The sequence below is a fragment of the Neorhizobium galegae genome, assembly GCF_017877055.1.
In the GTDB taxonomy this organism is placed as follows: domain Bacteria; phylum Pseudomonadota; class Alphaproteobacteria; order Rhizobiales; family Rhizobiaceae; genus Neorhizobium; species Neorhizobium galegae_D.
Genome location: NZ_JAGIPG010000004.1, coordinates 1 through 224,686 on the forward strand (window position 1 = coordinate 1; position 224,686 = coordinate 224,686).

At 60.6% G+C, this 224,686-nt stretch carries 223 protein-coding genes, 2 tRNA genes and 11 pseudogenes; 134 read left to right on the forward strand and 102 right to left on the reverse strand.

Going from position 1 to position 224,686, the window contains the following annotated elements:
• The 6 genes and pseudogenes from J2857_RS31010 to J2857_RS23200 form a co-directional block, all read right to left on the reverse strand.
• Positions 1-75: pseudogene (locus tag J2857_RS31010) on the reverse strand (IS6 family transposase); the annotation flags it as partial.
• Between the two features lie 26 nt (positions 76-101).
• Entirely contained in the window at positions 102-308 is a 207-nt protein-coding gene (locus tag J2857_RS31015) for a hypothetical protein (protein WP_245363765.1), read from the reverse strand.
• Positions 308-622 (reverse strand): PAS domain-containing protein, encoded by a 315-nt coding sequence (locus J2857_RS31020; RefSeq protein ID WP_245363767.1) that lies wholly within the window; start codon positions 620-622, stop codon positions 308-310. The genes J2857_RS31015 and J2857_RS31020 overlap by 1 nt, the downstream gene beginning before the upstream one ends.
• 167 nt (positions 623-789) lie before the next feature.
• Positions 790-2,481: an ATP-binding protein gene (locus tag J2857_RS23190; protein WP_210012480.1), complete on the reverse strand. Its 1,692-nt coding sequence runs from the start codon at positions 2,479-2,481 to the stop codon at positions 790-792.
• The gene (locus J2857_RS23195) at positions 2,465-3,985 is read right to left on the reverse strand and encodes an ATPase domain-containing protein (protein ID WP_210012481.1); all 1,521 of its coding nucleotides are present in this window, start codon (positions 3,983-3,985) and stop codon (positions 2,465-2,467) included. The genes J2857_RS23190 and J2857_RS23195 overlap by 17 nt, the downstream gene beginning before the upstream one ends.
• Before the next feature lie 266 nt (positions 3,986-4,251).
• The gene (locus tag J2857_RS23200) at positions 4,252-5,145 is read right to left on the reverse strand and encodes an SDR family oxidoreductase (protein ID WP_210012482.1); all 894 of its coding nucleotides are present in this window, start codon (positions 5,143-5,145) and stop codon (positions 4,252-4,254) included.
• A 44-nt stretch (positions 5,146-5,189) separates the two neighbouring features.
• On the opposite strand from J2857_RS23200, the pseudogene J2857_RS31510 reads away from it, so the two are divergent.
• Positions 5,190-5,411, forward strand: a pseudogene (locus tag J2857_RS31510) (hypothetical protein); the annotation flags it as partial.
• A gap of 782 nt (positions 5,412-6,193) precedes the next feature.
• On the opposite strand, the gene J2857_RS23205 reads toward J2857_RS31510, so the two are convergent.
• Both J2857_RS23205 and J2857_RS23210 read right to left on the reverse strand, forming a co-directional pair.
• The gene (locus tag J2857_RS23205; RefSeq protein WP_210012483.1) at positions 6,194-6,484 is read right to left on the reverse strand and encodes a hypothetical protein; all 291 of its coding nucleotides are present in this window, start codon (positions 6,482-6,484) and stop codon (positions 6,194-6,196) included.
• Positions 6,485-6,582: 98 nt separating this feature from the next.
• A complete protein-coding gene (locus tag J2857_RS23210) occupies positions 6,583-6,855 on the reverse strand; it encodes an usg protein (RefSeq protein ID WP_210012484.1) in 273 nt (90 codons plus the stop codon).
• Between the two features lie 277 nt (positions 6,856-7,132).
• On the opposite strand from J2857_RS23210, the gene groES reads away from it, so the two are divergent.
• The 5 genes from groES to J2857_RS23235 all read left to right on the forward strand — a co-directional run bounded on the left by groES (position 7,133) and on the right by J2857_RS23235 (position 13,040).
• Complete coding sequence (gene groES, locus J2857_RS23215) at positions 7,133-7,447, forward strand: co-chaperone GroES (protein WP_097595821.1); 315 nt, start codon at positions 7,133-7,135, stop codon at positions 7,445-7,447.
• A gap of 50 nt (positions 7,448-7,497) precedes the next feature.
• A complete protein-coding gene (groL, locus tag J2857_RS23220) occupies positions 7,498-9,126 on the forward strand; it encodes a chaperonin GroEL (protein ID WP_210012485.1) in 1,629 nt (542 codons plus the stop codon).
• Positions 9,127-9,226: 100 nt separating this feature from the next.
• A complete protein-coding gene (locus tag J2857_RS23225) occupies positions 9,227-9,637 on the forward strand; it encodes a hypothetical protein (protein ID WP_210012486.1) in 411 nt (136 codons plus the stop codon).
• A gap of 88 nt (positions 9,638-9,725) precedes the next feature.
• A complete protein-coding gene (locus tag J2857_RS23230) occupies positions 9,726-10,820 on the forward strand; it encodes a glycosyltransferase family 4 protein (protein WP_210012487.1) in 1,095 nt (364 codons plus the stop codon).
• 15 nt (positions 10,821-10,835) lie between these two features.
• A complete protein-coding gene (locus tag J2857_RS23235; protein ID WP_210012488.1) occupies positions 10,836-13,040 on the forward strand; it encodes an amylo-alpha-1,6-glucosidase in 2,205 nt (734 codons plus the stop codon).
• A 45-nt stretch (positions 13,041-13,085) separates the two neighbouring features.
• Here J2857_RS23235 and J2857_RS23240 read toward each other — a convergent pair whose 3' ends face one another.
• A complete protein-coding gene (locus tag J2857_RS23240; protein ID WP_210012489.1) occupies positions 13,086-13,307 on the reverse strand; it encodes a hypothetical protein in 222 nt (73 codons plus the stop codon).
• Positions 13,308-13,535: 228 nt separating this feature from the next.
• Between J2857_RS23240 and J2857_RS23245 the strand changes: the two genes are divergently transcribed.
• The 5 genes and pseudogenes from J2857_RS23245 to J2857_RS23265 all read left to right on the forward strand — a co-directional run.
• Positions 13,536-14,012 (forward strand): Hsp20 family protein, encoded by a 477-nt coding sequence (locus J2857_RS23245; protein ID WP_210012490.1) that lies wholly within the window; start codon positions 13,536-13,538, stop codon positions 14,010-14,012.
• A gap of 98 nt (positions 14,013-14,110) precedes the next feature.
• Positions 14,111-14,620 carry an Hsp20/alpha crystallin family protein gene (locus tag J2857_RS23250; protein ID WP_210012491.1) on the forward strand — a complete coding sequence of 170 codons (510 nt, stop codon included), beginning with the start codon at positions 14,111-14,113 and terminating at the stop codon, positions 14,618-14,620.
• A gap of 1,018 nt (positions 14,621-15,638) precedes the next feature.
• Positions 15,639-16,505 carry a helix-turn-helix transcriptional regulator gene (locus tag J2857_RS23255; RefSeq protein ID WP_210012492.1) on the forward strand — a complete coding sequence of 289 codons (867 nt, stop codon included), beginning with the start codon at positions 15,639-15,641 and terminating at the stop codon, positions 16,503-16,505.
• A 354-nt stretch (positions 16,506-16,859) separates the two neighbouring features.
• Positions 16,860-17,738 carry an NAD(P)H-binding protein gene (locus tag J2857_RS23260; protein WP_210012493.1) on the forward strand — a complete coding sequence of 293 codons (879 nt, stop codon included), beginning with the start codon at positions 16,860-16,862 and terminating at the stop codon, positions 17,736-17,738.
• Between the two features lie 259 nt (positions 17,739-17,997).
• Positions 17,998-18,324: pseudogene (locus tag J2857_RS23265) on the forward strand (alpha/beta fold hydrolase); the annotation flags it as partial.
• 103 nt (positions 18,325-18,427) lie between these two features.
• On the opposite strand, the gene J2857_RS23270 reads toward J2857_RS23265, so the two are convergent.
• Positions 18,428-19,342, reverse strand: coding sequence for a LysR family transcriptional regulator (locus J2857_RS23270; RefSeq protein ID WP_210013018.1), 915 nt, complete (start codon positions 19,340-19,342; stop codon positions 18,428-18,430).
• A gap of 99 nt (positions 19,343-19,441) precedes the next feature.
• On the opposite strand from J2857_RS23270, the gene J2857_RS23275 reads away from it, so the two are divergent.
• Positions 19,442-20,857, forward strand: a complete 1,416-nt coding sequence (locus tag J2857_RS23275; protein WP_210012494.1) for an aldehyde dehydrogenase family protein — start codon at positions 19,442-19,444, stop codon at positions 20,855-20,857.
• Positions 20,858-20,893: 36 nt separating this feature from the next.
• On the opposite strand, the gene J2857_RS23280 is transcribed toward J2857_RS23275, so the two are convergent.
• A complete protein-coding gene (locus J2857_RS23280) occupies positions 20,894-21,889 on the reverse strand; it encodes an NADPH:quinone reductase (protein ID WP_210012495.1) in 996 nt (331 codons plus the stop codon).
• Positions 21,890-21,996: 107 nt separating this feature from the next.
• On the opposite strand from J2857_RS23280, the gene J2857_RS23285 reads away from it, so the two are divergent.
• Positions 21,997-22,341, forward strand: coding sequence for a winged helix-turn-helix transcriptional regulator (locus J2857_RS23285; RefSeq protein ID WP_210012496.1), 345 nt, complete (start codon positions 21,997-21,999; stop codon positions 22,339-22,341).
• Here the strand turns inward: J2857_RS23285 and J2857_RS23290 are convergent.
• A complete protein-coding gene (locus tag J2857_RS23290) occupies positions 22,338-23,222 on the reverse strand; it encodes a LysR family transcriptional regulator (RefSeq protein WP_210012497.1) in 885 nt (294 codons plus the stop codon). The genes J2857_RS23285 and J2857_RS23290 overlap by 4 nt on opposite strands.
• A gap of 138 nt (positions 23,223-23,360) precedes the next feature.
• Between J2857_RS23290 and J2857_RS23295 the strand changes: the two genes are divergently transcribed.
• The 5 genes from J2857_RS23295 (at position 23,361) to J2857_RS23315 (ending at position 27,972) form a co-directional block, all read left to right on the forward strand.
• On the forward strand, positions 23,361-23,936 hold the full coding sequence (locus J2857_RS23295; RefSeq protein WP_145642388.1) for an isochorismatase family protein: 576 nt from the start codon (positions 23,361-23,363) through the stop codon (positions 23,934-23,936).
• Between the two features lie 67 nt (positions 23,937-24,003).
• Positions 24,004-24,768 carry a pirin family protein gene (locus tag J2857_RS23300; RefSeq protein ID WP_210012498.1) on the forward strand — a complete coding sequence of 255 codons (765 nt, stop codon included), beginning with the start codon at positions 24,004-24,006 and terminating at the stop codon, positions 24,766-24,768.
• A gap of 386 nt (positions 24,769-25,154) precedes the next feature.
• Complete coding sequence (locus J2857_RS23305; protein ID WP_210012499.1) at positions 25,155-25,793, forward strand: GntR family transcriptional regulator; 639 nt, start codon at positions 25,155-25,157, stop codon at positions 25,791-25,793.
• Positions 25,794-25,795: 2 nt separating this feature from the next.
• The gene (locus J2857_RS23310; RefSeq protein WP_210012500.1) at positions 25,796-26,965 is read left to right on the forward strand and encodes an amidohydrolase; all 1,170 of its coding nucleotides are present in this window, start codon (positions 25,796-25,798) and stop codon (positions 26,963-26,965) included.
• A gap of 113 nt (positions 26,966-27,078) precedes the next feature.
• The gene (locus tag J2857_RS23315; RefSeq protein ID WP_210012501.1) at positions 27,079-27,972 is read left to right on the forward strand and encodes an alpha/beta fold hydrolase; all 894 of its coding nucleotides are present in this window, start codon (positions 27,079-27,081) and stop codon (positions 27,970-27,972) included.
• Between the two features lie 76 nt (positions 27,973-28,048).
• Here the strand turns inward: J2857_RS23315 and J2857_RS23320 are convergent, their stop codons facing one another.
• From J2857_RS23320 to J2857_RS23370, 11 genes are all read right to left on the reverse strand, one after another.
• The gene (locus tag J2857_RS23320; protein ID WP_210012502.1) at positions 28,049-28,303 is read right to left on the reverse strand and encodes an SDR family oxidoreductase; all 255 of its coding nucleotides are present in this window, start codon (positions 28,301-28,303) and stop codon (positions 28,049-28,051) included.
• 32 nt (positions 28,304-28,335) lie between these two features.
• A complete protein-coding gene (locus J2857_RS23325; RefSeq protein ID WP_210012503.1) occupies positions 28,336-28,713 on the reverse strand; it encodes a PH domain-containing protein in 378 nt (125 codons plus the stop codon).
• Between the two features lie 210 nt (positions 28,714-28,923).
• A tRNA-Phe gene (locus J2857_RS23330) sits at positions 28,924-28,999 on the reverse strand.
• A gap of 182 nt (positions 29,000-29,181) precedes the next feature.
• Positions 29,182-29,391, reverse strand: a complete 210-nt coding sequence (yacG, locus tag J2857_RS23335) for a DNA gyrase inhibitor YacG (RefSeq protein WP_210012504.1) — start codon at positions 29,389-29,391, stop codon at positions 29,182-29,184.
• A 122-nt stretch (positions 29,392-29,513) separates the two neighbouring features.
• Positions 29,514-30,134, reverse strand: coding sequence for a Maf-like protein (locus J2857_RS23340; RefSeq protein WP_210012505.1), 621 nt, complete (start codon positions 30,132-30,134; stop codon positions 29,514-29,516).
• A 24-nt stretch (positions 30,135-30,158) separates the two neighbouring features.
• Positions 30,159-30,377: a translation initiation factor IF-1 gene (infA, locus tag J2857_RS23345; RefSeq protein ID WP_004435948.1), complete on the reverse strand. Its 219-nt coding sequence runs from the start codon at positions 30,375-30,377 to the stop codon at positions 30,159-30,161.
• A 166-nt stretch (positions 30,378-30,543) separates the two neighbouring features.
• The gene (locus J2857_RS23350; protein WP_210012506.1) at positions 30,544-31,023 is read right to left on the reverse strand and encodes a low molecular weight phosphatase family protein; all 480 of its coding nucleotides are present in this window, start codon (positions 31,021-31,023) and stop codon (positions 30,544-30,546) included.
• Positions 31,024-31,025: 2 nt separating this feature from the next.
• The gene (locus J2857_RS23355; protein ID WP_210012507.1) at positions 31,026-31,499 is read right to left on the reverse strand and encodes a UPF0262 family protein; all 474 of its coding nucleotides are present in this window, start codon (positions 31,497-31,499) and stop codon (positions 31,026-31,028) included.
• A gap of 3 nt (positions 31,500-31,502) precedes the next feature.
• The gene (gene hisD / locus J2857_RS23360; RefSeq protein WP_210012508.1) at positions 31,503-32,816 is read right to left on the reverse strand and encodes a histidinol dehydrogenase; all 1,314 of its coding nucleotides are present in this window, start codon (positions 32,814-32,816) and stop codon (positions 31,503-31,505) included.
• Positions 32,817-32,883: 67 nt separating this feature from the next.
• Entirely contained in the window at positions 32,884-33,318 is a 435-nt protein-coding gene (locus tag J2857_RS23365; RefSeq protein ID WP_210012509.1) for a DUF2948 family protein, read from the reverse strand.
• 457 nt (positions 33,319-33,775) lie between these two features.
• Positions 33,776-34,990, reverse strand: coding sequence for an MFS transporter (locus tag J2857_RS23370; protein WP_210012510.1), 1,215 nt, complete (start codon positions 34,988-34,990; stop codon positions 33,776-33,778).
• A gap of 259 nt (positions 34,991-35,249) precedes the next feature.
• Between J2857_RS23370 and J2857_RS23375 the strand changes: the two genes are divergently transcribed.
• On the forward strand, positions 35,250-36,128 hold the full coding sequence (locus J2857_RS23375) for a LysR substrate-binding domain-containing protein (protein WP_210012511.1): 879 nt from the start codon (positions 35,250-35,252) through the stop codon (positions 36,126-36,128).
• Between the two features lie 136 nt (positions 36,129-36,264).
• On the opposite strand, the gene J2857_RS23380 is transcribed toward J2857_RS23375, so the two are convergent.
• Positions 36,265-36,849: a glutathione binding-like protein gene (locus J2857_RS23380; RefSeq protein WP_210012512.1), complete on the reverse strand. Its 585-nt coding sequence runs from the start codon at positions 36,847-36,849 to the stop codon at positions 36,265-36,267.
• Between the two features lie 125 nt (positions 36,850-36,974).
• Between J2857_RS23380 and J2857_RS23385 the strand changes: the two genes are divergently transcribed.
• Complete coding sequence (locus J2857_RS23385) at positions 36,975-37,343, forward strand: winged helix-turn-helix transcriptional regulator (protein ID WP_210012513.1); 369 nt, start codon at positions 36,975-36,977, stop codon at positions 37,341-37,343.
• Positions 37,344-37,438: 95 nt separating this feature from the next.
• Here the strand turns inward: J2857_RS23385 and J2857_RS23390 are convergent, their stop codons facing one another.
• The 3 genes from J2857_RS23390 to J2857_RS23400 form a co-directional block, all read right to left on the reverse strand.
• On the reverse strand, positions 37,439-38,281 hold the full coding sequence (locus J2857_RS23390; RefSeq protein ID WP_210012514.1) for an oxidoreductase: 843 nt from the start codon (positions 38,279-38,281) through the stop codon (positions 37,439-37,441).
• 140 nt (positions 38,282-38,421) lie between these two features.
• On the reverse strand, positions 38,422-39,714 hold the full coding sequence (gene murA / locus J2857_RS23395) for a UDP-N-acetylglucosamine 1-carboxyvinyltransferase (RefSeq protein ID WP_210012515.1): 1,293 nt from the start codon (positions 39,712-39,714) through the stop codon (positions 38,422-38,424).
• Between the two features lie 124 nt (positions 39,715-39,838).
• Complete coding sequence (locus J2857_RS23400; protein WP_210012516.1) at positions 39,839-40,069, reverse strand: hypothetical protein; 231 nt, start codon at positions 40,067-40,069, stop codon at positions 39,839-39,841.
• 152 nt (positions 40,070-40,221) lie between these two features.
• Between J2857_RS23400 and J2857_RS23405 the strand changes: the two genes are divergently transcribed.
• The 3 genes from J2857_RS23405 (at position 40,222) to J2857_RS23415 (ending at position 43,112) form a co-directional block, all read left to right on the forward strand.
• Positions 40,222-40,296 (forward strand) — tRNA-Thr (locus J2857_RS23405).
• A 267-nt stretch (positions 40,297-40,563) separates the two neighbouring features.
• Complete coding sequence (locus tag J2857_RS23410; RefSeq protein ID WP_210012517.1) at positions 40,564-40,923, forward strand: hypothetical protein; 360 nt, start codon at positions 40,564-40,566, stop codon at positions 40,921-40,923.
• A gap of 404 nt (positions 40,924-41,327) precedes the next feature.
• A complete protein-coding gene (locus J2857_RS23415; RefSeq protein WP_210012518.1) occupies positions 41,328-43,112 on the forward strand; it encodes an ABC transporter ATP-binding protein in 1,785 nt (594 codons plus the stop codon).
• Between the two features lie 41 nt (positions 43,113-43,153).
• Here the strand turns inward: J2857_RS23415 and J2857_RS31435 are convergent, their stop codons facing one another.
• From J2857_RS31435 to J2857_RS23435, 4 genes are all read right to left on the reverse strand, one after another.
• Complete coding sequence (locus J2857_RS31435; protein ID WP_210012519.1) at positions 43,154-44,134, reverse strand: class I SAM-dependent methyltransferase; 981 nt, start codon at positions 44,132-44,134, stop codon at positions 43,154-43,156.
• Positions 44,107-45,162, reverse strand: coding sequence for a glycosyltransferase family 61 protein (locus tag J2857_RS23425; RefSeq protein ID WP_210012520.1), 1,056 nt, complete (start codon positions 45,160-45,162; stop codon positions 44,107-44,109). The genes J2857_RS31435 and J2857_RS23425 overlap by 28 nt, the downstream gene beginning before the upstream one ends.
• Before the next feature lie 104 nt (positions 45,163-45,266).
• Entirely contained in the window at positions 45,267-46,214 is a 948-nt protein-coding gene (locus J2857_RS23430) for a UDP-glucuronic acid decarboxylase family protein (protein ID WP_210012521.1), read from the reverse strand.
• A 59-nt stretch (positions 46,215-46,273) separates the two neighbouring features.
• On the reverse strand, positions 46,274-46,489 hold the full coding sequence (locus J2857_RS23435; RefSeq protein WP_210012522.1) for a hypothetical protein: 216 nt from the start codon (positions 46,487-46,489) through the stop codon (positions 46,274-46,276).
• A 145-nt stretch (positions 46,490-46,634) separates the two neighbouring features.
• Between J2857_RS23435 and J2857_RS23440 the strand changes: the two genes are divergently transcribed.
• The 10 genes from J2857_RS23440 (at position 46,635) to J2857_RS23485 (ending at position 57,930) form a co-directional block, all read left to right on the forward strand.
• A complete protein-coding gene (locus J2857_RS23440; protein ID WP_210012523.1) occupies positions 46,635-48,425 on the forward strand; it encodes an ABC transporter ATP-binding protein in 1,791 nt (596 codons plus the stop codon).
• Between the two features lie 186 nt (positions 48,426-48,611).
• Entirely contained in the window at positions 48,612-49,871 is a 1,260-nt protein-coding gene (locus J2857_RS23445; protein ID WP_210012524.1) for a hypothetical protein, read from the forward strand.
• A 153-nt stretch (positions 49,872-50,024) separates the two neighbouring features.
• On the forward strand, positions 50,025-50,501 hold the full coding sequence (locus tag J2857_RS23450; protein WP_210012525.1) for a hypothetical protein: 477 nt from the start codon (positions 50,025-50,027) through the stop codon (positions 50,499-50,501).
• Positions 50,498-51,607 (forward strand): DegT/DnrJ/EryC1/StrS family aminotransferase, encoded by a 1,110-nt coding sequence (locus J2857_RS23455; protein WP_210012526.1) that lies wholly within the window; start codon positions 50,498-50,500, stop codon positions 51,605-51,607. The genes J2857_RS23450 and J2857_RS23455 overlap by 4 nt, the downstream gene beginning before the upstream one ends.
• Positions 51,604-52,377 (forward strand): class I SAM-dependent DNA methyltransferase, encoded by a 774-nt coding sequence (locus J2857_RS23460; protein ID WP_210012527.1) that lies wholly within the window; start codon positions 51,604-51,606, stop codon positions 52,375-52,377. The genes J2857_RS23455 and J2857_RS23460 overlap by 4 nt, the downstream gene beginning before the upstream one ends.
• A 2-nt stretch (positions 52,378-52,379) precedes the next feature.
• On the forward strand, positions 52,380-53,600 hold the full coding sequence (locus J2857_RS23465; RefSeq protein WP_245363860.1) for a glycosyltransferase family 4 protein: 1,221 nt from the start codon (positions 52,380-52,382) through the stop codon (positions 53,598-53,600).
• 215 nt (positions 53,601-53,815) lie between these two features.
• On the forward strand, positions 53,816-54,736 hold the full coding sequence (locus J2857_RS23470; RefSeq protein ID WP_210012529.1) for a hypothetical protein: 921 nt from the start codon (positions 53,816-53,818) through the stop codon (positions 54,734-54,736).
• An 81-nt stretch (positions 54,737-54,817) separates the two neighbouring features.
• Positions 54,818-55,510, forward strand: coding sequence for an FkbM family methyltransferase (locus J2857_RS23475; protein WP_210012530.1), 693 nt, complete (start codon positions 54,818-54,820; stop codon positions 55,508-55,510).
• A gap of 348 nt (positions 55,511-55,858) precedes the next feature.
• On the forward strand, positions 55,859-57,259 hold the full coding sequence (locus J2857_RS23480; protein ID WP_210013019.1) for a sensor histidine kinase: 1,401 nt from the start codon (positions 55,859-55,861) through the stop codon (positions 57,257-57,259).
• A complete protein-coding gene (locus J2857_RS23485) occupies positions 57,256-57,930 on the forward strand; it encodes a response regulator (RefSeq protein ID WP_210012531.1) in 675 nt (224 codons plus the stop codon). Before J2857_RS23480 ends, J2857_RS23485 begins: the two co-directional genes overlap by 4 nt.
• Here J2857_RS23485 and J2857_RS23490 read toward each other — a convergent pair.
• Entirely contained in the window at positions 57,904-58,491 is a 588-nt protein-coding gene (locus J2857_RS23490) for a hypothetical protein (protein WP_245363769.1), read from the reverse strand. The genes J2857_RS23485 and J2857_RS23490 overlap by 27 nt on opposite strands.
• Before the next feature lie 545 nt (positions 58,492-59,036).
• Between J2857_RS23490 and J2857_RS23495 the strand changes: the two genes are divergently transcribed.
• The 3 genes from J2857_RS23495 to J2857_RS23505 all read left to right on the forward strand — a co-directional run bounded on the left by J2857_RS23495 (position 59,037) and on the right by J2857_RS23505 (position 60,539).
• A complete protein-coding gene (locus tag J2857_RS23495; protein ID WP_210012532.1) occupies positions 59,037-59,843 on the forward strand; it encodes a DUF1236 domain-containing protein in 807 nt (268 codons plus the stop codon).
• Positions 59,844-59,865: 22 nt separating this feature from the next.
• Positions 59,866-60,051 carry a hypothetical protein gene (locus J2857_RS23500; protein WP_210012533.1) on the forward strand — a complete coding sequence of 62 codons (186 nt, stop codon included), beginning with the start codon at positions 59,866-59,868 and terminating at the stop codon, positions 60,049-60,051.
• Positions 60,052-60,140: 89 nt separating this feature from the next.
• Positions 60,141-60,539 (forward strand): DUF1236 domain-containing protein, encoded by a 399-nt coding sequence (locus J2857_RS23505; RefSeq protein ID WP_210013021.1) that lies wholly within the window; start codon positions 60,141-60,143, stop codon positions 60,537-60,539.
• Between the two features lie 92 nt (positions 60,540-60,631).
• Here J2857_RS23505 and J2857_RS23510 read toward each other — a convergent pair whose 3' ends face one another.
• The 5 genes from J2857_RS23510 to mscL all read right to left on the reverse strand — a co-directional run bounded on the left by J2857_RS23510 (position 60,632) and on the right by mscL (position 64,896).
• Complete coding sequence (locus tag J2857_RS23510) at positions 60,632-61,423, reverse strand: polysaccharide deacetylase family protein (RefSeq protein WP_210012534.1); 792 nt, start codon at positions 61,421-61,423, stop codon at positions 60,632-60,634.
• Positions 61,424-61,546: 123 nt separating this feature from the next.
• Complete coding sequence (locus J2857_RS23515; protein WP_210012535.1) at positions 61,547-61,879, reverse strand: hypothetical protein; 333 nt, start codon at positions 61,877-61,879, stop codon at positions 61,547-61,549.
• A gap of 111 nt (positions 61,880-61,990) precedes the next feature.
• A complete protein-coding gene (gene galE / locus J2857_RS23520; RefSeq protein WP_210012536.1) occupies positions 61,991-63,025 on the reverse strand; it encodes a UDP-glucose 4-epimerase GalE in 1,035 nt (344 codons plus the stop codon).
• A 159-nt stretch (positions 63,026-63,184) separates the two neighbouring features.
• Entirely contained in the window at positions 63,185-64,354 is a 1,170-nt protein-coding gene (locus J2857_RS23525; protein WP_210012537.1) for a pyridoxal phosphate-dependent aminotransferase, read from the reverse strand.
• Between the two features lie 116 nt (positions 64,355-64,470).
• Entirely contained in the window at positions 64,471-64,896 is a 426-nt protein-coding gene (gene mscL, locus J2857_RS23530) for a large conductance mechanosensitive channel protein MscL (protein WP_210013022.1), read from the reverse strand.
• Between the two features lie 195 nt (positions 64,897-65,091).
• On the opposite strand from mscL, the gene J2857_RS23535 reads away from it, so the two are divergent.
• Together J2857_RS23535 and J2857_RS23540 are read left to right on the forward strand one after the other, a co-directional pair.
• On the forward strand, positions 65,092-68,607 hold the full coding sequence (locus J2857_RS23535) for a hybrid sensor histidine kinase/response regulator (protein ID WP_210012538.1): 3,516 nt from the start codon (positions 65,092-65,094) through the stop codon (positions 68,605-68,607).
• Between the two features lie 196 nt (positions 68,608-68,803).
• On the forward strand, positions 68,804-70,039 hold the full coding sequence (locus J2857_RS23540; RefSeq protein ID WP_210012539.1) for an OpgC family protein: 1,236 nt from the start codon (positions 68,804-68,806) through the stop codon (positions 70,037-70,039).
• Positions 70,040-70,213: 174 nt separating this feature from the next.
• Here J2857_RS23540 and J2857_RS23545 read toward each other — a convergent pair whose 3' ends face one another.
• Positions 70,214-71,746 (reverse strand): UxaA family hydrolase, encoded by a 1,533-nt coding sequence (locus J2857_RS23545; RefSeq protein ID WP_210012540.1) that lies wholly within the window; start codon positions 71,744-71,746, stop codon positions 70,214-70,216.
• A 34-nt stretch (positions 71,747-71,780) separates the two neighbouring features.
• Positions 71,781-72,482 (reverse strand): FadR/GntR family transcriptional regulator, encoded by a 702-nt coding sequence (locus J2857_RS23550; RefSeq protein ID WP_210012541.1) that lies wholly within the window; start codon positions 72,480-72,482, stop codon positions 71,781-71,783.
• Positions 72,483-72,762: 280 nt separating this feature from the next.
• Between J2857_RS23550 and J2857_RS23555 the strand changes: the two genes are divergently transcribed.
• From J2857_RS23555 to J2857_RS23595, 9 genes are all read left to right on the forward strand, one after another.
• On the forward strand, positions 72,763-74,328 hold the full coding sequence (locus tag J2857_RS23555; RefSeq protein ID WP_210013023.1) for a sugar ABC transporter ATP-binding protein: 1,566 nt from the start codon (positions 72,763-72,765) through the stop codon (positions 74,326-74,328).
• 9 nt (positions 74,329-74,337) lie between these two features.
• Positions 74,338-75,366 (forward strand): ABC transporter permease, encoded by a 1,029-nt coding sequence (locus J2857_RS23560; protein WP_210012542.1) that lies wholly within the window; start codon positions 74,338-74,340, stop codon positions 75,364-75,366.
• 95 nt (positions 75,367-75,461) lie between these two features.
• Complete coding sequence (locus J2857_RS23565; protein WP_046600539.1) at positions 75,462-76,403, forward strand: ABC transporter substrate-binding protein; 942 nt, start codon at positions 75,462-75,464, stop codon at positions 76,401-76,403.
• Positions 76,404-76,477: 74 nt separating this feature from the next.
• Positions 76,478-77,491, forward strand: coding sequence for an aldo/keto reductase (locus tag J2857_RS23570; protein WP_210012543.1), 1,014 nt, complete (start codon positions 76,478-76,480; stop codon positions 77,489-77,491).
• 3 nt (positions 77,492-77,494) lie between these two features.
• On the forward strand, positions 77,495-78,313 hold the full coding sequence (locus tag J2857_RS23575) for an amidohydrolase family protein (RefSeq protein ID WP_210012544.1): 819 nt from the start codon (positions 77,495-77,497) through the stop codon (positions 78,311-78,313).
• 4 nt (positions 78,314-78,317) lie between these two features.
• Positions 78,318-79,325 (forward strand): zinc-binding alcohol dehydrogenase family protein, encoded by a 1,008-nt coding sequence (locus J2857_RS23580; protein ID WP_210012545.1) that lies wholly within the window; start codon positions 78,318-78,320, stop codon positions 79,323-79,325.
• An 11-nt stretch (positions 79,326-79,336) separates the two neighbouring features.
• On the forward strand, positions 79,337-79,666 hold the full coding sequence (locus tag J2857_RS23585) for an L-rhamnose mutarotase (protein ID WP_210013024.1): 330 nt from the start codon (positions 79,337-79,339) through the stop codon (positions 79,664-79,666).
• A 29-nt stretch (positions 79,667-79,695) separates the two neighbouring features.
• Entirely contained in the window at positions 79,696-80,430 is a 735-nt protein-coding gene (locus J2857_RS23590) for an SDR family oxidoreductase (RefSeq protein ID WP_210012546.1), read from the forward strand.
• Between the two features lie 17 nt (positions 80,431-80,447).
• Positions 80,448-81,725 (forward strand): L-fuconate dehydratase, encoded by a 1,278-nt coding sequence (locus tag J2857_RS23595; protein ID WP_210012547.1) that lies wholly within the window; start codon positions 80,448-80,450, stop codon positions 81,723-81,725.
• A gap of 18 nt (positions 81,726-81,743) precedes the next feature.
• Here the strand turns inward: J2857_RS23595 and J2857_RS23600 are convergent, their stop codons facing one another.
• Positions 81,744-83,162, reverse strand: coding sequence for a mannitol dehydrogenase family protein (locus J2857_RS23600; protein WP_245363771.1), 1,419 nt, complete (start codon positions 83,160-83,162; stop codon positions 81,744-81,746).
• A gap of 276 nt (positions 83,163-83,438) precedes the next feature.
• Between J2857_RS23600 and J2857_RS23605 the strand changes: the two genes are divergently transcribed.
• Complete coding sequence (locus J2857_RS23605; protein ID WP_245363773.1) at positions 83,439-84,089, forward strand: hypothetical protein; 651 nt, start codon at positions 83,439-83,441, stop codon at positions 84,087-84,089.
• Positions 84,090-84,185: 96 nt separating this feature from the next.
• Positions 84,186-85,469: a cystathionine gamma-synthase family protein gene (locus tag J2857_RS23610; protein WP_210012548.1), complete on the forward strand. Its 1,284-nt coding sequence runs from the start codon at positions 84,186-84,188 to the stop codon at positions 85,467-85,469.
• A gap of 40 nt (positions 85,470-85,509) precedes the next feature.
• Here J2857_RS23610 and J2857_RS23615 read toward each other — a convergent pair whose 3' ends face one another.
• Positions 85,510-85,899: a hypothetical protein gene (locus J2857_RS23615; RefSeq protein WP_210012549.1), complete on the reverse strand. Its 390-nt coding sequence runs from the start codon at positions 85,897-85,899 to the stop codon at positions 85,510-85,512.
• Between the two features lie 525 nt (positions 85,900-86,424).
• On the reverse strand, positions 86,425-86,754 hold the full coding sequence (locus tag J2857_RS23620) for a hypothetical protein (RefSeq protein WP_210012550.1): 330 nt from the start codon (positions 86,752-86,754) through the stop codon (positions 86,425-86,427).
• A 383-nt stretch (positions 86,755-87,137) separates the two neighbouring features.
• Here J2857_RS23620 and J2857_RS23625 point away from each other — a divergent pair, with 383 nt between their 5' ends.
• Both J2857_RS23625 and J2857_RS23630 read left to right on the forward strand, forming a co-directional pair.
• Positions 87,138-87,428 carry a GIY-YIG nuclease family protein gene (locus tag J2857_RS23625; RefSeq protein WP_210012551.1) on the forward strand — a complete coding sequence of 97 codons (291 nt, stop codon included), beginning with the start codon at positions 87,138-87,140 and terminating at the stop codon, positions 87,426-87,428.
• A 306-nt stretch (positions 87,429-87,734) separates the two neighbouring features.
• Entirely contained in the window at positions 87,735-88,433 is a 699-nt protein-coding gene (locus J2857_RS23630; RefSeq protein ID WP_210012552.1) for a hypothetical protein, read from the forward strand.
• A gap of 61 nt (positions 88,434-88,494) precedes the next feature.
• Here J2857_RS23630 and J2857_RS23635 read toward each other — a convergent pair whose 3' ends face one another.
• The 3 genes from J2857_RS23635 to J2857_RS23645 form a co-directional block, all read right to left on the reverse strand.
• A complete protein-coding gene (locus J2857_RS23635) occupies positions 88,495-90,711 on the reverse strand; it encodes an FAD-dependent oxidoreductase (RefSeq protein ID WP_210012553.1) in 2,217 nt (738 codons plus the stop codon).
• A gap of 170 nt (positions 90,712-90,881) precedes the next feature.
• A complete protein-coding gene (locus tag J2857_RS23640; protein ID WP_210012554.1) occupies positions 90,882-92,090 on the reverse strand; it encodes an acetyl-CoA C-acetyltransferase in 1,209 nt (402 codons plus the stop codon).
• A 108-nt stretch (positions 92,091-92,198) separates the two neighbouring features.
• A complete protein-coding gene (locus J2857_RS23645; RefSeq protein ID WP_210012555.1) occupies positions 92,199-93,992 on the reverse strand; it encodes an acyl-CoA dehydrogenase C-terminal domain-containing protein in 1,794 nt (597 codons plus the stop codon).
• Positions 93,993-94,488: 496 nt separating this feature from the next.
• Between J2857_RS23645 and J2857_RS23650 the strand changes: the two genes are divergently transcribed.
• The 3 genes from J2857_RS23650 (at position 94,489) to J2857_RS23660 (ending at position 100,379) form a co-directional block, all read left to right on the forward strand.
• Positions 94,489-98,400, forward strand: coding sequence for a peptidoglycan-binding protein (locus tag J2857_RS23650; RefSeq protein ID WP_210012556.1), 3,912 nt, complete (start codon positions 94,489-94,491; stop codon positions 98,398-98,400).
• A 249-nt stretch (positions 98,401-98,649) separates the two neighbouring features.
• Positions 98,650-99,576 carry a sulfite exporter TauE/SafE family protein gene (locus tag J2857_RS23655; protein ID WP_210012557.1) on the forward strand — a complete coding sequence of 309 codons (927 nt, stop codon included), beginning with the start codon at positions 98,650-98,652 and terminating at the stop codon, positions 99,574-99,576.
• Positions 99,576-100,379 (forward strand): TIGR02186 family protein, encoded by an 804-nt coding sequence (locus J2857_RS23660; protein ID WP_210012558.1) that lies wholly within the window; start codon positions 99,576-99,578, stop codon positions 100,377-100,379. Before J2857_RS23655 ends, J2857_RS23660 begins: the two co-directional genes overlap by 1 nt.
• Here the strand turns inward: J2857_RS23660 and J2857_RS23665 are convergent, their stop codons facing one another.
• Complete coding sequence (locus J2857_RS23665; protein ID WP_210012559.1) at positions 100,380-100,898, reverse strand: winged helix-turn-helix transcriptional regulator; 519 nt, start codon at positions 100,896-100,898, stop codon at positions 100,380-100,382.
• 94 nt (positions 100,899-100,992) lie between these two features.
• Between J2857_RS23665 and J2857_RS23670 the strand changes: the two genes are divergently transcribed.
• From J2857_RS23670 to J2857_RS23685, 4 genes are all read left to right on the forward strand, one after another.
• Entirely contained in the window at positions 100,993-101,553 is a 561-nt protein-coding gene (locus J2857_RS23670; protein ID WP_210012560.1) for a dihydrofolate reductase family protein, read from the forward strand.
• Positions 101,554-101,677: 124 nt separating this feature from the next.
• The gene (locus J2857_RS23675; protein ID WP_210012561.1) at positions 101,678-102,637 is read left to right on the forward strand and encodes an alpha/beta hydrolase family protein; all 960 of its coding nucleotides are present in this window, start codon (positions 101,678-101,680) and stop codon (positions 102,635-102,637) included.
• A gap of 84 nt (positions 102,638-102,721) precedes the next feature.
• Positions 102,722-103,159, forward strand: coding sequence for a universal stress protein (locus J2857_RS23680; RefSeq protein WP_210012562.1), 438 nt, complete (start codon positions 102,722-102,724; stop codon positions 103,157-103,159).
• 115 nt (positions 103,160-103,274) lie between these two features.
• Positions 103,275-103,526, forward strand: a complete 252-nt coding sequence (locus J2857_RS23685; protein WP_210012563.1) for a hypothetical protein — start codon at positions 103,275-103,277, stop codon at positions 103,524-103,526.
• A 140-nt stretch (positions 103,527-103,666) separates the two neighbouring features.
• Here the strand turns inward: J2857_RS23685 and pdeM are convergent, their stop codons facing one another.
• Together pdeM and J2857_RS23695 are read right to left on the reverse strand one after the other, a co-directional pair.
• Positions 103,667-104,410 (reverse strand): ligase-associated DNA damage response endonuclease PdeM, encoded by a 744-nt coding sequence (gene pdeM, locus J2857_RS23690; RefSeq protein ID WP_432420185.1) that lies wholly within the window; start codon positions 104,408-104,410, stop codon positions 103,667-103,669.
• Positions 104,411-104,439: 29 nt separating this feature from the next.
• On the reverse strand, positions 104,440-106,974 hold the full coding sequence (locus J2857_RS23695) for a ligase-associated DNA damage response DEXH box helicase (protein WP_210012564.1): 2,535 nt from the start codon (positions 106,972-106,974) through the stop codon (positions 104,440-104,442).
• A gap of 94 nt (positions 106,975-107,068) precedes the next feature.
• Here J2857_RS23695 and J2857_RS23700 point away from each other — a divergent pair, with 94 nt between their 5' ends.
• Both J2857_RS23700 and J2857_RS23705 read left to right on the forward strand, forming a co-directional pair.
• Positions 107,069-107,569, forward strand: a complete 501-nt coding sequence (locus tag J2857_RS23700) for an RrF2 family transcriptional regulator (RefSeq protein ID WP_210012565.1) — start codon at positions 107,069-107,071, stop codon at positions 107,567-107,569.
• Positions 107,570-107,597: 28 nt separating this feature from the next.
• Complete coding sequence (locus J2857_RS23705) at positions 107,598-108,062, forward strand: carboxymuconolactone decarboxylase family protein (protein WP_210012566.1); 465 nt, start codon at positions 107,598-107,600, stop codon at positions 108,060-108,062.
• Positions 108,063-108,080: 18 nt separating this feature from the next.
• On the opposite strand, the gene J2857_RS23710 is transcribed toward J2857_RS23705, so the two are convergent.
• A complete protein-coding gene (locus J2857_RS23710) occupies positions 108,081-108,725 on the reverse strand; it encodes a YitT family protein (RefSeq protein ID WP_210012567.1) in 645 nt (214 codons plus the stop codon).
• Between the two features lie 105 nt (positions 108,726-108,830).
• Positions 108,831-109,769, reverse strand: a complete 939-nt coding sequence (locus tag J2857_RS23715; RefSeq protein ID WP_210012568.1) for a class I SAM-dependent DNA methyltransferase — start codon at positions 109,767-109,769, stop codon at positions 108,831-108,833.
• A 128-nt stretch (positions 109,770-109,897) separates the two neighbouring features.
• On the opposite strand from J2857_RS23715, the gene J2857_RS23720 reads away from it, so the two are divergent.
• The 3 genes from J2857_RS23720 to J2857_RS23730 are packed head-to-tail and all read left to right on the forward strand — an operon-like array spanning position 109,898 to position 112,016.
• On the forward strand, positions 109,898-110,164 hold the full coding sequence (locus tag J2857_RS23720) for a DUF6460 domain-containing protein (protein WP_210012569.1): 267 nt from the start codon (positions 109,898-109,900) through the stop codon (positions 110,162-110,164).
• 1 nt (position 110,165) lies between these two features.
• A complete protein-coding gene (locus J2857_RS23725; protein WP_210012570.1) occupies positions 110,166-110,654 on the forward strand; it encodes a CAP domain-containing protein in 489 nt (162 codons plus the stop codon).
• Between the two features lie 3 nt (positions 110,655-110,657).
• Positions 110,658-112,016 (forward strand): MATE family efflux transporter, encoded by a 1,359-nt coding sequence (locus tag J2857_RS23730; RefSeq protein ID WP_210012571.1) that lies wholly within the window; start codon positions 110,658-110,660, stop codon positions 112,014-112,016.
• Here J2857_RS23730 and J2857_RS23735 read toward each other — a convergent pair.
• Both J2857_RS23735 and J2857_RS23740 read right to left on the reverse strand, forming a co-directional pair.
• A complete protein-coding gene (locus tag J2857_RS23735) occupies positions 111,992-113,083 on the reverse strand; it encodes a quinone-dependent dihydroorotate dehydrogenase (RefSeq protein WP_210012572.1) in 1,092 nt (363 codons plus the stop codon). The genes J2857_RS23730 and J2857_RS23735 overlap by 25 nt on opposite strands.
• Positions 113,080-113,430, reverse strand: a complete 351-nt coding sequence (locus tag J2857_RS23740) for a DUF952 domain-containing protein (RefSeq protein WP_210012573.1) — start codon at positions 113,428-113,430, stop codon at positions 113,080-113,082. Before J2857_RS23740 ends, J2857_RS23735 begins: the two co-directional genes overlap by 4 nt.
• 82 nt (positions 113,431-113,512) lie before the next feature.
• Between J2857_RS23740 and J2857_RS23745 the strand changes: the two genes are divergently transcribed.
• From J2857_RS23745 to J2857_RS23755, 3 genes are all read left to right on the forward strand, one after another.
• Positions 113,513-113,932, forward strand: coding sequence for a hypothetical protein (locus J2857_RS23745; RefSeq protein WP_210012574.1), 420 nt, complete (start codon positions 113,513-113,515; stop codon positions 113,930-113,932).
• 87 nt (positions 113,933-114,019) lie between these two features.
• On the forward strand, positions 114,020-114,667 hold the full coding sequence (locus tag J2857_RS23750; RefSeq protein ID WP_210012575.1) for a response regulator: 648 nt from the start codon (positions 114,020-114,022) through the stop codon (positions 114,665-114,667).
• Between the two features lie 223 nt (positions 114,668-114,890).
• On the forward strand, positions 114,891-115,556 hold the full coding sequence (locus J2857_RS23755; RefSeq protein ID WP_210012576.1) for a S24 family peptidase: 666 nt from the start codon (positions 114,891-114,893) through the stop codon (positions 115,554-115,556).
• A 32-nt stretch (positions 115,557-115,588) separates the two neighbouring features.
• Here the strand turns inward: J2857_RS23755 and J2857_RS23760 are convergent, their stop codons facing one another.
• Positions 115,589-116,473, reverse strand: a complete 885-nt coding sequence (locus tag J2857_RS23760; RefSeq protein WP_432420177.1) for a transporter substrate-binding domain-containing protein — start codon at positions 116,471-116,473, stop codon at positions 115,589-115,591.
• A 59-nt stretch (positions 116,474-116,532) separates the two neighbouring features.
• Between J2857_RS23760 and J2857_RS23765 the strand changes: the two genes are divergently transcribed.
• Complete coding sequence (locus tag J2857_RS23765) at positions 116,533-118,455, forward strand: glycosyltransferase family 2 protein (protein ID WP_210012578.1); 1,923 nt, start codon at positions 116,533-116,535, stop codon at positions 118,453-118,455.
• Between the two features lie 254 nt (positions 118,456-118,709).
• On the opposite strand, the gene J2857_RS23770 is transcribed toward J2857_RS23765, so the two are convergent.
• Positions 118,710-119,432 (reverse strand): hypothetical protein, encoded by a 723-nt coding sequence (locus J2857_RS23770; RefSeq protein WP_210012579.1) that lies wholly within the window; start codon positions 119,430-119,432, stop codon positions 118,710-118,712.
• A 426-nt stretch (positions 119,433-119,858) separates the two neighbouring features.
• Between J2857_RS23770 and J2857_RS23775 the strand changes: the two genes are divergently transcribed.
• From J2857_RS23775 to J2857_RS23785, 3 genes are all read left to right on the forward strand, one after another.
• The gene (locus tag J2857_RS23775; protein WP_210012580.1) at positions 119,859-120,437 is read left to right on the forward strand and encodes a helix-turn-helix domain-containing protein; all 579 of its coding nucleotides are present in this window, start codon (positions 119,859-119,861) and stop codon (positions 120,435-120,437) included.
• A 217-nt stretch (positions 120,438-120,654) separates the two neighbouring features.
• A complete protein-coding gene (locus tag J2857_RS23780) occupies positions 120,655-120,924 on the forward strand; it encodes a hypothetical protein (RefSeq protein ID WP_210012581.1) in 270 nt (89 codons plus the stop codon).
• A gap of 300 nt (positions 120,925-121,224) precedes the next feature.
• On the forward strand, positions 121,225-122,067 hold the full coding sequence (locus J2857_RS23785; RefSeq protein ID WP_210012582.1) for a DMT family transporter: 843 nt from the start codon (positions 121,225-121,227) through the stop codon (positions 122,065-122,067).
• Positions 122,068-122,259: 192 nt separating this feature from the next.
• On the opposite strand, the gene repC is transcribed toward J2857_RS23785, so the two are convergent.
• The 5 genes from repC to J2857_RS23810 all read right to left on the reverse strand — a co-directional run bounded on the left by repC (position 122,260) and on the right by J2857_RS23810 (position 129,819).
• Positions 122,260-123,534, reverse strand: coding sequence for a plasmid replication protein RepC (gene repC, locus J2857_RS23790; protein ID WP_210012583.1), 1,275 nt, complete (start codon positions 123,532-123,534; stop codon positions 122,260-122,262).
• Between the two features lie 153 nt (positions 123,535-123,687).
• Complete coding sequence (gene repB / locus J2857_RS23795; protein WP_210012584.1) at positions 123,688-124,689, reverse strand: plasmid partitioning protein RepB; 1,002 nt, start codon at positions 124,687-124,689, stop codon at positions 123,688-123,690.
• A 4-nt stretch (positions 124,690-124,693) separates the two neighbouring features.
• Positions 124,694-125,887, reverse strand: a complete 1,194-nt coding sequence (repA, locus tag J2857_RS23800; RefSeq protein ID WP_210012585.1) for a plasmid partitioning protein RepA — start codon at positions 125,885-125,887, stop codon at positions 124,694-124,696.
• Positions 125,888-127,448: 1,561 nt separating this feature from the next.
• A complete protein-coding gene (locus J2857_RS23805; protein WP_210012586.1) occupies positions 127,449-128,327 on the reverse strand; it encodes an MBL fold metallo-hydrolase in 879 nt (292 codons plus the stop codon).
• Positions 128,320-129,819 (reverse strand): aminotransferase class V-fold PLP-dependent enzyme, encoded by a 1,500-nt coding sequence (locus J2857_RS23810; RefSeq protein ID WP_210013027.1) that lies wholly within the window; start codon positions 129,817-129,819, stop codon positions 128,320-128,322. Before J2857_RS23810 ends, J2857_RS23805 begins: the two co-directional genes overlap by 8 nt.
• A 97-nt stretch (positions 129,820-129,916) precedes the next feature.
• Between J2857_RS23810 and J2857_RS23815 the strand changes: the two genes are divergently transcribed.
• The 6 genes from J2857_RS23815 (at position 129,917) to J2857_RS23840 (ending at position 135,643) form a co-directional block, all read left to right on the forward strand.
• Positions 129,917-130,399 (forward strand): Lrp/AsnC family transcriptional regulator, encoded by a 483-nt coding sequence (locus J2857_RS23815; RefSeq protein WP_105432261.1) that lies wholly within the window; start codon positions 129,917-129,919, stop codon positions 130,397-130,399.
• Positions 130,400-130,536: 137 nt separating this feature from the next.
• Complete coding sequence (locus tag J2857_RS23820) at positions 130,537-130,677, forward strand: hypothetical protein (RefSeq protein ID WP_210012587.1); 141 nt, start codon at positions 130,537-130,539, stop codon at positions 130,675-130,677.
• Positions 130,678-130,930: 253 nt separating this feature from the next.
• Positions 130,931-132,451 (forward strand): ABC transporter substrate-binding protein, encoded by a 1,521-nt coding sequence (locus J2857_RS23825; protein ID WP_210012588.1) that lies wholly within the window; start codon positions 130,931-130,933, stop codon positions 132,449-132,451.
• A gap of 11 nt (positions 132,452-132,462) precedes the next feature.
• The gene (locus J2857_RS23830) at positions 132,463-133,401 is read left to right on the forward strand and encodes an ABC transporter permease (protein ID WP_210012589.1); all 939 of its coding nucleotides are present in this window, start codon (positions 132,463-132,465) and stop codon (positions 133,399-133,401) included.
• The gene (locus tag J2857_RS23835) at positions 133,398-134,222 is read left to right on the forward strand and encodes an ABC transporter permease (protein WP_210012590.1); all 825 of its coding nucleotides are present in this window, start codon (positions 133,398-133,400) and stop codon (positions 134,220-134,222) included. The genes J2857_RS23830 and J2857_RS23835 overlap by 4 nt, the downstream gene beginning before the upstream one ends.
• Positions 134,219-135,643: an ABC transporter ATP-binding protein gene (locus J2857_RS23840; protein ID WP_210012591.1), complete on the forward strand. Its 1,425-nt coding sequence runs from the start codon at positions 134,219-134,221 to the stop codon at positions 135,641-135,643. The genes J2857_RS23835 and J2857_RS23840 overlap by 4 nt, the downstream gene beginning before the upstream one ends.
• Positions 135,644-136,147: 504 nt before the next feature.
• Here J2857_RS23840 and J2857_RS23845 read toward each other — a convergent pair.
• Positions 136,148-137,302, reverse strand: coding sequence for an ROK family transcriptional regulator (locus tag J2857_RS23845; RefSeq protein ID WP_210012592.1), 1,155 nt, complete (start codon positions 137,300-137,302; stop codon positions 136,148-136,150).
• A gap of 191 nt (positions 137,303-137,493) precedes the next feature.
• Here J2857_RS23845 and J2857_RS23850 point away from each other — a divergent pair, with 191 nt between their 5' ends.
• Genes J2857_RS23850 through J2857_RS23875 form a run of 6 tightly spaced genes read left to right on the forward strand, consistent with a single transcriptional unit; the run spans position 137,494 to position 143,496 of the window.
• Positions 137,494-138,801 carry an extracellular solute-binding protein gene (locus J2857_RS23850; RefSeq protein ID WP_210012593.1) on the forward strand — a complete coding sequence of 436 codons (1,308 nt, stop codon included), beginning with the start codon at positions 137,494-137,496 and terminating at the stop codon, positions 138,799-138,801.
• A gap of 60 nt (positions 138,802-138,861) precedes the next feature.
• Positions 138,862-139,752, forward strand: coding sequence for a carbohydrate ABC transporter permease (locus J2857_RS23855; RefSeq protein ID WP_210012594.1), 891 nt, complete (start codon positions 138,862-138,864; stop codon positions 139,750-139,752).
• A gap of 2 nt (positions 139,753-139,754) precedes the next feature.
• A complete protein-coding gene (locus tag J2857_RS23860) occupies positions 139,755-140,669 on the forward strand; it encodes an ABC transporter permease subunit (RefSeq protein ID WP_210012595.1) in 915 nt (304 codons plus the stop codon).
• Between the two features lie 2 nt (positions 140,670-140,671).
• Positions 140,672-141,790: an ABC transporter ATP-binding protein gene (locus J2857_RS23865; protein WP_210012596.1), complete on the forward strand. Its 1,119-nt coding sequence runs from the start codon at positions 140,672-140,674 to the stop codon at positions 141,788-141,790.
• Positions 141,787-142,638, forward strand: a complete 852-nt coding sequence (locus J2857_RS23870; protein WP_210012597.1) for a glycerophosphodiester phosphodiesterase family protein — start codon at positions 141,787-141,789, stop codon at positions 142,636-142,638. The genes J2857_RS23865 and J2857_RS23870 overlap by 4 nt, the downstream gene beginning before the upstream one ends.
• Positions 142,639-142,671: 33 nt before the next feature.
• On the forward strand, positions 142,672-143,496 hold the full coding sequence (locus J2857_RS23875; RefSeq protein WP_210012598.1) for an inositol monophosphatase family protein: 825 nt from the start codon (positions 142,672-142,674) through the stop codon (positions 143,494-143,496).
• A 43-nt stretch (positions 143,497-143,539) separates the two neighbouring features.
• Here the strand turns inward: J2857_RS23875 and J2857_RS23880 are convergent, their stop codons facing one another.
• Positions 143,540-144,217, reverse strand: a complete 678-nt coding sequence (locus tag J2857_RS23880; RefSeq protein ID WP_210012599.1) for a glutathione S-transferase family protein — start codon at positions 144,215-144,217, stop codon at positions 143,540-143,542.
• 176 nt (positions 144,218-144,393) lie between these two features.
• Between J2857_RS23880 and J2857_RS23885 the strand changes: the two genes are divergently transcribed.
• Positions 144,394-145,284 (forward strand): MBL fold metallo-hydrolase, encoded by an 891-nt coding sequence (locus J2857_RS23885; RefSeq protein ID WP_210012600.1) that lies wholly within the window; start codon positions 144,394-144,396, stop codon positions 145,282-145,284.
• A 7-nt stretch (positions 145,285-145,291) separates the two neighbouring features.
• Positions 145,292-146,281: an alpha/beta hydrolase gene (locus J2857_RS23890; RefSeq protein WP_210012601.1), complete on the forward strand. Its 990-nt coding sequence runs from the start codon at positions 145,292-145,294 to the stop codon at positions 146,279-146,281.
• Between the two features lie 208 nt (positions 146,282-146,489).
• On the opposite strand, the gene J2857_RS23895 is transcribed toward J2857_RS23890, so the two are convergent.
• The 6 genes from J2857_RS23895 to J2857_RS23920 form a co-directional block, all read right to left on the reverse strand.
• Positions 146,490-147,434, reverse strand: coding sequence for a LysR family transcriptional regulator (locus J2857_RS23895; protein ID WP_245363778.1), 945 nt, complete (start codon positions 147,432-147,434; stop codon positions 146,490-146,492).
• 588 nt (positions 147,435-148,022) lie between these two features.
• The gene (locus tag J2857_RS23900) at positions 148,023-148,553 is read right to left on the reverse strand and encodes an Hsp20/alpha crystallin family protein (protein ID WP_210012602.1); all 531 of its coding nucleotides are present in this window, start codon (positions 148,551-148,553) and stop codon (positions 148,023-148,025) included.
• 290 nt (positions 148,554-148,843) lie between these two features.
• The gene (locus J2857_RS23905; protein WP_210012603.1) at positions 148,844-149,128 is read right to left on the reverse strand and encodes a DUF982 domain-containing protein; all 285 of its coding nucleotides are present in this window, start codon (positions 149,126-149,128) and stop codon (positions 148,844-148,846) included.
• Positions 149,103-149,315, reverse strand: coding sequence for a DUF2267 domain-containing protein (locus J2857_RS23910; protein WP_245363779.1), 213 nt, complete (start codon positions 149,313-149,315; stop codon positions 149,103-149,105). Before J2857_RS23910 ends, J2857_RS23905 begins: the two co-directional genes overlap by 26 nt.
• Positions 149,316-149,368: 53 nt before the next feature.
• Positions 149,369-149,647 (reverse strand): hypothetical protein, encoded by a 279-nt coding sequence (locus J2857_RS23915; RefSeq protein WP_210012604.1) that lies wholly within the window; start codon positions 149,645-149,647, stop codon positions 149,369-149,371.
• 465 nt (positions 149,648-150,112) lie between these two features.
• The gene (locus J2857_RS23920) at positions 150,113-150,889 is read right to left on the reverse strand and encodes an alpha/beta fold hydrolase (RefSeq protein ID WP_210012605.1); all 777 of its coding nucleotides are present in this window, start codon (positions 150,887-150,889) and stop codon (positions 150,113-150,115) included.
• A 145-nt stretch (positions 150,890-151,034) separates the two neighbouring features.
• On the opposite strand from J2857_RS23920, the gene J2857_RS23925 reads away from it, so the two are divergent.
• The gene (locus J2857_RS23925; RefSeq protein ID WP_210012606.1) at positions 151,035-151,505 is read left to right on the forward strand and encodes a MarR family winged helix-turn-helix transcriptional regulator; all 471 of its coding nucleotides are present in this window, start codon (positions 151,035-151,037) and stop codon (positions 151,503-151,505) included.
• A gap of 47 nt (positions 151,506-151,552) precedes the next feature.
• Here the strand turns inward: J2857_RS23925 and J2857_RS23930 are convergent, their stop codons facing one another.
• Both J2857_RS23930 and J2857_RS23935 read right to left on the reverse strand, forming a co-directional pair.
• Complete coding sequence (locus tag J2857_RS23930) at positions 151,553-153,937, reverse strand: 1-deoxy-D-xylulose-5-phosphate synthase N-terminal domain-containing protein (protein WP_210012607.1); 2,385 nt, start codon at positions 153,935-153,937, stop codon at positions 151,553-151,555.
• Between the two features lie 54 nt (positions 153,938-153,991).
• On the reverse strand, positions 153,992-155,011 hold the full coding sequence (locus J2857_RS23935; protein ID WP_210012608.1) for a 1-aminocyclopropane-1-carboxylate deaminase: 1,020 nt from the start codon (positions 155,009-155,011) through the stop codon (positions 153,992-153,994).
• 140 nt (positions 155,012-155,151) lie between these two features.
• Between J2857_RS23935 and J2857_RS23940 the strand changes: the two genes are divergently transcribed.
• Positions 155,152-155,628 carry an Lrp/AsnC family transcriptional regulator gene (locus tag J2857_RS23940; RefSeq protein ID WP_210012609.1) on the forward strand — a complete coding sequence of 159 codons (477 nt, stop codon included), beginning with the start codon at positions 155,152-155,154 and terminating at the stop codon, positions 155,626-155,628.
• A gap of 31 nt (positions 155,629-155,659) precedes the next feature.
• On the opposite strand, the gene J2857_RS23945 is transcribed toward J2857_RS23940, so the two are convergent.
• From J2857_RS23945 to J2857_RS23960, 4 genes are all read right to left on the reverse strand, one after another.
• Positions 155,660-156,739 (reverse strand): helix-turn-helix domain-containing protein, encoded by a 1,080-nt coding sequence (locus J2857_RS23945; RefSeq protein WP_210012610.1) that lies wholly within the window; start codon positions 156,737-156,739, stop codon positions 155,660-155,662.
• Positions 156,740-157,204: 465 nt separating this feature from the next.
• Positions 157,205-158,842, reverse strand: a complete 1,638-nt coding sequence (locus J2857_RS23950) for a GMC family oxidoreductase (protein ID WP_210012611.1) — start codon at positions 158,840-158,842, stop codon at positions 157,205-157,207.
• A gap of 402 nt (positions 158,843-159,244) precedes the next feature.
• Complete coding sequence (locus J2857_RS23955; protein ID WP_210012612.1) at positions 159,245-160,024, reverse strand: SDR family oxidoreductase; 780 nt, start codon at positions 160,022-160,024, stop codon at positions 159,245-159,247.
• Complete coding sequence (locus tag J2857_RS23960; RefSeq protein WP_210012613.1) at positions 160,021-160,350, reverse strand: nuclear transport factor 2 family protein; 330 nt, start codon at positions 160,348-160,350, stop codon at positions 160,021-160,023. Before J2857_RS23960 ends, J2857_RS23955 begins: the two co-directional genes overlap by 4 nt.
• Positions 160,351-160,489: 139 nt before the next feature.
• On the opposite strand from J2857_RS23960, the gene J2857_RS23965 reads away from it, so the two are divergent.
• Positions 160,490-161,386: a LysR family transcriptional regulator gene (locus J2857_RS23965; protein ID WP_210012614.1), complete on the forward strand. Its 897-nt coding sequence runs from the start codon at positions 160,490-160,492 to the stop codon at positions 161,384-161,386.
• Positions 161,387-161,871: 485 nt separating this feature from the next.
• Here J2857_RS23965 and J2857_RS23970 read toward each other — a convergent pair whose 3' ends face one another.
• Complete coding sequence (locus tag J2857_RS23970) at positions 161,872-162,426, reverse strand: TetR/AcrR family transcriptional regulator (protein ID WP_210012615.1); 555 nt, start codon at positions 162,424-162,426, stop codon at positions 161,872-161,874.
• A gap of 84 nt (positions 162,427-162,510) precedes the next feature.
• On the opposite strand from J2857_RS23970, the gene J2857_RS23975 reads away from it, so the two are divergent.
• The 4 genes from J2857_RS23975 to J2857_RS23990 all read left to right on the forward strand — a co-directional run bounded on the left by J2857_RS23975 (position 162,511) and on the right by J2857_RS23990 (position 165,155).
• Positions 162,511-163,254, forward strand: coding sequence for an SDR family NAD(P)-dependent oxidoreductase (locus J2857_RS23975; RefSeq protein WP_210012616.1), 744 nt, complete (start codon positions 162,511-162,513; stop codon positions 163,252-163,254).
• Between the two features lie 550 nt (positions 163,255-163,804).
• The gene (locus tag J2857_RS23980) at positions 163,805-164,119 is read left to right on the forward strand and encodes an ArsR/SmtB family transcription factor (RefSeq protein ID WP_029792733.1); all 315 of its coding nucleotides are present in this window, start codon (positions 163,805-163,807) and stop codon (positions 164,117-164,119) included.
• Positions 164,116-164,487 (forward strand): SRPBCC family protein, encoded by a 372-nt coding sequence (locus J2857_RS23985; protein ID WP_210012617.1) that lies wholly within the window; start codon positions 164,116-164,118, stop codon positions 164,485-164,487. The genes J2857_RS23980 and J2857_RS23985 overlap by 4 nt, the downstream gene beginning before the upstream one ends.
• A gap of 44 nt (positions 164,488-164,531) precedes the next feature.
• Positions 164,532-165,155, forward strand: coding sequence for an ATP-dependent Clp protease proteolytic subunit (locus J2857_RS23990; RefSeq protein WP_210012618.1), 624 nt, complete (start codon positions 164,532-164,534; stop codon positions 165,153-165,155).
• A 30-nt stretch (positions 165,156-165,185) separates the two neighbouring features.
• Here the strand turns inward: J2857_RS23990 and J2857_RS23995 are convergent.
• The 9 genes and pseudogenes from J2857_RS23995 to J2857_RS24035 all read right to left on the reverse strand — a co-directional run.
• Positions 165,186-165,314, reverse strand: a pseudogene (locus tag J2857_RS23995) (IS6 family transposase); the annotation flags it as partial.
• A gap of 58 nt (positions 165,315-165,372) precedes the next feature.
• Positions 165,373-166,095, reverse strand: a complete 723-nt coding sequence (locus J2857_RS24000) for an isochorismatase family protein (RefSeq protein ID WP_210012619.1) — start codon at positions 166,093-166,095, stop codon at positions 165,373-165,375.
• 67 nt (positions 166,096-166,162) lie between these two features.
• Positions 166,163-166,924, reverse strand: a complete 762-nt coding sequence (locus tag J2857_RS24005; protein WP_210012620.1) for an isochorismatase family cysteine hydrolase — start codon at positions 166,922-166,924, stop codon at positions 166,163-166,165.
• A 1-nt stretch (position 166,925) separates the two neighbouring features.
• Positions 166,926-168,176: an MFS transporter gene (locus J2857_RS24010; RefSeq protein WP_210012621.1), complete on the reverse strand. Its 1,251-nt coding sequence runs from the start codon at positions 168,174-168,176 to the stop codon at positions 166,926-166,928.
• Positions 168,166-170,145 carry an ABC transporter ATP-binding protein gene (locus J2857_RS24015; RefSeq protein WP_210012622.1) on the reverse strand — a complete coding sequence of 660 codons (1,980 nt, stop codon included), beginning with the start codon at positions 170,143-170,145 and terminating at the stop codon, positions 168,166-168,168. The genes J2857_RS24010 and J2857_RS24015 overlap by 11 nt, the downstream gene beginning before the upstream one ends.
• Positions 170,146-170,188: 43 nt before the next feature.
• A complete protein-coding gene (locus tag J2857_RS24020) occupies positions 170,189-171,076 on the reverse strand; it encodes an ABC transporter permease (RefSeq protein ID WP_210012623.1) in 888 nt (295 codons plus the stop codon).
• A gap of 15 nt (positions 171,077-171,091) precedes the next feature.
• Positions 171,092-172,039, reverse strand: coding sequence for an ABC transporter permease (locus J2857_RS24025; RefSeq protein ID WP_210012624.1), 948 nt, complete (start codon positions 172,037-172,039; stop codon positions 171,092-171,094).
• Positions 172,040-172,060: 21 nt separating this feature from the next.
• A complete protein-coding gene (locus J2857_RS24030; protein ID WP_210012625.1) occupies positions 172,061-173,599 on the reverse strand; it encodes an ABC transporter substrate-binding protein in 1,539 nt (512 codons plus the stop codon).
• A gap of 102 nt (positions 173,600-173,701) precedes the next feature.
• Complete coding sequence (locus tag J2857_RS24035; protein ID WP_210012626.1) at positions 173,702-174,406, reverse strand: isochorismatase family protein; 705 nt, start codon at positions 174,404-174,406, stop codon at positions 173,702-173,704.
• A gap of 209 nt (positions 174,407-174,615) precedes the next feature.
• On the opposite strand from J2857_RS24035, the gene J2857_RS24040 reads away from it, so the two are divergent.
• The 3 genes and pseudogenes from J2857_RS24040 to J2857_RS24045 form a co-directional block, all read left to right on the forward strand.
• Positions 174,616-175,509, forward strand: a complete 894-nt coding sequence (locus J2857_RS24040) for a LysR substrate-binding domain-containing protein (protein WP_210012627.1) — start codon at positions 174,616-174,618, stop codon at positions 175,507-175,509.
• 247 nt (positions 175,510-175,756) lie between these two features.
• Positions 175,757-175,867 (forward strand): annotated as a pseudogene (locus J2857_RS31035) (IS6 family transposase); the annotation flags it as partial.
• Positions 175,868-176,255: pseudogene (locus tag J2857_RS24045) on the forward strand (HipA domain-containing protein); the annotation flags it as partial.
• Between the two features lie 119 nt (positions 176,256-176,374).
• Here the strand turns inward: J2857_RS24045 and J2857_RS24050 are convergent.
• The 4 genes and pseudogenes from J2857_RS24050 to J2857_RS24060 form a co-directional block, all read right to left on the reverse strand.
• Positions 176,375-177,184 carry an NAD-dependent epimerase/dehydratase family protein gene (locus J2857_RS24050; protein ID WP_210012628.1) on the reverse strand — a complete coding sequence of 270 codons (810 nt, stop codon included), beginning with the start codon at positions 177,182-177,184 and terminating at the stop codon, positions 176,375-176,377.
• Between the two features lie 4 nt (positions 177,185-177,188).
• Entirely contained in the window at positions 177,189-177,560 is a 372-nt protein-coding gene (locus tag J2857_RS24055; protein ID WP_245363781.1) for a MarR family winged helix-turn-helix transcriptional regulator, read from the reverse strand.
• Positions 177,561-177,880: 320 nt separating this feature from the next.
• Positions 177,881-178,065 (reverse strand): annotated as a pseudogene (locus J2857_RS31040) (LysR substrate-binding domain-containing protein); the annotation flags it as partial.
• 98 nt (positions 178,066-178,163) lie between these two features.
• On the reverse strand, positions 178,164-179,075 hold the full coding sequence (locus tag J2857_RS24060) for an AraC family transcriptional regulator (protein ID WP_210012630.1): 912 nt from the start codon (positions 179,073-179,075) through the stop codon (positions 178,164-178,166).
• Between the two features lie 93 nt (positions 179,076-179,168).
• On the opposite strand from J2857_RS24060, the gene J2857_RS24065 reads away from it, so the two are divergent.
• The 8 genes from J2857_RS24065 (at position 179,169) to J2857_RS24100 (ending at position 184,408) form a co-directional block, all read left to right on the forward strand.
• The gene (locus tag J2857_RS24065) at positions 179,169-179,996 is read left to right on the forward strand and encodes an oxidoreductase (RefSeq protein ID WP_210012631.1); all 828 of its coding nucleotides are present in this window, start codon (positions 179,169-179,171) and stop codon (positions 179,994-179,996) included.
• Between the two features lie 54 nt (positions 179,997-180,050).
• A complete protein-coding gene (locus tag J2857_RS24070) occupies positions 180,051-180,641 on the forward strand; it encodes a TetR/AcrR family transcriptional regulator (RefSeq protein WP_210012632.1) in 591 nt (196 codons plus the stop codon).
• A 68-nt stretch (positions 180,642-180,709) separates the two neighbouring features.
• Positions 180,710-181,336: a hypothetical protein gene (locus J2857_RS24075; RefSeq protein ID WP_210012633.1), complete on the forward strand. Its 627-nt coding sequence runs from the start codon at positions 180,710-180,712 to the stop codon at positions 181,334-181,336.
• Between the two features lie 106 nt (positions 181,337-181,442).
• A complete protein-coding gene (locus tag J2857_RS24080; protein WP_210012634.1) occupies positions 181,443-182,297 on the forward strand; it encodes a cytochrome b/b6 domain-containing protein in 855 nt (284 codons plus the stop codon).
• Complete coding sequence (locus J2857_RS24085; RefSeq protein ID WP_210012635.1) at positions 182,294-183,070, forward strand: molybdopterin-binding protein; 777 nt, start codon at positions 182,294-182,296, stop codon at positions 183,068-183,070. Before J2857_RS24080 ends, J2857_RS24085 begins: the two co-directional genes overlap by 4 nt.
• A 34-nt stretch (positions 183,071-183,104) precedes the next feature.
• Complete coding sequence (locus tag J2857_RS24090; RefSeq protein WP_210012636.1) at positions 183,105-183,434, forward strand: hypothetical protein; 330 nt, start codon at positions 183,105-183,107, stop codon at positions 183,432-183,434.
• A 51-nt stretch (positions 183,435-183,485) separates the two neighbouring features.
• Positions 183,486-184,070: a DUF308 domain-containing protein gene (locus J2857_RS24095; RefSeq protein WP_210012637.1), complete on the forward strand. Its 585-nt coding sequence runs from the start codon at positions 183,486-183,488 to the stop codon at positions 184,068-184,070.
• Positions 184,071-184,096: 26 nt separating this feature from the next.
• Entirely contained in the window at positions 184,097-184,408 is a 312-nt protein-coding gene (locus tag J2857_RS24100; protein ID WP_432420178.1) for a chorismate mutase, read from the forward strand.
• An 80-nt stretch (positions 184,409-184,488) separates the two neighbouring features.
• Here J2857_RS24100 and J2857_RS24105 read toward each other — a convergent pair whose 3' ends face one another.
• Positions 184,489-185,352 (reverse strand): LysR family transcriptional regulator, encoded by an 864-nt coding sequence (locus J2857_RS24105; RefSeq protein ID WP_210012638.1) that lies wholly within the window; start codon positions 185,350-185,352, stop codon positions 184,489-184,491.
• Positions 185,353-185,462: 110 nt separating this feature from the next.
• On the opposite strand from J2857_RS24105, the gene J2857_RS24110 reads away from it, so the two are divergent.
• The 6 genes and pseudogenes from J2857_RS24110 to J2857_RS24135 all read left to right on the forward strand — a co-directional run bounded on the left by J2857_RS24110 (position 185,463) and on the right by J2857_RS24135 (position 190,152).
• Positions 185,463-186,287 carry an oxidoreductase gene (locus J2857_RS24110; protein WP_210012639.1) on the forward strand — a complete coding sequence of 275 codons (825 nt, stop codon included), beginning with the start codon at positions 185,463-185,465 and terminating at the stop codon, positions 186,285-186,287.
• 50 nt (positions 186,288-186,337) lie between these two features.
• Positions 186,338-187,186: an alpha/beta fold hydrolase gene (locus J2857_RS24115; protein ID WP_210012640.1), complete on the forward strand. Its 849-nt coding sequence runs from the start codon at positions 186,338-186,340 to the stop codon at positions 187,184-187,186.
• A gap of 71 nt (positions 187,187-187,257) precedes the next feature.
• Entirely contained in the window at positions 187,258-187,788 is a 531-nt protein-coding gene (locus J2857_RS24120) for a VOC family protein (RefSeq protein ID WP_210012641.1), read from the forward strand.
• Positions 187,785-188,549: pseudogene (locus tag J2857_RS24125) on the forward strand (L,D-transpeptidase). The gene J2857_RS24120 and the pseudogene J2857_RS24125 overlap by 4 nt, the downstream one beginning before the upstream one ends.
• 78 nt (positions 188,550-188,627) lie before the next feature.
• Positions 188,628-189,386 carry an alpha/beta fold hydrolase gene (locus tag J2857_RS24130; RefSeq protein ID WP_210012642.1) on the forward strand — a complete coding sequence of 253 codons (759 nt, stop codon included), beginning with the start codon at positions 188,628-188,630 and terminating at the stop codon, positions 189,384-189,386.
• A 376-nt stretch (positions 189,387-189,762) separates the two neighbouring features.
• Entirely contained in the window at positions 189,763-190,152 is a 390-nt protein-coding gene (locus tag J2857_RS24135; protein ID WP_210012643.1) for a RidA family protein, read from the forward strand.
• A gap of 133 nt (positions 190,153-190,285) precedes the next feature.
• On the opposite strand, the pseudogene J2857_RS31515 reads toward J2857_RS24135, so the two are convergent.
• Positions 190,286-190,453 (reverse strand): annotated as a pseudogene (locus J2857_RS31515) (IS110 family transposase); the annotation flags it as partial.
• Between the two features lie 173 nt (positions 190,454-190,626).
• On the opposite strand from J2857_RS31515, the gene J2857_RS24145 reads away from it, so the two are divergent.
• Both J2857_RS24145 and J2857_RS24150 read left to right on the forward strand, forming a co-directional pair.
• Positions 190,627-191,628, forward strand: a complete 1,002-nt coding sequence (locus J2857_RS24145) for a sensor histidine kinase (protein ID WP_210012644.1) — start codon at positions 190,627-190,629, stop codon at positions 191,626-191,628.
• A gap of 125 nt (positions 191,629-191,753) precedes the next feature.
• Positions 191,754-192,275, forward strand: coding sequence for a DUF309 domain-containing protein (locus tag J2857_RS24150; RefSeq protein WP_210012645.1), 522 nt, complete (start codon positions 191,754-191,756; stop codon positions 192,273-192,275).
• A gap of 140 nt (positions 192,276-192,415) precedes the next feature.
• Here J2857_RS24150 and J2857_RS24155 read toward each other — a convergent pair whose 3' ends face one another.
• The gene (locus tag J2857_RS24155; protein WP_210012646.1) at positions 192,416-192,649 is read right to left on the reverse strand and encodes a hypothetical protein; all 234 of its coding nucleotides are present in this window, start codon (positions 192,647-192,649) and stop codon (positions 192,416-192,418) included.
• A 157-nt stretch (positions 192,650-192,806) separates the two neighbouring features.
• On the reverse strand, positions 192,807-193,742 hold the full coding sequence (locus J2857_RS24160) for an NmrA family NAD(P)-binding protein (RefSeq protein WP_210012647.1): 936 nt from the start codon (positions 193,740-193,742) through the stop codon (positions 192,807-192,809).
• A 73-nt stretch (positions 193,743-193,815) separates the two neighbouring features.
• On the opposite strand from J2857_RS24160, the gene J2857_RS24165 reads away from it, so the two are divergent.
• On the forward strand, positions 193,816-194,709 hold the full coding sequence (locus J2857_RS24165) for an AraC family transcriptional regulator (protein ID WP_210012648.1): 894 nt from the start codon (positions 193,816-193,818) through the stop codon (positions 194,707-194,709).
• A 223-nt stretch (positions 194,710-194,932) separates the two neighbouring features.
• Positions 194,933-195,058, forward strand: a pseudogene (locus J2857_RS24170) (ArdC-like ssDNA-binding domain-containing protein); the annotation flags it as partial.
• A 157-nt stretch (positions 195,059-195,215) separates the two neighbouring features.
• Here the strand turns inward: J2857_RS24170 and J2857_RS24175 are convergent.
• From J2857_RS24175 to J2857_RS24200, 6 genes are all read right to left on the reverse strand, one after another.
• Positions 195,216-195,902 (reverse strand): GntR family transcriptional regulator, encoded by a 687-nt coding sequence (locus tag J2857_RS24175; RefSeq protein ID WP_348635716.1) that lies wholly within the window; start codon positions 195,900-195,902, stop codon positions 195,216-195,218.
• A gap of 115 nt (positions 195,903-196,017) precedes the next feature.
• Positions 196,018-196,815 carry an alpha/beta fold hydrolase gene (locus J2857_RS24180; protein ID WP_210012650.1) on the reverse strand — a complete coding sequence of 266 codons (798 nt, stop codon included), beginning with the start codon at positions 196,813-196,815 and terminating at the stop codon, positions 196,018-196,020.
• A 4-nt stretch (positions 196,816-196,819) separates the two neighbouring features.
• Complete coding sequence (locus J2857_RS24185) at positions 196,820-197,665, reverse strand: carbohydrate ABC transporter permease (protein ID WP_210012651.1); 846 nt, start codon at positions 197,663-197,665, stop codon at positions 196,820-196,822.
• A 1-nt stretch (position 197,666) separates the two neighbouring features.
• Positions 197,667-198,611 carry a carbohydrate ABC transporter permease gene (locus tag J2857_RS24190; protein ID WP_210012652.1) on the reverse strand — a complete coding sequence of 315 codons (945 nt, stop codon included), beginning with the start codon at positions 198,609-198,611 and terminating at the stop codon, positions 197,667-197,669.
• Between the two features lie 17 nt (positions 198,612-198,628).
• Positions 198,629-199,933, reverse strand: a complete 1,305-nt coding sequence (locus tag J2857_RS24195; RefSeq protein ID WP_210012653.1) for an extracellular solute-binding protein — start codon at positions 199,931-199,933, stop codon at positions 198,629-198,631.
• A gap of 38 nt (positions 199,934-199,971) precedes the next feature.
• Positions 199,972-201,057 (reverse strand): ABC transporter ATP-binding protein, encoded by a 1,086-nt coding sequence (locus J2857_RS24200; RefSeq protein WP_210012654.1) that lies wholly within the window; start codon positions 201,055-201,057, stop codon positions 199,972-199,974.
• 317 nt (positions 201,058-201,374) lie between these two features.
• Here J2857_RS24200 and J2857_RS24205 point away from each other — a divergent pair, with 317 nt between their 5' ends.
• The 6 genes from J2857_RS24205 to J2857_RS24230 are packed head-to-tail and all read left to right on the forward strand — an operon-like array spanning position 201,375 to position 207,345.
• Positions 201,375-202,151: an SDR family oxidoreductase gene (locus J2857_RS24205; RefSeq protein ID WP_210012655.1), complete on the forward strand. Its 777-nt coding sequence runs from the start codon at positions 201,375-201,377 to the stop codon at positions 202,149-202,151.
• A gap of 5 nt (positions 202,152-202,156) precedes the next feature.
• Entirely contained in the window at positions 202,157-203,287 is a 1,131-nt protein-coding gene (locus J2857_RS24210) for a pyridoxal phosphate-dependent aminotransferase (protein WP_210012656.1), read from the forward strand.
• 43 nt (positions 203,288-203,330) lie between these two features.
• On the forward strand, positions 203,331-204,209 hold the full coding sequence (locus tag J2857_RS24215) for an alpha/beta fold hydrolase (protein WP_210012657.1): 879 nt from the start codon (positions 203,331-203,333) through the stop codon (positions 204,207-204,209).
• Positions 204,210-204,213: 4 nt separating this feature from the next.
• Entirely contained in the window at positions 204,214-205,473 is a 1,260-nt protein-coding gene (locus tag J2857_RS24220) for a hydantoinase/carbamoylase family amidase (RefSeq protein ID WP_210012658.1), read from the forward strand.
• Positions 205,470-206,399: an AraC family ligand binding domain-containing protein gene (locus J2857_RS24225; protein WP_210012659.1), complete on the forward strand. Its 930-nt coding sequence runs from the start codon at positions 205,470-205,472 to the stop codon at positions 206,397-206,399. The genes J2857_RS24220 and J2857_RS24225 overlap by 4 nt, the downstream gene beginning before the upstream one ends.
• Position 206,400: 1 nt before the next feature.
• Positions 206,401-207,345, forward strand: coding sequence for a nucleoside hydrolase (locus tag J2857_RS24230; RefSeq protein WP_210012660.1), 945 nt, complete (start codon positions 206,401-206,403; stop codon positions 207,343-207,345).
• A gap of 77 nt (positions 207,346-207,422) precedes the next feature.
• On the opposite strand, the gene J2857_RS24235 is transcribed toward J2857_RS24230, so the two are convergent.
• Positions 207,423-207,815 carry a hypothetical protein gene (locus J2857_RS24235; protein ID WP_210012661.1) on the reverse strand — a complete coding sequence of 131 codons (393 nt, stop codon included), beginning with the start codon at positions 207,813-207,815 and terminating at the stop codon, positions 207,423-207,425.
• A complete protein-coding gene (locus J2857_RS24240; protein WP_210012662.1) occupies positions 207,812-208,387 on the reverse strand; it encodes a hypothetical protein in 576 nt (191 codons plus the stop codon). Before J2857_RS24240 ends, J2857_RS24235 begins: the two co-directional genes overlap by 4 nt.
• A gap of 385 nt (positions 208,388-208,772) precedes the next feature.
• Here J2857_RS24240 and J2857_RS24245 point away from each other — a divergent pair, with 385 nt between their 5' ends.
• From J2857_RS24245 to J2857_RS31440, 16 genes are all read left to right on the forward strand, one after another.
• Positions 208,773-209,684 carry an ABC transporter ATP-binding protein gene (locus J2857_RS24245; protein WP_432420186.1) on the forward strand — a complete coding sequence of 304 codons (912 nt, stop codon included), beginning with the start codon at positions 208,773-208,775 and terminating at the stop codon, positions 209,682-209,684.
• 19 nt (positions 209,685-209,703) lie between these two features.
• Positions 209,704-210,474: a class II aldolase/adducin family protein gene (locus J2857_RS24250; RefSeq protein WP_210012664.1), complete on the forward strand. Its 771-nt coding sequence runs from the start codon at positions 209,704-209,706 to the stop codon at positions 210,472-210,474.
• 57 nt (positions 210,475-210,531) lie between these two features.
• Positions 210,532-211,557 (forward strand): ABC transporter substrate-binding protein, encoded by a 1,026-nt coding sequence (locus tag J2857_RS24255; RefSeq protein WP_210012665.1) that lies wholly within the window; start codon positions 210,532-210,534, stop codon positions 211,555-211,557.
• 107 nt (positions 211,558-211,664) lie between these two features.
• Positions 211,665-212,366, forward strand: coding sequence for an ABC transporter permease (locus J2857_RS24260; RefSeq protein ID WP_245363789.1), 702 nt, complete (start codon positions 211,665-211,667; stop codon positions 212,364-212,366).
• Positions 212,363-213,124, forward strand: a complete 762-nt coding sequence (locus tag J2857_RS24265) for an ABC transporter permease (protein WP_210012667.1) — start codon at positions 212,363-212,365, stop codon at positions 213,122-213,124. The genes J2857_RS24260 and J2857_RS24265 overlap by 4 nt, the downstream gene beginning before the upstream one ends.
• An 8-nt stretch (positions 213,125-213,132) precedes the next feature.
• Positions 213,133-214,434, forward strand: coding sequence for an LLM class flavin-dependent oxidoreductase (locus tag J2857_RS24270; protein ID WP_210012668.1), 1,302 nt, complete (start codon positions 213,133-213,135; stop codon positions 214,432-214,434).
• 326 nt (positions 214,435-214,760) lie between these two features.
• On the forward strand, positions 214,761-215,744 hold the full coding sequence (locus J2857_RS24275) for an ABC transporter substrate-binding protein (RefSeq protein ID WP_210012669.1): 984 nt from the start codon (positions 214,761-214,763) through the stop codon (positions 215,742-215,744).
• A 37-nt stretch (positions 215,745-215,781) separates the two neighbouring features.
• Positions 215,782-216,645 carry an ABC transporter permease gene (locus tag J2857_RS24280; protein ID WP_210012670.1) on the forward strand — a complete coding sequence of 288 codons (864 nt, stop codon included), beginning with the start codon at positions 215,782-215,784 and terminating at the stop codon, positions 216,643-216,645.
• The gene (locus J2857_RS24285; protein ID WP_210012671.1) at positions 216,642-217,370 is read left to right on the forward strand and encodes an ABC transporter ATP-binding protein; all 729 of its coding nucleotides are present in this window, start codon (positions 216,642-216,644) and stop codon (positions 217,368-217,370) included. The genes J2857_RS24280 and J2857_RS24285 overlap by 4 nt, the downstream gene beginning before the upstream one ends.
• An 11-nt stretch (positions 217,371-217,381) precedes the next feature.
• Complete coding sequence (locus J2857_RS24290; RefSeq protein WP_210012672.1) at positions 217,382-218,719, forward strand: LLM class flavin-dependent oxidoreductase; 1,338 nt, start codon at positions 217,382-217,384, stop codon at positions 218,717-218,719.
• Positions 218,720-219,479: 760 nt separating this feature from the next.
• Entirely contained in the window at positions 219,480-220,538 is a 1,059-nt protein-coding gene (locus tag J2857_RS24295) for an alpha/beta fold hydrolase (protein ID WP_210012673.1), read from the forward strand.
• A 168-nt stretch (positions 220,539-220,706) separates the two neighbouring features.
• Positions 220,707-221,804: a class I SAM-dependent methyltransferase gene (locus J2857_RS24300; RefSeq protein ID WP_210013030.1), complete on the forward strand. Its 1,098-nt coding sequence runs from the start codon at positions 220,707-220,709 to the stop codon at positions 221,802-221,804.
• 259 nt (positions 221,805-222,063) lie between these two features.
• On the forward strand, positions 222,064-222,537 hold the full coding sequence (locus J2857_RS24305; RefSeq protein ID WP_210012674.1) for an Hsp20 family protein: 474 nt from the start codon (positions 222,064-222,066) through the stop codon (positions 222,535-222,537).
• 74 nt (positions 222,538-222,611) lie between these two features.
• Entirely contained in the window at positions 222,612-222,911 is a 300-nt protein-coding gene (locus J2857_RS24310) for a DUF982 domain-containing protein (protein WP_210012675.1), read from the forward strand.
• Between the two features lie 6 nt (positions 222,912-222,917).
• A complete protein-coding gene (locus tag J2857_RS24315; RefSeq protein WP_210012676.1) occupies positions 222,918-223,196 on the forward strand; it encodes a hypothetical protein in 279 nt (92 codons plus the stop codon).
• 74 nt (positions 223,197-223,270) lie between these two features.
• The gene (locus tag J2857_RS31440; protein ID WP_348635724.1) at positions 223,271-223,534 is read left to right on the forward strand and encodes a hypothetical protein; all 264 of its coding nucleotides are present in this window, start codon (positions 223,271-223,273) and stop codon (positions 223,532-223,534) included.
• A gap of 20 nt (positions 223,535-223,554) precedes the next feature.
• On the opposite strand, the pseudogene J2857_RS31520 reads toward J2857_RS31440, so the two are convergent.
• The 3 genes and pseudogenes from J2857_RS31520 to J2857_RS24330 form a co-directional block, all read right to left on the reverse strand.
• Positions 223,555-223,686, reverse strand: a pseudogene (locus tag J2857_RS31520) (NADP-dependent oxidoreductase); the annotation flags it as partial.
• Positions 223,687-223,697: 11 nt separating this feature from the next.
• Positions 223,698-223,952, reverse strand: coding sequence for a DUF1127 domain-containing protein (locus J2857_RS24325; RefSeq protein WP_210012677.1), 255 nt, complete (start codon positions 223,950-223,952; stop codon positions 223,698-223,700).
• A 300-nt stretch (positions 223,953-224,252) separates the two neighbouring features.
• Complete coding sequence (locus J2857_RS24330) at positions 224,253-224,597, reverse strand: hypothetical protein (protein ID WP_210012678.1); 345 nt, start codon at positions 224,595-224,597, stop codon at positions 224,253-224,255.
• Positions 224,598-224,686 lie beyond the last annotated feature (89 nt).

The following is a 224,686-nucleotide window of genomic DNA, read 5'->3' on the forward strand; positions in this document are numbered from 1 at the left end:
ATAGAGCCATACGGCATGGCCGATGATTTCGGCGGGAAAACGATGGCGGCGGTAAAGAGGATCTCGGTCAGTCATGGCCGAGCATCCTAGTCCATGCTTCGTTAAGTTGAAGATGCCAGCTCGACACCGGCGTCCGTCACCAGCTGGACCACCTTCTCAAGGTCGTCTTCGCGCGCGAGGTCTGCTCCGGATCGATTGAGGATCTCGAGCGCGCGGGTACGCTCCCGCAGCGCCATCTCGGTCTCGCGCTGCTCGGTGCGATCCCGCAACACTTTCACGAAACCGACAAGCTTTCTCTCATCATCCATTATCGGGGCGTCTCGCCGACGGCCCAGATGCGGCCACCGCCTTTCTGCAACCGCCACCCTTCGCCGCTTCCCTTTCCCTTGGACCTGGCGTAGGCCAGTTCCGCCCCGAGGAGCGCGGCGGCTCCTTCCGGCGGAAAGATCGCCACCAGGGTCTCGCCGAGCATTTCGTCTTGCGACCAACCCAGGAGGGCTTCGGCGCCCTTGCTCCAGCCGGTGATTGTGCCATTGACGTCGAGCCTGATGATCCCGGTATCAACGGCGCTGTCGAGCACCTGCTGGAGGCGTTCGGCGGGGAATCGGGAGGCAGTGTTCATTCTATGGCCTGGTCGTTGCGGTGAAGATCGCGCGGCGCGACACAACACCCTTGGTTTGCATTGAAAAGATGTGGCGAGAATTCAAGCAATGGGCAAGCGGCAGGAGTTGGCGCGTGATCGATGCTCCGATCGCTGTCGAGCCACCCCCGTTCTTGTAGGTCGCAGGCTCAACTGCTGTCTCCACCGGCCATGGTTCGCCGGAGCGCCTCTTCGAGCTCGGCCAGTTGATAGGGTTTGCGCAGGATTTTGATCCCCTGGGCCTCCGCCGCTTGTTTGGCTGCCTCCGAATAACCGCTGGTCAGCAGGATGGGCAGATCGTTGCGACGCAGGCGGATCTCCTTCGCGAGTTCCACACCGTTCATGCCGCCTGGCATCATGATGTCGGAGAACACGAGGTCGACGGTGCGGCCGTTGGCCAACGCGCCAAGTGCAGCTGCAGCCGTCGCGGCCCGCACCACCTGAAATCCCAGCTCGTCGAGCATCTCAGCAACGAGCGCCGCGACTTCGTCGTCATCTTCGACCAACAGGATGTTGCCGGCAGGTTCTGCCCGCCGGCTCGCGACATGCAGATCGACCAGGTGGTGCTGATCAGACGCAGGACGATTCGGGGAGCGCGGCAACAACAGCGAGATCGTGGTTCCTTTCCCCACTGCACTTTCGATCTCTATCTTCCCGCCGGACTGCTGAGCAAACCCGTGAACCTGAGCGAGACCAAGGCCCGACCCCTTGCCGACGTCCTTCGTCGTGAAGAAAGGCTCGAATACCCTCGCCTGCACTTCAGGCGTCATTCCGCAGCCATCGTCGGCGATGACGAGGCGGACAAAGTCTCCTTGACCGCTGGGTTCTGCCCATGCCGCCTCATTCTCAGCAGTAATCTTAATCGTGCCCCCGTTCGGCATCGCGTCGCGCGCATTGACCGCGAGGTTCAAAACCACGAGTTCGAGTTCGCTGGCATCGACCTCGACCGGCCACAGATCTGGTGAGAGATCAATGACAACGTGGACGTCGCCCCTTAAGCTCCGGTCGAGCAACTCGCGCATACCGCCGATCTGGCGCGCCAGGTCGACGGTTTGCGGTTTGAGCTCCTGACGCCGGGAGAAAGCCAGCAGCTGTCGTGTCAGGCCCGATCCTCTTTCAGCAGCCTGCCGCATGCCGTCCATCAGCCGCTTGCGCCTCGCCGGGTCCGCCTGCCGGTCAAGCATTTCGAGGCCGCCGGAAATAACCATGAGCAGGTTGTTGAAGTCGTGCGCAACGCCACCCGTCAACTGGCCGATTGCTTCGATCTTCTGCGCCTGACGAAGTTTCTCCTCGACCTCGGCCCGGACGCGCATCTGGGCTCGCAGAGCGGTGTTGGCCGCTTCGAGCTCCTGTGTTCGGGCCACGACGAGTTGCTCAAGCTGCTGTGCCGAACGCTCGCGTTCCTCCAGCAGTGCGCGCAGCTGCAACTGCCGCTTCCTGGCCCGAATCGCCGATTGCAAGGCACTGACGAGCGTCAACGCCTGGACCGGCCGCTCCAGAAGAGCCACATTGCGTAACCTGGCAATCAGGTCCTGCCGCCATGCTTCGATGCCCATTTGTTCCTGGCGGCTTGTCAGGAGGATGAAGGGGAGATCCGACCACGGTGGCTGGTCGGCGACCCATTTGTATAACGAGCTGGCATGTGTTCCAAATAGCGCTTCTTCGGCAAGAAACGCTGCTGATGCGCCGGCTTCAAGTGCTCTCACAAACGCGGAAAGATCGCCGCATGCTTTGGCAGGAATTCCGCTGCGAACGAGGAGGTCGACCGAAGCCGCCGCATCCCTACCTATCGGAGCAAAGACGAGAACGGATTCGGGCTGGAAGTCACTTAACGCTATCATGTCCGTCAGCTGAACTCACTGCTGGAGCCGCGGTAAAATGGGGCGATCCAGCCAGCACGCCAATGAAGCCGGCCGTCGGTGGCCCAAGCCGTATACCCTTATCGGACAGACTGAACTCTCTCACGCTATGCTCGTGCTTGCCGCTTCGCTTTTTGACGACGGAGATCGCACGGCGAACCGTGCCGTGCACCTCGAAATAACGCAGCATCACAACGGCATCGCTCAGGTAGCTCAGGTCGAGCGGCGCTTCAAGAGGACCGACGAGCCCATGTTGAGCGAGAACAAGGATCGTCATGACACCGCGCTGACCGAGATAGGTCAGCAATTCGTGCATCTGCAGGATCAGGAAACGCTCGTCCGGCATTGCATTCATGTAGCCGTTCAAGCTGTCGATGACGATGACGCGGGCACCGTCGTTCTCGACGCTTCTCTGGACGTTGGCCGTAAACTCGCCCGGCGACATTTCCGCCGGATCGATCTGCTGCAAGCGGATCATCCCGCTTTGCAGATGTTTCTGCAAATTGAAGCCGAGAGTCCTGGCTCGCGCCTGCAGGGTTCCTCGTCCTTCGTCGAAAGCGTAAATGACGGCGTGCTCGCCCCGGTCGGCAGCTGCCAACGCATAGGTCAGCGCGAGCGACGACTTGCCTACACCGGCCGCGCCGAGAAACAAGGCGTTTGTCCCCCGTTCGAGCCCGCCACCCAGCATCTGATCGAGTTCAGCGATGCCGCTTGAGGTAAACTCCTCTTCAAACGCAAGATGGTGATCCGCTGCGATCAGCCGGGGGAAGACGTGGAGCCCGCCCTTCTCGATGATAAAATCATGATAGCCCCCGCGAAACTTGACGCCGCGCATTTTTACGACCCGCAGACGCCGCCGCTCCGCGCCGTAATCGATCGCGGTCTGCTCCAGCAAGACGACACCGTGCGCAATGGAATGAAGCTGAAGGTCGTTTTGCTGAGACGACAAATCGTCGAGAAGAATGACTGTACATTGCCGGCTGGTGAAATAGTGCTTCAGCGCAAGCACTTGTCGCCGATATCGTAGAGGACTATGGGCAAGCAGACGCAACTCGGATAGGCTGTCGATGACGACCCGCTTCGGGTTGAGCTCGGACACCCGGTCGAGGATGAGCTTCGTCGTCTCGTTCAGTTCCATCTCCGCCGGATGAAACACCGTCAGCTCGCGATCCGGATCGAGCGTCGTTTCTGGAGGAACAAGCTCGAAGAGGGTGACGCCGTCGAGGGACCAGCCGTGGCGTTTGGCGACAAGTTGCAGTTCGCGTTCCGTCTCCGACAGCGTGATATACAGCACCTGCTCCCCTTGCCGGACGCCTTCGAGGAGGAATTGCAGAGCTATCGTGGTTTTGCCTGTGCCGGGGCGGCCCTCGTAGAGGTACAAGCGGTTTTCATCCACGCCACCCTCAAGGATGACATCAAGCCCTTCCACACCGCTGGAAATGCGCGGCGCGTCGATGGTCTCCACTTCATCTGATCTTTCGGACATGTCCTACCTGTGCAGCGTGACTTAGAGGTGAGAAGCATATAGATCGCAGGCGTCGAGCCTCAAGTGGCCGAATAGCGAGCTTTGGCTATGATGGCGGTGCTGGGCCGCTGATATTGAGAGGCCCATCGCACAGGCGTGGGCATCGCATGGAATCGTTGGTACGACATCTCCCGACCTGACTCGCAATAGGCAATATTCAGGACACCCGCGGAGACATGTTTCAGAGTTAGTACTTGCGACATGGTCGACCTGTGAAGATGGTTCGATCAAGCGACGCCCTTGCCGCCGGTGACACCGTAGACCTCGCCATTGATGAAGCTGGCTTCCTGGGAAGCAAGAAGGACGAAGACCGGAGCCAGCTCGACCGGCTGGCCGGGGCGACCGAAATCGCTGTCCTTGCCAAAATTCTTGACCTTCTCGTCCGGCTGTCCGCCACTTGGCTGCAGCACCGTCCACACCGGCCCGGGTGCGACGACATTGGCGCGAATGCCACGCTCGATCAGCTGTTTGGCGAGCGCTTTGGTGTAGGCGACGATGCCGGCTTTGGTGGTCGCATAGTCGAGCAGGATCGCTGACGGCTGATAGGCCTGAATCGAGGCTGTGGTGATCACCGCAGATCCCGCTGGCATATGGGGTACGGCGGTTTGCGCGATCCAGTGCAGCGCATAGAGATTGGTCTTCATCGTCTTGTCGAAATCGTCGCTCGACAACTCCTCGATCGTCTCGCGGTACTGCTGCCGCCCGGCATTGATGACGAGAATATCGAGACCGCCAAGACCGGAGACTGTCTTATCGACGAGTTCCCGACACCATGCCTCCTCCTTGATATCGCCCGGCAGCGCGACCGCCTTGCGGCCCTCTGCTTCGATCAAACGAATCACTTCCTTGGCGTCCGCCTCCTCCTCCGGAAGGTAGGCGATAGCGACATCGGCCCCCTCGCGGGCAAAGGCGATAGCCGCCGCACGGCCGATTCCAGAATCGCCGCCCGTGACGAGTGCCTTGCGACCGTGGAGTTTTCCCGAGCCGCGGTAGCTTTCCTCCCCATGATCGGGTGTAGGCTCCATCTTGCGGGCAAGACCTGGCGCGTGCTGCGGCTGGCCGGGGAAAGGCGGTGCGGGATAGAGACTGCGAGGGTCGCTCAAAGAGGGCTTATCGTTCATGATGACACCGAAATTCTAGTGGTTGCTGGATCGAAGAGAGCAATTTGCGAACGTGCTGCCCATACCTTTGTTCCCGCGACAGTCTCCCTAACTGGGAACCAACGCTACAAGCCGGCGTTCGTTTTCATCATCACCAAGGAGGAAGTGCGATGTCCCGTGGTGACAAATCCAAGCACACCGATAAGCAGGAAAGCAAGGCAGACCACATCGCCGAGAGCTACGAGGATCGCGGCGTATCTGAGAAGGAAGCCGAACGTCGCGCCTGGGAATGACTGCAGACGCTGGATGTGAGCATTTTCCAGCGAGCGGCTGGAAAATCGCTTTGCCCACGTTTCATCGCCCGGTAGTTTTTGGTCCATATAGTAAAGCCCTGTCCCGCTCGCGGTTGCTCGCAGGAAACGCGAACAACGTCGCTCGGTTCCCCGGAGGCGAAGGCACGTCTATTGACACGACGTGACGTCGCCAGCAAATCGCCGCCCATAATCCTAGCTGACGACGTCAAGGGTGAAACTCAGATCGAAAACGAGGCCGTCGAGCTCGAATGCAAACCTTGTCTGAAGGCGCTCGGTACGCTCCGTGAATGAGGCGGGAGCCAAAGCCTTGTCGGCTTGGAGCGATCACAGCTGGCCCTCCCCTCTCCGCCCACCGAAATACGACTTCCCCGCAGACGCTCTCCAGGAGATTTCGATGCGGCCGTCCTCGTTCGACAGCGCACCATATTTGGTCGGCTGACCACCTCAATGACACCCGGCGGCGGTGCGTGAATGAGACCTTGAAAAACCTCCGGGATGTGTGTCCCGACAAAACGCTCCGGAACGGATCACGCGCCAGGATGATCCCGTCACCGTCGGCAATCGTGACCGCATTGCCCTTTAGCACCCTGCGTTCCTTGAGACGTTGATCGAGCCATTCAAGTCGGAGCCCGGTAGCCAGCACGCCGCGCACATCCCATCCTTTCTGAGACGCATGGCGACAGGCTGTACGAGCCTGTCAGAAAGGCTCGCTCCCACCTTGATGGGAGACGTCTGAAACCTAGTTCTTCATATCTCTAGTGGCGTGCGTGGCTCACCATCCGATAGGGATGCACGGCATTGAACTGCGAGATCACCGACGTTGCCTGCTGCAGCACGCGCTCGGCGTTCTGAAGATCGTCGCGCGCCAGTTCGTCGGCATTGGTACGGATCGCCTCGGCCATATTCGCGGAAAGCACGGCAAAGCCGCGGTTACCTTCAACATATGCCTCGCGCGCAGTTCCCTCCAGAACGCGCGCGATATCGGCAAAGACCTCTTCCCGTTCCTCGATGCTCAGGTCTTTGATGATTTTTATCTTCTCTTCCATTCTCGATCTCACTCCGGATAGACGTGGGATAGTGACCGAGCTCATCGGAGCCTCGATCGCGCAAAGAGCTAGGAAGCGAAAATTTGGGTTTCAAGACCTCAGTGAAGCTTGAATTCGCCTTCGACGCGCCGCCATTCGTTCGGCCCGATCAGGCGCTGATGGCTGTAGCGGACGGAATGCAGCGCCCCGTCGAGATTGGCCTCCCAGAACTCAAGGAACTTCTGCATTTCCGGAAAATCCGGTGCCAGATCGTAATCCTGCCAGACATAGGTCTGCAGGACGCTCTCGAAATCGGGAATGCGGTAGAGGATGTGCGCGGTGGTGAGACCATATCCGTTGAGTTGGCGCTCCAAATCCGATGAAAATCGCATGCTTCATCTCCGTTTCACGATATTGCGAAAGTGGCGCAAAATTCTGCGGCCATCAACGGATTTCTGAACGCATCAACTCAGTTTATTGTTCCTTTACAGCGCGTTAGCAGCCGCTTAGCATGAGTGCTAATTTTCTCGGTCTGACCTCTTGAAATCGAAAAAGGTCGAAAATAGATTTTTCGCGCGAGCGCTCAGACGAGGTTCGCACCCGCCCGGACTGGTTATCCGGTCCGGGTAGGGGAATAAGCGTCATCTTTTTTGTCCAACGGAGGAAAACATGTCGTTCCGACCGCTTCATGATCGCATTCTCGTCCGCCGGGTCGAATCCGAAGAAAAGACCAAGGGCGGAATCATTATCCCCGACACCGCCAAGGAAAAGCCGCAGGAAGGCGAGGTCATCGCCGTGGGCCCCGGCGCCCGCAACGAGGCCGGTCAGATCCAAGCGCTCGACGTCAAGGCCGGCGACCGCATCCTGTTCGGCAAGTGGTCCGGCACCGAGATCAAGATCAACGGCGAAGACCTGCTGATCATGAAGGAAAGCGATGTGATGGGCATCATCGAAGCCCAGGCCGAGCAGAGACAAGCCGCCTGAGGCGCCTTATCCATCAGTCAAACTAAGCTGCCTATTGAAGGAGTGAAAAAATGGCTGCGAAAGAAGTCAAATTCAACACCGATGCCCGTGAACGCATGCTGCGTGGGGTCGATGTGCTGGCCAATGCCGTCAAGGTGACGCTCGGCCCCAAAGGCCGCAACGTCGTTATCGACAAGTCCTTCGGCGCTCCGCGCATCACCAAGGATGGTGTTTCGGTCGCCAAGGAAATCGAGCTGGAAGACAAGTTCGAGAACATGGGCGCGCAGATGCTGCGCGAGGTCGCTTCAAAGACCAACGACATTGCCGGCGACGGCACCACGACTGCCACCGTTCTTGCCCAGGCAATCGTCAAGGAAGGTGCCAAGGCGGTGGCCTCCGGCATGAACCCTATGGACTTAAAGCGCGGTATCGATCTGGCCGTCGACGCCGTCGTCAAGGAATTGAAAGCCAACGCGCGCAAGATCTCCAATAACGCAGAGATCGCCCAAGTCGGCACCATCTCGGCCAATGGCGACGAGGAGATCGGCCGCTATCTCGCCGAGGCCATGGAGAAGGTCGGCAACGAGGGCGTCATCACCGTCGAAGAAGCTAAGACGGCTGAAACCGAACTTGAAGTCGTCGAAGGCATGCAGTTCGACCGCGGTTATCTCAGCCCCTACTTTGTGACCAATGCCGAGAAGATGCGCGTCGAGTTCGAGGATCCCTATATCCTGATCCACGAGAAGAAGCTTTCCAATCTGCAATCGATGCTACCGGTCCTGGAGGCCGTCGTGCAGTCCGGCAAGCCGCTGCTCATTATCGCTGAAGACGTCGAAGGCGAAGCTCTTGCGACGCTCGTCGTCAACAAGCTGCGTGGCGGTCTCAAGATCGCTGCCGTCAAGGCTCCGGGCTTCGGCGACCGCCGCAAGGCCATGCTCGAAGACATCGCCATCCTCACGGGCGGGACTGTCATCTCCGAAGACGTCGGCATCAAGCTCGAAAACGTCACGCTCAATATGCTTGGCCGCGCCAAGAAGGTGGCGATCGAGAAGGAGAACACCACCATCATCGATGGCGTCGGATCGAAGGCCGAGATCGACGGTCGCGTGGCGCAGATCCGCGCCCAGATCGAGGAAACCACCTCAGACTACGACCGCGAAAAGCTGCAGGAACGTCTTGCCAAGCTTGCCGGCGGCGTTGCCGTGATCCGCGTCGGCGGTTCGACGGAAGTTGAGGTCAAGGAAAAGAAGGACCGTGTCGACGACGCGTTGCATGCGACCCGCGCGGCTGTCGAGGAAGGCATCCTGCCAGGCGGCGGCGTAGCGCTCCTGCGGGCCGTCAAGGCGCTCGACAATCTCGGTACCGCCAACCAGGATCAGCGTGTCGGCGTCGACATCGTCCGTCGCGCAATCGAGGCTCCTGTCCGGCAGATCGCAGAAAACGCTGGCGCTGAAGGTTCTGTGATCGTCGGAAAGCTGCGCGAAAAGGCCGAGTTCTCCTACGGCTGGAACGCCCAGAGCGGTGAATACGGAGATCTCTACGCACAGGGCGTCATTGATCCCGCCAAGGTCGTGCGCGCCGCACTCCAAGATGCAGCCTCCGTCGCCGGCCTTCTGGTGACCACCGAAGCAATGATCGCCGAAAAGCCGAAGAAGGAAGCAGCTCCGGCCCTGCCTGCCGGCGCCGGCATGGACTTCTAAGCAATCATCATGGCTCGCCCCATTCGCCCGGGGCGAGCCAATTCGAGATCCCAAAGCCGCCGCTCAACGAGCCCATCGATCTTATCAATGGAGCCAACACATGAGAAAGGAAACGTACAGTAATTCACTTCCGGAGCACGCTACTGCTGCGCATCTGCTTCATCCGGCCAAACATTTCGACCACCCGCATGACGTCCTTGCCGCCAGGGACATCGGCAATGATGAGAAGCGGGCAATTCTCGCTTCCTGGGCATCCGATATCTTCGCCATCGAGTCCATCCCGGCTCTTCGTCTTTATCCCGGAACCGATGAAGCAGTCACCTATGACGAGATCATTGAGGCGCTGAAGACTTTGGACAAAGTGGATGGCAGCAGCCGGCACCGAGGTCCGTCCGCTCCCTTCAACGCCGACAGGGCCCGTCGCCAGAGACCGCAGGCCCGCCGGTTTGGCGGCTTTGGCCTGTGCAGCTACCGAAGAGGAGGACGTCGCCGACAGCCATTCGAGATGTAGACATTCCACTTGCCTGCCGCGTGCCTCGTAGAGGATGCGGATCTGATTTTTACCGACGACTCTTTGCTCATTCGAGGAGGTTTTGCCGATGAAGATCGCTCAGATCGCGCCGCTTGCCGAAAGTGTTCCGCCCAAGCTTTATGGAGGAACCGAACGGATTGTTTCCTATCTCACCGAAGAACTTGTGGCCCAGGGCCATGACGTGACCCTCTTTGCCAGCGGCGATTCCGTCACCGATGCCAAGCTGGCGCCCTGCTCAGACGTCGCGCTGCGGCTCAACCCGGCCGTCAGGGACCACCTGCCGCATCAGGTCGTGATGCTGGAGGAAATCCGCCGCCGCGCGCACGAATTCGACGTTCTCCACTTCCACATCGATCTTCTACATTTCCCGCTGATCCGGGATTTTGCTGATCGCACCGTCACGACCTTGCACGGGCGGCTGGACTTGCCGGACCTCAAGCCCTTCTACAGGGCATTTCCCGATATTCCGTTGGTGTCGATCTCCAACGATCAGCGTGGCCCGATGCCTCCGGTCAACTGGTCCGGGACGGTCTATCATGGCCTGCCCGCCAATCTTCTTCCGTTCACCGAAGAACCCAAGGGGAATTATCTTGCATTCCTCGGGCGGATATCGCCGGAGAAGCGTCCGGACCGGGCAATCGAAATCGCCACGAAGGTCGGCATGCCGTTGAAGATCGCCGCCAAGATCGACAATGCCGACATGGCCTACTGGGAAACGGTGATCGAGCCGTTGGTGAAGAGCCATGCAAATGTCGAGTTCATCGGCGAAATTAACGAGCATCAGAAGGCTGCCTTCCTGGGCAATGCCGGTGCCCTGCTGTTTCCGATCGACTGGCCGGAGCCCTTCGGCCTTGTCATGATCGAGGCGATGGCCTGCGGCACGCCCGTCATCGCATTCGGATGGGGCTCGGTGCCAGAGGTGATTGACAATGGTGTCTCGGGGATACTCGTGGACAGCGTGACGGAAGCGGCCGAAAACGTCGAATGGGCTCTGCGAATGGATCGGAAGAAGGTGCGCGCCACATTCGAGAAGCGGTTCAGCGCTGAACGGATGGCGCGGGATTATCTCGATATCTACCGCAACCTGCCCGGTGTGCGCATGAAGGCAGCACCGTTGCGCCGCACCAATGGTCAAGGCCTCGATCTTCAGATCGTGGCGTAAAAGGGAGGCCATCAAATGTCGGTCGCTTCGGCAGACGGCGATTCCGTGACGGCAGCAAGCCAAGCGCCGATCGCGCAGTTTTTCATTCCGGCCACCGCGTCGCTGCAGGAGCGACGGCCGCGCACCTTGAAGCACGGCGATACCTTCGCCGTCTTCGACCACAATGGCGATGTGCTTTCCGGACCATGCAGTCCGGAGGGCTTGTTTCATCGGGATACACGTTATCTCTCCCATCTTCACCTGACGATCAATGGCAAACGGCCGATGCTTCTGTCGTCGACGCTGCGCGACGACAACGCGACGTTGACCTGTGACCTCACCAACCCCGATATATTCGATCACAAGGGCAAGCTCTCGCTCGCGCATGACCTTGTCCACCTGCGCAGGACCCGCTTCCTCTGGAATGCCGGCTGCTTCGAACGGTTGAGTATTCGTAATTACGACGACCGGCGTCAGCACATTCGCATCGAAATCGCGTTTGGGGCCGATTTTGCCGATCTCTTCGAAGTGCGCGGAACCGTGAGAGCAAAGAAGGGCCGCCCCGTTCCCATCGTTAAAGAAAGGGACGGGGTCCTTCTGTCCTACATCGGTCTGGACGAACGTCAGCGATCAACCCACATTTCCTTCGATCCGCGGCCGGACGAAGTTCGCGATGATCTCGTTGCCTATGATCTCCATCTTGAGCCGCACGAGGCTCGGTCACTCTTTATCGAGGTCGGCTGCGATCAGGCTGCGGCCGGGCGGCCGGGCCACCGTTCGTTTTTTCTTGCCTTGCGGGACGCGCGCCGCGCCTTGCGTGCCTCGTCAGCGCGTGCGGCATCGATCGCGACGTCCAACGAGATCTTCAACGAGTTGGCCCGCCGCAGTGTCTCCGACCTTTATATGCTGATGACCGACACGCCGGAAGGTCCGTACCCTTATGCCGGCATCCCGTGGTTCAGCACGGTCTTCGGCCGCGATGCACTGATCACCGCGCTGGAAACGCTCTGGTTCGATCCGCAGATCGCTCGCGGGGTGCTTGGACACCTAGCTGCCAACCAGGCGACGGAGATCAACGCCGCTTCTGATGCCGAACCTGGCAAAATCCTGCACGAAGTGCGCTACGGCGAAATGGCGGAACTCGGTGAGGTTCCCTTCCGGCGCTATTACGGCAGCATTGATTCGACGCCCCTGTTTGTAATGCTGGCAGGTGAATACCTCAAGCGCACGGGGGACCTTGCTACCCTCGAAACCATCCTCCCAAATATCGAGGCGGCCCTGACCTGGATCAACGAGCATGGTGACCGCGACGGCGACGGTTTCGTCGAATATGGTCGGCAGACGGAAGAAGGGCTGATCAACCAGGCTTGGAAAGACAGCCACGACTCCGTGTTTCATTCCGACGGGACACTCGCCAAGGGCCCAATCGCGATCGCGGAGGTGCAGGCCTATGTCTATGGCGCCTGGCAGGCCGCGGCGGAGATCTTTCGCCGGCTCGGGCGGCCGGAACGGGCGGCAGAATTCCAGGCAAGGGCGGAAGGCCTGCGTCGCGCCTTCGACGTAAGTTTCTTCGACGAGGAACTCGGCACCTACGTACTGGCGCTCGACGGGGAAAAGCGCGCCTGCCGGGTCCGCTCCTCGAATTCCGGCCATGCATTGTTTACCGGCATCGCCTATCCGGAACGGGCGAAGGTTGTTGCCCACACCTTGATGGGCGCTTCCTCTTTCTGCGGCTGGGGTATCCGCACAATCCCGTCGACCGAAGCGCGGTACAATCCGATGAGCTATCATAACGGCTCGATCTGGCCGCATGATAATGCCTTGATTGCCAGCGGCCTCGCTCGTTATGGCTACCGTGCCCAAGCCGCTCGGATTTTCGAGGGCTTGTTTGCCGCGTCGACCTATATCGATCTGCGGCGGCTCCCCGAACTCTTTTGCGGGATGTCGCGCCAGCGCGCGCAGGGGCCGACCTTCTATCCGGTCGCCTGCTCGCCCCAGGCATGGGCGGCGGCAGCGCCTCTCCTGTTGCTTCGGTCTTGCCTAGGTCTCGATTTCGAACCGGATGCCCAGCTCATCAGCCTCAACGAACCACGGCTACCCGCTTTCCTCAATGAGGTCGTCTTACGGCGCCTGCGGGTTGGTACTGGCTCGGCCGACGTCGCCATTCGCCGCTCAGGTCGACAAGTTGTGGTCGATGTCATCGATCGCCGCGGCGATGTGCGCGTGCTCACGACCGCATAGGGGCCATGCGCAATCAATACGAGATGGCGCGGGACCACCTTTAGCCTATTCGGGCTCTTCCTCATCTGCATCCAACAGTTCAATCAGGGCGGCGACTTTGCCAGCCGGCAGAGGCCGCCCTTCGCCAATCATGGCCTCGTCGTCGTTCGCCCACGCAAAAGCCTCGGCGAGTTCAGCCTGGGTTGCACCTGTCGCGATGATTTGAGCCACCAGCGTTTCATCGACAGGCCCGAGGACGGCGACGATATCATTTGAGGTTATGGTCATATCCGCTGCTCCTTTCTGGACTTCACCGTATCTGGCCTCATGCAAATCTGGTCACGGAAAACAAAAAATCAATTTTTCATGTCGGGCAATTTCACGCCTCTTGAAACAGCAACCTACTGAATTATATCAATATTGTTCGATTGCCCGATGGGGATCGACAAGTCCAGGAGGCGCCATGTGCTCTTGGCGTCTCCTTGTATCCATGTTGCTTACAAGGAGGATATGGCTATGAGGACAAACCTCGATTTTTCTCCCCTGTTCCGGTCGAGCATCGGCTTCGACCGAATGCTGAACGCGCTCGAGGCTGCAAGCCGCATCGAGACGATCGACAACTGGCCGCCCTACGATATCGTCAAGACCGGTGAGGACGAGTACCGCATCGCCATGGCGGTAGCCGGCTTCTCGCAGGACGAACTGACGATCACCCAAGAGCAGAACATGCTCGTCGTATCGGGCCAGAAGGCGAATGCCGAAGATGTTCAATATCTGCATCGCGGCATCGCCGGCCGCTCGTTCCAGCGCCGGTTCGAACTCGCCGATCACGTCAAGGTTGTCGGCGCCGGTCTCGTCAACGGTCTGCTGACCATTGATCTCAAGTGCGAAATCCCTGAAGCGATGAAACCGCGCCAGATCGCGATTTCGACCGACATGGCTATGCCCACGACCGAGACGAAGCAGATCGAGGCCGAGAAGCAGGCGGCTTAAGCTCCAGCAACAGCACAGTTGGCAAAGATGGCGCCGGGCATATCGTCCGGCGCCATCGGCAAAGCTTTGCCAATCGAACCAACAGAAAGGAGAAAACCATGAGTGTTCGTGATCTGATTCCCTGGGGCCGCAACAATGGCCACCAGGTTCCAAGTCTCTTGCGCGACGACGATCGGGATCCCTTCCTGTCGCTGCATCGCGAGGTCAATCGCCTGTTCGACGACGTCTTCCGCGGCTTTGGCTCCGGCCTGCCGGCCTTCGGCAGCGCTTCTGCCTTCAGTGCCGGCTGGCCGAGCGTCGAGATCTCCGACACCGACAAGGAGATCAAGGTGACCGCCGAGATGCCCGGCCTTGAAGAGAAGGACATCGAGGTGCTGCTCAATGACGGCATCCTGACGCTGAAGGGCGAGAAGCGCTCCGAGAGCGAGGACAAGGATCGTCAGTTCTCCGAGCGCTACTACGGCCGTTTCGAGCGCCGCATCCCGCTTGGCGTCGAAGTCGAGCAAGACAAGGTCGGCGCCATTTTCAGAAACGGCGTGCTGACTGTCACCTTGCCAAAGACCGATAAGGTCCAGTCGCAGGTCAAGCGCATCGCCATCAAGAGCTAATCGAGATGAGCGCGCGGCGGTGGCCTGGTGGCCTCCGCCACGCATTCTTCGCCAACATGACCGACACACCACAGCACCGAGTCCCGATTTCTGGGTCTCTAAAATCGGCGCAGCGAGCGTCGATTTTAGAGAATTGCGGTCGCCTGTAGCCGCAGATTGATACGGGCGTTCGCCTCGGCGAACAGGTTGCGAAAGACATGAATTGCGTACGGCCGGATATCAGGATGGCCCCGGTCGGCACGCTACCTTAGCGTGGCACTGGAGAACGCGGGAACTGCAAATTTTCCATGGTGGTATTTTGAAGGGAGGATTTTGTTGATTCGTACGAACCGCTGTTCCATTCTCGGCGAGGCGGGAGAATCGTGGAGATGGCACCAGATCCTACTCAAGCAATCCTATGTCAGGACGCCCAAGGGCATGTCATAAAAGTGCTCCGCATCCCCGACCAAAAAGGCGATCGGTACTTTTACATCGACGGCCATCGAACCTCTCGGCTGCTCATCCTGCAGGCCGATGGTGGTTTCTTGGAAGCTATTAACTCGAGACAGTTTTGGCCGATTTCAATGGAGTCCCCCAACGTTGTTTTCCCTCGGAAGGGCTGACCCCTCTATTTTCGCGTTCCTCCGAAGGAAGGGGTCATGCGTTCGAAGCGCGTCGGATGCGCCAAGTTTTTCAACGCGTTACAAAAAAAATCTTCGGAGTCGTGCCTCATGTAACTTTCATGTAACAGGCATCTCTCGGGCTGCAGATGGACATGGCGAAGCGCATCTGTTTACTACTGGCGATACCGCGCTTCTGATTTGCGACTGGTCGTACGATGGCATTGCTCTCGATGGCACGACAGTTAACATGAAGGGAGCGGCATCAGACGTTATACGGCGCGGTGACGATGGGATTTGGCGCTACATCATCGACAATCCCTTCGGAACGCAGCGCCGCGACGCATTGTGAGGGCGGTTGCAATACCGTTTGAAGGATCTGATTTTCGTCAGACCGTAGCGCGCGAGGGTTTTGGCGCATGAATAATTTTCTGTCCGAGCCAAAACGTGATGTTCTCTTTTCCAGTGCCGGGAGAAACTGGAATTCGCTTGAAGCGGACCTCGTCCAGATCCCCGCCGGCCAAGCGCAGGCACAGAGTGGGGAACTGCACGTCCTCGGTATGCACTTCGGACCGCCCGTTAATGCGGACTGTCTGGTAGGCGGCTCGCGGAGACGGGGGGTGCAGAAACCCGGCGACATTGATTTCATCCCGGCCGGCGTAGACGGCATCTGGGAGGATGATGCTGCCTGCCAGATCCTGCGACTGACTTTGCGCCCCACATTGATCGATCAAGTCGCGCAGGAGCTTCGACGAGATATCCATAAAATCGATCTCGTCCCCCGGCTTCAACTGCGTGATGCTCGTATAGAAGCGATCGGCTGGGCCATAAAGGCCGATCTGGAAGCAGATACGCCCTCCGATCCGCTTTACATCGATCTTCTGGCGAACGCATTGGCTGTTCGTTTGATCGAGATCGCCACATTAGGGAAAGCACGGACCCACGCCGAAAGCGGCCCCAAAATGTCTACGCGGCAGTTGAGGATACTCATTGAGTTCATCGAAACCAATCTCGATCAGAAGCTCCATCTTGCCGATCTGGCTTCCGTGGCCGGGGTCAGTTCCACGCGGCTCAAGTCTCTGTTCCGCAACAGCACCGGAACACCCGTGCATCAGTATGTTATCCGCCGCAGGGTCGAATATGCACGTGCGCTGATCGCCACCACGACGATGCCTGCCAGTCAGATTGCACTTGCTGCTGGTTTCGCTCATCAGAGCCACATGGCGACGACAATGCGCCGCCTTCTTGGTCAGACCCCTGGTGAAATCGGGCGCCCAACCGCTTGATCCCCCCGCTTCTCGATCCGCAGGGCGTCGGGATCGTCAAATATGACCGAAACTGCAAAGGTCTGTCTGAATCTGTGCGATCCCGGTTCTCTGTTTCCTTAGTTCGTGGCCGACGGCCGAGCGCGAAGACCGCTACGCGTCGACCTTCGATATCATCAACCACTGACCGTTTCGGCGCTGGAGAACGGCTATTTGCCGTTCTCGTGTAATATCCGAACAGTCTCAGGTTTACATCTGGTAAGATCGACCGCCCCGCGCCCGAAATCTGACTGAATTTGCAAAGCCCCGGCTGATTATGTGCGAAACGCGACAGCCGGTTTCTTAAGGCTGGTGTCCCACATTAAGGAGACTAGCATGTTCGCAATTATCGGAGCCGCGGGCAACGTCGGCTATTCAACTTCAAAAGCGCTGCGTGACGCGGGCGTCCCTGTCAGGGCGATCCTTCACGATGCGGCAAAGGCGGCACGGCTCAGCGAGATCGGATGTGAGATTTCTGTGGCGGACCTTCAGGACTCCGCAGCGCTCGCCAGCGCGATCGGCGACGCAGACGCCGTACAGGTCATCCTGCCCTTGCGACCCCAAGCGGCAGACCCTGCCGAAGATATGTGCCGATCGGCCGAAAGCACTGTCGCGGCTCTCACTCAGACGCGTACTAAGCAAGTTCTGGCGATTTCTGACTATGGCGCTCACGTCGCCGACGACATCGGCATGCCGAGCGTCTTTCATGAGTTCGAGGCGGGGCTACGCGGGCTTCAAAGCCATATACTGATCCTGCGATCAGCCGAGCATATGCACAACTGGGCACGCGGCATCCCCGATGCCATCCAATCGGGCGTGCTACCGTCCTTCCAGGACCCGGTTGACATGGAGCAGCCGACGATCTCCGCGCGGGACCTCGGCGTGATCGCCGCAAATCTGTTGCTGTTACCGGAATGGGAGAAACCGCTTTCGATTATCCATGCGGAGGGGCCACGCCGGTATAGCGCCGCTGACGTGGCGACGGCGCTGAGCGAGCTGTCGTGCAAGACAGTCCGTGCGCGGCCTGTTCCTCGGTCGCAGTGGGAAGGAATCTTCGCGAAAGGTATGTCTGCGAGTCTGGCGGACCTTCTCATCAAATCGAACGACGCCAAGAACAAGGGCGGGCTGGTCGACGTTGAGCCAAACGCCGGGGAGGTTCGCCACGGACCGACGGAATTGGTGGACGCTCTCCGGCCATTCATTCCGAAAGCATGATCGCGTCGCCCGAGCAGGTGGACAGAGATCGCCTCTGACCACCCGCTTCAGGGATAAGATCATGACGCGGTCAGAACAAGGTTAGTGCGAAATCGTACGTTTAGCCGAGGAAGTGATGTTCGAGATCGATATTCGTTCCCAAAACTGGTCCTAAAAGCATTTCACCCTAAAACTTCATATTCAGTACAGGCGACAAACCACGGAAAATATAGACGAATTTGATTGGCGTACGATTTCGCACTAATCTTGTTCTGCCCCCTTCAACCGGGAAGGCGCAAAAATCTCGCAGGGCCTCATCCAGAACTGGTGGCGCCAGGGCATGATTGGCGGTGCCAAGGCCCATTATGATGGGATCAAGGTCTTCTCGGAAACTGATCAGACCGAGGACCTGAAGAAGATTTCGGTGCCGACGCTCGTCCTGCATGGCGACGACGACCAGATCGTTCCCGTCAAGGCTTCCGCAAATCTTGCCGTGAAGTTGCTGAAGAATGGGACCTTGAAGGTCTATCCGGGCTACCCGCACGGCATGCTTGCGACCAATCCTGATGTCCTGAACGCGGATATGCTGGCATTCATCCAGAGCTAAATCAGGCTTCAAGGAGGGAGGTTCGCCACATGCGACCTCCCTCCTGATAACGGCGTCAAGACCTGGCTTGAAATCCACTTCAAGCTTCATCGAAACTCCTAATTCAATACGACCCCCCGACATCGCTGCTTTGCCGAACCTCGTGGATCAAGTCGACAAGCCGGCGGAGCTTCGCTGGAATATTGCGTCTTCCAGGATAGTAGACACATAAGCCGGGATAGGGCGGGGTCCAGTCAGAAAGCACCTGCTCCAGCTTGCCCGCAGCAAGATCGTCTGCGACTTGCCATTCGTTCAGATAGGCGAGTCCGGCTCCATCACGGGCGGCCCGGAGCATCAGGTCGCTATCGTCGAGGACGAGCTTGCCTGGAACGTCGAGCGCAAAGCTCTCGCCTCGCCGCTCGAACTCCCAGCGATAGATGGTACCACTCGCCATACGGGCGCGGATGCACATGTGGTGCTGAAGATCCGCCGGGGCCTTTGGCGTTCCATGCCTCCGAAGATACTCGACCGAACCGACGATGGCAGGACGAATGCTGTCGCCGATCGGGACGACCACCATGTCAGGAGGAACGGCCTCCCGGATCCTGATCCCGGCGTCGAAGCCCCTGGCGTTGACGTCGACCAGCGCCCCTTCGGTGACGATCTCCACCGCCATCTGCGGGTTCCGTCGCATATATTCCAGGATAAGCGGTGTCAGGATCATCCGTGTGGCCCCGACGGATGTATTGATCCGCAAGGCGCCCGTGGCTTCTGCCCGATGTTCATCGACATGCTCGACGGCGCTGCGGATCGCCTCCAGCGCCGGGCCAACGCCTGCCACGAACTGCTCGCCCGCCGCTGAAAGGACGACGCTACGCGTCGAGCGGTTGAACAGCCTCACTCCCATGCGAGTCTCGAGTGCAGCGATCTGCTGGCTGAGCGACGACGACGAGATCCCAAGTTCTCGAGCTGCCGCCCGGAACCCGCCCTGTGAAGAGACGGCAAGGACAGCCTCCAGTTCAGCAAGTGAGCCGCGCATCATTGTCCGTAATCTCCTAACAGGCTGAGCATCTTTGAATAGCTTATCAGGACAGTCCCGAAATGCCAGTTATGGCTGGACAGCTAAAAGGAGTTTGAGATGCGCAACATCGACAAGATTTATATCAACGGAAGCTTCGTCACACCGAGGGGATCGGAGACTGCTGACCTCCATAATCCATCCACGGAGGAGAAAATCGGCACGGTAAGCCTTGGCGGCATGGAAGATGCGCGTGAGGCTGTCGCCGCCGCGAAACGCGCCTTCCCCGCGTTCTCACGAACAACAAAAGCCGAGCGTATCGAGATGCTTAAGCGTTTGAGCGCAGCCGTCGCCGCGCGCGTCTCCGATCTGACGGAAGCAATGGCGCTTGAATACGGCGCTCCGCAAACCTTCACACGGTTCGCCATCCCGCATGCAGCTTCAAGCTTCCTGGCGATGGCGGATGTCCTCGAGGACTATGAGTTCGAGCGCCGTATCGGCCGTGCGCGGGTGGTAATGCAGCCCTCCGGCGTCGCCGCCGCCATCACCCCGTGGAACAGCAATATCGGCTTCATCACCTCGAAGCTCGCAACCGCCATCGCCGCCGGCTCAACCATCGTCATGAAGCCGAGCGAGATGAGTGCGATACAGACGCAGATCCTCACCGAGTGTCTTCATGAAGCGGGTTTGCCGAAGGGCGTGTTCAACATCGTGAACGGTTTTGGCAATGTCGTCGGCGCGGAATTCAGCCGGCATCCGGACATCGCGAAGGTGACCTTCACAGGTTCCACGGCGGTCGGCAGGGAAATCCTGCGAAGTGGTGCCGACACCTTCAAGCGCGTCACGCTGGAACTTGGCGGCAAGGGACCGAACATCATTCTCGACGATGCCGATTTGGATGCGACTATTCCCGCCGTACTGCGGATGGGGTTCATCAACAGCGGCCAGGCCTGCATCGCCGGCACCCGCATCCTGGCTCCCGCCTATCGGCTCGACGAGGTCCTGGCCAGGCTGAAGCGGGAGATCGAGACGTTCAAGGTCGGCGCCCCCGACGATCCGGACGCGATGATCGGACCGATGGTCAGCCGCAAGCAGTACGACCGCGTCCAGTCCTATATCGAGTTGGGGACGCGGGAGGGCGCCAACCTCCTGATGGGCGGCCTGGGCCGGCCGGCCGGACTGGATCGTGGCTGGTTCACGAAGCCGACCATATTCTCTGACGTCAACAACCAGATGCGCATCGCGCGTGAAGAAATCTTCGGCCCGGTTCTGACGGTGATCGCCTATCGCGACGAGGACGAGGCCATATCCATCGCCAACGACACCCCGTATGGACTTCAGGCCTATCTGCATGGCACCGACGCCTCGCGGATGCAGGCGCTTGCGGATCGGCTCGACAGCGGACGCGTCGTGATCAACGGTGCACCCCATGAACCTCTCGCTCCATTCGGCGGGTTCAAGCAGTCGGGCATCGGCCGCGAATACGGCGTGTTTGGCCTGGAGGCATTTCTGGAGCCAAAGGCTATCATTGCTTGATTATAGCCACGACGAGCGGAGCTTGAACTCCGCCCGTCACCCGCTCCCCAATCTGACCAGAACCTTACCGACAGCTTTCCCGCTCTCCTGCAACTCGTGCGCATCGGCCACTGCGTCGAGGGCATACGTCTTCGCGATCCGCGGAGCATATGCCCCTGACGCGGCGCAGGCCGAAACCTCATCGGCCGCCTGCCGCATCGCTGCCTCCGGCATGCTATAGACGTAGACGAAACGGAACGAGAAGCCGCCCAGCAGCGCCGGGAAGAACGGGATTGTCAGCCTGGCCTGCGGAGATTCCGTCGAGTAGGCCGAGACGGCGCCGTCGCGGGCCAGACAGGAGACCGCTACGTCGATGTTGGCGGAGATATCGACGTCGACGATACGGTCGACGCCATGGCCGTCAGTCGCCGACCGCACGGTCTGCGAGACGTCCTCCTCGTGCCTGTTGACGACAAGATCGGCCCCCGCCGCACGCGCGACCTCCGCCTGTTCCTCACGGCTCACCGTCGCCGCCACCCATGCCCCCGCCCACTTCGCAAGAAGGATCGCCGCATTGCCGACGGCGCCTGCTCCACCTTGAACGAGAACCCGCTTGCCGCGCAGGTCTCCGTCGGCGAACAGGCAGCGATGCGCGGTCATCGCAGGGACGCCGAGCGCCGCTCCGATCTCGAAGGATACGTTGTCGACCAACCTTACGGCCTTCACGGAGGGCACGACGACGAATTCCGCCGCGGTCCCGAATGCCCGACCCCATTGGCCCATGTAGATCCAGACGCGCTCGCCGATGCGCGTCTCGGGGATGCCGGGGCCGACGGCGTCGATGACGCCCGCTCCGTCCTGATGCGGTACGATCAGAGGGAACGGCATGGCCTTGCCGCCAAATCTGGTTCGCGTCTTGATGTCGGAAGGATTGATGCCGGAGGCGACCACTCTCACCCGGACTTCTCCCGCGCCGGGTTGCGTATCGGGTAGGTCTCCCACTCTCAGCACCGCCCTGGCAGTTCCTTGTCGTTCGTAAAAAGCAGCTCGCATTATGCACCTCGTAAATAACTGCCTCCAACTAGGCGCGACGCATGCAAGCTTGCAAGTAGGCAACAGTTCTGCCTATAGGGATAGAAAGTACACTATTGGAGAGCGTGATGACCGCTGGCCAGAAATGCCCCGTCGAGACCACCGTCGATGTCACGGGAGGAAAGTGGAAGCCGATGATCATTTACCGGCTGCTGGGCGGACCGCGCCGGTTCGGTGAGCTGCGCCGGCTGGTCGGCGACCCGAGCCAGCGCTCGCTGACGATGCAGCTCCGCGAGCTCGAAGCCGACGGCATCGTCGCCCGAGAAGTCTTCGCCGAAGTCCCTCCGCGCGTGGAGTATTCGCTCACACCGTTCGGGCAGACGCTCGCGCCCGTGCTGATGGCTATGCGCGACTGGGGTGTTGCGTTCCAGGAGCGGCGTTCGGCGACACAGTTCGAGGGTTTTTTGCGTTAGGTAGCGCTAGCGTTTGCGGAAAACCTCTCGACAAAGAAGTCGATCAGAACCCTGACCTTGCGGGACACGTGCGATCCCGGCGGCCGCACAATGTAGACGCCAATCTCCGGCAAGCCATATTCGGCCATGATCGGCACGAGGCTGCCGGCGGTTACGTAGCTTTGCGCGATCACCACCGGCAGAGCGGCAACGCCAAGCCCGGCCGCCGTGCCCTCGGCGATCCCAACGGCACTGTCCGCCTTGAACCGCCCCTGAGCGTTGACGACGACCGTCCGGCTACCGTCGGACACCTTCCAGCTTTCGGTGCCCTGCAGGACGGCCTGATGTTCGCGCAGGTCCGAAGGCTTTTGTGGGACGCCGTGGATACGCAGGTATTCCGGATTGGCGAACAGGCCTGCTGCGAAGGCGCCGATCTTGCGCGCCGTCAGGTTCGAATCCTGCAGATACCCGACCCGGATGCCGCAGTCGAAACCCTCTGCGACAAGGTCGACGTATCGGTCGCTGTAATGCGCGTGAAGCTGCAGCAGCGGATGGCGGCGGGCGAGCTCGGCCAGCGCCGGTGCGAAGTGTCCCGGACCAAAGGATGAGGGAACGGCCACCCGCAGGCGGCCCCGCAAATCCCCGGTCGGCAGCATCTCTTCGCGCGCGACGTCCATTTCCAGACACATGCGGGCGGCGTGCTCGCGGAAGGAAGCGCCCGCTTCCGTCAGTGATGCTCCTCTGGTCGTGCGCGCCAGAAGCTGGACGCCGAGCTCGCCCTCGAGGCGGACGAGCCGTCGGCTGACGATCGACTTCGGCAGTCCCAGACGCCGCGCGGCGACCGTGATGCCACCGCCGTCCGCCACCTCAACGAAGGTCTGCATGTCCTCGAAGCTGATCATTCCCGCGTTCCATTTTTCGTTGCACAGAGTGGTCGACTGTAGAGCTACCGTGCCGTCTATCGCAACGCTAAATTCCAATCATCGAGCGGACCGAAATCCAACCCGACAGCCGCCGACAACGCAAAAAGGAACACGACAATGCATAAAGACGTCTTCACCCCAGAGAATTCCGCCATGCTGCTGATCGACCATCAGATCGGCACGATGGCCTGGACCCACTCGCACGATATCAACCTGGTCAAGCAGAACGCACTCAAGCTCGCCCGGATCGCCAAAGCCGCCAACATCCCGACGATCCTGACCTCCAGCATGGAAGACCAGATCCAGGGGCCGCTGCTGCCGGAGCTGGAAGCCATCCTGCCGGAAGCGTTCGAAGCCCGCGTCAAGCGTCCCGGCATCGTCAACGCCATGCACCATGACGGCTTCAACCAAGCCGTCAAGGCGACCGGCCGCAAGAAGCTGTTCGTCGCCGGCGTGACAACGGAAATCTGCGTCACCTTCCCAGTCCTCCAGATGCTCGACGAAGGCTACGAGGTGCAGGTCTCGGCCGACGCCTCCGCCTCTTACACCAAATACGGCGACGACATCGCATTGCGGCGCATGGAAAAGGCCGGCGCGATCATCACCACCGTCGATCAGATCATCTCCGAACTCGCCGTCGACTGGACGAGCCCGCTCGGCCAGAAGCTCGTCGGCATCTTGAACTACCACTGAAAACTGAAAGCGCTGCGTTCGGCGCGGGCGACTGTCGCCCGCGCCCGAGATCGAAGGAAACAGTCCAATGACCATCATTAAAATCCCTGCAGGACGTATGCGCGGCAACATCGGCCAGGGTTTCGACGTCGAGATCATGTATCCGGGGCTGTCACTGACACCCGACGACAGCGGGATCGGTCCCATCGGCAGGATCGACCGCGCCCAGGTTCAGCCGGGCCATCTCATAGGCATGCACCCGCACAAGGACGACGAAATCCTCACCTATATACGCGGCGGCGAGATGCTGCACCGCGACACCGTCGGAAATGAGAAGAGGCTCGACAACACCCACTTCATGATGATGAACGCGGGACACACTTTCCAGCACGAGGAACTGATGCTCGGGGACAATCCGGTGCGGGCTCTGCAGATATTTCTCCGACCGAACGCCGCCGACCTCGAACCTGTCGTGCAGTTTCATGAGTTCCCTGAAGAAAACAGCGTCGATAGCTGGCGGCTGATCGCCGGACCGCACAAGGCGCCGCTGTTGGTACGATCCGATGTCCGAGTCTTCGATGCCCGCATCCGCAACGACGTTCAGCTGCGCTTGCCGATAACGGATACGGGACGCAATATGCTGCTCTACGTCTATAGCGGAAAGATCACCTTGGGCGACCAGGTCGTCTCGGAAGGCGAAAGCCTGTTCTTAACCGGGTTTGATAAGCATCCGACGGCATTAGTTGCGTCCGACGTCATGTTATTTTCGTTCGATCCCAAGGCGGAAGTCTACCGCGGCGGCGTGTTCAGCGGGAACCAGAGACAGTCCGCAACTAACCCTCTTGGCCGGTAATACCTGCTGATCCTACCACGACGTGGGCCATAGTCAGGAGTAAAAGTAACTTTCGCTCTTGAACCAATTCGAACTTCTGACGCGTGATTAAGCGGACTGCATGCTCAGTCCTGCCGACCAGCTTAGCTGGGAAAAAATATAGCTAACTGCGGACTCCCGTGAGGTTATCCGCAGCCTCCGACACTCCACGACGCGCTCGCCCAGCTTCATCGTAGCTCACGAAGGCGCTTGGGAAACAGCTAATCAGACTGGCATGCGGTTGGTTCGCCGGGCCATACCGCGCTCCAGCGACGTAAAATCGGAGTGAGTGGCAACCGGGCCATTACTTCATTCTCCCGCATGTACCGCTACTTGACAGCATAGCATTTTTATTATTGGATACAATTATGATTTCGGATACTGAAAAGACTCAGTCGGAAGCGGCGACCGACAAGATTAGGACGCTTATCCTGAGTGGGACATATCGTCCCGGTCAGCCACTTAGGCAGGAAGCCTTATCGGGACACTTGAGTATCAGTCGCACTCCTCTCCGGCACGCGCTTCAGTCACTCGCCGAGGAAGGGTTAGTCGAGGCGGTCGGCTTCAAGGGAGCACGTGTTGCACAACCTGATCCGCAAATGGTGCGCGATCTGTTTGATATGCGCCTTCTGCTGGAACCGCTTGCACTCAAGTCTGCGCTTGAGCATCACACAAAGCTTGATTTCGCCAAGGCAGAGATGGCGCTCGATGCAGCTGACGCAGAACGCGACCTCTACAAGCTCTCCCAGTTGAATTGGGAATTCCATCATGCACTCTACCATCCCTCAGGCCGGCGAACGCTCATGAGGACCATCGAGCATCTCAACAGGGCATCTGCTTTTGCGGAAACGATTGCGAAGTCCATCGTTGTCCGATCGGAGAAATCGGCTGCCGAGCATCGCGAACTGCTGCAGGCCTGCCGCAACGCGGATGCGGACGACGCAATTGACCGCCTGACGGAGCATCTCCGGCTAGCCTATCGCGACATTCAGAACACGGAGTACTGACTGTGCCGGTCATCAACAGGATCGCAGAATTCCATGACGAGATGAGCAAGTGGCGGCGTCATCTTCATGCCAATCCAGAACTTTCCTACCAAGAGCATCAAACAGCAAAGTTCGTCGCTGACAAACTTCGGTCCTTCGGGATCGAGGTCAGCGAAGGCATTGGCGGAACCGGCGTCGTTGGCGTCCTGTACGGGGGTCGAAGAGGCGAACGCTCCATCGGTCTTCGCGCCGACATGGACGCGCTCGCTATCGGGGAGCGCAACGATTTTGGACACCGTTCGAGGAACGGCGGGGTCATGCACGCTTGCGGGCACGATGGGCATACAGCCATGCTGCTGGGTGCCGCACACTATCTTGCCGAAACCCGCAATTTTTCGGGCCGCGTTGTTTTCATCTTTCAGCCGGCTGAGGAAATGGGAGGCGCGGATGGCGGGGCGGCTCGAATGATCCGCGAAGGATTGTTCAAAACCTTTCGATGCGACGAGATATACGGCTTGCATAATTGGCCGGGAATGGACGTCGGAACCTTCGCGGTTAAGGCCGGCCCGATGATGGCGTCGGGCGATAGCTTTGAGATAGAGGTGTTGTCCAAGGGCATGCACGCAGCGCAACCACACAAGGGCGCTGATGTTGTTCTGACGGCCGGTCATATCCTCGTCGCGCTTCAGCAAATTGCCGCGCGAAACACTGATCCACTCGACGCCCTTGTCGTTAGCGCGACGCAGATCCATGGTGGGGACGCTTACAACGTCTTGCCGAACACAGTCACCATTCGAGGCACGGTGAGAGCTTTCTCTCCCCGAGCACGCGCGGCAGCGGAACCGGCGCTTCGCCGCGTCGTCGAAGGTATAGCGTTGTCGACAGGTGCCCATTGCAAGGTGTCGTATGCTCAGCAATATCCGACCCTCGTTAACTCCGAGCCCACAGCGCGAGCGGCCGAAGCTGCAGGTTTATCGGTATTCACCAAGGTCGAGACAAACCCGCCGCAGACGATGATTGTGGAGGACTTTGCCTTCATGCTTGAAGACCGGCCCGGATGCTACGGGTGGATCGGAAATGGCCCGGATGATAATGGCCGGATCCTTCACAGCGCGTGGTTTGACTTCAATGACGAGGCTCTGCCTTTTGGGGCTTCTTACTTCGCCGCAGTCGTTGAACAGCAACTGCAATGATAACCCGCGTGCGCACCCGCTCCTCAGCGTCCTGAAAGCTACCCAAGCCGCCGCTATGGCAGGCGCTCGCAAAGAGAGTGCGTCACGAAGCAGTTCCAGATGCGAGGACCTTCATGCGAACAGTCAAAACAGACACTCTCGAAATTGCTTATTTTGAACACGGCTCGCCCGAAGGTTGGCCTGTGTTGCTGAGCCATGGGTTTCCGTACGACATACACGCCTATGACGAGGTTGCACCTCGCCTGGCGGAAGCGGGAGCCCGGGTGATTGTCCCGTATCTACGAGGCTTTGGCCCCACTCGCTTCCTATCAGGCTCCACAATGCGAAGCGGCCAGCAGGCTGCTCTCGGCAAGGATGTTATCAACTTGCTCGACGCCCTTGGCATCGAGAAGGCCATTCTCGCCGGCTATGACTGGGGTGGCCTTGCTTCATGCGTTGCATCGGCACTGTGGCCTGATCGAGTGGCCGGCCTGGTCTCCTATGCGGGCTACGACGTTATCGACGTGAAGCGGCTGGGCCATGCCTACCAGCCCAGCCTGGAACAGGCTGTCTGGTACCAACATCTGTTCCAGCACGAGCGCGGCCGCGAGTGCTTGGCTCTCCACCGCCGCGATTTGTGCAGGATCCTCTGGAAGCAGTGGTCGCCGACCTGGGCGTTTGACGACGCGACGTTTGACCGCACAGCGGCCTCTTTCGACAATCCGGACTTCGTCGATGTCGTCATCCACTCCTATCGCTTCGACTTCGGGAACGCAGCGGGAGATCCCGCTCTGGCTGATCTGGAAACGCGGTTGGCCGAAAAGCCACCCATAACCGTTCCCGCGATCACTATCGACGGGACGCAAGATCCGTTAAAGCCCGGCGGAACGGCTGATCATGCCCCGATGTTCAAAGCACGACACGAGCATCGAGTGGTCGGGTGCGGACATAATCTGCCCTGGGAGGCGCCACATGATTTCGCCGACGCTATAACAACAGTTCAAGGTTGGTGCGGTTTCGCGTCCTAGAGGCCGCAATCGGTTCGTCGGACTTGGAGCAGCACCGATTGCCGATCCGTGGGCGTGGCGCTCCTTTCGTATCCGTCTAGAGGCCGGGCCACATTCCACCGTCAAGCCGCAGATTTGCCCCAGTGATATAGCTCGCACGCGGGCTTGCGAGGAAGGCGACGGCATCGGCGATTTCATCCACTGTCCCAACTCGCCTTATCGGCACCTGCGCGAACATTGGCAGTGCGACCCTTTCGACTTCGGGCCATGGCGCATCCGGCGCAAGCCCTCGCGTAAGGGCCGCCTTGCGGAAAGCCTCATCTAGACTGGCGCTGGCGTAAGGCTTCGGCATCCCGTTTAGACCTGCTACCCGATTTCGGCTCGCTACCTCAGCACTCCAGTCGCCAACGCCCTTTGAATGCCGCGGACGTCCGTGCCTTTCTTCAGAGTCTTGGCTATTGGGGTGCTGGAGCCGGAAACCCAAATCTTGAGTTCAGAATCGAGATCGAACGTTCCAGCCGTTTCAACTGAGAAGCGGGTGATCGCCTTGTATGGAATTGAGGTGTAGTCGACTTTGCTACCGGTCAAGCCCTGGATGTCGACAAGAATGATGCGGGACTGAGTGAAGACAAAGAAATCGCGAATTACCTTGAAGGCCAGTTGCGGCGTTTCGCCGTCGATCAAAACGCCGTCTAGACGGCGCTTCAGATCATTGGGGTCTACCGTCGATCCATGCCCGAGAAGGCCGTCAAAGATACCCATGTCGCTATCCCCCGTTCCTTTGCGGAAGATAGGGTGAAGAGCGTCTGTGGCAAGCACTCCCAGAGCCAGCCTTCTCGTGTTGCAAACGTGTTGCATGGACTTAATTGCAACACCTAGATCACCGTTGAAATCATTGGGAATCTTTTGCAACACGGGTGCAACACGATGAAAAGCGCAACTGCGCCAAGCGCTTGATTTCCTTTAGGAAAATGGTGCCCGGAGGCGGATTTGAACCACCGACACGCGGATTTTCAATCCGCTGCTCTACCAACTGAGCTATCCGGGCATCGAGGCCTATGAAGCCTTCCGGTCGGGACCGGCGGGGGCGTTTCCCCCGGAGCGAGCGGGGTTATAACATCTTGTTCGGCCATGTCCAGCGCCGGAACCCACTTTTTTGACAGGTTTGCGAAAATCGCGATTTCCTGAACAAAAACAGTCACCCGCTTGTCCGCTTCTCGGTTGTCCGGCTCAGTCGTCCGAGCCGTCGGCCTTGGTCTCGTCGTCCGAAACCGGAATCGCGTAGGAGCCCTTCAGCCAGCGCGACAGGTCGAGCGTGCGGCAGCGATCGGAGCAGAAGGGGTAGTTGTCGCGCGAGGACGGCTTGCCGCATTCCGGGCAGGGCCTCGTCTTCCTGAGCGGCTCGACCTTGCCGCCGGTCTTGATGGGTTCGGATGCCATCGTTGGACACTCCTATTCTTGGGGGCATGAAATGGCGCTTCAGCGGGCGAGGAGGCGCCTGAGGAAGCGGATGGAGACATGCATGTTGGCGGCTCTTTGCCTCAATGCCCTGCCAGGCCTTGTCAGCCCTCTGGCCAGGCCGCCGCGACGTCGAAGCCTTCGCCCGCCAAAAGCCCGGTCACCTCGAAAAGCGGCAGGCCGACGACATTGCTGTAGGAGCCGACGAGTTTCTGGACGAAGGATCCGGCAATGCCCTGGATCGCGTAGGCGCCCGCCTTGCCGCGCCACTGCCCCGACGCGATGTAGTTTTCGATCTCGCGGGTGGAAAGCCGCTTGAAGCGAACCTTGGTCTGGACCACCTTCTGGCGGAACTGGCCGCCGGGGGTGATCAGGCAGATGCCGGTATAGACCCAGTGGCCGCGCCCGGAGAGCAGGTGCAGGGCGGACGAGGCTTCTTGCGTATATTCGGTCTTTTCGAGAATGCGGCGGCCGACGGCGACCACCGTGTCGGCCGACAGGATATAGCTGTGCCGCCAGGCCGGATCGTTTCTGATGGCGTTAAGCGCCGCTTCGGCCTTTTCGGTTGACAGCCTTCGGGCAAGCGAACGCGGATGTTCGGATTTCTTCGGCGTCTCGTCGATATCCATCGGCATCAGCCGCGCCGGCGTAATACCGGCCTGGTTGAGGAGGTCGAGGCGGCGCGGAGAACCGGAGGCCAGTATCAGCTTTTGTTCCAGCGCCATGAGAGCCCGCCGCGAATGATAAGGTTACTTGAAGCGGTAGGTGATGCGGCCCTTGGTCAGATCGTAGGGCGTCATTTCGACGAGCACCTTGTCGCCGGCGAGAACGCGGATGCGGTTCTTGCGCATGCGGCCGGCGGTGTGGGCAATGATTTCGTGTTCGTTTTCGAGCTTCACGCGGAATGTCGCGTTGGGCAGGAGTTCGGTCACGACGCCCGGGAATTCGAGGACTTCTTCTTTAGCCATCTATAGGTTTTCTTCCTGTGTTGGGTTTGGGCCGGCAAAGCTTGTTTTCGCCCGCCCGGAAATTTGCGCGGAAACTACACAATCATGTCCGCTTTGTGAACCTAGCTTGAGCGCTATTCTCAATGTCGTTTCAACCGGCCTGCGTGGAGCGTCGAGGCGGGCCGTTTCAGGCCGTCTCGGCCGGATGCCGGCTGATGCCGGAAAGGCGCTCGTCGATCAACTTCCAGAGATGGTCGCGAACCTCGCGATAGGCATCCAGCATCTGGTCGCGGGTGCCCGTTGCAGCGGTCGGGTCCATGGTCGGCCAGTAGACCACGTCCACCGCGTTTGAACGGGTCAGTTCCAGTGCGGCATGGTGGGCTTCCGGCGTCAGCGTGACGATCAGGTCGAAAAAATCGTCCTCGAGTTCCTCCAGCGTACGCGGCTGGTGGCGGCCGATCGAAAGCCCGACCTCCTCCAGGACTGCATCCACGAAAGGATCCCGCTCGCCGGAGCGCACCCCCGCCGACTGGACGTAGATATCGGGTGGCAGCAGCCGCTTTGCAATGGCTTCCGCCATCGGCGAACGGATGACGTTGAAGCCACACATGAAAAGAATGGCGCCTGGTTTTTTGGCCTTCGTCTCGGGGGCGGGCATTGCCTCCATGCTCAGCCGCGCCAGTAGAGCACGCAGACCAGCGTGAAAAGCCGCCGGGCAGTATCGAAATCAACGCGGATCTTGCCGTCGAGGCGGTCCATCAGCGTCTGCGAGCCCTCGTTATGGACGCCGCGCCGGCCCATGTCGATTGCCTCGATGCGGCTCGGGGTCGAGGAGCGGATCGCCTCGTAGTAGCTTTCGCAGATCATGAAATAATCCTTGATGATCCGCCGGAAGGGGGTCAGCGACAGGATATGGGTCGCGACCTGCTCGTCCTTGTCCGTGGTGATGCCGAGCACCAGCTTGCTGTCGACGAGCGAAAGTTTCAGCTTGTAGGGGCCGCCGGCATGGCCGAGTGGCTCGAAGGAGTTTTCCTCGACGAGATCGAAGATGGCGACCGCCCGCTCATGTTCCACATCGGGCGTGGAGCGCCCGATCGAGTCGTCCAGAACGACGTCGTAGAGCCGGTAGACCGCCCGCCCCATCCGTCAGCCCTCGTCGTCGAGGGGCAAGCCGTTGAGGCGGATCGCGACGGAGCGTGCATGGGCATCGAGCCCCTCGGAATGGGCAAGCGTGATCGCCGCCGGCGCCAGCTGGCGGAGCTGATCCGGGCCGAGGCGCAGGATCGAGGTGCGCTTGACGAAGTCGAGAACCGAAAGGCCGGAGGAGAACCGGGCCGAGCGCGCCGTCGGCAGCACGTGGTTGGAGCCACCGACATAATCGCCGATCACTTCCGGCGTATGGCGGCCGATGAAGATCGCGCCGGCGTTGCGGATGCCGGGCAGCAGCGCGTCGGGATCGGCAACGGCAAGCTCCAGGTGCTCGGCGGCGATACGGTTGGCGAGCGGCAAAGCCGCGTTCAGGTCCGGCACCAGGATGACGGCGCCGAAATCGCGCCAGCTGGCGGCAGCGGTTTCCGAGCGCGACAGGGTCTTCAGCTGCCGCTCGACGGCAGCCTCCACCGCGCGGCCTAGCCCGGCATTGTCGGTGACGAGGATCGACTGGGCGCCCGCATCGTGTTCGGCCTGGGCGAGCAGGTCGGCCGCCAGCCAGTCGGGATCGTTTTCACCGTCGGCGATGACCAGCACTTCCGAAGGACCGGCGATCATGTCGATGCCGACAGTGCCGAAGACATGCCGCTTGGCGGCCGCCACATAGGCATTGCCGGGGCCGACGATCTTGGCGACCGGGGCGATCGTCTCGGTGCCATAGGCGAGTGCCGCCACGGCCTGGGCACCGCCGATACGGTAGATCTCGGTGACGCCGGCGATGCGGGCGGCAGCGAGCACGGCCGGGTTGATCTTGCCGCCGTTGGCCGGCACGACCATGACCACGCGCGGCACGCCGGCAACCCTTGCCGGCACCGCATTCATCAGAACCGAGCTCGGGTAACTGGCGGTGCCGCCCGGAACATAAAGGCCGACCGCCTCGATTGCCGTCCAGCGCGAGCCGAGGCCGACGCCGATCGCGTCCTCGTAGATATCGTCCTTCGGCATCTGCCGGGCATGATGGCGCTCGATCCGTTCGGCGGCGAGGTTCAGGGCGTCGATGACCTTCCGGTCGGTCTCGGCGAAGGCCGCATCGATCTCGGCTTCGGTGACCTTGATCCCGACCTTGGCGAGGTCGATCCCGTCGAAACGGGCGGAATAATCAATCAGCGCCTGATCGCCGCGGGCGCGCACATCGTCGATGATGGCCCGCACCACCGTATTCACATCTTCCGAGACCTCCCGCTTGGTGGAGAGAAATGCGGAAAACTTCGCCTCAAAATCCTGCGACGCCTGATCCAGCCAGATTGCCAAGCGGATATTCCTTCCAACTCAAAAAACGATGTTATCCCGGTCGGGCCATTCGGGCAAAGGGGCCGGATCAGGGATGACGGGGCTTAGACGCCGTTTCCCATGCGCCGCCGACATCCGCAAGAGCAACTTCGATGCATTCGACATCGAGCGCAATCGTCGATTTGCCGGACAGGACGAGTTCGATCGTGCCTTCCGGACCCTCGCCCTTCTGCAAGAAGGTGATCGCCAAAAGCGACAGGACCTCGTCCTTGCGGCCGCGGTTGATGCCGGTCGAGCGCACCGCCTGGACGCGCTTGAAGACGATCGCCGCGCGGCGGCGTTCGAAACCCTTGCGCTGCCTGGCCAAGGCATTCTCCCAGACGAAACGGTTGGCAGCGAGCGAAAAGTTCTGTTCGGGCTGCGACCAGCGGACATCGCCTACCTTGAAAACGGCATCCTGCATATGGGCGGAAATGACGCCCAGGTCGTCCGTGTCGAGGGCCAGCAGCTTCAAGTCGGTCATCGCTTCTAATATCCATCCAGAGGCGCGCGTTCACGCAAATGTTCTCAAGGCTTGAGATAGGATGTGGCGTGGCAAGAAGCAACGGCGCTTCGCGAGACGGAACGCACCTTTATCCGCGCCGACTGACGTGCGACACGGTTCAAAGGCGGGAATGGGGCAGGCAGGGCATTGGAGTAGTTGGCGAGGTAGGTTTCCGCCTGCCCCGATCGCCTCTTGCGGTTTGCGGAGAATTTCCAAGCCCTCCCTCGCCGCTTTGACGACCATCACCGGAACCAGGCGCTTTCGAACCTTCGTGAGGCAGCCGGTTCGCGAACCCGGTTCCCATCCGATGACGCGGCTATTATGATCCTATGTCTCTGCTGCGGGGACGCCGGCGGCGCAAAAATCTGCCAAGCCTTTGACGAAACACGGCGGAAAATGCCGTTCGGCCGCATTTCGTCCCCGGTCGCAATGCCGGTTACCTGCCACCGGCTAAATCGACATTGGAGTGAATTCTGTTGTGCAGCAACAGAAGGCCGAGAAACGCCGAGAAGGCGAAGATCGAGATGACCAGGGCGAGCCACAGGGCGGCGTGGGGGCCGGCGGTGGTGAGAATGGCGGTGAATGCCGGTGGGGCGGCGGCGAAAGAGAAGTTGAGAGGCACGGCGAGCTGTGCCGAGGCGCGGGCATAGGCGCCAGCGGGGAAAATCTGCAACGGCAGCGTCGCACGGGTGACGGCGTTGATGCCGCTGGCAAAGCCGTAGAGCGTGGCGAACAGCATGGCGCCGGCGAAATTGCTGGTCAGTAGAAGGACGGTAAAGCTCAGCGGGAACAGGGCCGTGGCGGCAAGGCCGGTGACGAAGCCCGACCAGCGCCGGCCGCCCAGAAAATCCAGCAGCCGCCCCGCCCATTGGGCGATACCGATAAAGGCTGCGGCCGCCAGCGCGCTGGCATGATCGAGACCTTGAGCCTGGAACAGGATGATGATGGTGAGGGCAAAGCCCCAGGTGAAAAAGCCATTGGCGGCAAAGCTCATGGCCAGCAGGACGAAGCGTGGCCGGTCGATAGCGGCTGGCTCGGCCGTCGTCTTCGCAGCGGATTTTTCTCCGGGCCGGCGGGCAAGCGCCGTCCAATGCAGCGGCGTGCAGACAAGAAACATGAGGGCGGCATAGGCGAGTGTGGTCGTGCGCCAGCCCCACTCAGCCTGCAGAAGCCCCGTCAGCGGCCACATGATGGCCGATGTCAGCCCGCCGGCCAGGACCAGCACACCGAGCGCCTGGCGCGCCTTGTCGCCGGCGATCTCGGCCGCTGCGATCTGCGCCGGTGTCGTCAGCATGCAGGCGCCGGCAAGGCCGAGAATGATCCACGCCAGGAGATAGGATTCCGGACCATTGGCCAGGCCCATGACCAGCAGGCCGGCGGCACCCAGCGGCGACCCCAGAACCATGATCGGGCGCGCGCCATGACGCTCGAACTTGGCGCTCAGGGGCCAAGACACCATGGCCATGACGACCAGCATGACCGTCGGCCCTGCCATGACCATGGGGAGCGCCATGCCCAGTTCGCCGGCCATTGCAGGCCCGGTGACCGCGGGCAGCCAGAACGTGGTGCCCCAGCCGATCAACTGGGTTAGCGACAGGGCGGCAACGGCACGGACTGTGGAAGAGCGGAAGTGAGTTAAAAGGGGAATCATTCGAGACCTCGGGGGCACGGGCGGCTGTTGTTTCTGACTGGGAAGTGAGGAAGGACCGCGCTTCGGTCAGCGAACCTTCCGAGTGCGAGAATTAAAGGAATTAATGCTGTCACCGCCGTTACTCATGTTATGAATTCGGTGTCGGCTTAAATCTCGGTTTGGACGTATCGATTGTCCTGAAAGGCTTTTTATCTTCGCTTGTGCTGGATTTTCGTCAGACGCTCAAACGAGGAATTCGAGGGGAGAGTGAGGAAAATTCATGCAAGGCAAGCACCGCATCTCTCTCAATTCCGTCCGGGTGTTCACGATCGTCGCCCGGACCGGCAGCCTGACGGCCGCAGGCGCTGAACTCGGCGTCACCTCCGGCGCGGTGAGCCACCAGCTGAAAAAGCTTGAAGACGAGCTCGGGGTGAGCTTCTTCCGCCGGGGAAGCAACACCGTTTCGCTGACCGACGCGGGACAACGGTTCTATCAGGAAGTCGCGCCCGCGATCGGGCTGATCGAGCGTTCGGCCGACGCGCTCTATCGTGACGAAACCGAAATCAGCGTCCATGCGACGACGTCGTTTGCACTGCGTTGGCTCATCCCGTCGCTGGATCGTTTCCGCACTCTCTGCCCCAACGTCCGCGTCCGGGTGGAGACCGGTTCGGCGCGAAGTTTTCCCGCCATCCCGGACAGCGATGTCAGCATCCGTCATTTCCGGGCTGGACAAGCCGCTGAAGGATGGGAGTTCCTGGCGCGCGACCTGCGCCGGCCGGTTGCGTCTCCAAGCCTGCTGGCAAGAGAGCCCGGCAGCCGGCAGATTACCGTTGCCGACCTGCCGGCGCTTCAATGCTCCGTCGGCAACTGGGACTGGAAGCTCTGGTGCGAGACATTCCGTATCCCTCCCGCGGACCTTTCCGTCACCCATGAATTCGACACCGACGATGCGGCTCTTCACGCCTGCGTCGCCGGTCTCGGGATGGTGCTCGCGCCGACCATCCTCACGGGAAGGGAAACACGGTCCGGCGCGTTGGTTGTGCTGCCCGGATACCAGCCGGTCGAGGCCGGAACGTACCGTTACCAGCGCCGCTCGGAATCGCGGGTGGTGCGGCAATTCTGCGGCTGGATGGATACCGAAATGCGGAACCTCGAATGACGGGTTTTCGCCGCCGGAAACGGCAGCTTTGATTTCATGGCCATCGGTTCACGCCTGCGCCTCCAGGTCAAGCGGACCACTCATCGCGATGTGCTTGGCCTGCAACGCACGAGGTCAATCCAGGACAGCCACCTGATCAGTTCAGGCCTTCCTCGGCGAGCGCCTGGATCACGGAGGGCAGCATCCGCATGCGGTCGAAGGCCTTGCTGAGGTTTTCCGGCAGCTCGACGCCGCTCTTGGGCGCGACCATCAGGACCCAGAACAAGTAGCAGTCCGCAATCGTCATCTTGTCGCTCACCAGGAATTTCTTGTTACCCATCTGGTCGGCCAGGATAGCGAAAGCCTTCGCAAGCTTTTCGCGGGCACGCACCTTTTCCGGCTCGGGGAAGTCCCTGAAAAACGGCTGGTAGCTTCCGTGGATTTCGGAGGCCATGAAAGCGAGAGACTCGAGCGCCCGCCACCGGGCAATGCCGTCTTTCGGAAGAAGCTTGCCGCTCTTCTCGGCGATATAGTTTAAAATAACCGGGTTTTCCGTGAGAAATACGCCGTCTTCCAGCTCAAGGGTCGGGATATAACCCTTTTGGTTGATGGAAAGGAAATCGCGGCCGTCCTCGGTTTTCCTGTCGTGGTCGATGCTCAGGAGCTTGTAGGGAAGCCCGGTCTCGATCAGCGCTATGTGATCGGCGAGACTGCAGGCGGCCGGATAATAGAAGAGGTTCATGGTGGTCTCCTTGTGATGGACCTGTCTCGATGTTTCTTTTCGGAGACAAGGTCTGCAATGTTGACCACGACCATTTATGTGACCTAAAAATGCCCGTCAAAAGCATATCTTTGGGAGTTGGTCAGATGGATGTGACCGTTTCGCACGCAGAAGCCGATTGCAGAGGCGTGAGTGAAATCCTCAGCCGGGTCGGCGACAAATGGACGATCCAGGTCGTCGTATCGCTTCGGCTGGAGCCCCGACGGTTCAACGAGCTGAAACGGCAGGTCGGCGGCATTTCGCAGCAGATGCTGACAAGGACGCTCAAGACACTGGAACGCGACGGCATGGTCGAACGCACCGTTCGCCACAGCACCCCGCCGCAGGTCGAATACACGCTGACGCCGCTCGGACATTCCCTGTCGGAAACCGCGCGGCAACTCGCCGATTGGGCGGCGGCCCATCAGCGAGAAATCGAAGACAACCGCCTTCATTACGACGCCCGTCAGCTTTGATGGACCCGCGATCCTGGTGCTTGCAGCCGCCTGGCAATCGAACCTGATCAAGAAGTGCGCTTCGGGCCGAAAGCGGCCTCCTCAGCGCCCAACATTCAGCTTGGGAAATCCGCCGAAAGGCTGATTTCCTCCCAGAGTTCGATCTGGGAGAGCCGCTCCTTCAGCTTTTGCGTGACCGCGTTATAGCAGATCGCACCGAGTACCAGGTGGCGGGGAGCCTGATCCGCTTCGGTGGCGGCGATCATCGCCTCGCCGGCGCGCACCGGATCGCCGGGCTGGCGGCCGCTATAGCCGGAAGTCGCGCCCATGCGGGCGGCGGCCGTCTCCGCATAATCGGCGATCCGGCTCGGCGTCTGCTTCAGCGAGCGACCGGCCCAGTCGGTGCGGAACGGACCCGGCTCGACGCAGGTGACCTTGATGCCGAGCGGCGCGCCTTCCATGGCGAGCGCATCGGAAAACCCTTCGACCGCGTGCTTGCTCGCCGCATAATAGCCGGAGCTCGGAAGGCCCATGAAGCCGGCCATCGAGGTGATGTTGAGGATGTGGCCTCGGCGCTGCGCCCGCATGCCCGGCAGCACGGCGCGGGTCATGGCGAACAGGCCGAAGACATTGGCATCGAACATCGCGCGGATCTCGTCCTCCTCGCCTTCCTCGATCGACGCCTGGTAGCCGTAGCCGGCATTGTTGACCAGCACGTCGATGCGGCCGAATTTCTGCTCGGCGGCGGCGACCGCATCGGAAATCTGCTTCATGTCCGTCACATCGAGATCGAGCGCCAGGACATGATCCCTGCCGTCGGCGAGATCGGCGACCCGATCCCTGCCGCGGGCGGTGACCACGGTCGGCCAGCCGCGATCGATCGTCAGCTTGGCGAGCTCGCGACCGAAGCCGGTAGAGCAGCCGGTGATGAACCAGACGGGGGCTTGAATATCGGTCATGGGGAAATCTCCGTGGGGTGCCGGATCAAACAATATGAGGCGGGAAAGAGAATGGACGTTTCAAAGAGATAGAAATGCAAAAAAGGACGACAAGGGCAATGCCCTGCCGTCCTTCGCAAAATATCAGCCTTGCGGATCGATCAGTCGCTGACGCGTTCGACCACCGCGCCGCAGCGGGTGAGCTTTTCTTCCAGCCGCTCGAAACCGCGATCGAGATGGTAGACGCGGCTGACCATGGTTTCGCCTTCGGCGGCAAGGCCGGCAATGACCAGCGAGACGGAGGCGCGCAGATCGGTCGCCATGACCGGGGCTCCCTTCAAACGCGTTACCCCTTCGACACGGGCCTTCTGGCCGGACAACGAGATCCTGGCGCCAAGGCGGGCGAGTTCCTGAACGTGCATGAAGCGGTTTTCGAAAATGGTCTCGGTAATGTTCGAGACGCCGGAGGAGCGGGTCATCAGCGCCATGAACTGCGCCTGCAGGTCGGTCGGGAAACCCGGGAACGGTTCGGTGGTGATGTCGACCGGCTGGATGCCGTTGCCGTTGCGCACGACGCGCAGGCCGCTTTCCGTTTCGGTGATATGGGCGCCGGCCAAACGCAGCGTGTCGAGCGCGGTGTCGAGCAGCGACGCTTCGGTGCCTTCGAGCACGACATCGCCGCCCGTCATGGCGACCGCCATCGCATAGGTGCCGGTCTCGATGCGGTCCGGCAGCACGCGGTGGCGCGCCCCGGAGAGCGAAGTGACGCCCTCGACCGTGATCGTCCGGGTGCCGGCGCCGGAAATCTTGGCGCCCATGGCGGTGAGGCATTTTGCCAGATCGACGACCTCCGGCTCACGAGCGGCGTTTTCGATCACCGTCGTGCCGCGGGCAAGCGTCGCCGCCATCATCATCACGTGGGTTGCGCCCACCGAAACCTTCGGGAAGACGTAAGTGGCGCCGATCAGGCCGCCCTTGGGGGCCGTCGCGTTCACATAACCGCCGTCGACTTCCAGGTTGGCACCGAGCGCCTGCAGGCCTTCGAGGAAGAGATCGACCGGACGCGTGCCGATGGCGCAGCCGCCCGGCAGCGAAACCCGCGCCTGGCCTTCGCGGGCAAGCAGCGGACCGATGACCCAGAAGCTGGCGCGCATCTTCGAGACCAGCTCATAGGGAGCGGTCGTATCGACGATGGTGCGGCAGGTGAAGTTGATGGTACGCGAATAGCCCTCTTCCTGGCGCTCGCGGCGGCCATTGACGGCGACATCGACGCCATGATTGCCGAGGATGCGCAGCAGCTGTTCCACGTCGGCCAGATGCGGCACATTTTCGAGCGTCAGCGTATCGCTCGTCAGAAGGGAGGCGATCATCAGCGGCAGAGCGGCGTTTTTCGCTCCCGAGATCGGAATGGTGCCCTTGAGTTCGTTGCCGCCTACAATTCTGATGCGATCCATAAGTTGTAACTCTTCCTTCTGAGCGCGAAAGGAGGCGTCCTTAGACGAAATCCGCCGCTGCTTCAATGATTGCTGAAATGGCCTGCCGGAATAGCCTGTCTGCCAGCCTGTCTCGGCGCATAAGCTACAATGATTCGTCCGTTTTTACGGCAGGCAGTCCTTGGGTCGAATCCTCTTCGCCCGCCCGGCGGGCCCGCGCCTGCGTCTTGCGGCGCATCAGATTCTCGCGAAGCTTGGCTGCAGCCTTCGCCTTTCGCTGCGCTTCGCGGGCTTCAACCGCCCTGCGGTGCCGCTCGCCGCGGCCCTTGCCGGTCTCTCCGCCCTGAGAATCGTGCAGTTCGTCATCATTCGCCATGGCTCTCCATACCCAAAAACCGGGATTCTTGAAAGCGGAAGCGACGTTTTCCCCATTCCCCGACAAAGAACTTGGAATTTGCGGCTTGCGCTGCCGGTGAACCTATGGCAATAGGCCGCTGCCGACGACGCGGGTCTTTCGCGCCGGCTGACGCTGCTATAGCTCAGGGGTAGAGCACTCCCTTGGTAAGGGAGAGGCCGAGAGTTCAAATCTCTCTAGCAGCACCATTTTTCGCCTAAAAAGGCGTCTTACCCGGTATCTTACGTTCTTAGTAACGGCTCCCGTCAATCGAGGGACTATAAAAAACGTGTCCCGAACCGCAGCACATGCCGTGCCTCCTCCGGTGAGGCGCTTCTTGCCACCTCTCAGCAATTCTCCCTTCTATATGAGGCATGAACGTCAAGAGCGATGATCCGGGTACCAACGGAACTTGTTATGCTGCCGTTCATTTTAGCTCTGCTAGTTTGGCTTATTACCGTTGCTGGAGAGAAACAATGAAAGCGAAACAATTCGGATTGCTGGCGGGCATGTCAGCCCTGCTTGTCGGCATCAGCATTCAACCTGTACCTGCTACCGCCCAAGGCTTCGAACTTGAGTTCGGAGAACGTGGCATGCGGATCGAGCGCCCGGATGGCTATGATCGGCGATACGATCGCCGCGAGCGGCGATATGAACGTTCAGGCTGCGGCCCACGTGAAGCTCTGGGCGCTGCCTCACGATACCTGGACGACCCTTACATCAACGCTGAGAACCGAAGGTACTATTATATCGATGGGTACGGCAAGCGCGGTGGAGGCCGTGGCCGTCCGGATTCCGTGATGATCTCCAAAGCCCCCGGCTGCCCACGCGTGTAGCAATCATTGCTTTCGGTAAGCTGGTTAGGCCGAGCCCGAGGTCGGCGTGCTGCCCTCCGTTACAACACAGTCCTGTGCAGCAGGAGTATGCTCGAGGTCGGACTGTGGACGTAGCGGAGGCCATGCCGGTGCTGCAGCAGATGGCGATGAAACATCGGCCGCACAGAAGCCTGGCCGCCGCACGCAAGGCCTTCCTGCATTTCGCCTCCTTCCGCGCAAATTGACCGAACAAGTATCACACCGCGATGTTACCCACGGCGGCGAACGGCCTCATTCAGCCCGCATGCGTCCTTGCAACGGGTGTGGAGAAATCGTGTTTGGCGTGGTTGGAAAGTGGTTCCCAAGCGTTTAATACGCCGCCTATGTGAGAACTTAATCGTCGGGTGCGGCGAGCGGGAGCCCAATTGAGCGGCAAAAAAAGCAGGAAGAACCACCTGGATTCTGGCGCCGTGACCAGCGTCCTCAAGCGGGTGATCGCCGAAAACGGCAAGGATCATGTCCGCGGTTATGCCTTTGCGATCTTCTGTCTGGTCGCGACAGCCATGTCCACCGCCTTCACGGCGTGGATCATGGAGTCGGTGGTCAACGAGGCTTTTGCCAACAAACGGGCCGACATGGTCCTCGTCATCTGCTTTGCGATCTTTGCAGCTTTCGTCATTCGCGGCCTGGCGACCTACGGGCAGGCGGTGACGCTCTCCAAGATCGGCAACAATATCGTCGCCCGTTACCAGCAGCGTCTCTATTCGCATCTCATGAAGCTGTCGGTCGGCTTTTTCGCGGAATCGCGATCGGCCCAACTGGCAGGGCAGATCGGCCAGAATATCGGCGGCATAAGGGACGTCCTCAACCTGGTGGTCACATCGACCGCGCGCGATCTGCTGACCCTGGCGTCGCTGATCGTCGTGATGATCTCCAAGGACTGGGTTCTCTCGCTGATCGTGTTTGCCGTGGCGCCGCCGCTCATTCTTGCGATCCGCTACCTGTCGCAGCGGCTGCGCAGCGTCACGCGCGAAGCCGTCGAGGTCAGCAGCAAGGTGCTGGGCGCCATGCAGGAGACCATCCAGGGCATCACCGTCGTCAAGGCCTTCACCATGGAACAGCAGCTGGAAGCCAAGGTCCGGCGCATTATCGAGACGTCCGAAAGACAGAGCAACCGGATTGCCCGCCTGTCCGAACGCACCGCGCCGCTCACCGAGACATTTGCAGGCGTGGCGATCTCCAGCGTGATCGGTTATGCCGCCTTCCGTTCGATCTACGATAATGTCGCCCCCGGCGCCTTCTTCGCCTTCATCACGGCCCTGCTGATGGCCTATGACCCGGCCCGCCGGCTGGCCCGGATGCAGGTGCAGCTCGAAAGGTCCGTCATCAACGCCCGGATGATCTACAACCTGCTCGACATGCAGCCGCTGCAGCGGGAAAATCCGAACGCACCCGACCTTGTCGTCACCAAGGCGCAGATCGAGCTGAAGGGCGTCGTGTTCGCCTATGGCAGCGGCCAGCCGATCCTCAAGGGGGTGGACCTCATCGCGGAAGGCGGCAAGACCACCGCCCTGGTCGGCCCGTCGGGTGCCGGCAAGTCCACGATCATCTCGCTGATCCCGCGTTTCTACGATCCCGCCGAAGGCCAGATCCTGATCGACGGACAGGACATAGCCCATGTGACCAAGGCGTCGCTGCGTCACAGCCTCGCCTATGTCACGCAGCAGCCCTACCTGTTCGAAGGAACGATCCGCGACAACATCCGCTATGGACGGCCCGAAGCCACCGATGCCGAAGTCGAGGAGGCCGCCCGCCTCGCCCATGCCCACGAGTTCATACTCATGCAGCCGGCGGGGTACGAAACCCCGGTCGGTGAAAACGGCATGACCCTCTCCGGCGGTCAGCGGCAACGCCTGTCGATCGCACGCGCACTCGTGCGCAACGCACCGATCCTTCTTCTCGACGAAGCCACCTCGGCGCTCGACAACGAATCCGAGGCCGCCGTGCAAAGGGCCCTCGATTCGGCCATGCACGGCAGAACCGTCGTCGTCATCGCCCATCGCCTCTCGACCGTCGTCAACGCCGACAAGATCATCGTCATGCATGAAGGACGGGCAGTCGAAGAAGGCACCCATGAACAGCTCGCCAACCGCAAGGACGGCCTGTACGCCCGTTTGAACAACCTAAAGGCGCCGGAAGAGAGTGGTTAGAATTCACATTCGGCCGTGAGGCGTCGGCATGAATTGAGGCGTCATGCCGAGGTCTTGCGGATGATGACCTGCCGGAACAGGTAGACAAGTTCGAACTTTCCCCTCTTCATTTCCAGAAAGCGGTGGATAGCATTCGCCGGATTGTCGTTCGCGTCGGCATAGTAGCCCCAGATATAGTCGTCGAATATCATTATTCCGCCGGGCTTGAGTGCTGCAAAGCCGTTCACGGCATCCATCATCACGTCGTCCGCGAGATGCGAGCCGTCGATGTAAATGAAGTCGAACTTAAGGTCCTTTGGCTTTTCCATGAAGTAAGCGTAGGACGTACCCTTGAACTTGGTCATTCGTCCGGCATGACGCACGAGATTCGCATTGAACCGACCCTCGACGGCCGACATCGCCTCTTTGTCGTGTTCATCAGAACCAGCCCAGGTATCCACACAGGTCAACGTCGCGTTCGGCAGCGTTTCGAGGAAGAAAAAAGCGGACATGCCTTCCCAGCTGCCGATCTCGAGCGCCTTCAGGCCGGCTCTGCTGCGGAGATCGAAGCGATCGAACAACCACATCCAGATTGGAAGGTGACCGACGAACCAGTCATTGCTAAGCAGCAGGCCATTCACTTCAGACGCCACGAAGGCCTTGGTCGCAGGCTTGTATTTCTTCTCGATGCTGCGCCGCTTTCTGCGGAACTTCATGTATTTGAGAACGATTTTCAGCCCTGAGCCGGACCGGAGCAGGAATTTGATGTCGGAAATCTCTTCGGCGATTGATCGGAGCAGCCTCGAGAAACTCATTTTGCTTGACACGCTATTTCCTTGCTTCGAATAAGACCCAGGAAGCCCAACAATCGGCTCGCTGGCAATCTCAACATCATATCTTCCGCCCGGAGGCCTGTGAAGCCAACCCGGGGGAGGATCCAGTGGAAACGGCAACAGTACAGATGCGGTGACCTTGCCGGCGGGCTCTGGAAATCGATGGGCTATGCAATTTGTCTTCAGACCGAACCGCGTGCCATGGAGCACATACGTTCGAGATTTCTGTCGAGCTCTCCGGGGTCGACAATCATGTTGTCGTGATGGGATTCCAAATGCGTGGAAGCAGTATCCGCCAGCATATAGTGGTAAGGATGCGACAGTGCCGAGGCGAGCGTAAAGTAGCAATTATTGGTCTTCGTATCCCGCGGATGAATTTCCAGGATCGAGCCGCCTGGCGCCATGAACAACATGTTGACGAAGCCCGCGCCATGCGGGCCGGCAACCATGTTGCATTCACTTAGAAGCCGCACCTGCTCCGAGAAGGATAAGCTCTCGCCATGGATCACCTCAAAACCATGCCTGGAGAGAACCGGTACGATCTCGTCTTCATTCAGCACCCTTCTAACCGGCGCCTTGCTGCGGCTGATATAGATACGCCGGTCCGGCTTTCGCTCGGTCCCAAAGGCCTGGCGATATCTCTCCGCAACAGATCTGATCAAACGCTCGTTGTAATTGCCCGTTGTGGCGGTGTGGGCAGGAAGTGCCAGCTTCTCAATGGTGAAAGTCTTTTCTTCCGGAATAAACGTCGTGGAACTAAGGTGGAATGGCAAGAGCGCCTGCTCGACAAAGGGAACGAATTGGAAAGAGAAGGGCAGGATCAAGTGGAGGTCATGATCCTGTTCCTTCGCCAGTTGAAGCCTCGGCATCGCATCCGTCAGCCAATGAAAATAATTGCGGCTCCAGTTGTCTGTGATCCAGGCCCCTTTGGAAATCCGCTCAATGGGCAGACGGTATAACGTCCCGAGCGCTTTCAGGCGCCGCATAACGCCAAGCTGGCGCCCGCTGGCAAAGCCGTCTTTCAACAAGGTGTGGCCTTGATAAAGCCAGCCATTGGCACGCGCGGTGATGTTCTCAAGCTGCAGAATCTGGCTTGCAGGGACATCGTAGCTCAGATTCGGCTTGAACAGGTCGGCATCTTTTTCCTCGAAGTTCCTTGGCAGAGCGCGGCTAACCACCGTGGGTTCGTCCACCGTTAGAACGGCTTTATCCTGCGGCCGGGCAAAATGGTAAAACATCAAATCCTCGGACAATCAGTATTGGGGCGAGGTCGGCAAGCTCATCATTCCTCGTCACCAATAGCACCTTAACGTGCTGGCACCTTTGACCCAAAATCCGGGATCTATCTTGCATGCGCAAGCAGTTCCTCGAAATAGGCGATCGTCTTCTCAAGTCCCGCCCGCAATTCAACCGTCGGCTGCCAGTCGAGAAACTGCTTTGCCTTGGAAATGTCTGGCTGACGCTGGATCGGATCGTCGGAAGGCAACGGCCTGAATACCAACTTCGATCTTGATCCGGTCAGCTCTAGGACGAGGTCCGCCAGACCCCGTATTGTGAACTCGTTCGGATTTCCGATATTGAAAGGGCCGACAACATCGTCTCCGGTCGCCATCATTCTCAGCATGGCTTCCACTAGATCGTCGCGATAGCAGAACGAGCGAGTCTGCTCGCCCTGACCGAAAATGGTGATGTCGTCGCCCTTAAGAGCCTGAACAATAAAGTTGGATACTACACGGCCGTCATTTGGATGCATACGTGGCCCGTAGGTATTGAAAATACGCACCACTTTCGTTCGTAGCTTGTGCTGGCGCCGGTAATCGAAGAACAGCGTCTCGGCGCAGCGCTTGCCTTCGTCATAGCAAGAACGGATACCGATCGGATTGACATTGCCCCAGTATTCCTCGACCTGGGGATGGATGCTGGGATCTCCGTAAACTTCGGAGGTCGAAGCCTGCAAAATCTTTGCCCGTACCCGCTTTGCAAGCCCGAGCATGTTGATGGCGCCATGGACGGAGGTCTTGGTCGTCTGGACGGGATCGTGCTGGTAGTGAACAGGAGATGCGGGGCATGCGAGGTTGTAGATTTCGTCAACCTCAACATAGAGCGGGAAACAGACGTCGTGGCGCATCAGTTCGAACCGCGGATGGCCGATTAGATGCTCAACATTCCCGCGCGTACCCGTAAAGAAGTTGTCGACACAGAGTACCTCGTCTCCTCGATCGAGCAGGCGCTCAACGAGGTGGGATCCGAGAAACCCAGCTCCACCGGTTACCAATATTCTCGCGGTCATGCCTGCTTCCCTATAAGCCATATCGCCACCTAGCCGAGAAGCACTTTGATGTCAAAATCCTAGATAGCCACCATCATTTTGCCGGATTCGCCGAATCCTGGTTTTCGTTCCAAAGAGGTGCCGCTTGACGACGATCGTTTTCGCCTATCCAGCCCCACGGCATCGGAAACCGGAAAAGCGGATGTCGGCTCCAGCGCAGTTGTGGAACCGTATGTGAAGCCGGCAGGAGCCAACGCTTGAACATCATCGGGAGGCAAATCAGAGCCGATATCCAATGCCGTTTGCCTCATTCAGCCCGCATGCGTCCTTGCAACGGGTGTGGAGAAATCGTGTTTGGCGTGGTTGGAAAGTGGTTCCCAAGCGTTTAATACGCCGCCTATGTGAGAACTTAATCGTCGGGTGCGGCGAGCGGGAGCCCAATTGAGCGGCAAAAAAAGCAGGAAGAACCACCTGGATTCTGGCGCCGTGACCAGCGTCCTCAAGCGGGTGATCGCCGAAAACGGCAAGGATCATGTCCGCGGTTATGCCTTTGCGATCTTCTGTCTGGTCGCGACAGCCATGTCCACCGCCTTCACGGCGTGGATCATGGAGTCGGTGGTCAACGAGGCTTTTGCCAACAAACGGGCCGACATGGTCCTCGTCATCTGCTTTGCGATCTTTGCAGCTTTCGTCATTCGCGGCCTGGCGACCTACGGGCAGGCGGTGACGCTCTCCAAGATCGGCAACAATATCGTCGCCCGTTACCAGCAGCGTCTCTATTCGCATCTCATGAAGCTGTCGGTCGGCTTTTTCGCGGAATCGCGATCGGCCCAACTGGCAGGGCAGATCGGCCAGAATATCGGCGGCATAAGGGACGTCCTCAACCTGGTGGTCACATCGACCGCGCGCGATCTGCTGACCCTGGCGTCGCTGATCGTCGTGATGATCTCCAAGGACTGGGTTCTCTCGCTGATCGTGTTTGCCGTGGCGCCGCCGCTCATTCTTGCGATCCGCTACCTGTCGCAGCGGCTGCGCAGCGTCACGCGCGAAGCCGTCGAGGTCAGCAGCAAGGTGCTGGGCGCCATGCAGGAGACCATCCAGGGCATCACCGTCGTCAAGGCCTTCACCATGGAACAGCAGCTGGAAGCCAAGGTCCGGCGCATTATCGAGACGTCCGAAAGACAGAGCAACCGGATTGCCCGCCTGTCCGAACGCACCGCGCCGCTCACCGAGACATTTGCAGGCGTGGCGATCTCCAGCGTGATCGGTTATGCCGCCTTCCGTTCGATCTACGATAATGTCGCCCCCGGCGCCTTCTTCGCCTTCATCACGGCCCTGCTGATGGCCTATGACCCGGCCCGCCGGCTGGCCCGGATGCAGGTGCAGCTCGAAAGGTCCGTCATCAACGCCCGGATGATCTACAACCTGCTCGACATGCAGCCGCTGCAGCGGGAAAATCCGAACGCACCCGACCTTGTCGTCACCAAGGCGCAGATCGAGCTGAAGGGCGTCGTGTTCGCCTATGGCAGCGGCCAGCCGATCCTCAAGGGGGTGGACCTCATCGCGGAAGGCGGCAAGACCACCGCCCTGGTCGGCCCGTCGGGTGCCGGCAAGTCCACGATCATCTCGCTGATCCCGCGTTTCTACGATCCCGCCGAAGGCCAGATCCTGATCGACGGACAGGACATAGCCCATGTGACCAAGGCGTCGCTGCGTCACAGCCTCGCCTATGTCACGCAGCAGCCCTACCTGTTCGAAGGAACGATCCGCGACAACATCCGCTATGGACGGCCCGAAGCCACCGATGCCGAAGTCGAGGAGGCCGCCCGCCTCGCCCATGCCCACGAGTTCATACTCATGCAGCCGGCGGGGTACGAAACCCCGGTCGGTGAAAACGGCATGACCCTCTCCGGCGGTCAGCGGCAACGCCTGTCGATCGCACGCGCACTCGTGCGCAACGCACCGATCCTTCTTCTCGACGAAGCCACCTCGGCGCTCGACAACGAATCCGAGGCCGCCGTGCAAAGGGCCCTCGATTCGGCCATGCACGGCAGAACCGTCGTCGTCATCGCCCATCGCCTCTCGACCGTCGTCAACGCCGACAAGATCATCGTCATGCATGAAGGACGGGCAGTCGAAGAAGGCACCCATGAACAGCTCGCCAACCGCAAGGACGGCCTGTACGCCCGTTTGAACAACCTAAAGGCCCCCGAAGAGAGTGCACTCGAATAAAAGCCCCAGCCATGGTGGGCCAGGTCTGCAGGTTGTCTTCACCAAGGGCACGTTAAGTTCTCAAACCGTTCAGCTTGCCTTGCGGTTGAAAAGCGGGCAGGTCTCCCGGGCATCTCAGGGCCGAGAACGTGGCCTTCAGGTCGTCCGACGGAATGGTGGACGCGGGGCTGCGCGAGGGTACGGGCGATGATCGAGGCGATAAAGCGAAAAAAACTTCTGATCGTGGAGCGAAAGCTCGAGCACAATCGCGGGCATCATCATACCCAGATTTCTGCATTGAGCATGTTGCTCCCGGACCATGATACAAATGTCGTGGCTGGAGAATCCTATGACGGATTCCTCGGAACGGCTGCGGGAAAGCTTACCGCGAAGTCCATCAAGCTCGCTAGGCTGCGATCGCGACTGCAATATGGGAATATGTCCCAAAGATTAGGCGCAATATTCGGCGCCGTTAAATCTGCGCATACGCTCCGCTTGCCCCTTTCGGCATTCGGGGCGCCACTGGCCGAAATATGCCGGAACCTGCAATTGGATCCGGGTGATCTTGTCATCGTGCCGACGGCAGACCTCGATACTTTTGAGTCAGCCGTTGAGCTGACGACTATATTAGCGGATAAAGCACCCAGAATTTGCCTCCGTTTTCTCAATTCGGAACTGGGTGACCGAAACGAAAGGATGCGCTCGAAGCGGATGAGTACGGTCCTCAGGACACTGCCGACGAATGTTTTCCTGTTCACCGAGACAGAAGAACTCGCCGCCTATTTCCGCGAGAACTTTGGCATGCCTGTGGAAGGCGGGTTTTACCTGCCTTGCAGCATGCCTGTCGCAATGACCCCCAGTGCCGGGATCGATCGGGGCGATAGATTTCGAATAGGCGTTTTCGGAGAACCGAGACCGGAAAAGGGCAGCCAAAGGCTTGCAGATATCGTCGCTGCACTTGCCGAGTTGGCGGAGGCCGGATCGACGGCGCCAATAGATTTCGTCATCCAAGGTTCGCCGGCGGATTTTCGTGAGGGCGGCGTCTACGCGGCTTTACAAGAATTTCTGAAGGGCGAGCGGAATGTCTTTGTTTCTCCGCAGGACAATCGTATTTCACCGGCGGAATTCGAACGGCTTTTTCATTCGGTAGATGCGGTTCTGCTGCCTTACGAAACGGCTATTTATAGCCTTCAGGGATCCGGTGTCGTTCAAGATGCCGTCGCTGCGCACAAGCCGGTCATCCATACTCGAGGGATGTCGATGATGGCGTTTCTTTCCCACGGGAATGGCGTGGCTGCGACGACCGATCGGGAATTCGCGGAAGCTATCTTGCGCGTCGCCACCGATCCATCGAACTTTCGGGAGGGTACCGCCCGCGCAGCCGCTTGTTTCCAGAACACCCTGGCCGCCAATCCGCTTCTGCGCGTCTTGGACCCGTCGTTGCATGGCCCGCAAGAGGGTTCATAAACGGCCATACCGAACCGGAGACAGGATCGGCCTTCTTAGGCCCGCCTGCCTGATTTGAGCTACGAAATCTTCTGGATGTCCCCAACAGGTGCTAGATACACTGCAACGGTAGGGGTATACGCTTCCGATGGGCCACACATCCTGGGATGAAAAATGATTAAGCGGATAAGTTTCAACGGGACAGAGATTGCGATCATCATATCCAGCAAATTCACCTCGCCGGGTGTGACATTCGTGACGGATGGAAGCTATTCGCAGCAGCTGGCCTATATGAAACGCCCCGAAGGCGAATATATCAGACCCCATTATCACAATCTGAACGAGCGCGCGGTCCATCTGACCCAGGAGGTGCTCGTCATCAAGAGTGGCCGCCTGCGGGCCGATTTCTATACATCGGAACAGCAATATATCGGGTCGGAAGAGCTCGGCGCGGGCGATGTGCTGATGCTGACATCCGGCGGACACGCTTTCAAGATGCTGGAGCCCGTCGAGATGCTGGAGGTCAAACAAGGCCCCTATGCCGGAAACGAAGACAAAACCATCTTCGAAGGGGCCTCAGAGCAGGAAATCATCTCCTTGCCACCCACCCATTTTTCGATCGATCCAGACCAGAAGGTGAAGGCTCCATGATCCCCGTCAACACACCGTCATTCAAGGGGCGAGAAGCCGAATACCTCGCAGAGTGCATCGAGAGCGGCTGGGTCTCCTCCGAAGGTCCCTTCGTTCGCCGGTTTGAGAAAGCCTTTGCCGCAAAGGTTTCGCGCGCGGACGGCGTCGCGGTCGCGAACGGCACATGCGCCCTGGATGTCGCCGTCAAGGCTCTGAAGATCGGAGAGGGCGACGAAGTCATCATTCCGACATTCACCATCATCTCCTGCGCCGCGGCCGTCGTTCGCGCGGGCGCGACACCGGTCGTGGTCGATTGCGATCCCATCACCTGGAACATGACGGCAGAGGCTGTCGAGCAGCGCATCACGCCCCGCACGAAAGCGATCATGGTGGTGCATATCTATGGGCTGCCCGTCGATATGGACCCGATCCTCGACCTGGCCAGGCGTCATGGCCTGAAAATCATCGAAGACGCCGCCGAGATGCACGGGCAGACCTACAAGGGAAAGCCCTGCGGCAGTTTCGGCGATATCAGCATATTCAGCTTTTATCCCAACAAGCATGTCACGACGGGCGAAGGCGGCATGGTCCTGTCGAACGACCCCGAACTGCTCGAGCGGTCGCGCTCGCTTCGAAACCTCTGCTTCATCGAGGAGCAGAGATTTGTGCATTACGAGTTGGGGTGGAATTACCGGATGTCCAACCTGCAGGCGGCGCTGGGCCTGGCGCAGGTCGAACAACTGGATGACGTCGTCTCCCGCAAGAGAGCGATCGGCGCGGCCTATGAAGAGCGCCTGGGCGACCTCGACTGCTTCGACAGGGCTCCGCGCTCGACCAACTATGCCGACAATATCTACTGGGTTTTCGGCCTCGTGGTGCGGCCTTCGGCGAAAAAGAACCGTGCCGAGATCGTCTCGGCCTTGTCCAGCCGGAAGATCGGCACGCGCCCATTCTTCTGGCCGATGCATCGCCAGCCGGTCTTCGAGAAGATGGGGCTTTTCGCAGGTGAACATCACCCGGTTTCGGAGCATATCGGCGCCAACGGCTTTTATCTTCCAAGCGGTCTCGGGCTGTCGGATGCGGATATCGACGAGGTCGCCAGTGCCGTCCGCGAGATCGTTCGATGAGCGTGTTCGCGAATTACGCGGAAATTTACGACACGCTCAATGCCGGCAAGGACTATGCGAAAGAGGCTGAGTTCGTCGCGCAACTGGTGCGGGAGATTGTCCCGGGCGCCCGCACTCTGGTGAATTTCGGATGCGGCACGGGCCAGCACGATCTGATGCTGGCCAAAAGCGGCTTCGAAACTCTGGGCGTCGAACTGAGCGCCCACATGCTCGAGCAGGCACATGCGCGAGGCATGGAGGCCGATATCCCCGAAGGGCGCGCGCGCTTCACGCAGGGCGATTTCCGGAACTTTGAGGCCGGACGGTCGTTCGATGCAGTTGTCTCGCTCTTCCACGTCATGAGCTACCAGACCGATGAAGCCGACGTGGCGGCCGCATTCGCGACATTGAGCGCCCACATGTCAAATGGATCCGTCGCTCTTTTCGACCTCTGGCACGGGCCGGCCGTAGAGCATGTGCTCCCTGAAACCCGTATTCGCCGGGCCGAAAACGACAATCTCAAGATCATCCGGATTGCGGAGCCACAGCACGATGCCAGCGCGCATGTCGTCACTGTCAAGTTCACCTTCTTCATCGAAGACAAGAAGACCGGAGCGATTTCGAGTTTCGAGGAACTCCATCCGATGCGGTATTTTTTCCCGGCTGAAATTCAAGGCCACATAGAAGCTGCCGGTTTGAAGCTGAAAGAGACCGGCGAGTGGCTGACCCGGAATTCGCCTTCGCAAGACACCTGGAGTGTCTATTATCTCGTTGAGAAAACCGGGCATTGACGATGGCGGCAGAGGATGCAGTGGCGAAGTCCCGGCTCAAGCTCGCCGTGATTCTGGAAAAGAGGATTTCCGTCGGGGGCGGTTTCAACCAATCGATCACTGCCGCCCTGCAGATGCTACGGATCGCGCCGGAACCCTATGACGTCGAAATCTACACGACCATAGAAAGCAATATCGAGACCCTTGCCGCCCATGGCTTGAAGGCCAGGCATTTCGTCAAGCCGAAGCGCAAGCTGTCCAAGAAGGTCGCCCAGGCCTTCCAGTCCGCGCGCAGGCGGCGTGAAGAGATGACGGAATTCGAGCTTGAGATAAAACGGCTGGGAATAGATCTCGTCTACTTCACCGCCCCCAGCGGATATGCGCTCGACCTCCAGGCGACGCCTTACATTTTCACGATCTGGGACCTCTGCCATCTGGAACATCCCGAATTCCCCGAGGTCACCGAAAAGCGCGAGTTCGAAAAGCGCGAAGAGCTTTATTCACGTGCGGTCGTCAAGGCGGCCACGACATTGACGGATGGGCTCCACACCAGCCAACTGGCATCACAGCGCTACGGCGTCGCAAGCGACCGCTTCATAGAGATGCCTTTTTCTCCCGCGCCGCTGCTGGGGGAGGCGTCCTCATCTCCCGACGCACTCGCTAAGATGCTCGAAGGTTACGGCCTTGCCCCAGGTTACCTTTTCTATCCGGCGCAATTCTGGGCACACAAGAATCATATCAGGTTGCTTGAGGCCAGCTCGCTTCTGGCCAAGCGCTACGGCACCGCACCCACCATCGTCTTCGCAGGTGGCGATCAGGGACATGCCGGAGCGATCAGGCGCATATCGGAACGTCTCGGGGTATCGGGCAACACACATTTCCTCGGCTTCGTGCCGTCCGAGGATATGAGCCTCTTGTATCAGGGCGCTAAAGCGCTGGTCATGCCGAGCTATTTCGGCCCATCCAATCTTCCGCCCATGGAGGCATGGGTGCTGGGCAAACCGGTCCTCTATCCGCAGCGATTTGCCGATTTCGTAGGTGATGCCGCACTTCTTTTCGACCCGGACGACGCCCATTCGCTTGCCGACTGCATCGAACGGCTTTCTGAGGGACCGGGCGATAGCCAGTGGCAGGAGCTTGGCCGCCAGCGCCTGGAGCATTTTGCACGTGAAAGATACGCCGCCGAAGACAGGCTAAGGCGACTACTGTCCCGCCTGGCATCGAGGATGTGCGTGTCAGCCTGAACTGGAGGCAAGGCAAAGGGTCGGATCGTTCACCTTCGACCTCCGAAAGCCCCCATCTACGGCACGTCCCTCGCTTGCTCAAAGGACAAATCTGGTTTACGAGACCGGACGGAATGGACGCTGAGCCGGTGTCGTGCAACTCCATCCGTTTAAAGGCGGTCTCCAGACTTTGGACGGCGATTTCGATCCCTTCAGGTCCGTAATCGAGTGGATAGATGAACGAAGCAAAACCGATCGCCCCAGTAGTCTTCATCATTTTCAACAGACCAGATCTCACCGAACTGGTGTTCCAGGAAATTGCCAAGGCACGCCCCAGCAAGCTGTTCATCATCGCAGACGGTCCGCGCGCGGACCGCGCGAACGAAGCCGAGAAATGTGCCAGGACAAGGCAGGTGGTCGAGAACATCGACTGGGACTGCGAAGTCTTCCGCAATTATTCCGACATCAACCTGGGCTGCCGCAAGCGGATTTCCTCCGGACTGGACTGGGTATTCTCGCAGACCGACCGCGCGATCATCATTGAAGACGACTGCCTGCCGGATCCCAGCTTCTTCCCTTATTGCACCGAACTTCTGGACAGATACGAGGATGACGAGCGCGTCGGTTCCATCGCGGGCTCGAATCTCACGAATGGCAAGGTAACCGTCGAGGATAGCTATTTCTTCAGCCGCTACCCGCTCATCTGGGGCTGGGCTACCTGGCGCCGGGTCTGGCAAAATTACGATGTGTCGATATCGCGCTGGGGGACCTTGCGCGAGAACGGCTGGCTCAACACCGTCGCCCATCCTGAAGAATTCGAACACTGGATCAAGGCGTTCAATCGGGTGTTCGAAGGCGGGCTCGACGCCTGGGGCTATCAGTTTCACTTTTCGCAGTGGCTCCAACGGCAGATCAGCATACAGCCGCAGCACAACCTGATCAGCAACCTGGGTTTCCGGGCGGACGCGACCCACACGCTGGATGAGAGCAGCTTGGCCGACCTTCCCCGCCAGGGCCTGGAGTTTCCGCTCCGCCACCCGCAGGTGCCCGCCACGAACTTCCTCGCCGACGATACCTATATGCGCGAGCATTGCTATCGGAAGAAGAAGGAAAAGGGGCTAAAGCGCCTCCTGAGGAAGATAGTCCCCAAACGCTGACAGGAACCGGTGCCGCGGCCCGTCCCTGGTTGCCGAATCTGGACCCGCCCCCTCGTTTGCGGACCTACGGAGTGAATCTCGATGCCCAAACTACGTCTTCCCTTTAAAAAGAAGAAGTCCGTCAGCCCGTATTTCGGGCTCAACGAGCTGGATCGGAAGATCGAGAAATATGTCGATTACGACAACGGGTTCTACGTGGAACTTGGCGCCAATGACGGCATTCGCCAGTCCAACACCTATTATTTCGAGAAAAATCGCGGATGGAGCGGCATCCTCATAGAACCCTCGCCGAACAATTTTCTGGAATGCAGAAAGAACCGCAGCGAGAAGAACGCCATATTCTGCAATGCGTGCGTGCGCTTCGGTTATCCACACAAATATGTGGACATGACTTATGGCAACCTGATGAGCGTCTCCACGAATGTCGAGGTCGATTTAGAGAGCGTACCAGCCCATCTGGAGCGCTCACGACAATTCCTGAGGAATCGGGAAGCGACATTCGAGTTCGGCGCAGTAGCAAAGCCGCTCAGCACGATCCTGGACGAGGGCAAAGCGCCAGCGCTGATGGACGTGTTGTCCCTGGACGTGGAAGGTGCCGAACTTGAGGTCCTGATGGGCGTGGATTTCGATCGCCATAATTTCAGGTTCATGGTTATAGAGTGCCGGAACATCGACCGGATGCGGAGCTTCCTGGAAGCCAAGGGCTATACGCTCCTGGATCAGCTTACCGAGCACGACTACCTGTTCAAGTTCAATATGCCCGGAACGGCCTGATGAAACGCCCGCATCTTGGCTCTCTGTTCGCGAGGGCCGACCAGGCGGCCTTTTCCTCCGCGATACCGGCCCGATCAACAGCTGCCGTTGGACGACGACCGTTTTCTTGCTAATCCTCCAATGGCAAAGGGTTGGCGAACCTCATCCAATCGAGGCGGGATCGATAAGGGAGAAGCCGGTTTACACTGAGAACTCGACCCCCAGCACTTCAGGACGCCCATGCAGCTATTGCCGCGCGGGCGTTTGCGTCCGGGATCCAATAATCCACTCGCAATGCAACGCATCGGCACCCTTGTGCGTTGCGCGCCATCGGCTCGCATGGGTGCGGGTCATCGGAACGGCATGCTGATGCGGCTCGGCGCAATTCTTGATCGTTGGAACGACCAATCCCTCGCCCGGCAGTTTCTGCTGGCGGGAGGCTTGGTCGCCTTCGCGGCGATGCTTCTGGTCGGTGCCTTTGTGACCAGCCTCATCGAAGCGGCGGTCACCCGCAATTCGGCGGCGTCCACCGCCCTTTATGTCGACAGCATCATCGCCCCGCTGCTTCCGGACATGAAGACCGACCAGACGCTCGACGACGTCACCACCCGTGCGCTCGACGAGACCTTCGGCCAGGGCGCGCTCGGTGGCCAGGTCATATCCTTCAAGCTCTGGCGCAAGGACGGCACGATCCTCTATGCGACGGACAAAGGCATGGTGGGACAGAAATACGGGCCGAGCGAAGGTCTACAAACCGCGTTTTCCGGGCAGATGGTGGCGCGGTTCGGGCTTGCCGAAGACCCTGAAAGCAAGATCGAGCGAGCGACCGGAATTCCGCTTCTCGAAATCTACAATCCCATCCTGCAGCCCTGGTCGGGAGAGGTCGTCGCGGTCTCGGAGTTCTACGAGGTTGCGGACGATTTCGAGCGCAGCCTTTATCAGGCGCAGCTTCGAAGCTGGGCGGCGGTGGCCGGCGTCACGCTCGCCTTCTTCCTGATCCTCTCGGCGATCGTTTTCCGCGGCAGCCGCACGATCGACCATCAGCGACAGGCATTGACCCAGCGGGTCGCGGAACTCTCCGACCTGCTTTCGCAAAACGAGGCTCTTCACGCGCGGGCTCAGCGCGCCTCGCGGCGCGCCACCGCCCTCAACGAGAGCTACCTGCGCCGGCTCGGCGCCGACCTGCATGACGGGCCGGCCCAGCTTGTGGCCTATGCGGCACTGCGGGTGGACAGCCGGCTCCTGACCGATCCGGCAACGCCGCCGACCGCCCGCGAGGCGGAGGTCACCACGATCAAGGCCCGCCTCGACGAGGCGATGGACGAGATCCGCAGCATCTGCAGCGGCCTGGTTCTGCCACAGATCGAAACTGCCGAACTGCCGGAGGTGCTGCAGCGCGCCGTCAACGCGCACCGGCAGCGCACGGGCGTCGCTGTCGCACTGTCGGTGTCGAGCGGATCGCGACCGCTCTCGCCTTCCGCCAAGATCTGCATCTATCGCTTCGTGCAGGAAGCGCTCAACAACGGCTTCCGCCATGGCGGCGGCATAGACCAGAGCGTTCGCCAGAGTTTTGACAACGGCAATGTCGTCGTCGAAGTTGCCGACCGGGGGCCGGGGTTCGATCCCCAACGCATACGCCCCGAAGGTCTCGGGCTCGCAGGGCTCAGGGAGCGGATCGAAAGCCTCGGCGGCACATTCGCGATCACCACATCGAAGGACGGAACCACGGTCAGAATGTCACTGAACGTGCATGAAATGGAGCAGGCATGATGGCAGGAATAAAGATAGCGGTCGTCGACGACCATCCGTTGTTCCGCGAAGGAGTGACGCGCAGCTTCGGGGAGATCGAGGATTTCGAGATGGTCGGCGAAGGCGGGTCTCGTGACGACGCGCTGCGCATCGTGCGGGAATTGTGCCCGGACGTGATGCTGATGGACATTTCCATGCCCGGCAACGGTCTCGAGGCGATTGCCGAAGCGCTGGATTACTGCCCGGATCTCAAGATCGTCATGCTCACCGTTTCCGAGACGAGCGAAGACATCGCGACCGCGCTGAAGCTCGGCGCAAAAGGTTATGTCCTCAAGGGCGTCGGCTCGCGCGGCCTGGCAGATGTGGTCAGAACCGTGGCGTCCGGGGAGAGCTATGTTTCGCCTGCCCTTTCGGCGCGACTGATCGCCGGCCTTTCCGCCCCGAGCGAAACCCCGCCAAAGCCCGATCTTTTGTCGGAACTGACCGACCGCGAACAGGAGGTCCTCAGCCTCGTGGCATCCGGACTGAGCAACAAGCGGGTGGCGCGGGAGCTCGATCTTCATGAAAAGACCGTCAAGCATCACATGACCCGCATCCTGTCGAAGCTGAAGGTGACCAACCGGACGGAGGCAGCACTCGCTCTTCGCGATGCGACCGATCAACGCTCAGCGGCCGAACGACCGCAATCTTGAGATGTCCGAGGGTGTCGCGGTCCGGTTGACGATCGTGCGGGAACGCGAATCCCGCATTTCGTAACGCCCCTGGGAAATCCGCTCCGTCGCGCCGTTTTGATGGCGGACGGTGATCGAGGTTCCGCGAATATCGACCTCGACGCCGGCTTTCGATGGAGCTGCCGGCCCTGGGTTCGCCGGAGCTGAAGGCCGCGAGGGAGCAGCGGTCGCGCTGCGCGGCGTCGTGGTTGCGCCTGCCGGAGCCGATCCGGCTCCTGTACCGGTTCCGCTCGTGCCACCGGCGCCGCCGGTGTGAGCTCCACCGCTGCCACCATTTCCGTTGTTGCTCCCGCCGCCGGCATTGTCACTACCGTTCCCGTTGCTGTTCCCTCCGGAGCCGCCGTTTCCACCATTACTTCCGCCGCCGCCGCCCCCGCCATTGCCATTGCCCTCCTGGGCCGCAACGCTCGACAGCGTGACGCGCAAGAGGCCGTCCGCGCCAGCGATAACCTTCAAAGGCAGCACGGTTGCAATAATTGCGGTGAGTGCTCCGCTCAAGAATAGCATTCTACGCGTCGGCATCTCTCGCTCCTAGGTAGCCCTCTCCTGCGTGCAGCATTTTTGAACTGTTTTGCAAGCCTAAACCGGACGCCCGCCCTGATGGCACCGTTGCACTCTTGCCGGTCAAAGAGCCCGCCGACCGCGATACGGGCAGCCGGCGGGCAAGGTTCTGCGCTGAAAAAGGACCGATGATCGCGCAGGAACCGGTCTGAATCTGTCAGACAGCAAGCGCTCCCAAAGTGGCGATGAAGACAAAAAGCCCTGCGACGGGGATCAATAGCCATCTGGCCTGGAAAACGCTGTTGTCCATGACGGAACCTCCTGAAAAACCTCCAGGATCAACGGCACCTTATCAGCGCAGTTCCTCTATTTCATCCCTCTTTGGACCTTTGCCCAGCCACGTCAGACCAAAGGCCCAAAAACGATCGGGCCGAAGTCCCTGCCCCGCCCGACTGAAGCCCAAAGCCCGGAACGAGCCGTGGCAGTCAGAGTTCCAAGCTGTGAGTGCGGCCCACCCACGGGTTCGCAGGCGAACCAGAAAATGCCAGAAAAATGGAGGAAACATCATGATACCATCAATGAAACACGCGCTCGCGATTGCGCTTCTGGCCGGATCAACGCTTTCGATCGTGCCGGCGGTCGCACAAAGTCAGGCACCGGCGGCCGGTCAGGACGGCGGCAATTCGGCCGCTCCGATACTGCCACGCAAAATCGTGCCGGGTTCGGATGGTTCATCCGGTGCCAAGCAGGGTCAGCCGCAGCAGGATATGGGCGCCACGACACAACAGCCACAGGGTTCGGCCGGCGGCAACACCCACGCCCAAGCCCAGGCCGGCGACCAGCAGCGCCTGAAGCCGAAGGGCGATAGCGCAGCTCAGGAAAAATCGGCCGATCCGACGAAGGCACAGGCTACCCAGCCGCGCGCCAACGACAACACGGCACAGCAGAAACCTACCGGCCAGAGCGACAGTTCCACGACCGCAAATTCCGGTTCGAGCTCGGGAACGGACGCCCCTAAACCGGCAACCGATGACACTGCCCGCCAGAACAACGGCACACAGCAGCCCGGCTCAAACCAGGCCGCTACCGATAAACCTTCCAACGAGGTCACCGGTAGCATCAACATCTCGGCCGAACAGAGGACGGAAGTGCGCAAGATCCTCGTCCAGAACAAGGTCGAGCCGGTCAATGTGGATGTCGAGGTCAATGTCGGGGTCGCCATTCCGACGACGGTGGAACTGCATCCGTTGCCGCCGCGCATCGTCGAGATCGTGCCTGCCTATCGCGGCTACGAATATTTCGTGCTTGCGGACGGGCGGATCATCATCGTCGAGCCTTCGAGCCACAAGATCGTCTACATCCTGGTCGGCTGAGCGCTGAACGCAGGAGGAAACCATGAGTGACCGGGAACCGACAGTGATCCATACGGGCGGTAGCGGCGGCTGGGCCGCCGTCGTCCTCCTGATCGCCGCCATCGCAGGCGGGCTCTTCCTCTTCGAAGGGGGTTACCTCGGAAACCGTGACGTCGGCATCAATGTGACCCTGCCGAAGATCGAGGCGCCGGCGCCCGTCACGCGATAGACGGCCTCGATCGCATTCCAAGGGCGCGGTGCCAACCAACACACCGCCCCATAACACCCAGCCCGATAACACCTAGAAGGAGAACCATGATGAAGACCAAGATCCTCGTTCTTTCCGCCGCAATGCTGGGCGTCCTCGCCCCTGTCGCCTCGGCCCAGCAAGGTACCGTCAATGGTGCCGCCGGCGGTGCTGTCACCGGCGCGATCATCGGAGGTCCGGTCGGTGCAGCCGTTGGCGGCGTCGCGGGCGCGGTTGCCGGGACCGCCATCGACCCGCCGCCGGAGCGCGTCGTTACCTATGTTGAAAAGGCCCCTGCCCCGACATCGCCCGTCGTCATCAAGCAGAAGATCGTCGTCGGCAAGCCCATCCCGGAGACCGTGGTGCTGACCCCGGTTCCGGACAGCCCGAAATACGCCTATGCGGTGGTGAACGAACAGCGCGTGATCGTCGACCCACAGACCCGCACAGTCGTCCAGATCGTCCGCTAAATCCCAACCAGCGCCGATAACGGTTCGGGGAGAGACGGATCCCGTCTCTCCCCGATCTGCGTCAAAAATTACAGCCGGACAGCCTGCCGCGCTCACTGCGTCGTGTCGTCATCACCCATGCCATCGACGTCCGAAAGGCGGACAAATTCGACGCCGCGTCGTTTCAGGGCAATGAGCGCGCGAGCTACGCCCTCGCCGGCCGCATGGGTTGGCTGGTTGATATGCGCCAGCACGACATCGCCGTCCTTGGCGGCGGCGATGCGTTTTTCGGCGACGTCGGCACCGAGCAGGGAGCCACCGTCGCCGTTCAGCGAATACCCGGCGACCCGATACCCCATATCGCGGATCTGGCGGATGGCGGACGGATCATATTTGGCGGTCGAGCCGCGGAACCAGCGCGGCGCGGCCAAACCTGCCGCCAGCATGGCATCGGCGCCGCCTGACACTTCTTGGCGAACGGCTTCCGGCGACCCGGCAGCGGCGATGCCGTAGATCAGGACCGGCACATCGACCGCCGGCACATGGTTCTGGCCGTGGTTTTGCAATTCGAACAGATCGAGATTCTGCAGAAAGATTGCGACCGATTGCGGGTTCTTTTTCAGCCAGCGGGCGGTGACGAAAATGGTCGCGGGAATGCGTTCCCGGACCAGCGTCGATAATATGCGCTGGTCAGCCTGACCCATGCAGGCATCGAAGGTCAGCGCGACCCGGGGGCGAACGGCATTGCCCGAACGTGCGACATGCAGATGCGGCTCGACCAGTTTCGGAGCCAGTGCTGCACTCGCATTGGCGGGCCGGCTGACCGGCGGGCGGGCGGGCGGATTTTCAGCACCCGCCGCCAGAGGCAGCAATATCAGAAATGTGGAAAACAGGGCGCGTCGCATGGCATACCGATATCGAGAAGGCCTCTTTTTATCGCCAAAGCCTTAAAGACGCCATGCGACGGAATATCCCGGCAGCAAAAAAGGCCGGAGGGGCCGGCCTTTTTCGCGGAAATATATTCGGCTTTAGCAGTTCGTGGCCTGGCCGTTGGTGTTCGTGCCAGCCTGGCCCGAGGGAACCGATGCGGTGCCGGTCGGGTCGGGCGTGGTGGCCGAACCCCGGGTCTGAAGGTTCGGAGCGCAGTTGGTGCGCGTGTCCTTCGTGCCAGCCGCATTGCCCATGGCACCGCCGCTCGTGCTGTTGGTGGCGCTGGGGTCAATCTTCTTCTGGCTGTCGCTCTTATCGCTCGCCGATGTTCCGCTAGGACTTGCATTCCCCGTGCCGCTGGTCTGGGCAAGCGCCCCGCCGGCCGCCAGGCCGAGGGAAAAGAGCGATACGGTAATAAGCTTGAAAGTCATGGGATTTCCTCCGCTAGACCACCGGCAGAACCGGTGGATTGGGTTTGCCCGCCCAGGGTCAAACCCAGAAAGGCCGAGGATGTTCCACGGATATCTGTGTCGATCGGGACGCTAGAAGCGTGCCGAAGCCAGCCTGCTCTGCAGCGACTTGAGGTCTTCGGCCTTGCGGGAAGCCAGACCCTTCTCCCAGGAAATCGCGGTCTCGACGATGAGATCGAGATCGTCATGGCGCGGGCTCCAGTCAAGCAGGCGGCGTGCGAGCGTCGAATTGGCGACCACGCTTGCCGCATCGCCGGGTCGGCGCGGTCCGTAGCGGATCTCGAACTTGCGGCCGCCGACCCGCATCACCGCATCCAGAACCTCCAGGACCGAATAACCGCGGCCATAGCCGCAATTGGCGATCAGAGGCTCGCCGCCGCGACGCAGGTAGCTCAAGGCCTTCAGATGGGCGCTCACCAGGTCGGTGACATGGATATAGTCGCGGATGCCGGTGCCGTCCGGTGTCGCATAATCGGTTCCGTAGACGTCGACCCCACGGCGTTTGCCGAGTTCGGCCTCGCAGGCGATCTTGATGAGATGGGTGGCGCCTTCGGTCGATAGTCCCGTGCGGCCGAGCGGATCGGCACCGGCAACGTTGAAATAGCGCAGCGCCACGAAACGGAAATCGTGCGCCGCGGCGGCATCGCGCAGCATCATCTCCGACATCAGCTTCGATTGACCATAGGGGTTCTTCGGATGCAGGTCGGCGTTTTCGAAGACGGGAGTGTCGTCTTTCTGGTCTCCATAGACGGCAGCCGTCGAAGAGAAGACAAAGTGGCGAATGCCGGCGGCGATCGCGGCTGCGGCAAGCAGCCGGGTATTGCCGGTGTTGTTCTCGTAATAATCCAGTGGGTTGGCGACCGATTGCGGCACCACGATCGAGCCTGCAAAATGCAGGATCGCATCGATGTTGTTTTCCGCGAATATCTGCGCGAGAATCGCGCGGTCCCCGACGTCGCCCAGATAGAAGCGCGCCTCAGCCGGCACGGCCCAGCGGAAACCGGTCGATAGCCGGTCGAGAACGACAACTTCCTCGCCGGCGTCGAGCAAAGCCCAGGCCATGTGGCTGCCGATGTAACCCGCGCCGCCTGTCACCAGAACTGCCATGTCTATACTTCCCTGCTTTCTTATCGTTGGCAGGACAAAAACATGGGCAGTCTTCAACAATGCTTACCCGACGCTGGTCGCGCCGGGTTTATCTGGACCCAAGGCAAATAGGCTCTTGAGCAAATCGCTCGAATTTTACCGAATGCGTCCCGAATCGGGTCAGAGACGCTTGATATAATCGGAGAGGCGGCCAGCGGCCTCTTCGATCTGCTTCGGATCGCGCAGGAAGCAGGCGCGCAGGAAAAGCTCGCCGCCCTTGCCGAAAGCCGAGCCGGGCGCCAGCGCCACGCCGATCTTGTCGACGATATCGAGCGCCGCGCTACGGCTGTCGGTGATGCCATCGACCTTGACGAAGGCGTAAAGCGCGCCATCCGGTTTCAGGGTTTCGACCCGATTGGTGGCGATCAGCGCATCGCAGAGGATATCGCGGGCCTGGGTGGCCCGGGCGATATTCGCATTGACGAAATCGTCGCCCTGATTAAGCGCCACGACGGCGCCGCGCTGCAGGAACTGCGCCACGCCGGAATTCGAATACTGCACCAGGTTTTCGATCACCTGTCCCATTTCCGGCGGAGCGACGATCCAGCCGACCCGCCAGCCGGTCATCGACCAGTTCTTGGAGAAGGAATTGGCGAAGATGATCCGGTCGCCTTCCTCCATGATGTCGAGGAAGGACGGAGCGCGGGCAGCACCACCGTAATAATAACGGGCATAGATCTCGTCGGCGATGATCCAGATGCCGTGCTTGCGGGCGAGCGCCAGGATGTTCTTGAGGTCTTCGAGCGTTGCGGTCCAGCCAGTCGGGTTGGCGGGCGTGTTGATGAACAGACCCCTGGTCTTCGGCGTGATCTTTGCTTCCAGCTTGGCGAGATCGAGCGACCAGCGGCCGCCGACGAAATCGAGCGGCAGGCCGACCGAATGGGCGCCGGAGATCTCGATCGCCGAGATGATGTTCGGCCAGGTCGGCGACAGGTAGATCAACTCGTCGCCCGGCGAGGTCACGGCCTGAACCGCCAGCATGATCGCATGCATGCCGGATCCTGTGACGTAAAAATGCTCGACCGGCAGCGAGACGGAGAAATGCCGCGTGTAATAATCCGACAGCGCCTGGCGCAGTTCGGGAATGCCGCGCTGCCAGGTGTAGAAGGTCTCGCCGCCGAGCAGGGCGTCGGTTGCGGCGCGGTTGATGAAATCCGGGCTCGGCAGATCGCCTTCACCGGCCCAGAGCGGGATCAATCCCTCCCGCCCGCGGGCGTAAGTGATGACCTCGACGATGCCGCTTTCGGGCGCCGCGACGGCGCGGGGGCTGAGACTGGAGATGATCGACATGGAATTCCCTTGGCTTGTTTCCCACTTCTTTAGCGCAGGAAGCCCAAGGAATCCCATGATAATCCGTGACGCGGAGATCGATTCCGATGATGAATCGTCGCGGCGTGATCAAAAGATCACTTTGCTTTCAGAATGTCGCGGATTTCGCTGAGCAGCTGGATATCGGCCGGCGGCGGCGCGGGTGTTTCGTCGGCCGACTTCTTTTCATCGGCGAGACGCATCTTGTTCACGGCCTTCACCATCAGGAAGATGATGAAGGCGAGGATCAGGAAATTGATGAGGACGGTGATGAAATTGCCGTAGGCAAAGACCGCGCCCTGTTCGCGGGCAGCAGCGAGCGACGGCGCCGTGACGGCGCTCGACAGCGGCAGGAAGTAGTTCGAGAAATCGAAGCCGCCGCCGGTGACCGCGCCGACGATCGGCATGACGATATCATCGACCAGCGATTTTACGATACCGGTGAAGGCGGCGCCGATGATGATACCGACCGCGAGATCGACGACATTGCCCTTGGCAATAAAGGAACGGAATTCGCTGATCATTGACATGGCCAATTTCCCCCTGGCGTTTCAGACTGAACGATATCCAACATAGCGTTTTCGGCGCGGCTGAAAAGATGCGTCGCAAACCCTAAATCCGACCGTCTATTGGACTTTTTGCCGAGAGGCCTCCTGATTTCCAAGCGATTGCTTTTCCCCTAATGTTCGAGCTGCCGCAATTCCCTGCGGGGAGGACCGATGCTTCCAGGCTGGATCATTTTTGTTTCGGCTTTCGCCTATGTGCTGCTGCTGTTTGCGGTAGCGAGCTACGGCGACAGGCGGAGCCGTGTCTTCGGCGTGTCGAAGAACGGAAGGCCGATCGTCTATGCGCTCAGCCTTGCGATCTACTGCACCTCCTGGACCTATTTCGGCGGCGTCGGGCTCGCCTCGCAGAAGGGCCTGGAATTCACCGGCATCTATATCGGTCCGATCCTCGCCTTCACGCTCGGCATGCCGATCATCCGGCGCATCGTCGAACTCGCCAAGGCCGAGAAGCTGACCTCCGTCGCGGATTTCATCGCCGCCCGCTACGGCAAGAATTCCACCGTGGCGATGATCGTCGCGATCATCGCGCTGGTCGGCGCCATCCCCTACATCGCGCTGCAGCTGAAGGCGGTGTCGAGCTCGGTGGCCGCCATGGTCAACCCGTCGGATTACGGCATCGGCAGCGGCAATCTCTATTTCATCGACCTGGCGCTGATCGTCACGCTGATGATGGCCTGTTTCGCGGTCATCTTCGGCACCCGCCATACGGATGCGACGGAGCATCAGGACGGACTGATCCTCGCGGTCGCGATGGAATCGGTGGTCAAGCTGCTCGCCTTTGCGACGGTCGGCTTTTCGGTGTTCTTCATTCTGTTCGACGGGCCGTCCGATCTGCTCGCCAAGGCATCCGAAAACATGCTTGTCGGTTCCGCACTCGCCTACGAGACGCCGATCAGCCGCTGGCTGGTCCTGATCGGTCTGTCGGCGTTTGCGATCATCATGCTGCCGCGGCAGTTCCACGTCACGGTGGTGGAGAACCGCACGACAAAGGAGCGCAAGGTGGCGAGCGCGCTGCTGCCGCTCTACCTCATCGCCATCAATATCTTCGTCTTGCCGGTTGCCATGGCCGGGTTGATCACCTTCGGCGGCACCGGCGACGCCGATCTCTACGTGCTGACGCTGCCGCTTGCCGGCGAACTGAAGGTCGTTTCGCTGATCGCCTTCATCGGCGGCTTTTCCGCCGCCACCGCCATGGTGATCGTCGAATCCGTGGCGCTTTCGATCATGGTGTCGAACGACATCATCATTCCGATCTTCCTGAGACAACGGCTGATGGCCGCCCGCTCCGGCCAGCGCTCCGACTTTACCCGCACGCTGCTGCACATCCGCCGCGTCGCGATCTTCGGCGTTCTCATCCTCGGCTATGCCTATTACCGCATGGCCGACAGCCAGTCCGGGCTTGCCTCCATCGGCTTGCTCGCCTTCGCGGCGATCGCGCAGGTGGCTCCTGCCCTCCTCGGCGGCCTCGCCTGGCGCCGCGCCAATGCCCGCGGCGCGATCCTCGGCATGTCCTTCGGCTTCCTTGCCTGGGCCTACCTGCTGTTCGTGCCGAGCCTCGGCGGGCCGGACAATTCCCATGTGGCGACCGCTGTCCTCAATTTCCTGTTCCCCGGCACCGGCATATTCTCCGGACCACTGACGGACCCGCTGGTCAACGCGACGATCTTCAGCCTGACGCTCAACATGCTCGCCTTCGTGCTCGGTTCGCTGTCGCGCAATCCGCGTCCGGTCGAGCGCATCCAGGCCGGCATCTTCGTCAAAAGGCACCTGCGTTCGCAATTTGCCACGCGCGGCTGGAAGACCCGCGTCGGCGTCGGCGATTTGAAAGCAGCAATCGCCCGTTATCTCGGCGAGGAACGCATGCAGCGCTCCTTCTCCAATTACGAGAGGACCGCCGGCCGCAAGTTCAACGACGATCAGCCCGCCGACATGGCGATGATCCATTTCTCCGAACAGCTGCTCGGCAGCGCGATCGGCTCGTCTTCCGCCCGGCTTGTGCTGTCGCTGATCCTGCAGAAGGCGGAGGACACCAATTCCGACACCGCCTGGCTGCTCGACCAGGCGAGCGAGGCGCTGCAATATAACCAGGACATGCTGCAGACCGCATTGTCGCAGATGGACCAGGGCATCGCCGTCTTCGACAGTTCCGAACGCCTGACCATCTGGAACCGGCGCTTCCGCAACCTGCTCGACCTGCCCGAGCAGGTCGGCCAGGTCGGCTTTCCGCTTGCCGACATGGTCGCCATCCTCTCGGAACGGGGCGATCTCGCGGCCTCGGATCAGGCGGAGGTGATCCGCCAGTTCCAGACGCTCGACGCTCCGTTCTCGCTGGTGCTGAACGGCGGCGAGCGGATCATCGAAGTGCGCTCCAATGCCATGCCGGACAAGGGCATCGTCGCGACTTTCACCGACATTTCCGAGCGCGTCGCCGCCGACCAGGCGCTGAAACAGGCAAACGAGACGCTGGAACAGAGGGTCGGCGAGCGAACCGCCGAACTCACGCGGGTCAACAAGGAGCTTGCCGAGGCGCAAGCCTCCGCCGACGAGGCCAATATCGGCAAGACCCGGTTCTTTGCCGCCGCCGGACACGACATCCTGCAGCCGCTCAATGCCGCCCGGCTTTATTCCTCGGCGCTGGTCGAGCGGCTCGGGGCGTCCGACAACAACGGTTCGCTGGTCCGCAATATCGATTCGGCGCTGGAATCCGTCGAGGCGATCCTCGGCGCCGTTCTCGACATTTCGAGGCTCGATACAGGCGCCATGAAGCCGCGTTTCACCACCGTGCCGCTCGAGGACCTCTTGAAGCGCATCGAGACCGACTATGCCCCGATGGCCCGCGAAAAAGACCTGGAATTCGTGGTCATGCCGACCTCGCTGAAGGTGCGCTCGGACGCCAACCTGCTGCGGCGGCTGGTGCAGAACCTCGTCTCCAACGCGATCAAATATACGATCGACGGCAAGGTGCTGATCGGCGCGCGCCGGCGGGGCGACCAGGTGATTATCGAAGTGCTCGATTCTGGCATCGGCATCCCGCCGTCGAAATTCCGCACCGTGTTCAAGGAATTCGCCCGGCTGGACGAGGGTGCGAAGACCGCGGCGGGCCTCGGGCTCGGCCTGTCGATCGTCGACCGCATCTCACGGGTGCTCAACCACCCGGTCCAGCTTGCCTCGACGCCCGGCCGCGGCACGACCTTCCGGGTGCAGGTGCCCATGGACCTGACCGCCTCGCAGACGATGCGCGCCGCCGACCAGGTCGAGCGCCGCAAGCGCTCCCAGCCGCTGAACGGGCTCAGGGTGCTCTGCATCGACAACGAGCCGCAGATCCTTGAGGGGATGGCGCTCTTGATCACCGGCTGGGGCTGCACCGTCGGTCAGGCGGCTTCGCTTGCCGCCCTCGACGACATCGTCGATCGCCGCGAACCGCCGCCGGAAATCATCATCGCCGACTATCATCTCAACGACGGCAACGGCATCGAGGCGGTTCTCAAGCTCCGCCAGAAATACCAGGCGGATATCCCGGCGCTGATCATTACCGCCGACCGCACGCCCGAGGTGCGCGCCGAAGCGGAGCGCCACGACATCAGCGTGCAGCACAAGCCGGTGAAGCCCGCCGCCATGCGGGCCTACCTCACGCAGGTTGCAGGCCTCAAGCGCGTCGCAGCCGAATAGTGTGAACCTCACCCAACCTGGCGTTCATCGCGGAGTCATCACGCACAGTTTACGGTAGATCAGGTCTAAACGCCCGAATAGGGCTGGAACTGTCCGGCTTTTTGCCGCGTTTAGCCGCGTACATCCTGGCCCGCAGAGGCCTTACGGACCGAAGGGCGAAAGCTATCGGAACCGGCAGAGACGGAGACGGCGACCGATGAAACGCTTTGATATTATTGATGGTATGCGAGGATATTTCCTCGTTTTCATGGTGCTCAACCACCTGATCTTCGCCGGCGGCTATCTTCTGGTGAAGATCAACCACAATCAGCTCGCCTTCGTCGAGGACGCCCAGGGCTTCGTTTTCCTGTCCGGCCTGCTGATCGGCATGGTCTATGCCAAGAAGATGCTGAAAAACGGCTATGCGGCCGGCCGCACGGCCATCTACAACCGTGCCTTCGAGCTTTATCGTTATGCGATGGGCATCGTGCTGGTTGTGCTGGCCGCGCAGATGCTTTTGCCCGGCGCCTATTCCATCTGGTTCAACTGGCTGGGTTACACGACCTTCGACGACCCGCTGCGCCTCGCCGCGATCGCCACCTTCCTCTACCAGCCGACCTTCATGGATATCCTGCCGCAGTATATCGTCTACATGCTCTTCGCGCCGATGCTGGTGAAGCTCGTGCTGGAGGACAAGTGGCACTACGTGGTGGCCGGTTCGGTCATCCTGTGGATGGCGGCCCAGCTCGGCCTGCAGCAGATCGCCACGACGCCGCTCAACGATCTGGTCATGGGCGCTGACGACCAGGGCATCCGCGTGTCGTTCAACCTGCTCGGCTGGCAGGTCGTGTTCTACTCGGGCCTCGTGCTCGGCGCGCTGACCTCGGCCGGCAAGATCAAGTGGAGCAATATCCTGTCGCCGGACAATACCTTCATCCCGAAGGTGGCGCTGCTGATGGTTCTGTTCTTCCTGCCGCTGCGCCTGATCACCGCGCATGAGCTGATGCCGCCGCACATGATTGGCAAGTTCGCCTCGATGGAAATCCGCGCCGATTTCGGGCCAGTCTACCTCCTGAACTTCGCCGCCGTCGCGACGCTGGTCACCTGGCTGATCGTCGCCGGCCCGAAACATAAGGACGAATGGGTGCGCCGCATCGCCGGCGCCATCACCTGGGTGTTCTCGATCAAGTACCTGCAGCTGCTCGGCCGCCACTCGCTCTACGTCTATGTGTGGCACGTCGCGATCGTCTACTTCGTCTATTATTTCGACGGACGGACGCCGGAGCTCAACGAGTTCACCAAGACTGCGATTGCGCTGGTCTCGATCATGCTTCTATCGCTGCCGGCCCTGTGGCGCGAACGCGACAAGCTGTTCGGCACGGCGGAACCGACCCCGGTCAAGGTGCAGCAGCCGGCAAAGCCCGGCGCACCGCAGCAGATGGTCATCCGGTAAGACGATGTAAGGTCAATTCAAAAACAAGGGCAGCGGCTCAGGCCGCTGCCCTTTGAATTTCAACACGTTGCAACATTCCCTGTCGTCATCCTCGGGCTTGACCCGAGGATCCAGCATCCGTACCGCAGCCCGTGGATCCTCGGGTCAAGCCCGAGGATGACGGAGAGGGCGTTTTCAAGTGACCGCCCCGACCTGCCACGGCACGAATTCGTTGTCGCCGTAGTCGTAGATCTCGCTCAACGTCTTCTTGCCCGAGGCTACCGCAATCACATCCTCGAAAATCCGGAGTCCCGCCTGCTCGATCGTCTCCTCGCCGGTGACGATGCCGCCGCAGTTCAGGTCCATGTCTTCCTTCATGTGCTCGTACATTTCGGAATTGGTGGCGATCTTGATGCAGGGCGACGGCTTGAAGCCTGAAACTGAGCCGCGGCCGGTGGTGAAACAGATGACGTTGCAGCCCCCCGCCACCTGCCCCGTCACGGCGACCGGATCGTAGCCGGGCGTATCCATGAACACGAACCCCGGCTCTGTGACGGTCTCGGCGAACTCGTAGACGGCCTTCAAGGGCATCGAGCCCCCCTTGGCGACCGCGCCGAGCGACTTTTCCAGGATGGTGGTCAGGCCACCTAGCTTGTTGCCATGGGACGGGTTGTTGTTGAGCTCGTCGCCGTTACGGGCGGTATAATCTCGCCACCAGTCGATCCGCTGCAGCAGTTTTTTCGCCACGTCCGGCGTGACCGCGCGGCGGGTGAGCAGATGTTCGGCGCCGTAAATCTCCGGCGTTTCGGAGAGCACAGTGGTGCCACCGTTGCGGACGATCAGGTCCGACGCATAGCCGAGCGCCGGATTGGCGGAAATGCCGGAATAACCATCCGAACCACCGCATTCGAGCGCCAGTTTCAGTTTGGAGAGAGGCTGCGGGGTGCGCGTCGCGGCATTTACACCGGGCAGCATCTCCTTGATGATGGCAATCGCCGCATCGATGGTCTTGCGGGTGCCGCCATACTGCTGGATGTTCATGGTCCGCAGGCGGTCGCCCTCTTCCATACGGTAATGCTCGAGGATCGGGGCGATCTGGTTGGTCTCGCAGCCGAGCCCGATCATCAGGATGCCGCCGAAATTCGGATGCCGGGCATAACCCTGGATGGTACGGATCAGCAGCCGGTAGCCTTCCGACTTGTTGTTGAGCGCGCAACCGCCGCCATGGGTAAGCGCCACAACGCCATCGATATTGTCGAACCCTTCCAGCCCGCCCAGCCGGTTGAAATAATCGGCGATGTAGCGGGAGACCGTGGCGGAACAGTTCACCGACGAGATGACACCGATATAGTTGCGGGTGCCGGCACCGCCGGCGCCGCGATCAAACCCCATGAAGGTGCGCCGCTCGGCTTCCGGCAGCATGCCCTTTTCCTCGATATCGACGCTGAACTGGTGCTCGTGCTCGGAGGGCAGCATGGCGAGGTTATGCAGATGCACATGGCTGCCCGGCGCGATGTCCTCGGTCGCGATACCGATTACCTGGCCGTATTTCTTCACCTCACCGCCGTTCGGGATCGCCCTCAGCGCCACCTTGTGGCCGCGGCCGATCAACTCGCGGGCCGTAAGATCGCCGTAGCCGGTCGGTCCGCCAGCCCGCATCGGCTGCCTTGCAACGCCGACGTCGTCAATCGGGTTCAAGATGATGATGGGTGAAGTCGCAAGATCCATTTTTTTGTTTCCTCCCGAAACAGCCACAGGAATATCACCGTGTCTCGTGGTTCATCCAGCGTTGTTTCGATTCCTCCAGATGTGCATGCATCATCGCCTGGGCCAGAAGCGGATTGCGCGTCTCCAGCGCCGTATAGATCGCCTCGTGTTCGGCCAAAGCAGCCCCCCAGGTCTGCGGGGTTTCGAACCGCACCCGGATCTGCGCAGACATCGGGCTGTGGCGCTCGTCGAACAGGTCGCCGACGATATGCGCCAGCACCGAATTACCGGACTGGCTGGCGATGGTCAGGTGGAAAAGCCGGTCGAGATCCAGCGCCTTGCGCCCTTCGGCGATCTCCGTGCGCATCTGGTCGAGCGTCTGGCGCAGCGATCGCAACGTCTCCGGCGTGATCCTTGCTGCCGCGAGCAGAATGACCGCTCCTTCGACGGCAGCTCTTGCCTGCATCAGTTCGAGCGGGCTTTCGCCCATGGAGCCGCTTTGCCATGGCCGACGGTCCGGCTCGGCCGTCACATAAATGCCCGACCCCATTCGGATTTCCACGCTCCCGTCGATTTCGAGCGCGATCAACGCTTCACGCAAGGACGGGCGCGAGACACCAAGCTGCTGGGCAAGCTCCCGCTCGGCCGGCAGGCGCGTACCCGCCGGAAACTGACCGCCCTGGATCAGCACCCGGATCTGATCGGCTATCTGCTGATACAGCCGCCGCGGTTCTGCCGTCTTGATGGATCCGTTCATGAATTCGCCGTCCTGATAATGTGGCCTTACCATATCAGTAGGCGTGCGGAGAGCAATAAGCAAATTTTCAGCTTTTGATTTTTAACGACTTTTTCCAGTTCTACGCCTTCCTTCTTTTGCCTTTCTCAAGTCTGTGGCGGCCTTGTGAAAAATTGGCTTGACCACTTCCGTCCTCAGGTTTACCCATTATCGACGCCGGAGGGAGGAGCCGCCGGCGAAAGGGCCTGACCGGCCCGGGGAGGAAAATGTGGAAAATCGGCCAGTCGAGCTTGGGCAGACTATGCATGGCGCCGCCGTGTTGCCGGCCCGCGTCTCGCCGGCTTCGACGACCCAGCCATTGCTCCGCCTCGACAATATCAGCAAGGACTTCCCGGGCGTCAAAGCGCTTGCCAACGTCCATTTCGACCTCCGCCCCGGCGAGGTTCATGCCGTCTGCGGCGAGAACGGCGCCGGCAAGTCGACGCTGATGAAGATCGTCAGCGGCGTCTACCAGCCGAGCGCCGGCACGATCACCTACAAGGGCGAGGAACGGCATTTCTCCTCGACTCGGGAATCGGAAGCGGCCGGCATCGCCATCATCCACCAGGAACTCAATCTCGTGCCGCACCTCACGGTCGCCGAGAACATCTATCTCGCCCGCGAGCCTCGGCGTGGTTTCCTGGGAGGAAGTTTTCTCGTCGACCGGAAGAAGCTGCGGGCCGATGCCAAGCGCTGCCTCGATCGGCTCGGGGTCGACATCAGCCCGGATCGTCCGGTGCGGGGCTTGTCCGTCGCGCAGTGCCAGATGGTCGAGATCGCCAAGGCGCTGTCGCTGGACGCCGAAGTGCTGATCATGGACGAGCCGACCTCGTCGCTCACCGAGCAGGAGACGGGAAAGCTGTTCAAGGTCATCCGCGACCTGAAGGCGTCGGGCGTCGGCATCGTCTATATCTCGCACCGGCTCGACGAAATGGCCGAGATCGTCGACCGGGTCACCGTGCTGCGCGACGGCCGCTATATCTCCACCGACGATTTTGCCGCCACCAGCGTCGATGCGATCGTTTCGAGAATGGTCGGTCGTTCGCTGGAAGAGAAGTTTCCGGAACGGACCTCGGTTCCGAGCGACGAGATCATCTTCAGCGCCGAGGGCCTTTCCCGCACGGGCGTCTTCCGCGACGTCTCATTCACGCTCCGCCGCGGCGAGATCCTCGGCTTTGCCGGCCTGATGGGCGCCGGACGCACGGAAGTGGCGCGCGCCATCTTCGGCGCCGATCCGCTCGACGCGGGCACAGTCGCCCTGCACGGCCGGACACTCGACATAAGCTCGCCGCGCGACGCGATCGCTGCCGGCATCGCCTATCTGTCCGAAGACCGGAAGGCGCAGGGGCTGGCGGTCAAGATGACGGTCGATGCGAACATGACACTCGCCAACATGGAGGCGGTCTCCAATCGCTTTGGCGTCATCGACTTCGCCAAGCATGCGAAGGCCACCAAGCAATATATCGATCTGCTCAACATCCGTACGCCCTCGATCAAGCAGCCGGTTCGCCTCCTCTCGGGCGGCAACCAGCAGAAGATCATCATCGGCAAGTGGCTGTTCCGCAAATCGAAGCTGCTGTTCTTCGACGAGCCGACCCGCGGCATCGATGTCGGCGCCAAGCTCGCCATCTACCGGATCATGGACGAGCTTGCGGCAAGCGGCATCGGCGTCGTGCTGATCAGTTCCGAGCTTCCGGAAATTCTCGGCATGACCGACCGCGTCGCGGTCTTCCACCAGGGCCGCATCACCGGCGTGCTGGAAACTGCGAAAACAGACCAGGAAGAGATCATGCGATACGCCTCCGGCTACGCTCGGTCGGCAGGATGAGGGCATAACATGGCTGAGATCACCGAAGTTGCAAAACAGAAGAGCGGCGCGCTCAGCGACCGCCAGAAGGACATCATCCAGAAATTCGCGGCGCTCGGCAGCCTTTTCGTGCTGATCGGCGTCTTCTCGGCAACGAGCAGCGCCTTCTTCACCATCGACAACGGCATGACGGTGGCATTGCAGGTGACCTCGATCGCCTTTCTCGGCATCGGCGCCACCTGCGTCATCATCACCGGCGGCATCGACCTGTCGGTCGGCTCGGTGCTGGCGCTATCCGGGGTGATCGCGGCGCTGGCGGTCAAGGATTTCGGAATGCCCGTCTGGCTCGGCATGATCTGCGGCATTCTCACCGGCTCGGCCTGCGGTTTCATCAACGGCATTCTCGTCACCAGGATGAAGCTGCCGCCGTTCATCGCCACGCTCGGCATGATGATGATCGCCCGCGGCGTGGCGCTGCAGATCACCGGGGCGCGGGCCGTCTCGGGGCTTGGCGAATCCTTCGGCGAGCTCGGCAACGGCTCGCTCTTCCGGGTCGTCAACATCGGCGACGACGGTTTCCCGACCATCGTTTTCCCGGGCATCCCCTACCCGGTCATCCTGATGATCGTGATCGCGATCGCCGTCTCCTACATGCTCAACCGCTCGGTGCTCGGCCGGCATATCTATGCGGTCGGCTCGAACGCCGATGCCGCCCGGCTTTCCGGCGTCAACGTCACCCGCATCGTCAGCTTCACCTATGTCCTCTCCGGCACGCTGGCAGGCCTGACCGGCTGTGTGCTGATGTCGCGCCTCGTCACCGCCCAGCCGAACGAGGGCGTGATGTACGAGCTCGACGCGATCGCCAGCGCCGTCATCGGCGGCACCTCGCTGATCGGTGGCGTCGGCACCATTTCCGGAACCGCGATCGGCGCCTTCGTGATCGGCATCCTTCGCAACGGCCTCAACATGAACGGCGTCTCCGCCTTCACCCAGCAGATCATCATCGGCCTCGTCATCCTGGTCACCGTATGGATCGACCAGTTGCGCAACCGCCGCTGAGATAAGGGCACGCGGACCTTTACCCGCGAGACTTCAAGGGAGTGAGGAGCTCCCCCAAACCGGCCGTTTCAGGCCAACAAAAAGAGGAGGAAGACATGAAAAAGCTTGCTGCCGCACTGCTGACATCCGTGATCGCACTGACCGCGTTCTCGGCCCAGGCTGGCGAAATCGCCGTCATCGTGAAGACCGTCAATTCCACCTTCTGGCAGAATGTCCAGAAGGGTGCCGATGCCGCCATGAAGGCCGGCGGGGGCAGCAACACCATGACCTTCCAGGGACCGGCCGCGGAATCGGCGATCGCCGACCAGGTCAACATGGTCGAGAACGCCGTCAACCGCAAGGTTTCCGGCATCGTGCTGGCGCCGTCCGATCCGGACGCGCTGGTTCCGGCCGTCAAGAAGGCCTGGGAAGCCCGCATCCCGGTCGTCATCGTCGACTCGCTGCTCGCCAAGGGCTCGGAACAATATTACCAGTCGTTCCTGGCGACCGACAACAAGAAGGCCGGCGAGCTTGCCGCCAAGGCGTTGATCGACAAGGTCGGCAAGGAAGGCAAGATCGCCGTGATGTCCTACGTGGCGGGCGCCGGCTCCGAGATCGGCCGCGTCGGCGGCTTCACCGACTATATCAAGGCGAACTCGAAGCTGACCATCGTCGGGCCGTTCTACTCGCAGTCCCAGATGGCGACGGCGCTCAACCAGACGACCGACGTGCTGGCCGCCAATTCCGACCTGAAGGGCATTTTCGGCGCCAACGAGCCGACCGCGATCGGCATGGGCCGGGCGCTGAAGCAGTCCGGCAAGGCCGGCAAGGTGGTCGCGATCGGTTTTGACGGAAACCAGGACCTGCAGGAATTCGTCAAGGACGGCACGCTGTCGGCCATAGCGGTGCAGGGTTCGTTCCAGATGGGCGAACTCGGCGTCAAGACCGTGCTGCAGTCGATCAACAAGGAGAAGGTCGAAAAGTTCGTTGATACCGGTGTCGTCGTCGTCACCAAGGACAATATCGACAAGCCGGAAGCCAAGAACGTTCTCTACTAACCTTACCCCCAACGGGCGCGCATCGCGAATGATGCGCGTCCGTTATCCTGCCCCCAAGGACTTCGGACTATCTCATGAATGTCACCGAGCGCCGCAAGCTACCCCACGCCTCCGTCGAAGTGACCCAGATGGGCCTCGGCTGCGCGCAGATGGGCAGTCTCTACCACAAGACCTCTTACGAGGAATCGGCTGGCGCCTTTGGAGCCGCCTGGGAGGCGGGCATCCGCTATTACGATACGGCCCCCTTCTACGGATACACGCGCTCGGAACGGCGGCTCGGCACGATGCTGACCGACCTGCCCCGCGACGACTACGTGCTCAGCACCAAGGTCGGCCGGGTGATGCAACCGGACGAGACGGTCGGCTCGCAGGAAGATGGGTATGTCGAGCCGTTGCCCTTCCGGCCGGTCTTCGACTACAGCTATGACGGCATCATGTGGTCCTTCGAGGCAAGCCAGCAGCGGCTCGGCATCCTCAAGCCCGATATTCTCTACATCCACGATATCGGCAGCATGACCCATGGCGACAAGCACCAGCATTACTGGTACCAGCTGACAGCCGGCGGCGGTTTTCGCGCGCTGAAGAAGCTGCGTGAGGACGGACTTACCAAGGCGGTCGGCCTCGGCGTCAACGAATGGGAGATCATCCGCGACGCGATGCAGGTCTTCGATATCGACGTCGCCATGCTCGCCGGCCGTTATACGCTGCTCGAACAGCAGAGCCTCGCTTTCATGGACGACTGCGCCAAACAGGGCGTCGGCATCGTGGTGGCCGGCCCGTTCAATTCCGGCCTGCTCGCCGGCAACCGCAAGTTCAACTATACCGACGCGCCGGCCGATATCCTCGCCCGTGTCGACGTGCTGCGCGCTGCCTGTGAGGAAGAGGGCGTCAGCCTGCAGGCAGCGGCTTTGCAATTCCCCCTCGCCCATCCGGCCGTGGTGACCGTGGTTTCCGGCGCACGCACCGCCGAGCAGATCAGATCGAATGTCGACTGGTTCGGCGAAGAGATCCCCGCCTCCTTCTGGTCGCGGCTGAAAACCCGCGGGCTGATCGCCGAGGGTGCGGCGCTGCCGGGCCAGGAAGCCTGAGCTATGAGGATCGATACGCACCAGCATTTCTGGCGGATCGCGGACCGGGTGGGTCAATGGCCGCCGGCCGAATTGCAAGCGATCCACCGGGATTTCCTGCCCGACGATATGCGCCCGCTTCTCGATGCGGCCGGCGTCGACGGCACCGTGCTGGTGCAGACCATGGAAAGTGAGGCGGATACGGCATTCATGCTCGATGTCGCCGACAGGACGCCTTTCATCCTCGGCGTGGTCGGCTGGACGGATATGAAGGCGCTCGACGCGCCGGCAGCCATTGCCCGGCTGGCCCGGCACCCGAAGCTCAAAGGGCTCCGGCCGATGCTGCAGGATATCGCCGACGACCAATGGATCGGCGATCCGGCGCTCGATGCTGCCGTGGCAGCCATGCTCGAACATCATCTGGTCTTCGATGCGCTGGTGCTGCCGCGCCATCTCGAACCGCTGCTCGGTTTCGCCCGGCGACACCCTGATCTGCCGATCGTGATCGACCACGGTGCCAAGCCGCCGATCTCTGAAGGCCGTTTCATCGACTGGTATGCGCGCATGAAAGTGCTCGCCGAACTGCCGAACGTTCATTGCAAGCTTTCCGGCCTGCTGACCGAGGCGGGCGACCAGAAGCCCCAGGCGGTGCGGCCCTATGCCGAAACCATATTCGACCTGTTCGGCCCCGCGCGGGTCATCTGGGGCAGCGATTGGCCGGTGCTGCGGCTTGCAGGAGATTACCAAGCCTGGCTGGACCAGTGCCTCGACATCGTGCCTGCCGACGCTCATGACGAGGTTTTCGGGGGCAATGCCCGGCGTTTCTATCGGCTCGGAGCGTAAGAACATGTTGACGATCATCTGCGATGAACCAGGCAAACTCAGCGCCATCGACCGGCCCAAACCTCTTCGCGGCGAGGGTGAAGTGCTGGTGAAGCTGCGGCGCATCGGCGTCTGCGGCACCGACCTGCACATCTTTACCGGTAACCAGCCCTATCTCTCCTATCCGCGCGTCATGGGCCACGAGCTCGCCGGCACGGTCGAGGAAGCGCCGGCCGACAGTGTGCTCGAGGTCGGCGATACCGTCTCGATCATGCCCTACATTTCCTGCGGCCACTGCCATGCCTGCCTCAAGGGCCGGACCAATTGCTGCCGCAACCTCGGCGTCCTCGGCGTGCATCGCGACGGCGGCATGACTGAATATCTGAGCCTGCCGGAGGAATTCGTGCTGAAGGCCGGCGGCCTTTCGCTCGATCAGGCGGCCATGGTGGAATTTCTGGCGATCGGCGCCCATGCGGTCGCCCGCGCGCGAATCGAGCCGGGGCAGAACATACTGGTCACCGGCGCCGGGCCGATCGGGCTTGCGGTCGCGATCTTCGCGACGCTTGAGGGCGGAGCGGTGACACTTCTCGATGGCCGTCGCGACCGACTGGATTTCGCCCGCCAGCAGCTCGGCATCGCCTCCACGGTTCAACTCGGTCCCGACGACGACGGGCAGCTTTCGGCGCTGACCGGAGGCGACTTCTTCGACGCTGTCTTCGATGCGACCGGCAATCCGAAAGCGATCGAACGCGGGTTCGGTTTCGTCGCCCATGGTGGCACCTACGTGCTCGTTTCGATCGTTTCGAGCGACATCACCTTTTCCGATCCGGAATTCCACAAGCGCGAGACGACGCTGCTCGGCAGCCGCAACGCCACGGTCGTGGATTTCGAGCGAGTGATGCAGGCCATGCGCGAGGGCAGGATCCCCGCAGCCCTGATCACCCATAGAATGATGCTGTCGGAAGTGCCGGAGCGTTTTGCAGGCCTGACCGATCCGGCCGCCGGCGTCGTCAAGGCGCTGGTGGAAATCTAAAGGAGGCGATGATGCAGCGGATGGGCATGGTGATCGGCATCGAGCCGCAGATGATCGCGGAATACAAGCGCCTGCATGCGGCGGTCTGGCCGGAGGTGCTCGCCCTCATCAGCCGCGCCAATATCAGGAACTACACGATCTTCCTGCACGAGCCGGAAAACCTGCTGTTCGGCACCTGGGAATATCACGGCACGGATTTCGAAGGCGACATGGCAAAAATAGCCGCCGATCCGAAAAACCAGGAATGGTGGTCGTTCACCATCCCTTGCCAGAAGCCCCTCGATAGCCGCAAAGAAGGGGAATGGTGGGCGATGATGGAGGAGGTCTTTCATCATGATTGATGGCTGACCGGACAATTCGAGGACAAGACATGACGATCAGGCTTGATGGAAAAACCGCACTCGTGACTGCAGCCGGCCAGGGCATCGGCCGGGCGGCGGCGCTCGCCTTTGCCGAGGCTGGCGCAACGGTCCATGCGACCGATATTAACGAAAGCTTGCTGGCTGCTTTGCCGAAGCTCGACACCCTGAAGACGGCAAGGCTCGACGTGCTTGACAACGCGGCAATCGTGGCCTGCGTCGAGAAGATTGGCACGGTCGATATCCTCTTCAACTGCGCCGGGTTCGTCCATGGCGGCTCGATCCTCGAGATGAAGGACAGTGACTTCGACTTCGCCCTCGACCTCAACGTCAAGGCGATGATCCGCACCATCCGGGCTGTGCTGCCTGGCATGCTGGCCCAAAAGGACGGCGCGATCATCAACATGTCCTCGGTCGCCTCCAGCATCAAGGGCGTGCCCAACCGCTTCGCTTATGGTGTCACCAAGGCGGCGGTGATCGGGCTCACAAAATCCGTCGCCGCCGACTATGTGACCGACGGTATCCGCTGCAACGCCATCTGCCCCGGCACCGTCGAAAGCCCTTCGCTGCAGGACCGCATGCGGGCCCAGGGCAATTACGACGAGGCCCGCGCCGCCTTCATCGCCCGCCAGCCGATGGGCCGGCTCGGCACCCCGGAAGAAATCGCCGAGCTCGCCCTCTACCTCGCCGGCGCCACCTATACGTCAGGCCAGGCTTACGCCATCGACGGCGGCTGGACCATCTGAGGCAATACGAAAAAACCATGACCCGTATCACCGATCTCCGCGTCTTCGATCTCCGTTTTCCCACATCGCAGAGCCTGGACGGCTCCGACGCGATGAACCCGGATCCGGATTATTCGGCGGCCTATGTCATCCTCGATACCGATAGCGGAGATCTTGCCGGCCACGGCCTGACCTTTACGATCGGGCGGGGCAACGACATCTGCTGCATGGCGATCAAGGCGATGCGGCATCTGGTGGTCGGGCAGGAACTCGAAACCTTCGCCGCCGCCCCCGGCAAATTCTGGCGGCACCTGACCAGCGACAGCCAGCTGCGCTGGATCGGCCCGGACAAGGGCGCCATCCACCTCGCCACCGGCGCGGTCGTCAATGCCTTCTGGGATCTGCTCGCCAAACAGCGCGGCAAACCCGTCTGGCAGCTGGTTTCCGAAATGTCGGCGGAAGAGATCGCCGATATCGTCGACTACCGCTACCTGACCGACGTGCTGTCGCGCGAGGACGCACTGGCGATCCTGAAACGGGCTGAGGCGGGCAAGGCCGAGCGCATCGCGGTGCTGAAGCGCGAGGGTTATGCCTGCTACACGACCTCGGCCGGCTGGCTCGGTTATCCGGAAGACAAGCTGCGCCGGCTTTGCCACGAGGCGGTCGATGCGGGCTTCAACCATGTGAAGATGAAGGTCGGCCGCGATCTCGAAGACGATATCCGGCGCCTCGCCATCGCCCGCGAGGTGATCGGCCCCGACCGCTTCCTGATGATCGATGCCAACCAGGTTTGGGAAGTCGGCCAGGCGATCGACTGGGTCAACAAACTCGCCTTCGCAAATCCCTTCTTCATCGAGGAGCCGACCAGCCCGGACGACATTGCCGGGCACCGCAAGATCCGCAATGGCATCCACCCGGTAAAGGTCGCGACCGGCGAGATGTGCCAGAACCGCATCATGTTCAAGCAGTTCATCGCCGAAGGCGCGATCGACATCGTGCAGATCGATTCATGCCGCATGGGCGGGTTGAACGAGGTTCTGGCGGTGCTGCTGGTCGCCGCCAAATATAACCTTCCCGTCTGGCCGCATGCCGGCGGCGTGGGCCTTTGCGAATACGTGCAGCACCTTTCGATGCTCGACTACATCGCCGTATCCGGCACCAAGGAAGGCCGAGTGATCGAATATGTCGACCACCTACACGAGCATTTCGTCGATCCCTGCATCATCGAGAACGCGGCCTACATGCCGCCGTCGCGGCCCGGCTTCTCGATCGAGATGAAACCGCAATCCATCGCCGACTACACGTTCAAGGGTTGATAAAAGAGCACGCCGGCATCAGCCGGCGTTTATTTTTTCAAGCTCTGCATTCACCCGCGCACGCCATGCGCTATTCTCCATGAGAGCCTGGGGGAACAGGCCGGGAATTGCGAAGAAGGGCGCCGACGGATCGCCCGCCGTCATCCTGGCGGCGGCGGCCTTGAGTTCCTCCGCGCGCGGATCGTTGATCTCGGCAGTCTTGCGGGCATAGGCGATCCAGAGAGCCACCACGTAAGCCGCAGACGACGCATCTCCACCATTCGCCAGGGCTTCCATCGCACCTGCAAAAATGCGCTGCGGCAGTTTCTGGGTGCCGTCCATGGCGATCTGCTGCGTCTTGTGGGCGATCGTCGGGTTCTCGAAGCGCTCGATCAGCTGCTCCATATAGTGACCAAGGTCGATGCCCGGCACCGGATCGAGCGTCGTCACCGCCTCCGCCATATGGCGGCGGACCAGCGCCCGGTATTCCGGCACGGCCATGACGTCGCGCACGAACGTGAGATGCTTCAGCTGGCCGAGATAGGCGACCAGCGAGTGGGAGCCGTTGAGCAGCCGCAGCTTCATCTTTTCGTAAGGCTCGACGTCGTCGACGAAAAGCGCGCCGCCGGCTTCCCATTTCGGTCGGTCGGCGAGGAAATGGTCCTCGATCACCCATTGCATGAAGGGCTCGGTGCTCAGCGCCAGCCGGTCTTCGGCGCCGATCAATGTTTCGGCCAGCTCCCGCGTCTCGTCGGTCGCGGCCGGCACGATGCGGTCGACCATGCTGGAGGGAAAGGCGCCCTGGCCGGCGATCCAGTTGGCGAGCGCCGGATCGCGGGCGCCGGCCATCTCGATCACCAGCTTCCGGACGATGCGGCCATTGGTCGGCAGGTTGTCGCAGCAGAGCACCGTAAACGGCGGCAGGCCGGCGGCGTGGCGACGGGAGAGGCCTTCCACCAGATAACCGATCACGCCGGTCGGCGACGTCGGATCGGCCAGATCGGCCTTGATGGACGGATGGTTGCGGTCGAGCCCGCCGGAGACCGGATCGACGCCATAGGCCTTTTCGGTGACCGTGATGGTGACGATCCTGATCGCCGGGTCGGCCAGCAGCGCCAGGATTTCCGCCTGGTTCTCGGTGCCCGAAAGGCCCTTGACCACCGAGCCGACCACCTGCGCGCTGTCGCCGGCGGCGCTGCGTGCCACGACCGAATAGAGCCCGTCCTGCGCGGCGAGATCATGGACGATATCGACAGAACGTAAGCTGATGCCGACGATGCCCCATTCCCCGAACTCCGCCGCCAATGCCGCATCGGTATAGACCGCCTGGTGGGCGCGGTGAAAAGCGCCAAGGCCGATATGCACGATACCGGGCTTCAGTGCGGCCCGATCGTAACCGGGTGCGATGACATGGGGGGCAAGCGGGGTAGAGGCGGAAAGGCGTGGCATTCTGATCATGATGCCCGGAGTTTCGCGGGCATCCTCCCTTATTGACGGAGGCAGTGATAGCCCTGCCCGTGCGCATGGGTCAACGGCATGTTCTCGACATTCCGCCCGCGGAAGCGAAGAACCGTGAACTGGCGAGACTGGGGAAACAAACTGCGGCGCCGCTTTCAAAACCTGCCAAATCTGATAGTCACTATCGCATTGGTTCGAGGGCACCCGGCGGATTTGCCGATCAACCCGGAACCGACCAGATTTTCGGCGCGGGGGCGCTGCGGACAGGGGGCACGCATGCGGTTGATGGCAACTCTTTCGATGGCGCTCGCATTGGCCCTGACTGGGGCTCTCACCGGCTGTTCGCAGGTGGCCGAAAAGGCGGAAAACGCCGCCAACCGCTCCTTCACCAGTTATGCGATGGGCCGTCCCTATGCGGAGGTCGCCAATGTCGGCCAGTCGACGCTGGCGCGGCTTTCCGGCTCCGAGGCAACCTTCGGACCGATGATCGGCGCGACCCAGCTGAAAAACGGGATGACCATCTACCGGCATATCGCGCCGGCCGCCAGAACCGAGTCCGGTTCGAGCTTCGGTGGGCTCGTCGGCCGCTCGACCGTCTCGCAGAACAACCGGCTTTCCTATTTCCTGGTCGGCGCCGACGGCATCGTCAAGGATTGGGCGACCGGTTCGGTGCAGGGCAGCACCAGCGACTGCGTGCAATATATCGGCGGCATCATCAACCGCTGCGCCGACATGCGGCAGGTCGAGGCCTCGCTCACGCTCTACGACACGCGCGTGGCGACCAGGGACGGCCAGCCGGTCTCGGCCTGGGGAGAGCCGGCCGTGCCCTCCGCCCCTCCTGCCACGCCCGCCCCGCATCAATCCGCACCTGCCGCCCGTCCAGCCGCAGCCGCCGTTGCGCGCCCGACCCCCGTCGCGACGCGCTGAGCAATCCGGCTTTCGCAGACGGTCCCCCTTGGCGGGGCCTTTTGCAATATTATCTCCGCTCATGGCATCCGCTGTTTTCAAGCCAGGAGATCCTTCATGACCGCCCCGCATCCCTCGAAGACGCATATCGGCAATCACAAGCTCCATCCCGAGACGCAGATGCTGAACTATGGCTACGACCCGGAGCTTTCCGAAGGCGCCGTGAAGCCGCCGGTCTTCCTCACCTCCACCTTCGTGTTCAAGTCCGCAGAGGAAGGCCGCGACTTCTTCGATTTCGTCTCCGGCCGCAAGGAGCCGCCGGCGGGGACGGGGGCGGGGCTGGTCTATTCGCGCTTCAACCATCCCAATAGCGAGATCGTCGAGGACCGGCTGGCGGTCTACGAGCAGGCGGAGAGCTGCGTGCTGTTTTCCTCCGGTATGTCGGCGATTGCCACGACGCTGATGGCTTTCGTCAGACCTGGCGACTGCGTGCTGCACTCGCAACCGCTCTACGGCGGCACCGAAACGCTGCTCGCCAAAACCTTCCTCAACATGGGCGTTGCGGCTGTCGGCTTTGCGGACGGGGTCAGCGAAGAGCTGGTCACGGCGGCAGCCGGTGAGGCAATGGGCAAGGGCCGCGTCTCGGTGATCCTGATCGAGACGCCCGCCAACCCGACCAACAGCCTGGTGGACGTGGCGATGATCCGCCGGGTAGCGGATGCGATCGGCGCAAAACAGGGCCACACGCCGGTGATCGCCTGCGACAACACGCTGCTCGGCCCGGTCTTCCAGCGGCCGATCGAGCACGGGGCGAATATCTCGCTCTATTCGCTGACCAAATATGTCGGCGGCCATTCCGACCTGATCGCCGGCGCGGCACTCGGCTCCAAGGCGGTGATGAAACAGGTGAAGGCGCTGCGCGGGGCGATCGGCACGCAGCTCGATCCGCATTCCTGCTGGATGCTCGGCCGCAGCCTGGAAACGCTGTCGATCCGCATGGAAAAGGCCAATACCAATGCACTCGCGGTCGCCGATTTCCTGCGCGGCCATCCGAATGTCGAGGCCATCCACTACCTGCCCTATCACGACCCGGCCTCGCCGGTTGGAAAGGTGTTTGCGGCGCAATGCACCGGCGGCGGCTCGACCTTCTCCTTCGACATCAGGGGCGGCCAGCCGGCCTCGTTCCGGTTCCTCAATGCGCTGCAGATCTTCAAGCTGGCGGTCAGCCTCGGGGGAACGGAATCGCTTGCCAGCCACCCGGCGACCATGACCCATTCCGGTGTGCCGGCCGAGGTGCGCCAGCGGATCGGCGTGCTCGACTCGACGATCCGGCTGTCGATCGGCATCGAACACCCCGACGACCTGATCGCCGACCTGACGATCGCGCTCGACCAGGCGTGAGCGGGCCAACCGCTCCTGGAACCGGCCGCTATCGGCGCCGTCATTCGTCCTCCTCCCCGGTTTGCCGGCGGCCGTCGTATTTGGGTTGCTCGTCTCCCTCGGGAAAAAGCCGGCAGATCCCGTCATAATAGATTTTCGCACGACGAGGTTCTTCACCCCGCGCGCAGGGCGGATAGGCCGCATTGTAGCCGGCCTTGTATTGCGCCTCGGAGAGAAACCCGACGCAGCGTCTGGCGCGGCGGCATTTGCCGAGCGTACAGTCCTTCCAGAAGCCGACATGGGTGGCGCCGAGCTGCGAGAGCCTCTGGCGCGTCTCCTGCTGCTTCCGCTCCGGCAGCCGCCGAAACTCGCCCCAGGTCATTCCGAAGTAATGGGGTTCGGCATCTTCCTCTTCCTGCCTGCGCTTCCATTCCGCCTCGCTCAAGGCCATCGCTCGCCCTCCTTGTCCGGGCATGGTTCTTCGTTCACGCGGCCGGCCCGGCCCGTGTCGTTTGCTGGTTTGGAGAGCCCACACGAATGCGGAACCTCATTTGATTTTGTAATGGTGGCTCCGCATTCGCGTGGCCTTCGGCGTCTTTTCGAGGCTTCCGGCCCCTACAGGTGATCACCTCGCCCCACTGCGTGGCTGTGTTCCCGCCCGTCCTTTCGAGACAGGCTTGCCACTTGCACGGCTAATCCGAACCCGGCCTGGCGGCCAGGGGGAGACTTGATAGGCGGCTTCATCCGAAGACATCGCCGCCATGGCTTTCACCTCCCTCACCTTCCCCGCACGTTACGGTTCCAATGAGGGCGCCGGCCTCCGCCTGCCCGCGAACGTCTCGCGAAACACTCCGGCGACGGAAGCGAGCGGATTATAGGCACAGGTGGCGAGGGCGGGGACGACGGAGGGGCTAAGCCATTGAGACAATTGGAGCGACCCGGCAAAACTTGAGCGGGTTCCGGCGCCTGGGCCGGATCAGTTGTAGCCGAGCGACTTCAACGTCATGTCCATCCAGAAGAAACCGCCAAGCCCAGCCGCGGCTGTGATCGCAAACAATATCCATCCGGCCGTCGTCAATGTGCTGCGCTCGGCATCGCGATAGGGGTAGCGGTTGCCGGTGACGAGAAAATAGAGACCGAAAACCACGCATACGGCCAGCAGAACGACGATGCGCGGCATCCATGCGACGGTGTCGGCACCCAATTGCGCCTGATGGAGCGGCTGCCATATGGCGGACCACCCCACGACCGCCCCGACCAGCAGCACCAGCAAGCCACCCAGACGGTATTTCATCTCTGCAAACATTACCCCTCCTGCAACCTGAACTTGATGAATGCGGGCAACATAGAGGGTAAATCGGTGTTCGGGAAGCGGCGGGAGGCTAGGTGAGAGGCAAAATCGCGGGGGTTGGGTTGGGCAGCCCGAGGGGTGTCAGGGCTGGCGGAACGGGGGAGCGCGGGCAGGTGTTCTCGCAGAACGAAGGATGGATTCTCGGGTTATGCCCGAGGAAGACGACGTTAAAGGTGGTGCCACGGATTCGACACAACACCAGTCGGGGGGTTCTCGGCGTAACGTCGGACGCCTCTGTTCCCCCTCTCGGTCGTCATCCTCGGGCTCGACCCGAGGATCTACCCCTCCCCACAAATGCCCGGATTGACGGCACCACACAACCATTCCATCATGCTCGCATGGCGGGATATGTCTACATCGTCACCAACGAGAAGCACGGGACGCTCTATATCGGCGTGACCTCCGATCTCGCCAATCGCATCTATGAGCACCGCGAGGAACATCACCCCGGCTTCACCTCGAAATACGGCTGCAAGCGGCTGGTCTGGTACGAAGCCCACGACAACATCGTCAGCGCCATTCAGCGGGAGAGGTCGCTCAAGCGCTGGTATCGGCGGTGGAAGATCGACCTAATCGAGAGGGTGAACCCGGAATGGCGGGATTTGTATGCGGAGTTGGGAGGATGGTAAGGTCGCGGGTGGGATGTGGATCCTCGGGTCAAGCCCGAGGATGACGACCGAGAGGGTAGAGTTGGAGTGCTCAAGAAAAAGATGAGAGAGTATTACCGTGCTGTTTCGCGCCCCGGCACGACCTTCAACGTCGTCATCCTCGGGCTTGACCCGAGGATCCACGCTCACAAACGGAGGGATTGACGAGACTCCCCCACGACGCCATCGTCAGCGCCAGAAGTCGCTCAAGCGATGGTACCGGCAGTAGAAGATCGAGCTGTTCGATAATATAAATCCGGAATGGTGGGATTTCTAATATGAGATTTGGTGAAATCAGATATCGGCTTGCCTTCAATTACCGCTAAAAGCTACGAAAGCGCAGGCATGACGAATAGCAAAACCCGATGGCTAAACATTGATGAGCAAACTGATGTACTGACATCTCTGCTCGGGTGCTCATTTATGATTGCTCAAGTCGATCAGCAACCGGCCTTTTGGAAGCACCTAATTGTGACAATGCACAGCGCCCTTCAAGGGGCCATGGTTTGCCATTTATCAGGTACGGCGCAGCTTGGAGCACTTAGCGAAAAATCCATTAAGAAAACACTTGAGTGGCATGAGCGTGATCGACGCCGGAAAACCGAAGGTGGAAAACCAAAAGAAGATAGTCCAAGAGACCCATACCCCGCTGCACGCCTCGCAGAAGCGCCGGTCCTTTTTGAACGCTTATGGCAAGAAGAAAAGCAGGTAGAGGGGCTTGGATCAGTCCTTGAGCTTAGCGAGGAGCAAAAAACTTCCTTTGCGAAATTGCATGAACTAAGAAATGACTTTTCACATTTCACCCCAAAGGGATGGTCGATTGAGTTGAACGGGCTTCCGCGAATCTGCCTCAATATCCTTAATATTATCAAATTGATACAGAAACATGGCTGGGCATTTCGGCACTTGGATGACCCAAGCCGTAACCAGATGCTGACAAGCATTGATGAGATCGAAGACAACCTGAGCCGACTTGCTAATTGTTAAATCGGCTACGTGGGCAAAATCGCATTGCCCGCGTGCCGACCAATATCACCAGGAAGCCAGCCTAAGCCGCCTTCCCCACCGTCCCATACGGATCAAACCGCCCGTAAAACGTCTCGCCCTTCGCCGCCATGTCCTTCAAGAGCGGAGTCGGCTTGAAATGCGGGCCGTAGGCCGCGGCTAACCTTTCGCACAGGTCCACGAACGTCTTCACGCCCATGCCGTCGATGTAGGAGAGCGTGCCGCCGGTATAGGGGGCGAAGCCGAAGCCGAGGATGGAGCCGACGTCGGCCTCGCGCGGATCGGTGACGATGCCTTCCTCGACCGTGCGGGCGGCTTCCAGCGCGATCGTCACCAGCAGGCGCTGTTTCAGGACGTTGACATCCACCTCGTCGGCCCGTTTCTGCGGATAGAGGGTCTTCAGCTCGGGCCAGAGGAATTTCTTGGCGGGCTTCGCCGGATATTCGTAAAAACCCTTCAAATTCTTGCGGCCGCGGCGGTCGAAGACGTCGACCAGCTGGTCGACCAGCGCCATGTGTTCCGCCTTGACGGCATTGGGGCCGAGATCGGCGATCGAGGCCTTCATGATCTTCTGGGACAGATCGACGGCGACCTCGTCGTTGAGCGACAGCGGGCCGACCGGCATGCCGGCCATCTTGGCGGCATTCTCGATCATGACAGCCGGCACGCCTTCGATCAGCATGTCATAGGCTTCGTTGATATAACGGAAGACGCAGCGGTTGACATAAAAACCGCGGGTATCGTTGACGACGATCGGGGTCTTCTTGATCGCGGCGACGAAATCGAGCGCCACGGCGAGCGCCTTGTCTCCCGATTTTTCGCCGAGGATGACCTCGGTCAGCATCATCTTTTCGACCGGCGAGAAGAAATGCACGCCGATGAACTGGTCGGCGCGCTTCGAATTCTCGGCAAGGCCGGTGATCGGCAGGGTCGAGGTGTTGGAGGCGAAGATGGTGGTTTCCGGGATGACCGCTTCGACGGCCTGGATGACCGCCTTCTTCACCGCGCGATCCTCGAACACCGCTTCGACGACCAGGCTTGCATCGGACAGCGCCTGGTAATCCGGGGTGGGGGTGATCAGCGAGAGCAGCTTTTCGCCCTCTTCCTTGGTCATCCGACCCTTGCCGACCTGATCGGCCACCAGCTTTTCGGAATGGGCCTTACCCTTGTTCGCGGCTTCCTGGTCGCGGTCGATGAGGGTGACGGGAATGCCGGCGGAGGCCGTCACATAGGCGATCGAGGCGCCCATGAAGCCGGCGCCGACGACGCCGACCTTGGAGAATTCCGTCTTCGGGATACCGGCCGGGCGGCGGGCGCCCTTGCCGAGTTCCTGCATCGAGACGAACAGCGAGCGGATCATCGAAAACGCTTCGGTGGTGCGCAGGATCTCGGTGAAATACCGCTGTTCGACCTTGAGGCCCGTATCGAAGGGAAGCTGCAGGCCTTCATAGACGCATTTGAGGATGGCGAGCGCGCCCGGATAGTTGCCGGCGCTTTCGCGGCGCAGGATGGCGGGGGCGGCCGGCCAGAGCTGGGCTGCAGCCGGCGTCCAGATGCCGCCGCCGGGGACCTTGAAACCCTTCTCGTCCCAGGGGGCGACGGGCTTGAGGCCGTCCTTGATCATCTGCTTGGCGGCGTTGATCAGCTCGGCGGGCTCGACGACCTGGTGCACGAGGCCCATGGCCTTGGCGCGCTGGGCGGTCAGCGACGAGCCGGTCGTCATCATCTGCAGGGCATCCTGGGCGTTGGCCAGCCGCGGCACGCGCTGGGTGCCGCCGGCGCCCGGGAAGATGCCGACCTTGACTTCCGGCAGGGCGATCTTGACCGACTTGGAATTGGCGGCGACGCGGCCGTGGCAGGCGAGCGACAGCTCGAACGCGCCGCCCATGCAGGTGCCGTTGATCGCCGAAACCCAGGGCTTGCCGTTCAACTCGACCTTGCGCCACAGCCAGGACATGCGGCCGGCGGCATCGAAGAGTTTCTGGGCGGCGGTGGCCGGGTCCTTCGCCTGCTCTTCGGTGAGCATCGAGAACATCGACTTGATCATGGTGAGATCGGCGCCGCCGGAGAAGGACGATTTTCCCGAGGTGAAGACGACGCCCTTGACCGCCGCATCTGCAACGGTCGCATCGACGATCGCCTCGATCTCGTCCATCACCTCCATGGTGAAGACGTTCATGGACTTGTCGGGCATGTCCCAGGTGACGAGAGCAATGCCGTCCGCGTCGGTTTCGACGGTGAAGTTCTTGTAGGTGCTCATGATGGGATTTCCTCTTCCCTTGAATTCGTTTTGTGCCGGTAGTCCGGGCTACTCTCTCGCTTCCGTCATGGTCGGGCTTGACCCGACCATCCACCGCTCCGGGCGTGGATCCTCGGGTCAAGCCCGAGGATGACGGAGCGGGAGAGGGCCTGCCCGCCTAGCCAGCAGCCTCAGACCCGTTCGATGATCGTCGCAGTACCCATGCCGGCGCCGATGCAGAGGGTGACCAGCGCGGTGTTGAGATCGCGGCGTTCGAGCTCGTCCAGCACAGTGCCCAAAATCATCGCGCCGGTGGCGCCGAGTGGGTGGCCCATGGCGATCGCGCCGCCATTGACGTTGATCTTGTCATGGCTGATGTCGAAAGCCTGCATGTAGCGCAGAACCACGGCGGCGAAGGCTTCGTTGAGCTCGAAGAGGTCGATGTCGGAAATCTTCATGCCGGAGCGGGCGAGTAGCTTTTCGGTGACGTCGACCGGACCGGTCAGCATCAGCGCGGGGTCGGAGCCGATATTGGCAAACGCCCTGATGCGGGCGCGGGGTTTCAGGTTCATGGCTTCACCGCCCGCCCTGGAGCCGATCAGCACGGCCGCGGCGCCGTCGACGATGCCCGACGAATTGCCGGCATGGTGGACGTAATTGATGCGCTCGATTTCCGGATGGGCCTGGATGCCGACAGCTTCGAAACCGCCCATCTCGCCCGGCATCTGGAAGGACGGGTTGAGGGACGCGAGCGACTGCATGTCGGTGGTCGGGCGCATGTGCTCGTCGCGGTCGAGGATGGTGAGGCCGTTCTGGTCCTTGACCGGGATGACGGAGTTCTTGAAGTAGCCGGCGTCCCAGGCCTTGCCCGCGCGCCTCTGGCTCTCGACGGCGTAGGCGTCGACGTCGTCGCGGGTAAAACCGTATTTGGTGGCGATCAGGTCTGCCGAGACGCCCTGCGGCATGAAATAGGCCGGGAAGTTGACGGACGGGTCCATGTACCAGGCGCCGCCGGACATGCCCATGCCGACGCGCGACATGCTCTCCACGCCGCCGGCGATGACGATGTCGTCGGAACCGGCCGCAACCTTGCCGGCCGCGAAGTTGACGGCGTCGAGGCCGGAGGCGCAGAAGCGGGAGATCTGCATGCCCGGGGCCTTGGTCGAATAGCCGGCCTCGAAGGCGGCGGCCTTGGGGATGACGGCGCCGGCATCCATAACCGGATCGACGCAGCCCATGATGATGTCGTCGACCCTGGACGTATCGAGGCCGTTGCGGTCGCGGATCGCCTCGAGCGTCTTGGCGGCGAGCCGGACGGACGGTACCTCGTGCAGCGCCCCATCCTTCTTGCCGCGGCCGCGCGGCGTGCGGACGTGGTCGTAAATGAAGACTTCGGTCATGGTGTCATCTCCCTGGGTGGCAATTTATATTGCCTCAAATCTCGGTACGGGAGAGAAGACCCCTCCCCAGCCCTCCCCGCAAGGGGGAGGCAGCGCGTCGGCGCAAAATCAGAACGCGTCGGCGGCCAGTTCCATCACGCTGTCGGCGCCGGCTTCGATGCGGACCTTCCGCATCGCGGTTTCCGGCATGATCTTTTCCATGAAGAATTTCGCCGTGACCAGCTTGTTCTTCAGGTAGTCGGCGCGGGCGTCACCGGCGGCAAGGCGGTCTTGCGCTGCCTTGGCGATCTTGGCCCACATGTAGCCGAGCGTCACCAGGCCGAAGAGGTGCATGTAGTCGGTCGAGCCGGCGCCGGCATTGTCGGGCTTGGCCATGGCGTTCTGCATGAACCACATGGTGGAGGCCTGCAGATCGTTCAAGCCCTTCTTGAGGCCCTTGGTGAAGGGCGCCATATTCTCGTCGGCGCGGTTCTCCTCGCAAAAATCGCCGATCTCCTTGAACATGGCCATGACGGCGCGGCCGCCATTCAGCGCCAGCTTGCGACCAACGAGGTCGAGCGCCTGGATGCCGTTGGCGCCTTCGTAGATCATGGTGATGCGGGCATCGCGGACATACTGGCTCATGCCGTGTTCCTCGATATAGCCGTGGCCGCCGAACACCTGCTGGGCCATCACCGCATGTTCGAAACCCTTGTCGGTCATGACGCCCTTGAGGATCGGCGTCGCGAGGCCGAGAAGATCGTCGGCGTTCTGGCGCTCGGCCGCATCCGGCGAGCGATGGGCGATGTCGGATTTCAGCGCGGTCCACAGCAGGAATGCGCGGCCGGCCTCGTTGAAGGCGCGGATGGTCATCAGCGAACGGCGGATATCGGGATGGACGATGATCGGATCGGCCTTTTTGTCCGGCGCCTTGGGGCCGGAGAGCGAACGGCCCTGGATGCGCTCGCGGGCATACATGACAGCGTTCTGGTAGGCCGTCTCGGCGATCGACAGGCCCTGCAGGCCAACGCCGAGGCGGGCCTCGTTCATCATCACGAACATGGCGGCGAGGCCCTTGTTCTCGGGCCCGATCAGGTAACCGGTCGCCTCGTCATAGTTCATGACGCAGGTAGCATTGCCGTGGATGCCCATCTTGTGTTCGATCGCGCCGCAGGTCACGCCGTTGCGCTTGCCGAGCGATCCATCCTTGTTGACCATGAACTTCGGCACGATGAAGAGCGAAATACCCTTGGTGCCCTCCGGCGCGCCTTCGATCCGGGCAAGCACCAGGTGGACTATATTGTCGGTCATGCCGTGTTCGCCGGCGGAGATGAAGATCTTCTGGCCGGAGATCTTGTAGGAACCATCAGCCTGCGGCACCGCCTTCGAACGCAGCAGGCCGAGATCCGTGCCGCAATGGGGTTCGGTGAGGTTCATGGTGCCCGACCAGGTGCCGGCGACCATGTTCGGCAGATAGGTCTTCTTCTGCTCGTCGGAACCGTGCACGAGGATTGCCGCGATCGCGCCCTGGGTCAGGCCCGGATACATCATCAGCGACATGTTGGCCGACGACATGTATTCGCCGACGGCGGCATGCAGCGTGTAGGGCAGGCCCTGGCCCCCGAACTCTTCCGGCACGGCAAGGCCGATCCAGCCGGCCTGGCAATACTGGTCATAGGCCTGCTTGAAACCCTTCGGCACGGATACCGTGCCGTCGTCGTGACGGGTGCAACCTTCCTGGTCGCCGGAAAGATTGAGCGGAAAGAGAACGTCCTCGGCCACCTTGGCGGCTTCCCCGATGATGGCTTCCAGCATATCCGGAGTGGCATCGGCAAAGCCCGGCAGGTTGCCGTAGCGCTCGATGCCGAGCACGTCGTTGAGAATGAAAAGCGTGTCGTTTACCGGGGCCTTGTACACTGGCATGGTCGAGCTTCCTCCAAATCCTCGTCTCGGGATCCCGGGCCAGGGCCTTCGGCTCACGGCAAGATCCGCATTCTTTCTACAAGGAATAATTGACGTTCGCGTAAACGTCAATTCCGCGCGTCAGGAACTTTAACGATCTCCACCATCGCCATTCCTCCGTCCCGCGTACGGTCTTAACGGGCCGAACAGTTGCGAAGCTGGATGGGAAAGCAGGAAGATAGAGCGGGCAACCGGAAGATCATCACGGCAAAGGAAGCCGAACGCGTCGAAAAGGTTAAAATTTTCGTTCAGGTTAACGACTTGTTTACCACGTTTCGGGAAATAGTGGGCTCTTAGGCGACGCAGTACATTTACCTGAAGACGTCCCGCGTCCGCTGAAAATGGCAAGTCCTGCGTGAGGCATCTCCAAGGCATAGCCGGTCGGCGGAACTTCGTATCCCTGACAACGGCTGCTGACGAGGAGCCAGGCAGGTACAACGTCGAAACGAGCGAGCACATGAACGGATCACGATCGACCCCTTCCCGTCCCGGCGACCGCTCTTCCCTGGATGCGTTGAACCGCACCATCGAAGGGCTGGAGGCGCGTATCGAGGGGTTGATGTCAGGTACTGCACGCGACGGCCGCGCGCCGAAGGCTGCCGGTCCGCGCCAGGAGCGCCGGCCAGCGGCGGCTGCCGCCAATCGCGAACCGCAACTCTCCGGCGATCCACTCGCCCAGATCCGCGAGCGCCAGCGCATGCTCGACGCCAACCGCGATCGTGGCGCCACGCCCGAGCGCCAACGCGCACCGGATCTACGCCGTGAAGAGCCACGTTATGTCGAACCGCGCCGTACGGAGCTGCGCCCGCCGGAAGCCTATCGCCCGCCGGCGCGCCAGGCCCCCCTCCGCGCAGAAGCGCCCCGTTACGCCGAACAGCGCCCGATCGTGCCAACGCAACGCCGCGAGGAACCCCGTCGCCCGGTCACACAGCCGCGCATGCCGGCACCGCAGCCGCAGCAGCACGTCGACAACGGCATGCGCGACATCGCCCAGGCGTTGGTCGGCCTGCGCCAGGAGCTGAAGCAGGACATTTCCGAAAGCGTCGCCCGCGAAATGACGGCGCTGCGCTCCGAAATCCGCTCGATCAGATCCATTGCCGAAGACCAGAATTTTACCGAGGACCTGCGCGGCGACCTTGCCCGGCTTGCCGAAGGCATCAACCAGCTCGGTCATCAGGCAATGCCGGAGGCCGTCGGCCTGCGCAGCGAATTCGAGGAACTGCGGGCCGTCATGAGCGGCCTTGCCCGCGAAGATTCCGTGCGTCGGATGGAAACCCGCTGGCAGGGTCTCGAGGATCGCATGCACGGCCTCGACTCCGTAGCGCTGCGCGAAGAGCTCGTCTCGCTCGCCTATCGGATCGACGACATCAAGAGCCAGCTTGGCGAAATGAGCGACAGCCCGGTCATCCGCGCGCTCGAACAGAAGCTGATCACGGTGGCAAGCGCCATGGAACAGCTCGGTTCGCGCATGCAGCCGAACGATTCGGTCATCGCCGAACAGTTCGCGACATTGGATGAGCGGCTGGACGAGATCAGCCGGGCGATCGCCGCCGGCAGCCGCGCCTCGGCCTCTGCCTTGATCGACCAATCCTTCTTGCAGCGGCTGGACGGCCGCATCAGCGCGCTCGCCGACCAGATCGATGCGATAAGCCGGGCGACCCATGCCCAGTTCGATCCGACCGAAGCGCTGTCCGCCCGCATCGAGGCCTTGACCGGCCGTATCGAGGAACTCACCGACGAACAGGCCGCGATGCGCCTGGAGGAACGGCTCGAACAGCTGTCGCTGATCCTGGAACAGGCCCAGAAGCCTTCCCAGGACCCGGAGCTTTCCGCCTATCTCGCCGATATTTCCCGCAAGATCGACGGACTGGAGCAGGGTAGCGTCAATGACGTGCTCGCCGAACGGCTCGACTATCTTGCCCGCCGGATCGAGGAAATCGGTTATCAGCCGCATGTCCCGTCGGCGGTGGACGAAGACGCTTTCGGACGGATCGAAGACCGGCTGACCGACATTGCGGCAAGGCTCGACGAGGCAACGGCGTCGCCGCGCGGCGACGACGGCGCGCTTCGCAGTCTCGAAGACCAGATTGCCCATCTTTCGGTGCTGATCAGCCAGCCGCAGCAGGGTGCAGGCGCCCTTCCCGCCGAATTCGAAAACCGCATGACGGCGCTCGAAAGCTATATGGCGACCAATGACGAATACATCATCGAGGCCGCCCGCCAGGCCGCCGAGACGGTGGTGGAAGCCTATTCGCGCAACGGCATGGCGGGCGCACCGGGCACCGCCGCCGACATGGCGGCACTTTCGGCGCTTGCAGACGACCTTCGCCACCTCGAAGACCTGACCCGGCATTCGGACGACCGCACCCACCAGACCTTCGAAGCCCTCCACGGCACGCTGGTGCAGATCGCCGACCGCTTGGACGGCATGGAAGAACGGCTTGTCGCCTCCGCTCATGCGGAGCGGGACCGCCATCACGAAGAACCGGCTCGTTACGAAAGCCGCCCCGCCCCGGCCATGCCGGCGGCCGCGGAGCTTTCCGTCGCTGCAGCCGAAGAGCTGATGCGCTACGAGATGGCAGAGGCCGAGGCGGACGAACAGCCGGCCGCGACCTTCGGAACACGGGTCAAGGTGCCCCAGGATCTGCCCGCCGAGGAGACCTCGTTTCGCGCCGACTATGCCGACACGAAAACCGCCACCAAGGACAAGGCCGCCAAGACCAGCCTGCTGACCGAGCTTTCCCGCCGCTTCCTGCCCGGCGGAAAGGCCGAGGCACCCAAGGGTGGCCGTACCGTCATCGAGCCGACGCCGCCGCTCGACCCCTCCGACGTGCTGCCGGCGGATCGCGAAAACGACCTTCTGGAGCCAGGCTCCGGCGCCCCCGACGTCAAGAAGATCCTCGAGCGCGTTCGCGCCAGCCAGGTCGCCGGCGAATTCGACAATGACCGGACGAGTGCCGCCGAACGCGCCGACTATATCGCCGCCGCCCGCCGCGCCGCGAAGGCCGCTGCCCAGGAAACCGACCCTTCGCAGGGCGGTTCGCCCTCCAAGGACCTGCGCAAGGCCGCCAAGGCTTCCGGGACTAAGGGTCTCGGTGCCATGCTTTCGCAGCATCGCCGTCCGATCCTGATGGCGGTCGGCGCCGTGCTTCTGGTGCTGATGGCGATGCCGCTCGCCAAGACGCTGACAAGCGGCACGAAGGCTCCCGCGGCACCTGCGCCGACGATCGAGGCACCGGCCCGGCCGGCCGCTCCGGCCAACATGAGCGGCAGCAACGAACTCCCGACGATCGAGGATCAGGCTGCGACCGACGGCGCCGAAAACGACGCGGATATCGCAGCCGCGCCGACGCAACCCGTCGAACAGGCGTCGGGCCCGGCGAGGACCGCGAACCATCTGACCGATCCGCGCCCGGCGACCGGCCAGCCCTCCGCAATGGAGCCGGCCGGTAATGCGCTTCCGGCCCAGAACACCTTCGCCGCCGCTCCCAAGGCCGCCGCTCCGGCGGCGATCGTGGTTCCGGTCGGCATCGAACCGAAGTCGCTTGCCGACGCCGCCGCTGCCGGCGACCCGAACGCGCTCTTCGAGATCGGCGCCCGCTTTACCGACGGAAAGGGCGTCAAGACCGATCTCTCGGAAGCAGCCAACTGGTACAAGCTCGCCGCCGACCGCGGCCTGGCGCCGGCGCAATACCGGCTCGCCAACCTCTTCGAAAAGGGCACGGGCGTTTCCCGCGACCTGACCAAGGCAATGACCTATTACAAACAGGCCGCCGACGCCGGCAATGCCAGCGCCATGCACAATCTCGCAGTGCTCTATGCTTCAGGCGCCGCCGGCCAGCCGGATTATGCGGCCGCCGTCTCCTGGTTCGGCAAGGCCGCCGACTTCGGCGTCGCCGACAGCCAGTTCAACCTCGCCATCCTGCTTGCCCGCGGCAACGGCGTGAAGCAGGATCTCGAGGAATCCTACAAGTGGTTCGCGGTCGCCGCCAAGGGAGGCGACAAGGACGCCGCCCAGAAGCGCGACGAAGTGGGCAACGCGATGCGCAAGGAACAGCTCGAAAGCGCCCGCGCCAAGGTCGACCAGTGGAAAGTGAAGCCGCTCGATCCGAAGGCCAATTCCGTCAACCTCCCGGATGAATGGGCTTCCGGCAAGCCGCTGACCACCGCCTCGGTCGACATGGAAAAAGCGATCCGCAACATCCAGGCGATCCTGAACAAGAGCGGTTTCGACGCCGGCACGGCCGATGGCAAGATGGGCGCCAAGACCGTGACCGCGATCAAGGCCTTCCAGACTTCGGTCGGCCAGGAGCCGAACGGCAAGATCACCGATGAGCTGGTGAAGGAACTGCTGGCCCGCAACAAGTAAGTCTACTTACCCGACCGGGATCGGGGAGTTGCGCGATATTAATCACGCCATCACAAAAACAGTAAAATTGCCGCATTATCCGGCACTTGCGAATTGACTTGGAGCAGCGCCGGGGCGCATGACGGGTGATACCCTTCATGCCCTGTTCACATGGCATGTGAGATCACGTTTCCATACCCGCAACGGGCGGACAACCACATCGCGAACCGCCCGCGAGGGCGTCGCTTTTTGCCGTGTCGAGGTTCTGCCGTGACTGTCTACCTGCCGATCGCAGAGCTGTCGGTGAACATCTTCATCATTCTGGGCATGGGCGCGGCCGTCGGCTTTCTCTCGGGCATGTTCGGCGTGGGCGGCGGCTTCCTGATCACGCCGCTTCTGATCTTCTACAACATCCCGCCGGTGGTGGCGGTCGCGACCGGCGCCAACCAGGTCGTCGCTTCGTCGATTTCGGGTGCGATCACCCATTTCAGGCGCGGCACGCTCGACATGAAGCTCGGCTCGGTCCTGCTTGTCGGCGGCCTCGCGGGCGCGACGGCAGGCGTCTGGGTCTTCTCCTGGCTGAGGCGTATCGGACAACTCGATCTGTTCATCTCGTTGCTCTACGTCGTGCTATTGAGCTCGATCGGCGCGCTGATGCTGCAGGAAAGCGTCCGGGCGATGCGTCGGGCGAAGAACAACAATCCGTTGCCGGTCAAGCGCCCCGGCCAGCACAACTGGGTGCACCGGCTGCCGCTCAAGATGCGGTTCAAGAAGTCGAAGATCTACCTTTCCGCCATTCCGGTCGTCGGGCTCGGCTTCGGCATCGGCGTGCTGACCTCGATCATGGGCGTGGGCGGCGGCTTCATCATGGTGCCGGCGATGATCTATCTCCTGCGCATCCCCACCAATGTGGTCGTCGGCACCTCGCTGTTCCAGATCATTTTCGTGACCGCCTACACGACCATGGTGCAGGCGGCGACCAACTATTCCGTCGACATCGTGCTGGCGACGATCCTGATGGTGGCGGGCGTGATCGGCGCGCAATACGGCGTGCGTGTCGGGCAGAAGCTGCGCGGCGAACAGCTGCGCGCGCTGCTCGCGCTGCTCGTGCTCGCCGTCGGCATTCGCCTGGCGGTCGGGCTGATCGTCACGCCGAGCGATGTCTATTCGGTCGCGGTCGGGGGGATGTCCTACTGATGCGCCGGCTTCTCCGCATCGCCCTCCTCCTGCCCTTGCTGGCGCTCGGCTTTCCGGTCCAGGCACAGGTGCCGTTCGGGCAGGCATCGGGCGTGAAGGAAGGGCTGGAGATCGGCACTTCGACCAGCGAAATCGCCATCACCTCGGATTTCCGCGGTGCCGACCTGACGATCTTCGGGGCGCTCACCAATGCCGACGAACTCTTCCTGGCGATCGGCCAGTATGACGTGGTGGTGACGCTCGAAGGCCCGAAGGACTATGCGACGGTGCGCAAGAAGGAGCGCGTCTTCGGGATCTGGATGAACACCGAGGGGATGACCTTCGAACAGGTGCCGGAAAGCTATTCGCTGGCCAGCACCCGGATGATCGACAGTATCGACGAGGCGCCGAGCCTCAACAATATCGGTGTCGGCATCGACCACCTGGCGCTGAACCCGGTCGGCTACATCCCCGATTCCGGCATGATCGGCGAATTCCGCGACGCCTATCGGCGCCTGAAGCTGACAAACGGGCTCTACCAGCGCGACACGAGCGGCGTGCGATTCGTCTCCTCGAGCCTGTTCCGCGCGTCCCTGAAACTGCCGGCCAACATCCCGGACGGGATGCATATGGTGCGCGCCTACCTGTTCAAGAGCGGCCAGCTGATCACCCAGCGGGAAATGCCGCTGCGGGTGGTCAAGACCGGTATCGAGCAGGCGATCACCGACGCGGCGCATGATCGGCCCATCGCCTACGGCTTCCTTTGCGTGCTGATCGCCATCATCACCGGCTGGGGCGCCAGCATCGTCTTCCGCAAGGACTGATCATTCCGCGGCATCGGCCGCTGCGGCGTTGCGGGCGACGACTTCGAGATAGGCGGCGCGCAGTCGGTCGAAGACGGAGGGTTTGGCCGGATCGCGCGGGGCATGCAGGTGCAAGACCCGCAGTTCTTCCATGAAATCTTCCCAGAGCGGCCGGCCGCCTTCCTCCAGCAGTTGTGCGCGTATCGAAAGCTCTTCAGAAACCGGCATGAAACGGCGGCCCCAGGCGCCCATTTCCGCAAAGATCGGCACCAACCGGATCGACATTTCGGTGAGACTGTAGATCCCCTTCTGCTTGTGGCTTGGGTCGTCCTCTCGGGAAAGCAGGCCTCGTTCCACCAGCCGCTTCAGCCTGTCGGCGAGGATGTTGGAAGCGATGCTTTCCTCGGAATTCTGCAGCAGTTCGCGAAAGTGACGGCGATTGCCGAACATGATGTCGCGGATGACGATCAGGCTCCAGCGATCTCCCAGAACCTCCAGCGTCAGATTGATCGGGCAACCCGACCGATATGCTTCGTTCATTTTTTTCTCCAATACCGCTTGCATTCTACAATCGGTTTGGCTAACTTTCAACTGCTTGCTTTTTGCAACTGGTTTAAACACAAAGGAGGATGACATGAGAAAGCTGGTAGTCTGGAACCTGATGAGCCTCGACGGTTATTTCGAGGGAGAGAAGCCGTGGGACCTCGCCTTCCACAACTATGCCTGGGGGCCGGAGCTGGAAAAGCTCTCCGAACAGTTTGGCGAGGAGGCTGACCTCCTGGTGTTCGGCCGCAAGACCTACGAGGGCATGGCAGCGTACTGGCCGACCGCCGAGGAAGGCGGCAAAGTCAAGAACTACATGAACAATATCGCCAAGATCGCGGTCTCCAGGACGCTCAAGGATGCGCCGTGGAACAATACGCGGGTCGTCAGCGATCCCGTTGCCGAATTGACCAGGCTGAAAGGCGAGGACGGCAAGACGATCTTCATCTTCGGCAGCGCCGAACTGGTGGCCTCGCTGATGAAAGAGGGCCTCGTTGACGAATATAGACTGTGCATCGCCCCGGTGCTTCTCGGCTCCGGCAACCCCCTGTTCAAGAAGGCGGAACAGCAGACTGAGCTCAAACTGCTGAGTTCGAATGCGGCGGCCAACGGCGCGGTGATCCTGACCTATGCGGTGAGCAAGGCGGCCTGACGCCGCAGGCGAACGACCGGCCGCGCTGCGCGGCCGGATCTTCCGACCTGAGCCGCCTTCTCCCTTCGGCTAATTGCGCCTCACCGAGCGCGATATATGGTCACCGTTCCGAGGGAGACGGACGATGACCGATACGGAATGCGAAGCGCCTGCGGGTCGGGAAAATGAGGGCGACGCCCGTTCGTCGCGGCCCGCCGGGGAGCCTGTCAGTACGGCCTGCCGGGATGGCGTCGTTGTCCATGGACACCTCTGGCCTGCCCGCACGCCGGCCATCGGCAGCGTCATCATCAATCCGGCGACCGGGGTGCTCGCCCGTTATTATCACTACTACGCCGACTTCCTGGCCGGCGAAGGTTTCGACGTGCTGACCTATGACTATCGCGGCATCGGCCTTTCGCGCCCCGCGAGCCTCAAGGGATGCGGCTACCGCTGGCGGGAATGGGGCGAGCAGGATTTCGACGCCGCGCTGAGGTTCATGGACGCGGTCCGACCGGGGCAACCGCTTTATGCCGTGGGCCACAGTATCGGCGGCTACCTGCCCGGCCTCTCGCCGATCGCCAACCGCATCGACCGGATGCTGACCATGGGGGCGCAATATGCCTACTGGCCGGATTATGCGAGCGGCCATCGCCTGCGGTTATTCCTCAAGTGGCATGTGGTGATGCCGGCGCTGACGGCGATGTTCGGCTATTTCCCCGGAAAGCATCTCGGATGGCTGGAGGACCTGCCGGCAGGCGTGGCGAACGAATGGAGTTTTCGTGGAGCAAAGATGGAGCGCACCCACCCCACCGCCGAACGGGGCGATGTGCTGCGGCGGTTCGAGGCGGTGACAGCGCCGATCCTGGCGGTGACGATGTCGGACGACGATATCGGCACGGTTGCGGCAATCCGGCGCACACTATGGTATTATCGCAATGCCCAGGTGACGCAGGTGCTGCTGAAGCCGGAGGATTACGGCCTGGCCGCCATCGGACATTTCAGCCTGTTCCACTCCCGGCATCGGGAAGGCTTCTGGCACGATACCGTTCACTGGCTGCGGGACGGCATCAATCCCTGGTCCGGGCATGTGATTGCGTCGTCCTGAAGGCCCGGGCCTGCGGCTTGCGCTGGATCAATGAACGACCCTGCGCAGCGGCGATGATGTCACCAAGCTAACAAGGAGGCACAGATGTTCAAACATGTTCTCATTCCGACGGACGGCTCTCCGCTCTCGACCAGCGCGCTCGAAAAAGCGCTCGATTTCGCGCGCGAAATTAGCGCGGAAGTCACCGTTCTGGTGGTGATGGAACCGCTGCAGGTCCTGACGCTCAATCCGACCGGCATGGAAGTCGCCTATGCGGAATACGACCGGCAGAACAACGAGGCGGCCGACCGGATTCTCGCCAACGCCCAGGAAGCGGCGAAACAACGGCTGGTCGCCTGCGAAACGGTGAAGCTCGGCAGCCTCGATCCCGCAGGCACCATCATCGAAACCGCCGGCACCTACCATTGCGACGTCATCGCCATGGCCTCGCACGGCCGTTCCGGCTTCAAGGCTTTCATGCTCGGCAGCGTGACGATGAAAGTGCTGGCGCATTCCAAGACGCCAGTACTGGTCTATCGGTAAGATCTGGTCTACGCCGGGCCGGCTGCGGATGTTCGTTCAAAACCGGCCGATCATGCAGTGCTTTACACCTTCGGTATTGCGGCGCACAATGCTCCCTTGGCCCGGGGGACAGCGAATGATGACCGTATTTGAAGGCCTAAAAGGGGAACTCGCCGCCGGCACGACAGTCTTGGCGCTGGTCGATTACAATGTCACCGAATTTCGCGACGGCGACAGTTGCCGTTATGTCGGGCATGTTCGCACGAAGCCGTCCATTCTGCGAACTGCACTGAACTCTCCGACCCTCCGGCTCGGCGGTCACCGCATAACCCTCAATGCGGTCGAGCATGAGGATTGGGTATCGTTTCATCTGGACAGGTTTCCCTAAGCGGAACGCTGGTTGTTGGATCTGACGAGACCATAATCCTTGTCAGTCCAGCCTGTTCGGCGTCGTCAGGGCTATCGATGATGGATGGCATCCGCGTCCGCGCATGTGGTAGGGCGCTTGGAGAGGTTTAAACCAGACACTCAACCGATCAGATTGGCGTAGCGCACCGAATAGATGCGGTCGCGGCCGAGCAGATGCGCGACCAAAGCTTCGCGGTCGAACAGTCCGTGCATGGCCCGGTGGCGCAGGTCGAGGCCGCCGGCGAGCACGCCGAAAGCGGGCATGAGGAGGCGGATGCCGTCGCTCGCAAAACATGGGCGGCGCACGGATTTTTCGCGGCGTCGGACCGTCGCTGACGGATGAAGATGGCCGGCGATCTCGCCCTTGCTTCCCCCGGGGCCGGAAATCAGGCTCGGTTCGTGCCGGAAAACGAGGCCGCCATAAAAGAGTTCGTCGGTGCAGGTGCCCGGAAGATCCACCGTGCCGTCGGGATCGTGATTGCCGTTGATCCAGATCCAGTCGCGGCCGAGCGCCATCGCCGTGATGAGCGAGCGCAGATCGGTGGGGAGATGTTCGGAGCCCTTGCGGTCATGGAAATTGTCGCCGAGCGAGACGACCACTTTCGGGTCGTAGCGGTTGATCACGGCCGACAGGATATTGAGCGTCGCGATCGTATCGTAGGGCGGCAACATCATGCCTCGGCGGGCAAAGGCGGCGCCTTTTTCGAGATGCAGGTCGGAGACGACGAGCATGCCGGTTTCGGGCAGATAGAGACCTCCCAAAGGATCGCAGACGGCGAGGACGCCGTTCACGACGATCTCTTCCGCGCCGGTTGCGGCCACTCCCCCAGAAATCGTTCGCGCCAACGCGAGGCGGTGCATCAATTCGTCGTCTTCCAGTCCAGCGGTTCGCATCAGCCAAGCGCCTCAGCGATCAGTTCGTCGGCGGCTTCCTGCAGCACCGCGTCATGCGCCTCGCCCGGCACCGGCTCCTTGCCGATCTCCAGCATGATGGGAACGGCGAGCGGCGAGACGCGGTCGAGATCGCGGTGGGTAATGTGCCCCCTGATTCGCGCCAGCATATCGCCTAATCGGGCAAGATCCAAAAGACCGGATGCCGCATCCCGCCGCGTCGCCTCCAGGAGGATGTGGTCCGGCTCGTGGCTGCGCAGCACGTCGTAGATGAGATCGGTCGAGACGGTCACCTGGCGGCCGGTCTTTTCCTTGCCCGGATGGCGGCGCTCGATCAGGCCGGAAATCACGGCGCAATTGCGGAAGGTGCGCTTGAGCATATACGACTCGTCGAGCCAGGCTTCCAGGTCGTCGCCGAGCATGTCCTCGTCGAAGAGGTCGGAGAGGCCGAGGCGACCGGACCTGATCATCGCGCCGATGTCGTTGAGGCCCCAGACGGCCAGCGAATAGTCGGTGGCGACAAAACCGAGGGGATGGGCGCCGGCGCGCTCCAGCCGGCGGGTGAGCAGCATGCCGAGCGTCTGGTGGGCGAGCCGCCCTTCGAAACAATAGGCGATCATGAAGAAGCGCTTGCCGCGCGGAAAGGTCTCGATCAGGAGCTCGTCCTTCTTCGGCAGCATGGAGCGCTCGCGCTGGATATTCAGCCAGTCGCGGACCTGATCCGGCAGGACGCCCCAGCGGTCGGGATCGGCCAGCATGCCGCGCACCTGGTCGGCGAGATAGGTGGAGAGCGGAAATTTTCCGCCGGCATAGGCGGGGATTTTCGGATCGAGCGAGAAGGCGTTGGAGACGAGGCACTCGTTCTCGCGGATGCCTTCGAAGCGAAGAACCTTGCCGGCAAAGAGAAAGGTATCACCCTGGACGAGTTGTTCAAGGAAATATTCCTCGACCTTGCCGAGCGACATGCCGCCGCGGCCGACCGTGCCCTTTGCCAGCCCTTGGGCGTTGCGCTTCACCAGCCGGACATTGAGCTCGGTCGCCTCGACGATCGTACCGAGATTGAGGCGATACTGCTGGGCGACGGCCGGGTTGGAGACCCGCCAGCGGCCGTCCTTGGTCTTGCGGATCTTGGCGTAACGCTCGTAGGAGCGCAGCGCATAACCGCCGGTCGCGACGAAATCGACGATGCGTTCGAACATTTCCCAGGAGAGATTTGCATAAGGCGAGGCGGAGGTTATCTCGTCGTGGAGTTCGACCGGATCGAAGGGCTCGGCGCAGGCCATGCCGAGCACGTGCTGGGCGAGTACGTCGAGCGCGCCTTCGCCGACCGGCGGCGTATCCTGGGCGCCGAGATAATTGGCGTCGAGCGCCGCCTGGCATTCCATCACCTCGAAACGGTTGGCGGGTACGAGGATCGCCTTCGACGGTTCGTCCATGCGGTGGTTGGAACGGCCGATGCGCTGGGCAAGACGGGAAGCGCCCTTCGGCGCGCCGACATGCACGACGAGATCGACATCGCCCCAGTCCATGCCGAGATCGAGCGTCGAGGTGGCGACGACGGCGCGCAGCCGGTTGGCGGCCATGGCGGCTTCCACCCTGCGACGCTGGCCGGCATCGAGCGAGCCGTGATGGAGCGCAATCGGCAGGTTGTCATCGTTGATCGTCCAGAGTGCCTGGAAGAGCAGTTCCGCCTGGAAGCGGGTATTGACGAAGATCAGCGTCGTCTTGTGGCGCTTGATCTCCTCGTAGACCTCCGGGATCGCGTAGGTGGAAACATGACCGGACCAGGGGATGCGGTCTTCGGTGCGCATGATGGTGATATCGGGTGCGGCACCGCCGGTGACATGCACGAGGCCGGCGGGCGGGGCCGGCTGCTCACCTTGGGGAACGAGCCAGCGTTGCAGGTCCATCGGGTCCGAGACAGTGGCGGAGAGGCCGATGGTGCGCATGTGCGGCGCGTGTTTGCGGATGCGGGCGAGACCGAGCGACAGGAGATGGCCGCGCTTGGAGGTGACCAGCGAATGCAGTTCGTCGAGGACCACGTATTTCAGGTCCTTGAAAAAGCGCTCGGCCTCCTTGTTGGCGAGCAACAGGGCCACCTGTTCCGGCGTGGTCAGCAGGATATCGGGTGGATTGAGCTTCTGGCGCTGGCGTTTTGCCTGCGGCGTATCGCCGGTGCGATTCTCGATCGAGATGTCGAGGCCCATTTCGAAGACGGGCTTCATCAGGTTGCGCTCGATATCGACGGCGAGCGCTTTCAGCGGCGAGATGTAGAGCGTGTGGATGCCGGTGAAGGCGGAGCCGGGCGGAATATTGCCGCGGCGCGTGAGATCGGTCAGCGACGGCAGGAAACCGGCGAGCGTCTTGCCGGCGCCGGTCGGCGCGATCAGCAGCATGTTCTCGCCCGAGGTGGAGCGGGCCAGCAGTTCCAGCTGATGGGCGCGCGGCTGCCAGCCCTTCTCCGCGAACCATTTCTGGAACGGCCGGGGCAGAAGCGCGGCGTCACGGCCGGAAGAATGGGTTTCGACGATATCCACGCCGTTAAGTTAAGAGAAAGCGGACGAAAAAGAAGGGGCTTGACGATGACGCGATAATCGTGGATAAATTTTATCCACGATATGGAGATGAGCAATGAAACTCGGCGACGGCGTCGAACAGGCGATCCACAGCATCAGCATGATGTCCAGCCTTTCCGAAGGCGGAGTGCTGTCGGCCGCGGCACTGGCGGAATTCCACGGTGTTTCGACCAGCTACCTGCTGAAACATCTCCAGGCACTGTCCGGCGCCAGGTTGGTGGAAACGGTGCCGGGTCCGAAAGGCGGATATCGGCTTGCGAAGAAACCGGCGGAGATCACGCTGCTCGACATCGTCCTCGCCGTCGAAGGACCGGCCCCGGCCTTCCGTTGCGCCGAAATCCGCCAACGGGGGCCGAACCCGCTGCCGGGACGGTATTTCACCAAACCCTGCGGCATCAACGCCGCGATGCTGAAGGCCGAAAGGGCCTATCGCGCCGAACTCGCCAAGGTGACGATCGCCGACATCCTGGCGGACCTCAGTGCAGCCGACGACGGCGGGATCGCCGCGCGCGGCTGCGCCTTCCTCGAACTCAACGAACGCAGAACGGCCCGCTGAAAGCGGCCATAACCCCAAGGAGAAGACCATGCATCCCCGTCTCAACATGTTCAAAGCCGCTCCGGAAGCCGTCAAGGCCGTCACGGCACTCGAAAACTACGTGCAGGCCTCCGGACTGGAGCGCCGCTTCATCCACCTCATCAAGCTGCGCGCCTCGCAGATCAACGGCTGCGCCTATTGCGTCGACATGCATGTGAAGGAATCACGGCATGACGGCCTTTCGGAACAGTGGATCAACATGATGTGCGTCTGGTGGGAATCGCCGGTCTATGACGACAAGGAACGCGCCCTGCTCGGCTGGGTCGATGCCGTCACCCGGATTGCCGATACCGGCATTCCGGACGCCGCATTCGACGCCCTGAAGGGGCATTTCACCGACGACGAGATCGTCAAGATCACCGTCGCCCTCGGTGCCATCAACACCTGGAACCGGCTGGCCGTCGGCTTCCGCTCCCAGCACCCGGTCGACAAGCCTTCCAGCCAGGCCGCCTGATCAAAGCTTCCGCCTCGATCACCGCGCGACGATATAACGGTCGGAGCGGTGATTGATGGCGAGCACGAGATTGAGCACGACGGCGCCCAGCACCGACCAGGCGACGGTGATGGGCGAAACGACCGCGAAGGCGCAGAGCATGACGCAGAGATCGAAGGCCAACTGGATGAGGCCCGCCTGGATGCCGAAACGCTCCTGGATGTAGATCGCCAGGATCCCGACGCCGCCGAGCGAGGCGCGGTGGCGATAAAGCCCGAGCAGCCCGTAACCGAGTACAAGGCCGCCGAGAAGCGCCGCCCAGAACGGATGCAGGTACTGGATCAGGAAGAAGTGGCTCTCGACCTCGGTGATCACCGAGACGAGCGCGATGGCGATAAAGGTCTTCAGCGAGAAGGCGAGGCCAAGTCGCTTGAACGACAGGTAATAGAACGGCAGGTTGACGATGAAGAACAGCAGGCCGAACGAAATCCCGAACGCATAATGCAAGAGGAAGGCGACGCCCGCGGTGCCTCCGGTCAGAAGGCCGACCTCGTTCAGGAAATAAAAGCCGAGCGCCGACACCATGGCGCCGATGAACAGGCCTTGAGCATCTTCCAGCAACGTGTGCTGCGCCGGATCGGCGCTGTAAAATCCGAGACCGCGCCTCTGCTGTTGCTCAGCCAATGTGGACCCCTCAGGTTTTCAGTGATATTGCACTGCAATAAAACCGTCGGCAAGGGTCTTCAAGTGTCCATCGGCGGGCACTGAAAAAAGCAAGAAACGGCGGGTTTAGCCGTGCTTTTGCGACAGAAACAGAATGCCGTGGATGGGTTTTCCGGCATCCATGCGAATGACGGTGTTTTCCACCTTCAGCAGATCGAAGCCGAAACGTGAAAGCAGCGTGCGGATATAAGCTTCCGAATGGGCATAACGCAGGGAATCCCGCAGCACGAAACCAGCCCCCTCGCCCGCATCTTCGACAGAGAACGCGAAGAAACCGCGAGGTGAAAGCAAGTCATTCACTAGTGGGAAGACGGTTTCGAGCGAACCTAGATACATCAGCACGTCGGCGGCGGAGACGAGATCGGCGCGGTGAGCCGCCAAGTCGCTGAAGAGGCCGGATTCATTCGATGCGAGACTGAGGTCGGACTGGCCGAGATGGTCGTAAAGGCCCTTGGCCTGCGCCCTCGCGAGCATGTTGAGCGAAAGATCGAAACCTTCCAGGCGTTCGGTCGCGCCACGGATTTCGGCACCGAACAGGCCGGTGCCGCAGCCGAGGTCGGCGGTATTGCGGAAAGGCCCGTGCGGCATGACCAGCGCCGCCAGCTTGCCGGGCACGGAATAGCCCAGCTTCCCCACCAGAGCCGTGTCGAACCGGTCGGCGTAGTCGTCGAACAGGCCTTCGACATAACGGCTCGGCGGCCGGTCGGGCGTCTGCTCCGCTCCAATCAGCGCGAGCTTCAGGCGGGCGCCAAAAACGTCGTCCGGCCGCAGCGCCAAGGTCTGACGGTAGGCGTCTGCTGCCGTGCCGAGACCGGCCTTGTCACGATATTCGCCGAGCCGAAACCAGCCGGCGGCCCAGCCGGGCGTCAGTTCGAGCGCCTGTTCGATCAGCTCGGCCGCGGCCGCGAAATCTCCGCCCTCGGCCAGCATGCGGGCGTAATCGGCGCGGCGATCGGCGGTGGCATCGCCCGAGGAGAATTGGCTGGAAAACGGGCTGGGCGACATGGATGATCCTCAAAGGTGGAGGTTCTTTGCCGAAGCCACAAAAAAACTCAAGTTCTATCTGAGGGGAAACGCTTGCGGTGGCAACGGCTGCCGATTATCTCTCATTTGCAATTCGGAGAAGGACAAGGATGGCGGACGGGGTCAACAAGTTCCTGGGCGATACACCGGGTCGCACGATCATCAAGCTGATCGTGGTGTGTCTTTTGGTGGGTTTCGTTCTGGCATTCTTCGGCTTCACGCCGGACAATATCGGCGACACGATCCGCTACTGGTTCCTGGACCTCTGGTATAACGGCTTTCGGGCTCTCGGACGGGTCGGCAATTATCTCGTGCTCGGCGCGATCATCGTCATTCCGATCTTCATCATCCTGCGTCTTATAAGCTACCGCCGCTGACATGACTTCCCTGATCAGACCTTCGCGGCGGGACCTTCTCGTCTTTTCAGGCATGGCGCTGGTGCTCGCCGGCTGTAACACCACGGCCGTGCTGACGCCCACAGCGGGTGCCGAGGATGAGACGCAAGCCGCTCTTCCCATGGTCAACAAGCTGCGCCAGAGCCGTGGCTTATCCGCGCTGGCGCTCGACATGCCGGCGCGCAAGGCGGCGGCCCGGCAGGCGGTGCGCATGGCCAAGGCCAACGAGATGAAGCACCTGATCGGTTTCGGCGACGATTTTGGCGCCCGGATGAAGAGCAGTGACGTGGCGCTGCCGGCAGCCGAAAACATCGCCAGCGGGCAGGATACGGTCGCAGCCGCCGTGCAGGCCTGGATCGATTCACCCAAACATCTCGAAAACATGCTCGGCTCCTACCGGGGGCTTGGGGTCGCCATGGCCCGAACCTCAACGGGCGCTCGGCCCTACTGGGCCATGGTCCTTTCCGGCTGACCGATGGAGAGCGGGGGGCGTGACCACAAGACCGGAGCAATCAAGCCGTTCGACGTGACGCACCGGCTGGTGCTCGGCATCGCCATCCCGATGACGCTCGGCTTCCTGACGACGCCGCTGCTCGGCCTCACCGATACCGCGGTGGTCGGGCAGCTCGGCCAGGCCGAAGCGCTGGCAGGTCTGGCGATCGGCGCCATACTCTTCGACCTCATCTATGGCAGCCTCAGCTTTTTCCGCACCTCGACCACCGGGCTGGTGGCGCAGGCCTTCGGCCGAGGAGACCGCCGAGAGCAGCAGGCGGTGTTCTGGCGCGCTTTTCTGAGCGCGCTCGGCCTCGGGGTGATCATGCTGGCGTTCTCGCCACTGATCCTTCGATATGCGCCGGACCTGATGACCAGCGATCCGGCCGTGGCCGACGTGACGCGGCACTATTTCGGCATCCGGGTGCTGACAAGCCCGGCGACGTTTGCCAATTTCGCCATTCTCGGCTTCGTACTCGGGCGGGGTCAGGGCATGCTCGGGCTCACGCTGCAGATCATCCTCAACGGCACCAATATCGTGCTCGCCATCCTGTTCGGCCTCGTTCTTGGCTGGGGTGTGGCAGGGGTCGCCTGGGCGACCGCGGCGGCGGAGGTGACTGCCGTGGTGATCGGCCTCGTCATTGTCAGCCGGCAGTTTTCCGCAGCCGACAGGCCGTCGCGGGCGGACATTTTCGACGCTGCCAAGCTGCGCCAGCTCTTCCAGCTCAATGCCGATATCCTGATCCGCTCGCTGATATTGAACGGCGCCTTCGCGGTGCTGACCCGGGTCGGATCGAGCTTCGGGGCTGTGACACTGGCGGCAAATGCCGTGCTGATGAACATCTTCATGCTGTCGGCCTTCTTCCTCGACGGGCTCGCGGGCGCGGCCGAACAGCTCGCCGGCCGGGCGGTCGGGGCGCGGTATCGACCATCCTTCGACCGGGCGCTGAAACTGACCGGGCTCTGGTCCTTCGTGATGGCGGGCATCGTCGGCCTGTTCTTCGTCCTCTTCGGCCAGCCGATCATCGAGCTTCTCACCACCTCGCAAGACGTGCGGCAGGCAGCCTATGTCTATCTCGGCTGGGCGGCGGTCACGGGCCTGACCGGGGCGCTCGCCTTCCAGATGGACGGCGTGTTCATCGGCGCCACCTGGTCGCGCGAGATGCGCAACATGATGCTCGTCTCATTTGCCGGTTATTGCGTCGGCCTCGCCGTACTCGTGCCGCTGATGGGCAATCACGGGCTCTGGCTGTCGCTCAACCTGTTCCTGCTGATGCGGGGCTTTTTCCTGGCGGCCATGGTGCCGCGCAAGGCGCGTCAGAGTTTTGCCTCAGCCCATTGATCGAGGCGGGTATCGCGCAACTCGCGAATCGATGTGACCTTTTCCTGGTCTAGAAGGCCCGAGAGCCCCTTGACGATCGCAGCCGGCAGGCCCGGCCCTTCATAGACCATGCAGGAATAGAGCTGCACGAGGTCGGCCCCGGCGCGGATCTTTTCCAGCGCATCCGCAGCACTCGAAACGCCGCCGACGCCGATGACGGCAAGGTTCGGACCGACGCGTTTGCGCACCTTGGCTAGGACAGCGGTCGAGCGCCGGAAGAGCGGTGCGCCGGAAAGGCCGCCCGCTTGTTTCGCCTGCGCCTGATCCTTGAGCCCATCTCGGGCAAGCGTCGTGTTGGAGACGATCAGCCCGTCGAGCGGATGGGCGGTGGCCTCGGCCGCAATGTCATCCAGCCCCTCTTCCGTCAGGTCGGGGGCGATCTTCAGGAAGACCGGAATGGTCCGGCCATGTCGCAGTGCCTCCTCGGCGCGGGCGGCGAGAACGGCTTCGAGCAAAACCTTCAGGCTGTCGCGCGCCTGCAGATCGCGCAGGCCCGGCGTATTGGGCGAGGAGATGTTGACGGTGAAATATGTGGCGAGCGCATAGAACTTTCGGATGCCGGCGACATAGTCGGCAACGCGGTCGGCTGCATCCTTGTTGGCGCCGATATTGACGCCGACCACGCCCGGCGCGCTGCGCCGTGCGGTCAGGCGGGCGAACGCCGCCTCATGACCTTCGTTGTTGAAGCCGAGCCGGTTGATGACACCGCGGTCCTCCACCAGGCGGAAGATGCGCGGCTTGTCGTTGCCGGCTTGCGGTTTCGGCGTCACCGTGCCGATCTCGGTAAAACCGAAGCCGAGCTTCAGCATAGCATCGGGCACCTCGGCATTCTTGTCGTAGCCGGCCGCAAGCCCGATCGGGTTCGCAAAGCGGATGCCGGCGACCGTCTGAGCAAGCCGCGGATCGGGGGCCAGGCGGCAGGCGGGCACGAGGCCGGTCTTCAACGCAGCGATGGACAGGCCGTGCGCGGTTTCCGGATCGAAAACGAAGAGGCTGCGCGAGGCAAGCCCGGCGAAGGGGCCGATCATGGCATCCTCTCCGGAAAGGCATGCAGGCCGTCGACGCCGATCAGGAGCGGCATTTCCCAAAGGACGGCCGAAACAGGTAGGGTGCCGTAAAGATGCGGGAAAAGATCGCCGCCGCGGGAGGCTTCGTATTTCAGCGCCTCGCCGAGACTGGGCGCGTTGACCGCGACCAGCATCAGACCGGCGACGCCGGCAAAGTGCAGCCTTGCGGTCTCCTTCGCCTGCGCACCGGTGGAAAAATGGATATAGCCGTCCTTCACGTCGATTTCGGCGCCCTCGAAGACACCTTTTTGCTTTGCCTGGCGCCAAAGCGTTTCCGGCACGATCTTGTACACTATATCCGTCATCATCAACTCTCGGGGACCTGCTATTCTCCGACCGTTTGCCGCAAAGCCCGGCACTTGTCCACCGTTACAGCAGGAGGACCACGATATGAAAACGCTCGCATTGATGACTTGCGCACTGCTCTTGCCCCTCGCCGCCGCCGCGCAACAACCGCAGACGAACCGTTTCCAGCTTCAGCGCACCGAAACCGGCATCGTCCGCCTCGATACCGAAACCGGCGCGATGACGCTCTGCCGCGACGAAAACGGCACGCTCGCCTGCCGCATGCAGCCCGACGAGAGGGCGGCCTACGAGCAGGAACTCGACAGGCTGGCAAAGCGCGTCACCGCGCTCGAGGAACGGCTCAGCAACATTCCGCCGGACGCCTTGCCAAAAGCGCTGCCAAGCGATGCGGAAGTCGATCGTTCGCTGTCGATCATGGAGAAGTTCATGCGGCGCTTCATGGCGATCGTCGGCGAATTTGCGAATGAGCGGGAAGCCGATAAACCACAGCCCAATCGTACGTGATTTCCCGCACTTGTTTCGGGTCGGCGAGAGGTTTACAAAGTCTTCAGATTCATTGGCACGACTATGCTCTTGGGAGGGGGCGTGGAAATGCAGACACTCACGATCATCATCGCAGACGACCATCCGCTGTTTCGCGGCGCGCTCAGCCATTCGGTGCGGGGCATTGCCGAAGAACTCGTCATCATCGAGGCCGGCGATTTCGACGCGGCGCGGCGTGCGGCCGAAAACAATCCCGAAGCAGACCTGATGCTGCTCGACCTCGCCATGCCGGGGGTCAGCGGCTTTTCCGGACTGATGTCGCTCCGCGCCGAATTTTCCGGCCTGCCGATCGTCATCGTCTCGGCCAGCGACGATTGCGCCACCATCCGCCGGGCTCTGGAGCTCGGTGCTTCCGGCTTCATCTCCAAGTCCTCCGGGCTCGACGATATCCGCGCCGGCATCCAGGCGGTGCTGGAAGGCGACATCTGGGCGCCGAAGGGCGACCTTTCAGGGCCGGAAGAAGACCCGGGTCTCACCGAGATCATCGAGCGGCTGAGAACACTGACGCCGCAGCAGAACCGCGTGCTTTCCATGCTCGGCGAGGGGCTGCTCAACAAGCAGATCGCCTATGAACTCGGCGTCTCCGAAGCGACCATCAAGGCGCATGTCTCGGCAATCCTCCTCAAGCTCAATGTCGACAGCCGCACCCAGGCGGTAATCAAGCTCGGCAAGATCAACATGGCGCTGGTGGCCTGACCCAGGCCAGGACAGAAACAGGATTTTATTCCTCTCATCCCTTTACGCGAGGCTGAGGTTCCGTTAAAATTCGGGGTGCGCGCGAGCCGGCAACCTGCTGGAACGAAGCGTTCAAGGGTCTGATCGACAAAAGTCTGATCGGTTAAGGGTTCTGATCGAGAGGTTCGCAGAGCGCTGGCATGTCCGGCTTTGTCTCGCGCACCGGTCACGGGTACGGACGACGATGCTGTCACATGCTACGATCTGGAGCGCGATCGATACGCTCGCCCAACGCCACCAGCTGACGCCCTCCGGGCTGGCGCGACGCGCCGGCCTCGATCCTACCTCATTCAACAAATCGAAACGGCTCGGGCCGGACGGACGGTTGCGCTGGCCGTCGACCGAATCGATCGCCAAGGTGCTCGAAGCGACAGGCGCGACGATCGACCAGTTCATGAGCTACCTGCCCACCGTTCCCGGCCGCTCCTCGATCCCGGAAGGCAATTTCCCGCCGCAGAACGGCTCCATCCCGCTGCTCGGTTTTGCGCAGGCCGGCGCCGGCGGATTTTTCGACGATGGCGGGTTTCCGGCGGGCCAGGGCTGGGACGTGGTGGAGTTTCCGGTCGATCCGTCCCGCAAGGCCGGCGTCTATGCACTGGAAGTCCAGGGCGAATCGATGATGCCGCTCTATCGCGACGGCGACGTGCTGATCGTCGAGCCCGGCGCGCAGGTGCGCCGCGGCGACCGCGTGGTCCTCAAGACCAAGGAAGGCGAGGTGATGGCAAAAGTGCTCGCCCGCCAGAGCGCCCGGACTGTGGAGCTTCTCTCCCTCAATCCGGAACATCCAAACCGCACCTTCGATCTTTCCGACGTGGAATGGATAGCCCGCATCATCTGGGCAAGCCAGTGAGTGAGTAGGAAACTGCTCCTACTCGCGGCTGATCAATAAAGTCCATTCGGGAAGTAGCGCAGATAGATATCCTGCAGGCGACCGTTGCGCGACAGAACGCTCAGTGCCTGGTCGAAGGCGGCCGTCAAGAGCGGGTCGTTCTTGCGCAGCATGATCGACAGACCTTCGCCGAGGAATTTCTCCGATAGATAGGGGCCGTCGAAGAGGGCGCAGCATTTCGCCGAACCTTGGCCCGCCACCCAGAAGGGCAGCCTCAGGCCATCAGAAAAGACGGCATCCACCTTGCCCGTCTTCAAGGCCCCCAGCACCGCCTCGTCATTGCCGAACGATACGGCGGTAATCTTCGGGAAAAACGCCTTCAGCATCAGCTCATGGGCGGTCCCCCTGACGACGCCGACGGGTTTGCCGGAAAGCGCTGCCGCCGTGTCGCCGTCGATCCTGGCCTTCAGGTTGCGGGCGAAACGGGCCGGCACGCCCAGATAAGGCCGCGAGAAGGCAAACCGCTGGCGCCGCTCCGGCGTCACTGCCATGCCGGCAATGACGACCTCGCCGGCGCCGCCTTCCAGGGCCTTCTCCAGCTCGTCGAAGGGCAGCGCCTGGATCTGGCACTTCGCCTCGATCTTCAGTTCGGCGCAGATTTCGCGGGCGAGATCGACATTGAAGCCGGCAAGCCTGCCGGTCTGGTCGGCGAAATTGAACGGCGGGAAATCGACGCTGGTCAGAATCCGCACCCGGATGACGGTGGAAAGATCAGGGCGGGCGAGCCGCTCCTTGGCATCGAACATCAGCGGCAGGGGACTGCTGCCTTCGGCAGCCCGAGCCGGGACCGCAGCGGCAGCAATCCCTCCGGTGAGAAGGCAAAGCCGCAGAAGACTGAAGAACCCCTTGATTTTCGGGGATGCAATCATGGGATGCATCTCTATGATCCAGATCGGGACAGGTTGGGGCACTCGCTTGCGGGCGGTGTAGCAGAGACATGCGCTTGAGGGAATATCCGCCAGCAGCGCTGCCGGTGCAAGACGATGCGCACAACAATTCGGCGCCTTCCGGAAACCTGTCGGCCGGGCCTGGCGCCGCAGCCGACGACCAGGAACTCGTCGCTCTTTCGGCGCTCGGCTTCTCCAGGCCATTGCTTGCTATGCTGACCGACAGGGCACGGCGCAACGGGACCAGCATCGAGAGCGAACTGCTTCACAGCGGTCAGGTCGACGAGGCGGCCTATTACGGCGCCATGGCGCGCTACCTTCGCCTTCCCTTCATCGCAGCGATCGATCCGGGCTCCGTTGCCGACATACCGGGGCTCGATACGCAGTTGCAACGCCCGAACCAGGTCAGGATCAACCATCGGCACAAGGCGCCGCAAGTGGCGGTCGTGCCCGAAGCGATACGGCTCGCCGACCTCAAGGCGGCGCTCCTTGCAATGCCGCTGCTCGGACAGGATCTTGCGATCACCACTCCATCGGCAATCCGCGGGACCGTCTGGAGATCCGGCGCGACGCGACGTGTGCGCGAGGCGATCAACGGACTGTTCGATCGTTTTCCCGAGTTCTCGGCCCGCATGGTGCTCTCCGGCACCCAGGGTTTTTACGCCGGGCTTGGATCGGCCGCCCTCGCCTTTGCGCTGATCGCCATGCCGACCGAGACCCTGCTTCTCCTGCATGTTCTTCTGTCTCTGATCTATTTCGTGTCCCTCGGCCTGCGGTTCGCCGCCTTCACCCGGCAACAGTTCGCAGACGCGACCCCGGTGGCCCTGTTGCCTCGAGAGGACGCGCTTCCCTGTTATACGGTGATGGTCGCGCTCTACCGGGAAGCTGCGGTGGCAGAACAGCTGTTGGTGAGTCTCGGGCGGCTCGACTGGCCGCCTTCCCTACTCGACATCAAGCTCATCTGCGAGGCCGACGACCAGGAAACGATCGCAGCGCTGAGGGCTCTGAAGCCTGCCTCGCATTTCGAGATCGTCGAGGTGCCCGCCGCGATGCCGCGTACCAAACCCAAGGCGCTCACCTACGCGCTGGGAGCTGCGCGCGGCGAATTCCTGGCGATCTACGATGCGGAAGACAGGCCGCATCCGCAGCAATTGCGCGAGGCCCATGCGCGGTTCCGGACGTCGCCGATGGCAATCGCCTGCCTTCAGGCGCCGCTGATCATCACCAATGCCCGCGAATCCTGGATCAGCGCATTGTTCTCGCTCGAATATTGTGGCCTCTTCCGCGGGCTGCTGCCAATGCTGGCGCGGCGGAAAATGCCGCTGCCGCTCGGCGGCACATCCAATCATTTCCGCGCCGACGCCTTGCGCGCCGCCGGAGGCTGGGATCCGTTCAACGTTACCGAGGACGCGGATCTCGGGTTTCGCCTGTATCGCCTCGGTTATCGCTCGGATGTCATGGCCCGCCAAACGCTCGAAGACGCGCCGACGACAATGCGCGTGTGGCTCGGCCAGCGCAGCCGCTGGTTCAAGGGCTGGCTGCAGACCTGGCTGGTGCTGATGCGCCAGCCGCGCCGACTGATCGACGAGATGGGTTTTCCAGGCTTCTGCATCTTTCAACTGATGATCGGAGGGATGCTGGTCTCTTCGCTCCTGCATCCGCTGATCGTCGTCTTCATGACACTTGGAACCTATTACATGCTGGAAGCGCCCGCGGACGGAATCCCGGTCGGGGTACTCTCGCTTTTCATCATCGACACCATCAACATCCTCGGCAGCTACCTGATCTTCCTCGGGCTCGGGAGAGGACCGATGATCGAGCACGAACGACGCCTGGTCGGCTGGCGCTGGATCGGCGTTCCGCTCTACTGGATCATGACCTCAGTTGCTGCCTGGCGGGCGATGACCGAACTGCGGTCAAAACCCTTTTTCTGGAACAAGACGCCGCATCAGCCGAGCGGCAGGAGAACCTGATCCGGCATCTAAATCGAGCCTATGTCTTAGATTTGCGGAAAATCCAGCGGGTTTCTACCCTCGTTGAAACCTGTCTGCGGCGTGGCAATACGTGTAGTTAATGCCCGTTGACCGCACTGAGCGGCCTCCCGCATAGGACATTCATGGTCGCTATTCCTGCGGCTTCCCTGTCGGGTCCTTGAATCCATGCATCCAATTCGGATCGGACTCGGTTTCGCAGACTGACCTAGCGTAGTCGTCCTGCTTCCGGTGTCCTACTGCCACGCAGAAAAATCCTCAAAAAACGCTTCGAATTGTCGCTTTACTTTTGGCCAAACAACTACGGTCCACGGCAGGATAACCAGATATTGAAAAGCCAAGACTAATAGGCCAGTTAGCAGAACGGCTCCGAAAAATGCCAATATAACGTTGCCAAATATAGCGAAAATGAAAATCGCCATCAAAACATAAACAATTAAAGCCGACTTGTTGCTCAATAGTACAACCGCCAACTTAAACAGGCCAAGACTGCCGACCATTCGCTGCAGGTCAGCGCCTTCTTTTGAATACCATTGTTGGGTGGTGTGATTTTGAGCGGCTGTCGTATATCCTTTTCCGTCCTTGGTATTGTACAACTTTATTATGCTAAGACGGTCTCCGTCGCCCACATTAACGGGAAATGGCAAGTTGTATACTTTTTCATTGCCATTGTGAAAGCGCAACCTAACTTCACTTGTCTCCCACTGTTCATTCTGAACAGTTGAATATACCTGCACATCGCCGCTTGACATGTAATTATTGTGATGTGTCGTATATATATGATTGTGTTGCTTTATTCTTGAACCGACGACTCGGCCTGAGATACGCTCGGCATCAACTTCCGAGCCATTGATGGTTATACGTTTTCTCTCTGCGGCGGGGAGGATGTCGGCATCATGTTGGGGTGAGGTATTCTGCGAAAGTTGAGTGTCAGACACGAGGACTTCGGCATACGACATGGCTACTCCTTGACCGTCGGCGAGTTGGAATGCTCCTGAAGAGCCCACCGTTTTCGAAGGGACAACATCCGGTGAAAAAGTTAGATTTCTGGAAATGGGCGACGGGAAAAATACCGTCGCATCAATAGCTTGAGGAAAGACATTATGTAGAGTTAACAGTTGCTAACGCATTGGCAGGAAGATTTGGATAGTTGCAAACACGATTTCGGCAACGTACGCACAGGTTTTGGTGACTTGTTCCGGTTTCCGGCTCAACTGGCAATCATTTTCTAACGAAGATCGGATTAGTCATACTGAAACAAACTACTCATTTTACTCTCGTTATACGCGAACATGGGTTCATTTAATTCACTCTCGCAGCATCTGCTCGATACATGGTTGCAGTCCAATGGAACCTCGGGTCCGGAAGCCCTCTACGCAGGGATCGTGAACAGACTAAGCATCAAGATGGCGCTCTCGGTCGTCACGACTGCAGCCGACGACCCTTATGATTGGCGGTTCCGTCGGGTGAAGGACTTTGGCTTCAAGAGCCATCTGCTGACCCAGATGAGGCAACAGTTTCCCGATGCCGTCCTGCGTGATCTTGATCGGAGCTTCATAGACGAAGCGATCATTCCCACTTATTCACGTGCGATAGAGGTTGGGCGCCCAACGCTCGAGCTCGTGAGGACCAAGCTTCTCGGTGTCCGTATAGGCTACGAACGTCTTATCCTTCCGCAGAAAAGCGATGGAAAGCCCGGCTGGTGCATCAGCCTTGTTGAGGGCCGTTTCTTCATCTCCCCTGTGCGGGATGCAAAGACCGACATTACGGACGACAACATCATCCAGCTTCTTATCGAAGGACAGACCACGAAAGAAATCGCCGAGGCTCTTCATCTGTCGCCGAGGACGATCGAGCATCGAATCGACAAGCTGAAAAGCCGATTTGAGGCGAAGAACCTCGTCCATCTGGTGGCAAAGCTCGTCGCCAGCCAGGTTGGCCGCAAGGAGAAGGAGAGCAGCTAGGCTACTTCATCGCTCTACGGCTGGCAGTAGCTCGAGCCTGAAGGGCTTCCATGGATAGGCCAGTGCTTGCCGACGCGGTATCGTGGAGCACAGCGGTAATGCCCTTCGCCTTGAAGGACACACCGATCTTACCAAGCTTTATGGCTTTCCGCATCCGGTGCCGGAACATTTCTGCTTTCCAAGCGTCGGGGAGAAGGCTCTGACGATGGAGGAGACAATGCATACCTGCTACCGTTATCGCGGCGGCACGCCCGCGCCTGGCGCCCTTATCATCAAGTTCTATCATTCCGGCGACGAGATCCGCGGCTTTATCCGCAAGATTGCCGAGCTCTTCGAAGACGACGCTATTTTTCCAGGGGAGGAAATGGAACCGGAAGCTGCCTTCCGGATGGCCGAGAACAGGAACCGCGGACCGGACAAGCCGCCGATCTACGTCGAGCTTTCTGAAGAGGTTCAATGGGACCCGGCCTGGGGCAGATTGATGTGAGGTCAGAAAGGGAGACCTCGGCGCCGCCTGATGGCTTTCCTACCTTCGTAGCAGTGGAGAACGAAGACAACCGATCGCGCAGATCTGCCGCTTCCGCCGAATATTAGCCCAGCGTCCGCACGCAGGCACGAGTGATTGGAAGCCGGACTATTCACAACGATAGACCTTCCGTCGTATCTACCCCGGCCAGGAGAAGCCGCCCCGGTGCATGGCCGAGCCCAGTTGTGATCCCCACGCTGCGCGGCGGGAAGAAAGACATACGTGGAAAATAAGCAGTCAAATATCAGGGCGGCGGCCTGGATGATGACATCCATCGCACTGCTCCTGCTCATGGCCGTCTCGGGCCGTGCCGTAACCCGCGAGATCGACGTTTTTCAGGTGATGGAGATGCGTTCCGTCATCGCCTTCTTCATGCTGCTGCCGCTTGTCCATCGCGAAGGCGGCATCAAGGCGATGAGAACCGGCATTCTTCCGAGCCACATAGGCCGCAACGCTGCCCACTATATCGGCCAGTTTGCCTGGCTGATGGGCCTTACACTGATCCCGCTGGCGCAGGTCATCGCGATCGAATTCACGGCTCCCATCTGGGCAGCTCTGATGGCCGCCGCATTTCTCGGGGAGCGGCTGACATGGCGTAAAAGCGTGGCGATCCTATTTGGTCTGGTCGGCGTCGCACTGATCGTGCGCCCTGGCGCGGCAGCGCTGAACCCGGGGCACCTCATCGTGCTCGGAGCAGCCTTTGTATTCGCCATATCCTTCATCACCACAAAGGCACTGACGCGTTCCGACAGTGCAACGAAGATCATTTTCTGGATGCTCGTCATTCAATCGGTCATCGGAATAGTACCGGCCCTGAACGTCTGGGTCTGGCCATCCGCAGCAATGTGGCCGTGGATATTCCTGATCGCGTTTTCGGGCACTTTCGCGCATTATTGCATGGCCAAGGCGTTGTTTCATGCCGATGCAACGGTGGTAATGCCGATGGACTACCTGCGGGTGCCGTTGTCGGCTCTCCTCGGTTATCTGCTATATGCGGAGGCTATCGACAGCTTTACGGCGATAGGCGCGGGGCTGATCCTCACAGGCAATCTTTTCAACCTCCGCCGACCGAACGCCAACCGGATACAAGCCACTCCGTCCTGATGATCCTCGGGGAGAGCGGCCGATACCCATCCTTCTCGTCCACCTTGAGCGGGCCGAACTAGCTGACACCGGATCACTGGCTTAGTCGCCGTGAGCGGTTTCTCCGGCTATTTTCGGGATTAAGCGCACACCCCGTCGACGACAGGAATATGCCGATCTTGCCTCTCGCGAGGTGCCGAAGGCTCACATGGCTCAGCTCGCCATCCGACCGCCGGGAATGCACGCCCGGGCAAGGGCCATCAGCATTGGACCAATAGCGAATTCGCCTCTTTCGGTGCGGCGGGTGAGATCTCGCAGATAGCCGCCGGCCGAGTTGATGTGCCCTCCCCTCTCGAGAATGCACGCGATGACGGTCGCAGCGTTTTCCCTCCCCATCGCCGCGCACGCTTCCTCATAGGCCGAAGAGCTGACCCCGAGCATGGTGCGGACAACCACCGCAGCCGCCATGAGGTCGCGCCAATTGCTGATCCTCCCGCCGGGGCCGTAGTCGGCGATCTGTGGGCAGGCCTGAAGTACGAGGCCGAGCGGGAAGGATTGCAGGGATTTCGCAGCTGCGACCTCGTTGTGGCCCACCCTCTGCCAGCTTTGCTTGGTTCTGATCAGTGCGCTTAGTGGTTCGAGTTCGTTCTGTGGGGGCGCGGTACGCGTGATCTCCAGGCGCTGTTCAGATTCATAATTGTATTTAAGATTCGAATTCTGTTTGTGGCGCTCAATTTGAGACTCCCTGGCGTCGATTTTTTGCGTTTTCACTCGGATTTCCAACAGGTTGATAATTTCCGAGCGCAACATGACCATCTCCTCGAGAATGGGAGAGATGGTTTTGAGGGTAGCGACACGTGGGATCCGCGCGACCAGCGTTCGAAACATGTCCAGGATCGACGCCCAGTCCCCCGGGACGCCTTCATCGAAAGCTGCTGCGATCAGCTTTGCGACATCACGCCGGCAGACGGTGAGCCGGTCCCGGGTCATTCGCAACAGTTCCCGGTCGGCAACCACCTGAGCGGCCAGGCTCTCGATTTCGGTGGCACGTGCCAGAAGGGGAGCAAGGCTGAAGCCAAAGGCTTCATTGATCTCTCCTGTCCTGCTGCGGCGCGCGTAACGTTTCCCGTTCGGGCTGTCCTTGCGCAGGATCAGGCCGGCATCGATGAGAACCGCAAGATGTCGCCTCAGGGTCGCGGCGGTCATGCCCCGGGCGCGGAGGGAGAGTTGCGCGTTCGAAGGAAACACGACGAGCCCCCTCGCCTCGGAGATCTCGTCATCCGGGTAAAAGGTCAACAGCGCATCGAGCACCGTCAAGGCGCGATCGGTGACGCCCAATGACGGCCGTGCTTCGCAGACCGCTCTGAACAATTTCCATTTGTTACGGGTAGTTCCGGGTTCAATCGCTTCGGCCAGTTGCTGGTTTACCAACATCCCAAGCGACATTGCCCGCCGCCCAAAGGGCGTCGTCACATATCTACTCTCCATTTGCCTTCACTTTCGCTAAGGCAAAAGAAATCTGCTCGCCCAAACGGCGCCTAAACTCTTGACAGTGATTCGAGGAAATGCGATTCTGGATTTGCTAAGATCTGAGAAGGGCTTCCACGACCATGTCGCTTGGGGGCCTTTTTCTTTTGCGGTTTACGCTCCTTTATTCTGTTGGAATTCTGCAAAGAGGCTCCCGAGCCTCTCCTGCACGAATTGGTCGAACCCAGGCGCGGCCTTGTTGTCGAAAACAAAGGTCGCACTCGATGCGGTCTTCTTGAACTGGACCGGAACTCCGGAAATTTGCGCGTTAACTGAGGGTGCCTTTGTTACGGCAGGCCTCCTGGAGGCCAGTGCCAGCACCCGGTGGAACCGCTCGTCGCTTGATAGGTGCCCGGAGTTGTCCGCGGACAACTCCGCCAGAACCAGCTCAGGCTCTACACTTTCAAGGCGCTCTCCCAACTCCAGCCAGCGTCTGCGGCCGATCTCCGGTGCGGCGCCGATGGCTGTGATCAAGGTGATCGGCACCTGCCGCGTCACGATCAGCATCTTGGAGAGCGCTGCCTTATCGACGCCCAGCGCCGCCATGATGATGTCGCGGGTAAAACCACGCTGCTCGAGCCGCAAGGCGAAAAGTGCCCGCTCGATATAGGATAAGTTCGTGCGGGCGCTGTTTTCCTGTCCTTGACTGACCACCAGCTGATCATCGGTGAGTTCGCGGACAACCGCTCGCACACGGATGCCAAGTTTTTTGACTGCGGCCAGTCGCCGATGGCCGTAGGCGACCTGATAGCGGCCTTTCACCTGCGGGTGCGGCCTCACGAGGATCGGTACCTGCTGCCCATGCTCGCGGATCTGCTCCACCAACTCGTTCAGCTGAACGGCATCGATCTCCAGTCTATCTTCGACGAAGGAGGCGTCGACAAGGCCTGGCTCGATGTCGACGACGATCTGGCCTTTGGCCAGCTGCCGTTCAAGATCGTTTGCTCGTTCGACCTTTTCGGTGATATTGCCGAGCGTCTTGGTAATCCCGCCCACGGGCGCTGGATTGCGGGCCTGTGGCACGAAGCCGGCAATAGGGCGATTGTCCCTGGGCGCGACTGGCTCGGGACGGGCCGAGGTGGACGAGGATATCTCGATGAGGTTCTTTCGTGCCATCTAATTACTTCCTTCCCCACGTGGATCGGATATGGGCCTCGATCTCCGCGTTCACGAGATTGAGCGACTCCCAGGCCCGATCGTAGGTGCCGCGTACGAACAGCGACCTTTCCACTTCATAGAGCGTTTGCTTCGTCACGCCGGCATCGGCGATCGCGGTCGATTTCAGCATCGCGTTCTGAAGCATGCGGTTGCCAAAGATCGCCCGCATGAAGCCGGTCATCTGGCTTTGCGGGCCGTCATTCGGTTCAAATCTCGTGACGAGATACCGCATCCAGTCATAACTCGTCCGACCCCCTGCCCTTTCGACCACGGACATGAGTTCGCTCGTCATGGTCAGGAACTGCGACATCGACATAACGTCGAGCATTTGCGGATGCACGGTGATCAATACAGAGGTCGCCGCACAAAGCGCCGACATCGTCAGGAACCCGAGCTGCGGCGGGCAATCGACCACCACGACATCGTAGAGGCTTTCGATCTCGGTCAACGCCTCGCCTATCCGGGCAAAGAACATCGTCTCCGCGGTTCCGGATGCCATTGCTTTCGGAGTTTCGTGCTCGAACTCCATCAGCTCGAGATTTCCAGGGATCAGATGGAGATTGGGCGTATAGGTCGCGCGCACGATATCGGCGATTGGCCGCGGATCTTCATAGCGGATCGCTCCATAGAGCGTCTCGCCCTCTCCGACATCCAATTCCGGCTGGTGTCCGAACAGGGCGGAAAGAGAGGCTTGCGGGTCGAGATCCACCGCCAGGACGCGATAGCCTCTCAAGGCCAGATATTGTGCCAGGTGGGCGGCAGTGGTCGTCTTGCCTGAACCACCTTTGAAGTTCATGACCGATACGATCTGCAGCTTGTCGGAGCCCTTGCGGGCCGGGACATATTTCGGGGTTCCGTTTCGCTCGTCGAGAACGCGGCGAATCCGGTCCATGTCATCCGCACCATAAAGGCGCCGCCCGTTGGCGAGCGGATCCGGTCCATGGCCCTCGGCTGCGACCTGCCTTAGATAACCCTCGCCGATGCCGATGAACCCTGCAGCCTCGGCAGGAGAAAAGAACCGCATCGTCTTTTGGGAGAGTGGCGGGAAGATTTTGGCCTGGTGCTGCTGGAGCTGATAGGACAGTTCCTGGGCGTCTGTTGCCAGAAGTGAAGGAAGATGCTCTTGATCGTCCTGGATAACGAGACTCGGCTGCATGTGTTGATTTCCCGTTTAACTGCGCAATTTTCACAGAAAGCGCTCTAACTGCGCAGTTATATTATGCTCCGATTCGTTACCGATTTACAAACGCTTAACCAAACCCTCATTTTCCGCTGTTTTCTCTCAATTTGCGGGCCTCAACGCTCCCTACGGCCCTCCATTTGTGGCGATCTGACGCGAGCTAAATCTAAGCCCTACGAGGAGTGGTCCGCGGACTACTCCTCGTATGAGGTCTGGCAAGATAGTCTGGCCGTGGAGCCGGCCAACGATATCCTCTTTCATTGGCAGTAGTCCGCGGACTACTGCCGAATTCTTCGGAGATCTGGAGCGGGTGATCGCAGGACGTTATTGAGCCCGCCCGCGGGAGGAGATGTCGATGCGCGATCTGTGGCGTTGATCGGGGCGGGGCCAGATGGCCGTTGTCCTGGCCCCAATGCTGAGGCCGCGACTGTCCGAGAGCAAAGGAGCGGGCAGGGTGATGCGGGGACTTCGTTCCGTTTTCATCTCTACGGGGAATGCAAAGCCAAATAGCCTCCGCCGGCACGTGAGCCGTGGCAGTTAGGTATGTTTGATGAGGCGGGCCATGAATATGGCAGAGCGGCTGCCGTCCGCTCGAGCGGGCCGCGGACTTCGCCGCCGACTACCCAGCAGCGGGGGGCGGACGGTCTTGGCTATGAAAAGAGTTCAGGGTCGCCGAGTGCTTCAACGGGTCAAGCCTAGCAAGCGGTTGCGGCGGGTTCGCTTTTCGGATGATCTTGCGGCCAGGATGGAGGCGGGGTTTCCAGCAAATCTTGATCGACAGGATATCAGGAACCAACGACTCGGCGGGTACGGATTTAGCCGTTGATGAACAGCGCGATGTTCTCGGAATCCTGGTTGTAAAACCACGGCCGGGTGAGGTGCCGCGTCCCTCGCGGATGAGCCGCTCGATTGGAAAAGCTGTCGTGAGGAGACCCTGTTCATCAGAGTAGGTATTGCCGTCGCTGCGGAGGAGGCTTGATCCGCGGGGTGTGGACGTCTCCATAAAGGATCAGCGATGCCGCGACGTTTTCTTGCCGACCGGGCGTGCGTGCGTCGCTCTGTCAAAACAAACGGCCGATCGGCGTTGCAACGATATTCCGGCTCAAAGCCGTCGATACATCAGGAAGCGGAGTCGGCGGGCCTGAGATCAGTTGTGGCAATCCGTAACTCCATGATCGCCGCCTATACCTCCACGTTATGCCCGCAGGATCTCCTGGTTCCATACAGCGGCCGGAGGCAGGGGAGGGCCGGTTGCAAGTTCGTTTCGGGGTGCCGATCTTCGTAGATTGTTATGACGTGTCGAGGTAAGCGGTAGGCCATAAAGGGGTGTCGACGAATCGGAATTTCATCGACATAGTCTTATCGCGGGTAAGCAGAGGCAGGTGCGCCGATTACCTCGCAATGCGTTTCTCGCGGGCGAGGGATGCCTTCCGAAAATCGTCGTTTTGCAGTCGACAGTCTGTGCGGTTTTCTCCGCCAACGCGATCGGTAACCGCACACGTGGCTTTGCGTTCAAGCGTGAACGCTCGCGAGTCACTCAGGACCAGACGCTGTCTTGAAACGCGCCGATGGGCAGTTTCAGGTATCGCATGCCGTTGGCTTCCGGTTGCGGAAGCTGACCGCCATTGATGTTGATCTGCAGCGCATGCAGGATCAGCTTTGGCATCGGCAGGGTGCGATCCCGCATTTCGCGGATGGCGACGAACTCGTCCTTGCTGGGAGACTGCTTGAGATGGATGTTTTCCATTTTCTGACGCTCCACCGTGCTTTCCCACTGCGGCTGGCGGCCGCCGGGCTGATAGTCGTGTCCGACGAAAATACGTGTGTTCCCTGGCAGTGCCAGAATGGCCTGGATGCTTGACCATAGAGCACCTGCGCTACCACCGGGAAAATCCGCGCGGGCCGTGCCGCTGTCCGGCATGAACAGCGTGTCATGAACGAAAGCGGCGTCACCGGCGACATAGGAGATGGACGCAAGCGTATGGCCGGGCGAATACATGACACCGACCTCGATATTGCCGATGGAGAACGTTTCTCCATCGGCGAACAGGCGGTCCCATTGGCTGCCATCGACAGGCAGATCTGGCCAATTGTAGATCTGCGCCCAGATTTTCTGGACATCGACAACGTGAGCGCCAATCGCAATCGGGGCGCCGGTCATTCTTTTCAGGTAGGCGGCGGCCGAGAAGTGGTCGGCATGCGGATGAGTGTCGAGGATCCATTGGAGACGCAGGTCCTGCTGGCGGACATGGTCCAACAGGGCGTCGGCGTTATGGGTCGCCGTCGAACCCGATTTCTCATCGAAGTCGAGAACGGGATCGATAATGGCGCAGGCCCTGGTTTGCGGGTCGCTCACCACGTACTGGATCGAACAGGTACGCGGATCGAAGAATGCAGCGACGTCAGGTCTATGCATAGCTAGCCTCCGGTAGATCTGGTGCACGCGGAGAAAAGATCGCCCGTGCGGGATCGAACGTATAGAGATCGGTATAGGATGCCGCATCCCGCGCCAATTGTGCGACGGACTCAAGGATAAACAGGACGGTCTCGTCCGAAAGCAGAACGCTCAGATTGAGCCGCGTGAAGCCCGGCTTCTCGATCTCGTTGCCGTTGAGGATCGCCTGCCTGATCCGCTCCGACGTCTCGGGATCGATCGACAGCAACCGGTGCACATAGGGACCTGCGCAGGCGCAGCCTCCTCGGGCTTGAATGCCGAACCGGTCGCTGAGCATGCGGGTGACCAGTTGCTGATGAACATAGCCGCCTTTCCCGTCCCTGATGCGAAACGAGAATATCGGCAGGCGCGCCATCGAGGGGGAGCCGAGAAGCTCGATCTGGGGCACGTCCTGCCAGGCGGTGAGCGCCCTTCGCGTGAAGACGTCGTTCAGCCGCCGGATTTTCTCTAGTCCGATCGCATGCTTGACGAGAAAGACAAGTGCCGCACGAATGTCGCCGACGACATTGGGGGTTCCAGCTTCCTCACGGGCTTCTAGGCTGTCGCTATAGTCGTGGCAGGTGGGCGAAACGAACTTGACGGTGCCGCCGCCCGGCCAGGACGGCTTGTCGGTGACGACCGCGTCATGCCGCACGATCAGCACGCCCGAGGCACCCGGGCCGCCGAGGAACTTGTGCGGCGATACCACGATCGCGTCGATCTCGGCCCCCTGTTCCGGCGTCATCGAGATCGGCATGTAAGGTCCGGCGCCGGCATAGTCCCAGACGATTTTGGCGCCCGCCTGCTTCGCAAGCTTGGTGACGGCTGCAACGTCGGTCGAGATGCCGGTTATGTTCGATGCGGCCGAAAACGAGCAGATTGTCAGGTCGGCGCCGGCGCCCTGGAGAGCCTCGTCCAAAAGGACAAGGTCCGGGCCACCGCCGCTGCCTTCAGCGATTTCGACAATCTCTGCGCCGCTCTCGCGCCAGGGGAGGATGTTCGAGTGATGTTCGTAAGGTCCGATGATCACGCAGACCCGCTGACCGGAAGCGATCGCATCCGTGACGCCCAGCAGGTTGACGAGCCGATTGAGGCCCGCCGTTGCGCCGGATCCCGCGAAAATGGCGGCATGGCGGCTATCTGCTCCGCAGCATTCCTTGATGACCGACCGCGCTTCACGCCGCAGGCGGGTCATCATTCCCCCGCAATAGGAGGCCTCCGTATGGCTGTTGGCGTAATAGGGCAGGACCTCGTCGAGAACAAACTGTTCGACTTGCCTGAGCGCACGGCCTGAGGCGACGTAGTCGGCATAAACGAGATCCTTCAAGCCGAACGGCCCGGCGACTTTCGCCCTCGAACCGATCAATCCGTCTTTCAACGCCGCGATCGGATCGGCGGCTTCGAGGCTGCTTTTGAACTTGCCGAGAACGGTGACGAGTTCCTTTGATGGATTAAGATCGGCCTGCTCACGCATCATCAGTCTCCAGACAGCAATTGACAGCGATTCTAATCTCGATCACGGTCCGAAAACTTCACCTATTTTTCAGATAACGAGCGGAAATGCGGGTCACATGATCGATAAATCTGTAAATTTTGATCATATCGATCTAAAAATCCTGACCTGCCTCCAGCGCAACGCCGCACTCTCGCAACGGGATCTGGCCGAACAGGTGGGGCTTTCGCAAAATGCCTGCTGGCGTCGGCTCCAGCGGCTCCAGTCAAGCGGCGTGGTGGGAGGTTCACGCGCCGAGGTCGATCTCGAGATGCTGGGCTTCGATCTGACGGTGATCGTGATGATCCGGACCCGTCACCATTCCAAGGAATGGTCCGAGGATTTCCGCAAGCATGTCGACCGGCTGCCGGAAGTCATCGATTTCTATCGGATTGGCGGAGACTGGGATTATCTGATCAAGGTCGTCACACGCGGAATCTCCGGCTACGACGCGTTCTACCAAAAGCTCATCACCAATTTCGACCTGGCGACCGTGACCGGCTTTTTCGCCATGGAGGCCATCATTCGTAATCGGGCCGTGGACCTAAGCCGCCTGAGGTGACCGCAGGCTGGCATGGGCGAGGCCGGCGCAACATTTCCCGTCGGGGGACCGTTCACTCAAAATGTTAGCACATTACATTCCCAATTGACGAACGTAATAACATTACGTATGCAGTCGCCGACAACCCCGAGGATGCGATGAGCGACGTCACCTGGAATTCGAGAACCGTCAGCCTGGCCATCAGGGCCATGCCCCGCTTTCATGACATGAGCGGGGAGGTGTGGCGTCGGCATCGAACTGTGATCGCCAGTGCCGAGGGTTCCGGTAAATCCATCTGATGTCGGGGACCTCAGAACTTCGAAGCCGCCCGGCCGCGGCTGCCTACCCCGTTTCCAGCGCCTCGCTTGGCGACTGCCCGTTTTGTCGCGGGCGAGACCCTAAGCCGCAATCCTCGTGATGCAGGCGCAGGGAGGGGCGAAGCGCTCCATCCATAAAGCAATGCAGGACGTGACGGAGGACATAGCCCACACGCTTTCCGCTGAATCCCAACGCATGACATTTGCAACAACAGCCAATCGAATGGAGAACACAATGCGCATTGCGAACGCGCTTTTACTCACGCTGATGCTCGGTGCCTCGATGCCGGTAGCGCATGCCCTGGCCGATACCCTAAAGGTTGCAGGTCCGTGGGAGATCACCGGTATCGAACCGGCCCAGACCGGATATGTCTTCAGCCGCCTTCAGGTGGCTGAAACGCTCGTGACGACCGACAAGAAGGGTGCGCTTGTTCCCGCTCTTGCGGAAAAATGGGCGGTTTCGGATGACAATCTGACCTGGCGCTTCACGATCCGCGGCAACGCCGGATTTCACGATGGAACCTCGGTAACCGCCGAAGCCGCGGCGATCAGCCTTCGGCGTGCCCTGGCGGGTGTCGGTGTTTTTTCGCAGGCTCCGATCGCGGACATTGCAAGCGAAGGGCACGACATCCGAATTCGCCTGACGAAGCCGTTCTCCGCGCTGCCGGCCTATCTCGTTCACTTCAGCACCGTCATTCTGGCGCCATCCTCCTTCGACACTGCCGGCAAGATCACCAGGATCGTGGGTTCCGGGCCCTATAAAGTGAAGGCACTGACGCCGCCGGCGCGGCTTGAACTTGAAGGCTCGGATAGTTGGTGGGGTGGCACTCCTGGAATTGATGAGGTCAATTATCTGGCCGTGGGGCAGGGGGAGACCCGCGCCCTGATGGCCGAAAGTGGCGAGGCGGACCTTGTCTTTTCCATGTTGCCTGTTTCGGTCGACCGCTTGAAGGCAAACCCGAAGCTCGACGTCCAGATTGCCACCATCCCCCGCACCCGCATCCTCAAAGTCAACGCAGCATCGCCCTTCTTCGACCAGGTGGAAGAGCGACAGGCAGTCAGTGCCGCGATCGACCGTGTCGGCATCACAAAAGTCATCCTGCGCAACAGCGATCTTGCAGCAACCCAGCTCTTTCCGCCGGCCATGAAGGGTTGGAATTCTCCCGATGTTCCGCCGCTTGAGAGAAACGTCGAGAAGGCAAAGACGCTGCTCAAGACGGCAGGTTGGGTACCTGGTCGTGACGGCATCCTGGAGAAGGATGGAAAACGCTTCAGCGTGACTCTTCTCACCTATGCGAGCTGGCCGGAACTGCCGCCGATCGCGACAGCCTTGCAGGCCCAGCTTCGGCAGATCGGCATCGACGTGAAGGTCTCCGTTGGCAACAGTTCGGAAATCCCGGCGCGGCACCAGGATGGCACGCTGGAAATGGGACTGGTGTCACGGCTCTACTCGATCGTCCCTGACCCGATCGGAACGCTGCTCCAGGACTACGGCCCGGGCGGGAGCGACTGGGGCTCGATGGGTTGGGACAACAAAGAGATCCAGGGCATCGTGGAGCGACTTGCTGCGACAAATGATGCCAGCACGCGCTTGCCGCTCCAGACGCGTGCCGTTGAAATCCTTCAGGAGGAACTGCCAAGCATCCCGGTCACCTGGTCGGAGCTTGCCATCGTCTCCAGCAAGCGGATTGCCGGCGTCGAGGTCGATCCCCTTGAAGTCAATTACCGCCTCTCCGCCATCCGCTGGGCAAAGTGATGGAAGGCGCCATGAAGAACTTCTTTCTTTCGCGCCTGTTGCAGGCCAGTATTGTCGCCGTCGTGGTCGGAGCCGTGTGCTTCGCCTTGATGCGCGCGCTGCCCGGTGACGCAGCTATGCGCATCGCGGCCGGCCGTTACGGTCCCGATGCCCGCATCGCCGATGCGGCGGAAAAGGTCAGGCTCGAACTCGGGCTCGACCGTCCGATTGCGGCGCAGTTCCTGGAGTGGATCGGCAGCCTGCTGCGGCTCGATCTTGGCCATTCGCTCGTGACGGGCCGAGCGGTGGCCCATGAACTGCAGGTGCAGCTAGGCGCTTCCGTCTGGTTGGCTGCGACCGCACTGCTTATCTCGCTTCTGATCGGCCCGCTCGTCGGGCTCATCTCTGGCCTGAAACCCGGTGGTGCCGCCGACCGTTCCGGGCTTGCCGGGGCCGTCGTCTTCCGCGCCATCCCTCCCTTCGTGCTCGGACTGATCCTGATGCTGATCTTCTCCCGGCAACTCGGCTGGTTGCCGCCGGCAGGCTTCGGTTCGCCACGCGAGATCTTACTCCCGGCGCTGACCCTGGCGCTCGGGCTTGCAGCCATGTCGAGCCGCGTTACCCGCAATGCCGTCGCGGCTGTTGCACGGGCGCCCTACTTCGCTTTCGCCCGCTACAAGGGGCTTCCGGAGGCGGTGGTCGTACGGCGTCACGGGCTTCGCAACGCAGCCATCCCCGTCGTCTCCTACCTTGGCCTGCAGGCGATCTATCTGGTCGAAGGCGTCGTCGTGGTGGAATCGCTGTTTGCCTATCCCGGCATTGGTCACGCGCTGGTGCATGCCATAGTCGAGCGGGACGTCCCGATGGTCCAGGGGACGGCACTGGTGATGGGGCTGATGTTCGTCGCCATAAACGCGACCATCGACCTTCTCACCTTTTGGCTCGACCCGCGGACGAGGAGAACGGCATGAGCACGATCGATCATATCTCCTACGTGCAACCGAAATCGGGCATCGGAGCGGCGCGTTTGACCGGCGCCGGACTTCTGGTTCTGCTCGGCGGTTTTGCGACAATCGGACCAGTCGTCATACCGGTGGATCCGTCGGCCCAGGATTTTGGCGCGAGCCTCGCCCCGGTCGGCAGCGACTACTTGCTCGGCACCGACCATTACGGACGCAGCTTGCTCGCGCGATTAGCTCATGGCGCGCGTCTCTCCTTTGGCATGGCCTTCCTGACCACGCTGGCGGCGGCCATGCCCGGAGTTCTGCTGGGCCTGCTCGCGGCCTGGAGAGGCGGCTGGGCGGAGAAGGGGCTGGAACTCATGGCGACCGTCGTTTTGGCGCTGCCCGGTCTCATGCTCGTCCTGCTTCTGCTCGCCTTCTCCCCCGGCGACTACGGTCCGCTCTTCCTCGGCCTGGCGCTGACCCTGTGGGTTGAGTTCTACCGCGTGACGAAGGCGACGACCAAAACGGTATTGTCCCAGCCGCATATCGAAGCGGCACGGATGCTGGGCTTCGGCTCGCGCTACATCCTCACGCGCTATGTCTTGCCTGTCATCGGACCGATGATCGCAACCCTCGCAGCCTTCGCCATGGCAACGGCGATTATCGCCGTGTCGACACTGAGCGCGATCAGCGTCGGCCTTCAGCCTCCCACGCCTGAGCTCGGCAGCATGATCGTTGAACTCCTGCCCTATTTTGCCGAGGCGCCGGTGCAGGTGTTGCTTCCCGCGGGACTGATCTTCCTGCTGGTCCTTGGCCTGCAGCTCCTGGCTCAGGGGGAGCGCGCATGAATATTCAGGTCAGGAACGATCTCCTGGTCACCGACCTTTCGATCCACACGGCGGACGGGCCCATTGTCTCTGACGTTTCACTGTCGTTGGGCAGGGGACACCCCCTGACGCTTCTCGGGGAAAGTGGATCGGGAAAATCCCTGGTAGCCCAGGCGATCATGGGCAATCTGCCGCCGGGGCTGCATGCGATAGGACGCATTTTGTTCAAAGGGTCGGATCTTCTCGCTGAAGCACCCTCCGAACGTCGTTCCCGTTGGGGCCGTAGCATCAGCCTCCTGCCGCAGGAACCCTGGCTGGCGCTTGATCCGACGATGCGGGTTTTGCCTCAGGTGGCGGAAATCCATCGCTATGTGAAGGGTAGGGATGCTGCCGGAAGTGCGGCTGCGGCGAAGGAAAATCTGCTGGAGGTTTCCTTGTCGTCTGCGGAGGCGCTTTACCCCTTCCAGATTTCCGGGGGCATGGGCCAGCGGGCGGCCATCGCCATGGCCCATGCCGCCGGCAGCGAGCTGCTGATCGCCGACGAGCCGACCAAAGGCCTGGACGCGATGCTCAGGGACCAGGTGACGGCCCGTCTGCGCAGGGAAGTGGAGAATGGACGCCTCCTCCTCACCATCACCCACGATGTCGCCGTTGCCCGGGCACTCGGCGGAACCATCGGCATCATGTTGAACGGCCGGCTTGTCGAGTCCGGCCCTGCCGAAACGGTCCTCAAGGCGCCCAAGCATCTCTACACCAAAGCGTTGCTTTCGTCGGAGCCATCGCAGTGGGAGCGACAGGTGCCGGCGGCATCGGGCGAGATGGTTATCGCCGGGCGCGGCCTGAAAAAAAGCTACGGCAGCAAAACGCTGTTCTCCGGGCTTGATATCGAAATCGCGTCCGGTGAGATCGTCTCGATTGTCGGCCCAAGCGGATGCGGCAAGACGACGATCGGCAACATCCTTCTTGGCCTGAACCCGCCCGACGCGGGCTTGGTCGAACGACGCGCGGACCTCTCATCTCTGCGTTTCCAGAAGCTCTACCAGGACCCGCCTGCCGCCTTCGCGCCGCATCAGACGATCCGCAAAGGGGTAAGGGATCTGGTTCGCCTGCATGGCGAGACCTGGGCAAGAGTGGAGGACCTGCTGGCTCGGTTGCGGCTGCCGGAGAGCTTGCTCGATCGCCGGCCGGGTGAGATTTCTGGCGGAGAACTGCAGCGTTTTGCGCTGCTGCGAGCCCTCCTGCTCAATCCCGCCTTCCTCTTCGCAGACGAGGCCACTTCCCGCCTCGACCCGGTCAGCCAAAAAGAGGTCATCACGTTCCTGCAGGAGATCGCCGCCGAGGCGGGCCTCGCCATCCTGTTGGTCACTCACGATCGGGATATTGCCGAGACAATATCCACACGGGTCATCGATCTGGGCAGCAGTGATGAAAAAGCCATGTGAGAAGCTCGGCTCCGCTGCCACCGGATATCTCCTCGGGCGATCATCCAACGTTTTCTCAGCTCTTGCGCGGTTCCTTGGGAACGAGGCTTTCCAGGTTCATGCAAGCGCATCGCCGAACCTTTTCATGGTTGGCAGGGTCACGGCCAAGTCGAGTATCGAGCTGACGGTCTGGTCGACGGGAGAGGGCATGCGTTCGTCGGCCTCACCTCAGCGCCGAGGCCGGTGATGTGGTTGATCGCATTCTGAGCGGAAAACCGCTTGCCGTATATCTGCGTCCCAATAATGTACTGGGGCCAACGTTATAACGCCGCCTCCATCGATAAATCTCGGCCGGAAGACACCAGGGATTGCAATCGAAGCGCATACCGCGTCGGAGATCGCACATATGGAGTAGCTTCCGCTGAAAAGACGGCCGATCGCTGTGTCATCTGGGAGCGGTTGGCGGTTTGCGACTTTTTCAGGTCACCTACCGGTTCCTTCCAGGAACGAGGTTACCGTCATTGTTCAAAAGAACGTCAGCTTGAACGGCGTGACGGCCGCCCCCATAGCGGCGGCGTCCGTGGGACTTTCCGAGACCAGAAGTTTGGGGCTCGCCCGCCCTACACCGTACCTGGGCTTTCCAAAGAGCCGTGTCCTTTCGATCATCAAGTGCGCCAGATCCGGCGGGATCTGTCCTCCGAAGACGATGGCCTGCGGATCGTACACAGCCCAGATCGCGTTGACCAAACGATTATAGGCTGGGGTGATCTCATCCAGCCATTCATGGACTCCGGGCCAGCGCGGATCGAAGTATTTTCGAAGATAGGTAATCGAGGGCACGTCGATGCCGTTCCGGTTCAAACGTTCCATGATGAACTGTAGGGCGGGCCGCCGGGTGATTTCCTCGTCCTCATACAGTTGCGAAAACTCGCCGGCATTGCCGTTGCCGCCATGCAGCAGTTCGCCGTTGTTGATCAAGCCGCCGCCGAAACCGTAGTTGAAGCTGAGATAGGCGAAATCCTTGATGTAACGGCCAACACCGAACATCGCCTCCCCGATCGTACCCGTCTTGCCGCCGTTCAAGGCCCAGACCGGCTTTTCGAAATGGCGCGTGAGAAGCGGGCCGAGCTCAATCAGGGACCACGCATGCAGCGGAAGGGACGCATTGAAGCTGGTACCGCTCACGTGAAAGCCGGCGATCCCCAGCCCGACCCCGAAAAATGCTTCATCCGTGAGATCCAAAACCTTCTGCTGCTTGTGCACCCAGCCGCACACAAGTTCGAGCGCCTGATCGACCGTGCGCTCGCGAATCTGCACGTCGGTTGCGCAAAGGACCTGTCCGGCAAAGTCCATGAGACAGACATCGATGACGTCGGTATTGACCGACATCCCGCACGTATAGGCGTAGCTTCCCTCAAGTTTCAGTATCGGGCTTGGCTGTCCTTTCCCCAAACCCGGCTTAGGTGAGCCAAGGTGAACAATTCCCCGCTCCGCCAATTGGTCCAGGAGCCTGTGGATGGTCTGCTGTGCGAGGTCGCTCAGACCGGTGAGCTCCGTTCTGGAAATGCCCGGATTGCGCCAGATCAGCCGCAAAATGCTGCGCTCGTTGGGGGACGCGACCGCGTCATCCGTCCCTCGGTAAAAACGGGGGGCAATCAATGGCTCCGGAGAATAACCCATGCGCCTTTCTCCTAGTTACTGCGCCCAGGTATTAACGGCGGGCGACCAATATGCACTACCTATTACTAGCGTTGATTTTTTCCGCTCTCAAGGGCTTGCGCTCCGTCATATTATTGTTACTCTATCTGAGTAACTAAGGCATCGCCATAATCGCCGAGGAGGGCTCGGCGACGTTCCAACAGGAGGGCATCATGCGACTTTCCAATCTGGCGGCGTCAGCCACGCTTCTTGCGACCGCAGCGTCCGCAAATGCCGCGAACATCGATTTCTGGTACGGCAACATAGGACCCGTCGAGGTGGCCATCAGGGCCCAATGCGACGCGTTCAACGCCGCACAGAGTGAACACAAGGTCAATTGCGTCGGACAGGGAAGCTACGAAGTCCTGATGCAGAAGGCGATCGCCGCCTACCGCGCCAAGAACGCTCCGATCCTGCTTCAGGTGCTTGATGCCGGTACGCTCGATATGATGCTGTCGGGTGCTGTCGAGCCCGTCCAGGACCTTCTGCCTGAGGTGAAGTGGGATAGCTACATTGCCGGCGCCCGCGCCTATTACGAGACGCCGAAGGGCAAGCTTTTCGCCCAGCCTTATAACGCCTCGACCCTGCTGTTCTACACAAACAAAACTGAACTCGAGAAGGCTGGTATCACCAAGACCCCGGAAACATGGGAAGAGGTCATCGATGCGGCGCGCAAGCTGAAGGCCGCCGGCAGCACCTGCCCCTTCGTCACCAATGCCGAGCCTTGGGCCGTCTTCGAACAGTTCTCGGCTCGCCATGGCCTGCCGATCGCGAGTAAGCACAACGGTTATGATGGTCTCGACGCTGAATATGTTTTCAATACTACGTTCGTCGCGAAGCATCTGTCCAACTTGGTGGAATGGCGCAATGAAGGTCTGGTTCGCTTGAACCCAGATACCAAGGGAGGAAACCTGAATGCGGCATTCAGCTCCGGTGAATGCGCGATGGTCGAAGCCTCTTCCGGTTCCTACTCCACTTACACAAAGGCGTTTGAGGGGAAATATGAAATCACTGTCGGCATGGCGCCAATGTACAAGGGTCAGGAACGTCACAACACGCTGGTTGGCGGCGCGTCCGTCTACATCATGAAGGGACATGACAAGGCGGAAATCGAGGGTGCCAAGGCTTTCCTCAATTTCCTGCGCCAGCCTGCCCAGCAGATCTCCTTCGTGGCGGCGACCGGCTATGTGCCCGTCACAAATGACGTCCTCGACGCCATCGCCAAGAGCCCCGAGGCGAAGTCGCCGAAATATGCGACAGCGGCGGTCGGCATCGAGTCGATGAGCAAGCCTTCCACGCCTGACACCCGCGGAATTCGTCTGGGTTCCTACATCCAGTTCCGGCAGATCTGGACGGAAGAAACCCAGAAGGCGTTTGCCGGTCAGCAGACCATGCAGGTTGCGCTCGACAACACCAAGAAACGTGGCGACGAGCTGCTGCGCCGCTTCCAGCAGACCTACAAGGGCGTAGAACTACCCTGATCCTAAATCACGATGCGGGGCTCATTTGCCCCGCATCGCTCCCACATTTCGGGGTATGTCATGTTTACTGAATCCACCATGTTCCGGCATCGATGGCTGCCGCTGCTTTTCGTGGCGCCACTGTTCCTGCTGGTCATTCTTTTTTTCTACGCGCCGGTCTTCCAGGCGTTTTACTGGTCCTTCTATCTGGAGCGCCCGTTTGGTGGCGGCTCCGAATTCGTCGGTTGGGACAATTTTGCCCGCGTGCTCTCCGATCCGGAGTTCTGGAAAGCCAGTTGGCGCACGTTGATCTTTATGGCAACGGCCTCATCCCTCGCTGTTCTCGTTCCGCTCATTCTGGCGATTGCTGCCGACCGCGCGGTGCGCATGTCGCTTCCGGCGAGGAACGTCCTGGTATGGCCAAAGGGCATTGCTGGAGCCTCTATCGGCCTGGTCTTCTCATTCATCTTCAACCCGTTTGTCGGGGTCCTTGCGCCACTCAACAAGCTGTTTCCCGGTACCTGGAATCCAGGCTTTGACAGCTTCGATGCCTATGTCACGCTAATTGCCGCACATGTCTGGGGCAACATACCGTTTAACTTCGTTATCTTGCTTGCCGGACTGCGTGCCGTTCCGCACACCATCATACAAGCCGCTGCCATGGATGGCGCAGGCCCCTGGCGGCGTATTCTCGACGTCCAACTGCCCCTGATCATGCCGCAGCTTTTCCTGACGCTGGTCCTGGAGTTCACCGAGAGCGTCACCTCGGCCTTTGCGCTGATCGACACGATTACCAAGGGCGGTCCGGGCGGCGCCACGACGCTTCTTGTCTACAAGATCTATCTCGATGGCTTCGGCAGCTACGACCTGTCCGGTGCGTCCACCCAGACCGCAATCCTCATGGTCTTCTTCATCTTCGTCGCCGCTCTACAGTTTGCACTGCTCGGCCGGCGCATCAACTACGAGCGGTAACCATGGTCGAGAACGCACGCTCCATCAACATCGTCGCGAGCCTGATCCTGATCATGGGCGTCATCTTCATTTTCGGCCCACTTTACCTGACCCTCGCCACAGCCTCGCATTCTTATGAGTTCATGCTCCAGAATGGCCTGACATGGTCATTTGGCGGGAATCTGATCGCCAATTTCAAGCGCATCTTCACCGAGACGTCGATCCCGATGCAAATGGTCAACAGCCTCATCGTCGCGGTCGGCAATGCGGTCGCGGGCTGCGTGCTGTCTTTCCTCTCGGCCTATGCGATCGTCTACTTTCGGGTCCGGTGGGCAAGTATCGTTTTCGCGCTGATCCTGGCAACCGTGATCCTCCCGCTCGACATGCGGTTCGTCACGACCTACCAGGTCGCGTCCAATATCTTCTCGCCCCTCAATGCCGTCCTCGATGCGACAGGCCTAAACGATGCGGTCGCAGGCCTGTTTGGCGCACCGTTCCATGCGGAATGGAGCATTCTGAATACCCATTTAGGACTGGTCGTGCCGCTGCTTGCACACGGAATGGGGACTTTCCTGTTCCGACAATTCTTCCTGACCTTGCCGAAGGATCTGTTCAAGGCAGCGCGCATGGACGGAGCAGGGCCGATCCGGTTCTTGGTTGACATCCTGCTGCCCCTGTCGCGCACCACCTTTGCGTCACTCTTCGTGCTGACCTTCCTCAGCGGCTGGACACAGTATCTGTGGCCGCTGGTCGCCTCCTCGACGGCGGAAATGCAGACGGCTGTGGTTGGCCTGGCGCGGCTCGTTCCTGACGAAGGCGCTGTCCCCGACTACCCGCTGATTATGGCGGGTGCCATCCTCGTATCCATCATTCCCCTGACGATGATCGCTCTTTTGCAGCGGTATCTCGTGCAGGGCCTCGTCCTGTCGGAGAAATGACAATGAATGCCATCGACCCCGCGATCCATGTCGCGGCAGCCAATATCCGGCTCGACGGAGTGACCAAGAGCTACGGCAAGATGCCGATCATTCCGAATCTCGACGTCGAGTTCAGGGCAGGGGAGTTCACGGTGGTGCTCGGGCCATCCGGCTGCGGCAAATCCACCCTCATGCAGATGATCGCGGGTCTTGAAAGGGTCAGTGGCGGAAGAATCGTCATTGACGGGCGTGAGGTTCAGGAACTGGAGCCCAAGGAACGCGGCTGTGCCATGGTCTTCCAGAACTATGCGCTCTATCCGCACATGACCGTCTTCGACAACATCGCATACAGCCTCAAGATTGCTGGAATGACGAAGGCCGAAAGGCGGGTTCGTGTCGAACTGGTCGCGAAGATGCTCGGCCTCACCGAATATCTCGGCCGCAAGCCAAGCCAACTCTCCGGCGGTCAGCGCCAGCGGGTTGCGATCGGGCGCGCCATCGTGCGCGAACCGAGTGTCCTTCTGTTCGACGAGCCGTTATCGAACCTCGACGCGCAGTTGCGGCATGACACCCGTGTCGAACTTGCGGAACTGCATAGACGGATTGGCGCCACGACTGTGTTCGTCACCCACGATCAGGTCGAGGCGATGACGCTCGCGGACCGGATATTGATCCTCAACAAGGGCGAGATCGAGCAGTACGACACGCCGAAGGCGATCTACCATAACCCCGCCTCCGTCTTCGTCGCGAGGTTCATCGGTTCGCCGCCGATGAATATCCTGCCGGTGAGCGGCGACGGAACCGTGTTGCGTCTGTCCGATGGCCAGGCTGTCGCCGAATGCCGTTTGAAAGGTAGCTTTCAGTTGGGCATTCGCCCCGAAGATATCGCCGTTTACACCACCGCCAACGCCTCGGCCCTGAGGGCGGACGTCCGCTATCATGAGGATCTCGGATCACATTCGATCCTGGCTGCCGACCTCTCCGGCACGATGGTGCGCATCACGACGCCGTTCGGCTCGCAAGCGCCCGATAGCAACGTGCTGCTGCTCTCATGTCCGCAGCAACGGCTGCATCTCTTCGATGCGGTGACAGGCAAGGCAATCGCGGGGGCGTTCACCGCCGCAACCAAGGAAAAGAAATGAATTATTTCGAATACATGGCCGATCGACATCGCCAATGCGCGATTGTCGCCCATCGTGGCATCTGGAAGGATGCGCCGGAAAACAGCCTGCTATCCATCCAAAGAACGATTGAGGCCGGTTACGATATCGTCGAGATCGACGTGCGCCGCACCGCCGACGGCGAGTTCGTGCTTCTACACGACGATACCCTGGAGCGCATGACCGGCCTGAACAGGGAACCGGAGCAACTGACACTTCGGGAACTGACCAGTCTTGCGCTGCGCAACCGCGATGGCGGACCGGGTAATGCCTTGACCGACCAGAAGCTTCCCAGCCTGCGCGACATGCTCGAGCTGACGCGTGACAAAATCTTCATTCATTTAGACGTCAAGCACCGGCACGTCATTCCGGAGATCCTGGCCTATGCCCAGAAAATGGGTGTCGACCAGCAAGTCGATTTCTGGGCCGACCTCAAGACCGAGGACGACCTCGGCTGGATCAAAGACAATATCATGTTCCACGACGTCCCGTTCATTGCGCGCACCCATCTGGAGCAAGACGATGCTGATGAACAGGTAGAGCTCGTGTTTCGTTTGAAGCCGCTGATCTGCGAGGTCTCATTCAAGGACATCAGCCAAGTCGAGGCGATCAAGCAGCGTTTCCACGACGCCGGTATTACGTTGTGGGTCAACACGCTCAATGGCGTCGCCTCTCCGGGCTTCACGGACACCGCAGCTCTCAAAGATCCGGATGCGATCTGGGGCCGGTTGCTGCGGGCCGGGTTCTCTGCCGTGCAAACAGACGAAATGGAGAAGTTGCGATCCTACATCGCGGCACATCAGGCGGCGAGGCCCAGGGCATCCGTTTGAGGCTCGCCCATCACCGCAGAAAGAGAGGACGTCATGGAATTCGATCTTCGAGAACTTGGCGATAAGCTTCGTCAAGCTGCCGGCCAAGAAATCCTTCCCCGGTTCCAGCAGGTGAGGGACCTCGACGTCCGCGCGAAATCAGATGCAACGGACCTGGTTACGGCGGCCGACGAAGCCGCTGAGCGCTTTCTCAGCCAGGAGATTACACGCATGTTGCCGAACGCGCTGTTCGTGGGCGAGGAAAGTGCATCGAAGGACCCCGGCCTGTTGGATCGGCTTGACCAGGCCGAACTGGCGGTCGTTGTCGATCCTCTGGACGGGACGGCGAATTTCGTGGCGGGCATGCCACTGTTCGGCGTCATGGCGGCGATCGTGCGGCACGGCAAGCCCATTGCCGGCATCATCTACGACCCGATGAGCGATGACTGGGTCATGGCAGAACAGGGCGGCGGTGCATTCCTGATCCGCGGCGATGGGACCGAAAAACGACTCCAGATATCGGAGCCGACGCCTTTGGCGGAGATGACAGGCTATGTCTCCACAGACTTTCTGCCCGCAGCGGTCAAGCCTGACATTCTGGCAAAGCTTGCGAAACCACGGATGTTCTCCAGTCACCGCTGCGCTGCGCACATGTATCGCGCCTTCGCCAGCGGCCACGGCCATTTCGTGATGCTCGACCGGCTGACCCCTTGGGATCACCTTGCGGGCACATTGATCGCGACCGAGGCCGGCGCCTACGTGGCCTGCCTGGATGGCTCGGTCTACGATGCGACGAGACGCACTGGAGCGCTTTTGACGGCGACGGACCCCGATAGCTGGCAGGTTCTCGTCCGCGAGGTGTTCGCGTACGTCGCGTAGCAATGGACTTCTCGTGACCGTCTACCCGAAGACGGTGCCGGGCCTAGCGATTCGTGTTGTCGGGGAAAAGTGCCTTTCTCGTTTCGTCATCCAGCACCGCTTTGAAGGTGTATTCCGCTTTTAACGCCAATGCCTGCTGAACGGCCGGGCGATCCGACATCGTCGTCATGAAACGCTTGACCGCGGGAAAATCGTCCAGGCCCTTATCTCCGAATATATAGTCCGCCGACGCTGCCCAGCCCCAGAGTGCCATGTCCGCAACTGTGTAGTCGTCGCCAGCCAACCATTCGGAAATCTCAAGCCGCTTGTCGAGTACCTCATAGGTGCGCTCGACCTCTTTCACATAGCGGTTTTTCGCATAGGGAAGGTCTTCGGGCGCATAGTGCAGGAAGTGGATTGCCTGTCCCGAGTAGGGAGACAGGCCGGTCGCGACCAGCTGAAGCCAGGACAGCATCGCGGCTTTTCTCGACAGGTCTGTGGGAATGAACCGTCCGTGCTTCACTGAAAGGTGGAGCAGGATCGCATGAGAATCGAAGACAGTGATGCCTTCATCGACGAGGGCGGGAACCTTGCCGTTCGGGTTGACCGCTCGAAACTCCGGCAAATGCTGCTCCCCTTTAAAGATATCGATCGGGGTGACTTCGAAAGGCAGGTTCAGTTCATGCAGCAGCACCGCGACCTTCATGGAGTTCGGCGTGGCGTGGAAATACAGGTTCATCATCGTCATCCCTGGAAGAGGTCGCCGCCATCGTCGGGCAGCACGGCCCAGAACTGCCCGATCTTCCGTCCCTCGACCAATCGATCCTGTCGATCCCACCTATGATTCGGTTCGATTCCTTGCGCCCGCGCCAGCTTCCTATGTTCGGAGGCCAGAAGCATCGAGCACGAAGGATTGCCATGAGCAGCGAAAGCAAGACACATCGCATCGGCGACGTTACGATAAGCAAAGTCGAGGAGCAGCAACTCAGCAACGTCCCGGTCTCGTTCCTCTATCCGAAGGAAAACGCCGCCGAGCGGATCGCGGCGGATCCCAGCCTGCGGGATAATATCGAAGACCAGGGCAAGAGCCTGCGGCTCAGTATTCATACCTGGGTGGTTCGAACGCCGGACCATCTGATCCTTGTCGATACGGGTTCAGGAAACGACAAGGAACGGCCGAGAAATCCGATCTTCGATCGGCAGTCCATTCCATTCATCGCGCGGCTCCGCGCTGCGGGCGTCGATCCGGACAAGGTCGACTTGGTGTTCAACACTCATCTTCACGTCGACCATAGCGGGTGGAACACCCGTCTCGAAAAGGGTAAGTGGGTGCCGACATTCCCGAACGCCCGTTACGTGTTCCCACGCGCCGAGTGCGAATACTACGCGAGCCCGGCAAGCCACAACGAGGCCAACATTCCGAGTTCCGGCGTCTACGAAGACAGCATCGCGCCGGTGATCGACGCGGGGCTTGTGGACTATATTGAGCCTGGCGGAGGACGCTACCTCGATCTCTTCGATTTCATCCCGACACCCGGCCATAGCATCGGACATATGTCGATTGCCGTGACGTCGGGCGGGGAGACCGCGATCTTCGGTGGCGACATCCTGCACAGTCCCGTTCAGGTTCGGCATCCCGATCTCAATACCGTGTTCTGCGAATTCCACGATCAGGCTTCGGCCTCGCGACAGTCGATGCTGGGCCGTCTTGCGGATACCCGCTCCTTGTACCTCGCCACGCACTTCCCCGCTTCCTCCGCCGGCCTGGTCGCACGGACGCAGGATGGATTCTCCTGGACCTACATTTGAGGACGACATGACCAATCACATAAGCATCGACGCCATCGTGGTCGAAGAGTACCGAATTCCAAGCGACACTCCCGGCATCGACCTCCATGTCCGCAACAAGCGCCACGCCGGGATGAGCCGGTTTGTGCCGGAAACGACCATCGTCATGGTGCATGGCGCTACCTATTCCTCCGAAAGCCTCTACGACGTTCCACTCGGCGGGTTCTCATTCATGGACTATCTTGCTTCCGAGGGTTTCGACGTCTTCACGGTCGATGTCCGCGGCTACGGCAAGTCCTCCCGGCCGGAGGTTATGGAGATGGATCCGGCTCTCAATCCGCCGCTCATAGGCACCGACGTCGGCGTCCGGGACTTCGGCTCGGCGGTGGACTTCGTTCTGCGTCATCGTGGCCTTGCCAAAGTCAATGTGTTCGCAATGTCCTGGGGTGGTACGGTGGCCGGAGCATACACCGCTGCCAACCCTGACAAGGTCTTGAAGCTGGCTGTTCTCGCCCCGCAATGGCTGAGCGAAAGGCCGATCCCCCTGGACATGGGCGGCGAGCTGGCAGCCTACCGGCTGGTGCCAGTCATGAATACCCTCCAGCGCTGGCTCGGCACCGCACCCGAACACGCGCGCGCGACGATCATTCCGCAAGGATGGTTCGAACAATGGGCGATGGCGACGCTGGCGGACGACCCCTGGAGCGAAGCCAGGGAACCCGGCAAGCTGCGAGCGACCAATGGTCCGATCCAGGATATCAGGGACTACTGGCGCGCAGGTAAACCTTACTACAAACCGTCGGACATTCAGGTTCCGGTGCTGCTGCTGCATGGCGAGTGGGATATCGATGTCCCGATCGACCTGGCGCTGGCGTATTTCCAGGAGCTGACTTCGGCGCCGAACCGCCTCTGGATCGAGATCGGCGAAGCCACCCATATGGCGCTTCTGGAAAAGAACCGGATGCGGGCCTTTCGTGCCATCTCCGCCTTTTTCCGGGAGGCCTATACGCCTGAATAGAAGCCTTTCTCCCTCTCAGAAGCCGCTTTCGAGCGGCTTTTTTCGTTTCAGCAAGCGGCGGCAACACGCGTGGGCGACGATGTCTGGGTGTTGAACTCGCGCCTTGATACGCTTTTCGATCAAAGGGCTGATAAGGTAGTGACTCCCTGCTGCAGAAGTTCCGACAGGCGGTCATCAGGGCCGATGCCAGTCCGCGTCGGCCCTGTCGTTACCAGATTGTCGCTTTGGCGATTTCCATGACCAGCTTCCGAAGCCAAATATGCGCTGGATCCGTTCGCATCCTCGGATGCCAGAAAACGTTCATGCTGAAGATGGACAGAGGAAGCGGCGGCGCGAAAAGGTCGAGCGTGTCCTCGAACCTTTGCAGGAACCGCCGGGGCAGGGTGCAGATGCAATCCGTACTGGACAGCACCAGGGGCGCCAGGGCGTAGCTCTGGATCGACACCGACACGCGACGCTCACGCCCGGCTTCAGCAAGCGCATCGTCGATCATGCCGGAGAAGTGGCCGCCGCTGGTCGAGATCAGAAGGTGGTCCGCATCGCAGAACTCATCCAGCGTCATTGCCGTCGATCCGCGCGGATGGCCGCGTCGCTGTGCCGTGACGAACTCTTCCTGGAACAAGGTCTGACCGATCAAGTCGGCTGCGGCGTCTTCCGCGGCTCCGACGAACAGATCGACCTCTCCGTTCTCCAGATGCTCGGCTATCCTCGCCTTGTCCGGCAGCGTGAAGGCGATTTTTGCGAGCGGCGCTCGGTCCTGAAACAGAGGGACAAGATCGGGAGCCAGGATCGCGGCAGGATTGTCGGTTGCAGCGATGCGGAAAATCCGTTTGCTCGTCGCAGGATCGAAGAGATGGGCGGTATTGATGAAGTCGTTGAATCGTTCGAGCAGGCGTGCCAGTTCAGGCTCCAGTGCCGCCGCATGCGGTGTCGCGATCATTCCACGCCCCGATGCCGCCGGTATGAAGAGCGGATCGTTTAAAAGCTGGCGCAATCTGGTCAGACGTGCCGACAAGGCCGATTGCGTGATGTTCAGTCGCGCTGCGGCATGTGTGACGTTTTTGTCCTTCAGCATGGCGTCGAGGGTCATTAGCAGGCCCGCATCGAAATCAGAAATTCGTTGGCTCATGGTCGTGGTGGCCTCTGTGTTCATCAAGCACAAATCCGCACCGGCCTCTTAAGACCGACGTTCGTATGACTCCATCCATTTGGTGCCTGAAAGACGCTTTCGGCGAACCGTCACGCGCGGGATCAGACTTGGATGAAAGCCGGGCTGTGGTTCCGGCGCTGTCGCCTCGACATGTTCTCTCCTGTTTCCGGCTTTTAAGCCAAAGTCAGGCAGAAATTCCAATTATATCGGCTGTGCAGTTTTTCCGAGCCAGTTCTCCGCTCGCGGGATTGACAAAGATCATCGCGGGCAGAAGCCGGCCCGATACGCTTGGGTCAGCAATCAACCAAGCCGCTTGGAGGAACTATCATGCCCGAGGCGGTCAAGAACCGAATCGTTCGCGGAATATGACAAGGATCTCGTCAACCTTTCGCTGGGCGAGATCCAGAAACATCTGGCGGCCTGATCTTCGGACCACGACGGCTCAGGTTCCGGGCCTTTGCTGGGCCCAAGTGGAAATGTCTGTCGCTGCAGCCTTATCTTCCTTCTGCGGCTACATTATCAGCGGTCCCGGCAGACATGGAAGGTGCGCATCAACGATGGTGCGCACCGTTGGTTCAGAATGCGATCGTATCATGCGGCCTTGATTTCGACTCTGCGTTCGTTCTTCTTTGCCTCAGCGCTCTTCGGGAGCTTCACCTTCAGGATGCCCTTCTCGAAGGTGGCTTCCACTTTGTCGGCGTCGACGCCTTCGGGCAGCTGGAAGCTGCGCTGGAAGGAGCCGTAGCGCCGCTCAGACACGTGGTATTCCTTCTGCTTGTCTTCCTTTTCTTCCTGCTTTTCTCCGCGGATCGTCAGGGCGCCGTTAGAAAGCTTGACTTCGAGGTTCTTCGCATCGATGCCGGGAATTTCCGCTGTCACTTCGAAGGCCGCGTCCTTTTCGACGACATCCACTGCCGGCGCCAGCGGCCATCCGTTCAGCGATGGGGCCACCCGGCCGAACAAGGACCGGTCGAGCGACGACCGCCATGAAGAGGAGGTGAAGCCGTCGAACAGGCGATCGATCTCGGCACGAAGTGCTTCGAAGGGAGACCATGGGCTCTCCGTTGGCTGTACCGGCTTTTCTTCGTTCTTGACGGGCAGTTTGGTTGTGACTTCAGCCATGATTTTCTCCTGTTTCTGATGAGGATACTGCATCAAGGCGTTGCAAGGGACTTGGTGCAGTCCATTGATCGCTCATATCGAGCGTTTTCATTTGAAGTCCGATGTTGCGTCGTGGCATTGACGTGCATCAAGGGCCGCGGCGTAAGCTTCCCTAAAGGCTGACATACCGATCAGAAGCCGCCCGCAAGAAGGGTACGGCCGAAACACGGGCACGACAATTCCCTGCAACGACAAGGCATTCCGGGAAAAGACAGCTCGGTAGGCGATTGACGCGGTGTGCTGCGGGAAACTTATTGCTCACCCTTGACGCCGGGAAGCGGTGCGCAGGTCATGATCCTTGCATCTTCGGCGGCGTCCACGAAAGCCAGCCGCGCGGTGGCGTTGGATATCTGGCCCAGCACGGCGGCCGCACAAATCTCCCTTGCGAATTCGTGTTTCTTTCGCGATCCCACCCAGTCGTTCGCCAGGAAGGCCAGTGCCTCTTTCGGATCGCGGATGATTTGAGGCGACCGCATATCGATCCGCACATAGACTGGTTCGATCCACTCCTTAGCGATATCTGTTGCCGGGACCATTTCCGTGCTCCTTCAGGTGAAGTGCCTGTTCGATGGTGAGCTGGTCGCGCAGGGCCTGGAGCATGGCGCGAAGCGCATCATAGGCCTGATGCCGATCCGCGAAATGATGCTCTTTCACGAGTTTTTTCAGCCAGAGGTTTGTCTGCTGAATGGTGTGATCGAGAGCCGTAACCTGGGTATCGCTCATTTTGAACCTCCGGTTCTTGACCGTGCGGCGCTGCCGAGAAGAGAACGCCGATATTAATGGACACGACTGCGCCAGTTGCGGACGTCCTCGGAGGTCACGCGAATATGGCCGGTCGGATCGAACTGTTTTCCGTCGAACTTGTCGCTGGCGATCCGGCAGAAGACTTCGATATGTTCCTGCAGTCTGAATTCGTCGGCGCGCGGGGGATCGGCGACGGCCTCAAGCGCATTGTGGGTAACCACCACGACTTGGTCGCAGATCCCTGTATCCATCAACAGACGCCCCTCGTTTCCGGAGGATGTCAAAAATCCTGACTTCAGCTTCAGCGGCATGGTAACCTCCCTTTTGGGTTGAAAGGTCAGATTACGCGCATCAGCGGCGTCATCAGTGATCGAGATCAATCCGGGCACTATTTCGAACGCTGACGGATAGGGCCAAAAGTAGCCTGGTTGGGCAGAGTGCTCGAGCATCAAGCGGAACCGCGCGATTCCGCAAGTGCGGCAGTTGATGGGAACGGAACCCATGACCACGTGAACGCACTTCGGGCCAAGAGCGCCCTTAGGATCGCGCCCTGATGATGCAGAGGCGTCATGCGGAAATAATGTCCACGTCCGAGGCCGAGTTGAGGCGCAGCTGCTGCGGTTCTTGGACACCGAAAATGCGCGTGACGTCAAACATTGCTGGCTGGTCCGACGGAGCCCCTCGCCATTATGCTTGAGGTATCGGATACAGGGGGCATGGGCTGGCGGACACTCGCAGACGGCTCTTCGCCGCCTGCCAGGTTTTCGCATCAGGTTTCACTGGGCGGCTTGCTTCGTGTTCCTTGCAGCCTCGTCGATGACGTCAGCGATAACGCCCGGCTGTGTGAAGAACAGCGCATGGCTGGCGTCGACCTCGGTCACTTTCGCGCCGATACGCTTGGCCATGTCCTGGAGCATCCGCTGGTCGAAGGCCTTGTCCTGACGAGCGATGACGGCCCAGCTCCGCTTGGTGCGCCATGCAGCATTCTCGAGCTTGATGCCGAACGACGACAGATTGATCGGCACCTGGGAGTTTTCCAGGAAGGCGGCATCTTCGTCGGTCGTATCGGCGGCAAAGCCCGCCTTGAATGTGCCAGCTTTCAGGATGCCGAAACCATCAGCCGTCGGTTCGATCACGAACTCCGGCGGCGTCGTGTAGCCTTCATATTGCTGCGCGGTTGTTTCGCCAGCATCGGGCGAAAGTGCGGAGACATAGACCAAGCCTGTGACCTTGGGGTCAACGCCGGCCTCGGTGATCATGACGCCGCCCCAGGAGTGACCGACAAGAATGGTCGGGCCGTCCTGGCGTTCGATCGCTCGCTTGGTGGCGGCAACATCGTCGGCGAGCGAGGTTAGAGGGTTCTGCACGATCGTGACCTTGTATCCACGCTGCGTGAGATTGTCGTAGACGCCGCGCCAGCCGGATCCGTCGGCAAACGCGCCGTGGACGAGAACGACATTCTTGACGACCTGGTTGTCAGGGATCTTTTCAGCGGAGTGGGTACCGGTGGCGATGCCGATTGCTGCGGTGGCGGCGATGATGCTGGTGTTCATTGTCTCTCTCCTTTTATTATTGCAATAATTGTTATCGCAATAATCGTTGTGTAGCGGCCTCCTGGAGGACTGTCAATCATAATTGTTATCGCAATATATCTTTTCGCGAAAACGTTAGCTATAAATCGAGCGGAAGGAGACCCTCATGACCGGACAGAAATCAAACGACCCCGTACCGCTCGACAACCAGATCTGCTACGCTATCTATTCGGCGGGTATGGCGATCCAGCGGCTTTACAAGCCCTGGCTTGACCAACTCGGCCTGACCTATCCGCAATACCTCGTGCTGAACGTGCTCTGGCAGGAGGACGAGCAGACAGTCGGGCATATCGGTGAAAAACTCGCCCTTGAATCGAGCACCTTGACGCCGTTGCTCAAGCGCCTGGAAAGCGCAGGGCTCCTTCGTCGGACGCGCAATCCTGAGAATGAGCGTCAGGTGGTCATAGGGCTGACCGATGAGGGCCGCGCGCTCCGGTCGCGGGCCGGTTGCCTGGGCGATGCACTTCTGGACAGCTCCGGGCACACGCCAGATCAACTTGGTGCGCTCAACCACGAGGTCAGACAATTGCGTGATGATATCTACGCAAAGCTGGGCAGCTGGTCTGCGCCTTCGTGAGGCGATGTCCAGGGCTTGGGCTCGGGTTCGATCATGCGGCGGATTGATCATGGGAACAGCAAGGCCTCGTGCGACGGAGTTCGCTTTCCAGCCGTCAGAGCGATGACAGAATAGGCGATGGCATTCCGGTCGATCCGAAAATGCTTATAGAGATCGCCGATCGTACCGGTTTGCCCGAAATGCTCGACGCCATGCGGGATCGTACGGTGGCCCGCCACCGCGCCGAGCCAGGAGAGTGTCGCCGGATGGCCATCGATGACGGTGACCATGGCGCAGTGACCGGGCAGCGGATCGAACAGCCGCTCGACATGGCTTCGTGCTTTCGTATTGCCACGAGCGCGCTCTCGCTGCGCAGCCGTCCAGCCGGCATTGAGCCTGTCGGCCGAAGTGACGGCAAGGACTCCGATATCCCGGCGGTATTCTCCGAGCATGCCGGCCGCCGCAATCGCCTCATCGGCCAACGCACCCTGATAGGCGATGACCACGGAGCAGTTTGGCCCTGGCTTCCTGAGCCAGTAGGCACCGTCGATCGCACCCTGCCGGAAATCGCCATCGACGCGTTTCAATGGCTGTTCCAGCGGCTTGGTCGTCAGCCGCAGATAGACCGAGCCGCCGGTCTCATCGCGCAGCCATGTACGTTCGTCTGAATCGCCGTCCCCGTTGCGTTGCATGTAGTCGAAGGCCCATTCCATGATAACCGCGAGTTCATCGGCGAAGGCGGGTTCGAATGCGGCGAGCCCGTCCTGGCTCATCCCGATCAGCGGCGTGCCGATCGATTGGTGCGCCCCGCCCTCGGGTGCCAAAGTCACGCCCGAGGGCGTGCCGACGATCATGAAACGGGCGTCCTGATAGCAGGCATAGTTCAGGGCATCGAGGCCGCGGCAGACGAAAGGGTCGTAGACCGTGCCAATGGGGATCAGGCGCTTGCCGAACAGCGAATGGCTTAGCCCCGCAGCACCCAGCAGCAGAAAGAGGTTCATCTCGGCAATGCCGAGCTCGACGTGCTGCCCCTCCGGGGTGAATTCCCATTTCGCCGTCGAGGCGATGCGGTGCTCGATGAAAGCATCGGCCATCGGCTTGCGGGCAAAGAGCTTGCGACGATTGACCCACGCGCCAAGGCTGGTCGTCCCGGTGACGTCGGGCGACGTGGTCATGATCCGTTCGGCAAGACTGGACTTGCCCTTGGCAAGATCGTCGAGAATTTTGCCGAAGGCGTGTTGGGTCGAAATCTCCCTATTGGCGTCGAACGCGATCCGCGGCACCTCCAGCCGGTTGTCGGAATAGCGGCGCGCGCCCTCCGCGAAAAATGGCACGGACGGGAGGAACGCTTTGAGCGCGGCAGGGTCCGCCACGCCGGCCAAGGGCTCCCATTCCTCTCCCCGCGCGATGCCCATATGCACCTGCCACTCGGCGAACTGGGTCGTGGTCATCAGCCCGCCGTGATTGTCCTTGTGGCCGGCGATCGGCGTGCTCCAGCCCTTGATCGTATAGGCGAGGAAACAGGTCGGCCGGTCGTGGTCGATGGCAGCGAAGACCTCGGCCATCGTCACCACGCAATTGCCGCCAAGGTTTTCCATCAGCGCGGCAAGTTCGGCGTCGCTGCGGCGTTCGATGAGTGCCGAGACATCACCCTGGTCGCCGAGATCGTCCATCAACCGCCTACGCCAGACCGCGCCGCCCATGAAGGTAAGCGCGGAATACTCCTGGTTGGAGCAGCGATCGATCCATTCGCGGAGCTTGGCCCCGCCCGGCTCTTCGAATGCGGCTCGTTGCAGCACGCCATATTTGGCCCGCACGACGTCCCAGCCGAAGGCCTCGAAAATCTTCTCGACGCGTTCGAACAGGCCTTCACGAACGATGCCGTCGAGCGATTGCCTGTTGTAGTCGATGATCCACCAGCAGTTCCTCAGGTCGTTCTTCCAGCCCTCCTGCAGCACTTCGTAAACATTGCCTTCGTCGAGTTCCGCATCGCCGACCAACGCGACCATGCGACCGACCCTGCCCTGCCCCCAGGCTTTGGCGCGGACAAAATCCTGCACGATCGAGGCGAGCGCGGTGATGGCCACGCCGAGGCCGACCGACCCTGTGGAGAAATCGACGTCATCGACATCCTTGGTCCGGCTCGGATAGCTCTGCACTCCACCAAACCCGCGAAAATTCTCCATCGTCTCCCGCGTCTGTCGGCCCATCAGATACTGAATCGCATGGAATACCGGCGAGGCATGCGGCTTTACGGCGACACGATCCTCCGGTCGCAGTGCCGAGAAATAAAGCGCCGTCATGATCGAGACCATGGAGGCGGAGCTCGCTTGATGTCCCCCGGTCTTGATGCCGTCGACCTTCGGTCGAATGTGGTTGGCATGGTGGATCATCCAGTGGGAGAGCCACAGCAGGCGCTGTTCGATTGTCTTGAGATGCCGCGTGTCGATCATGGCCATGTTCCGCGAGAGAAGGGCGAAAGTTGACGTCGGTTCGGCCTGCGGAAATCAGCCGTCCTTATAGTAATAGCTGTAGCCATTGAGCGCCGGCGCGCCGCCGAGATGGGCGTAGAGAACCCGCGAACCCTCGGGAAAGAAGCCCTTGCGTGCGAGATCGATCATGCCCTGCATGGATTTGCCCTCGTAGACGGGGTCGGTGATCATCGCCTCGGTACGTGCGGCAAGCCGGATCGCCTCGTTGGTCTCCTCCGAGGGGACGCCATAGGCGGGATAGGCATAATCGGGGTTGATGACGATCTCGTCCTCCCGGACCGCTCGGCCGAGGCCGACGAGGTCTGCGGTGGCGTCCACGATGCCACGCACCTGCGCCCGGGTCTGGTCGAGCGTGCCCGACGCGTCGATGCCGATCACGCGGTCAGCCCGGTCCTGCGCAGCAAAGCCGACGATCATCCCGCCTTGGGTCGATCCGGTGACGACGCAGACCACGATATAGTCGAAAGCGAAGCCAAGTTCCTTCTCTTGGGCCGCGACCTCCTCGGCAAAGCCGACATAGCCGAGCGCGCCGAACTTGTGCACAGATGCGCCCGCTGGGATCGGATAAGGCTTGCCGCCGGCATCCTTCACCGACTGGATCGCGTCTTCCCAACTCTGGCGGATTCCGATGTCGAAACCGTCATCGACCAGCCGGCTGTCGGCGCCCATCAGCCGGGTCATCAGGATATTGCCGACGCGGTCATAGACCGCATCGTAATGAGGCACCCATTTCTCCTGGATGACGACGCATTTCATGCCGATCTTCGCCGCCGTCGCGGCCACCATGCGGGTATGGTTCGATTGAACGCCGCCAATCGACACCAGCGTGTCGGCGCCGGACGCGATCGCGTCGGGCACAATATACTCGAGCTTGCGAAGCTTGTTGCCGCCCATGGCCAGACCGGAATTGCAGTCGTCTCGCTTGGCGTAGATCTGGACCCTGCCGCCCAGCGCTTCTGTCAGCCGCGGCAAATGCTCGATCGGCGTTGGGCCGAACGTAAGGGGATAGCGTTCGAACTTTTCGAGCAGTGACATCGATCAGGGCCTCCGTGTTTTTCTGGTCGAAGGCTAGCGGAAATGATATGAAAGGTGTTCTCTAAATTCGTTGATGAATTTCCCAATACAGGCTATTGTTTTGGCATAAAGTTCGATTTCTTTTGGAAACTATTACATAAATGAAAGATTCTTCCGTCGAGGATTTTGATCGGATTGACTTGAAGATCCTGCGTGCCCTGCAATCCGAGGGCCGGCTCAGCAACGCGGACCTTGCCGAGCGTGTGAATGTTAGCGCTGCGACCTGTCACAGACGGACCCAGAGGCTGTTCGAGGAGGGCTACATCACTGGCGTACGGGCGGAGGTGGCGCCCGCTGCCGTTGGCCTCGGCGCGCTGGTGATGGTCGGCGTGGTGCTCGACCGCTCGACGCCGGAGAGTTTCGGTGCCTTCGAAGGCGCCGTCCTGGAACTGAAGGAAGTGCTCGACTGCAACTTGGTCGCCGGCGACTTCGACTACCTCCTGAAGATCCGCGTGCGCGATATGGCCGACTTCAACAAGCTGCACGGCCAGAAGCTGATCGCCCTGCCGGGCGTGCGCCAGACACGGACCTTCTTCGTGATGAAGGAGGTGAAGGAAAACGCGAGGCTACCGTTCTAGTGCTTGGGAAGGCTCCGCCTCCGCGGTGTTACTATCTGCTCCCTTGCAGATCTTGCAGTTCGTGCTCCAGCACCCGGGTGCGGATCATGTTTGATGCCGCATCAGCAATTGTCGTCATCGCTTCGCGTTCGGCACCGCTCAGCGTTCGCGGCACCACATCAATGACGCATATGGAGCCGAGGATGAAGCCGAGCGGATCGCGAACGGGAGCACCGGCGTAGAAGCGAAACCCATAGGGCTCAGACAGCGTGGGGTTCTCAGCAAGACTTCCACGTTTCGAGAGATCCTCGAGCACGGTGAACTCGTTGGCGATAAGTGTCTCGTTGCAGAATGCCCAATCCCGCGGCGTCGAAACGCCGTCAAAACCCACGCGGGATTTGAACCACTGCTCGGTTTCCGTGATCAGCGTGAACATCGCAATCGGCGCGTTGGTCGCGTGCGCGGCCAACCGAACCAGCCGATCGAAGCCAAGCTCCGGCTCCGAGCCAACCAGAGCCGACTGCGTGACCGCTCTCAGCCGCGCATCTTCATTCCACGGCGTGCGAAAAGACGTGGGCTGAGTCGCACCACGCCCATCTTCAAGTAAAAATTCGACGATTGCTGTAGCACTCGCCGGGACATCTGACTGCATCTTCGTCCGAACACCATTCGCGCCGACCTTGACAGGTTCGGCTGCATTTCGGGTGGCCGAATTGATAACAATCGTCTTGCTAAATCGAACGTCTCTTTCCAGCGAGGACAGCAACTTCTTGCGGTCGTCTTGATCAGCGCTTTCGACGATGACGAGCATTGGCGGGATGGTTGCAAGCCAAGCCCGGATCGTTTCCATGTCTTCAGACACATCGACCAGCAGCCCCAATGCCGGAAGACCGACCTGACGCCACTGATCCGCCCGACCCTCACCGGCAAAGATTATCGCGTGAGCCCGGACGACTGGCTCTTCGTGAACTGGATTCTCAATCAGGTCCAGCACCGCCTGGCGTGGAATTCTCCGGTGTCCGCCGGGGGTTTTCCAGGAGGGCAACTGGCCATTTTCGACCCACAGCTGCGCGGTCCGGGTTGACACTCCCAGCAATTCAGCGGCTTTGGCTGTCGTCAAAACATCTTTCACGGTGTCGTCCACTTCTGTAGACGATGATATAGTAAAAAATGATAAATTTGCAAGAAATGGCAATTGCTTACGGTGCTTGTCAAACAGAGTTGACCGTCGGATAGACCGTGTCAAATCGGCTCCTTTGGCCGGAGACGGAGAGCATCCGGCTCGCAGCCTTCGCATAAAGCCTGGATAGCATCGCCGCTGGCTCATGACCGGGCGCGCGTCACATCGGCTAGGAAGTCGGCGAGCAGGCAATTGATGAGTTCCGGCGCTTCCCAAAACGGCGAATGCGATACGTTTAGGATACGGAAGCAAGTATCCTGCCACAGACTGGCGTAGGCGACGCTGTCGACGTAGTCCAAGTTGATGATCTGGTCGGTGTAGGTTCGTTCCGGGTCGGTCGCAGGTTGGAGCGATGTGGCGGAGCCTTCTCCGCCACAGGTGAACAGTTCTCAATGGTGGATTGCCTGGCCCGGGCGGCTAGCGGATTGCGACGCGGTGCGTTTGTGTCAGGCCGTGCTGCTCTCGGATCAGATCCGCAGCCCGTTCGCCGATAACGACGCAAGGCGCCATCGTGTTTCCGGTCGTGATCCGCGGCATGATCGAGGAATCCGCGATACGGAGACCTTCGATACCGTAGACTTTCAGCTCATTGTCGACCACCGACATGTTGTCACGACCCATCTTGGCCGTGCATGACTGATGCCAATAGGTGACCGCGGACTTGCGAATAAAGTCGATCATCCCGGCACGATCGCGCGCACCCGGCGCTGCTTCCCCGCTCACCAAAGGGGTGAAAGCTTCGCTGTTTCCGACTTCCCGGCACAGTTCGACTCCAGCCAGGGCCGCGACCATGTCTTCCGGCTCGCTCAATGAATTGGGCTCTATGTAGATTGGGTCGTTCGCCTCAGGGCCGCACAGGCGCAGCCGCCCGCGACTTTTCGGCTGTGCGAGACCGGCAAACATCGTCCAACCATGTTCCGGCGTTGCGATCTTCGCCTCCGCAGGTGCCGGCACCGGGAATTCGAGCTGGCATTGCAGGATATCAGGGTGGCTGAGGCTGGCATCGCTCTTCCAGTAAAGCGTCGCCTCGCAACCACTGCCACCGACGCCTTGCGGCTCGCGGTAAGCCCAGGTGCAACCGAAAGCGAGGTGATCCTGATGGTTACGACCGACACCGGGGAGGTGCTGAACGACGGAGATGCCATGGGCTCGCAGTTCGTCCTCGGGACCGATGCCTGACTGCATCAAAACCTTGGGCGTGTGCACCGCCCCCAGCGACAGGATCGTCTCATGGCGAGCGCGGAACTGCCGACGCTTGCCGCCGACCAGGGCTTCGACGCCGATGACTGTCCGTCCGTCGAACAGAAGCCGAGTCACGAGAGCACCCGTCAGAACCGTCAGGTTCGGATGCGACATTATCTGCGTGACATAGGAGCGGAAGACCGATTCCCGCTTGCCGCCATTGATGCGCAGTTCCGCGATGGATGCACCGCCGGCGCTCTCCATCATTTCTCCATTCGGGCTGTCATAGACCGGGATCCCGACCATCCCGGCCGCGCTGACAAGCGCCTGCGCGATCGGCTGCGGTGCATCCGGCTGAGCGACATGGACCGGACCACCAGTGCCCCGGCGAAACGGATCGGACTTGCCCTGCCAGTCTTCGATACGACGATAGTAACCGAGCACCGACTTGTATCCCCAGCGCTCGTCACCGGACTCAGCTGCGAAATGTTCCCAGTCTTCCTTATGCCCGCGGGCCCAGACCATGACGTTGATGCTCGATCCACCACCAAGGCCCTTTCCCATGCTGAGCGGAAGGCGGCGACCGGCGAGTTCCGGGGCCGGCTGCCCGACAAAACCCCAATCGCGCTCGGTTCCGAGATTGAGTGGCCATTGGGCGGGGTTCGAGACGCTTTCCGCTTCGTCATCGCCCCCAGCCTCGATCAGCAGAACACGAGCCTGCCTGTCTTCCGCCAGACGGGCGGCGACCACCGACCCGCTGGAGCCAGCGCCGCAGACAATGAAATCGAAGTCGTTCTGTTCGCTCACCAGCAGGCCATCGGGGCCTCCACGCAGGCCGGCTGCGGCTCGGTTCGTTGGTATTGTCTGTTCCATCTCATGTTCTCCTGGTTCGTCGTGGGCGGCCCCAAGTAGCCTGCATTAGTTTCAATTACAACGATTTTATCATTTATATCATTTTTTTGGCTCACATTTCTGCGAAGTTGCGAGTGAGCCCTGGAGCCGGACGACCGCGAGATAAGCGGATTCGCATCCGCGATCTGTGCATCCGGAAAATGTGATGAGCCGCGACAAGGTGAAGAGCGAGATACTCGCTGATGTGCGAGCCCACTCCAATTTTCGGCCCTGCCGAATGTGGCAGGCATGGCACCAAGAAGCCGTCTCGGTGGCCGCGGCGGCATAGCTCAACCGCAGCGGCCACGGGCAATTTTCTAGCTAGGTCCTCACCGATCCGATCAACGAATGAAGGTCGTGATGGGCTGGCACCCCGTCATGTGCTCAAGCGGTCGGAACCGTCCCACCGTCGATCACATGCTCTGTCCCGGTAATTGACGCTGCTCGGTCCGATGCAAGGAATGCAATCAGGTCGGCGACTTCTTCCGGCTTAGCGGGTCGTCCGAGCGGTATGCCGCCGAGCGAGTTCATGATGACCTGCAACGCGTCATCGTAGCTGATACCGGCTTGCTCGGCTATGCGCAGGGCCAGACCATTGGACCCCGGACTGGCGATCCAGCCGGGAGAAACCCGCACCACCCGCACCCCCTTCGGAGAAACCTCCTTGGAGATGCTTTTGCTATAGGTGTTGAGTGCTCCCTTGGCCGAGGCATAGCCGGTCGTCGCCTCCGGTAGCGGGAGATTTCTCTGGATCGAGGTGACATGGATGACGACACCACGTCCCTGAGCGACCATGCCGGGGATCAGAGCGCGATCCAGCCGGACCGCCGGGAAGAAGTTGAGATTGAACTCCTTGTCCCACTCCTCGTCGTTGAGCGCAGCGAAGCCGCCTGAGGGCGCCGACGAGCCGCCCAGCACGTTCACAAGGATATCGAGTCCGCCAAGATCCCGATGCACCGCATCGACGACAGCTTGAACCCCCGCCTTGGTAGTCAGGTCGGCTTCGACGAATGCCGCACCGGAGAAATCCGCCGGCTTGGTGCGAGCGGTGGTGAGCACACGGGCACCAAGCTCCTGGAACAGCGCCACGGTTGCGGCGCCGGCGCCCGAAGTGCCGCCGGTAATCAGGGCACGCCGCCCCTGCAATGTGAGGAACGGGGTCATACGGTGATCTCCAGTTCGGCGACCTTGTCGCCCGCGAGGACGAAGAGGAACCGCAGATCAATCGGGCTGCCAGGGAAGGTGCCGACGGCATGGGCCGCCACCTGGGTCTTGCCGTTCTCAGTGGCGATCAAGAAGGGTTCCACCGTGTAGCTGTATTGCCTGCTTTCATCAGCCATCCACTTGCGAATGGCATCACGACCCCTATGGGTCTTGCCCTTATCTTTCACGCTGCCGTTTTCGGTGAAGGCGGCTGCGACAGCATCGGGGCTGCCGTCCCGGTCGGCGTCGAAATAGGCTTCGATGCTTTTGGGTAGTTTGATCGTCATTTTAGTCCTCCAATCATGTTTTCAGCCCTTACCGGCTGCGGGCCGCGACCCTCTTGAGGCCGACCAGGACAATCTAAGGCTGGATGATTGACATGATAACTGGGACAAAGCAGGATGAGGCATTGCGGAAAGAGGGATAATGACGCGATCTGTTCTCGCCGACCTGGATGCTGTTCTCGCCATCGCCCGCCAAAGCTCGTTTCGCGCGGCCGCGCTCGACCTCGGCATGTCCACCACAGCCTTGAGCAATGCCATCGCAAAGCTTGAACAACGCCTGGGCATTCGCCTCTTCAACCGAACAACGCGGAGCGTCTCGCTCACCGATGCGGGAAGGACCTTCGTCGAGCGCGTTGGCCCCGCGATGACCGACATCCACGATGCCATGCTCGCGGCTCAATCGCTCCAAGAGACTCCAACCGGCACATTGCGCATCAATGCATTTGCGTCGGCAGCCCGAGAGGTGATGGCGCCAATCATCCTCTCCTTTCTGCGGCGCTATCCGCAGGTGCATGTCGATCTGGTCACGGAGGGGCGGCTCGTCGACATTGTTGCGGCCGGCTTCGACCTGGGCCTGAGGCCGGCCGATCTGGTGCCGAATGACATGATCGCCGTTCAACTCGGTCTGGAGCGCAGGAATGCCGTCGTCGCATCTCCGGACTTCCTGCGCACTCATGGCACACCAATCGTTCCGGCCGACCTCTACCGATTCCGCTGCATCCGTGCGCGTCTTCCCAACAACGCCTTGTTTCGGTGGAAATTTGAGAAGGACGGGAATGCTGTCCAGATCGATGTGCAAGGCTCGATCACCCTCGATGAATCAAGCCTTGTCAGGATCGCGGCTCAGGATGGAGTTGGTCTCGGATACGTCATGGAGGCGGATGTGCGCGATGACATTGAGGCCGGGCGACTCGTGCGGGTTCTTGAGGACTGGACCCCCTCTTTGGCGCCACTAGCGCTGTATTACCCTGGCAGGAAGAATCCGCCGGCTGCCTTTACTGCGTTCATTCAGGCTGCCCGCGATTTTGCCAATAGATGATTGCCCAGGTGCACAGATCAACGCTTTCGGGACATTGTTGCAGCAAAGCCCGCAGTTGAAGGGCTACGAACCGCATACCGCTTCATATCGTAATCTTTGCAGTTGGTGGGTTCAGAACCGGCGGCTCCTCGCCTTAGCCGTGGCTGCGGCAGGATTGCGCCAGAAGGTGATATCCGTCTGGGCGTCGATCACGGTCGTTCTTCGATTCCATTTCAGTCGCTAAGGGCTCATCGGTCATCCCCCACTAGCGGGCATTCCATTTGGCAGCGTCCCGTCGGTTCTGCAGGAGGGCGTTGGACGGTTGGCGGAAAGGAAATGGTTTTGCAAAGCAAAGGCGACCTTATCGCAAGTAGGTCGGAGCGAGTCACTTCGCTGAATTTCAAGCCTGGCCGTCTGCGTCGTCGTCCTGAATGACTTGATAGCGACCGACTGAAAAAATCAGGCAAGGTCGCCGATTAATCCAACCGCTCGCGGGTCTACATCTGTCAGCGCACGCTGATGCCGTTGAGGAACAGATCAACGAGATGAGCGACGCGCGTTTTCGTTGGGCCGTCCTTATCGAGCGCAATAGAAATTGCGCTAACTACATAGATAAGATCGGCGAAAGTGACCTCCCGCCGGATCATGCCAGCTTCTTGCGCGCGCCGAAGCAAGCGATTGCCTTCGGCGGTAATTGCATTGCAGCCGGGCGTACCACATTCAATGACCATCCCCAGAGAAGCGGCAAGACTTTGATAGGTGCTCGTGCTCATCGAAAGCTCTTCGAGATACGCGCGCATGGCGGCGTTAGGATCATGATCTGCATCTCGCGCGCGGCTTGCTTCCGCGACGGACAGGAACCTCCCGTTGCTGGTGGCGGCTAGGAGCTCTTCGCGTGTCGGGAAACGGCGATACAGCGTGCCAATTCCAACCTTCGCGCGCTTCGCGACTTCCTCCAGCGCAACTCCCGCTCCCCTTTCGAGAAACAATTCTTCCGCCGCGACGAGAATACGTTCGCGGTTGCGTTGTGCATCGGCTCGCAGCCCAGACTCGTCGCTCATTTTTTCCTACACAGTCTTGCTAAGTGGAGAGTGCCTCCTTATTAAAAGTGGAGCAACCCTCCATTTTTGTATAAAGGCATTCGGATGACTGGGCGATTTGAAAACAAGGTCGTAGTGATTACCGGCGGGAGCGACGGTATCGGCTTGGCAACGGCAAAACTCTTCGCAGAGGAAGGCGGCCGAGTTTACATTACCGGACGCCGGCAGGAACTGCTCGATGAAGCTTTGAAACATATCGGCCACGGGGCTATCGGGGTACAAGGCGATGTCACCAACCTCGCCGACCTGACTAGGCTCTACGAACGTATCGAGCGTGACCACAACAAGGTCGATGTTGTTTTCGCCAATGCCGGAATTCACGAGGTTGTTCCGCTCGAGGCGATCGACGAAACTCACTTCGACACCATGTTCGGCCTGAACGTTAAGGGTATGGTCTTCACCGTGCAGAAAGCACTGCCGCTTATGACCGACGGAAGTACGATCGTCCTCAATGGCTCGATCGCCGGCTCTAAAGGACTACCAGGTCAGTCGCTTTACAACGCCAGCAAGGCAGCAGTTCGCTCGTTCGCGCGAAGCTGGACGACCGACCTCAAGGAGCGAGGCATTCGCGTCAACGTCGTGGCACCTGGCGGTACTGAGACACGCCTTATTCGCAGCTATCTTGACACGCGACCGGGAGCGGAAGACGCCCTGACTCAGGGGGTGCCGCTTGGGCGATTGGGACAGCCGGACGAAGTGGCGCGGGCGGTGCTCTTCTTGGCATCCAAAGATAGCAGCTTCGTCGCTGGCCACGAACTCTTCGTGGATGGTGGCGTCGCAGCCGTCTGACAGGACAGACCAAGGGCCGCTTGATCGGCCTAGTCGGCGCTGTCATGGGGCGGAAACAAACATGCGGCCCGCCATGGGCCTCAGTGCCGGATGCGTGAGCAGCCGCTGGACAAGTGATCGTCACCGGGATCGGCGGAGACGGCCGAAGAGCCGGCTCCGTGCCGTCGGCATAGAGCGCGCTCCGCTCGCACCGAGCGGATGGCCAGAACAGTGCGAACATTCTTTGAGACACAGGCCGTGGTCCACGGCGGTCGTTTCCCACGAGGCTCCGGAAAACCCTACGGCGCTATATGGGAGCGCGGGTTTCCTCCGCCTGCTACGCTTGCCTGCGGCTCGCTCCGCCCGGCGGCGCTGCGGCTGGAAACGACATGGACAGCGCTGCGTGCAGACTTTGCTCGCCGATCGCACCGGCGCGACGTAAACGACCGCCCGCGCCATGATCAGCGCCGCAAACAGGGCGCTCGGACTCGAGTCAATCCGACCACCACGAAATTTCGGTCCGGGTTCAGGCAGGCTTGCGAATCACATAAGTGTGTGCTTATGTGTCTCCATGATCGAACATGATATTTTCCGCGCTCTGGCGGATCCGACTCGCCGCACGATATTCGAAAAGCTGGCGAACGGCAGCATGAATGCCAGCACCCTGCGTCAGGGAATGGATATCAGCCAACCGGCGATGTCTCAGCATCTCGCCGTATTGCGAGCGGCAAGGCTGGTGCGGGAGCAAAAGGAGGGCCGCTTCGTGAACTATGAAGTCGATCCGGACGGGCTGGCCCTTATCGCGCAATGGCTGGCGAAATACCGCGCCTACTGGCCGGCTCGCATCGACGCTCTCAAGCTCTTGCTGAAGGATATGGATCAATGAACGACGTGAAAACCGAAGTGCAGGCGAAGGTGCAGGAAAGCGGTTTCGAGCAGAGATACGAACTGGACGCGTCGCCGGAGAAGGTCTGGCGGGCTATCAGCATCGCGGAATTCCGGGAGAAGTGGCTGCCGAGGGAGGCGCTTGCCGATCCGCAGTCGCTCTCCGAAACGCCGGGCAAGGAAATCCGCTACAAATTGCACGATGATACCCCGCCGTACCTCGAAAGCACCGTCACCTTCACGATCGCCCCGAATGGATTGGGCGGAACCAGCCTGCGGATCGTCCACGAGCTGACCGGCGCGACCTTCGAGCGGCTGACGAAAACGGTCGCCAACGGCAACAGCCAGACCCTCATGCTCGCCGCCTGACGCGGCAAGCCTTCCCCAAAATCTCGAGTGATTGGAGTTCGCCGATGCGCGAAGTGATGCAACTCGTCCCTATGGTCGTCGAACAATCCAGCAGAGGAGAGCGGTCTTTCGACATCTATTCCCGCCTGCTTCGTGAGAGGATCATCTTCCTCAGCGGGGAGGTAAACGACACCGTCTCGGCACTTGTCTGCGCACAATTGCTGTTTCTCGAAGCCGAAAACCCCAAAAGGCCGATCCATCTCTACATCAATTCGCCAGGTGGCGTCGTAACCAGCGGTCTCGCGATGTACGATACGATGCGTTACATTCACGCCCCGGTGCATACGCTGTGCATGGGGACCGCCCGCTCGATGGGCTCGTTCCTGTTGATGTCCGGCCAGCCAGGCGAACGCACTGCGCTTCCCAATGCCAGCATCCACATTCACCAGCCGCTGGGCGGTTTCCAAGGTCAGGCATCGGACATGCTGATCCATGCCGAGGAAATGCAGAAGACCAAGCATCGCATGACACGGCTCTACGCGAAGCATTGCGGCCGCACCTACGAAGAATTCGAGCAAGCGATGGATCGCGACCGCTTCATGACGGCGGAAGAGGCATTGGAATGGGGCCTGATCGACCGCATTCTGCAGATTCGGGAAGATGCCATCGACCACGTCGATGCGACATGAAACGAGCCTGGCGCAATCCGGAAACAATGTGCCGCGCTCCGTCAGCATTTCCTCGACCAGACGCAGGCTCAACGGGAACCGGTAATAGAGCCAGACCGCATGGGCGATGATCTGCGGTGGGAAACCATGGCGCTTGCAGCTGACGGCAGACATTGTCATGCTGCCGTCCCTATGCTGCAAATGCTGATGCGGGTTTACGCGACAACACCGGTGGGGCCTATTCGGCCGCCACCTTCCTCGCCCCGGTACCATCAAGATGGGCGATGACTTCTTCGACATGCATGACGTCCGCATATTTGTGATGCAGGTCGAAGAGGTTCATCTTGTGGACGAGTTCATGCCGGTCGTAGGTGCATTCCTCGACAAGGCTGACATGCAGGCCGTTGGAATAGCCATCGACGCAGCTGGAGCGAACGCAGCCGCTGGTGCTTTCGCCGCAGACGATCAGGCTCTGCACGCCGAGAAGGTTGAGGTGCGAGATGAGCGGCGTGCCCTGGAAGATGCTGGCGCGTTGCTTGCGAATGACGACGTCGCCTTCCTGCGGCGCGAAATCGGCCCAGATCTCGTAATCGTCGGCGAAGCGCTGCACAGCGGAAGGCTTCTTGCGCCGCGTCGCGCCGACACCCTGGGGTGCCGCCATCGGGCGGTTGTCGGAAGTGCAGTAGAAGATCGGGATGCCGGCGGAACGCACAGCGGCGATCAGCTTCTTGGTCGGCTCGATTGCCTTGTGGGCATAGATGCCGCAGCTGCTCGGATACTGATCAACCAGGCTCACCGGCGCAACCGGACCGCCGCGATAGGCGAGATTGTAGAGGTCGATCAGCACGAGCGCCGGGCGCGGGCCGACGAAGGTTTCGCGCTGGTAGGGGGCATAGAGCTTCACGAGATCGGCGGGAATGACATCCGCCCAGGCATGGTCTTCAAAACGGTCGGGGGTCATAGGTTCCTCCTTTGATATTGGCGGCTGGGCAGTCTCCGCCCGGATCAGGCCGGGCGGAGACTGGAGATCATTCGGCAGCGATACGAGCCGCCATGCCCCGGCCGGAAGGCAGGTCGAACATGCCGTCTTCAAGCGTGTTCAGATATTCGACCACCTCCTCGCTGGGGCGGACATTGGCATATTTGGCATGCATGTCGCAGAGGTTGATAGCGTGGCTTGCCTGGCTGCGGTCGAAGCAGCCGTCTTCGACAACGGTCAGCCGGAAGTTCTGCGAGAAGGCATCGAGCACGGTCGCCCGTACGCAACCCGAAGTGGTGGTGCCTGTGACGATCAAGCTGTCGCAGCCGAGGAGCTGCAGGTAGGACTGCAGCGGCGTGCCCGCAAAGCCGGAAGGCTTCTGCTTGCGGACCACGAGGTCCTGAGGACCGGGGGCGATCTCGTCGACGATGTCGTTTCCGTCGCGATTGGTCACTTCGGTAACCGGCGTTTCGCTGCGCCGGCTGGACTTCCAGCTCCACGAGCCAGAGTCCCAGTTGTCGGCGCGGCGCGTGCCGGTCGTGTAGATGACCGGAATGCCCTTGCCGCGGCAGACCGCGATTAGTTTCTGCAGGACGGGGATCGCTTCCCAGGCGTCTTCGCCGCAGGAGGTGCGCCATTTCTTGATGCTTTCGAGGATCGGCTTCGGCTCCTCGTCGCAGAAGGCGTAGTTCACGTCGATGATGACGAGGGCAGGCCGTTTGCCCCATTCGGCCAGCGCACCGAAGCCGGCTGCGGCGAACACCGCTTTGTCGCGCTCGGTCAGAAACTTGTCCCAGATGCGTTCGGTCATGTCAGTCCTCCTTTGGGGGGTGATGGCTCGCGGCATTCGCGGCACTGGTGCGCAACATGTGGCTGGCATAAGCCGAGAAACCGAACATGGTGGCGACCAGGACCGCACCGCCCGCGAGGAAGGCGGTGGTCAGTCCGACGAAGCTGCCGAGCACGCCGAAGAGCGCCGGGCTGATCGTTTGGGAAAACCGGTTGACGAGCAGGCGCAGCCCCATAAGCTTGCCGTGTTGGTTCTCACCGACGGCATCGACCATGATCATCATGCTCACTGGCAGGTTCACGCCCGCTGCGGCACCGAGGATGAACATCAGCAGATAGGTCAGCACCGCATTGGGCGCGGCGATCGGTGTCAGGACGACGCAGATGGCGGCGACAAGGCCGGCAGCGGTGAGGATACGCTCCAGCGAGAAGCGCCGCATCAGCGCCTTGATGACGAAGCGGCTCAGCATTCCCGCCAGTCCCTGCCAGGAAAGGAGCGCGGCGATCTGGAAGGCGGAATAACCGAACTGGTCCAGATAGACTGGCAGGAAGCCGCTATAGAGCGCCTGGATGTACATGATGATGAATGTGCCGACGAGGCCGAACTGTACGGGGCGGTGCGCGGTGAGGCCAATCCCCTGCCGGTAGCTCGTCGTGACGCCACGAAACGATAGGATGGAGCGGATTTCCCCGTCTTCGGGAACCGGGTGTGGGTAACGCCGGCTGAGCCAGGCGAGCAGCAGCATGAATACTGTGGTGGCTACGGCCGAGGCGATGAAGGTGGATCGATAACCTTCCGCAGGAAGCGTAAAGCAAGACGCGAGGAGCCCGCCGATCAGCGGCCCGAGCATGCTGCCGCCGGACATCCACATGGAATAGGTGGTGATCGCCTTGTTGCGGGTCTCCCGGTCGCCGGTTGACACCAGAACCTGCAGCGCTGTGGCCATGATGATGATGCAGGCGCCCATGAAAAGCTGCGAGATCGTCAGCATCGGCACGCTGATCGCGAAGACGGTGTTGAGCAGCGAAATCAGCAGCAGGACCGCGCCGACCTGCAGCATCTTCATCGGCCCGATGCTGTCGATCAACTGGCCTGTGGGCATGGCGATGATGATCGGCAGCAGGGCGCGTGAGGTGACGATCAGGCCGATTTCGAGTGTCGACGCTCCCATTTCGGCGGCATAGAGCGTGAAGAACGGCGCCGCCATGCCGGTGATGGCGAAGAACAGGCCTCCGCCGAAAATCCCGAAGCGCCGAAAGGTATTAGCTTGCATAGTGGCACGCCGTCTCGCGGGTTTTTGAATAGGGTTTCAGGACCATCTTGTGGGTGCGGCAATAGTCCGTCGCCTTGGGACAACGGGATGCGAAGGAGCAACCGACCGGGAGGTTGAGCGGGCTCGGTAGCTCGCCCGACAACGGTTTCTGGATGCGCGCTTCTTCCGCCTCGGGATCGGGGATCGGCACGGCCGAGATCAACGCCTGCGTATAGGGGTGAGCCGGATTGTTGAAGACCTCGTCGGCCGGGCCGTATTCCACGACTTCGCCGAGATACATGACGGCGATCTTGTCGGAGATATAGCTGACCGTCAGGAGATCGTGGGAGATGAAGACGAAGCTGACGCGGAGCTTCTGCTTGAGATCAACGAGAAGGTTGATGATCTGCGCCCGTACCGAGACGTCGAGTGCTGACGTCGGCTCGTCGGCCACGACCACGGAGGGTTTCAAGGCGAGGGCACGGGCGATGGCGATGCGCTGTCGCTGGCCGCCGGAAAGCTGGCTCGGGTAGCGATGCATGTAGCTTTCGTCAAGGCCGACCTGGCCGAGAAGTTCGCGCACGCGAGTCTCGCGCTCGGCCTTGGTACCCCAGCCTGTCACGACCAGCGGTTCCTGGATGATGTTGAAAAGCGTCATCTTCGGATTGAAGGACGAGGACGGATCCTGGAACACCATCTGAGCCATGCCGTCGATAAAGATATCTCCGGATGTTGCCGGATCGAGGCCGAGGAGAAGTCGCGCGACGGTGCTCTTGCCGCAGCCAGATTCGCCGACGATGCCGAGCGTTTCGCCCTTTCGGATACGCAGCGAAATGCCGTTGACGGCCCGCACCGTGGGCGGTTTGCGCCAAGGCAGGGAGCTGCGAGTGGTGAAATGCTTGTGTAGGTTGTTAATCTCGACGACGACGCGGTCCTCGCCTGCATCCGCAGCCGGTTCCATCGGTGGAATGAGGGCGCGCTCCATCTGCCGGCCGGCGCCGAGGCCCTCCGGCAGCCAGCACGCTGCAGCATGGCCGTGGCCGCGCGGTTCCAGCTCAGGAGCGACCTCGAAACAGCGGCGATGCGCGCCGGCACAGCGGTCCTTGAAGGCGCAGCCCGTCACGGGCAGTTTCATGTCCGGCGGGAAGCCCGGAATCTGCGCCAGCCGGCGGCGCTCCAGCTGATCGACCGGCGGGATCGTATCCAGCAGGCTCTGGGTATAGGGATGGCGCGGGCGGGCGAAGATGTCCTTGACCGGGCCGAACTCGACCAGCTTGCCCGCATACATCACGCCCACCTTGTGGGCGAAACGGGCGACGAGCCCGAGGTCGTGGGTGATGAAGATCATCGCCGCTCCGGTCTCCGCCGTCAGCTCCTTCAGGAGCTCGACGATCTGCGCCTGGATCGTCACGTCGAGCGCGGTGGTGGGTTCGTCGGCGATGACCAGCCGCGGCCTGCACGACAGGGCCATGGCGATCATCACGCGCTGCCGCATGCCTCCCGACATCTCGAACGGATAGGATTCGATGCGGCGGGCGGCGTCGGGAATGCCGACGCGGTCGAGCCAGCTGATTGCTTCGGCCCGGGCCTTTTCCCGTGACAGGCCGAGATGGCGCATGATCGGCGGGATCATCTGGTTGGAGATCCTCATCACCGGGTCGAGGGACGACATGGGGTCTTGAAAGATCGTACCGACCAGGCGACCGCGCACCTCGTTGAGCTGACGTTCGCTCAACCGGTTGAGATCGCGTCCTTCGAGATTGATTTCGCCGGAGACGACCTTGCCCGGATAGGCGAGGAGGCGCAGCAGCGACATCGCCATGGCGCTCTTGCCGGAGCCGGATTCGCCGACGATCGCGACACGTTCGCCCTGGTTGATCTGGAAGGAGACGCCGTTCACCGCCTTGACGGTGCCTTTGTCGGTCAGAAAATGCGTATGCAGGTTGCGGACGTCGAGCAGCGCGCTGCGAATGGGGCGGAGTTCGTTCATCGATTTTGATCCCGATCTTGAGCCACGGTTGTTTGCGCGAACGTCATTTGCGCGAGCGGGGGTCGAGCACCTGGCGGATGCCGTCCGACAGGAAGTGCAGGCTGATGGCGATGAGCAGGATGACCGCTCCCGGCAGGGTGGAAATCCACCACGCCTGTTCGAGATAGGTCTGGCCGTCGCGGATCAGGTTGCCGAGCGAGGGGGCGGGCGGCATGATTCCGAGCCCGAGGAAGCTCAGGCCCGCCTCGACGAGGATGGCGTTGGCGGCCGCGATCGACGCCGCCACGAGAAGCGGTGCCAGCGTGTTGGGGACGATGTGCCGGGTCATGAGCCACATCTGCGATGCCTTCACCGTGCGGGCGGCGTCGATGTAGGCCCGTGATCTCAGGCTGAGCACCAGCGATCGCTGCAGCCGGATGAAGCGTGGCACGTCGGACAGCGAGATGGCGAGCACGACCGGCAGCATCCCCGTCCCCATGACCGATACGAGGCCGATGGCGAGCAGCAGCGAGGGAAAAGCGAGGAAGATGTCGGTGATGGTCATCATCACCCGGTCGATCACTCCGCCGAAGAAACCCGCCAGAGTTCCCATGACAAGGCCGACGGTAAGCGACAGCAGCGCCACCGCGAAGCCGACGAACATGGAGATCTGCACGCCGGCGAGCGTGCGGCTGAGAATATCGCGCCCCATCCGGTCGGTGCCGAACAGATGCACGAATGACGGCGGCTTCGTCATCGCGCGCAGGTTGGTCTCCAGCGGGCCGGGGATCGGCAGGAACGGACGGAACACGGTCAGCAGCAGGATGGGCACGAGGATCATCAATGCGAGCTGCACCCGGCGATTGGACAGGAGCCGGATGGTCCCGTTCAGGCTCGAAAAATTGAACTGGATGGATCGATGGGCGGGCAGGGGGATAGAGATGAGGGCCATGATTCTGTCTCCGGATCAGAACTGCACGCGCGGGTCGAACACGCGGTAAATCAGGTCGGTGGTGAAATTGATCGCAACGAAGATCATCGCGTAGAAGACGATCAGGGTTTGAACCATCTGATAGTCGCGGCTATTCATGCCGCCCACGAGAAGGTTGCCGATGCCCGGCAGGGTGAAGATGAACTCCACGATGACGGTGCCGTTCAGAAGGTTGCCGAAGCTCAGCCCGATCACGGTAACGATGGGCAGGGCGGCGTTTTTCAAAGCATGGCGGAAAAGCACGTGCAGTTCCGACCAACCCATCGAGCGGGCGGTCCGCACATAGTCCTCGTTCAGCACTTCGAGAACCGAGGTGCGGGTGATGCGCGCCAGCGTCGCGATCTGGGCCATCGACAGGACGAGGACGGGAAGGGCGATGCGGCGCAGCAGCATCGCCGGATCGTCGAGCGAGACCGTGCCGCTCGCTGGAAACCATCCGAGCGTGAGCGAGAAGATCAGCAGACAGACGAGCGAGGTCCAGAACGGCGGCATCAGGTCGAGCACCATGGCGACGCCGGTGATGATATTGTCCAGCATCCGGTTGCCCTTGTGGGCCATGTAGGCGGCAAGCGTTCCGAGCGGGATCGAGATCAGGACCGTCAGGAAGATGGTGCCGAGCGCGATCGACACCGTGACCGGCAAGGCGCCGAGGATCAGGCCTACTATCGGCAGCTTGGTGGTGACGGTCGTGCCGAAGTCAAGCACCGCCAGGCGGCCGAGGTAGGTCAGGTATTGAACTGGAAGGGGATCGTTCAGCCCCATCTGGCCGCGCATCTGATCGAGCGCAGCGCCGGAGAGGTTGTCGCCGGCCATTGCCGAGATCGGATCTCCGGGTATCAGTCGCATGGTGAAAAACACCAGGGTGACGACACCCAGAACCGTCACGAACAATTGGACAAGACGCTTGAAGCTATAGGTCAGCATGGCCGGCGATCCCCTTTCGGTTTACTTGTCGACTTCCCAGAAATTCACTTGCGCCAGGTAGTTGATGTTGACGCCGGTGACGTTGGGCTTGCTGGGCCAGTAGACATTGTTGGCCAGGGCAGGGATGTAGGGAAGATCGGTCATGGCGATCTTCTGCGCCTTGGCGTAGAGGCCCATCCGCTTTTCCGGATCGGCTTCGGCCCGGGCGGCCTCGATCGCCGATGTCAGTTCGGGATTGTTGTAGCGGGCGCCGTTCAGACCCTTGGGCGCGATGTTGTCCGGATGCAGATAGCTGAACAGGATCATGTCCGGGTTGACCGCCGGCAGAAGGCGGGTGGCCGTCATGAAGTCGCCCTTGTTGCGCCGCTGGTTGAACGTCGGCGTATCGACCAACTCGAGCTCCATCTTGATGCCGACCTGGCTCAGGTAGTCGATTTCGAACTGCTGCTGCTCGGTGACGCCCTGCGCCGAGGTGTTCAGGGATTTCAGCGTGAAGCCGTTGGGGTAACCCGCTTCGGCCAAAAGCTTCTTGGCCTTTTCGGGATCGTATTTGTATTCCGGCGCGTCCTTCGAGAAGACGTCCATCCACGGCATCAGCATCGAATAGGCGGGCGCCTGCAGCGTCGGCGCGATCGCCGCGGTGATTGCCGGATAGTCGATGGCATAGGCGATCGCCCGGCGTACCCGGACATCCTTGAGGATCGGATCCGACAGGTTCATGACCTTGATCGACGATGCGTAATTGTCGACATGGTTCATCTTGAACCCGGCATCCTTGAGGATCTGGAGCTGTTCCTCCTTGCTCTGGCGCATCAGGAGGTCGATCTCGCCGTTGCGCAGCGCGATGGCCGCGGTGGCATCGTCCTTGATGATGTGGAAGTCGAGGGTCGCGATCGGTGCCGGACCCTTGTAGTAGCCGTCATGGCGCTTCAGGACGATCCGGGAGTTGACGTCGATGGAATCCAGGTAGTAGGGGCCGGTCCCGACGGGTTTCCAGCGCACCTGGCCGCCGGCCGCTTCGATCGCTTCCTTCTTGACGATCTGGCCCTGGTGGTAGTTGGCCACCGTGTGCAGGAAGCCGCCGTTTGCCGCCTTCAGCTTGATGACCACGGTATAGGGATCGGGAGCCTCCATCGTGTCGATGCCGGTCAGTTCCGAAACGTAGGGGGATGCGGTGGCCGGATCGAGGACGCGCTTATAGCTGTAGAGCACGTCCGCCGCGGTGAACTCTCCATAACCCTTCTGCCACTGGACGCCCTTGCGCAAGTGGAAGGTCCAGGTGACGTTGTCCTTGGTTTCCCAGGACGTGGCGAGATCCGGGACGATCTGGCCCGTCTTGCTGTCATAGGTCGTCAGGCCGCTGAAGATGTTGAAGGCGATGTTCTCGTTTTCGATGCGGAAGATGTTGGACGGGTCGAAGCCCGCCGGGTCGTCGTAGAAGCGGACGATGAGGGTCTTGTCCTCCGCCGCGGCGGAAACGCGGGCCGGAGATACCGCGGCCAGCAGGGTGGCGCCGGCAAGGAAGGCGGCGGACAGCCAGGATCGACTGGAAAATTTCATTGTTGGTTCCCTGTGTTACGCGGCTGACAAGGGGAGGAGGCCGCGCCGACTGGTGGAAAGGGATGGCCTGCGCGAGGAAGCCGCGCAGGCCGGAAGCACAGGTCAGCTTGCCTTCCGCAGCGGCTCGGCCATGCCGGCGAGATATTCCTTGGCCATGTCGAGGGAGACCACGTCGGCATATTTGTGGTGCATGTCGTAGAGGTTGATGTAATGCGAGGCTTCGGTGCGGTCGAAGACGCATTCCTTGACGACGCCCATGCGGAAGCGTGCCGTCGCGCCGTCGACCACGGTGGCACGGACGCAGCCGGACGTGGTTTCGCCGCAGACGATCAGCGTGTCGATGCCGAGGCTCTGTAGCTGGAAGGCAAGCGGTGTGCCTTGGAAACCGGACGGGGCAGCCTTTTCGATCACCAGCTCGCCGGCGATTGGCTTGACCTCGTCGACGATCTGCTGGCCCTTCTCGATCATCTCCTGCGGCATCTTGGGCTTGGCACGGTTGCGGCGACCCCACGGGTTCACCCCGGAATGCAGCCCCTTGACGTGGATGACCGGCACGCCGGCGTTGCGCGCTACGGCCAGAAGTTCGGCGGTCTTGTCGACGGCTTCCCAGCCTTCGAGCCCGGTCGAGCCCTTCCAGGTCTTCATGGACTCGAAGATGTCTTCGCGCTTCAGCCCGAGGACCGAGTAATAGATATCGATGAGGAGCAGCGCCGGCTTTTCACCGAAGCCGTTCAGCTCCTTCTTTCCCCAAAGCTCCGTATGCTGCTTGTCGCGTTCCGACAGATAAGGTTCCCATCCATATTCCATTGATCCAACCTCCGTTGCGGTTTTTGTCCTGACGCAGGCGTAATGCGATGGTGTGGGCTCCAACATGCCTAGTAGATTGCCAATTACATACCGCAATCCGTAGCAGATTTGCCTATTTATGCATCACGCTATTGAAATGCTAAGAATTACGGCATGCTTTAGTCAAACGAGTATTTTCAAGGGTTTCCATAAGGTGTACTAATGTCTCCATGCATGTGCCCCCACTCCATCTGCTGCGTTCGTTCTCCGAAGCTGCCCGGCTCGGCAGTTTCTCCCGCGCCGCAGAGACGCTGAACGTCACGCAGTCGGCGGTAAGCCAGCAGATACGCCAGCTGGAGCTGCAGGTGGGGACACCGCTCTTCCAGCGCGCCGGACGGCAGATTGCGCTGACGGATTTCGGACGGGTCTATCTGGAACTGGTCGGAGGGCCGATCACGGCGCTCGAGGAAGGGCATACGGCGCTGAAGGCGATGACGGGGCGAAGCTCGGTCGTCTTGCGGCTGTCGCGGTCTTTCGCCCTGCACTGGCTTGCGCCGCGCATGCCGGACCTCGCCCGCCGGCACCCCGATCTTTCGGTGACGTCGCTCTATCTCAATCCCGGCGACGCACTGGATGCAAACATCAGCGACGCGGTGGTGCTATCCACTCACCGGCAAAGCGAACTCTCTGATTTCATTATAGAACCGCTATTCGTCACGACCTTGTGCCCGGTTGCTGCGCCGAGCCTCGGTCCGGTCGATATCGAACGGCTTTCGGACTATCCGATCATCCACACCCTGCGCCGCTACAACGACTGGCAGACATGGTGCGAAGCCGCCGGGGTCCCTGTCGTCCCGCGCGACCACGGCTGGTCGTTCGAGAGTTCGAGCATGTCCTATGCGGCGGCCGAACATGGCCTGGGCATCGTGATGGCGGAGATCGAATTCGTCGCCGACGCCATCGCCCAGGGACGGCTTCGGCAGATCTCCCCGAGCGTTGCAAGCTCCGAACACCATTTCCACATCGCCTATACCCGCAGCCGCTACAGCCGGCCTCCCATCAAAAAGTTCCGCGCCTGGTTGCTGGAGCAGACCCAGCCGGCGGGTGGCAGTGCGAGCGCGTAAGCAGAATTGTCATCGAGATTGTTGATTGGCTCGGGGCTCCTGAGACGCACGAGCATGGGTCTTGGGCCGCACCTGTTGCATTCGCGGGACCGAACGGGGTAATTCTCCCCGCATTCTTATCCTCTATTTGCCTGGGGGGAGAATATGCCGATTCGTCGATGGCAGTCGGCGAACCGGCGCTTCAAGGCTATTCGACGGTGTTATCGCGTAAGCCCCGCATCAGCATTCGCAGCATAGGGACGGCAGCATGACAATGTCTGCCATCAGCTCCAAGCGCGATGGTTTCCCACTGCAGATCATCGCCCATGGGGTCTGGCCCTATTACCGGTTCCCGTTGAGCCTGCGTCTGGTCGAGGACGGAAAAGCCGTCATGTTGTCTCGACGCTTCGACCGGAACGGCGCCATCCGCATTCCATTTCTGTCAGCGATGGCAATGATGGGCGCCAAGGATGGCGAGCGCGGCAGTTACCCCGAAATTGTCGATGCGCTTGCGCAACACGGCGCGCAGGGGAAGACGGACGCCCATGCTCTCTATCGTCGGGTGGTCTTCAACGTGCTGATCTCCAATGTCGACCATCATCTGCGCAATCATGGATTCCTGTGGTTGGGTAAGGCCGGCTGGTCGCTGTCGCCGGCCTACGACCTGGCGTGAGACCGCCAAGGCAGTTGGCGCGCGGAGCAGCGAAATCAATCGCATGGTCAGTGCTTTTGAGCATGACGACCTAAAGCGAGCGCTTGCTTTATAGCTATTTAAGTAAATTAAAATGTTTTAGTCAAAACGTGAACAATGCCGGTGAGGGGCGGCCCAGCGAGGTGGCTTACAGGCTAAAAAGCCAAGCCGGGTCACCAAATTCTACAACTCGCCTTAGGAAAGTCCCTCCTGCCAAGCCTGGTACACGGTCCTTATGCTGGGGCGAAAACCCAGGCTGCGGGCGAGAGATGGGTCGACGTGCAGGTACCATGGATTTGCAAGGGGTTCGGAACTTGAAACCAACCGGGACCCAGCCATGCCCGCAAGTTCGTAGATGGAGGAGGGCGCTTCGTCGGCCAAGTTCACGACGTGTCGATCGAAAGCACCATCCAGCGCCAGCGTGACCGCCTGGGCGATGTCACGATGGTGGATCGTGCTCATGCGTTGCGCGGGATGCCAGGTGCTGACGTGCTCGGGAAGAGATTCGAGATGTCCGTCACCATCGCCATAGACGAAGGGGAAGCGAAGGATCGACCAGTTCAACCCGCTTTCGCGCAGTTCCTTCTCCGCGGCCACCTTGCTTGCGGGATAGGCGTGCTGTGGATCGACAGGGTCGTCTTCCCTTCCCGGATGCGGATTGTCCTTATTGTAGACATGGCTGGTGCTCGACATGATGAACCGCGCGTCGGGAGCATGGGCCTTCACGGCGGCAATCAGGTTGCGTGTCCCGTCGAGGTTGCTCTTCCAGATGAGATCGGCGTCTTGCGTGCGAAACACGGCTGCCAGATGCACGACAGCAGAAACCCCGAGGACGGCGCTCGTCAGGGTTGAGGGATCGAGAATGTCGCCCGTCACGGCTTCTATTCCTTCGGGGCAGCCCTTGCCCGCCCGAAGCAGGACGCGGCAGGCAAAGCCGGCCTCCGCCAGCCGCGGCAGAAGTCGCTCACCAACGAGCCCGGTGGCTCCCGTGATCAATACGGTCATTTGCTCAATCCTTTCGCAACAGGGTCTGCAGCCGTTCGGTCGCTGATTTGAGAACACGGATGGTCGTGGCCAGATCCGCCTCGTCGATCCCGCCGAAGGCAGCGTCGTGAATGAAAGAAAGATCAGGAATCCGGCGCCATAGCGCTTCCCCTGCAGCCGTCAACGTCAGCAGACGTTGACGTTGATCGCCTCCGTCCGATTTCTGCACGATCAGGCCCTTGCGGACGAGCGTGGCGATGATTCCACTCAAGGTCGCGCGTTCGAGCTCGAGTGCGCGGCCTAGGTCGCGCTGGACGGACGGGCCGTTGTTGACGAGATACCAGAGGACATACCATTGTGTGGATCCCAGATCGAAGGGCCGCAGACGCTCGTCCATGAGGGCCCGACCCGCGAAGTAACACCGCTTCGTCCATGCTCCCACGGAAAGATCTTTGGTGTCCGCCTGATCACGCATGGAAAAGCCTTGTTCATTTCGTTCGCTACCATACGATAGTTGCAAGGTAGCGAACGAATGTCAAGGCTCGATGCTGTCGGGTTCGGCGGTGTTCTCCGAGTGCTGGGCCAGAACGCTGGACGGCCGCCATCGACGAACGTGGCGCATGGCTTCACGGCAGCTTTGGCCTTGGAGCGTTCCAGATCGACCTCGCCGGCCCGGCTCGGTCGTGACTGTCACGCCGGCGATATCAGGGGCGGATGTTATCGCCACCGCTTTACATGGTCGATGAGTGCTCAAGTTTCGGAGGGAGATTGCGCCGGCTGGGGTAATAAAGAAAGAAGCCGGCAAACGGTGGACAATACTCCTGAAGGAGAGGGACCAACTGACCGGATTCGACATAGGGTTTGAAGGTGCCCTCCATCCCGAAGGTGACCGTTACGCCCGCCGCGCCTCGAGCTCGATTGTACGCCTGCCCGGATTGCCGTACGGCGTCGGCCTTTCCGTTCGCGCAACCAGTACTCGCTTACTATACCAATTCGGCAATTAGGCCTGATCTCCAAGGTGATGTTGGACCCACTTCACCTCTTCCGATGCGGTACGCCCGAAATGCCGTTTGAAATCGCGGCTGAATTGGGCGGGGCTGACATAGCCGACCGATGCAGCCACATCTGCAATTGTCCCGCTCTTGCGGGCGATCATCAGCCTTGCCTCATGGAGTCGCAGCGCTTTCACATACTGCATCGGACTTGAGCCCGTCAGGTCCTTGAAATGAACGTGGTACGAAGGGACACTCATTCCCACGCTTTTAGCGAGATCCGCGACGGCGATTTCGGCTGCGTAATTCTCCCGCAACCACGCCACGCTCTCGACCAGCTTTCCCGACGTTCCTTTCCGCTGCAAGGCCGCGATCACTGCGCCACCTTGCGGGCCTGATATGACCCGATAATGCAGTTCACGCAGGATAGAGCCTCCAAGCACGGCGACCTCGATCGGGCTACCGAGCATCATCAGCAAGCGTAGCAGGACGCCCTCAATGTCTTTGCTCATTTTGCTCGAGAGGAGCCCTATCGGCTTGGCGCTTGCGGGACCGGCGTGTTTCTCGACCTGCATGGCGATCTCGGCCGCCATCTGCATGTCGAATTCAAGATAGATAGCCAGCAGTGGCCGCTGTGGACTGGCCGTAGACGTCATCCGGAAGGGAACGGGTACCGAAACGGCAAGATAATGGTCCTCGTCGTAGAGGTAGACTTCCCCGTCCAAGATGCCGTGCTTGCTCCCCTGCAATACGAACACGGCCCCCGGCTTATAGAGAACCGGAACGTCATTAAGCACCGTTTCCGTACGTAGGATCCGGACGCAGCCGAGCGCAGTCTGATTGTAGCCGAGACGGGGAGCTCGGTGTCCAGCCAAGGCGACAAGCTGGTCATGTGTGGAGGGCGGCTTTTTGCAGTTCATAGGATTTGACAAAAGTTTGAGAGAATTAGCAATCGAATTGACGCGGTCTCTAGATTATCTGGCACATCGACGGTTAATCGAGGAGTTTCAGATATGTCGTCAAAGACTTTCTTCATCACGGGAGCGAACTCGGGTTTTGGGCTGGCGATTGCCACTGCCGCAATCGAAGCCGGTCACAAGGTCATCGGGACCATCCGCTCCGAAGCCTCGCGTGACGTGCTGTCAAAGAATCTCTCAGCGCTCCACCCGGTTCTTTGCGACGTCACCGATTTCGGGCGCATTCCTGCCGTGGTTCAGCAGGCGGAGGAAGAACACGGCCCAGTCGATGTGCTGATCAACAACGCAGGATACGGGCACGAGGGTGTGCTTGAGGAATCGCCGATCGAGGAGATGCGCCGCCAGTTCGACGTGAACGTGTTTGGCGCCGTCGCGGTGGCCAAGGCGTTTCTTCCAAGGTTCCGTGAACGCCGCAGCGGCTTTATCGTCAACGTCACGTCGATGGGCGGCATGATCACCATGCCCGGTATCGCCTATTACTGCGGCAGCAAGTTCGCACTTCAGGGCATTTCCGAGGTCATGCGTTCGGAAATGGCGCCGTTCGGTGTTCACGTGACAACCCTTTGCCCCGGCTCATTTCGTACAGACTGGGCAGGTCGTTCAATGGTCCGTACGGACCGTTCTATCCAGGATTACGACAACCTGTTTAATCCGATCCGAGAGGCGCGTCAGGCAGTGAGTGGCAAGCAGCTCGGTGATCCTCAAAAACTGGCCTCCGCCGTGCTGGTCCTCGTCGAGTCCGATAATCCTCCGCCGCAACTTCTCCTTGGCAGCGATGCGCTCAAGCACGTGACGGCGCGGATCGAGCGTCTGCAGCAGGAAATCGAAGCGTGGAAAGATGTGACGGTCTCCACGGACGGCTGACGTAAGGCGAATTTTGTTCTTGACCTTCTGCCTACTAGAAGGTAGACAGGTTGCATGAGCAATCTTTCAACCACCTCGGACGACATTCTGGCATCCACCCGAAACCTCCTGATGAGCGGCGGCTACAATAGCTTCAGCTACGCCGATATCTCGGAGATTGTCGGCATTCGCAAGGCCAGTATCCACCACCATTTCCCCAGCAAGGTTGATCTGGTGCGTGAACTGGTCAAGCGTTATCGGGAGGATGGTCAGGCAACCGTGGCAGTCCTCGAACAGAACGTTCCGAATGCACTGGACATCCTCAAGGTCTACGCAAACCACTGGGCCAAATGCATAGAGGACGCGAGCAGACCGTATTGTGTCTGTGCTCTGCTTGCCAGCGAGTTGCCCTCCCTCCCGCCGGAAGTCGCCATAGAGGTGACGGCATTCTTTCGCTTCATCTCTTTGTGGCTGGCTTCGGTTATGGAGCGCGGCTCCAGGCAAGGTACTCTGACGCTCACCAGTGAACCTCACGTCGAAGCCGAAGCATTTCTGGCGACGGTTTATGGGGCGATGCTTTCCGCGAGAGCCTACGGGAAACCGGAGGTTTTCGGGACGATCCTTGCACCAGCTCTCAATCGTCTCACGCCCACCGTCTCCCACTAATCCTGCGGCAGCCTAGCTCCTCAGGTACGCTCGCGTTCAACGGAACTACCAACTAGTAGGAAGAGAAAATGAGAAATATTTTCCCAGTCTTGGCCCTCGGCCTGGCGACTATCCTTTCCGCATCAACCGTTGCGGCACCCGCTCGTGCCGAAGATAAGAAAGCCGCGCCGATCCACGTCCGCGGCAGCGTAGTCACCTTTGCGGGATCGACGCTCAAGGTGAAGACCCGCGAGGGTGAGACTGTCGATATCGCGCTTGCCGACGACTGGAAGGTCGCCGGTGTCGCAAATGCCAAAGTCACTGACATCAAGCCCGGTGATTTTGTCGGAATCGCATCCCTTCCGAAGGCAGACGGTGGCGATGGCGCGCTTGAAGTCCTTATTTTCCCGCCGGCTATGAAGGGCCTTGGCGAAGGTAGCTACGGCTGGGATCTGAAGCCCGACAGCAGCATGACCAATGCGACGGTCGCAGATGCCGTTAAAGGCGTCGATGGCCGGACCGTTACCGTCACCTATCATGGCAAGGAAAAGAAGATCGCCATTCCGGATGGGACGCCTGTCGTGACCATTGCTGCGGCCACCAAGGATGATCTCATTCCCGGCGCCGTTGTCTTCATCACTGCCGAAAAGGCTGCGACCGGGCCCGTCGCCCACCAGGTGGTCGTCGGCAAGAATGGCGTGGTTCCCCCCATGTAAGCCACGCCGTCACTGGCCGGAGCAGCCGCCTCTGCTTCGGCCAGTTACAACGGATCGATGCTGCTTCATCTGCAGCCGTGGAATGTCACAGACGAGAGACGCTGAGATGAGCGCAAACGCCTCCAATGACAATGTCCAATACCCTCGGACGATCTTCATCCGCCGCCACTCCGTCGTGACCCGGCTCACGCACTGGTTGAACGTGCTCTGCCTGAGTTTCCTTCTCTTGAGCGGACTGCAGATCTTCAATGCCCACCCCGAGCTCTACTGGGGACATTACGGCGCGAATGGCGATCCTGCGGTGCTGACCATTGGCTCTGATGACGAAGGCGGCAATCCGGGTGGCTTCGTCCGCATCGCCGGACTAGAGATTCCCACGACGGGCGTCCTTGGCGTTTCCCAGGTTGATGGCCAACAGGCCTCACGCGCCTTTCCATCCTGGGCAACCATCCCTTCATTCCAGGATCTTGCGGCTGGACGGCGCTGGCATTTCTTCTTCGCCTGGCTGTTTGTGATCAATGGCATTGTCTATCTCGGTTTCAGCGTGCTGAGCGGACATTTCCGCAAAGACTTGGCACCAAAGCCCCATGAGCTTTCGCCGCGCCACCTCGGCCGCGAAATCCTCGACCACGCTCGGTTACGCTTTCCGGAAGGGGAGGAGGCCAAACATTACAATGCCCTTCAAAAGCTCACCTATCTGGCGGTCATTGTCATTCTGCTGCCTCTGATGGTTCTGACAGGCCTGACGATGTCACCCGGGGTTGACGCCGCTTTCCCCGCCCTCGTCGAGATCTTCGGCGGGCGCCAATCCGCGCGGACCATCCATTTCATCACAGCGTCGGGGCTGGTCATCTTCGTCATCGTCCATGTGGCAATGGTCGTCCTATCCGGGACTTGGAACAACATCCGCTCGATGATCACTGGACGTTATGCTATCCAGGAAAAAGGCCCACAATCATGAGCAAGCTTCTCACCCGACGCCGCTTTCTCATCGGCGGCACGCTTGGCGCAAGTGCTCTGACCCTTTCCGGGTGTGATCTGCTGGACCAGAACGCCGACTTCGCCAATGTCCTTCGCTCAGCCGAGCACCTGACCATGAAGGCGCAGAGACTGATTCAGGGGCGCGATGCGCTGGCGCGTGAGTTTGATGAAAAGGACATCTCTCCCTCCTTCCGTGTCAATGGAACGAGTGCTCCCGACAGCGAGGAATATGCGGAACTGTTGGAAGGCAAGTTTGCAAACTGGCGACTGAAGATCGACGGTCTTGTTGATCGGCCGCAGGCGTTTTCGCTCGCCGATCTGAAGTCGCTTCCCTCCCGCACCCAGATCACCCGCCATGACTGCGTCGAGGGCTGGAGTGCGATCGGCAAATGGACGGGCGTTCCGCTCTCCCAACTGTTGCTTCTGACCGGGATCAAGCCAACGGCGCGCTATGTCGTACTGCATTGTGCCGACGAACTCGAAAAGACGCTCGATGGAAGCGGCCGCTACTACGAGAGCATTGATCTCATCGACGCGGTTCATCCGCAAACCATCCTCGCCTACCAGATGAACCGCCAGGACCTCAGCGTCGGTCACGGCGCCCCCTTGCGTCTCAGGGTCGAGCGGCAACTGGGTTACAAACAGGCCAAGTACATCATGCGCATCGAACTGGTCGATAGCTTCGCTGGCCTGTGGGGCGGGAACGGCGGCTATTGGGAAGACCGCGGCTACGAATGGTACGCCGGTATCTAAGGCCATCAAATGGTAAACCACGGGATGACAGTCCATGAGCAGACGCAAAGTCCAGAAAGTCATGCCGATTTCAGCGACCGCGCCTTCACGACAGGTCGGGATCAATCAAACCAGTTCGATCCTCTCCGATCCTGACGGCCGATGGGTCGCCAAGCGGCAGGAGGCGATCAGCGATGCATTCGAGAAGCGTATGCGCCTGAAGGGCGCCCACGGCGGTGGGGCAAAAGTTCCATCTCACGACAGCTCACAGCACCTTGAGAGTTCGCGAGAGCCAGTCGGGAAACTCTCCGGCGAGAGCGATCGGATCGGCCGACATGAGTGGGACGAGAATACCCCATTTGGCAAGCATGTCGGCTTCTTCTGACAGAGCTCGCGCGCGCAATCTCATCAACCAATCAGAAAGTGGAAGAAAACAATGTCGAACAACCAGATCTCCCGTGCCCCGCGCGGCAACGACCAGTGGCTCAAGCAGTATTACTTTACCAGAGCGGCCTTCTCAGTGCTGTGGGTCGCGGCTGCATTGACTGCCGGACGGCATTCCTTTGCGGTGGCTGCCGCACTGCTGATCATCTATCCCGCTTGGGATGCACTCGCGAACGTTGTCGATGCGGCCAGGAGCGGTGGCCTTGCCGCCAACCGGAGCCAAGCGATCAACGTCGCAGCGAGCTCGGTCATGATGATTGCCGTGATCCTGGCGCTGACAATGAACATGAACTGGGTTCTCGGCGCTTTCGGCCTCTGGGCGATCTTTTCAGGGCTGTTGCAGCTTGGGACTGCCGTGCAGCGTTGGAAAACGAGTGGAGGTCAGTGGGCGATGATTTTGAGCGGTGGCCAATCCGCTGTGGCCGGCGCGCTCTTCATCTTTCAAGCGCAAATGCCGCAGGAGCCTTCTATCTCCACGGTCGCGGGGTACGCTGGCGTCGGGGCATTCTACTTCCTGGTTTCGGCAATATGGCTGACGATCGCCCTGTCGCGTCGCAGTATGCATCCCATCTCGTAAGCTCTACCTCGCGCCAATGAAACCGCTTGGAAGATATTCAAATGATGACGCATGATCCGGCAGAGCAACTTGCTTCCTATCGGAGGACCATCGACAACCTGGATTCAGCTCTCCTCTATATCCTAGCTGAACGCTTTCGCTGTACCGAGCAAGTCGGCCACTTGAAAGCCGAACGGGCGATGCCGGCGATCGATAACGAGCGAGAGCGACGCCAATTGGATCGACTGAGGAATATCGCCAATGATGTCGGCCTAAGTCAGCACTTTGTCGAAGGGCTGATGAGAATGATCGTGGGTGCTGTGGTGGAGCGGCACAGGGAGATTGCGGCCGAGAAGTAAAGTGTCTGCCGAGCCTGTCTCCTACCGCAGCGGTTGAATGCAGCCGGACGGCAGGGAAAATCAAATCTTCTTCGGGCGGCTTACCATGCGGGCGCATTCGCGAGATGGTCCGATACGGTCGAGATGAACGCGCGAAGACGCTGAAGACGTCGTAGGTCCCGGTGATATCCCATCCAGATGTCTCGCGCCGGCGGGGGCTTGGGCAGTTCCAATCTGCGGATACCCGGGATCTGATTGCCCACTACGCGGGGCAGGACGGCGATCCCTACGCCCTGCTTGCACATTCGCCCCTGGACGTTGCGGTTGTTCGATCGCAGGACGGGTCTCGCGTTCGGGAAACTCTCGACGAGCCAGGCGATATCGGGGAACTGCCCGGTCGAAGTATCGTGGGTGATCAGCCGGAAACCAGTCCCGTCGCCATATTTGGGGTCAGGCGACTCCTCGGCGATGTAGACGCCGTATTCGAGCCTGAAGAGCCGCCGCTGAATGACATCGGCAGTGTTGAACGGAACGATACGAAAAGCGACGTCGGCCTCCCTTTGGGCGAGGTTGAACAGGCGAGTGCCGGTCAGGATCTCGACGTCTACATTAGGGTAGGCTTTCGAGAAATCTGCCAGGATGGGAGGCAGGACATAGGCGCCGAACCAGTCCGCTGATGAGATACGCAGATTGCCTTTGAGGTTTTGCTCCTGCCCTGCAAGCCGACGCTCCATGGCCAGCGCGCCCTCTTCCATCTGCTCTGCCAGCGTGATGATCCCATGGCCCTCCTCGGTCAGCACGAGACCGTCCGCAGTCCGCTGGAAGAGTGTGTGGCCGATCGCCTCCTCAAGGGCGCGCAGCCGTCTGCCGACCGTCGGATGGCTTGTATGAAGGGCACGCGCAGCGCCGCCGAGCGTGCCGGATCGCGCAATAGCAAGGAAGATTTTTACGTCACTCCATTCCACAGCCATGCCCTTACAAAAATGAACGTCGGAAGTACAATACTGTCACTTCAAGTACAAATATAAACTTCTAGATTCAAGTCATCTTTTGAAAACAACTCGGAGACAAACTGATGAAAACCTGGCTCATCACAGGCTGCTCAAGCGGCTTCGGCGAGCGGCTCGCGCTCGCTGCAGCACAGCGCGGTGATCAGGTCGTCGCGACGGCCCGCAATGTCAAAACGATCGAAGACGTGGCTCAGCCTTTCGGCGGCCGGATGATCACCTTGCCGCTCGACGTGACGGATGCGGCGGCAGCCAAGGCCGCAGTCGCAAAGGCGGTTGAGACATTCGGCGGCTTTGATGTCCTCGTGAACAATGCCGGCTATGGACTGTTCGGCGCGATCGAGGAGGGCACTCCCGATGAATATCGGCCGATGTTCGAGGTGAATGTCTTCGGTCTGATCGAAACCACCAAAGCAGCCTTACCAGTCCTCCGACGTTCGGGCGGAACGATTGTCAACATGTCCTCCGGGGCAGGCATCGCGGGCAGCGGCGGTGGCGGCTATTACAATGCCGCCAAGTTTGCCGTGGAAGGGCTTTCCGAAGCGCTCGCCGGCGAGCTGAAGCCATTCGGCATCCGCGTGCTGATCGTTGAGCCTGGTCCATTCCGCACGGACTTCCTTGGACGTTCGATCACGATGGTGGCCAACGAGATGCCAGAATACGCCGCGAGCTCGCGCAAGCATTATCGCCAAACTAATAACGGCAATCAGGCAGGCGATCCTGACAAGGCGATCGCGGTGATACTGCAAGCCGTCGATGCCGATAACGCCCCGCTTCATTTGCCGCTTGGCCCCGCCGCGCATTCAATCGCTGAGCGAAAGCTGGCTTCCTTTCGCAGCGATATCGATACCTGGCGCGACATCACGATTGCCACCGATTTCGACCGGCACTGAGCGCTGGCCGCAACCTCATTTCTGAACTTTAAACCGACTGGAAAATTATCATGAGTGCATCTCTGGAGGGGTTCACCCAACAACTTGTGCTGGTGAATGGCATCCGGATCAACGCCGTCACCGCGGGCTCCGGTCCGCCGATCCTTCTGCTTCACGGATGGCCGGAAACGTGGTGGGAATGGCACCATGTGATGCCGCTACTGGCCGAGCATTTCAGCGTGGTGGCCATCGATCTGCGCGGCGCCGGCTTTTCCGACTGCCCGCTTGACGGCTATGACAAGTCGACGATGGCGTGCGACGCGCACGAGGTCATGGTTGCCCTTGGGCATGAACGCTACGCCGTGTGCGGCCATGACATTGGTGGAATGGTGGCTTTGCCCCAAGCCGCCATTTACCGGGAGGCTGTTACTCACCTGGCCGTCCTCGACGTTCCGCTGCCAGGCTGGAGCCAATGGGAGGCGACGACTGCGAAGATCTGGCACTTCGCCTTCCATATGAACCGTGACCTCCCTGAGCGCCTCATCCATGGTCGTGAGTATGACTATATCTCGGCCTTCATGGCGGAGCGATTCTACGATCACAGCACCTTCGAAACAGCGGACATCGAAATCTACGCGAAAGCGATGGCGCTTCCTGGGCGCACGCGTGGTGGCATGGAATGGTATCGCACCCTTGCTGGCGATCATGCCGCCGCGCTTGAGTACAAGAAGCAACCGCTCGACATCCCGGTGCTTGGACTTGGCGGCGACAAGCGCTTTGGCGGCCAAATGGTCCCGATGCTCAAGGAGTTCGCTAGCAACGTAACAGGCGGCGCGATTCCGCGATGCAGCCATTATGTCGCGGACGAGCGTCCGGATGAAGTGGCCGCCGCTCTGGTCGATTTCCTCAAGGTTAACTGAAGCTCTGCACTGCAGGCGAGTTGCGCCCGCACCCATCGCGTTCGATCGCTTAAACAAGAAAGGAAAACATCATGACCCCACCTGTCATTCACGGCGTCAACCACATCGGCATCACGGTGCCCGACATCGAAGCAGCAAAATCATTCCTGGTAGAAGCTTTTGGCGGCCAGGTGATCTACCAGTCCTTCGGACCGCAGGATCCGCCGAGACAAGGACCAGAATTCGAGCGGGCCACTGGCGCTTTCCCTGGAACGATCGTGCGTGCGCAGGCGATGGTGAAGATCGGAACCGGACCGGATATCGAGCTCTTCGAAATGCACGGCCCCGAACAAGCGCGGCCGGTTAGACCGAGCGACATCGGCATCACGCACTTCGGCGTCTACACCGACGACATCGACGCATCGGTAGCGCGCTTCGAAAAGGCCGGAGGCACCGCGCTTACCGCGCCGCGCGCTATTCCGTACGCAACCGAAAAAGGTCCAGGAAACAAGGTCTGCTACTGCCGCATGCCATGGGGCACGACGATTGAGTTTATCACCACGCCCGACCGGATGGGCTATCACGACCAAACGGATCTGCGCAGGTGGCAGGACGGCGAATGAGCGTGAGCTTCGAACACAAAACGTCTCGCCGCAGCTTTCTATCGCTCTCGGCGATCGCTGCGGTCTCGGGGCTGGCAGGTTGCGCCTCCACCTCCGGCCCCGGCCGGCTGGTGGGGCAGCAACTGACGCCTGTCCCAGGTCCAATACGCCCCGTCCAGGTCGCCCCGGCGCCGACAGATGCCGAGTTGGCCGTCATGTACGGCCCGATTGAAGATGGCGGCTATCTGATCCGGCGGTTCCCTACCAGCAGATCGATCCGCGCTACTATCGCCAGCAGGTCATCGATCCGCCTGGCGAGCGCCCCGGCACTATCGTCGTGGAAACACCCTCGCGCTTTCTCTACCTGGTTCAGCCGGGCGGAACGGCGATGCGCTACGGCGTCGGCATCGGCCGGGAGGGCTTCGCCTGGCAGGGCAAGGGCGTCATCCAGTGGCGTCAGAAGTGGCCCCGCTGGAAGCCACCGAATGAGATGGTTGCCGGTCAGCCGGAACTCGCCAAATTCTCGATCGAGAACGGTGGCATGGAGCCGGGCCTGAAGAACCCACTGGGTGCGCGTGCGCTCTACATCTTCTCCGACGGTCAAGACACGCTTTACCGCCTGCACGGCAACCCTCAATGGCGCTCGATCGGCAAGGCCGTGTCTTCGGCTGCGTGCGCCTGATGAACCAAGGCATTATCGACTCTATGATCGCGTGCCGATCAAGGCGTCCATTGTCGCCAAGCAGTCAGTAATGCAAGCCATTACGTCCGTCTCTCCCTGATTAGGGGAGAGACATGTCCATGACGCGATCATCGAAGTCTCAGTCATCCGAAACACAAAATTTAAGGAAGCACCGACCATGTCCATTTCTAGCAAAGCAGCCATCGGCCTCACAGCCGTGTTCTTGTTTTCTGCCGCCGTGACAGCCCCGGCCCTAGCCGATGCACGAAACATCGTGCTCGTCCATGGCGCTCTGGTGGATGGTTCGGGCTGGCGTGGCGTGTATGACATACTGACCCGCGACGGCTATAATGTCAGCATCGTCCAGCAGCCGCTGACAAGCCTGGACCAAGACGTCGCAGCTACCAGAAGCGTGCTTGATCAGCAGGACGGAGACGTCGTTCTCGTCGGTCACAGCTACGGGGGCACGATCATCACGGCAGCAGGTGACGATCCCAAGGTCAAGGCACTTGTTTATGTCGCTGCGCTGCAGCCTGAAAAGGGCGAAAGCACCGCACAATTGCTCCAAGCGATGCCGTCACCCACCAACGATATCAAACCGTCCAAGGATGGCTTCCTGCTTGTTGACCGGGCAAAGTTCGGTGCGGATTTCGGGGCAGATCTGCCCAAGGATCAAGCCGAGTTCATGGCCCGGTCTCAAATGCCTGTCGCCGTCGTCGCCACCAATGCGCAGGTTCTGGTTGCAGCCTGGCACGAGAAGCCTAGCTACGCAATTGTCGCGAAGGACGATATGACGATAAACCCCGACTTGGAGCGCTGGATGTACAAGCGTGCCGGTTCAACGGTGACAGAGGTAGAGGGCAGCCACGCTATCTATATCTCGCAGGCCGCTGCAGTCGCAAAGGTTATCGAGGAAGCAGCCAGAGCTGCCAAATAGCTGCGGCATGCATTCTGCGTAACGCGCTTGTCTCGATGAACTTGCGAGCTGCGTCACGTCTGGGAACGTGACGCAGCTATTTTGAGACATGTACCTGAGCTTGGGAAAGAGCCTTCCAAAATGCAGCCATCTCTGGCTTAACCATGAAGAGCGTCATCGGCTGAGTTGGCCTGACACCTTGTGAGGTTCATCACCGTTTTGAGCCACGTGATGAACCTCTTCGACAACTGCAAATATGCAGAGTTCACTCCGGCGGGCGAAGTGAAGGATTATCTGACATCGCTGGCCATTTGCACTTTGTTACCCCGCGGCGCTTGAGAATTCGCGACGCATGTTCCAGCGCCGCTAGCAACCAGCAAAGATTGCGAGGACCACTATGGATCGAGAGATCATCATACCCGACGAGATGCAGGAGATCGTCAGCCGAGCAGGCTATGCTCCCGCGGTTAAAGTCGGAGACACAATTTACGTCGTTGGCCAAGTTGGACGGACAAAGGATCTCGAGATTATTCACGATCCGTCAGAGCAATTCAGAGCTATGTGGGACAACTTGCGGATTGTCCTCGAAGCCGCTCATTGCACGTTCGATGACATCGTGGAAATGACAAGCTATCACTTCGAAATGTCCAGGCACATGGACGTTTTCCGGACTGTTAAAAACGAGGTGTTTCCGAAGGGAACCTATGCGTGGACTCGTATAGGTGTCTCCGAGCTCGCCCACCCGGGGCTCCTCGCTGAGGTGAAATGTGTTGTCGTCAAGCGATAGCCGCGGGTTCCTAAGAGACCCCGTGGGCCAGATTAAGTCACGCGACTGGCTTCGGCAGGCGCAAATGGACGCATGGGCCAAGCGGTCCGGGTTGCAACTGCCGCCGCCAAAGATTCTCTCTTTGTGCGAGCGGGCCAGCAATGTCGCCTCCGATGATGGAGTGTCGGGACACCTTCTCGCTGCAAGGTGACAGATCTGTCACCAGCCAGGTCGACTTGCTCAATCCCAACGAGACGAAAATTGCGCCAAGATCGACGAGAGTAGCGGTTTGCGCTTGAGATTGATCTGCTGTCATCAGCATGGTTGGCCTCCAGAGAGTTTTCTAGCGACCTCACTCTGCCACGCTGCAGGCCGCTACTCACCCCTGATGGGATCTCAAGGCGGACGACCATTTTTGCCGCACGTGAAGAAAAAGGATAGTTTTCGATTTCCACGGTAGTAAATGAAGCGACCATTTTTCATGGAGATGCCTCTATGCCGTTTAGCGACCCTCACCATCCTCTTTGGAAGCCTGAAAACCTGCGTCGCGCCATCCATGCGGCGGGCGTGGCGCTTTGGTCATGGGAAGTAACGAACGATCGTTTTGCCATGGACGAGCAGGCATTCAAACTATGGGGACTTGTGAAAAGCCGCGAGGTAAAATTCGAAGACCTTTCAGCCCATATCCACCCGGCGGACAGGGATCGGGTGCGGGCCGCGTTCACGGCGACACGCGGAATTGTCGGAGCCTACGAGATCGATTTCCGAATTATGGTTGGAGATGAGATCCGGTGGATCTCGGCACGGGGGCTTGGCGATGACGCCGCGCTTCATGAGGGTCAGATGTTTGGAGTTTTTCTGGACGTCACCGGACGCAAGCAGGCTGAAGAAGGCAACGAGCTGCTGGCTGGCGAAATGAGTCATCGCGTCAAGAATCTCCTGGCCATTGCCATGGGCCTTACCAATATCACCTCGCAATCGACAACAACCGCGAAGGAGATGGCGCAAGAACTCACAGGGCGACTGGCGGCTCTCGGTCGTGCCCATGATCTTGTGCGTCCCATTCCCGGAAATCAGGGGCATGCTGCCCTTTTGGGCGACCTCCTATCGGTCCTGCTTTCGCCTTATGAAGATCTTGGAGCATTCAAAGGGCGTATTCGGGTTGCGGTGCCGCGCATGGGCGTAGGGGAAGTCGCTGCAACCGCGCTGTCTCTCATCTTCCATGAGCTGGCGACAAACTCCTTGAAATATGGCGCCCTCTCGGTGGATACGGGAACACTCGACCTTTCAGGGTCTACAGACGATGACGACGTCACGCTGACATGGACCGAGCGGGGCGGGCCGGCGGTAGAACCCCCAAATGGGAATGAGGGCTATGGAAGCAAGTTGCTCAACCGAAGTGTATCCGGTCAACTTGGGGGGACGATTACATACGACTGGTCGCCCGACGGGGTAGTCGTTGTTCTAAAACTGAAAGGTGAGAGACTGGCAAAATGATGGTCCGGGTCATCAAGGCGTGTCGCACGTGTAACTTAGCGGCCCGGTAACTTAGACGATGTGTTGTCTATCGGACGAGTTGAGAGCATGCTGATTTCGACGCTGCACATTGAGGACTTTGGGCGATGGGACGTCCTCGGTTATTTCCGGATAGATCATTCCCCAGCTACGCCTACTTGCCGGGCAAGGGGCCGCATCCAGTCCGTGATCCTGGAGGACACAGCTACGGTGTTCAGCCCGTTTTGGTAAATGCATCTCTCGACTCTGAGGAATTCGCCTGGGGCCAGGACCTCTTCAATCACGGGTACTACTGGGAAGCCCACGAGGCGTGGGAAGGACTTTGGCAGATTGCAAACAGAGGAAGCCCGTTGCGGGCCTTCCTCAAGGGATTGATCTTGCTATCCGCAACCGGGGTAAAGATCCGGGAAGGCAAGCAAATGCCCGCGATGCGTCATGCCGGACGCGCCGGCGCATTGTTGCGAGATCTCACAACGGCGCCGCATGACCACTTCTCGTCCGCCTTGGGCATGTCGCTGGGGATGCTTGCTGATCTTGCCGAAGGGACAGTTGAGGCCATGCCGTCATTGGTCATCACGGTCCAGGGACAACCTGAACCGGTCTTCGACTTCGTTCTGGGACAATCATAGATATTTGAATGCACGATACGATCAGCCCCCAGTGACGCAAGGCGGCGCTGTGGGCGGATCGTAGCATCAAGTGCCCTAGCGTAGAAATCGGCGGGTGTGGCGCGGCGGCACTTGTCGTTGGAGCGCGAAGCGGCCCTAGTTCAGTGCGTCGTTTCTACCGGCCCAATGGTGTCTGTGCTAGCCGGCGCGCCCTTTATGTCGCCGACTTGATGCCGGTGGCGATCGGTGGCGTGGGAAAGGCGCCAACGCACTAACTCGTCTGCACCCGGTCCTTCAATGATTTCGAGATCGGTCGGGCTCACCTGTTCGCCGGTTTCCTGGTCGATGAAGCCCCAACGCACCTCGGCGCCTGTTTTGCGATTGACGAACGTCATCGGCGGCTCTGAAGCCCTGGACAATCCCAAGCGGTCACCGATCTGAGCGAGCCTGTAGAGCTTACATCTCTTCAGGCTCGGGCCGCATCTGCCATGGTACAAAGCGGCGCCGCCGATCAGCCTTCTGGGCAGAGACTATGTCTTTATAACGCGGCAGTTATCGTTTTGAGCCCCACGTCAGGAAGGTCTCTTTTTTGACGCCATCCGTCCGCGCCTTCTCGACCAGCGGCCTGACGGTATCTTTGACGAATTCTTCCATTGTCGTGGGCAGCGACGGACGATCATCGTTAAACTTTACACGCCCATCGTTAAGAGCAGCCAACGTGGCCTTATCATAGACCCACCGTTCGAGAGTTCCGAACCTCTCTTGGAATATCGTTTCGACCTCGCGATCGCTCGTATCGACGAAGCGATAGTCCACCTCTCTACCGAGCGCCCGGCCGATAATCGCAGCGATCTCGGACATCGTGTAATCGATGCCCAGTTGCTTCACCGACCGATGCTGGTCAGGCGGCGTGTCGAACTCCTTTGCCGCGAACTCCGCAATGTCTTGAATGGCAACCCAAGGAGCTTTGACGTTGGGGTCGAGCGACCAGCCGATCCTATCGTGCTGCGCGATCGAGTCGACCCACCTGGACAGGTCCTCCATGAACCAGCCGCCCTGCAGGTGCACCAAATTGATGTCGCGTAACCGGTTGAGGATCTGATCCAGGATATGGAAGCCCTGAAAATGGCCGGTGTTCCCGCTGATCTCGGATCCCATTCCGGTTAGGCTAACGGCAAATTTCACCGGGGAATCCCGAAGTGCGTCGAAAAATCGAAGCGCTACCGCAGGGTAGTGCCCATGAAAGTCCTCCGCCGCCCAAAGGGTTTTGACCATCAGGAACGCAGCGTCAGCGTCTTCAAAGAACCTGCCAAGCTCACCATCACCTGTGTCGAAGCTGCCAAGGAACGGTTCTGCTCCTTTCGCGACAAGCACATCGAGGGCGGGCCCTCCTCTCGAAAGAGCTTTGACTGAATGGCCTTTGGCCAAGAGGTTTTCGGTCAGTTTGGCACCGATCCTGCCGGTCGCGCCAACCACGGCGATACGCATGGCTAATCTCCTATAGTTGTTTGACCAGGATCTTAAAGGATTGTGTCGCGAGTAAAATTGGAGATAATGCCATATGATCTCGAAATCGGGCCAATCATTGAATAACCGACCTCCCTGCAGTATCGCTTGCGATCTGAGCCTTTCGCATGGGCCGGCGATGGCAATCAGAATGGACTTCGCCGACTATGAAGCCGAGGGGCTGCCGCACCAGCACCGGCAGGGTCAGCTGGTCGTGGCGCTCCATGGCGCGGTTACTTGCAGAGCGGAAAGTGGGGTCTGGATCGTTCCCCCCGACTGCGGATTTTGGGTACCCGGTGGCGTTCCTCACAGCAATCAGGTCACGTCCAATGCTCGTCTAACATACCTGTTTGTCGAGCCCGGCGTGGCCATGCTCCCGGCTGAATGCTGCACGCTTTCGGTATCGCCGATGCTGCGGGAGATGATACTCCGAGTAGCGGAACTATCTGAAAGCGATGCACGCGACGCTCATGTCGATCGCCTCGTGCGGGTCATGCTCGATGAGCTCGCGCTGATGCCGCGTGGGGGGCTGGAGCTACCCGTATCTGACCATCCAAAAATCGCCCTGATCACTGCGGCTCTTTTGGCAGATCCCAGCGACCGCCGTACCCTCGGCCAATGGGCTGAGCATGTCGCCGTCAGCGAGCGATCGTTGAAGAGGCTTATGGTCCAAGAGACAGGATTGAGCTTCGGCCGTTGGCGGCGTCAACTACAACTGGTGATCGCGCTGAGGGAACTTGCCGGCGGTGCAACAGTCCAACAGGTGGCGAGCGACTTAGGGTATGAATCCACGACGGCCTTCATCGTCATGTTCAGGAAGGCGCTTGGGACCACGCCATCGCGCTATTTTGCCGATCGGCTTTTGAGCGCCGAGCATGCGCGAGGCGTTGCCACCTCCTCTCGGCAGTTGCCATCGGTGCAAGCTTCATCTTCTGGCTCAATCAGTTAGCCCTGACCGTAGATCACGACTTGAAATTGCTCTTCGTCAACAATATCCGAGCATCACTTCCCGACGAGACGATGTCCTGCTCGCTGCAATCGCCGCGGCGTTTGACATTGTGTCGGGATACAGAAGAAGGCGCTCCCCACGGGTCGAGCGCCTTTTTTTGTTTCGAAGGCGACCGCAAAGGAGGTGCTGCATCTTGACCGCAACCGCTTTGCGGATGAGATCTGCGGGTGGCTTCGCCTCGCCGAAGTGGATGACGTTCAAGCAATCCCTCGAACTGGGCGGGGCCGTGCGCAAGGGCGAGACCGGCTCGACCGTTGTCTTCGCCAGCCGCTTCACCAAGTCCGAAGCGCCCGCGGTAGTGCTTATATAGCTGGAGTGGCGGATGCTACCAGCGGGACGGGGTGGTGGTGTGGGGCCGGAATGAGCCTTGATCGATCCGATGGAGTGAGCTCACGTCACTCTTCAGTCAGGAACTGCGAGATTTCGTTGCCGAATCGGGTTCCGATCTATTGAGCGCCGCTCATACGAGGCGGCAGCGAAGAAATGAAGTCGGTCAGTTGGTCGCCCAGAAGCTGAACGTGATCGCTTGCCGCCTTCTGTGCGGCGTCGGGGTCGCCCGCATCGATCGCATCCATGATCCGCACATGCTCCGTCAGCGTTCCGAGCATCCGTCCCGGCTGGTAGGTGGCGCGCAGGCGATAAGCGCCGATGCGGCGTCGTAGCTGGATCGCCTGTTCGGCGATGAAATGTGTATGTGCCGCTTCGTAGAGCAGGTCGTGGAACTGCTGGTTGACCTTGTAGAAGGCCACGGGATCGCCACCCTCATAGGCTTTGACCAGATCCTCGTGAACTGCGCGCATGGCAGCTCGCTCGCTGGGCGTGGCACGACGCGCGGCCAGCTTGGCGCACAGGCCTTCGAGGGACGCCATGACATCGAACATTTCGATGATCGCCGGAATGGACAGGAGGGCGACATGTGTGCCCTGACGGCCGCGCGTCTCAATCAGGCCGATGGCGAGCAGCGACTTGATGGCTTCGCGGACGGGCGTGCGCGACAGGCCGAACCGGCGCGACAGTTCCATCTCGTCCAGCCGTTCGCCGGGTGCAAGGCGGCCATCGAGGATCATTTCTTCCAGATGGTCGCGCAACTCGTCCGATCGTGTCGCCTGACGTGTCGGGACAATAGTGGTCACGCGAGCCGCATCCTGGTTCAATTCAAATGTTCCTTTGCTGGCCTTGCTTATGACCAGTCTGGCTTTGGTGGCGCGCATATACGTTTATTTCTCTGCTGCATTCAAGATCATATAATCAGTATACCAGGGTGGCGATGCAACTTCTGATCTTGTCCACAATCATCGACGGCGCCTCTATCATGGGAAAGTGGCCGGAATCGTAGGTGGCGATCGTGGTTTTGGCAAAACAAGGCATGGGCTCAGGATGCGCCAGACGCGCCACGTAAGGTGAATTCAGCAGCATTTTCCGGCAGGTTACCAGGGGCCAGCGATCTTCGGCATTCCAGAAGAACAGGTCGTCCTTGATATCCAGCGCGAAGTCGCCCGGCGCCGCGGCCAGCATGCCCTCGGTGATCCGGGCTCGCATGGCATCTTCGGTGGTCGGATGAACGATCATGTCGACCATGGCCCGCATCCGGCCCGGATAGTCGGCCTGGAAATCCTCGTGCCGACGCCGGATCTCGTCATCCGGCACACGTCCGTAATAGTCCCGGTCGGACAGCGTATCGAGACCGATCACCGCGGCCACTCTCCGCGGCGCGGCAATCGCCGTCTCCGTGGAGATGGGACCGCCCATGGAATGGCCGACCAGGATGGCGCCCGAAATGTCGAGATGATCGAGGACATGCGCAACCGCTGCGCCCATGGCCGCGATTGTCTGGCCGCTTGCAGGCGGTGGGGGAGTGCCACCGAAACCGGGATGTGAAAGTACAAGCACCCGGAAATTGCGGGCCAGTTCGGGTCCGATGATATCCCAGTGATCGGCGCTGCCGCACCAGCCATGGATCAGCACCAGCCAATCTCCCGCGGCGCCGAGCGTACGATAGCCGATCTGGCCGCCGAAAGGTGCGTCCAGCAGATGAAGATCGCTCATCCGCTCAGCCCTTTATGCCGCTGGTGGCCATGCCTTGGGTGAAGTACTTCTGAAGGATCAGGAAGAGCAGGATGAGCGGCACCGTGGCGACCGTCGCTCCGGCAAATGTCTCGCCCCAGTTCGGTAGCTGGGTCGGCGAACCCTGCTGGGCGATCGCCACCTGGATGATCTGTCGCGCCGGATCCTGGACGATGACCAGAGGCCACAGGAAGCTGTTCCAGCAGAACAGGAATGTGATGAGCCCAAGCGTCACCATCGGAACTTTGACGTTCGGCAGGACGATCGAAAAGAAGATGCGCACATGTCCGGCACCGTCGATGCGTGCCGCATCCTCCAGCTCGGCGGGCAGTTCCTCGAAGGCCTGTTTCAGCAGAAAGAGACCGAAGGGGCTGGCGATCCAGGGGATCATAATCCCGACCAGCGTGTTGGAAAGGCCGAGCCCGGAAACCACCTGGTAGAGGGGCACCATCATCGCTTCGATCGGCAGAAGGAAGGTCAGAAGGATCAGCATGAAGACGACGTTGGCGCCAGGAAACTTGATGCGGGTCAGCGCATAGGCGGCCATCGAGCACAGCAGCAGCGTGAACACTACCTGACCGGTCGCGACGATCGCCGTGTTCAACAGGGCTCTCAGGATATTCGTGCGCTCGAACAGCGACACGTAGTTTTCGATCGTCGCGCCGACCGGCACGAAGGCGCGCCAGGAGAGCGGCGTCACGTCGCCAAACACGGTGAACTGGTTCTTGAGCGACGACGCTACGACCCAGGCATAGGGCGCGAGGAAACAGGCGATGATCAACAGGATGATCAGGAGAGTAAGCGCGGTGCGGCGGATGCGGGTCGTTCTCATGTCAGTAGTTCCAACGGGATCGCAGGAGAGCCATCTGGACCATCGAGATGGCGAGGACGACGAGCAGCAGCACGAGCGAGAGCGCCGAGGCATAACCGGCCTGCTGCATGATGAAGGCGGTATTGTAGATGTGGTAGACGATCAGGTTCGTCGCCTCCTGCGGTCCGCCCTGGGTCATCAGGAAGGCGGGCGCAAAGGCTTGCAGCGAAAACACAGTCATGATCACCACGACGAACAGCGTGGTCCGCGACAGGAGCGGTATGGTGATGTTCCACAGCACCTGCCACCGCGTGGCGCCATCGATGCGGGCCGCCTCGCCCAGTTCGGAAGGCACGCCCTGGAGACCGGCCAGAAACAGGATCGCCCCGAACCCGACCTGCTGCCACAGCGTCATGGCGATCAGTGACGGCAGGGCCTGCTGGGTGCTGGTCAGAAACGGTTGTCGGGCGATGCCGACGATATCCAGCGCGCCGTTGATCAATCCGTTCGACGGGTCGAGCAGGAAGGACCACATCGTCGCGATCACCACCGAGGACGTGACGACCGGCAGCATGATCATGGTGCGCACCAGGCCGCGTGCCGGAAGTTTCGAATTGAGGAAGAGGGCAAGCGCGAAGGCGATCGGGATGACGAAAACCACCACCCCGAAAGCGAAGAGGAAGGTAATGCCGAAACTTCTCCGGGCATCGTCGTATTCGATCATGTCGGCGAAGTTGCGCAGGCCGACGAACTTCTCCGCTGCCGGGTTGAGCAGCGAATAGTCGTAGAAGCTGTTTCGCGCCATCACCAGCAGCGGAACGTACTGGAAGATCAGCAGCAGCAGCATGAAAGGCGCGAGAAAGCCGACAGCGACCAGACGCTCCTGCTTTTGCCGCCGGGTGGCGGCCTTGCGTGGCCGGGTCTTTGCACCCGCCGAAACGGTAAGGGTTTGTTCGCCTGTCGACATTCTCGCGTCCATTGTCATTATCGGTCGAGGATACGCTGAACCTTCTTTTCAGCGTCCGCCATCAGTTCTGCCGGATTGCCACCGAAGGCAACGCCACGAAGAGCCTCGCTGACGATCTTGTCATACTGGGCGAATTTCGGGCCCGGCGGGCGCGGCTGGCCCCAGGACTGCAGCTGATCGACGAATACCTTCATCGGATATTTGTTGTAGACGTCGAAGCGGGAGAACAGGCTCTTCAATGTCGGCAGATTGCCGCGCTGGCTGACGTTCATATAGGCATATTCGCCCCATGACATATCGACCACGAACTTTGCGGCGATCTCGGGATGCTTGGAGCGAGCGGTCGCACCGAACGTGGTCGAGCCCGTATGCACGACCGGCGTCTTGAAATACGGCAGCGGCGTGATACCCCAATCGATCTTCGGATCCTTGATCAGCGCGTTGCCGGCGGCCGGGGTGTCGATGTAGAAGCAGGCTTTGGAATCGAAGAAGGCATTCGGAATGCCGACCTTCGGCGCAACGCCTTCAGCATTGAACATCGACTGGTAGAATTTCAGCGCTTCGACGGCTTCCGGCGTATTGAGATAACCTTCAGCCGTCTTGCCGTCCGGCGCGAACGCCCAAAAGGTCTTGTAGGCGCTGCTGGTCGGGGCTGCCTTCGGGTCGCCGGCGGAGCGCTGGTAGGTCAGGTCCTGATAGACGAGACCCGGCTGCCCGTTGCCGAAGCGGGTCGGGCCGAGGCCCCAGACCGTGGCGGCACCAGCCGGACCCTGTTGGCACTTCTTGAAGGCTTCGAGCGCCTGGGGCCATGTCCATGCCTCGGCAAGCGTCTGCGGCGGTTTTACGCCTGCGGCTTCGACCAGCTTCTTGTTGTAGTACATGGCAACGGTGGTCTGCTCGATGCCCGGCGAATAGACCTCGCCATTGTAACTGTGCTCGGCCTTGGTGGCCGGCAGGATGTCGTCATCCCAGCCCTTCGGCAGGTATTTGGTGATCGGCAACAGGATGCCGGCAGCCGCGTAGGACTGGGTGTTCGGGCCGTCATAGACGATGATATCAGGCGGATTGGAGCTGGCTGCCTGGACCGAAATCGTGTCCGCGAGCTGCGGGAAGGGGACTTCATTGACTTCGAACTTGACGCAAGGGTTTTCCTTTTGCCAGGCTTCCATCGGCTTCGGATACGGATAGTTGCCGGGCGTGCGCAGGATGCGTAGCGTCACGGTTTCGCCGGTGCAGGCAGCCGCGGTTTGCGCCTGGGCGCCGGTTGCATTCGGCGCCGTGGCGCCGAGCAGACTGGCAAAAACGATAGGATAGATCTTCATCAGCCGTTCTCCTTCTGGTGTTTTATCCGATTGCAATTTCAGATGGCGCCGCCGGTATCGGGGTCGAAAAGCGACATGCGGTCATGCGCGATGCGGAGCGGCTGCTGGCTACCCTCGGGGTGGGCATGCTGCGGCGCAAGCATGGCCGCGCAGGGCACGCCGGCAAGGGTGAAGTGAACCAGCGTGGTGGGGCCGAGCAGTTCGGCCATTTCGACGGGAACCGAAAGATCCGGCTCGCCGTCGCCGGCCAGGAAGTGTTCCGGCCTCAGACCCACTTCGACAGTCTTCCCCACATACGGAAGGAGAGCATCGCGCCGATCGGCTGGCGACGGCAGGGTGGCATTGTTGAGTCTCAGCACCAGCGTGCCGCCGTCCAGGGCGACCTGCGCGGGGAGGAAGTTCATCGAAGGGCTGCCGATGAACCCGGCCACGAAGCGGGTGGCGGGACGTTCATAGAGTTCCTGCGGCGTGCCCTGCTGCTCGATCTTGCCGTTGTTCAGCACTACGACGCGATCGGCGAGCGTCATCGCCTCGACCTGGTCGTGGGTCACGTAAACGGTTGTCGCCTTCAGGCGTTTGTGCAGCCGGCGGATTTCCGTGCGCATCTGTCCGCGCAGCTTGGCGTCCAGGTTGGAAAGCGGTTCGTCGAATAGGAAGACTGCCGGATCGCGAACCATGGCGCGCCCCATGGCAACACGCTGCCGCTGGCCGCCGGAAAGCTGCTTCGGCCGCCGGTTCAGCAGCGTGGAGATCTCCAGCAGCTTGGCGGCTTCCTCGACCTTGCGGCGAATTTCCGCCTTGTCCACTTTGGCGAGTCGCAGGCCGAAACTCATGTTCTGGGCGACGGTCATATGTGGATAGAGCGCGTAGTTCTGGAAAACCATGGCGATGTCGCGCTCGCGCGGATCAAGCTCGTCAACCCGGCGCTCGCCGATCCAGATCTCGCCGCTGCTGACCTCTTCCAGGCCGGCAATCATGCGCAGCGTCGTGGACTTGCCACAGCCCGAGGGGCCGACCAGCACCACGAATTCACCGCTGCGAATATGCAGGTCAAGTCCATCGATCGTGGTTGCCGAGGCACTCTCGTAGGTCTTGCCCACCTTTTTTAGCTGAACGTCTGCCATGCCGGCTGTAAGGCCTTTTCCATTGAAATTTCCGAGACCCGCTGATCCCGCCATCCAGACATTAGGGATGGAAAATGTATTCGTGCAAGAGATAAATGTATACGCCGATGATTTTTTTGGCTAACCGCTTTATCTGCTCATTTTTTTGGCTGAATGTCTGACCTATTTGCTTATATATGAAGCAAGTTAGAATAATAATGGCAGTTATTCCGCTTATATGGCAGAAAATTTCAAGTTCCTTTAAAAAAGCTATGGACAGGCCGCGTAAATGGCGTATGCAAAAAAGACAAATATGTATTCATCACAGGAGACGTAGGGTGGAACTCAATCTTGCCGGCAAAACGGCCCTCATCACCGGAGCATCCCAGGGCATCGGCTACGCGATCGCCAAGGTCCTCGCCGCTGAAGGATGCCACCTCCACCTTGCCGCCCGCAACGGCGCCGCCATGCAGGACCTGAAGAAGGAACTCGCCCAATACCCGGTGAACCTCACCGTGCACGAGGCGGATCTGAGCACCAGCGAAGCCATGGTCGCACTCGATAAGGCCTGTGGAGACTATGATATCCTGATAAACAACGCGGGTGATATCCCCGCCGGTTCGATCGAGGACGTCACCGACGAAGCCATCCGCCGCGGTTTCGATCTCAAGGTCTTTGGCTACATTACGCTTTCGCGCGAATTCTGGAAACGCCGCAAGGGCCGCGACGGCGTCATCATCAACGTCATCGGCAATTCCGGCGAAAACTGGGATGCCGCCTATTTTGCCGGCTCGACCGGTAACGCAGCGCTGATGAGCTTCACCAAGGCACTCGGCGGCCGCAGCCTCGATCAGGGTATCCGCGTCATCGGCGTCAATCCCGGGCCGGTCGATACCGCGCGCATGTTCAAGATCATGAAGCGCAAGGCGATCGACATGCTCGGTGATGAGAGCCGTTGGAAGGAACTCTACGACAAGTATCCGGGCAAGCGCCCGGCCACGGCCGAAGAAGTCGCCGATCTCTGCGCCTTCCTCGCCTCGCCCAAGGCCGGCTACATCACCGGCACGGTCGTCACCATCGACGGCGGCATCGCCGCGCGTGGTTCGGTGATCTGACGATCATGAGCGACGCGCGTATTCGAAACCGCTATTTCGACGACCTGTTCTCGACGCCGGATCTGGCGTGGATGGGACAGAACACCAATCACATCCCCGCGCATCCCGCCGTGCGCGAAGCAATGATCCGCTCCATCGAAGCCTGCGAATTCAACGCCTACGCGCCGCCCATGGGCTTCGAGGCGCTGCGAGCAGGGATCGTCGCCGATCTCGGCGTCCTGTCCGCAGAAGCGCTGGTGACGGAAGGCGGCGTCAATGCGCTGGCAATGATCTGTAAAGCGCGCGCCAGGCCCGGCACGACGCTGGTGACCACGGACCCGACCTGGAAATGGCCGTGCATGTTTGCCGAACAGGCCGGTGCCGAGGTCATCCAGATCCCGATCTACGATCCGGCGACCAAATACAAACTGACCCCGGATGCCCTGCGGGCCGCCGTCGATGACCGTTGCGCGATCATCTATATCGTCGATCCCAACAATCCGCTCGGCATCCGTTACGACCGCGAGGAAATCGAGGCTTTCGCCGAGATCGCCCGTTCGGTCGGCGCCTTGATGATCCACGATTGCACCTACAGGGATTTCGCAGACGACCACACGCCGGTCCTGCAGGTCGCTCCGGAAGGCACCGTCGTTTCGCTGAGCTTCTCCAAATGGCTGGGGCTCGCCGGCATGCGCATCGGCGCGCTTGTCGCGTCCCCCGCACTGGTCGACGAGTTTTCGTCCGCCTCGACCTCCGTGCTCGGGGCATCTGTCGTCGCCCAGCGCGCTGCGATGGCCGGGCTTTCGGTCAAAACCGAATGGATGAAGGACGTACGGACTATCGACAGGGCGAACAAGGCGATGATCGTCGCGGCCGCGGAAGCGGCCGGCATCACGGTGCCGGTCCAGCCGTCGCACGGCAATTTCCTCGTGCTGGAAACGGCGGCCACCGGCGTTTCGCCCGAAGCGATCGTCGAGGCGGCCCGCCGCGAGGGCGTGATGATCCGCCAGGGGCGCTACCACACGGCGCGTTTCGGCGACCGGTTCATCAAGGTCTCGACCTCGGTGCCATCAGCCTGGGCCGAACGCTTCTGCGAAGGGCTGCCCGGCTATATCGCGACCGCGCGCACACTGAACGACGTGCCGGCTCTCTTTTAGGGGCCGGTCCAGGAACCAAGCATATTACAGGAGAGGCCGGTTCATGTTCGTGACCAGCAAGGATGGCATCAAGCTCTATTGTGAAACGGCAGGCGAGACCGGAACGCCGATCCTGTTCATCCACGAGTTCGGCGGCAATTACGACGCCTGGGAACCGCAGATGAGCTTCTTCCCGCGGCGCAACCGCTGCATCACCTATGCTGCCCGCGGTTATGCTCCGTCCGATATCCCGGCGGATGTCGAACGATATTCGCAGGCGCTGGCTGCAGAAGATGCCCTTTCCGTGCTCGACAGGCTCGGCATCGAGAAGGCCCATATCGTCGGCTTGTCGATGGGCGGTTTCGCGACGCTGCATTTCGGCCTGCGGTTCCCGGAACGGGCTCTCTCACTGACGGTCGCCGGCGCCGGTTACGGCACGGAGCGCGCCACGGCCGATTATTTCCGCAATACGTCGCTGAAAGTCGCCGACAATTTCGAGAAAGACCCGGTCGGCTTTGCCAAGATCTATTCGCTCGGCGCAAGCCGTGTGCAGTTCCAGAACAAGGATCCGCGCGGCTGGGCCGCGTTTGCCGAACGGTTGTCGCGGCACTCGGCCATCGGCGCGGCCTATACCATGCGTGGCGTGCAGTGCCGCCGGCCGTCCTTCTGGGATCTGGAAGACGAGCTGAAGAAGATGATGGTACCGACGCTGATCATGACGGGCGACGAAGACGACCATTGCCTGCAGCCAAGCATTTTCCTCAAGAAGACGCTTCCGGCCGCCGGCCTTGCGATCCTGCCGAAGACCGGCCACACGCTCAATCTGGAAGAGCCGGCGCTGTTCAACTCGCTGGTAGCCGATTTTATCGCACAGGTGGAAGCAGGCGCCTGGAAGGTGCGCGATCCGCGGGCCGATCCAGGGCAGGTGATGCGGACGGAATAGCGCCATGACCGCCTTGGCCTCGATATCTCCGGAGCGGCTTTGGTCGCGGCTGATGGAACTCGGCAGAGATGGTGCCCTGCCCGAAAAGGGCGTCAATCGACAGGCTCTTTCGGCCGAGGAAATTCTGAGCTGGCGCCGCATCATCGCATGGGGCGCCGAAGCCGGTTTGACACCGTCCACCGACCCGGCCGGAAACCTCTTTCTGACGCTCCAAGGCAAGTTTCCCCACCTATCGCCCGTCGTCGCCGGCAGTCATGCTGACAGCCAGCCGACGGGCGGTCTTTTTGATGGGGCATTCGGTACGCTGGCGGCGCTCGAAGCGGTGACGGCAATCGCCGAGGCAGGCCTGGTGCCCGAGCGGCCGATTACGGTCGTGGCCTGGATGAACGAAGAGGGCAGCCGGTTTGCCCCCGGCATGATGGGGTCCGAGCTTTTCGCCGGCAAGCGGACATTGGAGGAGGTCATGGCAGTGAAGGATGCCACCGGCGTCTCCGTGGCGGAGGCACTTGCAAATGTGCACGCGGCCTTTCCCGAAATAGAGCGTCGGCCGCTCGGTTTTCCCGTTCATGCTTACATCGAACCGCATATCGAGCAGGCGGATGTGCTTGAAAGCGCCGGTGCGGTGATTGGCGTGGTGTCCGGCATCCAGGGCAAGAAAACCTACGAGTTCGTCATTTCCGGACGCGAGGCGCATGCCGGGACGGAGCCGATGGAGCGTCGACAGGACGCGCTACAGGCCTTTGCCCGCATGGCCGTGCGCATGCAACAGGAGATGGTAGTCGACAACGCGGTGAAATTCACCATCGGCCGGCTGGAAATCCAGCCCAACGCACCGTCCGTCGTGCCATCCAGGGCCGTTTTCCGCGTCGATTTGCGGCATCCGGACAATGCCATGCTCGATCGGCTTGGTTTGCGCCTGGAAACGATCGCTGCCGAGGAGGTGCATCCGTGCGGCCTTCATATCAAACGTCTGGTCGATGCCCCGTCGAACACATTCGACGAAGGGCTCCGGACAGCGATATGGCGCTCTGCCGCCAGGTATGGTTATCCGGCACTGGACGTTCTTTCGGCGGCAGGCCACGATGCGCGGCAGATGGCGCCGCTTGCACCGAGTGTGATGATTTTCATCCCCTGTCGCGGTGGCCTCAGCCATCATCCCGACGAGTGGGCGGAACCGGAACATGTTGCGGCCGGCGCGGCCGTCCTTCTCGATCTGCTCCTGGAGCAGGCGGGTCTTTCACATAACCATGGAGACGCATCATGAGCACCGTCAACGACATGGCCGAAATGTCGGTCCAGCTGCCGAGCAATCCAGCCAATGCCGCAGAGGCCCGCGGCCGTTATTTCAATTCCGGCAATGCCTTCAACATCAAGTTGCCGCCGGTGCCTGGCAAGATTTTCACTGCTGAGCCGACCGCGGCTTTCGCGCTCGAAAAGACAGGCTTTATCAATTGCGATCTGTCGGCCGAGATGAAATGCCCGTTCCCGGCAACGACGCCGCTGATGCTGGCGCGGTATGCGGTGGTCAAGTCCCGCGAGACGCTGGATACGAAGCTCACGAACACCGCGTCGATCTGGTACGTGATCCAGGGTAAGGCGGCTCTGGCTGTCGGTGACGAGAAGGTCTTGCTCGGCAAGGGCGACGTTTTCCTGCTGCCGGGCGGAGTGGTTTCGGCCATCACGGCAAGCGAGGACAGCATCTTCTGGATGGTGGGCAATGATCCGCAGCTGATGTTCGATGCCTCGATGCCGATCACCGGCGAGCAGGCGGCCGTCAGCTTCGTGCACTACCCGGCCGGCGAGATCAGTCACCAGCTCGACGTCGTCTACGGGAGCAATGCCAATGCGGGCACGTCCGGCCACGCGCTGATCTTCTCGGCCGAAAAGACGGAAGCAAGCCGCAATATTACGACAACGATGACGCTGTCGCTGAACACGTTGAAACCGAGAAGTTTCCAGCCGCCACACAAACACAACTCCGCCGCCATCACCCTGGTCATCAACGGCGACCCAGCCTATTCTATGGTGGCGGATGCCAAATGCGCTTGGTCGCCATGGGCAACGTTGGTCACGCCGCCGGCTGCCAAGCACAGCCACCACAACGACGGTGATACCCGCGCCGAATTCCTGATCGTCCAGGACGGCGGCTTCTATTATCATGCCCGCACGATGGGGTTCGAGTTTTATTGAGATGCGGCTGATCATCGATACGGATACGGCGGGCGACGATACATATTCGCTGCTGCTCGCCATGCGCACGCCGGGCTCGACGCTGGAGGCAGTCACCATCTGCGTCGGCAATGTGCCTTTCGACCAGCAGGTGGAAAATGCGTTGGCGACCATCGAGGTCGCCGGTTTCTCCGGCAAGGTGCCGGTCTACCTTGGCGCGCGCCGCCCCATGGTCAAGCCATGGGAAGCATCGACCATGCACGGCAATGACGGCATGAGCGGCGTGAACCTGCCGATCGCCCGGCAGCGGCCGGAAACGATGCATGCGGTGGATGCCATCATCGAGAGGGTCATGGCCGAACCCGGCCAGATCGATATTCTGGCTCAAGCGCCGCTCACCAATATCGCACTTGCGGTAATGAAGGAGCCGCGGATCGCCAAGGCGGTGCGCCATCTCTGGATCATGGGCGGCACCGATAACGCGGTTGGCAACATCACGCCCTGCGCCGAGTACAATTTCTTCATCGATCCGGAAGCTGCGCGCATCGTCTTCGAAGCGGGTTTCGATATTACGCTCTCCACCTGGACGCTGACCATGCGGTCCGGGCTTCTCGAAGGCGATCAGCTGGACGAGATATTTGCGATGCAGACGCCGCTGTCCGAATTCTACCGGAAGGTTTCTGCCGTGCCGCGCGAAACCGCCGAAGCGCGTTATGGGCGGCCGGTCAGCACACATCCGGATTCGCTCACCTGCGCCTGCCTGCTCAATCCTGACCTGATCGAATCCTCGCGCGACGCTGTTGTTCGCATTGAGACTTCCGGTGAGATTACGCGCGGCTTTTCAGCCATCCATCCGCCGAAGCTCGGCAATCGCTGGCCGGAATACAAGGTCAATGCCCGCGTCATCGAGAAGGCATCCACCGCCGGCTTCGTACAAATGCTGAAGCAGGCTTTTGCGCAGAACTGAGGGCTTGGAAACCGGCAGGATGGATATCCTGCGGGTCGGTCCCAATGTCTTGGAGCTTGTCAGGCCGCCGGGGTCAGTCAGCCATCCAGCGCATCGGCGTCGGCTGCCGTAGCATCCGACCGAATGGCCACGACCGGCGGCATATCCTTGCCGAGTTTCTTGTAGCAGGCTGCCATCGCGTCCAGCCAGACGCCCTGTTGGGGCAAATCTTCCACGGCGGCGATCACCACGTCATAGCCGTTCTTGCGGTAGTCGATAAGGTCGCCCACGGAAACCTCGATCAGCCTCTCGCAGCTTTCCAGCTTTGCCACATGTGGCGGCATCTTCATGATGCCCCAGCCGCGCTCCACCAGCGCGTCCATGAAACCGGTCGGCGGCGCCTGCCGTTTGCCATAGAGTGCCGATCCGGGATTGACGACGAAATCGGCGATGACCGCAATGCGGCGGCTTCTCAGGTCTTCGCGGATCACGCGGCATTCTCCGTGCCTTCGGTCAGGAACTCGTCGAGTTCGACCATTGCCTTCTGGAGGTCGAAGTCCTGCGCATCCATCGCGACGCCCGTGGCACGGGGGAATGCAAGGCTGCGTTCCTCGAACTCGAACTTCAGCTCCTCCATCCAGATGCCCATGCCCGGCCGCCGGTCGCTGCCGCCGTGCACGGCGCCTTCCGGCCGGCCGCCCCAGGACGCCTTGGTGCTGGTCAGCCGGACGCCGCTCGACGGGCTGCCATCCAGGCCGACGATGACGACATCGTAGCCGGCTTCCTGATGCAGTATCACGAGATCCACGACGCTCTTTGCCAGGTTGCGGCAATGGCGCCGATAACCGGGCGTGTCGTATTGTTCGCGGGATGCCCACCAGCGGGCGGCACCCATGTGGCTCATCTCCGGGCAGGGCAATTGCTGTAGCTCGAAACCGTTCTTCACAAGGCGCTCGACCAGCGGAGAAAAGACGCCGGCGCATTTGGCGAATTCGCTGACCTTGGCATTCTGGTTCATGAGACAGTGCGCCACATAGGCCACTCGCCTAGGTTCATCCTGCATGCTTTCTCCCGATATGTTGAGCCGCCAACATTTATTGTGGCGGCATGGCGATGAGATTTTAATGCAAACGCTGTGCCACCGTCAGAAGCACAAGCGGAGCGAGCTCAAACTTGACGATCTGCCGGCCCACTCGTCCGGAGCGTGCCGCAATAGCAGTCATCTTGCGTCCAAAATATGCGCACCATGTATGCATATTTTTAGCTATTGGATATTTTGGCTAAGATTCAGATGATGCCGGCGCAGGAACTTGGCAATTTGGGATAGGAAAATCGATCAACTTGCGCTCGATGAGCCCAAAATCAAATATCACCAGTTTGGCACGAGGCTTGCTTGTATCCGTAATGGTAATAACTGCATGCACGGAGATGCCTTCTCAATGACGGATATGTCGATCGCCTGGAGTGAGGATTATGCATGCGGATTAAACCCGGGAGCGCGCGGTCTTGCGGGCTTGTTAGGGCCGGCCAAAGCCGTGCAGATCACTTCGGAGCCTGCATGGGGCTCCTCTGGCGACAATCCATTGATCGAACTTCGCAACGTATCCAAAAGCTTCGGCCCGGTGGTCGCCCTGGATAGTCTGGAAGCAACCATCCATCCTGGTGAACTGGTCACGGTTGTCGGCCCTTCCGGCTGCGGCAAGAGTACACTGTTCAACATCCTCGCCGGGCTGGAAGAACCGGATCCGGGCAATATCCTGCGTTTTCGCGGCAAGAGTTCCGCAGCATCCGAGTTGCTTGGGCAGGTTTCCTTCATGCCGCAGCGAGATCTGCTCCTGCCGTGGAGGAACGTTATCGACAACGCCATTCTGGCGCTGGAGATCGAAGGCATGCCACGCACACAGGCCCGAGCGGAAGCGCTGAAGATGCTACCAGAATTTGGACTTGCCGGGTTTGAAAACCAATATCCCAATCAGCTTTCCGGCGGCATGCGCCAGCGCGTCGCGCTGATGAGGACCTTTCTCTTCAGGCGCGACCTGATGTTGCTCGACGAGCCGTTCGGCGCACTGGACGCCCTGACACGCACGATGATGCAACGCTGGCTGCTTGACGTCTGGCAGAAACACCGGCGCACGGTCCTGTTCATCACCCACGATGTCGATGAGGCGATTTTCCTGGGTGACCGAGTTCTTGTCATGACCGCCCGGCCGGGCAAGGTGAAGCTGGAGCAGAAGATAGACCTGCCGCGTCCCCGTAAGGCCGACATCGTCACCTCGCCGGAATTCATCACGCTGAAGAAGACGCTCCTCGACGCGATCGAGGAGGAAAGCATGAAGTCATTCATGACTTCAGGACATTAGAATAAAAGAGGAAATACCGATGACCGCAGAATATGCCGAACGTCCTGCCCACATTCCCGAGGCCGAGTGGAAGGCGCGTGTCGATCTCGCTGCCTGCTACCGCATGGTCTCGCGTCTGGGCTTGGACGACCTGATCTACAACCACATTTCCATGCGTGTGCCAGGGCACGACGATCAGTTCCTGCTCAATCCCTATGGCTTCCTCTTCGCCGAAATAACCGCATCCAGCCTCGTGCGCATCGATATAGACGGCAACAAGCTCGACGATACACCTTACACGATCAATAAGGCCGCCTTCGTCATTCATGGCGCAATCCATAAGGCAGTACACGATGCGGCCTGCGTCCTTCATACCCATTCCGATGCGAGCACTGCCATTTCCTGCCAGAAGGACGGCCTTCTGCCGCTGACGCAGTTTGCGATGCGTTTTTACAAGCGCCAGGCATTCCATGATTACGAAGGTGTGGCGATCGACATGGATGAACAGGCCCGCCTGATCGCCGATATGGGCGACAACCGGGTGATGCTGATGCGCAACCACGGCATCATGACGCTCGGCCGTACGCCGGGCGAGGCATTCATGCTGCTCTATTATTTCGAACGCGCTGCGCGCATCCAGCTCGACCTGCAGGCTTCGGGTGCGGAACTTTTGACCCCGCCGCACGAGGTCTGCGAAAAAGCCGCCCTCCAGTTCTGGGAGAACAAGGGCGACATCCTGATCGCAGGGGAGCGGGAATGGCCCGCGTTTCTTCGCCAGCTCGAACGGGAGGGATCGGATTACCGCCGATAAGTCGGGAGGAGACGACTTTACGCAACCTATAACCAATCAAAAGCACAGAGAGGGACCATGCTTAAAAAACGACAGCTCCTGGCGGCGCTTGCCGCAACCGTCATCGGCATTCAAGGTTTCGCCTATAGCGCGACCCCGGCCGCTGCCCAGCAGATGGTCAATGCCAGCCTGCGCCTCAAATGGCTGACCCAGTCCCAGTTCGCCGGCTTCTACGTCGCGCTGGAAAAGGGGTATTATAAGGATGAGGGGATAAACCTCACCATCAACCCCGGCGGTCCCAATCTGTTGACCGAAAACCTGGTGGCGACCGGCGCCGACACGTTTGGTCTTTCGGGCGGCACCGACAGCGTTTTCGCCGCGCGCGACAAGGGCCTGCCGATCGTCTGCATCGGCGTGGCGCACCAGGTCACGCCATTCGTTTTCGTCACCTACAAGGATGGCCCGGTCAAGACGGTGCAGGACTTCAAGGGCAAGAAGGTGACCGCCTGGTTCACCGGTGCAAACCACGTCCTGTCGGCCATGTTGGCCAAGGCCGGCATCAAGCCGGGCGAAGTGGATGTCCAGCCGCAGCAGGTCTCGATGACCCCGTTCATCGACAAGCAGGTCGATGTTGCGACGGCCACCCGCTACAACGAGCTGCAGATCGTTGCTGCCCGCGCCGGCATGAACAACCTGCGGATCTTCGTTCCTGAAGACAGCGGTGTTTCCTTCCCGCGCGACACGCTGATCGTTTCGGAACAAACCGCCAAGGAAAGGCCGGAATTGGTCGAGAAATTCCTACGCGCCAGCATCAAGGGTTGGAAATATGCCCTGACTAACGAAAAAGAGGCCATCGACATCGTCATGAAAGTGGCGCCGACCCTCGATCGCGGTCAGCAGGAAGTCATGCTCTCCGAGATCAAGAAACTGATGGTCGCCGGCAAGGGTGGCACCGATGGTCTCTTCGCCATCGACAAGGCAGCCGTCGGTTCGGCCAATAGCCTTCTCGCCGAATACAAGGTCATCTCGAAGCCCGTCGATCTCGACGCCGCGTTCAACGACAGCTTCCTGTCGAAGATCCCCGTCGCGGAAAAGCGCCTATGAGCGTCTCTGGCCCGTCCGGTGCCATAGTGGCCAGTCCATCCCTGTCCGCCGCTAAGGCGGGCAGGTTTGTTTCCTTGTTGAAATCCCTGATCTGGATTGCGGCATTCTTGGCTGTAGTAGAGCTGCTCGTCCTAGTGCTAGGCATCAGACCCTATTACCTGCCGCGGCCGAGTGCGATCGCAGCCGCTTTCTGGGCCACGCCACAGGCCTATCTGCTCAGCATGTGGCGTACCTTGCTGGAAACGGTCATCGGTTTCGTGGCCGGTAGTCTTTTCGGCGTTGCGACGGGCGTGCTCTTCCACCGTTGGACCATGCTGAGAGAGTTGTTCTTTCCTCTCTTCGTGGTGTCGCAGACCATTCCGGTCATCGCCTTCGGCGCGGTCGTCGTTCTCTGGTTCGGTAATACGCTGCTCGCCAAGGCCGTCATTTCCTTCTACATCAGCTTCCTGCCGGTCACCGTTAACGCTCTCCTTGGGTTCGCGGCCGTCGATCCGCGCCAGGTCGCGCTGATGCGCAGCTTCGGCGCCAAGGAGGGCCAGATCCTGCGTCGGCTCTATCTTCCGGCCGCCCTGCCGCAGATCTTCGTCGCCCTCAAGCTCGCCTCGTCGCTGTCGCTGATCGGCGCCATCGTCGGCGAATGGTTCGGGGATACGACAGGCCTCGGCGTGCTTCTGCTGCAGGCCATGTACAACGAGAATGTCGTCGGCATCTGGGTAACCATCGTCGCCTCCGCCTGCCTGGGGATCGGCCTTTATGCCGTCGTCTCCGAAGCCGAACGGCGGATCGTCTTCTGGGGGGCGGAACAATGACGACCGTGGCTGCAAGCAACAACGCGCGCCGCATCAGCCGCGGCTTCGCCGGAGCTTTTCTTCTCGCTGCGATCTGGGAGCTGAGTGCCCGCGGTTTCAACCTGCCGGCCTATGTCCTTCCCTCCGTCAGCAGCATTCTCAGCGGCATGATCACGGATGCCGGCAAACTCGCCGCGGCTGCCCGCTTCACCGCGACGGAGGCGCTGGCCGGCTATCTGCTGGGCTGCGTCATCGGCATTGCCGCCGCCGTCGGAGTGAGCATGGTTCCCCGCACCCGCGGCGTCGTCATGTCGGTTGCGACTGCCATCAACTCGGTGCCCGTGGTTGCCTATTCGCCGCTCGTTCTGCTCTGGTTCGGCATCGGCATGACGTCGAAGATCGTCATGGTCGCGGTTGCGGTCAGCTTCACCGTCTTCCTGAGCACCCTTGCAGGGCTTGACCGCGTCGATCGTAGATCGGTCGATCTGGTTCGATCTTTCGGCGCGGGGCGGATGGCGGCGTTATGGCGCTTGCGTCTTCCGACCGCGCTGCCGCTGATCATTGCCGGCATGCGGGTATCAACCGTCCGCAGCGTCATCGTCGCCATCGTCACGGAGATGCTGGGAGCCCATGGCGGCCTCGGCTGGGTGATCTACCAGGCCGTATTGCAGATCGATTTCGTACAAGTCTGGGCGGCGATCATCGTCGCGTCGGCAATCAGCCTCTGCTTCTTCGGTGCGATCAGCTTCGTCGAGCAGCGTTACATTTTCTGGAAATGAGCAATCTTATGACGCGTCGCATTCACTTCGGCCTTTTCCTCCTCGGCACCGGCAGCCATGTCGCCGGATGGCGGGTACCGGGGGCGATGGATAGTTTTCAAGACATCGGGATGGTCAGAAGCATTGCCATGGAGGCGGAGCGCGGCCTTTTCGATCTCATTTTTATGGGCGACAACCTCAATGCTGATCCTGGAGCCCACCCATCCTATACGGCGCGGCTCGAACCGCTCACGCTTCTCGCCGCGATTGCTGGCGCAACGCGTCATATCGGTCTCGGCGCCACTATGTCGACGACCTATAGCGATCCGTTCACGGTTGCGCGTGCCTTCGCCTCGCTCGACCATATCAGCGGCGGCCGCGCCGCCTGGAACGCGGTGACGACGGCCAATCCGGCGGCGGCGGCCAATTTTGGGACGATCCATCCGGACCACTCCAAACGTTACGAGATCGCCGAGGAATTCCTCACGGTCGTACGCGGCCTGTGGGATTGTTGGGACGACGATGCGATCGTCGCCGACCGGGAAAGCGGCGTTTATATCGATCCGGCAAAGGTCCGTGCACTCAGTCACGACGGCGCCCATTTCAAGGTCAAGGGGCCGATCAACATCAGCCGCTCCCCGCAAGGGCAGCCGATCATTCTGCAGGCCGGTGGATCGGGCCCGGGGCAGGAACTTGCGGCCAAGTCCGCCGATGTCGTCTTTTCCGTGACCCAGGATCTCGACGAGGCGCGCACCTTTTACGCCTCGGTAAAGGGGCGGCTGCCGAAATACGGACGCTCTACGGATTCGATGGTGATATTGCCAGGTGTGATGCCCATCGTCGGGCGGACCGAGCGCGAAGCACATGACAAGCTCGCCGAGTTGCAGGGTTTCATCAGCGAGACCAATGGGCTTTCCATCCTCAGCGACCGCTTCGGCGTGGACATGAGCCAGTTCGACCTCGACGGACCGATCCCCGATATCGGCCCCTCGGACAATTATCACGCTTTTGCCCAGGTCATGCTGGACAAGGCAAGACGGGAGAATATGCGCCTTCGCGATCTCTACAACCTCGTTGCCGCCGCCCGCGGCCACTGGGTTCTCTGTGGCACGCCGGACTATGTGGCCGATACGCTGGAGACGTGGTTCACGACGGGTGCGGCGGACGGCTTCAACATCATGCCATCGCATTTTCTCGGAGGATTGACGGATTTCGTCGATATGGTGGTTCCGCTCCTGCAGGAGCGTGGGCTCTACCGCACGGAATACGAGGGTACAACGCTGCGCGACCGCATGGGTTTTGCAGGGCCGCCGCGTGTCAAGCAGCGGTGAGTTGTTCTCACCTGGTCCAGAGAGTCAATTTGCTGGCTTTTCCAGATGAACCTGCGCTCATGGCTGGCAAGCTTTCTCAGCGGGCGCGCAACGCACGAAAGCCCCATCCACAACATTGGAGCAGTGTCCGGGCGGCAGCAGACCTGGTTTTTCAGCCTCCGGGACTCGCCACGCAGGATCGATAGTTCGGACCACGGGGCGCAGCGGAACGAAATTGTCATAAGACGTCGGTTTGAGAAAAATCCTTTTCTTATAAAATCTATCGTTTCACTGCACTTTTATCCCGGCCGGTGTTCGACACCGATTATCAGCTGGGGAACCGACCCGTGAACCGACGTACATTCCTTTCCTTCGCCTCCACCCTCTCACTGGGCCTCGCGCTCGGTCGTCCGACTGAAGCTGTTGCTGCGGTCGATCCAACCACGACGCTTGCTGTTGCCGATCAGAGCGAATTCGTTCGCAATCTTCTCGATGCGAGCGGGGAGGCACCGAAGCTCGGGTTCAAGGCAAGTTTTCCCAATTTCGCCGGCGGCCCCGCCATTCTCGAGGCGATGCGCGCCGGTGCTATCGATATTGCCTATGTCGGTGATACGCCGCCTATCCAGGCGCGAGCCGCAGGCACACTTCTCCCGGTCATCGGCACGTTCACGCGCGACGTCGCGCAATATCGCCTGACGAGCCGTCCCGGTCTGGTGATCAACAAGCTGGCGGACCTCAAGGGCAGGAAGCTCAGCTATGTCGAAGGATCCGGCAGGCAAGTCTTCCTGATCGAAGCCCTGAATCGTGCGGGTCTTTCGCTGAAGGATGTCGAGCTCGTCAATCTGCGCGTTGCCGATCTTCCCGACGCTGTGCGCTCCGGAGCCGTTGACGTCGCCGTTCTGACCGAACCGCATGTTACCCGACTGACGAAACAGGCAGGGGCCTCGCCGGTTCTCGATCCGGTCGAACGCCAGATCCTGCCGAGCACCAGCTATTTCTATGCCCGACCCGCGGTTCTTGCCGATCCGAAAAAGATCGCGGCCATCGAGACCTTTCTCGGCGCGTTCACCCGCGCGGCCAAGTGGGCGAATGGCAACAGGCAGACCTGGGGGAAGTTCTACTATACCGATTTCCAGCGAATCTCGCCCGACGATACGGCGGCGATCCTGGCGGCAGAATCGCCGCTTGTCTTGCAAACATCGGCAGAAGCCATCCCCCATCACCAGAAGCTGATTGATATCCTCTATCAGGCCGGTTCAATCAAGGAGCGTTTTGACGCCAGGACGTCGTTCGCCAACACCTTTGATCCCGTCATCGTGGCTGCGCGCTAATCGGTTTGTCGATCTTTGAAAGATACGAGGAGGAACCGTGACAGATTACACTTCATATCCGTATCTTGCGGCGCGACTGCAACGGGCGCAGCCCGGCGACGATCAGCAGGCGCGAACCGGTAAAGCCGTTCGCCTGACGCCGGGTCGGCTTCCGGCCGGAGCAAGACTGATCGGTCCTCTCTTGCTGCTTTTTGTCTGGGAGGCTGCTTCCCGCCTCGGGATCCTCTCGGCTTATACGCTGACCGCTCCGTCGACCGCAGTCGTGACCGGATACGAGATGCTGGCCGATGGCATGCTGCTGCCGCACCTGATGGCGTCGGCTGGCCGCGCCTATGCAGGGCTTTTCCTCGGTGTCACGGTCGGCGTCCTGCTCGCTCTCCTGTCCGGGCTGACCCGAAGCGGAGAGGCGCTGATTGACGGCGTAGTGCAGATCAAGCGCGCCGTCCCGACGCTGGCACTCGTTCCGCTCGTCATCATATGGCTCGGCATTGGCGAGGCAATGAAGATTTTCCTGATCTTCACCGCGGTTCTGGTGCCGGTCTACATCAACACCCACGCGGCGCTGCGGGGAATTGATATCGGCCATGTGGAACTCGCTCGCACGCTCGGTCTCACGCGGGGCGAATTCATCCGCAAGGTGGCCCTGCCCGGCGCTCTGCCTGGCTTCTTCGTGTCGCTGCGGCTGGCTGTAACCCTCTGCTGGACGGCGCTCGTCGTTCTTGAGCTCATCAATACCCAAACGGGAATCGGATATCTCATGAACCGCGCGCGCGACTGGGGGCAGACCGATGTCATCGTCGTCGGGATATTCATTTATGCGATCCTCGGGCTCGTCTCCGATACCGTCGTTCGGCTGATCGAGGCCCGTGCGCTCGCTTATCGGAGGGCATTGGGAGCATGAACGTTCACACCTCTTCGTTTTCGTCGGTGTCGCTCCGTAATCTGTCCCGCGGTTTCGGCGACAAGACCATCCTAAAGGACATCACACTCGAAATCCCCAAGGGTCAGTTCGTCGCCCTTCTCGGTGAATCCGGATCCGGCAAGACGACACTCCTGCGGGCGCTCGCGGGTCTGGACGACGATGCGGTGACCGAGGGAGAGTTCCGGAGGCCGGATAACACATCGGTACTGTTTCAGGATGCGCGATTGTTGCCCTGGATGAGCGTCATCGACAACTTGACACTCGGCTTGCGGCGGTCTGACGCGAAAGCCACAGCGCGTACGATGCTGGAAGCCGTAGGCCTCGGTGACAAGGCGGATGTCTGGCCCTCCACGTTGTCCGGCGGGCAGAAGCAGCGGGCGGCGCTTGCAAGGTCGCTGCTGCGCCGGCCGGAACTCCTGCTGGCGGACGAACCGTTCGGTGCCCTTGATGCCTTGACCCGGATCCGGATGCACGGTCTTCTCTTCCATCTGGTCGAGCAGACCAAGCCGGCGGTCGTCCTCGTGACCCATGACGTCGATGAAGCGTTGCTGCTGTCTGATCGCATTCTGGTCCTGAGGGATGGGCGGATCGCCGAGGATCATCAGGTGGACCTGCCGCATCCGCGCAGCCCCGGCCATCCCGTCCTTATGGAACTCCGTCGCATGCTGCTTACCAGCTTCGGCGTTGAACAAAACCTCATCTGAGAGAAAGCCCCATGACGCGTCAGCTGCATTTCAACCTTTTCCTGATGCCCCGCGGCCACCATGAGGGCGCATGGCGCCATCCGGATTCGACGCGCCGAGCGCTCACCGATCTGGAACTCTACGTCGAGGCCGCGCGGATCGCCGAGGCTGCTAAATTTGACGCGGTGTTCCTCGCCGATACTCTTGTCGCTCCCAATAACGGCGGGCTAGTGGCAAGCGGTGCGATGGAGCCCATCACCCTCCTTTCGGCGCTGGCTGCCCGTACAGACAGGATCGGCCTGATCGGAACCGCTTCGACGACCTACAGCCTGCCCTATACGCATGCCCGGCAGTTCGCCTCGCTCGACCATCTTTCCGGTGGACGCGCCGGGTGGAATATCGTGACGTCCTGGGCTCCGCAGGCTGGCCTCAACTATGGTCTGGAGCAGGATGTCGGCCATGGCGACCGTTATGCGATCGCCGAGGAGTTTGTGGAGGCGGTCGACGCGCTGTGGCGAAGCTTCCCTTCCGAAGCGATCCACGACAATCGGGAAACCGGTCAATATCTCGACCCGTCTCTGATCCAGCCGGCCAACTACAACGGGAAACACTATCGCACGCAGGGGCCGCTGAACGTGCCGAGCAGCCCGCAGGGCCGTCCAGTCTATATTCAGGCGGGCCAGTCGGATTCCGGTCGCGGCTTTGCGGCGCGTTGGGCAGAGGCGATTTTCACGGCGCATCTTGGCAAGGAAACCGCGCAATCCTTCTACTCCGACGTGAAGAGGCGGGCGGTAGGCTACGGGCGCCGGCCGGAGGATATCGTGGTCCTGCCGGGCATCAGCGCCGCGATCGGATCGACCACGCATGAAGCACAGCAGGTTTGGGAGGAGCTTGACGCGTTGACAAGCCCTCAGATCGGCCTTGCCCGGCTTTCAGCGCGGTTCGGCGGGCATGACTTCTCGGGCATCCCGCTCGACCGCGTTCTGACACGGGGCGATTTTCCCGATCCGACGCAGGTCGAAGCCTCCAAGAGCCGTGCAACGGGGTATGTCGATCTCGCTCTCAAGGAAGGTCTGACACTGCGCGGGTTGCTTCAGAAGCTGGCTGGCGCAAGAGGGCACTTCACCGCCACCGGAACGCCGGAGCAGATTGCGGACATCATCGAGGACTGGTTCAGGACCGGAGCAGCGGATGGCTTCAACGTCATGCCTCCGATCGTCAACAAGCAGCTCGAAGTGTTTGCGACCGAAGTTGTTCCAATCCTACGCAAACGCAATCTCTTCCGAACCGAATACGAAGGCGGCACCTTGCGGTCGCATTTCGGTCTTAAGCCGGTAGAGCCGAAGTTGCCGCTCGCCGATACCGCCTGAGATTTGATATTCCGGTAGACTAGACGTTGCGGCGTACCTTCGCAGCACACTGGCCTGATCTCTTCGACTGACTGGTCGAAAGAAGGGCAAGCCGGGCTCCGTGCGCCCTAGCAGATCCAGAGCGTAGGCGGCGCGAAGGAGGTGGTTGGGACGCGCCTGCCTCGACGCCGCGGCAAGTTGCGCGACGAGGCGGCCGGGGAGCATGAGCCCGGCCTTCTCCAGCGCGTGCCCAGTTCCTCGATATTCTGCAGTCGATCCGGGTCTTCCATGGGATCACCGGCGGCTGCCACTGATCGAGCTTGCATCAGGCTGAACTTGCCATCCAGCTGTTCGTCTCCCTCGATCTCCAGACCCGGCCAGGCTCCATTGCGGTCGCCGATCGGCCAGCGGCCGGTCTGGCTCACTGCGTCGAAGCGACGTGGGCCGAGTCTTGCAGGTCGAAGCACTAGAGCCATGGCCTGGCGGGGCGGGGTGGCGAGATTCGGCCTGAAAGTCGAGGCCAGGCGCTGGGCGCAGAGGTGACGCCGGCATAGAGCACAGCAGGGTGGCTGCCGAACTCGATACGTAGCACTGCGCGAAACCGGCGGGCAGGACGCATTCTCATCCACGACATCGCCAGCATGGTCGAGGAATTGGCGACAAAGTAGATGCCCTGATCGAACTACCGGATTTCCAAGCGTAGCACTTGGCCGTCGGGGCACCAATTGATGGGGAGAGGATAGGTCTGTTATGCGACCGTTCCCTACGATATTCTCGGCGGATGAAACTCAGCCAGACCATACGGTTTTGTACCTCCGCAGACGGCACCCGTATCGCCGTCGCGTCTTGTGGACAGGGCCAGGTGATCCTGCGGGCGGCGCATTGGCTCAGCCACGTCGACTATGATCTCGAGAGCCCGGTTTGGCGGCCCTGGCTCCGGGCGATGTCTGCCCGGAACCGGTTTGTACGCTACGACCCGCGCGGCTGCGGCCTGTCGGACCGGCATGTATCCGACCTTTCGCTCGACGCGTGGCACGCCGACCTTGATGCCGTTGCTGCTTCGATCGAGGATCCGCGCTTTGTTCTCCTCGGTCTTTCACAGGGCGGCGCACTCGCTATCGCGTATGCGCTGAGGTATCCAGAGCGGGTCTCGCATCTGGTTCTCCTAAACGCGTATGGCCAGGGCGCCCGGACGAGAGCTCAGACTGAGGCCGAGCGGCTGGAAGCCGAAACACTTGTCAATTTCGTTCGCATCGGCTGGGGACGAGACAATCCGGCATTTTGTCAATTTTTCACCAACCTCTTCATCCCCGACGGCACGCCTGAGCAGCATCGCTGGTGGGGTGATCTGGAGCGCCTAACTGCAACACCTGAGGTTGCGGCGCAATTGCTTTGGCAAATGCAGGGGATCGATGTGCTGCAGCTTGCGACGATGCTTCGCGTACCGACGTTGATCGCGCATAGCCGTGGCGACGTGCGCGTGCCGTTCGACCAGGGCTGCAAGCTTGCCGCCGCAATTCCAGGCGCCAGCTTCGTGCCGTTAGAGAGCAAGAACCACGTGCTCTTGCCAGATGAACCCGCATGGGGCGTATTTCAGGCAGAACTCGCCGCTTTTCTCGGGCAGGACAGCCCCGTACGACCGCGCGCCGTCAGCGAGGCGGATCTCACACCCGCCGAGGCGGCCCTTCTCGACCTCGTGGCGGAAGGCCTCGACAACCGTGCGATCGCAGAACGGCTTGGCAAGAGCGTCAAAACCGTACGAAATCAGCTGTCGGTGATCTTCGGCAAACTCGGCGTGCATAGCCGCGCGCAGGCGATCGTCATCGCACTCTCCAATTAGTCCCGGACAGCTAGCTGCTCTCTGTGCGGTGGACGGGACGTATGTCCCGCCAATCAGCGGGATTGTTCGCCGGCGCGGGACGATCGCCTCATGCTCGTGGAGGCGACTTATTCCATCCTCGACGTCACGGATGGCAAGACGCCGTCCAAGGATGGGGAGGAATGCGAGATGTCGGAACTCAACGAAGCAGCTCTCAATGAGCTCGTGGGCCGGGTCCTCGGTGATCTTGGCGGCGCAGTCAGCGTGCCGCTGGTTCGGATCGGCGATGCACTCGGGCTATATGCCACCCTCAAGGAGATCGGCCCAGCGAAGGCCGACGAACTCGCCGAGGCTGCGGGCTGTGCGCCGCGCTATGTGCGCGAGTGGCTGGCAGCCCAGGCCGCCTCGGGCTATGTGCATCACGAGCAAGGGCGCTTCTCGCTGACGCCCGAGCAATCTCTCGTGTTTGCCGCACCGGACAGCCCGGTCAATCTGATCGGCGCGTTCGATACCGCCGCTGCGATGGCCGAGAACCAGCCGAAGGTACAGGCCGCCTTCAAGACCGGCCGGGGTGTGGCCTGGGGCGATCAGGCCGGCTGCATGTTCTGTGCTGTCGCGCGGCTCTTCCGCCCTGGTTACGTCAATGCGCTTGTGCAGGATTGGCTGCCGGCGCTCGACGGCGTCGTCGACAAACTGAAGAACGGGGCGAAGGTAGCCGACGTCGGATGCGGACATGGTCTATCGACGATCTTGATGGCGCAGGCGTTCCCAGCGTCGCGGTTTACAGGCTACGACTTCCATCCGGGCTCGATTGCCGCTGCGACTGCGCATGTCCAGGCGCACGGATTGACGAATGTCCATTTCGAAGTCGGCCGGGCGCAGGATTTCGAGGGTCGCGATTTCGATTTTATCACTTGCTTCGACTGCCTGCACGACATGGGCGATCCGAACGGCGCGGCGGCTCATATCCGACGTGCACTGAAGAACGGCGGCACTTGGATGGTAGTGGAGCCCATGGCAGGAGATACGCTGGAGGAGAATATCAACCCAGTGGGACGGCTCTATTACTCCGCCTCGACGATGATTTGCGTTCCGACCTCGCTTGCTCAGGAGACGGGTCTCGCGCTTGGTGCGCAAGCAGGAGAGCAACGTTTGTCCGACGTGATCCGGTCGGGTGGTTTCACGCATGTTCGACGGGCAGCCCAGACGCCCCTCAACATGATTCTCGAGGCAACTAATCTGGGGTCGCCGTCTACGACCAGACGGACGCGTAATCTCGGGCGTTAAAGCGATCGACCTGTGATCCACCCTAATATCCGGGTGTGTAAGGGCCTCCGCGAAGTCCAGGATAATGCCGCGGTTTACGCGCTAGATTGAGTGGCGCCGACAGAGAAAAAAGGCCAGAATTTTTTCTGGCCGCGCTCTTGAAACCGAAAATCTCAAAAACCAAATCGATTGCCGCCAGCCGCTAAAGAAGGGCTGGCCTTGCTGGGAGCACCGTCTTTCGACGCTTCCGTACCCATGTTGCTTCAAGGAGGATATGGCTATGGCAACATCTTACGATTATGCACCACTGTTCCGCTCGAGCGTCGGCTTCGACCGGGTCTTCAATCTTCTGGAAAACGCCCAGCGCGCCCGATCGATCAGCGACTGGCCGCCCTATGACATTGTCAAGACCGGTGACGACAGCTACCGGATCTCAATCGCGGTGGCGGGTTTCGCGCAGGATGATCTCGATATCACCTTCCAGTCCAATCTGCTGGTCGTCACTGGCAAGAAGCAGGAGGCATCCGCGGAGAGCTATCTGCATCGCGGCATTGCCGGCCGGCCGTTCGAACACCGGTTCGAGTTGGCCGATCATGTCAGGGTGAACGGGGCCGACCTCAGCAATGGTCTGCTGTCGATCGATCTGGTTCGCGAGATCCCGGAGGCGTTGAAGCCGCGCAAGATCTCCATCCAGAGCGCTCCCGCTTTGACCTCTGCTGCTCCAGCGCAAATTGAAGCACAGAAGGCGGCTTGATCCGCATTATCGGTTGAACAGGGGCGCCGTTGCGACGGCGCCCATCAGCATTCCGGGTTAGGAAGGAGAGAGTGATGAAACCTGATATGTTCAGACAGCCTGTTTCCATTCTTGTCGGCCTCGGATTCCCGGCAGAGGTTCGTAGCGTGATGGACGCCTACCGGCATCTCGTCGAATGGCCGGTGTCAATGCGAGACGCCGCGCATACGGTCGCGCTCAAGGCATGCAACGCCGCGCTCTGCGGTGAAATCGACGCCGAGACCGCGCGCGGCCTTTTCGCCGCCTTTGCCGAGAAACACGATCTGCTGGCGCCGGACACCAATTCGATCGCCGCCTCGCGCCTGCGGCGCGATCGGGATCCGCACGTGAGGTGAGGATCGATGATGCACGACATGTTGCAGCAGGCGGCCGGTAATGCGATGGCGATAGGACCGACAGTCTTGGTTCAGGGCGCGCAGCTTCTGCGGCCAATCCAGGTGGTGAGAGCGTCGGCTCTCTCTCTTGATGACAAGCGAACGATCCTCGCGGCCTGGGCCTCGGACTTTTACGCTGTCGACTCGAAGCCGGCGCTTCGTCAGCTGCCAGGAACACCAGAGCCAGTCTCGATCGATGAAGTGCAGTCGGCCCTCAAAGAACTCGATCGGCGCTATGGTATCTGATGGCACTGCGTTGATGGCTGGCCCACAAGCCACAAAGTCGTTTCCGAGGAGGCCGTGTCGCTTTTGCAACCCAGCTGGCGAAGGCCAGTGACGCCCGCGTTATCGCGACAACGACCAGCAGGGAGAAAGCCGAACGGCTGAAGGATTTGGGGGCGTCCGAGGTCATTGACGTCCGCGCCATACCACACTGGTCGCAAGGCACTCGGTCGAGCAGATCGAAGGTTGGAGGAACGTCACTTCGGCCGCGCATGCATGACGTGGCATCATTGCCGACGTTGCAGCTTCCGACCGTCGAGGTTCAATTCGAAGACCGAGTTGGTTATTCGATGGCACGATGATCGATCGCGTCCCCAGGTTCTCACGGGCGAACGCGCATGATCGCCTTCCCTGTGCGTCGCTCGGTTGGGTTGAACGCGGCGACGGCGTCGTTGAGGGCCGAGACTTTGCCGATGTTCGTTCTTAGGCGTCCATCCCGCACCCGCTGGACGATGAGGTGGTATTTCACCTCAGCGACATCAGAGCGCTCATTAGGCGAGCATCGACCTCCAATTCCGGGCCAGGATGGATTAGCGACCTGTCGAAGCCAGCGTCCCTGAGTTGTTCGTCGCTCAGCGAGCGTAGGATCTTTTGGGTTCGGGCCTGCCGCAAATGCCGGCGGGCCAAGTTGAAGTAGAAAGCCGCCTTGCTTGCTACTGGCTCGACCAGTTCGCGAGCGAGGCCGTTCGTCTCTGGCGTGTTGGAGAGTGTTTCCGACATCGATGGTCTCCCGAAAATTCTTGGCAACTAGAGTGAAGCTAAGTGATCCGCTGGTGCCGCTGCATCATCGGAACCAACGATACCGGCACCATTTTTTGCCGATGCGGCTATATGGCGTTGCTGAGATAGATCAATTTTGGAGGGCGCCCTGTGGGTTAGGCAGGATCAGGCTGAGATTTTGACCGAAGCCGGTGCGTGCCCCCGCCTTAGAAGCATACCGGTTCTATGATTGCGCGCGCTCCGGTGAAGTAGATCGGCGTTGGCATTTTGGCCCTCGAACACCCTGCTTGACGTGGGTTTCTAGCGCTTAGCCGATGCGATGGTCTCAAGGTCGAGAATGCTGTTATAGAGTGCGAGCGCCTCGTCGATGCGACCTTCGTAGCAAGCCGAGCGCGCGCGCAGTTGCATCAGCGCGGCGTTGTGCAGCTGATCTGCGGGCAGGTTTTCGGCAGTCCCGTGATCCTCGATCAGGGTGATGACGGCAATATCCTTCAGGGCACACTCGTGGACAAAGTGTCCTGTGTGCACTTGCGTCTTTGCAGCCATCGTTGATGCGAGGTAGGCGCTTGTGAGGAAAAGGCCGCAGAGAAGCGCTCGCGGCACTTTTGCTGGAATGCTTGGCCAATCAAAGGTGTCTCGTTTCATTGCTCATCTCCTCATCCTGGGTATGCGTGATGCGTTCAGCATTGAAGAGGAGGCCACGCCTCCGATCCCCGCTCGGGCAATTGAGCGAT

What these genes read in the sequence shown, in the direction of transcription:
- J2857_RS23860 (WP_210012595.1), top strand. Translation starts at nt 139,755, where the DNA reads ATGGTCGAGAACGCACGCTCCATCAACATCGTCGCGAGCCTGATCCTG.
- J2857_RS24250 (WP_210012664.1), top strand. Translation starts at nt 209,704, where the DNA reads ATGACCGCAGAATATGCCGAACGTCCTGCCCACATTCCCGAGGCCGAG.
- J2857_RS23970 (WP_210012615.1), bottom strand. Translation starts at nt 162,426, where the DNA reads ATGAGCGACGAGTCTGGGCTGCGAGCCGATGCACAACGCAACCGCGAA.
- J2857_RS23730 (WP_210012571.1), top strand. Translation starts at nt 110,658, where the DNA reads ATGGAGAGCGGGGGGCGTGACCACAAGACCGGAGCAATCAAGCCGTTC.
- J2857_RS23855 (WP_210012594.1), top strand. Translation starts at nt 138,862, where the DNA reads ATGTTTACTGAATCCACCATGTTCCGGCATCGATGGCTGCCGCTGCTT.
- J2857_RS24040 (WP_210012627.1), top strand. Translation starts at nt 174,616, where the DNA reads ATGCATGTGCCCCCACTCCATCTGCTGCGTTCGTTCTCCGAAGCTGCC.
- J2857_RS23425 (WP_210012520.1), bottom strand. Translation starts at nt 45,162, where the DNA reads ATGTTTTACCATTTTGCCCGGCCGCAGGATAAAGCCGTTCTAACGGTG.
- J2857_RS23195 (WP_210012481.1), bottom strand. Translation starts at nt 3,985, where the DNA reads ATGTCCGAAAGATCAGATGAAGTGGAGACCATCGACGCGCCGCGCATT.
- J2857_RS24230 (WP_210012660.1), top strand. Translation starts at nt 206,401, where the DNA reads ATGCGGCTGATCATCGATACGGATACGGCGGGCGACGATACATATTCG.
- J2857_RS24000 (WP_210012619.1), bottom strand. Translation starts at nt 166,095, where the DNA reads ATGACCCCCGACCGTTTTGAAGACCATGCCTGGGCGGATGTCATTCCC.
- J2857_RS24150 (WP_210012645.1), top strand. Translation starts at nt 191,754, where the DNA reads ATGGGACGTCCTCGGTTATTTCCGGATAGATCATTCCCCAGCTACGCC.
- J2857_RS23340 (WP_210012505.1), bottom strand. Translation starts at nt 30,134, where the DNA reads ATGGCGCTGGAACAAAAGCTGATACTGGCCTCCGGTTCTCCGCGCCGC.
- J2857_RS23935 (WP_210012608.1), bottom strand. Translation starts at nt 155,011, where the DNA reads ATGTCACTGCTCGAAAAGTTCGAACGCTATCCCCTTACGTTCGGCCCA.
- J2857_RS24255 (WP_210012665.1), top strand. Translation starts at nt 210,532, where the DNA reads ATGCTTAAAAAACGACAGCTCCTGGCGGCGCTTGCCGCAACCGTCATC.
- J2857_RS23930 (WP_210012607.1), bottom strand. Translation starts at nt 153,937, where the DNA reads ATGATCGACACGCGGCATCTCAAGACAATCGAACAGCGCCTGCTGTGG.
- J2857_RS24245 (WP_432420186.1), top strand. Translation starts at nt 208,773, where the DNA reads ATGTCGATCGCCTGGAGTGAGGATTATGCATGCGGATTAAACCCGGGA.
- murA (WP_210012515.1), bottom strand. Translation starts at nt 39,714, where the DNA reads ATGGATCGCATCAGAATTGTAGGCGGCAACGAACTCAAGGGCACCATT.
- J2857_RS23445 (WP_210012524.1), top strand. Translation starts at nt 48,612, where the DNA reads ATGATCGAGGCGATAAAGCGAAAAAAACTTCTGATCGTGGAGCGAAAG.
- J2857_RS24135 (WP_210012643.1), top strand. Translation starts at nt 189,763, where the DNA reads ATGGATCGAGAGATCATCATACCCGACGAGATGCAGGAGATCGTCAGC.
- J2857_RS24210 (WP_210012656.1), top strand. Translation starts at nt 202,157, where the DNA reads ATGAGCGACGCGCGTATTCGAAACCGCTATTTCGACGACCTGTTCTCG.
- J2857_RS23400 (WP_210012516.1), bottom strand. Translation starts at nt 40,069, where the DNA reads ATGGCGAATGATGACGAACTGCACGATTCTCAGGGCGGAGAGACCGGC.
- J2857_RS24090 (WP_210012636.1), top strand. Translation starts at nt 183,105, where the DNA reads ATGAGCAGACGCAAAGTCCAGAAAGTCATGCCGATTTCAGCGACCGCG.
- J2857_RS23200 (WP_210012482.1), bottom strand. Translation starts at nt 5,145, where the DNA reads ATGAACGATAAGCCCTCTTTGAGCGACCCTCGCAGTCTCTATCCCGCA.
- J2857_RS23745 (WP_210012574.1), top strand. Translation starts at nt 113,513, where the DNA reads ATGAAAACGCTCGCATTGATGACTTGCGCACTGCTCTTGCCCCTCGCC.
- J2857_RS23840 (WP_210012591.1), top strand. Translation starts at nt 134,219, where the DNA reads ATGAATATTCAGGTCAGGAACGATCTCCTGGTCACCGACCTTTCGATC.
- J2857_RS23410 (WP_210012517.1), top strand. Translation starts at nt 40,564, where the DNA reads ATGAAAGCGAAACAATTCGGATTGCTGGCGGGCATGTCAGCCCTGCTT.
- mscL (WP_210013022.1), bottom strand. Translation starts at nt 64,896, where the DNA reads ATGATCAGCGAATTCCGTTCCTTTATTGCCAAGGGCAATGTCGTCGAT.
- J2857_RS24025 (WP_210012624.1), bottom strand. Translation starts at nt 172,039, where the DNA reads ATGCTGACCTATAGCTTCAAGCGTCTTGTCCAATTGTTCGTGACGGTT.
- J2857_RS24270 (WP_210012668.1), top strand. Translation starts at nt 213,133, where the DNA reads ATGACGCGTCGCATTCACTTCGGCCTTTTCCTCCTCGGCACCGGCAGC.
- J2857_RS23990 (WP_210012618.1), top strand. Translation starts at nt 164,532, where the DNA reads ATGCGCGAAGTGATGCAACTCGTCCCTATGGTCGTCGAACAATCCAGC.
- J2857_RS23650 (WP_210012556.1), top strand. Translation starts at nt 94,489, where the DNA reads ATGAACGGATCACGATCGACCCCTTCCCGTCCCGGCGACCGCTCTTCC.
- J2857_RS24165 (WP_210012648.1), top strand. Translation starts at nt 193,816, where the DNA reads ATGATCTCGAAATCGGGCCAATCATTGAATAACCGACCTCCCTGCAGT.
- repB (WP_210012584.1), bottom strand. Translation starts at nt 124,689, where the DNA reads ATGGCACGAAAGAACCTCATCGAGATATCCTCGTCCACCTCGGCCCGT.
- J2857_RS23910 (WP_245363779.1), bottom strand. Translation starts at nt 149,315, where the DNA reads ATGAGCGATACCCAGGTTACGGCTCTCGATCACACCATTCAGCAGACA.
- J2857_RS23565 (WP_046600539.1), top strand. Translation starts at nt 75,462, where the DNA reads ATGAAAAAGCTTGCTGCCGCACTGCTGACATCCGTGATCGCACTGACC.
- J2857_RS23635 (WP_210012553.1), bottom strand. Translation starts at nt 90,711, where the DNA reads ATGAGCACCTACAAGAACTTCACCGTCGAAACCGACGCGGACGGCATT.
- J2857_RS23950 (WP_210012611.1), bottom strand. Translation starts at nt 158,842, where the DNA reads ATGGAACAGACAATACCAACGAACCGAGCCGCAGCCGGCCTGCGTGGA.
- J2857_RS23965 (WP_210012614.1), top strand. Translation starts at nt 160,490, where the DNA reads ATGACGCGATCTGTTCTCGCCGACCTGGATGCTGTTCTCGCCATCGCC.
- J2857_RS24200 (WP_210012654.1), bottom strand. Translation starts at nt 201,057, where the DNA reads ATGGCAGACGTTCAGCTAAAAAAGGTGGGCAAGACCTACGAGAGTGCC.
- J2857_RS23355 (WP_210012507.1), bottom strand. Translation starts at nt 31,499, where the DNA reads ATGGGGCGGGCGGTCTACCGGCTCTACGACGTCGTTCTGGACGACTCG.
- J2857_RS23260 (WP_210012493.1), top strand. Translation starts at nt 16,860, where the DNA reads ATGTTCGCAATTATCGGAGCCGCGGGCAACGTCGGCTATTCAACTTCA.
- J2857_RS24035 (WP_210012626.1), bottom strand. Translation starts at nt 174,406, where the DNA reads ATGGAATATGGATGGGAACCTTATCTGTCGGAACGCGACAAGCAGCAT.
- repA (WP_210012585.1), bottom strand. Translation starts at nt 125,887, where the DNA reads ATGCAGCCGAGTCTCGTTATCCAGGACGATCAAGAGCATCTTCCTTCA.
- J2857_RS24115 (WP_210012640.1), top strand. Translation starts at nt 186,338, where the DNA reads ATGAGTGCATCTCTGGAGGGGTTCACCCAACAACTTGTGCTGGTGAAT.
- yacG (WP_210012504.1), bottom strand. Translation starts at nt 29,391, where the DNA reads ATGGCATCCGAACCCATCAAGACCGGCGGCAAGGTCGAGCCGCTCAGG.
- J2857_RS23575 (WP_210012544.1), top strand. Translation starts at nt 77,495, where the DNA reads ATGAGGATCGATACGCACCAGCATTTCTGGCGGATCGCGGACCGGGTG.
- J2857_RS23470 (WP_210012529.1), top strand. Translation starts at nt 53,816, where the DNA reads ATGAACGAAGCAAAACCGATCGCCCCAGTAGTCTTCATCATTTTCAAC.
- J2857_RS23825 (WP_210012588.1), top strand. Translation starts at nt 130,931, where the DNA reads ATGCGCATTGCGAACGCGCTTTTACTCACGCTGATGCTCGGTGCCTCG.
- J2857_RS23555 (WP_210013023.1), top strand. Translation starts at nt 72,763, where the DNA reads ATGCATGGCGCCGCCGTGTTGCCGGCCCGCGTCTCGCCGGCTTCGACG.
- J2857_RS24295 (WP_210012673.1), top strand. Translation starts at nt 219,480, where the DNA reads ATGAAACTCAGCCAGACCATACGGTTTTGTACCTCCGCAGACGGCACC.
- galE (WP_210012536.1), bottom strand. Translation starts at nt 63,025, where the DNA reads ATGGCAGTTCTGGTGACAGGCGGCGCGGGTTACATCGGCAGCCACATG.
- J2857_RS23660 (WP_210012558.1), top strand. Translation starts at nt 99,576, where the DNA reads ATGCGCCGGCTTCTCCGCATCGCCCTCCTCCTGCCCTTGCTGGCGCTC.
- J2857_RS23490 (WP_245363769.1), bottom strand. Translation starts at nt 58,491, where the DNA reads ATGCCGACGCGTAGAATGCTATTCTTGAGCGGAGCACTCACCGCAATT.
- J2857_RS23890 (WP_210012601.1), top strand. Translation starts at nt 145,292, where the DNA reads ATGACCAATCACATAAGCATCGACGCCATCGTGGTCGAAGAGTACCGA.
- J2857_RS23365 (WP_210012509.1), bottom strand. Translation starts at nt 33,318, where the DNA reads ATGACCGACTTGAAGCTGCTGGCCCTCGACACGGACGACCTGGGCGTC.
- J2857_RS23250 (WP_210012491.1), top strand. Translation starts at nt 14,111, where the DNA reads ATGAGTGTTCGTGATCTGATTCCCTGGGGCCGCAACAATGGCCACCAG.
- J2857_RS23525 (WP_210012537.1), bottom strand. Translation starts at nt 64,354, where the DNA reads ATGTCGATCATCTCCAGTCTCAGCCCCCGCGCCGTCGCGGCGCCCGAA.
- J2857_RS23735 (WP_210012572.1), bottom strand. Translation starts at nt 113,083, where the DNA reads ATGATCGGCCCCTTCGCCGGGCTTGCCTCGCGCAGCCTCTTCGTTTTC.
- J2857_RS24155 (WP_210012646.1), bottom strand. Translation starts at nt 192,649, where the DNA reads ATGACGTTCGTCAATCGCAAAACAGGCGCCGAGGTGCGTTGGGGCTTC.
- J2857_RS23495 (WP_210012532.1), top strand. Translation starts at nt 59,037, where the DNA reads ATGATACCATCAATGAAACACGCGCTCGCGATTGCGCTTCTGGCCGGA.
- J2857_RS23275 (WP_210012494.1), top strand. Translation starts at nt 19,442, where the DNA reads ATGCGCAACATCGACAAGATTTATATCAACGGAAGCTTCGTCACACCG.
- J2857_RS24240 (WP_210012662.1), bottom strand. Translation starts at nt 208,387, where the DNA reads ATGCAGGATGAACCTAGGCGAGTGGCCTATGTGGCGCACTGTCTCATG.
- J2857_RS23865 (WP_210012596.1), top strand. Translation starts at nt 140,672, where the DNA reads ATGAATGCCATCGACCCCGCGATCCATGTCGCGGCAGCCAATATCCGG.
- J2857_RS23725 (WP_210012570.1), top strand. Translation starts at nt 110,166, where the DNA reads ATGACTTCCCTGATCAGACCTTCGCGGCGGGACCTTCTCGTCTTTTCA.
- J2857_RS23305 (WP_210012499.1), top strand. Translation starts at nt 25,155, where the DNA reads ATGATTTCGGATACTGAAAAGACTCAGTCGGAAGCGGCGACCGACAAG.
- J2857_RS31015 (WP_245363765.1), bottom strand. Translation starts at nt 308, where the DNA reads ATGGATGATGAGAGAAAGCTTGTCGGTTTCGTGAAAGTGTTGCGGGAT.
- J2857_RS23545 (WP_210012540.1), bottom strand. Translation starts at nt 71,746, where the DNA reads ATGGATCTTGCGACTTCACCCATCATCATCTTGAACCCGATTGACGAC.
- J2857_RS24265 (WP_210012667.1), top strand. Translation starts at nt 212,363, where the DNA reads ATGACGACCGTGGCTGCAAGCAACAACGCGCGCCGCATCAGCCGCGGC.
- J2857_RS23270 (WP_210013018.1), bottom strand. Translation starts at nt 19,342, where the DNA reads ATGCGCGGCTCACTTGCTGAACTGGAGGCTGTCCTTGCCGTCTCTTCA.
- J2857_RS23235 (WP_210012488.1), top strand. Translation starts at nt 10,836, where the DNA reads ATGTCGGTCGCTTCGGCAGACGGCGATTCCGTGACGGCAGCAAGCCAA.
- J2857_RS24065 (WP_210012631.1), top strand. Translation starts at nt 179,169, where the DNA reads ATGTCGTCAAAGACTTTCTTCATCACGGGAGCGAACTCGGGTTTTGGG.
- J2857_RS23925 (WP_210012606.1), top strand. Translation starts at nt 151,035, where the DNA reads ATGACCGGACAGAAATCAAACGACCCCGTACCGCTCGACAACCAGATC.
- J2857_RS23885 (WP_210012600.1), top strand. Translation starts at nt 144,394, where the DNA reads ATGAGCAGCGAAAGCAAGACACATCGCATCGGCGACGTTACGATAAGC.
- J2857_RS24050 (WP_210012628.1), bottom strand. Translation starts at nt 177,184, where the DNA reads ATGACCGTATTGATCACGGGAGCCACCGGGCTCGTTGGTGAGCGACTT.
- J2857_RS23880 (WP_210012599.1), bottom strand. Translation starts at nt 144,217, where the DNA reads ATGATGAACCTGTATTTCCACGCCACGCCGAACTCCATGAAGGTCGCG.
- J2857_RS23765 (WP_210012578.1), top strand. Translation starts at nt 116,533, where the DNA reads ATGCGCTTGAGGGAATATCCGCCAGCAGCGCTGCCGGTGCAAGACGAT.
- J2857_RS23850 (WP_210012593.1), top strand. Translation starts at nt 137,494, where the DNA reads ATGCGACTTTCCAATCTGGCGGCGTCAGCCACGCTTCTTGCGACCGCA.
- J2857_RS24290 (WP_210012672.1), top strand. Translation starts at nt 217,382, where the DNA reads ATGACGCGTCAGCTGCATTTCAACCTTTTCCTGATGCCCCGCGGCCAC.
- J2857_RS23870 (WP_210012597.1), top strand. Translation starts at nt 141,787, where the DNA reads ATGAATTATTTCGAATACATGGCCGATCGACATCGCCAATGCGCGATT.
- J2857_RS23810 (WP_210013027.1), bottom strand. Translation starts at nt 129,819, where the DNA reads ATGCGTGAGCAGGCCGATCTTAATCCATCAAAGGAACTCGTCACCGTT.
- J2857_RS23640 (WP_210012554.1), bottom strand. Translation starts at nt 92,090, where the DNA reads ATGACCGAAGTCTTCATTTACGACCACGTCCGCACGCCGCGCGGCCGC.
- J2857_RS23225 (WP_210012486.1), top strand. Translation starts at nt 9,227, where the DNA reads ATGAGAAAGGAAACGTACAGTAATTCACTTCCGGAGCACGCTACTGCT.
- J2857_RS23430 (WP_210012521.1), bottom strand. Translation starts at nt 46,214, where the DNA reads ATGACCGCGAGAATATTGGTAACCGGTGGAGCTGGGTTTCTCGGATCC.
- J2857_RS23280 (WP_210012495.1), bottom strand. Translation starts at nt 21,889, where the DNA reads ATGCGAGCTGCTTTTTACGAACGACAAGGAACTGCCAGGGCGGTGCTG.
- J2857_RS23700 (WP_210012565.1), top strand. Translation starts at nt 107,069, where the DNA reads ATGAAACTCGGCGACGGCGTCGAACAGGCGATCCACAGCATCAGCATG.
- J2857_RS23510 (WP_210012534.1), bottom strand. Translation starts at nt 61,423, where the DNA reads ATGCGACGCGCCCTGTTTTCCACATTTCTGATATTGCTGCCTCTGGCG.
- J2857_RS23835 (WP_210012590.1), top strand. Translation starts at nt 133,398, where the DNA reads ATGAGCACGATCGATCATATCTCCTACGTGCAACCGAAATCGGGCATC.
- J2857_RS23505 (WP_210013021.1), top strand. Translation starts at nt 60,141, where the DNA reads ATGAAGACCAAGATCCTCGTTCTTTCCGCCGCAATGCTGGGCGTCCTC.
- J2857_RS23390 (WP_210012514.1), bottom strand. Translation starts at nt 38,281, where the DNA reads ATGACCGATATTCAAGCCCCCGTCTGGTTCATCACCGGCTGCTCTACC.
- J2857_RS23985 (WP_210012617.1), top strand. Translation starts at nt 164,116, where the DNA reads ATGAACGACGTGAAAACCGAAGTGCAGGCGAAGGTGCAGGAAAGCGGT.
- J2857_RS24160 (WP_210012647.1), bottom strand. Translation starts at nt 193,742, where the DNA reads ATGCGTATCGCCGTGGTTGGCGCGACCGGCAGGATCGGTGCCAAACTG.
- J2857_RS23780 (WP_210012581.1), top strand. Translation starts at nt 120,655, where the DNA reads ATGCATACCTGCTACCGTTATCGCGGCGGCACGCCCGCGCCTGGCGCC.
- J2857_RS23540 (WP_210012539.1), top strand. Translation starts at nt 68,804, where the DNA reads ATGAAACGCTTTGATATTATTGATGGTATGCGAGGATATTTCCTCGTT.
- J2857_RS23580 (WP_210012545.1), top strand. Translation starts at nt 78,318, where the DNA reads ATGTTGACGATCATCTGCGATGAACCAGGCAAACTCAGCGCCATCGAC.
- J2857_RS23955 (WP_210012612.1), bottom strand. Translation starts at nt 160,024, where the DNA reads ATGACCCCGTTCCTCACATTGCAGGGGCGGCGTGCCCTGATTACCGGC.
- J2857_RS24120 (WP_210012641.1), top strand. Translation starts at nt 187,258, where the DNA reads ATGACCCCACCTGTCATTCACGGCGTCAACCACATCGGCATCACGGTG.
- J2857_RS24185 (WP_210012651.1), bottom strand. Translation starts at nt 197,665, where the DNA reads ATGAGAACGACCCGCATCCGCCGCACCGCGCTTACTCTCCTGATCATC.
- J2857_RS31020 (WP_245363767.1), bottom strand. Translation starts at nt 622, where the DNA reads ATGAACACTGCCTCCCGATTCCCCGCCGAACGCCTCCAGCAGGTGCTC.
- J2857_RS24220 (WP_210012658.1), top strand. Translation starts at nt 204,214, where the DNA reads ATGACCGCCTTGGCCTCGATATCTCCGGAGCGGCTTTGGTCGCGGCTG.
- J2857_RS23645 (WP_210012555.1), bottom strand. Translation starts at nt 93,992, where the DNA reads ATGCCAGTGTACAAGGCCCCGGTAAACGACACGCTTTTCATTCTCAAC.
- J2857_RS24070 (WP_210012632.1), top strand. Translation starts at nt 180,051, where the DNA reads ATGAGCAATCTTTCAACCACCTCGGACGACATTCTGGCATCCACCCGA.
- J2857_RS24095 (WP_210012637.1), top strand. Translation starts at nt 183,486, where the DNA reads ATGTCGAACAACCAGATCTCCCGTGCCCCGCGCGGCAACGACCAGTGG.
- J2857_RS23705 (WP_210012566.1), top strand. Translation starts at nt 107,598, where the DNA reads ATGCATCCCCGTCTCAACATGTTCAAAGCCGCTCCGGAAGCCGTCAAG.
- J2857_RS23500 (WP_210012533.1), top strand. Translation starts at nt 59,866, where the DNA reads ATGAGTGACCGGGAACCGACAGTGATCCATACGGGCGGTAGCGGCGGC.
- J2857_RS23830 (WP_210012589.1), top strand. Translation starts at nt 132,463, where the DNA reads ATGAAGAACTTCTTTCTTTCGCGCCTGTTGCAGGCCAGTATTGTCGCC.
- J2857_RS24055 (WP_245363781.1), bottom strand. Translation starts at nt 177,560, where the DNA reads ATGGACGAGCGTCTGCGGCCCTTCGATCTGGGATCCACACAATGGTAT.
- J2857_RS23875 (WP_210012598.1), top strand. Translation starts at nt 142,672, where the DNA reads ATGGAATTCGATCTTCGAGAACTTGGCGATAAGCTTCGTCAAGCTGCC.
- J2857_RS23680 (WP_210012562.1), top strand. Translation starts at nt 102,722, where the DNA reads ATGTTCAAACATGTTCTCATTCCGACGGACGGCTCTCCGCTCTCGACC.
- J2857_RS23720 (WP_210012569.1), top strand. Translation starts at nt 109,898, where the DNA reads ATGGCGGACGGGGTCAACAAGTTCCTGGGCGATACACCGGGTCGCACG.
- J2857_RS23570 (WP_210012543.1), top strand. Translation starts at nt 76,478, where the DNA reads ATGAATGTCACCGAGCGCCGCAAGCTACCCCACGCCTCCGTCGAAGTG.
- J2857_RS23905 (WP_210012603.1), bottom strand. Translation starts at nt 149,128, where the DNA reads ATGGTCCCGGCAACAGATATCGCTAAGGAGTGGATCGAACCAGTCTAT.
- J2857_RS23895 (WP_245363778.1), bottom strand. Translation starts at nt 147,434, where the DNA reads ATGAACACAGAGGCCACCACGACCATGAGCCAACGAATTTCTGATTTC.
- J2857_RS24285 (WP_210012671.1), top strand. Translation starts at nt 216,642, where the DNA reads ATGAACGTTCACACCTCTTCGTTTTCGTCGGTGTCGCTCCGTAATCTG.
- J2857_RS23915 (WP_210012604.1), bottom strand. Translation starts at nt 149,647, where the DNA reads ATGCCGCTGAAGCTGAAGTCAGGATTTTTGACATCCTCCGGAAACGAG.
- J2857_RS24195 (WP_210012653.1), bottom strand. Translation starts at nt 199,933, where the DNA reads ATGAAGATCTATCCTATCGTTTTTGCCAGTCTGCTCGGCGCCACGGCG.
- J2857_RS23675 (WP_210012561.1), top strand. Translation starts at nt 101,678, where the DNA reads ATGACCGATACGGAATGCGAAGCGCCTGCGGGTCGGGAAAATGAGGGC.
- J2857_RS23975 (WP_210012616.1), top strand. Translation starts at nt 162,511, where the DNA reads ATGACTGGGCGATTTGAAAACAAGGTCGTAGTGATTACCGGCGGGAGC.
- J2857_RS23535 (WP_210012538.1), top strand. Translation starts at nt 65,092, where the DNA reads ATGCTTCCAGGCTGGATCATTTTTGTTTCGGCTTTCGCCTATGTGCTG.
- J2857_RS23295 (WP_145642388.1), top strand. Translation starts at nt 23,361, where the DNA reads ATGCATAAAGACGTCTTCACCCCAGAGAATTCCGCCATGCTGCTGATC.
- J2857_RS23385 (WP_210012513.1), top strand. Translation starts at nt 36,975, where the DNA reads ATGGATGTGACCGTTTCGCACGCAGAAGCCGATTGCAGAGGCGTGAGT.
- J2857_RS23560 (WP_210012542.1), top strand. Translation starts at nt 74,338, where the DNA reads ATGGCTGAGATCACCGAAGTTGCAAAACAGAAGAGCGGCGCGCTCAGC.
- J2857_RS24180 (WP_210012650.1), bottom strand. Translation starts at nt 196,815, where the DNA reads ATGAGCGATCTTCATCTGCTGGACGCACCTTTCGGCGGCCAGATCGGC.
- J2857_RS23665 (WP_210012559.1), bottom strand. Translation starts at nt 100,898, where the DNA reads ATGAACGAAGCATATCGGTCGGGTTGCCCGATCAATCTGACGCTGGAG.
- J2857_RS23210 (WP_210012484.1), bottom strand. Translation starts at nt 6,855, where the DNA reads ATGCGATTTTCATCGGATTTGGAGCGCCAACTCAACGGATATGGTCTC.
- J2857_RS23610 (WP_210012548.1), top strand. Translation starts at nt 84,186, where the DNA reads ATGACCGCCCCGCATCCCTCGAAGACGCATATCGGCAATCACAAGCTC.
- J2857_RS23900 (WP_210012602.1), bottom strand. Translation starts at nt 148,553, where the DNA reads ATGGCTGAAGTCACAACCAAACTGCCCGTCAAGAACGAAGAAAAGCCG.
- J2857_RS23300 (WP_210012498.1), top strand. Translation starts at nt 24,004, where the DNA reads ATGACCATCATTAAAATCCCTGCAGGACGTATGCGCGGCAACATCGGC.
- J2857_RS24080 (WP_210012634.1), top strand. Translation starts at nt 181,443, where the DNA reads ATGAGCGCAAACGCCTCCAATGACAATGTCCAATACCCTCGGACGATC.
- J2857_RS24330 (WP_210012678.1), bottom strand. Translation starts at nt 224,597, where the DNA reads ATGAAACGAGACACCTTTGATTGGCCAAGCATTCCAGCAAAAGTGCCG.
- J2857_RS23480 (WP_210013019.1), top strand. Translation starts at nt 55,859, where the DNA reads ATGCGGCTCGGCGCAATTCTTGATCGTTGGAACGACCAATCCCTCGCC.
- J2857_RS23285 (WP_210012496.1), top strand. Translation starts at nt 21,997, where the DNA reads ATGACCGCTGGCCAGAAATGCCCCGTCGAGACCACCGTCGATGTCACG.
- J2857_RS23290 (WP_210012497.1), bottom strand. Translation starts at nt 23,222, where the DNA reads ATGATCAGCTTCGAGGACATGCAGACCTTCGTTGAGGTGGCGGACGGC.
- J2857_RS23750 (WP_210012575.1), top strand. Translation starts at nt 114,020, where the DNA reads ATGCAGACACTCACGATCATCATCGCAGACGACCATCCGCTGTTTCGC.
- J2857_RS23350 (WP_210012506.1), bottom strand. Translation starts at nt 31,023, where the DNA reads ATGGAGGCAATGCCCGCCCCCGAGACGAAGGCCAAAAAACCAGGCGCC.
- J2857_RS23450 (WP_210012525.1), top strand. Translation starts at nt 50,025, where the DNA reads ATGATTAAGCGGATAAGTTTCAACGGGACAGAGATTGCGATCATCATA.
- J2857_RS24030 (WP_210012625.1), bottom strand. Translation starts at nt 173,599, where the DNA reads ATGAAATTTTCCAGTCGATCCTGGCTGTCCGCCGCCTTCCTTGCCGGC.
- J2857_RS24310 (WP_210012675.1), top strand. Translation starts at nt 222,612, where the DNA reads ATGAAACCTGATATGTTCAGACAGCCTGTTTCCATTCTTGTCGGCCTC.
- J2857_RS24130 (WP_210012642.1), top strand. Translation starts at nt 188,628, where the DNA reads ATGTCCATTTCTAGCAAAGCAGCCATCGGCCTCACAGCCGTGTTCTTG.
- J2857_RS23760 (WP_432420177.1), bottom strand. Translation starts at nt 116,473, where the DNA reads ATGCATCCCATGATTGCATCCCCGAAAATCAAGGGGTTCTTCAGTCTT.
- J2857_RS23590 (WP_210012546.1), top strand. Translation starts at nt 79,696, where the DNA reads ATGACGATCAGGCTTGATGGAAAAACCGCACTCGTGACTGCAGCCGGC.
- J2857_RS23600 (WP_245363771.1), bottom strand. Translation starts at nt 83,162, where the DNA reads ATGATCAGAATGCCACGCCTTTCCGCCTCTACCCCGCTTGCCCCCCAT.
- J2857_RS23240 (WP_210012489.1), bottom strand. Translation starts at nt 13,307, where the DNA reads ATGACCATAACCTCAAATGATATCGTCGCCGTCCTCGGGCCTGTCGAT.
- J2857_RS23485 (WP_210012531.1), top strand. Translation starts at nt 57,256, where the DNA reads ATGATGGCAGGAATAAAGATAGCGGTCGTCGACGACCATCCGTTGTTC.
- J2857_RS23320 (WP_210012502.1), bottom strand. Translation starts at nt 28,303, where the DNA reads ATGCCGAAGCCTTACGCCAGCGCCAGTCTAGATGAGGCTTTCCGCAAG.
- J2857_RS23845 (WP_210012592.1), bottom strand. Translation starts at nt 137,302, where the DNA reads ATGGGTTATTCTCCGGAGCCATTGATTGCCCCCCGTTTTTACCGAGGG.
- J2857_RS23980 (WP_029792733.1), top strand. Translation starts at nt 163,805, where the DNA reads ATGATCGAACATGATATTTTCCGCGCTCTGGCGGATCCGACTCGCCGC.
- J2857_RS23615 (WP_210012549.1), bottom strand. Translation starts at nt 85,899, where the DNA reads ATGGCCTTGAGCGAGGCGGAATGGAAGCGCAGGCAGGAAGAGGAAGAT.
- J2857_RS23770 (WP_210012579.1), bottom strand. Translation starts at nt 119,432, where the DNA reads ATGTCGTATGCCGAAGTCCTCGTGTCTGACACTCAACTTTCGCAGAAT.
- J2857_RS24300 (WP_210013030.1), top strand. Translation starts at nt 220,707, where the DNA reads ATGTCGGAACTCAACGAAGCAGCTCTCAATGAGCTCGTGGGCCGGGTC.
- repC (WP_210012583.1), bottom strand. Translation starts at nt 123,534, where the DNA reads ATGGAGAGTAGATATGTGACGACGCCCTTTGGGCGGCGGGCAATGTCG.
- J2857_RS24110 (WP_210012639.1), top strand. Translation starts at nt 185,463, where the DNA reads ATGAAAACCTGGCTCATCACAGGCTGCTCAAGCGGCTTCGGCGAGCGG.
- J2857_RS24085 (WP_210012635.1), top strand. Translation starts at nt 182,294, where the DNA reads ATGAGCAAGCTTCTCACCCGACGCCGCTTTCTCATCGGCGGCACGCTT.
- J2857_RS24325 (WP_210012677.1), bottom strand. Translation starts at nt 223,952, where the DNA reads ATGTCGGAAACACTCTCCAACACGCCAGAGACGAACGGCCTCGCTCGC.
- J2857_RS24075 (WP_210012633.1), top strand. Translation starts at nt 180,710, where the DNA reads ATGAGAAATATTTTCCCAGTCTTGGCCCTCGGCCTGGCGACTATCCTT.
- J2857_RS23460 (WP_210012527.1), top strand. Translation starts at nt 51,604, where the DNA reads ATGAGCGTGTTCGCGAATTACGCGGAAATTTACGACACGCTCAATGCC.
- J2857_RS24015 (WP_210012622.1), bottom strand. Translation starts at nt 170,145, where the DNA reads ATGAACGAACTCCGCCCCATTCGCAGCGCGCTGCTCGACGTCCGCAAC.
- J2857_RS23475 (WP_210012530.1), top strand. Translation starts at nt 54,818, where the DNA reads ATGCCCAAACTACGTCTTCCCTTTAAAAAGAAGAAGTCCGTCAGCCCG.
- J2857_RS23755 (WP_210012576.1), top strand. Translation starts at nt 114,891, where the DNA reads ATGCTGTCACATGCTACGATCTGGAGCGCGATCGATACGCTCGCCCAA.
- J2857_RS23960 (WP_210012613.1), bottom strand. Translation starts at nt 160,350, where the DNA reads ATGACGATCAAACTACCCAAAAGCATCGAAGCCTATTTCGACGCCGAC.
- J2857_RS23920 (WP_210012605.1), bottom strand. Translation starts at nt 150,889, where the DNA reads ATGAACACCAGCATCATCGCCGCCACCGCAGCAATCGGCATCGCCACC.
- J2857_RS23325 (WP_210012503.1), bottom strand. Translation starts at nt 28,713, where the DNA reads ATGGGTATCTTTGACGGCCTTCTCGGGCATGGATCGACGGTAGACCCC.
- J2857_RS23625 (WP_210012551.1), top strand. Translation starts at nt 87,138, where the DNA reads ATGGCGGGATATGTCTACATCGTCACCAACGAGAAGCACGGGACGCTC.
- J2857_RS23230 (WP_210012487.1), top strand. Translation starts at nt 9,726, where the DNA reads ATGAAGATCGCTCAGATCGCGCCGCTTGCCGAAAGTGTTCCGCCCAAG.
- J2857_RS23605 (WP_245363773.1), top strand. Translation starts at nt 83,439, where the DNA reads ATGCGGTTGATGGCAACTCTTTCGATGGCGCTCGCATTGGCCCTGACT.
- J2857_RS24190 (WP_210012652.1), bottom strand. Translation starts at nt 198,611, where the DNA reads ATGTCGACAGGCGAACAAACCCTTACCGTTTCGGCGGGTGCAAAGACC.
- J2857_RS23820 (WP_210012587.1), top strand. Translation starts at nt 130,537, where the DNA reads ATGAGCGACGTCACCTGGAATTCGAGAACCGTCAGCCTGGCCATCAGG.
- J2857_RS24305 (WP_210012674.1), top strand. Translation starts at nt 222,064, where the DNA reads ATGGCAACATCTTACGATTATGCACCACTGTTCCGCTCGAGCGTCGGC.
- J2857_RS23585 (WP_210013024.1), top strand. Translation starts at nt 79,337, where the DNA reads ATGCAGCGGATGGGCATGGTGATCGGCATCGAGCCGCAGATGATCGCG.
- J2857_RS23190 (WP_210012480.1), bottom strand. Translation starts at nt 2,481, where the DNA reads ATGATAGCGTTAAGTGACTTCCAGCCCGAATCCGTTCTCGTCTTTGCT.
- J2857_RS24225 (WP_210012659.1), top strand. Translation starts at nt 205,470, where the DNA reads ATGAGCACCGTCAACGACATGGCCGAAATGTCGGTCCAGCTGCCGAGC.
- J2857_RS23620 (WP_210012550.1), bottom strand. Translation starts at nt 86,754, where the DNA reads ATGTTTGCAGAGATGAAATACCGTCTGGGTGGCTTGCTGGTGCTGCTG.
- J2857_RS23245 (WP_210012490.1), top strand. Translation starts at nt 13,536, where the DNA reads ATGAGGACAAACCTCGATTTTTCTCCCCTGTTCCGGTCGAGCATCGGC.
- J2857_RS23380 (WP_210012512.1), bottom strand. Translation starts at nt 36,849, where the DNA reads ATGAACCTCTTCTATTATCCGGCCGCCTGCAGTCTCGCCGATCACATA.
- J2857_RS23255 (WP_210012492.1), top strand. Translation starts at nt 15,639, where the DNA reads ATGAATAATTTTCTGTCCGAGCCAAAACGTGATGTTCTCTTTTCCAGT.
- J2857_RS23315 (WP_210012501.1), top strand. Translation starts at nt 27,079, where the DNA reads ATGCGAACAGTCAAAACAGACACTCTCGAAATTGCTTATTTTGAACAC.
- J2857_RS24060 (WP_210012630.1), bottom strand. Translation starts at nt 179,075, where the DNA reads ATGAACTGCAAAAAGCCGCCCTCCACACATGACCAGCTTGTCGCCTTG.
- infA (WP_004435948.1), bottom strand. Translation starts at nt 30,377, where the DNA reads ATGGCTAAAGAAGAAGTCCTCGAATTCCCGGGCGTCGTGACCGAACTC.
- J2857_RS23595 (WP_210012547.1), top strand. Translation starts at nt 80,448, where the DNA reads ATGACCCGTATCACCGATCTCCGCGTCTTCGATCTCCGTTTTCCCACA.
- J2857_RS24145 (WP_210012644.1), top strand. Translation starts at nt 190,627, where the DNA reads ATGCCGTTTAGCGACCCTCACCATCCTCTTTGGAAGCCTGAAAACCTG.
- J2857_RS23685 (WP_210012563.1), top strand. Translation starts at nt 103,275, where the DNA reads ATGATGACCGTATTTGAAGGCCTAAAAGGGGAACTCGCCGCCGGCACG.
- J2857_RS24215 (WP_210012657.1), top strand. Translation starts at nt 203,331, where the DNA reads ATGTTCGTGACCAGCAAGGATGGCATCAAGCTCTATTGTGAAACGGCA.
- J2857_RS24010 (WP_210012621.1), bottom strand. Translation starts at nt 168,176, where the DNA reads ATGCAAGCTAATACCTTTCGGCGCTTCGGGATTTTCGGCGGAGGCCTG.
- J2857_RS23205 (WP_210012483.1), bottom strand. Translation starts at nt 6,484, where the DNA reads ATGGAAGAGAAGATAAAAATCATCAAAGACCTGAGCATCGAGGAACGG.
- J2857_RS23785 (WP_210012582.1), top strand. Translation starts at nt 121,225, where the DNA reads ATGATGACATCCATCGCACTGCTCCTGCTCATGGCCGTCTCGGGCCGT.
- J2857_RS23550 (WP_210012541.1), bottom strand. Translation starts at nt 72,482, where the DNA reads ATGAACGGATCCATCAAGACGGCAGAACCGCGGCGGCTGTATCAGCAG.
- J2857_RS23465 (WP_245363860.1), top strand. Translation starts at nt 52,380, where the DNA reads ATGGCGGCAGAGGATGCAGTGGCGAAGTCCCGGCTCAAGCTCGCCGTG.
- groL (WP_210012485.1), top strand. Translation starts at nt 7,498, where the DNA reads ATGGCTGCGAAAGAAGTCAAATTCAACACCGATGCCCGTGAACGCATG.
- J2857_RS23375 (WP_210012511.1), top strand. Translation starts at nt 35,250, where the DNA reads ATGCAAGGCAAGCACCGCATCTCTCTCAATTCCGTCCGGGTGTTCACG.
- J2857_RS23515 (WP_210012535.1), bottom strand. Translation starts at nt 61,879, where the DNA reads ATGACTTTCAAGCTTATTACCGTATCGCTCTTTTCCCTCGGCCTGGCG.
- J2857_RS23370 (WP_210012510.1), bottom strand. Translation starts at nt 34,990, where the DNA reads ATGATTCCCCTTTTAACTCACTTCCGCTCTTCCACAGTCCGTGCCGTT.
- J2857_RS23670 (WP_210012560.1), top strand. Translation starts at nt 100,993, where the DNA reads ATGAGAAAGCTGGTAGTCTGGAACCTGATGAGCCTCGACGGTTATTTC.
- J2857_RS24020 (WP_210012623.1), bottom strand. Translation starts at nt 171,076, where the DNA reads ATGGCCCTCATCTCTATCCCCCTGCCCGCCCATCGATCCATCCAGTTC.
- groES (WP_097595821.1), top strand. Translation starts at nt 7,133, where the DNA reads ATGTCGTTCCGACCGCTTCATGATCGCATTCTCGTCCGCCGGGTCGAA.
- J2857_RS23455 (WP_210012526.1), top strand. Translation starts at nt 50,498, where the DNA reads ATGATCCCCGTCAACACACCGTCATTCAAGGGGCGAGAAGCCGAATAC.
- J2857_RS23940 (WP_210012609.1), top strand. Translation starts at nt 155,152, where the DNA reads ATGAAAGATTCTTCCGTCGAGGATTTTGATCGGATTGACTTGAAGATC.
- J2857_RS24315 (WP_210012676.1), top strand. Translation starts at nt 222,918, where the DNA reads ATGATGCACGACATGTTGCAGCAGGCGGCCGGTAATGCGATGGCGATA.
- J2857_RS23715 (WP_210012568.1), bottom strand. Translation starts at nt 109,769, where the DNA reads ATGTCGCCCAGCCCGTTTTCCAGCCAATTCTCCTCGGGCGATGCCACC.
- J2857_RS23805 (WP_210012586.1), bottom strand. Translation starts at nt 128,327, where the DNA reads ATGCATAGACCTGACGTCGCTGCATTCTTCGATCCGCGTACCTGTTCG.
- J2857_RS23740 (WP_210012573.1), bottom strand. Translation starts at nt 113,430, where the DNA reads ATGATGACGGATATAGTGTACAAGATCGTGCCGGAAACGCTTTGGCGC.
- J2857_RS23815 (WP_105432261.1), top strand. Translation starts at nt 129,917, where the DNA reads ATGATCGATAAATCTGTAAATTTTGATCATATCGATCTAAAAATCCTG.
- J2857_RS24005 (WP_210012620.1), bottom strand. Translation starts at nt 166,924, where the DNA reads ATGACCGAACGCATCTGGGACAAGTTTCTGACCGAGCGCGACAAAGCG.